Origin of the sequence: Amycolatopsis jiangsuensis, from assembly GCF_014204865.1 — a bacterium.
GTDB classification, from domain to species: Bacteria; Actinomycetota; Actinomycetes; order Mycobacteriales; family Pseudonocardiaceae; genus Amycolatopsis; species Amycolatopsis jiangsuensis.
In genome coordinates this window covers 1,089,439-1,316,660 of record NZ_JACHMG010000001.1, presented here as the reverse complement: position 1 = coordinate 1,316,660, position 227,222 = coordinate 1,089,439, and the positions used below count along the sequence as shown (strand labels likewise).

Annotated in this window: 215 protein-coding genes and 3 pseudogenes (2 of these 218 only partly in view); 120 read left to right on the top strand and 98 right to left on the bottom strand. The window is 71.3% G+C overall.

The genetic code is table 11. From position 1 onward, the window contains the following. On the bottom strand, window positions 1-343 hold the start of the coding sequence (locus BJY18_RS05880; protein ID WP_184778362.1) for an LLM class F420-dependent oxidoreductase. 581 nt of this gene lie to the left of the window's left edge; only the first 343 of its 924 coding nucleotides appear in the window; its start codon is at window positions 341-343; its stop codon lies off the left edge, out of view. Window positions 344-436: 93 nt separating this feature from the next. Then, window positions 437-1,471, bottom strand: a complete 1,035-nt coding sequence (locus BJY18_RS05875) for an LLM class flavin-dependent oxidoreductase (RefSeq protein ID WP_184778360.1) — start codon at window positions 1,469-1,471, stop codon at window positions 437-439. A 310-nt stretch (window positions 1,472-1,781) separates the two neighbouring features. Between BJY18_RS05875 and BJY18_RS05870 the strand changes: the two genes are divergently transcribed. Further along, window positions 1,782-2,702: a glycoside hydrolase family 64 protein gene (locus tag BJY18_RS05870; RefSeq protein WP_184778358.1), complete on the top strand. Its 921-nt coding sequence runs from the start codon at window positions 1,782-1,784 to the stop codon at window positions 2,700-2,702. Window positions 2,703-2,708: 6 nt separating this feature from the next. On the opposite strand, the gene BJY18_RS05865 is transcribed toward BJY18_RS05870, so the two are convergent. From BJY18_RS05865 to BJY18_RS05845, 5 genes are all read right to left on the bottom strand, one after another. Continuing rightward, on the bottom strand, window positions 2,709-4,304 hold the full coding sequence (locus BJY18_RS05865) for a dipeptide ABC transporter ATP-binding protein (protein WP_184778357.1): 1,596 nt from the start codon (window positions 4,302-4,304) through the stop codon (window positions 2,709-2,711). Next, window positions 4,301-5,140, bottom strand: coding sequence for an ABC transporter permease (locus BJY18_RS05860; RefSeq protein WP_184778354.1), 840 nt, complete (start codon window positions 5,138-5,140; stop codon window positions 4,301-4,303). Before BJY18_RS05860 ends, BJY18_RS05865 begins: the two co-directional genes overlap by 4 nt. Further along, window positions 5,133-6,077, bottom strand: coding sequence for an ABC transporter permease (locus tag BJY18_RS05855; RefSeq protein WP_184778352.1), 945 nt, complete (start codon window positions 6,075-6,077; stop codon window positions 5,133-5,135). The genes BJY18_RS05860 and BJY18_RS05855 overlap by 8 nt, the downstream gene beginning before the upstream one ends. Then, window positions 6,074-7,639, bottom strand: coding sequence for an ABC transporter substrate-binding protein (locus BJY18_RS05850; RefSeq protein WP_246459443.1), 1,566 nt, complete (start codon window positions 7,637-7,639; stop codon window positions 6,074-6,076). The genes BJY18_RS05855 and BJY18_RS05850 overlap by 4 nt, the downstream gene beginning before the upstream one ends. A gap of 359 nt (window positions 7,640-7,998) precedes the next feature. Continuing rightward, window positions 7,999-9,024 (bottom strand): aldo/keto reductase, encoded by a 1,026-nt coding sequence (locus BJY18_RS05845; protein ID WP_184778350.1) that lies wholly within the window; start codon window positions 9,022-9,024, stop codon window positions 7,999-8,001. Window positions 9,025-9,179: 155 nt separating this feature from the next. Between BJY18_RS05845 and BJY18_RS05840 the strand changes: the two genes are divergently transcribed. After that, window positions 9,180-10,061, top strand: a complete 882-nt coding sequence (locus BJY18_RS05840; RefSeq protein WP_221457583.1) for an AraC family transcriptional regulator — start codon at window positions 9,180-9,182, stop codon at window positions 10,059-10,061. Here the strand turns inward: BJY18_RS05840 and BJY18_RS05835 are convergent. Next, complete coding sequence (locus tag BJY18_RS05835) at window positions 10,018-10,992, bottom strand: LysR family transcriptional regulator (protein ID WP_184778349.1); 975 nt, start codon at window positions 10,990-10,992, stop codon at window positions 10,018-10,020. The genes BJY18_RS05840 and BJY18_RS05835 overlap by 44 nt on opposite strands. 65 nt (window positions 10,993-11,057) lie before the next feature. Between BJY18_RS05835 and BJY18_RS05830 the strand changes: the two genes are divergently transcribed. Next, window positions 11,058-11,939, top strand: a complete 882-nt coding sequence (locus BJY18_RS05830; protein WP_312873751.1) for an EamA family transporter — start codon at window positions 11,058-11,060, stop codon at window positions 11,937-11,939. A 36-nt stretch (window positions 11,940-11,975) separates the two neighbouring features. Here the strand turns inward: BJY18_RS05830 and BJY18_RS05825 are convergent, their stop codons facing one another. From BJY18_RS05825 to lepB, 4 genes are all read right to left on the bottom strand, one after another. Further along, window positions 11,976-12,287, bottom strand: coding sequence for a winged helix-turn-helix domain-containing protein (locus BJY18_RS05825; protein WP_184778347.1), 312 nt, complete (start codon window positions 12,285-12,287; stop codon window positions 11,976-11,978). Next, complete coding sequence (locus tag BJY18_RS05820) at window positions 12,284-12,790, bottom strand: hypothetical protein (protein ID WP_184778345.1); 507 nt, start codon at window positions 12,788-12,790, stop codon at window positions 12,284-12,286. The genes BJY18_RS05825 and BJY18_RS05820 overlap by 4 nt, the downstream gene beginning before the upstream one ends. A gap of 85 nt (window positions 12,791-12,875) precedes the next feature. Continuing rightward, entirely contained in the window at window positions 12,876-13,367 is a 492-nt protein-coding gene (locus BJY18_RS05815; RefSeq protein ID WP_184778343.1) for an ATP-binding protein, read from the bottom strand. A 108-nt stretch (window positions 13,368-13,475) separates the two neighbouring features. Then, window positions 13,476-14,411, bottom strand: coding sequence for a signal peptidase I (gene lepB / locus BJY18_RS05810; RefSeq protein WP_184778341.1), 936 nt, complete (start codon window positions 14,409-14,411; stop codon window positions 13,476-13,478). A 198-nt stretch (window positions 14,412-14,609) separates the two neighbouring features. Here lepB and BJY18_RS05805 point away from each other — a divergent pair, with 198 nt between their 5' ends. After that, window positions 14,610-15,044, top strand: coding sequence for a L,D-transpeptidase (locus BJY18_RS05805; protein ID WP_184778339.1), 435 nt, complete (start codon window positions 14,610-14,612; stop codon window positions 15,042-15,044). A 49-nt stretch (window positions 15,045-15,093) separates the two neighbouring features. Here the strand turns inward: BJY18_RS05805 and BJY18_RS05800 are convergent, their stop codons facing one another. Both BJY18_RS05800 and BJY18_RS05795 read right to left on the bottom strand, forming a co-directional pair. Then, complete coding sequence (locus BJY18_RS05800; RefSeq protein WP_184778337.1) at window positions 15,094-16,275, bottom strand: NAD(P)/FAD-dependent oxidoreductase; 1,182 nt, start codon at window positions 16,273-16,275, stop codon at window positions 15,094-15,096. Further along, window positions 16,272-16,589 carry a bifunctional 3-phenylpropionate/cinnamic acid dioxygenase ferredoxin subunit gene (locus BJY18_RS05795; RefSeq protein ID WP_184778335.1) on the bottom strand — a complete coding sequence of 106 codons (318 nt, stop codon included), beginning with the start codon at window positions 16,587-16,589 and terminating at the stop codon, window positions 16,272-16,274. The genes BJY18_RS05800 and BJY18_RS05795 overlap by 4 nt, the downstream gene beginning before the upstream one ends. 556 nt (window positions 16,590-17,145) lie before the next feature. Here BJY18_RS05795 and BJY18_RS05790 point away from each other — a divergent pair. The 5 genes from BJY18_RS05790 to BJY18_RS05770 all read left to right on the top strand — a co-directional run bounded on the left by BJY18_RS05790 (window position 17,146) and on the right by BJY18_RS05770 (window position 21,931). After that, window positions 17,146-18,282, top strand: a complete 1,137-nt coding sequence (locus BJY18_RS05790) for an aromatic ring-hydroxylating oxygenase subunit alpha (protein ID WP_184778333.1) — start codon at window positions 17,146-17,148, stop codon at window positions 18,280-18,282. 90 nt (window positions 18,283-18,372) lie between these two features. Then, window positions 18,373-19,500, top strand: coding sequence for a serine hydrolase (locus tag BJY18_RS05785; protein ID WP_184778331.1), 1,128 nt, complete (start codon window positions 18,373-18,375; stop codon window positions 19,498-19,500). Between the two features lie 158 nt (window positions 19,501-19,658). Then, window positions 19,659-20,507, top strand: coding sequence for a formyltetrahydrofolate deformylase (gene purU, locus BJY18_RS05780; protein WP_184778329.1), 849 nt, complete (start codon window positions 19,659-19,661; stop codon window positions 20,505-20,507). A gap of 75 nt (window positions 20,508-20,582) precedes the next feature. Continuing rightward, window positions 20,583-21,041, top strand: coding sequence for a hypothetical protein (locus BJY18_RS05775; protein WP_184778327.1), 459 nt, complete (start codon window positions 20,583-20,585; stop codon window positions 21,039-21,041). A gap of 65 nt (window positions 21,042-21,106) precedes the next feature. Next, window positions 21,107-21,931, top strand: a complete 825-nt coding sequence (locus BJY18_RS05770) for an aldo/keto reductase (RefSeq protein WP_184778325.1) — start codon at window positions 21,107-21,109, stop codon at window positions 21,929-21,931. Here the strand turns inward: BJY18_RS05770 and BJY18_RS05765 are convergent, their stop codons facing one another. From BJY18_RS05765 to BJY18_RS05745, 5 genes are all read right to left on the bottom strand, one after another. Next, on the bottom strand, window positions 21,932-22,621 hold the full coding sequence (locus tag BJY18_RS05765; protein WP_184778324.1) for a substrate-binding domain-containing protein: 690 nt from the start codon (window positions 22,619-22,621) through the stop codon (window positions 21,932-21,934). Window positions 22,622-22,737: 116 nt separating this feature from the next. Beyond that, window positions 22,738-23,628: a 3-methyladenine DNA glycosylase gene (locus tag BJY18_RS05760; RefSeq protein WP_184778322.1), complete on the bottom strand. Its 891-nt coding sequence runs from the start codon at window positions 23,626-23,628 to the stop codon at window positions 22,738-22,740. Continuing rightward, window positions 23,625-24,668, bottom strand: coding sequence for a hemolysin family protein (locus tag BJY18_RS05755; RefSeq protein WP_184778320.1), 1,044 nt, complete (start codon window positions 24,666-24,668; stop codon window positions 23,625-23,627). The genes BJY18_RS05760 and BJY18_RS05755 overlap by 4 nt, the downstream gene beginning before the upstream one ends. Then, window positions 24,665-26,002, bottom strand: coding sequence for a hemolysin family protein (locus BJY18_RS05750; RefSeq protein WP_184778318.1), 1,338 nt, complete (start codon window positions 26,000-26,002; stop codon window positions 24,665-24,667). The genes BJY18_RS05755 and BJY18_RS05750 overlap by 4 nt, the downstream gene beginning before the upstream one ends. Before the next feature lie 298 nt (window positions 26,003-26,300). Beyond that, window positions 26,301-26,927: a TetR/AcrR family transcriptional regulator gene (locus BJY18_RS05745; protein ID WP_184778316.1), complete on the bottom strand. Its 627-nt coding sequence runs from the start codon at window positions 26,925-26,927 to the stop codon at window positions 26,301-26,303. Between the two features lie 173 nt (window positions 26,928-27,100). Between BJY18_RS05745 and BJY18_RS05740 the strand changes: the two genes are divergently transcribed. From BJY18_RS05740 to pip, 4 genes are all read left to right on the top strand, one after another. Then, on the top strand, window positions 27,101-27,457 hold the full coding sequence (locus BJY18_RS05740; RefSeq protein WP_184778314.1) for a hypothetical protein: 357 nt from the start codon (window positions 27,101-27,103) through the stop codon (window positions 27,455-27,457). A gap of 81 nt (window positions 27,458-27,538) precedes the next feature. Next, the gene (locus BJY18_RS05735) at window positions 27,539-28,324 is read left to right on the top strand and encodes a hypothetical protein (RefSeq protein ID WP_184778312.1); all 786 of its coding nucleotides are present in this window, start codon (window positions 27,539-27,541) and stop codon (window positions 28,322-28,324) included. 3 nt (window positions 28,325-28,327) lie between these two features. Next, entirely contained in the window at window positions 28,328-29,077 is a 750-nt protein-coding gene (locus tag BJY18_RS05730) for an ESX secretion-associated protein EspG (RefSeq protein WP_184778311.1), read from the top strand. Continuing rightward, the gene (gene pip / locus BJY18_RS05725) at window positions 29,078-30,019 is read left to right on the top strand and encodes a prolyl aminopeptidase (RefSeq protein ID WP_184778309.1); all 942 of its coding nucleotides are present in this window, start codon (window positions 29,078-29,080) and stop codon (window positions 30,017-30,019) included. A gap of 57 nt (window positions 30,020-30,076) precedes the next feature. On the opposite strand, the gene BJY18_RS05720 is transcribed toward pip, so the two are convergent. Next, a complete protein-coding gene (locus tag BJY18_RS05720) occupies window positions 30,077-31,267 on the bottom strand; it encodes a Glu/Leu/Phe/Val dehydrogenase dimerization domain-containing protein (protein ID WP_184778307.1) in 1,191 nt (396 codons plus the stop codon). A 123-nt stretch (window positions 31,268-31,390) separates the two neighbouring features. Between BJY18_RS05720 and BJY18_RS05715 the strand changes: the two genes are divergently transcribed. From BJY18_RS05715 to BJY18_RS05670, 10 genes are all read left to right on the top strand, one after another. Continuing rightward, the gene (locus tag BJY18_RS05715; protein WP_184778306.1) at window positions 31,391-32,317 is read left to right on the top strand and encodes a LysR family transcriptional regulator; all 927 of its coding nucleotides are present in this window, start codon (window positions 31,391-31,393) and stop codon (window positions 32,315-32,317) included. 189 nt (window positions 32,318-32,506) lie between these two features. Beyond that, window positions 32,507-34,000, top strand: coding sequence for a glutamate-cysteine ligase family protein (locus BJY18_RS05710; protein ID WP_184778304.1), 1,494 nt, complete (start codon window positions 32,507-32,509; stop codon window positions 33,998-34,000). Next, window positions 33,997-35,346, top strand: a complete 1,350-nt coding sequence (egtB, locus tag BJY18_RS05705) for an ergothioneine biosynthesis protein EgtB (protein ID WP_184778302.1) — start codon at window positions 33,997-33,999, stop codon at window positions 35,344-35,346. Before BJY18_RS05710 ends, egtB begins: the two co-directional genes overlap by 4 nt. Window positions 35,347-35,351: 5 nt before the next feature. Then, window positions 35,352-36,218, top strand: a complete 867-nt coding sequence (egtC, locus tag BJY18_RS05700; RefSeq protein WP_184778300.1) for an ergothioneine biosynthesis protein EgtC — start codon at window positions 35,352-35,354, stop codon at window positions 36,216-36,218. Continuing rightward, a complete protein-coding gene (gene egtD / locus BJY18_RS05695) occupies window positions 36,215-37,186 on the top strand; it encodes an L-histidine N(alpha)-methyltransferase (protein ID WP_184778298.1) in 972 nt (323 codons plus the stop codon). The genes egtC and egtD overlap by 4 nt, the downstream gene beginning before the upstream one ends. Next, entirely contained in the window at window positions 37,179-37,649 is a 471-nt protein-coding gene (locus tag BJY18_RS05690) for a nitroreductase family deazaflavin-dependent oxidoreductase (RefSeq protein WP_184778297.1), read from the top strand. The genes egtD and BJY18_RS05690 overlap by 8 nt, the downstream gene beginning before the upstream one ends. Before the next feature lie 617 nt (window positions 37,650-38,266). Then, complete coding sequence (locus BJY18_RS05685; protein ID WP_184784442.1) at window positions 38,267-39,889, top strand: alpha/beta hydrolase; 1,623 nt, start codon at window positions 38,267-38,269, stop codon at window positions 39,887-39,889. 187 nt (window positions 39,890-40,076) lie between these two features. Then, window positions 40,077-41,177 carry an EfeM/EfeO family lipoprotein gene (locus BJY18_RS05680; protein ID WP_312873750.1) on the top strand — a complete coding sequence of 367 codons (1,101 nt, stop codon included), beginning with the start codon at window positions 40,077-40,079 and terminating at the stop codon, window positions 41,175-41,177. Next, complete coding sequence (locus tag BJY18_RS05675; RefSeq protein WP_184778294.1) at window positions 41,174-42,340, top strand: Dyp-type peroxidase; 1,167 nt, start codon at window positions 41,174-41,176, stop codon at window positions 42,338-42,340. The genes BJY18_RS05680 and BJY18_RS05675 overlap by 4 nt, the downstream gene beginning before the upstream one ends. A gap of 16 nt (window positions 42,341-42,356) precedes the next feature. Next, window positions 42,357-43,964: a phospholipase C gene (locus BJY18_RS05670; RefSeq protein WP_184778292.1), complete on the top strand. Its 1,608-nt coding sequence runs from the start codon at window positions 42,357-42,359 to the stop codon at window positions 43,962-43,964. A gap of 58 nt (window positions 43,965-44,022) precedes the next feature. On the opposite strand, the gene BJY18_RS05665 is transcribed toward BJY18_RS05670, so the two are convergent. Beyond that, a complete protein-coding gene (locus tag BJY18_RS05665) occupies window positions 44,023-45,687 on the bottom strand; it encodes an alpha/beta hydrolase fold domain-containing protein (RefSeq protein ID WP_184778290.1) in 1,665 nt (554 codons plus the stop codon). Between the two features lie 158 nt (window positions 45,688-45,845). Here BJY18_RS05665 and BJY18_RS05660 point away from each other — a divergent pair, with 158 nt between their 5' ends. Continuing rightward, window positions 45,846-46,730 carry a helix-turn-helix transcriptional regulator gene (locus tag BJY18_RS05660; protein WP_184778288.1) on the top strand — a complete coding sequence of 295 codons (885 nt, stop codon included), beginning with the start codon at window positions 45,846-45,848 and terminating at the stop codon, window positions 46,728-46,730. A 280-nt stretch (window positions 46,731-47,010) separates the two neighbouring features. On the opposite strand, the gene acnA is transcribed toward BJY18_RS05660, so the two are convergent. Further along, entirely contained in the window at window positions 47,011-49,839 is a 2,829-nt protein-coding gene (acnA, locus tag BJY18_RS05655; RefSeq protein ID WP_184778286.1) for an aconitate hydratase AcnA, read from the bottom strand. A gap of 338 nt (window positions 49,840-50,177) precedes the next feature. Between acnA and BJY18_RS05650 the strand changes: the two genes are divergently transcribed. Both BJY18_RS05650 and BJY18_RS05645 read left to right on the top strand, forming a co-directional pair. Beyond that, a complete protein-coding gene (locus BJY18_RS05650) occupies window positions 50,178-51,533 on the top strand; it encodes an NlpC/P60 family protein (protein WP_312873749.1) in 1,356 nt (451 codons plus the stop codon). A 69-nt stretch (window positions 51,534-51,602) separates the two neighbouring features. Continuing rightward, window positions 51,603-52,541 (top strand): glycosyltransferase, encoded by a 939-nt coding sequence (locus BJY18_RS05645; protein ID WP_184778284.1) that lies wholly within the window; start codon window positions 51,603-51,605, stop codon window positions 52,539-52,541. On the opposite strand, the gene BJY18_RS05640 is transcribed toward BJY18_RS05645, so the two are convergent. Next, the gene (locus tag BJY18_RS05640; protein WP_184778282.1) at window positions 52,459-53,292 is read right to left on the bottom strand and encodes a GNAT family N-acetyltransferase; all 834 of its coding nucleotides are present in this window, start codon (window positions 53,290-53,292) and stop codon (window positions 52,459-52,461) included. The genes BJY18_RS05645 and BJY18_RS05640 overlap by 83 nt on opposite strands. Before the next feature lie 150 nt (window positions 53,293-53,442). On the opposite strand from BJY18_RS05640, the gene mobA reads away from it, so the two are divergent. From mobA to BJY18_RS05615, 5 genes are all read left to right on the top strand, one after another. Then, the gene (mobA, locus tag BJY18_RS05635; RefSeq protein WP_184784440.1) at window positions 53,443-53,946 is read left to right on the top strand and encodes a molybdenum cofactor guanylyltransferase; all 504 of its coding nucleotides are present in this window, start codon (window positions 53,443-53,445) and stop codon (window positions 53,944-53,946) included. A 135-nt stretch (window positions 53,947-54,081) separates the two neighbouring features. Continuing rightward, window positions 54,082-55,146: an AAA family ATPase gene (locus tag BJY18_RS05630; RefSeq protein WP_184778280.1), complete on the top strand. Its 1,065-nt coding sequence runs from the start codon at window positions 54,082-54,084 to the stop codon at window positions 55,144-55,146. A 70-nt stretch (window positions 55,147-55,216) separates the two neighbouring features. Next, entirely contained in the window at window positions 55,217-56,098 is an 882-nt protein-coding gene (locus BJY18_RS05625; RefSeq protein WP_246459427.1) for a DUF58 domain-containing protein, read from the top strand. Continuing rightward, window positions 56,095-56,253, top strand: a complete 159-nt coding sequence (locus BJY18_RS05620) for a hypothetical protein (RefSeq protein WP_184778277.1) — start codon at window positions 56,095-56,097, stop codon at window positions 56,251-56,253. Before BJY18_RS05625 ends, BJY18_RS05620 begins: the two co-directional genes overlap by 4 nt. Continuing rightward, window positions 56,250-57,230 (top strand): VWA domain-containing protein, encoded by a 981-nt coding sequence (locus BJY18_RS05615; RefSeq protein WP_184778275.1) that lies wholly within the window; start codon window positions 56,250-56,252, stop codon window positions 57,228-57,230. Before BJY18_RS05620 ends, BJY18_RS05615 begins: the two co-directional genes overlap by 4 nt. 56 nt (window positions 57,231-57,286) lie before the next feature. Here BJY18_RS05615 and BJY18_RS05610 read toward each other — a convergent pair whose 3' ends face one another. Genes BJY18_RS05610 through BJY18_RS05585 form a run of 6 tightly spaced genes read right to left on the bottom strand, consistent with a single transcriptional unit; the run spans window position 57,287 to window position 62,548 of the window. Then, window positions 57,287-57,748 (bottom strand): tRNA (cytidine(34)-2'-O)-methyltransferase, encoded by a 462-nt coding sequence (locus BJY18_RS05610; protein ID WP_184778273.1) that lies wholly within the window; start codon window positions 57,746-57,748, stop codon window positions 57,287-57,289. 8 nt (window positions 57,749-57,756) lie between these two features. Then, window positions 57,757-58,161: an acyl-CoA thioesterase gene (locus tag BJY18_RS05605; RefSeq protein ID WP_184784439.1), complete on the bottom strand. Its 405-nt coding sequence runs from the start codon at window positions 58,159-58,161 to the stop codon at window positions 57,757-57,759. A gap of 50 nt (window positions 58,162-58,211) precedes the next feature. Further along, on the bottom strand, window positions 58,212-59,153 hold the full coding sequence (locus BJY18_RS05600) for a TAXI family TRAP transporter solute-binding subunit (protein ID WP_184778271.1): 942 nt from the start codon (window positions 59,151-59,153) through the stop codon (window positions 58,212-58,214). After that, window positions 59,150-60,550: a sensor histidine kinase gene (locus BJY18_RS05595; RefSeq protein ID WP_184778269.1), complete on the bottom strand. Its 1,401-nt coding sequence runs from the start codon at window positions 60,548-60,550 to the stop codon at window positions 59,150-59,152. The genes BJY18_RS05600 and BJY18_RS05595 overlap by 4 nt, the downstream gene beginning before the upstream one ends. A 4-nt stretch (window positions 60,551-60,554) precedes the next feature. Beyond that, the gene (locus BJY18_RS05590) at window positions 60,555-61,220 is read right to left on the bottom strand and encodes a response regulator transcription factor (RefSeq protein WP_184778267.1); all 666 of its coding nucleotides are present in this window, start codon (window positions 61,218-61,220) and stop codon (window positions 60,555-60,557) included. 14 nt (window positions 61,221-61,234) lie between these two features. Beyond that, window positions 61,235-62,548 carry an MFS transporter gene (locus tag BJY18_RS05585; RefSeq protein WP_184778265.1) on the bottom strand — a complete coding sequence of 438 codons (1,314 nt, stop codon included), beginning with the start codon at window positions 62,546-62,548 and terminating at the stop codon, window positions 61,235-61,237. A gap of 178 nt (window positions 62,549-62,726) precedes the next feature. Here BJY18_RS05585 and fabG point away from each other — a divergent pair, with 178 nt between their 5' ends. Together fabG and fabI are read left to right on the top strand one after the other, a co-directional pair. Beyond that, window positions 62,727-63,431, top strand: a complete 705-nt coding sequence (gene fabG, locus BJY18_RS05580; protein WP_184778263.1) for a beta-ketoacyl-ACP reductase — start codon at window positions 62,727-62,729, stop codon at window positions 63,429-63,431. A 135-nt stretch (window positions 63,432-63,566) separates the two neighbouring features. Beyond that, window positions 63,567-64,334, top strand: a complete 768-nt coding sequence (fabI, locus tag BJY18_RS05575; protein ID WP_184778261.1) for an enoyl-ACP reductase FabI — start codon at window positions 63,567-63,569, stop codon at window positions 64,332-64,334. Between the two features lie 60 nt (window positions 64,335-64,394). On the opposite strand, the gene BJY18_RS05570 is transcribed toward fabI, so the two are convergent. Continuing rightward, entirely contained in the window at window positions 64,395-65,573 is a 1,179-nt protein-coding gene (locus BJY18_RS05570; protein ID WP_184778259.1) for a Cmx/CmrA family chloramphenicol efflux MFS transporter, read from the bottom strand. Window positions 65,574-65,642: 69 nt separating this feature from the next. After that, the gene (locus tag BJY18_RS05565; RefSeq protein WP_184778257.1) at window positions 65,643-66,227 is read right to left on the bottom strand and encodes a TetR/AcrR family transcriptional regulator; all 585 of its coding nucleotides are present in this window, start codon (window positions 66,225-66,227) and stop codon (window positions 65,643-65,645) included. 86 nt (window positions 66,228-66,313) lie between these two features. Between BJY18_RS05565 and BJY18_RS05560 the strand changes: the two genes are divergently transcribed. Continuing rightward, window positions 66,314-67,354, top strand: coding sequence for a ferrochelatase (locus BJY18_RS05560; protein WP_184778255.1), 1,041 nt, complete (start codon window positions 66,314-66,316; stop codon window positions 67,352-67,354). 42 nt (window positions 67,355-67,396) lie between these two features. Here the strand turns inward: BJY18_RS05560 and BJY18_RS05555 are convergent, their stop codons facing one another. After that, on the bottom strand, window positions 67,397-68,194 hold the full coding sequence (locus BJY18_RS05555) for an Rv1486c family protein (protein WP_184778253.1): 798 nt from the start codon (window positions 68,192-68,194) through the stop codon (window positions 67,397-67,399). 143 nt (window positions 68,195-68,337) lie between these two features. On the opposite strand from BJY18_RS05555, the gene BJY18_RS05550 reads away from it, so the two are divergent. The 3 genes from BJY18_RS05550 to mshC all read left to right on the top strand — a co-directional run bounded on the left by BJY18_RS05550 (window position 68,338) and on the right by mshC (window position 73,074). Then, complete coding sequence (locus BJY18_RS05550) at window positions 68,338-69,735, top strand: ATP-binding protein (protein WP_184778251.1); 1,398 nt, start codon at window positions 68,338-68,340, stop codon at window positions 69,733-69,735. After that, complete coding sequence (locus BJY18_RS05545; protein ID WP_184778249.1) at window positions 69,735-71,693, top strand: vWA domain-containing protein; 1,959 nt, start codon at window positions 69,735-69,737, stop codon at window positions 71,691-71,693. The genes BJY18_RS05550 and BJY18_RS05545 overlap by 1 nt, the downstream gene beginning before the upstream one ends. Before the next feature lie 142 nt (window positions 71,694-71,835). After that, window positions 71,836-73,074, top strand: coding sequence for a cysteine--1-D-myo-inosityl 2-amino-2-deoxy-alpha-D-glucopyranoside ligase (mshC, locus tag BJY18_RS05540; RefSeq protein WP_184778247.1), 1,239 nt, complete (start codon window positions 71,836-71,838; stop codon window positions 73,072-73,074). 28 nt (window positions 73,075-73,102) lie between these two features. Here mshC and BJY18_RS05535 read toward each other — a convergent pair whose 3' ends face one another. Together BJY18_RS05535 and BJY18_RS36670 are read right to left on the bottom strand one after the other, a co-directional pair. Further along, complete coding sequence (locus BJY18_RS05535) at window positions 73,103-74,728, bottom strand: ABC-F family ATP-binding cassette domain-containing protein (protein ID WP_184778246.1); 1,626 nt, start codon at window positions 74,726-74,728, stop codon at window positions 73,103-73,105. A 150-nt stretch (window positions 74,729-74,878) separates the two neighbouring features. Then, the gene (locus BJY18_RS36670) at window positions 74,879-75,358 is read right to left on the bottom strand and encodes a MarR family winged helix-turn-helix transcriptional regulator (protein WP_184778244.1); all 480 of its coding nucleotides are present in this window, start codon (window positions 75,356-75,358) and stop codon (window positions 74,879-74,881) included. Between the two features lie 156 nt (window positions 75,359-75,514). Between BJY18_RS36670 and BJY18_RS05525 the strand changes: the two genes are divergently transcribed. From BJY18_RS05525 to BJY18_RS05515, 3 genes are read left to right on the top strand one after another with little or no spacing between them, the layout of a single operon-like run. After that, entirely contained in the window at window positions 75,515-76,102 is a 588-nt protein-coding gene (locus BJY18_RS05525) for an ArsR/SmtB family transcription factor (protein ID WP_184778242.1), read from the top strand. Further along, window positions 76,099-77,214, top strand: a complete 1,116-nt coding sequence (locus BJY18_RS05520) for an MFS transporter (protein WP_184778240.1) — start codon at window positions 76,099-76,101, stop codon at window positions 77,212-77,214. Before BJY18_RS05525 ends, BJY18_RS05520 begins: the two co-directional genes overlap by 4 nt. Beyond that, window positions 77,178-78,008 (top strand): metallophosphoesterase family protein, encoded by an 831-nt coding sequence (locus BJY18_RS05515; RefSeq protein WP_184778238.1) that lies wholly within the window; start codon window positions 77,178-77,180, stop codon window positions 78,006-78,008. The genes BJY18_RS05520 and BJY18_RS05515 overlap by 37 nt, the downstream gene beginning before the upstream one ends. Window positions 78,009-78,216: 208 nt before the next feature. Here the strand turns inward: BJY18_RS05515 and BJY18_RS05510 are convergent, their stop codons facing one another. After that, complete coding sequence (locus BJY18_RS05510) at window positions 78,217-79,131, bottom strand: PAC2 family protein (RefSeq protein ID WP_184778235.1); 915 nt, start codon at window positions 79,129-79,131, stop codon at window positions 78,217-78,219. Window positions 79,132-79,314: 183 nt separating this feature from the next. Here BJY18_RS05510 and BJY18_RS05505 point away from each other — a divergent pair, with 183 nt between their 5' ends. From BJY18_RS05505 to hisG, 3 genes are all read left to right on the top strand, one after another. Beyond that, complete coding sequence (locus BJY18_RS05505) at window positions 79,315-80,001, top strand: HAD family hydrolase (RefSeq protein ID WP_184778234.1); 687 nt, start codon at window positions 79,315-79,317, stop codon at window positions 79,999-80,001. Between the two features lie 64 nt (window positions 80,002-80,065). Then, window positions 80,066-80,329, top strand: a complete 264-nt coding sequence (locus BJY18_RS05500) for a phosphoribosyl-ATP diphosphatase (RefSeq protein WP_184778231.1) — start codon at window positions 80,066-80,068, stop codon at window positions 80,327-80,329. 35 nt (window positions 80,330-80,364) lie between these two features. Beyond that, entirely contained in the window at window positions 80,365-81,210 is an 846-nt protein-coding gene (hisG, locus tag BJY18_RS05495) for an ATP phosphoribosyltransferase (RefSeq protein WP_184778229.1), read from the top strand. Between the two features lie 149 nt (window positions 81,211-81,359). Here hisG and BJY18_RS05490 read toward each other — a convergent pair whose 3' ends face one another. From BJY18_RS05490 to BJY18_RS05480, 3 genes are all read right to left on the bottom strand, one after another. Continuing rightward, entirely contained in the window at window positions 81,360-82,286 is a 927-nt protein-coding gene (locus tag BJY18_RS05490; protein ID WP_184778227.1) for a ParA family protein, read from the bottom strand. Window positions 82,287-82,347: 61 nt separating this feature from the next. Beyond that, window positions 82,348-83,139 carry a thioesterase family protein gene (locus tag BJY18_RS05485; RefSeq protein WP_184778225.1) on the bottom strand — a complete coding sequence of 264 codons (792 nt, stop codon included), beginning with the start codon at window positions 83,137-83,139 and terminating at the stop codon, window positions 82,348-82,350. Then, window positions 83,139-84,074, bottom strand: coding sequence for a RecB family exonuclease (locus BJY18_RS05480; protein WP_184778223.1), 936 nt, complete (start codon window positions 84,072-84,074; stop codon window positions 83,139-83,141). Before BJY18_RS05480 ends, BJY18_RS05485 begins: the two co-directional genes overlap by 1 nt. Before the next feature lie 550 nt (window positions 84,075-84,624). Between BJY18_RS05480 and BJY18_RS05475 the strand changes: the two genes are divergently transcribed. Both BJY18_RS05475 and BJY18_RS05470 read left to right on the top strand, forming a co-directional pair. After that, the gene (locus tag BJY18_RS05475; RefSeq protein WP_184778221.1) at window positions 84,625-85,782 is read left to right on the top strand and encodes a M50 family metallopeptidase; all 1,158 of its coding nucleotides are present in this window, start codon (window positions 84,625-84,627) and stop codon (window positions 85,780-85,782) included. Between the two features lie 83 nt (window positions 85,783-85,865). Then, entirely contained in the window at window positions 85,866-86,696 is an 831-nt protein-coding gene (locus tag BJY18_RS05470) for a tRNA (adenine-N1)-methyltransferase (RefSeq protein WP_184778218.1), read from the top strand. A 187-nt stretch (window positions 86,697-86,883) separates the two neighbouring features. On the opposite strand, the gene BJY18_RS05465 is transcribed toward BJY18_RS05470, so the two are convergent. From BJY18_RS05465 to BJY18_RS05455, 3 genes are all read right to left on the bottom strand, one after another. Next, the gene (locus BJY18_RS05465) at window positions 86,884-87,039 is read right to left on the bottom strand and encodes an agmatine deiminase family protein (RefSeq protein ID WP_221457575.1); all 156 of its coding nucleotides are present in this window, start codon (window positions 87,037-87,039) and stop codon (window positions 86,884-86,886) included. Window positions 87,040-87,156: 117 nt separating this feature from the next. After that, window positions 87,157-87,609 carry a hypothetical protein gene (locus tag BJY18_RS05460; protein WP_184778217.1) on the bottom strand — a complete coding sequence of 151 codons (453 nt, stop codon included), beginning with the start codon at window positions 87,607-87,609 and terminating at the stop codon, window positions 87,157-87,159. Next, window positions 87,609-88,535, bottom strand: coding sequence for a hypothetical protein (locus tag BJY18_RS05455; RefSeq protein ID WP_184778216.1), 927 nt, complete (start codon window positions 88,533-88,535; stop codon window positions 87,609-87,611). Before BJY18_RS05455 ends, BJY18_RS05460 begins: the two co-directional genes overlap by 1 nt. Window positions 88,536-88,907: 372 nt before the next feature. Here BJY18_RS05455 and arc point away from each other — a divergent pair, with 372 nt between their 5' ends. The 4 genes from arc to BJY18_RS05435 all read left to right on the top strand — a co-directional run bounded on the left by arc (window position 88,908) and on the right by BJY18_RS05435 (window position 92,883). Beyond that, a complete protein-coding gene (gene arc / locus BJY18_RS05450) occupies window positions 88,908-90,710 on the top strand; it encodes a proteasome ATPase (RefSeq protein ID WP_184778215.1) in 1,803 nt (600 codons plus the stop codon). 155 nt (window positions 90,711-90,865) lie between these two features. Further along, window positions 90,866-91,204, top strand: coding sequence for a hypothetical protein (locus BJY18_RS05445; RefSeq protein ID WP_184778214.1), 339 nt, complete (start codon window positions 90,866-90,868; stop codon window positions 91,202-91,204). 72 nt (window positions 91,205-91,276) lie between these two features. Further along, window positions 91,277-92,194 (top strand): aldo/keto reductase, encoded by a 918-nt coding sequence (locus BJY18_RS05440; RefSeq protein WP_184778213.1) that lies wholly within the window; start codon window positions 91,277-91,279, stop codon window positions 92,192-92,194. Between the two features lie 74 nt (window positions 92,195-92,268). Then, window positions 92,269-92,883 (top strand): hypothetical protein, encoded by a 615-nt coding sequence (locus BJY18_RS05435; RefSeq protein ID WP_184778212.1) that lies wholly within the window; start codon window positions 92,269-92,271, stop codon window positions 92,881-92,883. On the opposite strand, the gene BJY18_RS05430 is transcribed toward BJY18_RS05435, so the two are convergent. Further along, on the bottom strand, window positions 92,874-93,386 hold the full coding sequence (locus BJY18_RS05430; protein ID WP_184778211.1) for an NUDIX hydrolase: 513 nt from the start codon (window positions 93,384-93,386) through the stop codon (window positions 92,874-92,876). The genes BJY18_RS05435 and BJY18_RS05430 overlap by 10 nt on opposite strands. 41 nt (window positions 93,387-93,427) lie before the next feature. Between BJY18_RS05430 and dop the strand changes: the two genes are divergently transcribed. From dop to prcA, 4 genes are all read left to right on the top strand, one after another. Next, a complete protein-coding gene (dop, locus tag BJY18_RS05425) occupies window positions 93,428-94,930 on the top strand; it encodes a depupylase/deamidase Dop (protein WP_184778210.1) in 1,503 nt (500 codons plus the stop codon). 88 nt (window positions 94,931-95,018) lie between these two features. Further along, the gene (locus BJY18_RS05420; protein WP_184778208.1) at window positions 95,019-95,213 is read left to right on the top strand and encodes a ubiquitin-like protein Pup; all 195 of its coding nucleotides are present in this window, start codon (window positions 95,019-95,021) and stop codon (window positions 95,211-95,213) included. Window positions 95,214-95,351: 138 nt separating this feature from the next. Further along, on the top strand, window positions 95,352-96,212 hold the full coding sequence (gene prcB / locus BJY18_RS05415; RefSeq protein WP_184778206.1) for a proteasome subunit beta: 861 nt from the start codon (window positions 95,352-95,354) through the stop codon (window positions 96,210-96,212). 67 nt (window positions 96,213-96,279) lie between these two features. Further along, complete coding sequence (gene prcA / locus BJY18_RS05410) at window positions 96,280-97,083, top strand: proteasome subunit alpha (protein ID WP_184778204.1); 804 nt, start codon at window positions 96,280-96,282, stop codon at window positions 97,081-97,083. Window positions 97,084-97,449: 366 nt separating this feature from the next. Here prcA and BJY18_RS05405 read toward each other — a convergent pair whose 3' ends face one another. The 3 genes from BJY18_RS05405 to BJY18_RS05395 all read right to left on the bottom strand — a co-directional run bounded on the left by BJY18_RS05405 (window position 97,450) and on the right by BJY18_RS05395 (window position 100,623). Then, window positions 97,450-98,700 (bottom strand): RNA polymerase sigma factor, encoded by a 1,251-nt coding sequence (locus BJY18_RS05405; protein WP_184778202.1) that lies wholly within the window; start codon window positions 98,698-98,700, stop codon window positions 97,450-97,452. Beyond that, window positions 98,700-99,050 (bottom strand): YciI family protein, encoded by a 351-nt coding sequence (locus BJY18_RS05400; protein WP_184778200.1) that lies wholly within the window; start codon window positions 99,048-99,050, stop codon window positions 98,700-98,702. The genes BJY18_RS05405 and BJY18_RS05400 overlap by 1 nt, the downstream gene beginning before the upstream one ends. Window positions 99,051-99,159: 109 nt before the next feature. Continuing rightward, window positions 99,160-100,623: a bifunctional phosphatase PAP2/diacylglycerol kinase family protein gene (locus tag BJY18_RS05395; RefSeq protein WP_312874090.1), complete on the bottom strand. Its 1,464-nt coding sequence runs from the start codon at window positions 100,621-100,623 to the stop codon at window positions 99,160-99,162. 179 nt (window positions 100,624-100,802) lie between these two features. On the opposite strand from BJY18_RS05395, the gene pafA reads away from it, so the two are divergent. Together pafA and BJY18_RS05385 are read left to right on the top strand one after the other, a co-directional pair. Next, a complete protein-coding gene (gene pafA / locus BJY18_RS05390) occupies window positions 100,803-102,161 on the top strand; it encodes a Pup--protein ligase (protein WP_184778198.1) in 1,359 nt (452 codons plus the stop codon). Between the two features lie 48 nt (window positions 102,162-102,209). After that, a complete protein-coding gene (locus BJY18_RS05385) occupies window positions 102,210-103,238 on the top strand; it encodes a WD40/YVTN/BNR-like repeat-containing protein (RefSeq protein WP_221458617.1) in 1,029 nt (342 codons plus the stop codon). 18 nt (window positions 103,239-103,256) lie between these two features. Here BJY18_RS05385 and BJY18_RS05380 read toward each other — a convergent pair whose 3' ends face one another. Beyond that, a complete protein-coding gene (locus BJY18_RS05380; protein ID WP_184778194.1) occupies window positions 103,257-103,955 on the bottom strand; it encodes an SDR family oxidoreductase in 699 nt (232 codons plus the stop codon). An 80-nt stretch (window positions 103,956-104,035) separates the two neighbouring features. Between BJY18_RS05380 and BJY18_RS05375 the strand changes: the two genes are divergently transcribed. From BJY18_RS05375 to BJY18_RS05330, 10 genes and pseudogenes are all read left to right on the top strand, one after another. Further along, the gene (locus BJY18_RS05375; protein ID WP_184778192.1) at window positions 104,036-105,025 is read left to right on the top strand and encodes a helix-turn-helix transcriptional regulator; all 990 of its coding nucleotides are present in this window, start codon (window positions 104,036-104,038) and stop codon (window positions 105,023-105,025) included. Further along, a complete protein-coding gene (locus tag BJY18_RS05370) occupies window positions 105,022-106,002 on the top strand; it encodes a helix-turn-helix transcriptional regulator (protein WP_184778191.1) in 981 nt (326 codons plus the stop codon). Before BJY18_RS05375 ends, BJY18_RS05370 begins: the two co-directional genes overlap by 4 nt. Before the next feature lie 9 nt (window positions 106,003-106,011). Beyond that, window positions 106,012-106,236 carry a bacteriophage holin gene (locus tag BJY18_RS05365; protein WP_184778189.1) on the top strand — a complete coding sequence of 75 codons (225 nt, stop codon included), beginning with the start codon at window positions 106,012-106,014 and terminating at the stop codon, window positions 106,234-106,236. Window positions 106,237-106,261: 25 nt separating this feature from the next. Next, the gene (gene tatA / locus BJY18_RS05360) at window positions 106,262-106,579 is read left to right on the top strand and encodes a Sec-independent protein translocase subunit TatA (protein WP_184778186.1); all 318 of its coding nucleotides are present in this window, start codon (window positions 106,262-106,264) and stop codon (window positions 106,577-106,579) included. 87 nt (window positions 106,580-106,666) lie between these two features. Continuing rightward, window positions 106,667-107,647, top strand: coding sequence for a twin-arginine translocase subunit TatC (tatC, locus tag BJY18_RS05355; protein WP_184778185.1), 981 nt, complete (start codon window positions 106,667-106,669; stop codon window positions 107,645-107,647). A 3-nt stretch (window positions 107,648-107,650) separates the two neighbouring features. Further along, a complete protein-coding gene (locus BJY18_RS05350; protein WP_184778183.1) occupies window positions 107,651-108,538 on the top strand; it encodes a diacylglycerol/lipid kinase family protein in 888 nt (295 codons plus the stop codon). A 54-nt stretch (window positions 108,539-108,592) separates the two neighbouring features. Then, complete coding sequence (locus BJY18_RS05345) at window positions 108,593-111,367, top strand: DEAD/DEAH box helicase (protein WP_184778180.1); 2,775 nt, start codon at window positions 108,593-108,595, stop codon at window positions 111,365-111,367. A gap of 115 nt (window positions 111,368-111,482) precedes the next feature. Beyond that, on the top strand, window positions 111,483-112,193 hold the full coding sequence (locus tag BJY18_RS05340; protein WP_184778178.1) for a DUF4333 domain-containing protein: 711 nt from the start codon (window positions 111,483-111,485) through the stop codon (window positions 112,191-112,193). Window positions 112,194-112,279: 86 nt separating this feature from the next. Beyond that, a complete protein-coding gene (locus BJY18_RS05335) occupies window positions 112,280-113,470 on the top strand; it encodes a GNAT family N-acetyltransferase (RefSeq protein WP_184778176.1) in 1,191 nt (396 codons plus the stop codon). A 31-nt stretch (window positions 113,471-113,501) separates the two neighbouring features. Then, window positions 113,502-114,707: pseudogene (locus BJY18_RS05330) on the top strand (GNAT family N-acetyltransferase); the annotation flags it as partial. Window positions 114,708-114,744: 37 nt separating this feature from the next. Here the strand turns inward: BJY18_RS05330 and BJY18_RS05325 are convergent. Continuing rightward, the gene (locus tag BJY18_RS05325; protein ID WP_184778174.1) at window positions 114,745-115,698 is read right to left on the bottom strand and encodes a 5'-3' exonuclease; all 954 of its coding nucleotides are present in this window, start codon (window positions 115,696-115,698) and stop codon (window positions 114,745-114,747) included. Window positions 115,699-115,984: 286 nt separating this feature from the next. On the opposite strand from BJY18_RS05325, the gene BJY18_RS05320 reads away from it, so the two are divergent. The 4 genes from BJY18_RS05320 to BJY18_RS05305 are packed head-to-tail and all read left to right on the top strand — an operon-like array spanning window position 115,985 to window position 118,136. Next, window positions 115,985-117,127: a M24 family metallopeptidase gene (locus BJY18_RS05320; protein ID WP_184778172.1), complete on the top strand. Its 1,143-nt coding sequence runs from the start codon at window positions 115,985-115,987 to the stop codon at window positions 117,125-117,127. Then, the gene (locus BJY18_RS05315; RefSeq protein ID WP_033287500.1) at window positions 117,124-117,576 is read left to right on the top strand and encodes an Lrp/AsnC family transcriptional regulator; all 453 of its coding nucleotides are present in this window, start codon (window positions 117,124-117,126) and stop codon (window positions 117,574-117,576) included. The genes BJY18_RS05320 and BJY18_RS05315 overlap by 4 nt, the downstream gene beginning before the upstream one ends. A gap of 46 nt (window positions 117,577-117,622) precedes the next feature. Further along, window positions 117,623-117,850 (top strand): hypothetical protein, encoded by a 228-nt coding sequence (locus BJY18_RS05310; protein ID WP_184778170.1) that lies wholly within the window; start codon window positions 117,623-117,625, stop codon window positions 117,848-117,850. Continuing rightward, window positions 117,837-118,136, top strand: a complete 300-nt coding sequence (locus tag BJY18_RS05305; protein WP_184778168.1) for a hypothetical protein — start codon at window positions 117,837-117,839, stop codon at window positions 118,134-118,136. Before BJY18_RS05310 ends, BJY18_RS05305 begins: the two co-directional genes overlap by 14 nt. A 34-nt stretch (window positions 118,137-118,170) precedes the next feature. On the opposite strand, the gene BJY18_RS05300 is transcribed toward BJY18_RS05305, so the two are convergent. After that, the gene (locus BJY18_RS05300; RefSeq protein ID WP_184778166.1) at window positions 118,171-118,665 is read right to left on the bottom strand and encodes a hypothetical protein; all 495 of its coding nucleotides are present in this window, start codon (window positions 118,663-118,665) and stop codon (window positions 118,171-118,173) included. Between the two features lie 185 nt (window positions 118,666-118,850). Next, window positions 118,851-119,921, bottom strand: coding sequence for a GDSL-type esterase/lipase family protein (locus BJY18_RS05295; protein ID WP_184778164.1), 1,071 nt, complete (start codon window positions 119,919-119,921; stop codon window positions 118,851-118,853). 316 nt (window positions 119,922-120,237) lie between these two features. On the opposite strand from BJY18_RS05295, the gene BJY18_RS05290 reads away from it, so the two are divergent. Then, the gene (locus BJY18_RS05290; protein WP_221457574.1) at window positions 120,238-121,149 is read left to right on the top strand and encodes a glycoside hydrolase family 16 protein; all 912 of its coding nucleotides are present in this window, start codon (window positions 120,238-120,240) and stop codon (window positions 121,147-121,149) included. Between the two features lie 68 nt (window positions 121,150-121,217). On the opposite strand, the gene BJY18_RS05285 is transcribed toward BJY18_RS05290, so the two are convergent. Beyond that, entirely contained in the window at window positions 121,218-122,996 is a 1,779-nt protein-coding gene (locus tag BJY18_RS05285; protein ID WP_312873747.1) for a pectate lyase-like domain-containing protein, read from the bottom strand. Between the two features lie 287 nt (window positions 122,997-123,283). Between BJY18_RS05285 and BJY18_RS05280 the strand changes: the two genes are divergently transcribed. Beyond that, complete coding sequence (locus BJY18_RS05280; RefSeq protein ID WP_376774642.1) at window positions 123,284-124,135, top strand: GH25 family lysozyme; 852 nt, start codon at window positions 123,284-123,286, stop codon at window positions 124,133-124,135. A 46-nt stretch (window positions 124,136-124,181) separates the two neighbouring features. Here BJY18_RS05280 and BJY18_RS05275 read toward each other — a convergent pair whose 3' ends face one another. Both BJY18_RS05275 and BJY18_RS05270 read right to left on the bottom strand, forming a co-directional pair. After that, window positions 124,182-125,687 carry an FAD-dependent oxidoreductase gene (locus BJY18_RS05275; RefSeq protein ID WP_184778162.1) on the bottom strand — a complete coding sequence of 502 codons (1,506 nt, stop codon included), beginning with the start codon at window positions 125,685-125,687 and terminating at the stop codon, window positions 124,182-124,184. A 1-nt stretch (window position 125,688) separates the two neighbouring features. After that, window positions 125,689-126,588 carry an AurF N-oxygenase family protein gene (locus BJY18_RS05270; protein WP_184778160.1) on the bottom strand — a complete coding sequence of 300 codons (900 nt, stop codon included), beginning with the start codon at window positions 126,586-126,588 and terminating at the stop codon, window positions 125,689-125,691. Between the two features lie 121 nt (window positions 126,589-126,709). Here BJY18_RS05270 and BJY18_RS05265 point away from each other — a divergent pair, with 121 nt between their 5' ends. Further along, a complete protein-coding gene (locus BJY18_RS05265) occupies window positions 126,710-127,219 on the top strand; it encodes a GNAT family N-acetyltransferase (RefSeq protein WP_184778158.1) in 510 nt (169 codons plus the stop codon). Between the two features lie 54 nt (window positions 127,220-127,273). After that, on the top strand, window positions 127,274-127,903 hold the full coding sequence (locus tag BJY18_RS05260) for a DUF6518 family protein (protein ID WP_184778156.1): 630 nt from the start codon (window positions 127,274-127,276) through the stop codon (window positions 127,901-127,903). A 10-nt stretch (window positions 127,904-127,913) separates the two neighbouring features. Here the strand turns inward: BJY18_RS05260 and BJY18_RS05255 are convergent, their stop codons facing one another. Beyond that, window positions 127,914-128,090: a hypothetical protein gene (locus BJY18_RS05255; protein ID WP_184785068.1), complete on the bottom strand. Its 177-nt coding sequence runs from the start codon at window positions 128,088-128,090 to the stop codon at window positions 127,914-127,916. 83 nt (window positions 128,091-128,173) lie between these two features. Between BJY18_RS05255 and BJY18_RS37960 the strand changes: the two are divergent. Then, window positions 128,174-128,368: pseudogene (locus tag BJY18_RS37960) on the top strand (MFS transporter); the annotation flags it as partial. A gap of 22 nt (window positions 128,369-128,390) precedes the next feature. Here BJY18_RS37960 and BJY18_RS36665 read toward each other — a convergent pair. Further along, the gene (locus BJY18_RS36665) at window positions 128,391-128,600 is read right to left on the bottom strand and encodes a hypothetical protein (protein ID WP_246458775.1); all 210 of its coding nucleotides are present in this window, start codon (window positions 128,598-128,600) and stop codon (window positions 128,391-128,393) included. Window positions 128,601-128,681: 81 nt separating this feature from the next. Between BJY18_RS36665 and BJY18_RS36300 the strand changes: the two genes are divergently transcribed. Next, window positions 128,682-129,074, top strand: a complete 393-nt coding sequence (locus BJY18_RS36300) for an MFS transporter (protein WP_221457572.1) — start codon at window positions 128,682-128,684, stop codon at window positions 129,072-129,074. A 16-nt stretch (window positions 129,075-129,090) separates the two neighbouring features. On the opposite strand, the gene BJY18_RS05245 is transcribed toward BJY18_RS36300, so the two are convergent. Continuing rightward, window positions 129,091-130,479, bottom strand: coding sequence for a KamA family radical SAM protein (locus tag BJY18_RS05245; RefSeq protein WP_184778154.1), 1,389 nt, complete (start codon window positions 130,477-130,479; stop codon window positions 129,091-129,093). A 120-nt stretch (window positions 130,480-130,599) separates the two neighbouring features. Between BJY18_RS05245 and BJY18_RS05240 the strand changes: the two genes are divergently transcribed. The 3 genes from BJY18_RS05240 to BJY18_RS05230 are packed head-to-tail and all read left to right on the top strand — an operon-like array spanning window position 130,600 to window position 134,621. Continuing rightward, window positions 130,600-132,207: an amidohydrolase gene (locus BJY18_RS05240; protein WP_184778152.1), complete on the top strand. Its 1,608-nt coding sequence runs from the start codon at window positions 130,600-130,602 to the stop codon at window positions 132,205-132,207. A gap of 10 nt (window positions 132,208-132,217) precedes the next feature. Next, window positions 132,218-133,831, top strand: coding sequence for an apolipoprotein N-acyltransferase (gene lnt, locus BJY18_RS05235; RefSeq protein ID WP_184778150.1), 1,614 nt, complete (start codon window positions 132,218-132,220; stop codon window positions 133,829-133,831). Between the two features lie 25 nt (window positions 133,832-133,856). Continuing rightward, window positions 133,857-134,621, top strand: a complete 765-nt coding sequence (locus tag BJY18_RS05230) for a polyprenol monophosphomannose synthase (RefSeq protein ID WP_184778148.1) — start codon at window positions 133,857-133,859, stop codon at window positions 134,619-134,621. A gap of 120 nt (window positions 134,622-134,741) precedes the next feature. Here BJY18_RS05230 and BJY18_RS05225 read toward each other — a convergent pair whose 3' ends face one another. The 3 genes from BJY18_RS05225 to BJY18_RS05215 form a co-directional block, all read right to left on the bottom strand. After that, complete coding sequence (locus BJY18_RS05225; RefSeq protein ID WP_184778146.1) at window positions 134,742-135,089, bottom strand: RNA polymerase-binding protein RbpA; 348 nt, start codon at window positions 135,087-135,089, stop codon at window positions 134,742-134,744. A 223-nt stretch (window positions 135,090-135,312) separates the two neighbouring features. Further along, window positions 135,313-136,089 (bottom strand): thymidine kinase, encoded by a 777-nt coding sequence (locus tag BJY18_RS05220; RefSeq protein ID WP_184778144.1) that lies wholly within the window; start codon window positions 136,087-136,089, stop codon window positions 135,313-135,315. Between the two features lie 22 nt (window positions 136,090-136,111). Continuing rightward, window positions 136,112-137,512: an MFS transporter gene (locus BJY18_RS05215; RefSeq protein ID WP_184778142.1), complete on the bottom strand. Its 1,401-nt coding sequence runs from the start codon at window positions 137,510-137,512 to the stop codon at window positions 136,112-136,114. A gap of 247 nt (window positions 137,513-137,759) precedes the next feature. On the opposite strand from BJY18_RS05215, the gene BJY18_RS05210 reads away from it, so the two are divergent. Further along, window positions 137,760-138,461, top strand: coding sequence for a transglycosylase family protein (locus BJY18_RS05210; protein WP_184778140.1), 702 nt, complete (start codon window positions 137,760-137,762; stop codon window positions 138,459-138,461). A gap of 13 nt (window positions 138,462-138,474) precedes the next feature. On the opposite strand, the gene BJY18_RS05205 is transcribed toward BJY18_RS05210, so the two are convergent. Beyond that, a complete protein-coding gene (locus BJY18_RS05205; protein ID WP_184778138.1) occupies window positions 138,475-139,428 on the bottom strand; it encodes a helix-turn-helix transcriptional regulator in 954 nt (317 codons plus the stop codon). Window positions 139,429-139,520: 92 nt separating this feature from the next. Between BJY18_RS05205 and BJY18_RS05200 the strand changes: the two genes are divergently transcribed. Beyond that, window positions 139,521-140,090: a DinB family protein gene (locus BJY18_RS05200; RefSeq protein WP_184778136.1), complete on the top strand. Its 570-nt coding sequence runs from the start codon at window positions 139,521-139,523 to the stop codon at window positions 140,088-140,090. Window positions 140,091-140,251: 161 nt separating this feature from the next. Here the strand turns inward: BJY18_RS05200 and BJY18_RS05195 are convergent, their stop codons facing one another. Beyond that, complete coding sequence (locus BJY18_RS05195; RefSeq protein WP_184778134.1) at window positions 140,252-141,037, bottom strand: glycerophosphodiester phosphodiesterase family protein; 786 nt, start codon at window positions 141,035-141,037, stop codon at window positions 140,252-140,254. 67 nt (window positions 141,038-141,104) lie between these two features. On the opposite strand from BJY18_RS05195, the gene BJY18_RS05190 reads away from it, so the two are divergent. The 3 genes from BJY18_RS05190 to BJY18_RS05180 all read left to right on the top strand — a co-directional run bounded on the left by BJY18_RS05190 (window position 141,105) and on the right by BJY18_RS05180 (window position 144,890). After that, window positions 141,105-141,485 carry a hypothetical protein gene (locus BJY18_RS05190; RefSeq protein ID WP_184778132.1) on the top strand — a complete coding sequence of 127 codons (381 nt, stop codon included), beginning with the start codon at window positions 141,105-141,107 and terminating at the stop codon, window positions 141,483-141,485. Window positions 141,486-141,575: 90 nt separating this feature from the next. Continuing rightward, on the top strand, window positions 141,576-143,153 hold the full coding sequence (locus BJY18_RS05185) for a S1 family peptidase (RefSeq protein ID WP_184778130.1): 1,578 nt from the start codon (window positions 141,576-141,578) through the stop codon (window positions 143,151-143,153). A 174-nt stretch (window positions 143,154-143,327) separates the two neighbouring features. Next, window positions 143,328-144,890, top strand: a complete 1,563-nt coding sequence (locus tag BJY18_RS05180; RefSeq protein ID WP_184778129.1) for an FAD-dependent monooxygenase — start codon at window positions 143,328-143,330, stop codon at window positions 144,888-144,890. Between the two features lie 676 nt (window positions 144,891-145,566). Here the strand turns inward: BJY18_RS05180 and BJY18_RS05175 are convergent. Further along, entirely contained in the window at window positions 145,567-146,550 is a 984-nt protein-coding gene (locus BJY18_RS05175; protein ID WP_184778127.1) for a tyrosine-type recombinase/integrase, read from the bottom strand. Window positions 146,551-147,255: 705 nt separating this feature from the next. Further along, window positions 147,256-147,495, bottom strand: a complete 240-nt coding sequence (locus BJY18_RS05170; protein WP_184785067.1) for a hypothetical protein — start codon at window positions 147,493-147,495, stop codon at window positions 147,256-147,258. Here BJY18_RS05170 and BJY18_RS36660 point away from each other — a divergent pair. From BJY18_RS36660 to BJY18_RS05135, 7 genes and pseudogenes are all read left to right on the top strand, one after another. After that, window positions 147,461-147,736, top strand: a pseudogene (locus BJY18_RS36660) (ArsR/SmtB family transcription factor); the annotation flags it as partial. The gene BJY18_RS05170 and the pseudogene BJY18_RS36660 sit on opposite strands and share 35 nt — an antisense overlap. Window positions 147,737-147,972: 236 nt before the next feature. Further along, window positions 147,973-148,380, top strand: a complete 408-nt coding sequence (locus tag BJY18_RS05160) for a YciI family protein (protein WP_184778124.1) — start codon at window positions 147,973-147,975, stop codon at window positions 148,378-148,380. Beyond that, the gene (locus BJY18_RS05155) at window positions 148,377-149,528 is read left to right on the top strand and encodes an RNA polymerase sigma factor (protein ID WP_184778122.1); all 1,152 of its coding nucleotides are present in this window, start codon (window positions 148,377-148,379) and stop codon (window positions 149,526-149,528) included. Before BJY18_RS05160 ends, BJY18_RS05155 begins: the two co-directional genes overlap by 4 nt. 96 nt (window positions 149,529-149,624) lie before the next feature. Then, a complete protein-coding gene (locus tag BJY18_RS05150) occupies window positions 149,625-150,230 on the top strand; it encodes a TetR/AcrR family transcriptional regulator (protein WP_184778120.1) in 606 nt (201 codons plus the stop codon). Then, window positions 150,214-151,830: an acyl-CoA dehydrogenase family protein gene (locus BJY18_RS05145; protein ID WP_184778118.1), complete on the top strand. Its 1,617-nt coding sequence runs from the start codon at window positions 150,214-150,216 to the stop codon at window positions 151,828-151,830. The genes BJY18_RS05150 and BJY18_RS05145 overlap by 17 nt, the downstream gene beginning before the upstream one ends. Window positions 151,831-151,880: 50 nt before the next feature. Continuing rightward, window positions 151,881-152,528, top strand: coding sequence for a class I SAM-dependent DNA methyltransferase (locus BJY18_RS05140; protein ID WP_184778116.1), 648 nt, complete (start codon window positions 151,881-151,883; stop codon window positions 152,526-152,528). 72 nt (window positions 152,529-152,600) lie between these two features. Further along, window positions 152,601-153,374, top strand: coding sequence for an SDR family NAD(P)-dependent oxidoreductase (locus tag BJY18_RS05135; RefSeq protein WP_184778114.1), 774 nt, complete (start codon window positions 152,601-152,603; stop codon window positions 153,372-153,374). Window positions 153,375-153,377: 3 nt separating this feature from the next. Here the strand turns inward: BJY18_RS05135 and BJY18_RS05130 are convergent, their stop codons facing one another. Then, entirely contained in the window at window positions 153,378-154,025 is a 648-nt protein-coding gene (locus BJY18_RS05130; protein ID WP_184778112.1) for an SWIM zinc finger family protein, read from the bottom strand. Then, window positions 154,022-156,505 carry a DEAD/DEAH box helicase gene (locus tag BJY18_RS05125; RefSeq protein WP_184784434.1) on the bottom strand — a complete coding sequence of 828 codons (2,484 nt, stop codon included), beginning with the start codon at window positions 156,503-156,505 and terminating at the stop codon, window positions 154,022-154,024. Before BJY18_RS05125 ends, BJY18_RS05130 begins: the two co-directional genes overlap by 4 nt. 85 nt (window positions 156,506-156,590) lie before the next feature. Between BJY18_RS05125 and BJY18_RS05120 the strand changes: the two genes are divergently transcribed. Next, window positions 156,591-157,340 carry a TetR/AcrR family transcriptional regulator gene (locus BJY18_RS05120; protein WP_184778109.1) on the top strand — a complete coding sequence of 250 codons (750 nt, stop codon included), beginning with the start codon at window positions 156,591-156,593 and terminating at the stop codon, window positions 157,338-157,340. 64 nt (window positions 157,341-157,404) lie between these two features. Here the strand turns inward: BJY18_RS05120 and BJY18_RS05115 are convergent, their stop codons facing one another. Next, entirely contained in the window at window positions 157,405-158,544 is a 1,140-nt protein-coding gene (locus BJY18_RS05115; RefSeq protein ID WP_184778108.1) for an FAD-dependent oxidoreductase, read from the bottom strand. Between the two features lie 92 nt (window positions 158,545-158,636). On the opposite strand from BJY18_RS05115, the gene BJY18_RS05110 reads away from it, so the two are divergent. The 6 genes from BJY18_RS05110 to BJY18_RS05085 all read left to right on the top strand — a co-directional run bounded on the left by BJY18_RS05110 (window position 158,637) and on the right by BJY18_RS05085 (window position 163,668). Continuing rightward, window positions 158,637-159,320, top strand: coding sequence for a TetR/AcrR family transcriptional regulator (locus BJY18_RS05110; protein ID WP_184778106.1), 684 nt, complete (start codon window positions 158,637-158,639; stop codon window positions 159,318-159,320). Between the two features lie 33 nt (window positions 159,321-159,353). Further along, window positions 159,354-160,106 carry a hypothetical protein gene (locus BJY18_RS05105; protein ID WP_312873746.1) on the top strand — a complete coding sequence of 251 codons (753 nt, stop codon included), beginning with the start codon at window positions 159,354-159,356 and terminating at the stop codon, window positions 160,104-160,106. A 69-nt stretch (window positions 160,107-160,175) separates the two neighbouring features. Further along, window positions 160,176-160,616 carry a MarR family winged helix-turn-helix transcriptional regulator gene (locus tag BJY18_RS05100; RefSeq protein WP_184778104.1) on the top strand — a complete coding sequence of 147 codons (441 nt, stop codon included), beginning with the start codon at window positions 160,176-160,178 and terminating at the stop codon, window positions 160,614-160,616. Between the two features lie 211 nt (window positions 160,617-160,827). Next, window positions 160,828-162,261: an MFS transporter gene (locus tag BJY18_RS05095; protein ID WP_312873745.1), complete on the top strand. Its 1,434-nt coding sequence runs from the start codon at window positions 160,828-160,830 to the stop codon at window positions 162,259-162,261. A gap of 34 nt (window positions 162,262-162,295) precedes the next feature. Next, window positions 162,296-162,847 (top strand): cysteine hydrolase family protein, encoded by a 552-nt coding sequence (locus BJY18_RS05090; protein ID WP_184778102.1) that lies wholly within the window; start codon window positions 162,296-162,298, stop codon window positions 162,845-162,847. Window positions 162,848-162,912: 65 nt separating this feature from the next. Next, complete coding sequence (locus BJY18_RS05085) at window positions 162,913-163,668, top strand: class I SAM-dependent methyltransferase (RefSeq protein WP_184784431.1); 756 nt, start codon at window positions 162,913-162,915, stop codon at window positions 163,666-163,668. A gap of 50 nt (window positions 163,669-163,718) precedes the next feature. On the opposite strand, the gene BJY18_RS05080 is transcribed toward BJY18_RS05085, so the two are convergent. The 5 genes from BJY18_RS05080 to BJY18_RS37955 form a co-directional block, all read right to left on the bottom strand. Beyond that, complete coding sequence (locus tag BJY18_RS05080; RefSeq protein ID WP_184778100.1) at window positions 163,719-164,609, bottom strand: helix-turn-helix domain-containing protein; 891 nt, start codon at window positions 164,607-164,609, stop codon at window positions 163,719-163,721. Window positions 164,610-164,725: 116 nt separating this feature from the next. Beyond that, entirely contained in the window at window positions 164,726-165,529 is an 804-nt protein-coding gene (locus BJY18_RS05075; protein WP_184778098.1) for an SDR family oxidoreductase, read from the bottom strand. Between the two features lie 234 nt (window positions 165,530-165,763). Further along, on the bottom strand, window positions 165,764-166,879 hold the full coding sequence (locus BJY18_RS05070) for a coiled-coil domain-containing protein (protein ID WP_184778097.1): 1,116 nt from the start codon (window positions 166,877-166,879) through the stop codon (window positions 165,764-165,766). Window positions 166,880-167,287: 408 nt separating this feature from the next. Then, entirely contained in the window at window positions 167,288-167,437 is a 150-nt protein-coding gene (locus BJY18_RS36295; RefSeq protein ID WP_221457566.1) for a hypothetical protein, read from the bottom strand. Then, window positions 167,434-167,733, bottom strand: coding sequence for an alpha/beta fold hydrolase (locus BJY18_RS37955; protein ID WP_376774752.1), 300 nt, complete (start codon window positions 167,731-167,733; stop codon window positions 167,434-167,436). Before BJY18_RS37955 ends, BJY18_RS36295 begins: the two co-directional genes overlap by 4 nt. 384 nt (window positions 167,734-168,117) lie before the next feature. Here BJY18_RS37955 and BJY18_RS05060 point away from each other — a divergent pair, with 384 nt between their 5' ends. Continuing rightward, window positions 168,118-168,555 carry a helix-turn-helix domain-containing protein gene (locus BJY18_RS05060; protein ID WP_246458772.1) on the top strand — a complete coding sequence of 146 codons (438 nt, stop codon included), beginning with the start codon at window positions 168,118-168,120 and terminating at the stop codon, window positions 168,553-168,555. A gap of 18 nt (window positions 168,556-168,573) precedes the next feature. Here BJY18_RS05060 and BJY18_RS37695 read toward each other — a convergent pair whose 3' ends face one another. Next, the gene (locus BJY18_RS37695; RefSeq protein WP_312873744.1) at window positions 168,574-169,821 is read right to left on the bottom strand and encodes a tyrosine-type recombinase/integrase; all 1,248 of its coding nucleotides are present in this window, start codon (window positions 169,819-169,821) and stop codon (window positions 168,574-168,576) included. A 65-nt stretch (window positions 169,822-169,886) separates the two neighbouring features. Between BJY18_RS37695 and BJY18_RS05050 the strand changes: the two genes are divergently transcribed. Then, window positions 169,887-170,690 carry a pentapeptide repeat-containing protein gene (locus BJY18_RS05050; protein WP_184778095.1) on the top strand — a complete coding sequence of 268 codons (804 nt, stop codon included), beginning with the start codon at window positions 169,887-169,889 and terminating at the stop codon, window positions 170,688-170,690. Here the strand turns inward: BJY18_RS05050 and BJY18_RS05045 are convergent, their stop codons facing one another. Further along, window positions 170,691-171,596, bottom strand: coding sequence for an SDR family NAD(P)-dependent oxidoreductase (locus tag BJY18_RS05045; RefSeq protein ID WP_184778093.1), 906 nt, complete (start codon window positions 171,594-171,596; stop codon window positions 170,691-170,693). Between the two features lie 108 nt (window positions 171,597-171,704). On the opposite strand from BJY18_RS05045, the gene BJY18_RS05040 reads away from it, so the two are divergent. After that, window positions 171,705-172,280 (top strand): TetR/AcrR family transcriptional regulator, encoded by a 576-nt coding sequence (locus BJY18_RS05040; RefSeq protein WP_184778091.1) that lies wholly within the window; start codon window positions 171,705-171,707, stop codon window positions 172,278-172,280. Window positions 172,281-172,295: 15 nt separating this feature from the next. On the opposite strand, the gene BJY18_RS05035 is transcribed toward BJY18_RS05040, so the two are convergent. Beyond that, window positions 172,296-172,472, bottom strand: a complete 177-nt coding sequence (locus BJY18_RS05035) for a hypothetical protein (RefSeq protein ID WP_184778089.1) — start codon at window positions 172,470-172,472, stop codon at window positions 172,296-172,298. A gap of 25 nt (window positions 172,473-172,497) precedes the next feature. On the opposite strand from BJY18_RS05035, the gene BJY18_RS05030 reads away from it, so the two are divergent. Beyond that, the gene (locus BJY18_RS05030; RefSeq protein ID WP_184778087.1) at window positions 172,498-173,022 is read left to right on the top strand and encodes a CGNR zinc finger domain-containing protein; all 525 of its coding nucleotides are present in this window, start codon (window positions 172,498-172,500) and stop codon (window positions 173,020-173,022) included. Here the strand turns inward: BJY18_RS05030 and BJY18_RS05025 are convergent. Continuing rightward, complete coding sequence (locus BJY18_RS05025) at window positions 173,012-173,788, bottom strand: SGNH/GDSL hydrolase family protein (RefSeq protein ID WP_184778086.1); 777 nt, start codon at window positions 173,786-173,788, stop codon at window positions 173,012-173,014. The two genes, BJY18_RS05030 and BJY18_RS05025, sit on opposite strands and share 11 nt — an antisense overlap. 114 nt (window positions 173,789-173,902) lie before the next feature. Between BJY18_RS05025 and BJY18_RS05020 the strand changes: the two genes are divergently transcribed. Further along, entirely contained in the window at window positions 173,903-175,246 is a 1,344-nt protein-coding gene (locus BJY18_RS05020) for an MFS transporter (RefSeq protein ID WP_184778084.1), read from the top strand. A gap of 57 nt (window positions 175,247-175,303) precedes the next feature. Here BJY18_RS05020 and BJY18_RS05015 read toward each other — a convergent pair whose 3' ends face one another. From BJY18_RS05015 to BJY18_RS04985, 7 genes are all read right to left on the bottom strand, one after another. Continuing rightward, the gene (locus BJY18_RS05015) at window positions 175,304-176,668 is read right to left on the bottom strand and encodes an SPFH domain-containing protein (RefSeq protein ID WP_221458584.1); all 1,365 of its coding nucleotides are present in this window, start codon (window positions 176,666-176,668) and stop codon (window positions 175,304-175,306) included. 121 nt (window positions 176,669-176,789) lie between these two features. Beyond that, window positions 176,790-177,224 carry an NfeD family protein gene (locus tag BJY18_RS05010; protein WP_184778082.1) on the bottom strand — a complete coding sequence of 145 codons (435 nt, stop codon included), beginning with the start codon at window positions 177,222-177,224 and terminating at the stop codon, window positions 176,790-176,792. A 91-nt stretch (window positions 177,225-177,315) separates the two neighbouring features. Further along, complete coding sequence (locus tag BJY18_RS05005; RefSeq protein WP_184778080.1) at window positions 177,316-178,122, bottom strand: DUF3097 domain-containing protein; 807 nt, start codon at window positions 178,120-178,122, stop codon at window positions 177,316-177,318. A gap of 63 nt (window positions 178,123-178,185) precedes the next feature. Continuing rightward, a complete protein-coding gene (locus BJY18_RS05000; RefSeq protein WP_184778078.1) occupies window positions 178,186-179,136 on the bottom strand; it encodes a hypothetical protein in 951 nt (316 codons plus the stop codon). A gap of 960 nt (window positions 179,137-180,096) precedes the next feature. Then, window positions 180,097-180,975: an aminoglycoside phosphotransferase family protein gene (locus BJY18_RS04995; protein ID WP_184784428.1), complete on the bottom strand. Its 879-nt coding sequence runs from the start codon at window positions 180,973-180,975 to the stop codon at window positions 180,097-180,099. After that, a complete protein-coding gene (locus tag BJY18_RS04990) occupies window positions 180,972-181,778 on the bottom strand; it encodes an Rv2133c family protein (RefSeq protein WP_184778076.1) in 807 nt (268 codons plus the stop codon). Before BJY18_RS04990 ends, BJY18_RS04995 begins: the two co-directional genes overlap by 4 nt. A gap of 8 nt (window positions 181,779-181,786) precedes the next feature. Next, on the bottom strand, window positions 181,787-182,362 hold the full coding sequence (locus BJY18_RS04985; RefSeq protein ID WP_184778074.1) for an Rv2134c family protein: 576 nt from the start codon (window positions 182,360-182,362) through the stop codon (window positions 181,787-181,789). 131 nt (window positions 182,363-182,493) lie between these two features. On the opposite strand from BJY18_RS04985, the gene BJY18_RS04980 reads away from it, so the two are divergent. From BJY18_RS04980 to BJY18_RS04970, 3 genes are read left to right on the top strand one after another with little or no spacing between them, the layout of a single operon-like run. Beyond that, a complete protein-coding gene (locus BJY18_RS04980; RefSeq protein ID WP_184778072.1) occupies window positions 182,494-184,431 on the top strand; it encodes a prolyl oligopeptidase family serine peptidase in 1,938 nt (645 codons plus the stop codon). Then, a complete protein-coding gene (locus BJY18_RS04975) occupies window positions 184,428-185,357 on the top strand; it encodes a S66 peptidase family protein (RefSeq protein ID WP_184778070.1) in 930 nt (309 codons plus the stop codon). Before BJY18_RS04980 ends, BJY18_RS04975 begins: the two co-directional genes overlap by 4 nt. Before the next feature lie 4 nt (window positions 185,358-185,361). Continuing rightward, the gene (locus BJY18_RS04970) at window positions 185,362-185,775 is read left to right on the top strand and encodes a TIGR03668 family PPOX class F420-dependent oxidoreductase (protein ID WP_184778068.1); all 414 of its coding nucleotides are present in this window, start codon (window positions 185,362-185,364) and stop codon (window positions 185,773-185,775) included. A 106-nt stretch (window positions 185,776-185,881) separates the two neighbouring features. Here BJY18_RS04970 and dhaL read toward each other — a convergent pair whose 3' ends face one another. From dhaL to BJY18_RS04955, 3 genes are read right to left on the bottom strand one after another with little or no spacing between them, the layout of a single operon-like run. Next, window positions 185,882-186,493, bottom strand: a complete 612-nt coding sequence (dhaL, locus tag BJY18_RS04965; protein WP_184778066.1) for a dihydroxyacetone kinase subunit DhaL — start codon at window positions 186,491-186,493, stop codon at window positions 185,882-185,884. Beyond that, complete coding sequence (locus tag BJY18_RS04960) at window positions 186,490-187,497, bottom strand: dihydroxyacetone kinase subunit DhaK (RefSeq protein WP_184778064.1); 1,008 nt, start codon at window positions 187,495-187,497, stop codon at window positions 186,490-186,492. Before BJY18_RS04960 ends, dhaL begins: the two co-directional genes overlap by 4 nt. After that, window positions 187,494-188,837 (bottom strand): MFS transporter, encoded by a 1,344-nt coding sequence (locus tag BJY18_RS04955; protein ID WP_184778062.1) that lies wholly within the window; start codon window positions 188,835-188,837, stop codon window positions 187,494-187,496. The genes BJY18_RS04960 and BJY18_RS04955 overlap by 4 nt, the downstream gene beginning before the upstream one ends. Before the next feature lie 99 nt (window positions 188,838-188,936). On the opposite strand from BJY18_RS04955, the gene BJY18_RS04950 reads away from it, so the two are divergent. The 3 genes from BJY18_RS04950 to BJY18_RS04940 are packed head-to-tail and all read left to right on the top strand — an operon-like array spanning window position 188,937 to window position 191,980. Further along, on the top strand, window positions 188,937-189,827 hold the full coding sequence (locus BJY18_RS04950) for a dihydrodipicolinate synthase family protein (RefSeq protein WP_184778060.1): 891 nt from the start codon (window positions 188,937-188,939) through the stop codon (window positions 189,825-189,827). Beyond that, window positions 189,824-191,254 (top strand): aldehyde dehydrogenase (NADP(+)), encoded by a 1,431-nt coding sequence (locus tag BJY18_RS04945; RefSeq protein ID WP_184778057.1) that lies wholly within the window; start codon window positions 189,824-189,826, stop codon window positions 191,252-191,254. Before BJY18_RS04950 ends, BJY18_RS04945 begins: the two co-directional genes overlap by 4 nt. Before the next feature lie 51 nt (window positions 191,255-191,305). Continuing rightward, window positions 191,306-191,980, top strand: coding sequence for a GntR family transcriptional regulator (locus tag BJY18_RS04940; protein ID WP_184778055.1), 675 nt, complete (start codon window positions 191,306-191,308; stop codon window positions 191,978-191,980). A gap of 15 nt (window positions 191,981-191,995) precedes the next feature. On the opposite strand, the gene BJY18_RS04935 is transcribed toward BJY18_RS04940, so the two are convergent. The 3 genes from BJY18_RS04935 to BJY18_RS04925 all read right to left on the bottom strand — a co-directional run bounded on the left by BJY18_RS04935 (window position 191,996) and on the right by BJY18_RS04925 (window position 195,755). Next, the gene (locus BJY18_RS04935) at window positions 191,996-193,309 is read right to left on the bottom strand and encodes an MFS transporter (protein ID WP_184778054.1); all 1,314 of its coding nucleotides are present in this window, start codon (window positions 193,307-193,309) and stop codon (window positions 191,996-191,998) included. Between the two features lie 51 nt (window positions 193,310-193,360). Next, complete coding sequence (locus BJY18_RS04930; RefSeq protein ID WP_184778052.1) at window positions 193,361-194,752, bottom strand: FAD-binding oxidoreductase; 1,392 nt, start codon at window positions 194,750-194,752, stop codon at window positions 193,361-193,363. 85 nt (window positions 194,753-194,837) lie between these two features. After that, window positions 194,838-195,755, bottom strand: coding sequence for a dihydrodipicolinate synthase family protein (locus BJY18_RS04925; protein WP_184778050.1), 918 nt, complete (start codon window positions 195,753-195,755; stop codon window positions 194,838-194,840). Window positions 195,756-195,839: 84 nt separating this feature from the next. Between BJY18_RS04925 and BJY18_RS04920 the strand changes: the two genes are divergently transcribed. After that, the gene (locus BJY18_RS04920) at window positions 195,840-196,523 is read left to right on the top strand and encodes a GntR family transcriptional regulator (protein ID WP_184778048.1); all 684 of its coding nucleotides are present in this window, start codon (window positions 195,840-195,842) and stop codon (window positions 196,521-196,523) included. A gap of 4 nt (window positions 196,524-196,527) precedes the next feature. Here BJY18_RS04920 and BJY18_RS04915 read toward each other — a convergent pair whose 3' ends face one another. Further along, window positions 196,528-197,418 (bottom strand): dihydrodipicolinate synthase family protein, encoded by an 891-nt coding sequence (locus BJY18_RS04915; protein WP_184778046.1) that lies wholly within the window; start codon window positions 197,416-197,418, stop codon window positions 196,528-196,530. Between the two features lie 137 nt (window positions 197,419-197,555). Next, a complete protein-coding gene (locus tag BJY18_RS04910) occupies window positions 197,556-198,893 on the bottom strand; it encodes an MFS transporter (protein WP_184778044.1) in 1,338 nt (445 codons plus the stop codon). A 97-nt stretch (window positions 198,894-198,990) separates the two neighbouring features. Here BJY18_RS04910 and BJY18_RS04905 point away from each other — a divergent pair, with 97 nt between their 5' ends. Next, the gene (locus BJY18_RS04905; protein WP_184778042.1) at window positions 198,991-199,977 is read left to right on the top strand and encodes an Lrp/AsnC family transcriptional regulator; all 987 of its coding nucleotides are present in this window, start codon (window positions 198,991-198,993) and stop codon (window positions 199,975-199,977) included. Between the two features lie 25 nt (window positions 199,978-200,002). On the opposite strand, the gene BJY18_RS04900 is transcribed toward BJY18_RS04905, so the two are convergent. Beyond that, window positions 200,003-201,010: a LacI family DNA-binding transcriptional regulator gene (locus BJY18_RS04900; RefSeq protein ID WP_184778040.1), complete on the bottom strand. Its 1,008-nt coding sequence runs from the start codon at window positions 201,008-201,010 to the stop codon at window positions 200,003-200,005. Window positions 201,011-201,147: 137 nt separating this feature from the next. Here BJY18_RS04900 and BJY18_RS36650 point away from each other — a divergent pair, with 137 nt between their 5' ends. After that, complete coding sequence (locus BJY18_RS36650; RefSeq protein WP_246458769.1) at window positions 201,148-202,455, top strand: MFS transporter; 1,308 nt, start codon at window positions 201,148-201,150, stop codon at window positions 202,453-202,455. Further along, window positions 202,452-203,780 (top strand): FAD-dependent oxidoreductase, encoded by a 1,329-nt coding sequence (locus tag BJY18_RS04895; protein ID WP_312873743.1) that lies wholly within the window; start codon window positions 202,452-202,454, stop codon window positions 203,778-203,780. Before BJY18_RS36650 ends, BJY18_RS04895 begins: the two co-directional genes overlap by 4 nt. Before the next feature lie 27 nt (window positions 203,781-203,807). Here BJY18_RS04895 and BJY18_RS04890 read toward each other — a convergent pair whose 3' ends face one another. The 6 genes from BJY18_RS04890 to BJY18_RS04865 all read right to left on the bottom strand — a co-directional run bounded on the left by BJY18_RS04890 (window position 203,808) and on the right by BJY18_RS04865 (window position 211,036). Then, window positions 203,808-203,975 carry a hypothetical protein gene (locus tag BJY18_RS04890; protein ID WP_184778038.1) on the bottom strand — a complete coding sequence of 56 codons (168 nt, stop codon included), beginning with the start codon at window positions 203,973-203,975 and terminating at the stop codon, window positions 203,808-203,810. 5 nt (window positions 203,976-203,980) lie between these two features. Beyond that, entirely contained in the window at window positions 203,981-205,540 is a 1,560-nt protein-coding gene (mptB, locus tag BJY18_RS04885; protein ID WP_184778036.1) for a polyprenol phosphomannose-dependent alpha 1,6 mannosyltransferase MptB, read from the bottom strand. A 102-nt stretch (window positions 205,541-205,642) separates the two neighbouring features. Further along, window positions 205,643-207,289, bottom strand: coding sequence for a nickel ABC transporter ATP-binding protein NikE (gene nikE / locus BJY18_RS04880; RefSeq protein WP_184778034.1), 1,647 nt, complete (start codon window positions 207,287-207,289; stop codon window positions 205,643-205,645). Next, entirely contained in the window at window positions 207,286-208,203 is a 918-nt protein-coding gene (locus BJY18_RS04875) for an ABC transporter permease (protein ID WP_184778032.1), read from the bottom strand. Before BJY18_RS04875 ends, nikE begins: the two co-directional genes overlap by 4 nt. Beyond that, window positions 208,200-209,228, bottom strand: coding sequence for an ABC transporter permease (locus BJY18_RS04870; protein WP_184778030.1), 1,029 nt, complete (start codon window positions 209,226-209,228; stop codon window positions 208,200-208,202). Before BJY18_RS04870 ends, BJY18_RS04875 begins: the two co-directional genes overlap by 4 nt. Before the next feature lie 5 nt (window positions 209,229-209,233). Next, window positions 209,234-211,036, bottom strand: coding sequence for an ABC transporter substrate-binding protein (locus BJY18_RS04865; RefSeq protein WP_184784426.1), 1,803 nt, complete (start codon window positions 211,034-211,036; stop codon window positions 209,234-209,236). A 167-nt stretch (window positions 211,037-211,203) separates the two neighbouring features. Between BJY18_RS04865 and BJY18_RS04860 the strand changes: the two genes are divergently transcribed. After that, window positions 211,204-212,031, top strand: a complete 828-nt coding sequence (locus BJY18_RS04860; protein ID WP_184778028.1) for a M55 family metallopeptidase — start codon at window positions 211,204-211,206, stop codon at window positions 212,029-212,031. Then, complete coding sequence (locus BJY18_RS04855) at window positions 212,024-213,376, top strand: M20/M25/M40 family metallo-hydrolase (RefSeq protein WP_184778026.1); 1,353 nt, start codon at window positions 212,024-212,026, stop codon at window positions 213,374-213,376. The genes BJY18_RS04860 and BJY18_RS04855 overlap by 8 nt, the downstream gene beginning before the upstream one ends. A 22-nt stretch (window positions 213,377-213,398) precedes the next feature. Here the strand turns inward: BJY18_RS04855 and BJY18_RS04850 are convergent, their stop codons facing one another. Beyond that, window positions 213,399-214,046: a class I SAM-dependent methyltransferase gene (locus tag BJY18_RS04850; protein ID WP_184778024.1), complete on the bottom strand. Its 648-nt coding sequence runs from the start codon at window positions 214,044-214,046 to the stop codon at window positions 213,399-213,401. Window positions 214,047-214,312: 266 nt separating this feature from the next. Here BJY18_RS04850 and BJY18_RS04845 point away from each other — a divergent pair, with 266 nt between their 5' ends. From BJY18_RS04845 to BJY18_RS04825, 5 genes are all read left to right on the top strand, one after another. Beyond that, window positions 214,313-218,572: a GH92 family glycosyl hydrolase gene (locus BJY18_RS04845; protein WP_184778022.1), complete on the top strand. Its 4,260-nt coding sequence runs from the start codon at window positions 214,313-214,315 to the stop codon at window positions 218,570-218,572. A gap of 103 nt (window positions 218,573-218,675) precedes the next feature. After that, window positions 218,676-221,798 carry a GH92 family glycosyl hydrolase gene (locus BJY18_RS04840; RefSeq protein ID WP_184778020.1) on the top strand — a complete coding sequence of 1,041 codons (3,123 nt, stop codon included), beginning with the start codon at window positions 218,676-218,678 and terminating at the stop codon, window positions 221,796-221,798. Then, window positions 221,795-223,882, top strand: a complete 2,088-nt coding sequence (locus BJY18_RS04835) for an FUSC family protein (protein ID WP_184784425.1) — start codon at window positions 221,795-221,797, stop codon at window positions 223,880-223,882. The genes BJY18_RS04840 and BJY18_RS04835 overlap by 4 nt, the downstream gene beginning before the upstream one ends. An 82-nt stretch (window positions 223,883-223,964) precedes the next feature. Continuing rightward, window positions 223,965-224,954 carry a malate dehydrogenase gene (locus BJY18_RS04830; protein WP_184778018.1) on the top strand — a complete coding sequence of 330 codons (990 nt, stop codon included), beginning with the start codon at window positions 223,965-223,967 and terminating at the stop codon, window positions 224,952-224,954. A 182-nt stretch (window positions 224,955-225,136) separates the two neighbouring features. Next, a complete protein-coding gene (locus BJY18_RS04825; RefSeq protein WP_184778016.1) occupies window positions 225,137-226,060 on the top strand; it encodes an NADP-dependent oxidoreductase in 924 nt (307 codons plus the stop codon). Window positions 226,061-226,096: 36 nt separating this feature from the next. Here BJY18_RS04825 and BJY18_RS04820 read toward each other — a convergent pair whose 3' ends face one another. Further along, window positions 226,097-227,002 (bottom strand): LysR family transcriptional regulator, encoded by a 906-nt coding sequence (locus tag BJY18_RS04820; RefSeq protein ID WP_184778014.1) that lies wholly within the window; start codon window positions 227,000-227,002, stop codon window positions 226,097-226,099. 89 nt (window positions 227,003-227,091) lie between these two features. On the opposite strand from BJY18_RS04820, the gene BJY18_RS04815 reads away from it, so the two are divergent. Continuing rightward, window positions 227,092-227,222: the start of an aspartate aminotransferase family protein gene (locus BJY18_RS04815; RefSeq protein ID WP_221457564.1), read on the top strand. It continues 1,201 nt past the right edge of the window; 131 of the gene's 1,332 nt are visible here — the first part of the coding sequence; the start codon lies at window positions 227,092-227,094; its stop codon lies off the right edge, out of view.

Sequence of the window (227,222 nt, the reverse complement as noted above, 5' to 3'; positions counted from 1 at the left end):
CGGGCCGTTCGAAAGGCAGCCCGAAGACGTCCTCGACGAGGAACCGTGCACCGAGGGCCAGTCCGAGGTGGAAACGGCCGTGCGTGGCGGCCTGTGCCGTCTGCGCCTGCGACGAGACGAGCAGGGGGTGGCGGCCGAAGATCGGGATGGCGGAGGTGCCGACGTGCAACCCGGGCACCTCGCGTCCGACGACTGTGGCGAGGGCGGCCGCGTCGTAGTCGAGTCGCTGCCCCAGCCACGCGGTGCGGACTCCGGCGGCCGCGGCGGTGCGCGCTTGCTCGACGATGGCGTCGACGTAGTTGCCGGCCGGACTGGTTACGGACAGTGCGATTCCGATGCTCATGCCGGAATCAACCCCCGGGGCCGTGGCGAATTCCGGTTCCCGAGGAACGGGAAGACCGCAGCGCCGCGCCGGCCGGTCCCGAACGTCGCCGGTTCAGCGCCCCGGTGTGCCGGCCGCCGGTTTCCAGCCCAGCTCGGGGCCGAGCCGGGTGGCGAGATCGGTCAGGATCTGGACGTAGTCCTCGTGCTCGAAGGTGAACGGCAGCGCGAAGGCGACCTCGTCGATCTCGCGGAAGGCGGGGTGGGCGTAGAGCCGTTCGGCGAGTTCGGCCGAGGTGCCGACGAAATCGGGGGAGAAGAGCATCTTCGCCGGGCCCTGCGGACTGGCGGTGCGAGGCAGCCGCTTCGCCGCGTAGTCCTCGTACTTGGCGCGCTGCCCGGGCGTGGCGCTGTCGGTCGGAATCACCACCAGGCCCTGGGAAACCCGGGCTTGTTCGCCGTCGGGGTGGTGCGCGCGGAAGGCACGGACGTGCGAGAGCTGGATCTCCTCGAAACTTCCGGAATCCTCGGCACGGACCACGCTGCTGGTCAGGTAGTTCATCCCGTTCTCTCCGGCCCACCGGGCGGAACGGGTGCTCGCGCCGCCGTACCAGAGGCGGCTGCCGAGCCCGGGCGAATGCGGCTGCACGCGCTCGGAGAAGACCTCGATGCCTTCCTCCCCGTCGAAGGTGGACGCGGGTTCGCCGCGGACCAGGGACAGCAGCCGGGACACCCGCTCGTAGCCGAAGTCCTCCCGATCACCGGTGTCCGGGTACAACGCCGGGCGCACGGCGTCGTAGTGCATCGGTGGGCCGACGCTCAGGCCCGGGTTCAGCCGGCCGCCGGACAGCACGTCCACGGTGGCCAGGTCCTCGGCCAGGCGCAGCGGATTCTCCCAGCCCAGCGGGATGACCGCGGTGCCGAGGTCGATGCGCCGGGTGCGCTGGGTGGCCGCGGCGAGCACGGCGACCGGTGAGGAGATGCCGTACTGCAGGTGCCGGTGCCGCACCCAGGCGCTGTCGAAGCCCAGCTGCTCGCCCAGCTCGATGATCCGCAGCGTGGACTCGTGACCGGGGCGCGGATCGTCGCCGTCGAAGAGGCCGATGGTGAGAAACCCCAGTTTGCGCAGGGGCCGGGTGGGCGGCGGCACGGCTGGTCCTCCCTCGTGAACTGTCCTTGCCCGAAGCCAACATCGGGCCCGCGGGCATTGTTCCGGCGGACTCCGCTCGCGGCGGAGAGCAGGCCGGGCCTGCGGGCGCAACCGCCGAACGGGGGCGGCCGGGACGGCCGGACGGCGGACGGAACCGGACCACCGGCCGGTGAGGACTTGACACAGCGCGGGAATGGTATGAACCTTTCCCCCGGCCCGGTCGTGCGCCCCCGTGGCGTTCCGCCCTCGTGCCGAGGCTGCCCGCCCGTGGGATCCCCCCGCGGGTCCGCTCGCCGCGCCAGGAGGAACCATGCCCCTTTCCACCCGCCGCCGGACCGCGTTCGCCGCGGTGCTCGCGCTGACCGCGCTGGGGCTGACCGCCCCGGTCGCCGCGGCCGCGCCCGGCAGCACCCCGCCCGATTCGTTCTGGGGCGACACCGGCAGCATCCCGGAGGCGCAGAACGTGCTGACCGTGAAGGTGCTCAACCAGACGAACGGCAAGTACCCGGACGACCAGGTCTACTGGAGCTTCAACGGCGAGACGCACTCGATCGCCGAGCAGCCGACCGTGGACATGGCCGCGAACTCCTCGGGCCGGATGAACTTCTTCCTCGGGTCGCCGGACAGCCAGTACACCGACTTCATCGAGTTCACCGTGGGCGACGACGTCTTCAACGGCAACACCACCCGGGTGGACGCGTTCGGGCTCAAGCTCGCCATGCGGCTGCATGCGCACGACGGTTTCGACACCCAGGTCGGTGACGACTACGAAACCTTCCAGGAGGACCGAGAGGCCACCTTCAGCAAGTTCCAGAACGAGGTGCCCGACGAGTTCAAGGGACTGGTCCAGGGACAGGACCGGATCCTCGCGCCGGGCAAGAGCCCGGACTTCCAGCCGGGCGGCAAGAGCGAGAACTACTTCACCGACTACGCCCACTCGGTCGGGGTGGACGAGACGACCGGGAACATCGCCGCGTGTGCCGGGTCGCTGGCCGAATCCGCGGACAAGTGTGCGGCGCTGAACCGGCACACCGCGGACCTGCCCGCCGACCAGCAGCAGGACCCGGCGCACTTCTACCAGGCCGCTCCGGCGAACTACTACGCGAAGTTCTGGCACGACCACGGCATCGACAACCGGGCGTACGGGTTCCCCTACGACGACGCGGCCGGCCAGTCGTCGTTCGTCTCGCACAACGACCCGCAGTGGCTGGAGGTCGCCGTCGGCTGGTGACGGCATTCAGGCGTCCACCCGGTGGGCGCCGGGCACGGCGGCGAGCAGGTCCCGCGTGTACTGTGCGCGGGGCCGCTGCAGCACCTCGCTCGCCGGGCCCAGCTCGACCAGCCGTCCTCGGCGCAGCACCCCGACCTCATCGGCGATCTCCCGCACCACGGCGAGGTCGTGGGTGATGAAGAGGTAGGTCAGGCCGAGTTCGTCCTGCAGCTGCACCAGCAGCTCCAGGATCTGCGCCTGCACCGACACGTCGAGGGCCGACACCGGTTCGTCGAGCACCACGAGATCCGGCGCCAGTGCCAGCGCCCGCGCGATCGCGGCGCGCTGGCGCTGGCCGCCGGAGAGCTCGGCCGGCCGCCGGCCGAGCAGGGCCGCGGGGAGCGCGACCTGGTCGGCCAGCTCGCTCACCCGCCGCGCGCGTTCGGCCCGGGTCCCGGCGCCGAAGGCGCGCAGCGGCTCGCCGATCACCTCGGCGATGGAGAACCGCGGGTTCAACGACGAGTAGGGGTTCTGGTACACGAGCTGGAAGCGGCGCCGCAGCCGGCGTAGTGCGGCGGAGTCGCGGGGGAGTTCCCGGCCGTCGAAGGTGATCGTGCCGGAGCTGGGCGTTTCGAGACCGACCACGATCCGGGCGGTGGTCGTCTTGCCGGAGCCGGACTCGCCGACGAGGGCCAGCGTGCGGCCGCGGGTCAGCCGGAACGAGACGTCATCGACCGCGCGTACCGATCCCTTGCGTGGCAAGGAGAACGTCTTCACCAGCGACTCGGCCGACAGCAGCACGCCAGGACCTTCCGGACGCGGTGGCCGGACCGGGGTGCCCGACAGGCTCGGCGCCGCGGCGAGCAGCCGGCGCGTGTAGTCCTGCGCCGGGGCGGCCAGCAGCTCACCCGTGGGACCTTCCTCCACGAGCTTTCCTTGCGACAGCACGGCGACGCGGGCGGCCCGGTCGGCGGCGACGCCGAGATCGTGCGTGATCAGCAGTACCGCGGTACCCGATCCGGCCGCCAGTTCGTCCAGGTGGTCCAGGATTTCCCGCTGCACGGTCACATCGAGCGCGCTCGTCGGTTCGTCGGCGATGATCAGCCGGGGTTCTCCCGCTAGCGCGATCGCGATCAGCACCCGCTGCCGCAGGCCGCCGGAGAGCTCGTGCGGGTACTGCCGGGCGCGGACCTCCGGGCGGTCGACCCCGGCCCGGCGCAGCAGCTCCACCGCACGGGCCGCCGAGCCGCGGCGCGGTGCCAGCCGGTGGACCAGCAGCACCTCGGCGACCTGGTCACCGATCCTCCGTACGGGATCGAGGGATACGGTCGGATCCTGCGGTACGAGGGCGATCCCGGTCCCGCGCACGCCCTGCCAGTCCTTTTCGGACAATGCGGTGAGGTCGCGCCCGGCGAAGGAGATCGTGCCGCCGCTCACCCGGCCTCCGCGCGGCAGCAGCCCGATCGCGGCGTGTGCGGTGGTGCTCTTGCCGGACCCGGATTCGCCGACCACGGCCACGATCTCGCCCGGTTCGACCCGCAGGTCCACGCCGCGCACGGCGGGCACCACCCCGGAGGGGGTGTGGTAGGACACGGCCAGGTCGTGGATGTCCAGCAGGCTCATCGCCGTTCGCTCCGTTCACCGTCGAGGGCCCGCGACAGCCGGTTGGCGGCCAGCACGACCGCCGCCACGGTGAGTCCCGGGAAAGTGGTCATCCACCAGGCGGTGGCGAGGAAATTGCGGCCGCCTGCCACCAGCGCGCCCCATTCGGGGGTCGGCGGGCCGGCGCCGAAGCCGAGGAAGCTGAGCGCCGACACTTCCAGCACGGCGGTCCCGACGGTCACCGTGGCGAGCACGAGCACCGGGCCCAGTGCGTTCGGCAGGACGTGCCGGCCCAGTACCCCGGCCCACCGGACTCCCGACGCACGGGCGGCTTCGACGAAGACGCCGGAGCGCACCCGCAGTACCTCGGCTCGCATCAGCCGCGCGAACGCGGCGAGGTTGGCGACCCCGACCGCGATCGCGACGTTGGTGGTGCCGAACCCGAGGGAGGTGACCAGCGCCAGCGAGAGCAGGATCGCGGGGACGGCCTGCAGGACGTCGACGACCCGCATCACCACCGCCTCGAGCCAGCCGCCGCGGAACCCGGCGAGCAGGCCGAGCGCCGAACCGGCGAGGAACGCGACGACGACGGCCAGCACGGTGGCCCGCAGGGACAGTCCGGCGCCGTGGACGACCCGCGCGAAGACGTCGCGGCCGGTCTCGTCGGTGCCGAACAGGTGCGCGAGCGAGGGCCCCTGGAGACGCTCGGCGGGCACGCCGGTGATCGGGTCCTGGCCGGTGAACAAGCCCGGCGCGAACGCGGCGATCAGCACCGCGGCGAGCAGGAGCACGGACAGCACGAGCCCGGGGCGGCGCAGCACGAACCGGGAGTGCCCCGGCAGCACGGCCTCAGCCATCGGCGGTGACCTCCTTCCGCACCCGCGGATCCAGCAGCGGGTACACCAGGTCGACGATCAGGTTCAGGCCCACGAAGAAGAACGCGGCCAGCACGATCACCGCCTGGACCACCGGCACGTCCTGGGAGGTGACCGCCGAGGCGGTGATGCGGCCGAGCCCGTCGCGGGAGAACACGGTCTCCGTGACGACCGAACCGGCCAGCAGGTTCCCGGCCACCACCCCGACGAGAGTGAGCGTGGGCAGTCCGGCGTTGCGCAGCGCGTGTCCGAAGTGGACCCGGCCGCGGCCGGCGCCCTTGGCCCGCACGATCTCCACGTACGGCTCGGCGAGCTGGGTGCGCAGGCTCTTCGCCAGCACCTGCGCGATGATCGCGCCGGTCGGCAGCGCGAGCGTGACCGCGGGCAGGATCAGCGAGGCGAACCCGGCGGAGCCGAGCGCGGGAACCAGCCGGAGCCGGAACGAGAACAGCTGGATCAGCAGCAGGCCCACCCAGAACGTCGGCAGTGACGTGCCCAGCGGCGGCAGGGACAGCAGCAACTGGCTCACCCAGCGAGTCCGGGTGAACGTGCCGAGCACCGCGATCGCGCCACCGAAGACCACGGCGAACAGCAAGGCGAGCCCCGTGACGGCCAGTGTCGGCGGCAACGCGGTCAGCACCATGTGCGTCGCGTCGTCGCCGGTGCTCACCGAGGTGCCGAAGTCGCCGTGCAGCGCGGCGAGCAGCTGTTTCCCGTACTGGACCAGCACCGGCTGATCGAGGCCGTACTGCGCGCGCAATTGGGCGATCTGCTCCGGGGACGCACTCGGCCCGCCCTCGGCCGAACCGAGTTTGGTGAGCACGGAGTCGCCGGGAAGCAGGTACAGGATCAGGAACGACAGCGTGAACGCGGCCCAGAGCACGACAACGGCCTGGAGCAGGCGGCGGGCCACTCTCATGAGCCCGACACCCAGGCGTCGAACAGCTGCAGCCGCGAAGAAGCTTCGAAGCCGACGTCATGCGCGTTCGGCGCGAGAGCCAGCACCTGGGTCAGCTCGAAGACCGGGATCGCGTAGGCGTTCTCCACGATGGTGCGTTGTGCTTGTTCGGCGGCGGGTTTGCGCTGCGCCGCGTCCACAGTGGCCGATTGGGCGGTGAGCGCGGGCTCCAGCGGGTTGTCCGCGGGCAGCCGGCTGCGGTTTGTGCCGTGCACGGAGAACTGCTGACGCAGGATGTCCGGATCGGCGCGGGTCACGTTGTACCACAGGAAATCGTAGTCGCCGGACTGTTGCAGCCGGGTGACCTCGGAGTTGGTGTGCTGTTCGATCCGCAGGTCGAAGCCGATCTTCCGGAGCTGCTGCTGGATCAGCTCCAGCACGCTCTGGTTCTGGTTGAACACCGGCGAGTAGAGCACGGCGGCGCTGAGCCGCTGCCCGTTCTTGACGCGGATACCGTCGGGTCCGGGCACCCAGCCGTCGGACTGCAGCAGCGCCGTGGCACCGCCGGGATCGTAGGCCAGCTCACGCGACAGGTCGGTGTACAGCGGGGTGGCGGAGCCGAGGATGCTGGTGGCGGGTTTGTAGTTGCCCGACAGCACGGTGTCCGTCACTTCCGGCCGGTTGACGCCCTTGGACACCGCTTGCCGGACCTTGTCGTCGGCCAGTGCCCCGCGGGTCACGTTGGCGTGCAGGTTGAACACGATGCCGGGGTTGGCCCGCACGGGTTCGGTGAAGCCGCTGCCGGAGAACTGCGGTTCGTCGACCGGTTGCACGTCGGTGATCGCGTCCAGCTGCCCGGAGACGAGGCTGCCGGTCCGTACGCCCGGTTCGGGGACCACGCGGTAGTCGATCCGGTCCAGGTACGCCTCGCCCTGGTGCCGCCACAGCGGGGAACCCCAGTGGTAGCCGGTGCGTTTGCTCAGCACGATGTCCTGGTTGGGGCGGAAGCTGGTGACCACGAACGGGCCCGAGCCGATCAGCCCGTCGCCCTGGCAGCGTTGTTCGGCGGTGCGCCGGTAGGCCGAGGGCGCGAGCACGCCGAGCGACATGGTGGAGCTGGCTTGCAGGAACTGCGCGCTCGGCTCGCTGAAGTCCAGCCGCACGGTCGCCGGGTCGAGCACCGTCGCTCCCTGGTAGGCGGCCAGGTAGCTGGCGCCCAGCAGGGCTTTCGCGCCGAGGGCCTTGATGCCGTCGAAGCTGGCCTTGACCGCGGTGGCGTCGACCGGGGTGCGGTCGGAGAACGTGGCGCCGGCGCGGAGGTGGAAGGTGAAGCTCGTGGAGTCGGCGTCGACGTCCCAGCGGTCGGCGAGCCACGGGGTGATCTCACCGGTCTCGGGGTCCTGGTCGGTGAGCGAGTCGACGACCTGGCGCCCGACGTTGAGCGAGGCGTTCGTGCTGGCCTGCTGAGGGTCGATGCAGTCAGGGGCCGAGGAGATCCCGAGCCGGAGCGTGCCGCCGGGGCGGGGCGGCCCGGCGTCCTGGGGATTCGCGCCGTCCGCGACACCGCATGCGGTGAGCACCAGCGGAAGCGCCAGCGCGGGCAGGAGACGGGGCGTCCACCGCGTCCGGGCGGGCCTTGGCGAGCGGGAACGGGGTGGGGTTGTTCGCGGTGGTGTTCGTGGCGGGGTGGTGCGGGTTCGGGTGGGGCGGGGCACGGCTTTCCTCCAGGGGCGGGGACGGCGCTGTCCCCAGCTCACCCGGTCACGCGCGAGTGCTGAAGTCCTTCCCAGAGGGTGAGCGGATGTCCCACTGCCTGGCCGCGGGCGCGGGATCCGGTTGACCGGCAAGGGAAATCCCGGTTACGCGCCTGCGTGATAGCCTGCGGTGCTTTGTTCGGGAAGCTGGTCCGCCCGGCGGGAAACCGGCCGAGCCGGGAGTGCGGTCACCGGCGGCGGAGCGTGGCGTCCTCGAGGGCGGGCGGGGTCGCCGCGTAGGTGTCCGCGGGGTCGAGGTCGGTGCCGGGCGGGACGATTTCGTCGATGCGGTCGAGTACGTCGCCCGGCAGCGTGGTCCCGGTGCCGGTGAGGAGGCTGTCGAGCTGGTCCGGGGTCCGCGGGCCGAGCAGCACGGTCGTCACCGCGGGATGTGCGCGGACGAATGCGGTCGCGAGCTGGGGGAGGGTGAGTCCGGCTTCGCCGGCCAGGACGGTGAGTTCCGCGAGCGCCGCGGTCTTCGCCGCGCCGGTCGGGGTCGACGGGTCGTAGTGGGTGGGCAGTACGGGGGCCATCAGCCCGGCACGGTGGCTTCGCACCAGATCCGCCTTTCCGGACAGCCAGCCGCTGTTGAGCGGGCTGAACGCGAGCACGCCCATACCGTGCCGCTGCACGGTCGGGAACACCGCGGCTTCCGGGCGGCGGGTGAAGATCGAGTACATGGTCTGCTCGGTGAGGAACCGGTGCGAGCGCTGCTCGTGCGCCGCCCACTGGGCTTCCACGATCAGCTCCGGCGGAACCATCGACGCGCCGAACGCCCGGATCTTCCCGGCCCGCACCAGATCGGTCAGCGCCTGCAGGGTCTCGCCGGGCGGGGTCGCGTGGTCCGGGCGGTGCAGCTGGTACAGGTCGAGGTGGTCGGTGCGCAACCGGCGAAGGCTGTCCTCCACGGCCCGCACGATCCACCGCCGGGAAGCACCCCGGCGGTTCGGGTCCTCGCCCATCGGACGGCCGAACTTCGTCGCGAGCACGACCTCGTCCCGCCGCCCGCGCAGCGCCCTGCCGACGATCTCCTCGGATTCCCCGCGCGAGTACACGTCGGCGGTGTCGATGAGCGTGACCCCGGCCTCGAGCGCCCGGTGCACCATCCGGACCGCCTCGTCGTGGTCGGTGTTGCCGAGCGAGCCGAGCATCATGGCGCCCAGCCCGAACACGCTGACCGACATTCCGGTCGCGCCCAGAATCCGTTGTTCCACGGGACTTCCCGTCCTTCCCTCAGCGGCGTCCCCGCCATTCGAGCACCGCCGGAGCCGGGGGTGCCAGCCACATCGAGGCGCCCGCTTGCCCGATCCTGGCGGGTTCGCCGGGGGCGCGGTGGCGGCGGCCGGCTCCGGGTGCTTGGCTGAGAACCGTGCCTGCGCTCGACGAACTCCGGCAGCTGATCGCGCACCACGCGGGCGGCCGCGGCCTGCGGAAGGTGCGCGTGCTCGACGGGGTGTTCCTGACGTGGTCGGACCACCCCAGCGAGGTGGTGCCCGCGATGTCGGAGCCGTCGGTCGCGATCGTCGCCCAGGGCGTCAAGCGGACCGTGCTCAACGGCGTGCGCCATGACCACGCGGCCGGGCAGTACCTGGTGGTCTCGGTGGATCTCCCGGTGTCCGGGCAGGCCCTCGCGGCGTCCGGGGACGAGCCGTTCGCCGTGTTCAGCATGACCCTGACGCCGCAGGCGGTCGCGCCGCTGCTGCTGGATTCCGGGGATTCCTCTGCCCCGCAACCATTTCCCGCGCTCGCGGTCAGCACCGCCGGCCCGCAGCTGCTGGACCCGGTTGTCCGGCTGCTTCGCCTGGTGGACTGCCCGCGGGACCGGCGGGTGCTGGAGGCCGGGTACCGCCGCGAGATCCTCTGGCGGCTGCTGACCGGTGAGCACGGCGCGCTCGTGCGGCAGATCGGCCGGTCGGCCGGCACCGCCGGGCACATCGCCAGGGCGATCCGCCGGATCCGGCAGGACTACCACGCCCCGCTGCGGGTCGCCGACCTCGCCGCGCTGGCCGGGATGAGCCCGTCGATGTTCCACCGGCACTTCCGGGCGGTCACGTCGATGACCCCGATCCAGTTCCAGAAGCGGATCCGGCTGCGCGAGGCCCGCGTGCTGCTCGCCACGGAGGCGGCGAACGTGACCGAGGCCGGGTACCGGGTCGGGTACGAAAGCCCTTCGCAGTTCAGCCGCGAGTACCGGCGGGAGTTCGGGGTCAGCCCGAGCCAGGACACCGGAGGCCGGGTACCGCTCGGATGACCGGGCCGGACGCAGCGCCCCCGCCGCGCCCTGAGCCGCGAGACCAGCCGTGGCGCAGCAGGTCCAGGACGAGCGCGAGCGGCGGCCAGGCGTCCCGGCCGCGGCGGACGCAGGTGTAGGCACGCATCAGCACGTCCGGCCCGGCGAGCGCCACGACGGTGACGTCCGGGCGGGTGGGCCGGTCCATCGGCAGCAGTCCCACCCCGCCACCGGCGGCGATCAGGTCCGCCACGAGTTCGAGGCTGTCCGCGCGGTGGGTGAACCGGGGCGCGAACCCGGCCATCGAGGCCAGGGTGCGCACCACCTCTTCGTCGGCGTTGTTGCGGGAATTGCCGATCCAGTCGTGGTGGGAGAAGGCCCGGAACACCGCGAGCGTGCCGTCGGCGCGGACGCGGTGGGCGTCGCCGGCGGGGACTCCGAGGCCCCACGGAGTCGTCCACAGTACGGAGGCGGCCACGGACGGTCCCGCTGTGGCGGGGGCGAGTTCGTAGTCGTAGGTCAGGGCGAGATCGATGTCGTCGGCCAGCAGCGCGGTCAGCGCTTCGCCCGGTTCGTGTTCGCTGATCACCAAGCGCACCTCCGGATGCCGGGAGGCGAGCAGATCCGCGACGGGCAGCAGCGAACGGCGGATCGCCAGTCCGAAGCCGGCGACCCGGACCACACCGGCCGGTTCGGCGCCGGGGTCGAGGTCGACCCGGGCAGCTTCGACCGCCGCGAGGATCGTGACGGCGTGCTCGGCGAGCCGCCGCCCGGCCGGGGTGAGCCGTACGCGCCGCCCGTCCGGCTCGAGCAGCGGTACGCCGGTTTCCTTGGCCAGCACCGCGATCTGCTGCGACACGGTGGAGGTGGTGGTGTCGAGCACATCGGCGACGGCTCGCATCGAGCCGAGCCGCGAAAGCTCGAGGAGAAACCGCAGCCTGCGCGTGTCCACGAGATGATTGTCCGACAAATCCGGACGATACGTCCATGATCGGCAGATGGACACGGACGGTCCGGGTGCGTTCTCCTGGGCTCGTGGTCTCCTCGTTCCTCTCCTCGACGCGGGCCGGGGTGGCGCTCGCGGTCGGCGCGATGCTGTGCGTCCAGCTCGGGCTCGCCGTCTCGGTCGACCTCGCGAACACGGTCGGCCCGGCCGGGGTCGCCTGGCTGCGGCTGGCCTGGGCGGGCGTGCTGGTCCTGGTGCTGGTCCGCCCGCGGCCCTCGTCGTTCCGGCGGCCGGTCCTGCTGACCTGCGTGCTGCTCGGTGCGGTGACCGCGGGGATGACGATCCTGTTCATGATCGCCGCGTCCCGGATTCCGCTCGGGACCGCGAGCGCGCTGGAATTCCTCGGCCCGCTCACCGTCGCGATCGTGCGCGGGCGCGGGCTCACCCGGATCTGGCCGGTGCCGGCCGCGGCCGGGGTCGTGCTGCTCACCGAGCCCTGGCACGGCGGGACGGACCTCACCGGGGTGGGCTGCGCACTGGCGGCGGCGGTGTGCTGGGGCTGCTACATCGTGCTCACCCAGCGGGTCGGCGACGAGGTGGCCGGCATCCGCGGGCTCGCGGTGTCCATGCCGGTGGCCGGGCTGGTCGCGACCGCGGTGGACGGCCCGGCGGTGCTCGGGCAGCTGAGCTGGCCGCTGGTGCTGGCCGGGCTGGGGCTGGCGATCCTGGTCCCGGTGGTGCCGTTCAGCATGGAGATGCTGGCGTTGCGCCGGCTGAGCACCTCGGCGTTCGGCACGCTGATGAGCCTGGAACCGGCGACCGCACTGGTGATCGGCGTGCTCGTGCTGCACCAGTTGCCCCACCCGGCGGCGGTGGCCGGGATCGTCCTGGTGGTCGTGGCGGGCATCGGCGCGGAACGCACCGGGGCGCGGGAACCGGTGAAAGCGGGCTGAGACGCCGTCAAGAACGGTGCGGTGCCACGGATCCGGTCAGTCGCCCGGGAGAGCGCGTTCCGCGATGGCCCGCAGAGCCTGGACGTGCCGGCGGAAGCGGTCGCGGCCTTCACCGGTCGCACGGACGGAGGTCTTGGGCACCCGGCCGAGGTACTTCCGCTGCTGCTCGACCTGGCCGTCGTTCTTCAACGTGCTCAGCTGCTTGGACAGCGCGGAATCCGACAGCTCCACGGTGTCGCGCAGGAACGCGAAGTCGCACCAGTCCACCGAGGACAGTACGGACATGATCGCGAGCCGGGTCGGATCCGACAGCAGCCGGTCCAGCCCCGGCGGCGGGCCTGCGGTCATCGATCGGAACGCTTCCGCAGCGCTGCCATGGTGAACTGGCTGAGTGCGAACAGCAGCGTGAACACCGCGCCGAAGACCACGCCGAGCACGGAGTTCGGGTAGCCGCGCAGCCCGAGCGCGCCGGCCAGGCCGGTGGCGAGTCCGTGGCCGTAGGTGGTCAGCAGCCAGAGGCAGAGACCGAGAACGACGATCACCAGTCCGAACTGCCACCGCGGCACGTCGCGGCGGGCCTGCACACCCCGGACCCGGCTCAGCGGTGCGCTTCCGCGGCTGAGCGCCCCGGCCACGAAGACGACCACGAACAGCGCGATCACCACCGCGGCGATGAACTTGGCGCCGTTCAGGTCCACGAAGTCGCCGGCGACACCCAGCCCGGCGCTCGCGAGGAACGTGAGCGCGTACACCCACCACGGCAGGCGGGCCGCCTTCTCGGCCCGCTCCTGGTGCGTGTGCACCGCGGCCAGCGCCTCGGCCGCCCTCCGCGCCTCGTCCCGCTCACCCACGGAATCCACCTCCTGCTACTTGCCTACTCGGAATGTAGTGACTTCTTTCCGAATCGGCAAGTAGTGGGAGCGGAACCCGCCCGGGTCAGCCGGACCAGCCGCTGAGCCGGTTGAGCAGTCGTTCGAGAACCTGCGGATCGGCGGCCACGGGCTCGCCGGAGACCGGTTCGTCAACCAGTGACCGACGGCCCTGGCGACGGGGGAGCTGCACCTGTCCGGCGGACATGCCGCCGGGCAGCGCCAGCTCGCACCAGCTCACCCGGCCGCCGCCGGCACCGGGCCGCACGCCGATCCGCTCGTCGCGCGGAGGTCTCGGCGCGGGCAGGTCGTCCTCGACCTCGACCAGCAGCATCTCGCCACGCAGTTGCAGCCGCACCGTGAGGAACGCCGGCGCGGACGGGTGGCTCTGGTCCACCACTTCGCCCACGAGGTGGGCCGCGGTGGCCGAGACCTGCTCCAGCATCGGGAGCAGGGACCAGTCCATGAGGATCAGCCGGACGAACAGCTCGGTGCAGGAGACCGCGCTCGGCTGCGCCACCAGCCGGAGGTCGTCCACCTGGGTCGTGCGCGTGCTCAAGCGTCCCCTTTCCTCGCCGGCCCCCGGCCCGGGATGGCCGCGAACCGTGCGGGCATCATGCCACCGCGTGCCCGCCCGGCTACGGCGGGGCGGGACGGCGTCTCGTGCTCAGCCCCGGCGGCGCATCCGGCGGCTCGCGGCCGCCACCGGAAAGGCGAGCGTGGTACCCGCCGCAAGGGGGAGCCCCTGCTGCCATCCGGGTGCGCCGAGGGCCGAGGCCTGCTGCGCGTTCTGCCCGCTGACCACGCCCCAGCGCGACGGCGGCAGCACGATCAGCCGCGCCTTGCCGATGACGTCGTCGACCGGCACGGTGCCGCGTACCCCGCCGCCGCCCTGGCAGCGGGAGTCGCACGAGTTCCCGCGGTTGTCACCCATCACCCACAGGCTCCCGTCCGGGACGGTGACCGGCGCGAACGGCTTCTGCACTGGATGTTCCGGGTCCATCCAGTGCACGTACGGCTCGGTCAGCGGCTTCCCGTCCACGAGGACCCGGCTCTGCGAGTCACAGCACTGCACGGTCTGCCCGCCGACCGCGATCACGCGCTTGACGAAATCGTGTTCGTCCGACGGCGCGAAACCGACCAGCGAACCCAGCTCGCGCATCGCGGTGGGGAAGAAGCCGGACGACCGCTGCGGCACGACCTCGCTCGCACTCCACGACGGCGGACCGCGGAACACCACGACGTCACCGGGCTCGGGGTCGGAGAAGTCGTAGGTGATGCGGTCGACCAGGATCCGGTCCCCGAAACAGCCTTCGCAGCCGTGCAGCGTGGTCTCCATCGACGCGGACGGGATGAGGAAGACCTTCGCCACGAACTGCTGGATCAGCACGGTGAGCACGAGCGCCGCACCGATGAGGATCAGCAGCTCCTGCCAGAACGGCCGCTTCCGTTTGCCGCCACGGGCCTCGGCGCCGCCCGGATCCTCGGCGCCGCCCGAACTGTCCGAACCGGACGGATCGGGTGGACCGGATGGACCGGTCCCGTCGGGCGGTACTGGCTCGGGTTCGCCGGGGACGGGGTCGCGCGGAGAGGGGTCGGCCACCGCGTCAGGTTACCGACCGCGGGCCGCGCCCCGGCAACGGCTCGCGGAGCGTTGGTGACCGACGGCGGATCTCCACTGTGGACCGGGTGCCGGTTCACCCACATGCGCGCACGGTGATTGGGAGCCGGGCGCGTGGGGCATTTCATGATCAAGACGGTGGCCGGTCGGGGCGGCCGCCGGTGGCGCGGGAGGCGTGGGATGTACCGGAGGATCACGGCAGTACTGGCGGGGGCGGCCGCGGCGGCGGCGACGTTCGGGTTCGCGGGCAGCGCGCAGGCGGCTGGTGCCCCGTGTGGCGCCCAGGCCAAGGCGTGCGTGCAGTTGTCCACCGACACTGCCTGGTTGATGGACGGGGGCAAGGTGGTGCGTGGCGGGGTTCCGGTGACGGTCGGGAAGCCGGCGTACCCGACGCCGCGCGGGACGTTTCACGTGCAGTACAAGGACATCGACCACTACAGCAAGGAGTTCAACGGGCCGATGCCGTACTCGGTCTTCTTCACCAACACCGGTGTCGCCTTCCATCAGGGCAGCCTGAAGGCTCAATCGCACGGCTGCGTGCATCTTTCGCACGCGGACGCGGTTGCGTTCTACGACGGGCTGCATCCCGGGGATGTCGTGCAGGTCGTCAAGTGACTTCGCAGTGCTTCGGCAGTCCGTCCACATCGGACGCCGCAGTCGTGCGTCAGGAGACCGGCGCGGGACGGCGGAACGCCTGACGGCGTAACCGGGTGAAGGCACGGGGGAGGTTGAGCGCGAAGACCGCGGTGGTGCGGCCGTCGCGCTGGAAGGTGGCGGCGAACGCGTCGTCTTCGGCGCTTCCCTCGGTGAACACGATCTCGTCGCCGGGCTCGGGGTGCCCGGCCAGCTGAAGGGTGCCGGAGTACTGGTCGGACCACACGTAGCCGCTCGGCCGGTACTCACGGACCTGCCGGCCGGCCAGCAGGTTCGCCACCGCCACCGGGGCCTGTTCGCTCGCGTTGGTCCAGTGCTCGTGCCGGTGGCGCAGCCCGGTGCCGGCCGCGGAGTAGGCCGCGACGTCGCCGGCGGCGACCACGTTCGGCAGGTCCGTGACGAGCCCGGCGGTGGTGTGCACGCCGCCGGCCGTCTCCAGCCCGGAACCGGCGAGCCAGCCGGTGGCGGGCGCCATGCCGACGCCGACCACGACGACGTCCGCCGGGAGGCTTTCACCGGACTCCAGCCGGACCGCGGTGACTCGCCGACGGGCGCCGTCCCCGGTCGTGTCGAGGCCGGCGACGGCCGCTCCGCACCGCAGCGTGGTGCCGTGGCGACCGTGCAGCCGGGCGCAGGCCTGCGCCAGCTGTGGCCCGAGAACCCTGGTCAGCGGCGTTTCGAGTGCTTCCAGGACGGTGACGTCCAGTCCGAGCGTCCGGCAGGTCGAGGCCACTTCCGCGCCGATGAACCCGCCGCCGACCACGACCACCCGTGCGCCGGGCAGCAGTTCCGCCCGCAACGCCAGCGCGTCGTCGAGGCTGCGCAGGACATGCACCCCGGCGACGGATCCGGTGTCCGGCAGGGTCCGGGCCCGCCCGCCGGTGGCCAGCACGATCCCGTCGGCTTTCAGCTCACCGTCGGAGAGCACGAGCCTGCCGTTCGCCGCGTCGAGTCGTTCGGCGCGCGTGCCGAGCCTCAGCTCCAGGGAGGCGAGATCGTCGCTGTCGAGAAGGTCCAGCGATTCCCGTGACGCCGTGCCGGCCAGGAACGCCTTCGACAACGGCGGCCGGTCGTAGGGCAGGTGCGGCTCCTCGCCGACGAGCACCACCCGCCCGTCGAAGCCCTGTGCGCGCAGCTCCTGCGCCGCGCGCGCTCCGGCGAGCGAGGCCCCCACGATCGCCACCGTCTTCACGCGGCGTCCTCGGCAGCTTCGGCACGCACGTAGATGACGCCTTCGTCGACGAGCACCGCATACGTCCGCACTGGCCGCTTCGCGGGCAGGCAGCTCGGCATGCCGGTGCGCAGGTCGAACAGCGCGGCGTGCAACGGGCATTCGACGAAGCAGCCCTCCAGCCATCCGTCGGCGAGTGAGGCGTCCTGGTGGGAACAGGTGTCGCCGATCGCGTAGAGCTCGCCGTCGGCGTTGAACACGGCGATGGGCTCGGGCCCGGCGATCCGGACGGACTCACCCGGGGGCAGTTCGTCGACTGTGCACGCGCGCAGCATTTGGTCCTCCGACGAAGGGTGGGTTTGTTGCGTATTAAGGAACGCTCAACGTGATACGCAACAGAGTGTGGGCGGCACGGGAACCGCCGTCAAGAGCTCGCGGGGGACGAGTTCGGACGAAAATTCCAGGGTGCCGGGTCCGCGGGAAACCGGTGGTCGGAGCGCATGTTCGGGTGATCGGGTGACGGTGGCGGACACGCCTTGACAGCGCCCCCGAGTCGTCCCATCGTGTTCCGGACAGAGCAACAACGCGCATGATGCGCAACAAATGAGCGGTGTGGCGACCAGGCGGCAGACCGGGCGGGGCACGGGTCGCGGGCGCGAGACCACCCGGGCGGGTGTAGGCGGGTCCGAAGCTCCGGCGCCGGTTCCGAAACGTCCCTGCCGCGACCGTCCCCGCCGCGCCTGCCCGCGGCCCCCTACGACAGAGCCCCGAGCGGACGCGAGTGCCCCGCACGACGAAGCCGCCCACCCGACCAAGCCACCCGAGCCGACCCGAGACACCCGGACCGGGCCGTTGCGGACCGACCGGTCCTTTCCGAGAGGAGCATCGCCGGTGACCACCACCGACCTCCCGCAGAGCCTGCTGCCGACGTTGTCCGGGCGGCATTACACCGACCCGGAGATCTTCACGCGGGAGCAGGAGCGGATTTTCGAAACCGAATGGTTCTGCGCGGTCCGCAGTGCGGACCTGGCCACGCCGGGTGCGTTCGAGACCGTCCAGATCGGACGGGAGAACGTCCTCGTCGCGCGGGGGCGGGACGGGGGGTTGCGGGCTTTCCTGAACGTCTGCCGCCACCGCGGCGCCCGGATCTGCGCCGAGGAGAAGGGGTCGGTCAAGCGCGCGTTCCAGTGCATGTACCACGCCTGGACCTACGGGCTGGACGGCAAGCTCGTGGCGGCCCCGAATCTCACCGGCATGCCCGACGTGGACCGGACCGAGTACGGGCTCACCCGGCTGGCGGTGCGCGAGTGGCTCGGCTACGCGTGGGTGTGCCTCGCCGAGGAGCCGCCGTCCTTCGCCGACACCGTGATGGCGGACGTGAGCGACCGGCTCGGCGGCCCCGGCGAGATCGAGGCCTACCGGATCGAGGACCTGGAACTGGGCCGGCGGATCGAGTACGACGTGCGGGCCAACTGGAAGCAGATCATCGAGAACTTCATGGAGTGCTACCACTGCGCCACGATCCACCCGGAACTCACCGAGGTGCTGCCGGAGTTCGCGGACGGCTACGCGGCGCAATACTACGTGGGACACGGCGCGGAGTTCGGCGAGGAGGTCACCGGGTTCACTGTGGACGGTGGCGCCGGCGTGGAGCGGCTGCCCGGGGTGGGCGCGCACCAGGACCGCCGGTACTACGCGATCACCGTGCGGCCGCAGGTGTTCGTGAACCTGGTGCCCGATCACGTGATCCTGCACCGGATGTTCCCGCTCGCGCCGGATCGCACGTTGGTCCGCTGCGACTGGCTGTACCTGCCCGAGGTCGTCGGCTCCGGTGCGGACCTGTCCCGTTCGGTGGAGCTGTTCCACCGGGTGAACCAGCAGGATTTCGAGGCGTGCGAACGGTGTCAGCTCACCATGGGCTCCCGCGCGTACGCCCGCGGCGGTGTGCTCGTGCCGAGTGAGCACCACATCGGACTGTTCCACGACTGGGTGCGCGGGCGGGTGGAAAGCGAGGTGCCGCAACGGTAGCCGGGGGAGGAAGCCGCGCCGGCAGCGGTGTTTCCGGATCTCGTCGCGACGACCGCGCGAGGCGCGGGGCGGTCTGCCATACTCGCGGCAATGGTGGCGAAGCGCGGGGCGAGGCGTCGGGCGTCGCTCTGCGCGGTCGTCCTGGCGTTCTCCCTGCTGCTGACCGCCTGCGGGCAAGACGATCGTGCCGGCGACCAGTGCGCGGACGTGGCGTCGGACGTCGGCTCCGTGGAAGGCTGGGTGGGTTACCTCGCGGCCCATCCTTCGGAGGTCGCTCTGGTGGTCGACGACGGTCGCGGTCACCGGGTCCGGCATCGGCCGGACGAGGTGCAGCCGATGGCCTCGGCGAGCAAGGCGCTGAATCTCGTCGCCTACGCGCGCGCCGTCGCCTCGGGTGCCGTGTCTCCGGATGAGCGAGTGCGAGTCGGTGACTGGGAACGGTGGGCGGTCCGTGGCGGCGGCGAAGACGCTCACGCGCACGCCCTGGATCACCTTGGTGTGGCGCGGAACGGCGCACGCGCGCGGGATCCGGAGCAGACCGTCAGCCTCGACCAGCTGGTCAACGAGATGATGATCTGGAGTGACAACGCCGCGCCCGACTTCCTCCGGGACCGCCTCGGCGACCGTGCCCTGGCCGAGGCCGCGGAAACTGTCGGCTGGCACGACGCGGAACTGCCGAGCACGACGGGTCTCCTCGCGTCGTTCTTCACCCCGGAACTCCTGCCCGCTTCGGGCGATCGGGCCGCGCGCCGGAAGGCCGAATGGGAAATCGCCCGCCGGTACGCCCACGACGCCGCATTCCGCGCCGACGTGGATTCGCGGCAGGTGCCGGCCGGCGCCGACGAACCGGCATTCGTCGACGGCGGTCCCGGCGGAACCGCCGCGCAGCTCGCCTCGCTCTGGTCCGCGATCGGCCACGGCAGTTTCCCCGGCGCCGACGTCGCGCGGCGTATCTCCGAACAGAAACCCCACCCTCGTCCGGGAATTCGCGGGATCGGCGTCAAGGGCGGGAGTACGACGGGGATCCTGGCGCGCGGAACGGAAGTCCGCCGTGACGACGGCACGGTCGGTGTCGCCGTGCTGCTCGTGCACGGAATGACCCCGGACGACACGGCCAAGGTGACCCAGTCCAGCCAGGCCTTCAACGACTTTCTCACGGCCGCCGTCCAGGATCCCGCGACGACGAACGCACTGGAGTGTCGTTTCCCCGGACGGTGAAACGACTTCGGCTTCTGCCGGGCGCCCGCGAACGCTCCCTGCGAGCACCGGGCAGAACGTGGTTGACCGTGGTGTGCAGCACACATATCCTGAGTCGAGAATTGATATATCAGTAGCAGATCAGACGGTGGCGCCGCCCTCGAAGACCGGGAGCTGTCATGACCCAGCACTTCACGCTCACGCTGCACTGTCCCGAACGCGCGGGTCTCGTGCACGCGGTCACCACGTTCCTCGTCGGGCACGGGTGCGACATCGTGGAGCACCAGCAGTTCGATGACGACGTGCACGGGCAGCTGTTCCTGCGCACCGAGTTCACCGGCGGAGCCGAGCTGACCGAGGACGAGCTGACCCGGGAGTTCGCGCCGGTCGCCGGAGATTTCGGCATGCGGTTCCGGTTCGCGGCGCCGGCCACCGACCGCATCCTGGTCATGGTGTCGAAGGCCGGCCACTGCCTCAACGACCTGCTGTTCCGCTGGCGCTCGGGCGGGCTCGGCGGGCAGATCGCGCTGGTGGTGTCCAACCACGAGGACCTGCGCCCGATGGCCGAGGCCGCCGGGGTGGCGTTCGAACACGTGCCGCTCACCCCGGACACCAAACCCGACGCCGAACAGCGGCTGCTGGACCTGGTGGGGGAGCACGGGATCGACCTGGTCGTGCTGGCCCGCTACATGCAGGTGCTCTCGGACGGGCTGTGCCAGAAGCTGCAGGGGCGGGCGATCAACATCCACCATTCGTTCCTGCCCGGTTTCAAGGGCGCGAAGCCGTACCAGCAGGCCTACGACCGCGGGGTGAAATACGTGGGCGCGACCGCGCACTACGTGACCCCGGAACTCGACGAGGGCCCGATCATCGAACAAGAGGTCCAGCGCGTGGACCACAGCCACTCGCCGCGGGCACTGGCCACGGTCGGCCGCGACGCCGAAGCGCTCGCGCTGTCGCGGGCGGTGCGCTGGCACTGCCAGCGGCGGGTCCTGCTGGCCGGCACGCGCACTGTGGTCTTTCGCTGATTTCGTTCGGCACAGCCGTTGCCGGGAGGCAGTGCGCGGCAGCACGGGAGGAGGTCCGCCTTGCGGGACCAGATCGTGAGTGAATTCTTGAACTCCCTGGCGCGGCCCGCGGTGCCGGTGCCGGCCGGGGCGACCGTCGCGGCACTCGCCCTCGCGCAGGCCGCGGCGCTGCTGAGCCGTGCCGCGGGCGGCCACGCGGAGGCGGACCGGCTGACCCGGCACGCGTTGCGGCTGGCGGAGAAGGACGCGCACGCGGTGGCGCATCCGGCACAGTCCTGGGCGGAGCCGGCCGCGGACGTGGTCGGTGCGGCGGGGGAGGTGGTGGCTCTCGCCGAACAGGTGGTGTCCACTGTGGAACCGACGGCGCTGCCCGACGTGTGCGCGGCGGTGGAGATGGCGCGTTCGTCGGCGTTCAGCGCGCGAGTCGCGGTGGAGGCGCGGGATGGCACCGCACCCGAGGTCGATGGCCTCGCCGAGCGCGTGGCGCGGGTGACGGAGGCAGCCCGTGCCGGTGCCGCGCGCAGCAGGGTGTGAGCGCGCCGGGCAGGGGAGTGGCAAGATCGGTGGCGTCCCCGAGACGTCGCAGTGAGGATTGCCGGATGGCTGTGCCGCCCCTGCTCACCCTGAACAACTCCGTCACCGTCCCGCAGCTCGGGTTCGGCGTGTACAAGGTGCACGCCGCCGAGGCGGAAAAGGTCGTCTCGACAGCGATCGAGGCCGGTTATCGCAGCATCGACACCGCCACGCTGTACGGGAACGAGGCCGAAGTGGGCGCCGCGGTCCGCGCGTCGGGCCTGCCCCGCGAAGAGTTCTTCGTGACCACGAAGCTGTGGAACTCCGACCACGGTTACGACAACGCTCTGCGCGCGTTCGACCGCAGCACCGAAGCGCTCGGCCTGGGCGTCGTGGATCTGTATTTGATCCACTGGCCGCAGCCGGGTCTGGACCGCTACGTGGAGACTTGGCGGGCGCTGGAACAGCTGCTGCGCGACGGCCGGGTGCGGGCCATCGGTGTGTCGAACTTCGGCGTCGCGCACCTGCGCCGGCTGCTGGACGAGACGGACGTGGTGCCCGCGGTGAACCAGGTCGAGCTGCATCCGTGGCTCCAGCAGGCGCCGCTGCGGGAGTTCCACGCGGCGCACGGCATCGCCACCGAGGCGTGGGGCCCGCTGGCCCGGGGGCGGATGCTGGGCGCGCCGGTGCTCACCGCGCTGGCCGCGAAGTACGGCAAGACCCCGGCGCAGCTGGTGCTGCGCTGGCATCTGCAGCTCGGCACCATCGCCATCCCGAAGTCCGCCCATCCGGCGCGGATGCGGGAGAACCTGGCGGTGTTCGACTTCGAGCTGGCCGAGGACGATCTGGCGGCACTCGCCGAGCTGGACGACGGCACGCGCACCGGCCCGGATCCGGACCGGCTGGGCTGATCAGGGGCCGGACACCCCGGCGGCGGCCAGGTCGGCCAGCTGGGCGGGTTCCTTGAGGAAGGCGCGGAAGCTCTGGGTGGCGCGCTGCCGGGTCCCGTCGGTCGAGGGCGAGCTCAGTGCCACGAACAGGTAGCCGTTCCCGGCCGGACCGTCGCCCACGGACATCGCGGGCGAGCCGATCACGTCCGGCTTGGCCTGGCCCAGCTTGGTCACCCAGTACGGCGATTCGGAGATCCAGCCGTCCGGCACCCCGCCGATCGCCGCCGGGCCGGTCGCCCCGGTCAGCGCGTTGAACACGTCCGGGGCGGGCCGGGACTGCACGTCGACGCGGACGCAGCTGCCGTGTACCTCGGTCAGGTCCTGGTTCCACCGGGTGGCTGCGGTCCGCACCGGGGCGGCGACCTGCGGGGTCACCACGATCCGGATGCCGGTGCGGCCGCCGGAACAGCTGGCGGCCTGTGCCTCGGCGCGGTTGGTGAGCTGCCCGTCGGCCCAGTTCCAGCCGACGATGCCGAGCGCCACGAGGACGACGAGGCCGGCCACCGCGATGGGCCACTTCGCGATCCGCCTGCGGGGGGCCTTCCTCCCGACGATCCGGTGGGAACCGGTCGTCTCACTGCGGCCGGCCGGCCGCGCGGGCGGATCGAGGGGGTGCGGCACCGGCTCCTCGGCCAGGTTGTGTCGCCCCATCGTTGTCCTTTCGTGACGCACCAGCGCTGAATACTACGTGTGGTAATGCAACGGCATCGTTGTCACTCTAACAGGCCAGAAACCGCAGGTGAATATCGTGACGCAGAGTTGTCGGATTAATCGCGTTCGACCATCCGGTGATCCAGCAGTGCGCGGCACACCTCGATCAGCCGCGCCCGCAGGGGAGCCGCCCGCCGGGTGAACTCCGCCTGCGCCCGCGCGTAGGCAGCCCGGCCCGCGGGCGTCTCCACACACACCGGCGGATAGCCGTAGCCGCTCAGGTCGTACGGGCTCGCGCGCATGTCCAGCTCCCGGACGTCCGCGGCGAGCGCGAAGCAGTCACCGACCAGCTCGGCCGGCACGAACGGATCGAGCTTGTAGGCCCATTTGAACAAGTCCATGTTCGCGTGCAGGCAGCCCGGCTGTTCCAGCTCGACCTGGCTTTCCCGGGTAGGGGCGAGCGTGTTGCGCGGCCGCGCCGGGGCGGTGAAGAAGCGGAAGGCGTCGAAATGCCCGCAGCGCATCTCCATCGACTCGACCACGGCGTCGGTGCCCGCGGAGCCGAGCCGCAGCGGTACCTGGTCGTGCCGTACGGATTCCGCGGGTTCGCGGTAGACCATGGCCCATTCGTGCAGCCCGAAGCAGCTCAGCCGCGGCGGGCGCGAGGCCGTGGCGGACAGCAGTCGCAGCACGAACTCCGCGGTACGGGCTCGGCGGCCGGTGCACGCGGCCGGATCGAGCACGACGCCTCCGGCGGTCTCGGTGAATCCGGGCCGGTCCAGGAACCGGCGGGCGGCCGGACCGGCCAGCACCGATCCCGCGCCCGGCTGCCACCGCTCCAGGTGCCCCGGCCGGTACGAATAGTAGGTGAACAGGAAGTCCAGCACCGGATGCTTCTCGCCCCGGGCACGGCGCCGCTGGTGCGGGACCGTCCACGCGCGCATCCGCTCCGCATGCGCCTGTTCGCGTGCCTGCCATTCCGGCTCGGCCAGCACCGGGGGACTCATGCCGCCACGTGCGTCCCGTCGCGCACGGTCCCGACGTACTCCTCGACCAGGTCCTCGAGGGCCACCACGCCGAGCGCCTGCCCGGACTCGTCGAGCGCGCGGGCGAGGTGACTGCCCTCGTTGCGCATCGCCGACAACGCGACGTCCAGCCGGGCGTTCGAGCGCAGTTCGGTCAGCGGCCGGGTCTTGCCGTCCGGTACCGCCGTCTCCGGGCTCTGGCCTGCCAGGTCGAGGATGTCCTTCACGTGGATGTAGCCGGTGAGGGAGCCGTCGTCGGCGCACACCGGGAACCGGGAGAACCCGGTGGACGACACGGCGCGCTCCACCTCGCCCAGGGTCGGCCGGCACGGCAGCGTGGTCAGCTCCGCGGTCGGCACCAGCACGTCCGCGACCGTTTTCGCCGCCGAGGACAGCGTCTGCGAGAGCCGCTGGTGCTCGGACTGCTCCAACAGCCCCTCGCGACGGGACTCACTCAGCAGCTCGGCCAGCTCGGCGGAGGTGTAGGCGGTCTCCAGCTCGTCCTTCGGTTCGACCTTCACCGCGCGCAGCAACGAGTTCGCGACGAAGTTGAGGAACGCGATGACCGGGCTGGCCAGCTTCACCCAGCCCACGTGCGCCGGCACCAGCCACAGCGCCAGCCGTTCCGGCTCGGCGATGGCGAGGTTCTTCGGCACCATCTCGCCGACCAGCACGTGCAGCATCGTGATGAACGCGAGCGCGAGCGCGAACGAGATCGGATGCAGCAGCGCCTCGGGCAGCCCGAGCAGATCGAAGAACCCGGACAGCCGGTGCGCCACCGCGGGCTCGCCGAGCCGGCCGAGCAGCAGGGAGCAGATGGTGATACCCAGCTGCGCCCCGGCGAGCATCCGGGACACGTGCCTGCTCGCGTTGATCACGATCTTCGCGCGGGTTTTCCCCTGTTCCAGCAGCGCTTCCAGCCGGTCGCGCCGGGAGGAGATCAGGGTGAACTCGGCGCCGACGAAGAACGCGTTGGCCAGCAGCAGCACCACGACCAGTGCGATGTTCAGCCAGTCGCTCACGCGATCACCTCGGCTCCGGCCGCCGCCTCGACCGGCCGCAGCTGCACCTCGGCGATGCGGTGCCGGTCCATCGAGGTGACGGTGAGCCGCCAGCCCTCGACCTCGGCCGCGTCGCCCTCGGCCGGGATCCGGCCGAGCCGCTCGAGGATCAGCCCGGCGATGGTCTCGTAGCCGCCCTCGGGCATCCGGAACCCGGTGACCTCGCTGACCTCGTCCGCGCGCAGCTGCCCGGAGACCAGCCAGCGGTCCGCACCGACCTGCTGCGAGGCGGGTGCCTCGCGCTCGTCGTGCTCGTCCCGGACGTCGCCGATGATCTCCTCGACGACGTCCTCGAGGGTGACCAGCCCGGCCGTGCCGCCGTACTCGTCGACCACGATGGCGAGCTGGAAACGGGAATCCCGCAGCCGGTTGAGCAGCGCGTCCCCGGACAGCGACTCCGGGACGGTCGGCACCGGCCGCATCGCGGAGCGGATCCGGGTGGTCGGGCGTTCGGCGGCGGGGACCGCGAACGCCTGCTTGACGTGCACCGCCCCCTGGACGTCGTCGAGATCCTCGGTGTAGACGGGAAAACGGGAGAACCCGGTGCGGCGCGAGATGTCGATCAGGCTGTCCACGGTGTCGTCCACGGTGAGCGATTCGACCTGGACGCGGGGCGTCATCAGCTCCTCCGCGGTGCGTTCGCCGAAGCGCAGCGACCGGTCCAGCAGTTCGGCGGTGGAGGTGTCGAGCTTCCCGCTTTCCGCGCTGGACCGGACGATCGAGCCGAGCTCCTGCGGGGACCTTGCCGACCGCAGTTCCTCCTGCGGTTCCACGCCGAACTTGCGGACCACGAAGTTCGCGCTGTTGTTCATCAGCGTGATCAGCCAGCGGAACAGCGCGGAGAAGCGCGCGTGGTAGCCGGTCACCGCCCGCGCGGTCGGCAGCGGCCGGGCGATCGCAAGGTTCTTCGGCACCATCTCGCCGAGCACCATCGACAGGAAGGTCGCCAGCAGCAGCGCGACGACCACGGAGATCCCGGTCGAGACGGCGGCGGGCAGGCCCATCGAGGCGAACAGCGGGTGCACCAGCTCGCCGATCAGCGGTTCGGCCAGATAACCGGTGATCAGGGTGGTCAGCGTGATCGCGACCTGTGCGCCGGAGAGCTGGAAGCTCAGGGTCCGGTGCGCCTTCTGCACGCTCACCGAGCGGCGGTCACCGACGTGGCGGACGTCCGCGTCGACCGTGCTGCGTTCCAACGCGGTGAGCGAGAACTCGGCGGCCACGGCCAGCCCGGTGCCGATGGTGAGGAGCAGGAACAGCAGCACTCCGAGAACGGAGAGCAGGGCGTGGATCACGACGCACCGTCCGGGAGGCGGCGGGCGGCGGAGGGGAAGCCGGGTCCGGGACCCGGCCCGGTACTGTCACCGGGCGATGGCGCGGCGCGCACGAATGGAGTCACTCCTCGGGAAAAACGGTGTGTAGTGCGACGATGCCGGCAATCCTACCGGGTCGCCCGCCCCGGGCGTCGGGGAATGCGCGATGGCGCGCGCTCGGGTGTGCCGCGGGCTTCAGTGTGGCTGCCGGCCGGGCAGTGCGATCAGCCAGGCCGGTGCCCCGCCCGGCAGCCGGGGCCCCCACAGCTGTTCGGCGGGTTCATTCACCAGGGCGCACGGTGCGCGCCGTACCGGGGACCTCGTGCCCGGCACCGGGCCGGTGCCGGCGCACGGTCTCCTCGACCAGGTCGAGCACCGGGCCGAGATCGTCGCCGGGCAGGCCCATCGCCAGGTGGGAGACCAGGCCCTCCAGTACCAGCTCCAGGAATGCGGTGAGCACGTCGACGTCCACGTCGTCACGCAGGTTGCCGGCCTCGCGCTGGCGCTCGAGGCGTTCCCGGGTCGCGGTGGTCAGCTGCTGCGAACGCTCCGCCCAGCGGCCACGGAACTCCGGGTCGGTGCGCAGCCGCCGGGACACCTCCAGCCGGGTGCCCAGCCAGTCCGCCGGATGTTCGCTGCGCCCGGCAAGCAGATCGCGCATGACCTGCACGAGCCCCTGTTCGGCGACCACGTCGGCCATCCGCACCGCGTCGTCCTCGGCGAGGGCGAGAAACAGCGACTCCTTGTCGCGGAAGTGGTGGAAGATCGCCCCGCGGGAGAGCCCGGTGGCCTCCTCGAGACGGCGTACCGTGGCACCCTCGTACCCGTGCCGGGCGAAACACACGCGCGAGCCGTCGAGGATCTGGCGCCGGCGTGCGTCGAGGTGATCCTGGCTGACCCGTGGCATCCTGGAATCCTGGCACCCCGGACCGGGTTCTCGCAATCCGTACGTACGTACTGTGATCTCCGTCCGTGACCTCGCCCGATTCCCTGTCTGCGTTCCTCATCACGGCTGTGAAAGCCCTGTGTCCGGCTGACACGGACGTGACACCCGACTACGCTGGTGCACCATCACGGTGCGTGAGCCTGGGGAAGGGAACGGCCTTGGTCAACGGCGCAGCGGAGCACGGCGGCAGCGGCTTCGCCATGGACGCGGCCGAACTCACCGCGGTCATCCGGCTCTGGGAGGACGAGCTCGGGAAAGTGACCGCGGACGGCCACGCCATCGACGAGATCTTGACGGTGTTCCGCGCGCCCGCCGCCGACCCGGCGAGCACGGAGTACGCCGCGGCCGGCGCCGACTCGCTGCGGACGCTGCGTGAACAGAACGATTCGATGCGCCGGTACGTGGAGGACTACCTCGGCAGGCTGCGGACGGCGCGGGACCGCGTCGTCGAGGTGGACCGGGCGAACGCCGACCTCGGCCGGGCGCGGTGACCACCGCTGATCGGGGCACAGCCGAGTGGGGCACGGTGATCGGACGCGGGCCGACCGGGGCCGGGGCACGAAGGGAACCAGGTGGACGGCAAGCAGATCTACGACAACTTCCGCGGCGGTGACACGTCCGGTCTGCGGTCGACCGCGGACAAAGTGCGGGAGCTGTCCGCGGCCTACCTCGAGCGTGCGCGGAACATCAAGGACCTGCAGGAGCGGATGGCCCGGTCCTGGACCGGGGTGGGCGCGGAGGCGGCGCGTTCCGGCGCCGGCCCGCTGGCGGCCGCGTTTGGGAACTCGGCCGATCCGCTCGACATGACCGGCGCCTCGGCCGACACGCAAGCGAGCAGCTTCGAACGATCCGGGCACGAGGTGGTCGACGTGCCGCCGGCGCCGCAGCGACCGCAGCCGTGGGCCGCCGGGCTGCACGCGGTGGTGTCGCCGGCCGCGGCGGTACCGCCGTCGTTCCAGTCCGGTGTGGAAGGCAACCATGCCGCGAACGAGACGAACGTCCGGGTCATGGAGCAGTACCACGGCGTCACCGCGAACACGAAGGCCGTGCTGCCCCGGCAGTACGGCCTCGTCGGCCCGGACGCGGCGCCCGTGCGCCGGGCGGGATCGGAAACGACCACCACGCAGTCGGCCGGTGCGGGCGGCGGCGTTGCTCCGGCGCCGGCCACCTGGGCGCCGGCGCCCGCGGAACCCGTGGTGCGCGGGACGGGCCAGGCCGGTGGCGTCGCCGGCGCGCCGGGCGTCCGGCGGACCGGCGAGAGCGAGCGCTACCGGCCGGACTACCTGGTGGAGGACGATCCGGACGCCGTCTTCGGTACCGGCGAGCCGGCGACCCCGCCGGTGCTCGGGCAGGAGTGACCGGTGACCGGACCGGCGGACCGGGTCGACGTCCCGGTCGAAGCCCTCGCCGCGCTGGCCGAACGGGAACGCCTCGGCCGGCTGCACGTGACCCTGCGCCCGGAGCCGCGGTGGCTCTCGGAGACCGAACGCGACGAAGCGGCCAAACGGGTCGACGACGCGCTCGCGGTGGCCGGCCTCGTCGACGGCCGCGGCCGGGCCACCGCGGACTTCCTCGACTGGCTGCCGCTGCTCGTGCGCCCGGTCGTCGAGTACTACGGCTGGGTCGCCACCGGGGACCGGACCTACGGCGTGCTCGCCGCGGCGGGCGGGCTGCAGGCGGTGCTCGCGGTGTCCGACGGCGAGCAGGTCGGCGTCCAGGAGATCGACCGGGACCAGGTGCTGGAGACGCTGATCGCGCAGCTGCCGCACGTGGGCCGCGGCGGCGGGCAGCCGCGCAGCGTCCGCGTCGGCGACCTGACCGAAGCCGCGCGCCGCGGCGCGGACGCCTACCCCCTCGATCCGGTGCTGGCCGACGTGGTGAACCTCGTGCAGCGTCCGGTCCACGGCAGCGGGGAGCTGTACGCGGGCCGCCGCGACGACGTCGGCCGCTACAGCCGTCTCGAAGAGCCGTTGCACTACGCGGATACCGACTGGGGCCGCTACCTCAGCTACACCGTCGGTGCCGGCCCGGACGCGATGATCCGGATCGGCCCGGCCGGACCGGCGGAACTGTGTGGTGCGCTGCGGGAACTCGCCGGTAATCTCGCCTGAATGCGCTATCCGGAACTCGAGCCGTACGACCACGGCCTGCTCGACGTCGGCGACGGGCACCGGGTGTACTGGGAGACCTGCGGGAACCCGGACGGCAAACCCGCGGTGGTCCTGCACGGCGGGCCGGGCACCGGATGCAGCACCGCGATGCGCCGGTTCTTCGACCCGGAGCGCTACCGCATCGTGCTCTTCGACCAGCGCGGCAGTGGCCGCAGCACCCCGCACGCCGGCGACACCGTCGAGGCACTGACCGCGAACACGGCCGAGCACCTGCTGGCCGACCTGGAACTGCTGCGCACCACGCTCGGGATCGAGAAATGGCTGGTGTTCGGCGGTTCCTGGGGGTGCGCGCTCGGACTGACCTATGCGGTACGGCATCCCGGCCGGGTGAGCGAAGTGGTGATGATGGGCCTCGCCACCGACCGGCGCGCGGAGATTTCCTTGCTGACGCGCGATCTCGGCGGCATGCTCCCGGACGCGTTCGCGCGGTTTCGCGAGGGCGTCCCCGAAGCCGAACGCGACGGCGATCTCGCTGCCGCCTACCACCGGTTGCTGCTCGACCCGGATCCCGCCGTGCACGAGGAAGCCGCGCGGCGCTGGTGCGCGTGGGAGGACGCGATGCTTCCCGGCGTGCCGCCTTCGCCGCTCCTCGCGCAACCGCGGCCCCGGCTCGCCTTCGCACGTCTCGTCACGCACTACTTCGCCCACAACTGTTTCCTGGAGGACGGCGCGATCCTGCGTCAGGCCGGGCGGCTCGCCGGGATCCCGGTCGTGCTCGCTCAGGGGATGCTGGATCTCAGCAGCCTGGCCGGTACGCCGTGGCTGCTGCAGCAGGCGCTGCCGGACGCCGAGCTGGTGCTGGTCGGCGGCGCCGGGCACACCACGGCAGCGCCGGCGATGGAAGACGTCCTGATCGGCGCCACGGACCGGTTCGCACGCTGAGCGGCTCCTTGCCGGACGCTCTTTCGCCTCCGGCAAGGAGCCTTTCCCCGCGCCCGCTCAGGGGATGGTGAGTGCCGGCGTTCCGCCGGGCGTCAGCGACTCCTCGGCCCGCGCCACGCGGGTGTGCTCGACCAGCCGCAGCCCGGTCACGCGCGGCGGCACGCGGTCGAGGTTCCACTCGGTCAGCAGCAGGGCCACCTTCGCCTGCATCTCGGTGCGCAGCCGCAGGAACGAGTCGGCCGGGTCGGCGCCGACCTCACCAAGCAGCAGCCACCACGCCCACGCGGCAGCACCGGCGTTCGCGACGAAGTCCGGAATGACGGCGACGCCACGGGCGGACAGCGCGGCCTCCGCCTCCGGTGTGGTGGCCGCGTTCGCCGCTTCCACCACCACCTTCGCCTTCACCAGGTTTTCGTTGTCCACGCGCAGCGCGTACGAGATCGCGGCCGGCACGAAGACGTCGGCGCCGATGCCGACCACGGCCTCGCGCGGCAGGCTGCGCACGCCATCGGGCAGCCGGGTGCGGTCGATCTCGCCGAAGCGGTCGCGCAGTTCGAGCAGCGCCGGCACGTCGAGGCCTTCCGGGTCGTACAACGTGCCCGCGGCATCGGCGACCGCGACGACCTTCATTCCCGCCTCGTGCAGGTACCAGGCGGCGCCGCCGCCCATCGTGCCGATGCCCTGGATCGCCACCGTCGTGTCGGCCGTTTCCCAGCTCCACGCGTTCGCGGCGCCGAGGCAGGCCTGCGCCACGCCGTAACCGCCGATGACGTCGCCCAGCAGCAGCCCGCCGGGCACCGGTGCGTTGAGCCCGGCCTGGACCCGCCGCAGCGTGCGGGCCGGATCCGCGGACCGGTGGATCGCCGCGTGGTAGGACTGCTCGAGACCGAGCTTCGCGAACACCTCGTCGATCAGGTGCTGGGGAACGCCGAGATCCTCCGCGGTCACCCAGCTGCCGTCCAGCCACGGGCGCAGGAACTCACAAAACCGGGTCAGCACGCCGAACGCGCGCGGGTCCTTCGGATCGAAGTCGAGGCCGCCCTTGGCGCCCCCGACCGGGAGGTTGAACGTTGCCGTCTTGTTCGCCATGCCCCGTGCCAGGTCGGCGACCTCGTCCACGGTGCAGCCGGCGCGCATCCGCGTGCCGCCGGTCGCCATGCCGGAGACCAGGCTGTGCACGACCAGGTAGCCGTGGGCGCCGGTGACCGGGTCGGTCCACGTGAGCCTCATCAGCGGTTCGGCGTTCATCGGGCCCTTCACCTCCAAGTGTCCGCCGGTGGCGCCGGTGCGCCGCCGTACTTCCGAGAGTGGCGCCGGGGAACCGGGCGCGTCCAGTTACCGAAGCTGGAGGAAGTTGTTTAGGGTTCGTGCATGGAGCTTTCGTTGCACCGCCTGCGGATGCTTCGTGAGCTACGGCGGCGCGGGACCATCACGGCCGCGGCGGCGTCGCTGCACTACACGGTTTCCGCGGTGTCCCAGCAGCTCGCCCAGCTCGAACGCGACGTCGGGGTGAAGCTGTTCGAACGGCTCGGCCGGCGCGTTCAGCTGACCGAGCTGGGCTTCCTGCTGACCGACCACGCGGAGGAGATCCTCGGCTCGGTCGAGCGCGCGACGCTCGCGCTCGAGGAGGCGCAGGGCACGATGTCCGCGCGGCTGACCGCCGGGGTGTGGGCGTCGGTCGCCTCGGGCCTGCTGCCGGGCGCGCTCACCGCGCTGGCCGCCGACTACCCGGGAATCCAGGTCCGTACCCGGGAACTGGCCCCGGAAGCGACCGCGGAGGCGGTCCGCGACGGGACGCTGGACCTGTCGTTCGTGATCGACTATTCGGACGCGCCGATGCGCTGGGACACCGGGCTGGAACGCGCGGTGGTCGCGGTGGAGCGGCTGCACGCGGCGGTGCCGGCGGGTGCGCTGCCCTCGGCCACCGTCCCGCTCGACGCGCTCGCCGAGTACCCGTGGATCCTCGCCAGCGCCAAGTCGCATTTCGGCCGCGCGATCCGGATCGCCTGTCACCGGCACGGGTTCCAGCCGAAGATCAACCACGAGGTGGAGGAACAGTCCACCGCGATGGTGATGGTCGGCGCCGGCCTCGGGGTCACGCTGGTGTCCGATCTCGGGCTGCGGCTGCTGCGTCCGCCCGGCATCGACGTCGTCGCGCTGGCCACCCCGCTGCTGCGCACGGTGTCGATCGCCTACCGGCGCACCGAGACCCGGCGCCCGGCGCTGCAGCTGGTGGTCGCCGCGGTGCGGACCGCGGCGGCGGAACTGGGGCTGGGCACCGAACCCGAGCTGCCGTGAGCCGGCCACCCGGACGGAGCAGCCGCCGCGGCCGCACGGGGAATCGGGAAACGCCAGGTCGGCGGTGCTTACGAGGTTCTTATCGATGGGCCGTCCCGGCGTACGGCCCTGATTTTGTCGGACCCCGCGTGTAGCGTCCGGAACGGACGAGGTCCCGCTCCGTGGACCTCCTGACGTGGACGGCGACACATGACTACGGTGCACAATTTTCCGGACAGTCCCGGGAGTGCGTCGGACCTTGCCGTGCGGGTCCTGTCGGACCGCGCGGCCGGGGAGCGGTACGTCGCCTCGGTGTGCTTCAAGCACGGGCCACCGCGGCTGCTCGGCGTGGAACTCGAGTTCACGGTGCACCACACCGGGGACCCGGCCCGCCCCCTCGATCCCGACGTCCTCGCCACCGCGCTCGGGCCGCACACCCCGCGGACCCTGCGCCCCGAAAGTCCCGCGGTCCCGCTCCCGGCCGGTTCGCCGGTGAGCCTGGAACCCGGTTGCCAGGTGGAGATTTCCGCTCTGCCGCAGGCTTCTCTGCCGGCCCTGCACGCGGCCGTGGAAGCCGATCTCTCGCATCTCACCGCACTGCTGGCCCGCGCCGGTCTCGAACTCGGCGAATCGGGCATCGACGCGCACCGCCCGCCGCGGCGCCGGTTGCGCACTCCCCGCTACGCCGCCATGGAGCGGCGGTTCGCGCCACTCGGCGAGGGCGGCATCACGATGATGTGCAGCACCGCGGGGCTGCAGATCTGCCTGGACGCGGGCGAAGCCGAGCAGATCGCGCCCCGCTGGGCGGCCGCCCACGCGATGGGGCCGCCGCTGCTGGCCCTGTTCGCGAACTCGCGGGTGCACCAGGGCCGCGACACCGGGCACGCCTCCGCGCGGTGGCTCGCGGTGCTGCAGACCGAACCGGTGCGCACCCGATCGGCGGACGCCGACCTGGATCCGGGGGGCGCTGGCTTGGATTCGGTGGGCGGTGGTCCGGGCTCGGCGGGTGCTGGCCCTGGCTCGACGGGGGCTGGCCTGGGCTCGGCGGGCGCTGGTTGGGATTCGGCGGGTGCTGGCCCGGACCCGGCTGGCACCGCTCTGGACCCGGCTGGTGCTGGCCTGGACCCGGCTGGCACCGCTGTGGACCCGGCTGGTGCTGGTCGGGACTCGGCTGGCGCCGACCTGGACCCGGCAAGAGCGTGGGCCCGGCGGATGATGGACACCCCGCTCATGGTGCTGCCCCGGGACCGGAAGCCGTGGGATGCCCCGGAGGGGCTCACGTTCGCGGACTGGATCGCCGGGCGTGGCGCGGCCGCGGTGCTGCCCCGGCCCACCGGCGCCGATCTGGACTACCACCTCGGCACGATGTTCACGCCCGTCCGGCCGCAGGGTTATCTCGAACTGCGGTATCTGGACGCGCAACCGCCCGGGCAGTGGCTGGCGCCGGTCGCGCTGGTCACCGCGCTGTTCGCCGATCCGTCCACAGTGGAGGAAGTGGTCCGCCGCTGCGCGCCGGTGGCCGGACGCTGGGAGCAGGCGGCACGCCACGGGCTGGCCGCGCCCGGAATGTCCGCCGTGGCACGGGATCTGGTCGAGCTCGGCGTCGCCGCGCTGCCGGCCACCGGACTGCCCGAGGACACCATCACCGACATCACCACCGGGCTGCGTGCCCGGCTCGACGGATCGAGGAGGCACGAGCGATGAGCGTCACCCCCGAGCCCAACCCCCTGCTGGAACTGAGCCCGCAGGACCTGCGCGCGCACGCGGCAGCGGCGTTGACGCGGGCCCGCGAGCGCAGCGTCACGCTCACCGACGCGGTCGACGACGGAGACCTCGTGCGCCAGCATTCGAAACTGATGTCGCCGCTGGTGTGGGATCTCGCGCACATCGGCAGCCAGGAAGAGCTGTGGCTGGTCCGCGATGTCGGCGGACGGGAGGCGCTGCGGCCGGACATCGACGACCTGTACGACGCCTTCCGGCATTCGCGGGCGGACCGGCCGGCGCTGCCGCTGCTCAGCCCGGCCGAGGCCCGGGCGTACGTGCGTGAAGTCCGGGAGAAGGCCTTCGACGTCCTGGAAAAGGCGCCGATGGAGGGGCGGCGGCTCACCGAGAGCGCGTTCGCCTTCGGGATGATCACCCAGCACGAGCAGCAGCACGACGAGACGATGCTGGCCACCCACCAGCTGCGCAAGGGAGAGCCGGTGCTGCACGCGCCGGAGCCGCCGCGCGCGCCGTCCGGACCCCGGCCGGCCGAGGTCCTGGTCCCCGGGGGCAGGTTCACGATGGGCACGAGCGCGGAACCCTGGGCGCTGGACAACGAACGTCCGGCGCACGAGATCGACGTGCCGGCGTTCGTACTCGACACCACCCCGGTCACCTGCGGGGCGTACCTGGAGTTCCTCGACGGCGGCGGCTACCAGCGGGAGCGGCTCTGGAGCGCGGCCGGCTGGGCCTACCTCCAGGACCACGGCATCACGGCGCCACGGTTCTGGCACCGCGGGCCGGACGGCTGGTGGCGCACGCGTTTCGGGGTGCGGGAACGGCTTCCGGAGCGGGAACCGGTCGTGCACGTGTCCTACTACGAGGCCGAGGCGTACGCGAAGTGGGCGGGCAAGCGGCTGCCCACCGAGGCGGAGTGGGAGAAGGCCGCCCGGTTCGATCCGGCCACCGGCCGTTCGCGGCGATTCCCTTGGGGCGACGAGGAACCCACGGCCGAACACGCCAATGTCGGCCAGCGCCACCTGCGCCCGGCCGAGGCCGGCGCGTACCCCGCCGGGCGGTCGCCACTGGGCGTGGCCCAGCTGATCGGGGACGTGTGGGAGTGGACGAGCACCGACTTCCACGGCTATCCCGGGTTCGCGGCGTTCCCGTACCGGGAGTACTCGGAGGTGTTCTTCGGGCCGGAGTACAAGGTGCTGCGCGGCGGATCGTTCGGCACCGACTCGGCGGCCGCGCGCGGCACGTTCCGCAACTGGGACTACCCGATCCGGCGGCAGATCTTCGCCGGCTTCCGCTGTGCCCGCGATCCGCGTCCGGGCGAGGTGGGCTAGCCGCGATGTGCCGTCACCTCGCGTATCTGGGCGAGCCCTGCTCGCCCGCCGAGCTGGTGTTCACCGCCCCGCATGCGCTGCTGGTGCAGTCGTACGCGCCCCGCGACATGCGGGGCGGCGGGTCGGTGAACGCCGACGGATTCGGTCTCGGCTGGTACCCGGATCCGGGTGCGCCGCCGCAGCTTTACCGGCGCCGGGAGCCACTGTGGACAGACGACACGCTGTCCGCGCTGGCCGCCTCGGTGCGTACGAAGGCGTTCGTCGCCGCGGTGCGCAACGGCACCACCGGAATGCCGGTCACCGAAGCGGCGGCCGCGCCGTTCGCCGAGGACGGCTGGCTGTTCAGCCACAACGGAGTGGTCCGCGGGTGGCCGCAGTCGATGACCGGACTCGCCGGCCGCCTCGATCTGGGTGAGCTGCTGACCCTGGCAGCACCCACGGATTCGGTCCTGCTGTGGGCGCTGCTGCGTGCGCGATTGCGTGCGGGCGAGGAGCCGCTGGCCGCAGTGTCCGCGCTCGTCGCCGAAGTCGAGGCGGCCGCACCCGGGTCCCGGCTGAATTTTCTGCTCACCGACGGGGAAACGCTGGTCGGCACGGCGTGGACGCATGCGCTGTCCTGGCGGCGCACGGCGACCGGGGTCGTGCTCGCGTCCGAACCGTGCGATCCGGACCCGACCTGGCAGCCGGTGCCCGAGCGGCACGCCGTGCGCGTCACCGCGTCCGGCGTGGAGATCTCGGCTCTGTCCGGAGAACCGTCTCCGGACGCAGCACGGTCTACGGAAGCACCGCCCCCGGACGCAGCACTGTCTCCGGGAACACCGTCCCTGCAATCGTCGCCCTCCCCGTCTCTGGAACGGAGTCCCGCCCGATGACCGAAGCGGACCTGCAGAGCCACCGCACCGACGTGGCCGCCGAACTGCGCGCGGACGTGCGGACCGGCCTCACCGCCGCGCAGAAGTGGTTGCCGCCCAAGTGGTTCTACGACGCCGAAGGCAGCGAGTTGTTCGAGAAGATCACCGCGGTCCCGGAGTACTACCCGACGCGCAGCGAGCGTGCGGTGCTCGCCGACCGGGCCGGGGAGGTGGCCGGCCTCACCGGGGCGCACACGCTCGTGGAGCTGGGCTCCGGGTCGAGTGAGAAGACCCGGCTGCTGCTCGACGCGCTCACCGCGCACGGCACACTCGAGGCGTTCGTGCCGATGGACGTGTCGGAATCGGCGCTGGCCGCGGCGGCCGCGGCGATCTCGGCGGAGTACCCGGCGCTGGACGTGCGCGGCGTCGTCGGCGACTTCACCCGGGATCTGCGGCTGCTGCCGGGCACGGCACCGCGGGTGGTCGCGTTCCTGGGCGGCACGATCGGCAATTTCCTGCCCACCGAGCGGGCCGGGTTCCTGCGGTCGGTGCGGGAGGTGCTGGCCGAGGGGGAGTGGCTGCTGCTCGGCACGGATCTGGTGAAGGACTCCGCAACCCTGGAGCGTGCCTACGACGACGCGGCGGGCGTCACCGCTGCGTTCAACCGGAACGTGCTGCGGGTGATCAACGCGCAGCTGGGCGCGGACTTCGACCCGGACACGTTCGACCACGTGGCGCACTGGGACGCCGGGCACGAGTGGATCGAGATGCGGCTGCGCGCGCGGCGGGCGACGACCGTGCGCATCCCCGGTGCCGATCTCGTCGTCGAGTTCGCCGAGGGGGAGCACATCCGCACGGAGGTCTCCGCGAAGTTCCGCCGGGAGGGGATCACCGCGGAGCTGGCCGCCGCCGGGTTCGCGGTCCAGCGCTGGTGGACCGACTCCCAGCACCGCTTCGGGGTGAGTTTGGCAAGATCGGTGCGTGCGTAACCCTCTCGCCTCCCTCGCCCGCACGCTCGGCGCCCAGCCCCGGGTGATGGCCGCCTCCCGCGCCATCATCGCGACCGACCAGCGGCTGCACCGGTGGTTCGGCGGGCGGGTGAGCCTGGTCGGCATCGCCGGCCTGCCGTCGCTGCGCCTGACCACCACCGGCCGCCGCAGCGGCCTGCCCCGCAGCACGAACCTGCTGTACTACCCGCACGGCCGGGATATCGTGCTGACCGGCTCGAACTGGGGCCGCCCGCAGAACCCGGCCTGGACCCACAACCTGCGCGCGAACGCGAGCGCGACGGTCGCCCTGCGCGGCCACGAAGTGGAGGTCAAGGCCCGCGAACTCCAGGACGCCGAGTACCGCCGGATGTGGGCCGAACTGCTGGAGTTCTGGCCCGGCTACGCCATGGAACGCTCCGCCGCCGGCCGCGAGCTGCCGATCTTCCTGCTCACCCCGCAGTAACCGTTCCCGCATCCGCGAACCGGACTCGCGCATGACCCGTACCCGCACGTGGCCTGCACCCGCGACCCGGCCCGCACCCGCACGTGACCTGCACCCGCACGTGACCTGCACCCGCACGTGACCTGCACCCGCGACCCGGCCCGCACCCGCACGTGACCTGCACCCGCGACCCGGCCCGCACCCGCGACCCGACCCGCGCGCCGCGCGCGCGACCTGCACCCGCGCCGCGCGCGTGACTCCCATTCGCACCAGCGCCATACGCCCGCACTGCACCGCACGCGTGAACCGGGTACCCACGTCACACCCGCAACCCGCAACCGCGGTCCGCACCCGGGCCCGCAGTCCGCACCAGCAACCGCACCGCGCATTCGCCCCGTACCCCGCCGACCCGCACCCCATCCGACCCCACCCCCGCTCCGCGAGTGAGCCGGTCGGCAGTGATGGAGTCCGCTGCGGCTTCCGGTTCCCCGAAACGGGCCTTCACGCATTCGTGCGGATGATCTCCTCCTTTCGGACGGTGTCCGGGTGGTGGCTTTGTGCCAGTCTCGGCTCGGTGACGCGTCGTGCCGGGGGCACGGCGCCCGGCAGGGGAGGTCGATGTGCGGGGATCCAGGGCGGTGCGGGCGGGCACGCTGGTCGCGGCGGTGGCGGTGGTGACGGGTGCGGTGACCGCGGCCGGCACCGGGACCGCGGCGGCGGAGGCGCCGGGCGTGCCGGTCGCGGCCCGGGTCGGCAGCACTGCCGGGGTCGACTGGGGTGAGTGCACCGCCGAACAGCTCAGCGGGGTCCCGGACGATCAGACCGGGCTGTACAGCTGCGCGCGCTACCGCGTGCCGATCGACCACGACGACGCCTCGCTCGGCACCATCGACCTCGCACTGATGAAACGGGCGGCGAAGGTGCCCGGGCAGCGGGTCGGGTCGCTGTTTCTCAACCCCGGCGGGCCGGGCGGCTCCGGGCTGCGGATGCCGATCTCCGGGGACAGCTACTTCCAGCCGCAGGTGATGGATCGCTTCGACCTGATCGGGTTCGATCCGCGCGGCGTCGGCGACAGCAATCCGCTGCGCTGCTTCACCACCGCGGAGGACTCCCAGGACGTCATGGGTGCGATGGTCCCCGTCCCGGTGTCCCGCAACGACATCTCCGGCACGCTGGCGGCCTACCGCGACTACGGCCGGTTCTGCGAGCGCAACGCGGGCGCCCTGCTGGAGCACATGTCCACCCGCGACGTGGTCCGCGACCTCGACACCCTGCGCGCCGCGGTCGGCGACCAGCGGCTGACCTACGCCGGGTTCTCCTACGGCACCCTCATCGGCTCCACCTACGCCGCGATGTTCCCGCAGCAGACGCGAGCCATCGTGATCGACGGCAACGTCGACCCCGAGCTGCGCACGAACGACGGCGTGACCTACGACCTGGCACGCGCCCAGGGCTTCGAGATCGCGCTCGACGGATTCCTGAAGCGCTGCGACCAGGCCGGTGACGCGTGCGCGTTCAGCCCCGGCGATCCGCGCGCGAAGTTCGACGAGCTGCGCGAGCACGTGCGCACCGAGCCGATCACCCTCCCGGACGGCACCGAGATGGATCTCGATGCCTTGACCAGTGCCGTGTCCGGCGCGTTGTACTCACCGGCGGGCTTCCCCGAGCTGGGCGAGGCGCTGCAGCAGGCCTACGACGTGCTGCACCCGAGTGCGCAGAACCAGAGCCAGGCCGGCGGGAAATCCGCCTTCGCCAAGCTCCCGGTCCGCAACGGTCACGCCGACGTGCGCCCGGACAGCCCGTACACCACCGACGATTCGTACTTCGGCGTGAACTGCGCGGACAAGCCGATCGACATCGCGCAGGACGAGGTGCCGGGCATCGCCGCCGGCGCCGACCGGGAGTCCCCGACCTTCGGGCGCTACCAGGTGTTCTCCGACATCGCGGCCTGCCCGGCCTGGCCCGCCGCGAAGACCTCCGACCCGTACCGCGGGCCGTGGCAGGCGCACACCGAGACGCCGGTGCTGGTGGTCAGCAACTACTATGATCCGGCCACCCAGTACCGGTTCGGCAAGCAGATGGCCGCCGAGCTGGGCAACTCACGGCTGTTGTCGGTGGACGCGTTCGGCCACTGCATCCTGGGCGACTCGAAGGGCGTGGACGAGGCGGCAGCGGCGTACCTGATCGATCTGAAGGTGCCCGCGGACGGCCAGGTGTTCCAGCCGGACGTCCAGCCGTTCAGCACACCCGGGCAGAGCTGACCCGAGCTGACCCGAGCGACCTTCGGACGGAAAAACGGGCATAACGGCACAACCCTCTTGTCAGGTGCCGACGGACGCGTGAAAGTGTCCGCCAGAAGTTCACCTGAGGGGAGTCGACGTGCGGCGGTGCGCGGTGCGCCACGGCGGTGCCGGTGTCCCTGCCGTCGTCCTGGCCCCGGTCCTGGCTGTGAGTCTGGCTGCGGTTCTGGCCGGCTGCGCGGACGAACCCGCGCAGGACGGTCCGATCGAGGTGACGCGAGCGGCGTGCGGTGCGGGCTGGACCGCGCCGCCGCCGGGTCCGCAGACCTTGCGGGTCCGCAACAACGCCGCGGTCACCATGGAGGTCGAGCTCGTCGACCCGGCGACCGGCACGGTGTTCGGGGAGCTGGAGGGCGTCGGGACCGGCACGACCCGGTCGTTGCCGGTCAACCTCGGCAACGGCGCGTACGCGCTGCGGTGCGCGCCCGAGGACGGCACGCCGTTCGTCGGCCCGGCAGTGACGGTCAGCGGCGGCACCGACCGTCCGGGGCCGGCCGTGGTCCCGGTGACCTACGCGGATCTGCTCGAGCCGCTCAGGCGCTACCACGCCTACGTGGCGGACGGTCTCGCCACGCTCGCCGGCCAGACCGAGAGCGTGAAACAGGCGGTGCGCACGGGTGACCGCGGCGCCGCCCAGCGTGCGTGGCTCACCGCGCACCTGACCTACGAGCGCCTCGGCGCCGCCTACGACGCGTTCGGTGATTCGGACGGTGCGATCAACGGCACCACCGACGGGCTGCCCGGCGGGGCCGGTGACCCCGGATTCACCGGATTCCACCGGCTGGAGAACGGCTTGTGGCACGGCGAGTCCGCCGCGGCGCTGGTCCCGGTCGCGGATCGGCTCGACGCGGACGTGCGGGAGCTGCGCAGTTCGTTCGGCGACGCCCAGATCGACCAGAACGACCTCGGCCTGCGCGCACACGAGATCATGGAGAACACCCTCCAGTTCGAGCTGACCGGGCGGACCGACTACGGCAGCGGGTCGAACCTGGCGACCGCGGGCGCCAACCTCGCCGGTACGCGCGCGGTGCTCGACGTGCTGCGTCCGTTGCTCAACACCCGCTTCCCGGCGCTGAAGGACCTCGACGCCTGGCTCGACCGCACCGAGCACGATCTGCACGCCGCGGCGGGGACGTCGCTGTCCGCACTGGACCGCCGGCAGCGTGAGCGGCTCAACGGCGACGTGGCGGAGCTGACCGAACGCCTCGCGCCGATCGCGGCGATCGTCGAACCGAGGAGGATCTCGTGACGCTGGCGAGGCGCGCGTTCCTGCGTGGTGCGGCGGGCGCGGGGGCCGGGGCGGGACTGGCCGGGCTCACCGGCAGTGCCGCGGCGGGGCAGAACGGGCAGAACGCGTCGTTCCACGGTCCGCGGCAGGCGGCGGTGCTCGCCGAACCGGCGCGGCATTCGGTGGTGGCCGCGTTCGACGTGATCGCCGAGGACCGCGCCGAGCTGACCGCTCTGCTGCGGGAGCTGACCGACCGGGCCCGGTTCCTGACCGCCGGCGGTGCGCCCGCGGCGCTCGGGATCACCGGTCCTCCCGCGGATTCCGGGGTGCTCGGCCCGCAGGTCCCCGGTGGCGCGTTGTCGGTGCTCGTGGGTGCCGGGGCGTCGCTGTTCGACGACCGGTTCGGGCTCGCCGCACGGAAACCGCCGAAGCTCAAGACGATGCCCACCTTCCCGGACGACGCGCTCGACCCGCAGTGGTGCCACGGCGATCTCAGCCTGGTGCTGAACGCCGCCGAGCCGGACACCGTACTGCACGCGTTGCGGGATCTCACCCGCGCGACCCGGGGTGGGATGCAGCTGCGGTGGAAGATCGACGGCTTCAGCTCGCCTCCACGGCCCTCCGGCACCCCGCGCAACCTCCTCGGGTTCAAGGACGGCACGGCGAACCCGCAACAGTCCGAACTGGACCGTCTGGTGTGGACCGAGGACGGCGGAAGCTACCAGGTGATCCGGCTGATCCGGATGCTCGTGGAGTTCTGGGACCGGGTGTCACTGTCCGAGCAGGAGAACATGATCGGGCGGCGGCGGGACACCGGGGCCCCGCTCGACGGCGCGGCCGAACAGGACGCGCCGCGGTACGGGGAGGACCCGATCGGCACCGTGGTGCCGCTGACCAGCCACATCCGGCTGGCGAACCCGCGGACCGCGCGCACCGACGGCGAACGCATCCTGCGCCGGTCGGTCAACTACGACCGCGGGGTGGACGCGAACGGGAACCTCGACATGGGGCTCGTCTTCACCTGCTATCAGCGCGATCTCGAGCGGCAGTTCGAGGCCGTGCAGGGGCGGCTCGCCGGCGAGCCGCTCACCGACTACGTCTCGCCGTTCGGGGGTGGGTACTTCCACCTGTTCCCCGGCGTGACGGATCCGGCCGACCACTACGGCCGGGCCTTGCTGAGCTGAGCGGAAGGGGTACCGAGTGGATCGGACCAGGCGACGGCGGACCATCGCCGCGGCGGCGCTGGCCGCGACCGCGGCACTGGCGGCGGCGTGCGCGAGCAGTGCGGCCGAACCGGCAGCGCCCGCGCACGCGGTGGCGGCGGAGAGCTTCGGCACCGCCACACCGATCAAGCACGTGGTGGTGATCTTCGGCGAGAACATCTCCTTCGACCACTACTTCGGCACGTATCCGAAGGCCACCAACGAGAACGGCACACCGTTCCAGGCCGCGCCGGGCACCCCCGCGGTCAACGGCCTGACCCCGGAGCTGCTCGAGCACAACCCGAACGCCTACAACCCGAAGCGGCTCAGCCCGGACCAGGCGCTGACCTGCGACCAGGCGCACGACTACAACAAGGAACAGGCCGCGTTCAACGGCGGGAAGATGGACAAGTTCGTCGAGCACACCGAGAAGGACAAGTGCACCGGGCAGCCGGTGCTGTTCGGCGAGCCCGGTCTGGTGATGGACTACTTCGACGGCAACACCGTGACCGCGATGTGGAACTACGCGCAGCACTATTCGCTGAACGACAATTCCTTCGACGCGGTGTTCGGCCCGTCCAGCCCCGGCGCGATCAACCTGATCTCCGGGCAGACGCATGGCCTGCAGCCGGTGGACTCGGTCAGCGGCGAGCCGAAGGTCGACCCGAACACCGCCGCGTCCCCGGACTCCCACGGCGTCGGCACCATGATCACCGACCCGGACCCGGCGTTCGACGACTGCTCGGACAAGAACCACACCGCGACCGACAACCTCGGGGCCTTCCAGGGCCGCAACGTCGGCGACCTGCTCAACCGGCGCGGGGTCACGTGGGGCTGGTTCGAGGGCGGGTTCCGCCCCACCGGTGAGGAGAACGGCTACGCGGTCTGCGGCACTCAGCATCCGAACGTCGGCGACCAGGCGGTGGTGGACTACAGCCCGCACCACGAGCCGTTCCAGTACTACCGCTCGACGGCGAATCAGAAGCACCTGCCACCGTCGTCGCTGCACGCGGTGGGGCAGACGGACCAGGCTAACCACCAGTACGACGTCGCGGACTTCAACGACGCGCTGAAGGCGGGCACCATGCCCGCGGTGAGCTTCCTGAAGGCACCGTCCTATCAGGACGGCCACGCGGGCTACTCCGATCCGCTGGACGAACAGGCTTTCGTCGTCGACGAGGTGAACCGTATCCAGGCGTCCCCGAAGTGGGACTCGACCGCGATCGTGCTCGCCTACGACGATTCCGACGGCTGGTACGACCACGTGCCCTCGAAGATCGTCAACGGTTCGCACGACAGCGACCAGGATTCGCCGGTGTGCACGTCGCATCCGGTGCGCCTCGGCGGGGCCGCCGACCGCTGCGGATACGGACCCCGGCTGCCGCTGCTGGTGCTCTCGCCCTACAGCCGGGTCAACCACGTCGACCACACGATGACCGACCAGACCTCGGTGCTGCGGTTCATCGAGGACAACTGGCGGCTGGGCCGGATCGGCGGCGGCTCCTACGACGCGCTCGCCGCCCCGCTGAACGGCATGTTCGACTTCGCCCATCCCCAGGCGAAACCACTGAAACTGGACCCGAAGACCGGGGCGGTGGTCGGCTAGCGGCGGTCCGGCACGCGGTCGAGCCGGACCGCCGCCCCGGCCACGTGCCGGACCGCTCCTAGGTTCGCCGGACCGGCCGCCCGGTCCCGGCCGCGGTCCAGCTCTCGCCGAATGCCAGGGGGACGACCTCGATCGGGTCGTCGGCAAGGTTCGCGGCGAGTTGTGCCGGCATGGCGTCGCCGGGGACGTGGTGGACGGGGAGCACGGTCGAGACCCCGAGCCAACGGGCTGCCACCGCGGCGTCCGCGGGCGGCAGTTCGACGACGCGGGTCGCGCCCAGCCAGATTCCGCCGATGCCGAGTACGGCCGTCTCCGGACGGTAGAGCTCGCCCCAGGTCCGCAGATCCTGGGACAGCGAGGTGTCACCGCCGCAGAACACCCGTGCGCCCTCGGCTGTGGTGAGCAGAAACGACTGCGGCTGGTCGGCGACGAATGCTCCTTCGGCGCTCATGCTCGACTCGTGCCGGGCGGGCAGGGAGCGCAGCGTCACGTCCCGGTGCCGCACCTCGACGCCGGAGACGGTCACCGCAATCCGTTCCCCGGGGACACCTGCCGCGCGGGCGGACGCGCCCAATGCCGTTCCGCACACCAGGACGGCGTGTCCGGAGGTGACGATTTCCAGCGCCTGGCCGCGGTGGTCGAAGCCTGCGTGGGTCACCACCACCACGTCGACGTCGGTCAGCTCGGCCGGCCGGATCGGACTTTCCGGGAGCCCGTGGTGGATGCCCTCGCTGCCCGAAAGGTAGGGATCCACCAGGATTCTGGTCCCGCGTTCAGTGGTGACCACGTAGCTCGCCCAGCCGACCCGCCGGATGGTCAGCGGAGCGCGTACCGCATCTGCCGGACGACGGGCGAGGTGCTCGGTGGTGAACTCGGCGATCCTGTTCAGCAACAGGCTCGCCGCATCTGTACCGAGGACCGGGAAGCCGTGCGGCATGCCGTCGTACAGTTCGAGGGTGACCTCGGTGCCGGCGGCCACGGCCCGCTCGGCAAACCGCACCGTGTCGTCCAGCAGCCGCTCGACGCTGCCGCAGGCCATCATGAGCGGGGGCAGATCCGGGCACACCCCGCTCAGCGGCGAAACCGCACCGGCCGGGTCGGCGTCCCCGAGAAGCGCTCCCCGTACCTGGTAAAGCTCCTGGTTCGTGACCACGTCATCATCGCCGATCGCGATGCTCGCACCGCTGAAGGTGAAGTCGGTGATCGGTGAGACAGTGACCGCCGCGGCCGGCAGCGGCGCACCGGCCGCGCGGAGCCGCAGCAACGCCTGCAACGCCAGCGTCGCCCCGGCGGAGTGGCCGACGAGCACGATGCGGCCGGCGGGAAAACCCTGTTCCAGCAACGCCCGGTAGGCATCGAGGGCGTCCTCGAGCGCGGCCGGGTGGGGATGCGCGGGGGCGAGCCGGTAGCGGGGCATCAGCACCGGCCACCCGGTGGCCGCGGAGAGCTTGCCGGCGAGCACGTCGGCCGGCTCCTCGAACTGGAAACGGCGGCCGTGCAAGTACAGGACGACTCCGTCGACAGCGGTGCCCGGCGCGGCGACCCATTCGCCGGTCAGACTGCCGGTGCGAAACGGTCCGGTCGCGATGGTCGGTGAAGTGTCCTCGCCGGCGGCAATGCTCACGAGGACCTCTCCGGTGTCGACGGCGCCCTGTGCGCTCGCCCGGACTTTCGCCATCCGCAAGGCGTCGCTCTCGGACAGGGGATGATGGGTGGCGTGCACAGCAGAACTCCTCACCGGCTTACCCGGCCCGGTCTTCCCCTCGCGGCGGCATCGACCGGGTCCGGCGGATCCTGAGTAGTGTGTGCGATCCGGCGGCGGGTCACCAGTTGCCGGACCTTCCTGGTATCTGCGATTACCCGGCTCGGGCGGAGTGTTCTGTGGCTATCGACAATCCTGAACGCAGGCGGGAACTTGCCGCTTTCCTGCGGGCACGGCGCACCGCGATCGATCCGGCGGCCGCGGGCTTCCCGGTGACCGGCCGTCGGCGGACGGCCGGGTTGCGCAGGGAAGAAGTGGCAGCACTGGCCGAGATCAGCACCACGTTGTACACCTGGCTCGAACAAGCACGCCCGGTGCCGGTTTCCGCCGCCGCGCTCACCCGTGTCGCCGCGGCACTGGCTTGCACCGACGAGGAAACACAACTGGTGCTCACGCTGCTCAGCGGCCGCGGACCGGCCGCACCGGCGCACGACGGCGCGGAGGGCGCACCCGAAGGGCTGGTCCGCTTGGTGGCGCACCACGACCCGGCCCCGGCCTGGCTGATCGGGCCGCGCTGGGAAGGCTTCGGCCAGAACGAGAGCGCGCGGCTGCTGTTCGGCGACTGGACCCGGCTGGACGTCGCCGACCGGGGCCTGCTGACGCTGATGTTCACCGATCCGTTCATCCGGACGCTGTTCCGGGACTGGCGTACCCAGGCCCGGCGGCTGCTCGCGGAGTTCCGGCTGAGCACGGCGCTGCATTCGGGTGATCCCGTGCTCAGCGCCATGGTGGACCGGGTCGGCCAGGCGAGTCCCGAGTTCCGCCAGTGGTGGCAGGAATACCCGGCGCAGACCCGCGGTGAGGGCACCACCACGCTCGACCATCCCGAGCTGGGGCCCCTCGTGCTCCAGTACGTGCCCATGCGGACCCAGGACGGCACAGGTATCCGCGCAACCTTCCTGGTGCCCGCCGACGAAGCGACCGCAGACACCCTGCGGTCGACCGGAATCCGGCCCCGCTTCAGCCCGACAGCGGCCGCCAACCTCCCGGCAGGCAGGCACTGATGCCTGTTCCAATGCGTTGACCAGTGAAGCCGTTGAACGTCAGAACGGTGCTGCTGCCCGTCGGCGAGAAGGCTGGCCGTCCATGAATGTGGAGCGAACGTCAGCTTCCCAACGGCATCTCCTGGCGGACACGGGTTGGTTCGTTCTGGTGTGAGGTTTCGTTGGATTACGGCTGCTGGCAGGGCGGCGACCCGAAAAGCCTTCTCCGGAAAGCGCCTTGTCCGGAAAGCACTGTGGCCCGCCCCGGACTGTCGGGGCGGGCCACAGCTGGTGGTGCGCGTCAGGCGTTGGTCATCTTCCGCAGCACGTACTGCAGGATGCCGCCGTTGCGGTAGTAGTCGGCCTCGCCGGGGGTGTCGATGCGGACGTCTGCTTCGAACTCCACCTTCGTGCCGTCCTCCTTCGTGGCGGTGACGTGCACGGTGCGCGGCGTTTCGCCGTCGTTGAGCTTCGTGATGCCCGAGATGTCGAACGTCTCGGTGCCGTCCAGCTTCAGTGACGCGGCGGATTCACCCTGCGGGAACTGCAGCGGGATGACACCCATGCCGATCAGGTTGGAGCGGTGGATCCGCTCGAACGACTCGGTGATCACCGCACGCACGCCGAGCAGCGAGGTGCCCTTGGCTGCCCAGTCGCGCGACGAACCGGAGCCGTACTCCTTGCCGCCGAGCACGACGAGCGGGGTGCCCTGTGCCGCGTAGTTCTGCGCAGCGTCGTAGATGAACGACTGCGGGGCGCCGTCCTGGGTGAAGTCGCGGGTGTAGCCGCCCTGCACGTCGTCCAGCAGCTGGTTGCGCAGCCGGATGTTCGCGAAGGTACCGCGGATCATCACCTCGTGGTTGCCGCGGCGGGAACCGTAGGAGTTGAAGTCCTTGCGCTCGATGCCGTGCTCGGTGAGGTACTTCCCGGCCGGGGTGTCCGCCTTGATCGCGCCGGCGGGGGAGATGTGGTCGGTGGTGACCGAATCGCCCAGCTTCGCCAGCACCCTGGCACCGGAGATGTCCTGCACCGGTGCCGGTTCGGCGGTCATGCCCTCGAAGTACGGGGGCTTGCGCACGTAGGTCGACTCGGTATCCCACTCGAAGGTCTTGCCCTCCGGGGTGGGCAACGACTTCCAGCGCTCGCCGCCGTCGAACACGTCGGCGTAGTCCTTGGTGAACATCTCCTGCGTGATCGCGGAGTCGATGGTCTCCTGGATCTCCTGCGGCGAGGGCCAGATGTCGGTGAGGAACACGTCGTTGCCGTCGCCGTCCTGGCCGAGCGGCTGGTGCTCGAAATCGAAGTCCATCGTGCCGGCCAGCGCGTAGGCGATCACCAGCGGCGGCGACGCCAGGTAGTTCATCTTGACGTCCGGGTTGATCCGGCCTTCGAAGTTGCGGTTGCCCGAAAGCACGGAGACGGCGGTGAGGTCGTTCTCCTGGATGGCCGCGGAGATCTCGTCCGAGAGCGGGCCCGAGTTGCCGATGCAGGTGGTGCAGCCGTAGCCGACCAGGTGGTAGCCCAGCTTCTCCAGGTACGGCCAGAGACCGGCCTTGTCGTAGTAGTCGGTCACGACCTGCGAGCCCGGCGCCATCGACGTCTTGACCCACGGCTTGACCGACAGGCCCTTGTCGACGGCGTTGCGCGCGAGCAGCGCGGCGGCCAGCATCACCGACGGGTTGGAGGTGTTGGTGCACGAGGTGATCGACGCGATCACCACGGCACCGTGGTCGAGAATGAACTCGCCGCGGTCGGCGCTGGAGACCTTGACCGGTTTGGTCGGGCGCCCGACCGCGCCGTTGGCGGCGGACTGCACCGGCACCGCGGTCTCGTCCTGGAAGGACAGCGCGGCCGGGTCGGAGGCCGGGAAGGTCTCCTCGACCGTCTCGTCCACATTGGTGTGCGGGGTGGGCTGCTCGTCCTCGGCGTAGTCGTGCACCGACTTGCGGAAGGAGGACTTCGCGTCGGACAGCTCGATGCGGTCCTGCGGGCGCTTCGGCCCGGCGATCGAGGGCACCACGGTGGACAGGTCCAGCTCGAGGTACTCGGAGTAGGTCGGCTCGTGCGACGAGTCGTGCCAGAGGCCCTGCTCCTTGGCGTACGCCTCGACCAGCGCGACCTGCTCGGCCGAGCGGCCGGTGAGCTTGAGGTAGCGGATGGTCTCGTCGTCGATCGGGAAGATCGCCGCGGTGGAGCCGAACTCCGGGCTCATGTTGCCGATGGTGGCGCGGTTGGCCAACGGGACCTGGGCGACGCTCTCGCCGTAGAACTCGACGAACTTGCCGACCACCCCGTGCCGGCGCAGCATCTCGGTGATGGTGAGCACGACGTCGGTCGCGGTCACGCCTGCCGGGATCTCGCCGGTCAGCTTGAAGCCGACCACGCGCGGGATCAGCATCGATACCGGCTGGCCCAGCATGGCCGCCTCGGCCTCGATGCCGCCGACGCCCCAACCCAGCACGCCGAGCCCGTTGACCATGGTGGTGTGCGAGTCGGTGCCGACGCAGGAGTCCGGGTAGGCCTGGCCGCCGCGGGACATCACCGTACGGGCGAGGTGCTCGATGTTGACCTGGTGCACGATGCCGGTGCCCGGCGGGACGACCTTGAACTCGTCGAAGGCGCCCTGGCCCCAGCGCAGGAACTGGTAGCGCTCGCGGTTGCGGCCGTACTCGATCTCCACGTTGCGCTCGAAGGCGTCCGAGCTGCCGAACACGTCGATGATCACCGAGTGGTCGATGACCAGCTCGGCCGGCGCGAGCGGGTTGACCTTGTCCGGATCGCCGCCGAGGTCGGTGACCGCCTCGCGCATGGTGGCCAGGTCGACCACGCAGGGCACACCGGTGAAGTCCTGCATGATCACGCGCGCCGGCGTGAACTGGATCTCGACCGACGGGTCGGCGTCGGCGTCCCAGCCGCCGAGCGCGCGGATGTGGTCGGCGGTGATGTTGGCGCCGTCCTCGGTCCGCAGCAGGTTCTCGAGCAGGATCTTGAGGCTGTAGGGCAGTCGCTGCGAGCCTTCGACCTTGTCCAGGCGGAAGATCTCGTAGGAGTTCTCGCCCACCTTCAGCGTGTCTTTGGCGCCGAAGCTGTCCTTGCTGGCAGGTGCAGTCACGTCTAACTCCAGTGGCATGGACCCGCGCCGCTCGCGGCGTGAGGTCCCGGGTCAGTTCGGTGGTGTCGCGGCCGTCGGGCCGGCCTCGACCGAGTCTTGCGCACCCCCACGGTAGGGCCGGAAGCGGGAGGGCACACCTCGTCGTCGACCCAAACAGTACGCGTGTCCTGTATTTCGTTCAAGCCGACACGCGGCGTGACGCCCGCCATGCCGGACGCGCCCGTCGCGGGTCCCCCGATGTGGGGAAATGGGGTTTACGGTGTGGGAGTTCCTGGTGAGGCTTGTGATAGTGGTGTGACTACGGTGACGCCGGGTGTGCCCGGTGCGGTGGCGCTCGGAAGCGGAGGTGGCGGGTCGTGCGGATCCGGCGAGGCAGTGCGTCCGGGGCTCGGCGGGCCGCGACCGGGGCGCGGCGTGGCCTGGTGGTCGGGACGTTCGCGGTCGTCGCGCTCTACGGGGTGGCCGGGACCGGGCTGGCCGTGCCGCCCCCGCCGCCGAATCCGAGCGACTCGGAGCTCGATTCGTCGAAGGCGGCGGCGAGCGCGAAGGCCGGGGAGGTCGGCCGGCTGACCAACCAGCTCGCACAGGCCGAGCAGAAGCTCGGCTCGCTGCAGGACGACGTCGAGCTGAAGCAGGAACAGGCCATGAAGGCCCTGGTCGACCTGCAGACCGCGCAGGACGCGGCGAGCCAGGCCGACCAGGACGCGCAGTCCGCGCGCCGGGAGTCCGACGCCGCGGCCGGGGCGATCGAGAAGGCCCGCGAGGACCTCAAGAAGTTCGCCGCGGCCAGTTTCGAGCAGGGCAGCACGGTCGGCTCGATCTCCGCCTACCTCACCTCGGACAGCCCGAAGGATCTGCTCGCCCGCGCGCAGCTGCTCGATTCGATCGGCGGATCGCGGCTGAACGCGCTGGACCGGCTCGAGCAGGCGCAGACCGACAAGTCCAACAAGGACTCCGCGGCACGCAAGGCACTCGAGGTCGCGCAGGAGAAGCAGCAAGCGGCTACCCGGGCGAAGAGCGGGGCGGACGCCGCACAGGCCGCCGCGGTGTCCGCGCAGCAGGCGCAGGCCGCGCAGAACACCCAGCTGGAGTCGGACAAGTCCGCCGTCGAGCAGCAGCTCTACACGGCACAGTCGAAGGTCAACGGGCTGCAGGGCCAGCGCCAGCGCTACCAGGACTGGGTCGCGCAGAAGCAGCGCGAGGACGAGGAACGCGCCCGCCAGGCGGCGCTGAAGTCCGGCGGCGGGCACTCGAGCAGCGGTGGGGGCGGACGGCCGTCTCCGGCGGCGGGCAGCTCCATCGAGGCCGTCGTCGCGCGGGCGTTGTCGAAGCTCGGCCTCCCGTACGCGTGGGGCGGCGGCAACGGCAGCGGCCCGACCCGCGGTATCCGCGACGGTGGCGTCGCGGACAGCTACGGCGACTACCGCAAAATCGGGTTCGACTGTTCGGGCCTGATGATCTACGCCTTCGCCGGAGTGCGCGCGCTGCCGCACTACAGCGGGTACCAGTACACCGCCGGCCGGCATGTCCGACTCTCCCAGATGCGCCGCGGCGACATGCTCTTCTGGGGCGGCTCGGGCGGCATCCACCACGTGGCGCTGTACCTGGGCAACGGGCAGATGGTCGAGGCGCCGCAGTCGGGCTCCCGCGTGCGCGTCACCTCGGTGCGCTACGGCGGCATCATGCCCTACGCGACCCGGTTGATCGGCTGATCGGCCGGTACTCTCGGGCCGGCGCGGGTTCTCCTGGCCACCCAGCCCGGCCACGGGCACTTTGATCCGATGATTCCGTACGCGGCGGTCCTGCGGGCGGCCGAGCACGAGGTCCGGGTCGCGAGCAGCGCGGCGTTCACCCCCGCCGTGGAACCGGCCGGTTTCGCGCTCGTGCCGGTCGGGCCGGACTTGAGCTGGGCGAACGTGGAGGAGAAGTTCCCCGGGATCGTGGCCGCGGCGCGCCGGGGCAAGGAATTCCGGTACTCCGCCGAACTGACCTGGACACAGTGGAATCTGGCCGCGGCAGGGGACCTGCTCGCAGCGCCGCGCGCAGCGTCGGGCTCGTCGACGATGACGCCGAGACGGCGTGGAACCGCCAGGCGACCCTCACCGGGCTGCCGCCTGCCTGGTTCGCCGGCGCCACTGGGCCGGGAGCGCCCGTTCGTCTACGCGACGCTCGGAACGGTCTTCAACCGGCAGCGGAAGCTGCGCCAGGCGGTGATCGACGGGCTCTCCGGCCTCGACGCGGACGTGCTCCTGACCGTGGGAGGCAACGTCGACCCGGACACGGTCGGGCCGGTCCCGGGCAACCTGCGGGTGGAACGCTTCCTGCCGCAGAGCCTGGCCATGGCGCGAGCGTCGCCGGTGGTCAGCCACGCAGGACTGGGCACGATGCTCGGCGCGATCTACCACAGGGTGCCGATGGTGCCCCTCGTGCTCGGTGCCGAACATCCGATCAACGCGGCGAGCGCCGAAGAAGCCGGGCTGGCGCTCCCGTTGACCAGGCCGAAGCCGACGCGGACCGGATCGCCGCCATCACGGCGCGGGCGTTGCGGGACCCGGTGCTCCGCGCGAGGTCCGAAGTGGTCGGCAAGGAGTGCGACGACCTGGAGCCGATCGACGGGATCGTGCCGTTCGTCGAGTCCTATGCGGGCGACGGTTCGCCACGGCCGCGCGGGCCGCGGCCGGAGGGTGCGGGGCGCCGCGAATAGGGCGTGGTCGTGGTGATCGCGAGGAAGCCGAGCCGTTCGAGGATCGGACGGCTCGTCGGGAGCGCGTCGACCAGCAGGTGGCGGGCCCCGCGGGCGCGCGCGACGCCGACCCGGTGGGCCACCAGTGCGCGGTAGAGCCCGCGGCCCCGCCACGCGGGCAGCGTCGCGCCTCCCCAGAGTCCGGCGAATCCGGTGCCGGGGACGAGTTCCAGCCGGGCCGCGGACACGAACCGGCCGCCGGCCTCGGCGACCACGTGCGTGGTGGTGCCGGTGTCCGCACGGGCGCGGGCGAGCAGGTCCGCGGCCACGGCTGCCTCGTCGTGGCCGAACACGTGCGCGCTGAGCGTCGCGATGCGAAGCAGGTCGCCGGCACCGTGGGCTTCGCGGACGAGCACCCCGTCGCCGGGTGGCGCGGAGGTGGCGACCGCGCCGGCCGGCGCGACCAGCACCGTTTCGGTGGGCTCGGCGGTGAAGCCGGCGGCCAGCAGCCGCTCCGGCAGCTCGGCGGGACTGTCGTGGCCGCGGGTCTTCCACTCGAACTCTTCCCCGCGGGCGGCGAAGAACGCGCACTGCCGGGCGATCAGCGAGGCCAGTGCCTCGCCGTGCACGCCGAGATCCGGCGGCCCGGCGACGAAGCCGCGCCGCCCGCCGGTGATCCGGGTCAGCGGCCCGTCGGTGGTGAGCCGCAGCCCCGGCTCGGGACGGGTGAGCTCCGCGGGACGCAGCTCGTTGTCGTAGGCGGCGAGCAGCCGCGCTGCCTCGGGCACGTCGGCAACCTAACCCGTGCCGCCCCCGGACGCGCGGTGGTTTCCCGCCGGGGCCACCCTGGAGCGGTGACAGAGCTGATCGCCGGACGAGGCCGTGCCGCAGGCGCGACCTTCGCGGGCATCGTGCTCGCCGGTGGGGCGGCCCGGCGGATGTCCGGAGTGGACAAACCGGAGCTGGTCGTGCGTGGCACCTCCCTGCTGGGGCGGGCGCTCGCCGCTCTGGCCGGGGGCCGGCCGCTGGTGGTGGTCGGGCCGCGCCGCGCCGGGTACGCCGGTGTGGTCTGGGCACGCGAGCCGGTGCCCGGGACCGGTCCGGTGGCCGCGCTCGCGACGGGCCTCGAGTCCGTGCGGGACAGCCGGGTCACCGTGCTGCTCGCCGGGGATCTTCCCGGCGTCGGCACGTCCACAGTGGACCGGCTACGGGGCGCGCTCGGAGCGGACGTCGACGGGGCTGTGCTGGTCGACGCGGCGGGGGAGCGGCAGTGGCTGACCGGGGCCTGGCGCACCGCGGCACTGCGCGCGGCGCTGCCGGTCCAGCCGGAGAACCGGTCGCTGCGCCGGACGCTCGGCACGCTGCGGATCGCGGAGGTGCCCGCGGAGCCGGGGGAGGCCGACGACATCGACACTCCTGAGGACTGGGCACGGTACCGCTGAAGCACAGCTTCACAGCTGTCACACCGGTGATGGGGTTGGCTACCGTTGCGGGATCAGCGTGCCGCGCGGACGGTGGCCGCCGCCAGGCAGTACGGTCGCGGGCGAGCCCGCAGGAGCGCAACCACTGGAGGAAGAGTGACCGAGCCCGGCTACGCCGAGGGCGGCAACGGGCAGCAGCCCGGCACCCCGGCGCGGGACGCCCAGCTGCTGGAACGGACCGTTTTCGAGGTCAAGCGCGTCATCGTCGGCCAGGACCGGTTGGTGGAGCGGATGCTCGTCGGGCTGCTGGCCAAGGGCCACCTGCTGCTGGAAGGCGTTCCCGGCGTCGCCAAGACGCTGGCCGTGGAAACCTTCGCGCGGGTGGTCGGCGGCTCGTTCTCCCGCGTGCAGTTCACCCCGGACCTGGTGCCCGCCGACATCCTCGGCACCCGCATCTACCGGCAGGGTGCGGAGCGCTTCGACGTGGAGCTCGGTCCGGTGGTGGCGAACTTCGTGCTGGCCGACGAGATCAACCGCGCGCCGGCGAAGGTGCAGTCGGCGATGCTCGAGGTGATGGCCGAGCGGCACGTGTCCATCGGCGGCAAGACCTTCCCGATGCCGGACCCGTTCCTCGTGCTGGCCACGCAGAACCCGATCGAGAACGAGGGCGTGTACCCGCTGCCGGAAGCGCAGCGGGACCGGTTCCTGTTCAAGATCGTGGTCGAGTACCCCTCCGCGGAGGAGGAGCGCGAGATCGTCTACCGGATGGGCGTCACCCCGCCGGCCCCGCACGAGGTGCTCAGCCCGGCCGAGCTGGTGCGGCTGCAGGGCGTGGCCGCCCAGGTCTTCGTGCACCACGCGCTGGTGGACTACGTGGTGCGGCTGGTGCTCACCACGCGCACGCCGAACGACCACGGGCTCTCCGACGTCGCGGGCTGGGTGTCCTACGGCGCCTCGCCGCGTGCGAGCCTCGGCATCATCGCCGCGGCGCGTGCGCTGGCGCTGGTGCGCGGCCGCGACTACGTGCTGCCGCAGGACGTGGTGGACGTGGTCCCGGACGTGCTGCGGCACCGGCTCGTGCTGTCCTACGACGCGCTCGCCGACGGCGTGCCGGTGGACCACATCATCACCCGCGTGCTGCAGACCGTGCCGTTGCCGCAGGTTTCGGCCCGTCCGCAGGGCGGGGCCGGCCCGGTGGCCGCAGGCGCTCCCGTCAGGTAGCCGCGTGGCCGGGAAGAACCAGAGCGACCAGCGTCCGTCGTGGGCGCCGCCGGTGCTGCGCGGCGACCGGATGGAGGCCGGGCTGCGCACCCTCGAGCTCGACGTGCGCCGCCGGCTGGACGGGCTGCTGCAGGGCAACCACCTCGGTCTCGTGCCGGGGCCCGGTTCGGAGCCCGGCGAGGCCCGGCCCTACCAGCCGGGCGACGACGTGCGCCGGATGGACTGGGCGGTCACCGCCCGTACCACCACGCCGCACATCCGGGAGACGGTGGCCGACCGTGAGCTGGAGACCTGGGTGGTCGCGGACCTGTCGGCGAGCCTGGACTTCGGCACCGCGCTGTGCGAGAAGCGTGATCTCGTCGTGTGCGCGACAGCCGCGGTCGCCCATCTGACCGGCGGTGGTGGCAACCGGATCGGCGCGCTGATCTCCAACGGCCAGGACAGCGTCCGGATCCCGGCGCGCGGGGGGCTCGCGCACGCACGCGGCCTGGTGCGCCGGCTGGCCGAGACGCCGCGAGCGCCCGAAGGCGTGCGCGGGGACTTCGCCGGGGCGCTGGAGCAGCTGCGCCGTCCGCCGCGGCGGCGCGGGCTCGCCGTGGTGATCTCGGACTTCCTCGGGCCCGGCGACTGGGAGCGTCCGCTGCGGGCGCTCGGCGCGCGGCACGAGCTGATCGCGGTGGAGATCCTCGACCCGCGGGACGTGGATCTGCCCGAGGTGGGCACCGTGGTGCTGGCCGATCCGGAGACCGGCCGTCAGCGTGAGGTGCACGCGTCGGCGTTGCTGCGCAAGGAGTTCGGCGCGGCCGCGCAGGCACACCGGCAGCAGGTCGCGGCCGGGCTGCGCCGGGCAGGGGCGGCGCATCTGGTGCTGCGCACGGATTCCGACTGGATCGCCGACCTGGTGCGTTTCGCGGTGGCCCGCAAGCGGCGCTGGTCCGGGGGTGCCGCGTGAGGCCCGCCGACGTGTTTTGTTCCGCGGAGGCGGCGGATGACACCGCCGACGTGTTTTTTCCCGCGGAGGCGGCGGATGACACCGCCGACGTGTTTTTTCCCGCGGAGGCGGCGGATGACACCGTCGACGTGTTTTTTCCCGCGGAGGCGGTATGAGTTTGAGCGGATTCACCGCGCCGTGGTGGTTCCTGTTGCTGATCGCGGTGGCGGGGGTCGTCGTCGCCTATGTGCTGGTGCAGCGGGCGCGGCGCAGGCGGGTGTTCCGGTTCGCGAACCTGGAGTTGCTGGATCGGGTGGCGCCGAGGGCGCAGGGCTGGATCCGGCATGTGCCGGCGCTGCTGCTGGTGTTGTCGATGCTGGTGCTCACGGTGGCGATGGCGGGGCCGACTGCCGAGCAGCGGGTGCCGCGGAACCGGGCGACGGTGATGCTGGTGATCGACGTGTCGTTGTCGATGAAGGCCACCGATGTGGCGCCGACGCGGTTGAAAGCGGCGCAGGACGCGGCCAAGCAGTTCGCGCAGAACATGACGCCGGGGGTCAATCTGGGCCTGATCTCGTTTGCCGGTACGGCGACCGTGCTGGTCAATCCGACCACCGATCGGGCGGGTGTGAGCAAGGCGATCGACAATCTGAAGCTGTCGGAGTCCACTGCCACCGGTGAGGGCATTTACGCGGCGATCCAGTCGATCCAGAACTTCTCCTCGGTGGTGGGCGGGGCCGAGGGGCCGCCGCCGGCGCGGATCGTGCTGATGAGTGACGGCAAGCAGACCGTCCCGCAGGATCTGTACGCGCCGCGCGGCGCCTACACCGCGGCGCAGGAGGCGAAGCAGGCGCAGATGCCGATTTCGTCGATCTCCTTCGGCACCACCCACGGTTCGGTGGACATCGAAGGCAAGGCGCAGGACGTGCGGGTGGACGACGATTCGCTGCAGGAGATCGCGCACCTGTCCGACGGCGAGTTCTACAAGGCGGCGAGCGCGGATCAGCTGAAACGGGTCTACGGGGATCTGGGCGAGCAGATCGGCTACGAGCTCAAGGACGCGGACGCGAGCAAACCGTGGCTGGTGGCCGGCACGTTGATCCTGATGATCGGCGCGGGTGCGGCGCTGCTGATCGGGCAGCGGCTGCCCTGACGCCGGTGGCCGTTCCGGACCGTGGAGGGGCCTTCACAGCCTCGAGGCGTCCGGGGTCAGGCGGTGGCGAAGCCGTTCTGGCGCCAGGCTTCGTACAGGGTGATCGCGGCGGTGTTGGCCAGGTTCAGCGAACGGCTGGTGGGCAGCATCGGCAGCCGTAGCCGGTCGGTGATCTCCGGGGCGTGCTGGACGTCCGCGGGTAGGCCGGCGGATTCCGGGCCGAACAGCAGCACGTCGCCCGGTTCGTAGGCGACGTCGGTGTAGCGCCGGGTCGCCGAGGCGCTGAACGCGTACACCTTGGCGGGCAGCAGGGCCTGCCAGGCGGACGGGAGGTCGGCGTGGACGCGGACCCGGGCGAGGTCGTGGTAGTCGAGGCCGGCGCGGCGCAGCTGCTTGTCCTCGAGCGTGAACCCGAGTGGTTCGACGAGGTGCAGTTCGCAGCCGGTGTTCGCGGCGAGCCGGATCGCGTTACCGGTGTTCGGCGGGATTTCGGGACGGTAGAACAGGATGCGGAACACGGGCGGCCTCAGGCGTGCTCGGGCGTGGGCAGGAACGGCAGGTAGCGGTCGCGGACCTCGTCCGGTGGCTGCCGCGGGCGGAACGTCTTCTGGTCGACGAACACGTAGCGCACGCGGGCCTCGGTGGTGAGCAGCGCACCGCGCCGGATCTCGTGGTCGAAGATCAGCGAGGTCGAGCCGAGGTGGGTGAGGAACGCGGAGACGACCAGTTCGTCGTCGAAGCGGCAGGGTGCGTGGTAGCGCAGATTCGACTCGGCGACCACGAGGTCCAGTCCGGTGGCGAGGAAGTCCCGGTGCGAGCCGAACAGCGCCTTCTCGACCTCGAACGCGGCCATGTCCACGTACGCGAGGTAGTGCGCGTTGAACACGACGCCCTGCCCGTCGCATTCGTGGTAGCGCACCCGCAGGGGCATTTCGGCGATGGCGCGGCGATCGGTCACCCGGCCAATCTTGCCATCGCCGGTCACCCGTGCAGGCTGCGGTAGGTGCCGGCCGCCCCGGGGTGCAGCGGGACCGGCCGGGTGCCGATGAGCGTGCGCACGTCGAGGAACTGCGTGCCGACCGCCTGCGCGGGCACGAGTTCGGCGGCGCGGCGGGTGAGGACGCGGACCACCGCGGCGGCGACGTCGGCGGGCAGCCCGGGGGAGCAGACCAGGAGGTTCGCGACGCCGATCGTGGCGAGCGCGCCGACCCCGCGGTACGCGTCGGCGGGCACCTGGACTTGTTCGTACAGCGGGCCGTGTGCCTGCCGCAGGCGAGGCAGCGCCGAGGCGAGCGGGAGCAACGCGAGCGGGGTGGTGCGGTTGAGATCGGCCAGCGCCGGCGTGGGCACCCCGCCGGACCACACGAGCGCGTCGATCCGCCGATCGCGCAGCGCGGCGAGCGCGTCGGCCAGCCGGAGGTGCACTGCCCGCACCGGTACGCCGGCGGTCGCGAAGACCCGTTCCGCCAGCTGTGCGGCGCCGGAACCGGCGGCGCCGAAGGACACCGGCCGTCCGGCGAGCGCGGTCAGTTCGCTGTGCTGGTCGGCGGCGCGGACGACGAGCTGGAGATAGTTCTCGTACACGCGGCCCAGTGCCCGCAGCGGAACCGCTTCGGGAAACGGCGCGGTACCGGCGAGCGCGGACTGCGCGACATCGGCGAGCACGAGTCCGAGGTCCGCAGTGCCGTCGCGGACGCGACCGACGTTTTCGACGCTGGCCTCGGTGGCCAACGCGACACAGCGCAGCCGGGGTTCCGCGCGGTTCAGCTCGGTGGCGAGCACGTCCGCGAAGGCGAGATAGAAGCCGCCTGCTTCCCCTGCTGCGATGGTCACCGCCCGGTCGGGACCGCGGTAGCCGTTCTCGCAGCCTGCGAGGGCGAAGCCGAGTCCGCCCAGCAGCGCGGCACGCCGGGTGGGCCTCATGACGTCACCACCGCGGGCAGCGTGATGCGGACATCGAGTCCGTGGGGTCGCACCGCGCGCAGTTCCAGGTGCCCGCCGCGGGCGCGGGTCTGCTCCCGGGCGATCGCCAGCCCGAGCCCGGTCCCGCGGGGCGCGCCTTCGCCGCCGGCGCGCCAGAACCGTTCGGTGGCACGGGAAAGGTCCGCTTCGGGGATCCCCGGACCGTCGTCGGTGACCAGCAGCGTGACGGTGCCCGGGCCGGTCTCCCAGCCGGCGGTGATGGTGGCGCCGCGGCCGCCGTGGTGGACGGCGTTGTCGAGCAGCACGTCGAGAATCTGCGCCAGTTCGGTTTCCGGCATCCGCACCAGAACCGGTTCGAGATGCCCCGCGCGGGGCACGAGCGTCGCGCCCGCTTCGTCGGCGGAAAGACGCCAGGCGTCGACTCGTTCGGCGGTGACCGAGGCCAGATCGGCCGGTTCGGTGTCCTCACCGGTGTCCTCCCGCGCGGCGAGCCGGGTGGCGGTGCTCTCCGCGGTGGCCAGGGTGAGCAGGCCGTCGAGGATGCGTTCCAGCCGTTCGACCTCGGCGGTGGCCGCCTCATGCGCCGGGTGGGCACCGACCTCGGCGGCGAGGGAATCCAGCCGCAGGCGCAGCGCGGCCATCGGATTGCGGAGCTGGTGCGAGGTGTCGGCGACGAGCCGGCGCTGCTGGTTCGCGGCTTCGACCACGGCATCGGACATCCGGTTCACCGAGGCGGCCAGCGAGCGCAGCTCCCGCGGTCCCGACCGCTCCGGAACCTGTGCCCGCCGTCCCCGGGACACGGCGAGTACCCCGGTCTCCAGCTCCACCAGCGGCCGCACCATCCACCGCGCCAGCAGGACCGACAGCAGCACGAACAACGCGGCCACCACGAGCGCGCCGGCGGCGACCGCGCTCCAGCGCATGGCGACGTCGGAGGCGGCACGCGCCGCGGACGCCCGCAGCACGACCACCCCGGACACCCGCGTGCCGGTGCCGACCGGACGCGTGACCAGCACCGGCTCGGCCGTCCACGGTGTGACCTGCTCGACCGGCGGCCCGGGCTGGTTGCGCAGGGTCGCCTCGACCAGCGTCCGGACGGCCGGGTCGGCCGCGGTGAGGCCGCCGGTCTGCACCAGCGGGACCCGCTGCGCGTCCACGACCACGACCGCCTCGCTGTATAACGACGAATACTGCTCGGCTTCGGCGGCGAGAACGGTCGCGTCACCGGAGTCCACCGCCCGTTGCGCGAGCACGACGAAGCGTTCGACGTCACTGCTGCGCGAGATGACCAGCTCCGCGGTGCGCTGATCCGCCGTCGTGGACAGCAGAGGCACGGCGAACGCCGCCACTCCGGCGAGCGCGAACGTGACGAGCACGGCCAGCAGGCGGGTCCGCACCGGTTCAGCCCCGGCCCAGGCGGTACCCGAAGCCGCGGATCGTCGTCAGCAGCCCGGGCCGGTCGAGTTTCGCGCGCAGCTGGGTCATGTGCACGTCGAGGGACCGAGAGACGGCGAGGTAGGCGTCGCCCCACACCTCGTCCATCAGCTGCTGGCGGCTGACCGCGGTGCCCGGCCGCGTGGCGAGGACCGCGAGCACGGCGAACTCTTTCGTGGTCAGGCCGGCGTCCCGGTCCCCGACGAGCACCCGGCGGCCGCCGAGGTCGATCTCGACGTCCTCGATCCGCACGACCCGATCCCCGGCCGCGTCGGCACGGCTGCCCGCACGACGTATCACGGCGTCCATCCGTGCCAGCAGTTCGGCCAGCCGTACGGGTTTGGCGAGGTAGTCGTCCGCGCCGAGACGGAGCGCGCGCACGACCGAACGTTCGTCGTCGCGGGCAGTGAGCACGATGACCGGCACCGGCGACACCTGGCGGATCTTGCGCAGCACGTCGAGCCCGCCGAGGTCGGGCAGCCCGAGGTCGAGCAGCAGCAGGTCGGCTTCGCGGTGCCGCCCGAGCGCGTCGGCGCCACGGCCGACGGCGGCGACGGTGTGGCCGTGCGCCTGCAGTGTCTCGGCGAGCGCCAGGGCGACCCCGGTGTCGTCCTCGACCAGCAGCACGCGCACGGCCGTCCTCCCCGTCAGTTCTCCGTGCGTTCGAGAGCGGACGAACGCGACGTTTCCCGCATTGTCGCGTACACGACCACGGAGACCAGGATGCATCCCGCGACATACCAGAAGAAGAGTGACTCGTGCCCCGCCTTCTTGAGCGCCTGGGCGATCAGCTCCGCGGTACCGCCGAAGATGGCGACGGTGAGTGCGTAGGGCAGCCCGACACCGATCGCGCGGATCCGGGTCGGGAACAGTTCCGCCTTCACGATCGCGTTGATCGACGTGTACCCGGTGACGATCACCAGCGCGCCCAGCAGCAACAGGAACGCGAGCAACGGCTGCGTGGTGTGCGCCATCGTGGTCATGATCGGCACGGTCAGCACAGTGCCCGCGATACCGAAGAACAGCAGGAGCTTGCGCCGGCCGATGCGGTCCGACAGCCGCCCGGCGAGCGGCTGCAGGATCGCGAACAGCAGCAGTGCGACGAACAGGATGACGGTGACCGTGCGCCGGGGGATGCCCGCGGTGTTCTCCAGGAACTTCTGCGTGTAGGTGGCGTAGGTGTAGAACGCGACGGTGCCGCCGAGCGTCAGGCCGACGACGAGCGCGATCTCCCGCGGGTACTTCACGAGCTGACGCAGCGTCCCCCGTTCACCGGCGTCGCGCCCGGCGTCCTCCGCGACTCGCCGGTAGCTCTCGGATTCGTCCATGCTCCGCCGCAGCAGCATCACGATCACGGCGGCGAGCGCGCCGACCACGAACGCGATTCGCCAGCCCCACTCGCCCATCTGCTTCTCGGTGAGCACGCTCTGCAGGATCAGCTGCAGTCCGAGCGCGAGCAGCTGCCCGCCGACGAGCGTCACGTACTGGAAGCTCGAGTAGAACCCGCGGCGCCCCGGAGTGGCCACTTCGGACAGATACGTCGCCGAGGTGGAGTACTCGCCGCCGACTGACAGCCCCTGCAGCAGCCGGGCGAGCACGAGCAGGATCGGTGCTGCGACGCCGATCGCCGAATACGCCGGCGTGGCCGCGATCAGCAGTGAGCCGCAGGCCATCATCGTGACCGACAGCACGAGCGCCGACCGGCGGCCGAACCGGTCGGCGAAACGGCCGAGCAGCCAGCCGCCGAGCGGGCGCATGAGAAATCCCACGGCGAACACCGCCGCGGTGTTGAGGAACTGGGCCGTGGCGTCGCCGCCGGGGAAGAACGACTTGGCGAAGTAGATGGTGAATGCCGAGTAGGCGTACCAGTCGTACCACTCGACGAGGTTGCCCACCGAGCCGCGCAGCACGTTGCCGACCACACGCCGTTCGGTGCCGGCACCCTGGATCCGGGTAGTCATCGTTGACCTCCTGTGTCGCGACTCACGGTGACCAACCGGCCGGTAACCAGCAAGGTCGGAGCGCGGTTCCTTACCTGCGCTTAGGACGGTCGGACGCCGGGTGCGAAGGACGTGTGCGGGGCCGATAGCCTCGTGCGGGCGCAGCAGCGCCGGCGGAGCAACCAGGAGGAGAGTGGCAGTGGGACGGTCGGTCTTGGTCACCGGCGGCAACCGGGGCATCGGGCTCGCGATCGCCCGGGACCTCGCCGCGCAGGGACACCAGGTGGCGGTCACCCACCGCGGGTCCGGGGCGCCGGAGGGGCTTTTCGGGGTCCAGGCGGACGTCACCGACCTCGAGCAGGTCGACGCGGCGTTCGCTCAGGTGGAGGCGCACCAGGGGCCGGTCGAGGTGCTGGTGTCCAACGCCGGGCTCACCGACGACACCCTGCTGATGCGGATGTCCGAGGACCAGTTCGAGCGCGTGCTGAACGCGAACCTGACCGGCGCGTTCCGCGTCGCGAAGCGGGCCTCGCGCGGCATGCTGCGCGGCAAATGGGGCCGGTTCGTGTTCATCTCGTCGGTGGTCGGGCTCTCCGGTTCGGCGGGCCAGGCGAACTACGCCGCGTCGAAAGCCGGCCTCGTCGGCTTCGCCCGCTCGCTCGCCCGCGAGCTCGGCTCGCGCAACATCACCGCGAACGTGGTCGCCCCCGGGTTCGTGCACACCGACATGACCGACACGTTGCCCGAGGACCGCAAGAAGGAGATCCTCGGCGCGGTACCCGCGGGCCGCTACGCCGAACCGGGCGAGATCGCGGCCGCGGTGCGCTACCTGGCCTCCGACGAGGCGGGCTACGTCAACGGCGCGGTGCTCCCCGTCGACGGCGGCCTCGGCCTCGGCCACTGAGGCTCCCGAGTCCCGACGTGCCCGAGCCGCCCGAGTTGCCCGGATCCCCTGGATTACTGGGATTCCCCCGGCCGCCCGAGCTGTTCCCCGAGTTCGACCGCTGTAGTTCCCGCTGAACCCCGACTGGAGGACCCGTTGCCCGGACTGCTCGAAGGCAAGCGGCTGCTGATCACCGGCATCATCACCGACGCCTCGCTCGCTTTCCACGCCGCCCGCATCGCCCAGGAGGAAGGCGCCGAGCTGGTGCTGACCGGCTTCGGCCGGATGTCGCTCGTGGAGCGCATCGCCAAGCGCCTGCCGAAGCCGGCGCCGGTGCTGGAGCTGGACGTGACCGACCCCGAGCACCTCGGCTCGCTGGCCGACCGGGTGCGTGAGCACGTCGACGGACTCGACGGCGTGCTGCACTCGATCGGGTTCGCGCCGCCGAGCTGCCTGGGCGCGCCGTTCCTGGACGCGCCGAGTGACGACGTGAAGGTCGCGGTGGACGTGTCGGCCTTCTCCTACAAGTCGCTCGCGGTGGCGACGCTGCCGCTGCTGTCGCGGGGCGGCTCGATCGTCGGGATGGACTTCGACGCGCGGGTGGCGTGGCCGGCCTACAACTGGATGGGTGTGGCGAAGGCGGCGCTCGAGTCGGTGAACCGGTACCTGGCCAAGGAACTGGGCCCGCGCGGCATCCGCGTGAACCTGGTGAGCGCGGGCCCGATGAAGACCATGGCGGCCAAGTCGATCCCGGGCTTCAACGAGCTGGAGGACGGCTGGAACGACCGCGCGCCGCTGGGCTGGGACAGCTCCGACCCGACGGCCACCGCGAAGTCCGTGTGCGCGCTGCTGTCCGACTGGCTGCCCGCCACCACCGGCTCGATGATCATGGTCGACGGCGGAGTGCACGCGCTGGGCATCTGAGCCCTGCCAAGCGGCGCCCAGCCCGGTCAGCGACGGCCGGCCGGGTTGGGCGCCGACTCGTCACACGGGCTGTGATTCGGGCACCTGCGCCGGAACCTCGGTTCGCCGGTGCAGGTGCAGTGACACAGTGAGCGCGGCGACCGCGAGCGCACCGAGGACGACGCTGACCCACGCGACGCTGGCGAAGCCGAGCCCGGCGGCGATGGTCGTGCCGCCGAGCCACGGGCCGACGGTGTTGCCCACGTTGAACGCGGACGTCGTGCTGGCGCCGACGAGCGTCGGCGTACCACCGGCGATCGTGTACGCGCGGATGTTCAACGCCGGGTTCGCGGCGAAGCCCGCGGCGCCCAGCACGAGGACCGCGATGACCGCCACCACAGCGTTGTCAGTGGCGGCGAGCGTGACCAGTGCCGCCACGGCGAGGGCCAGGCTGCCGTACAGGGTGGCGAAGGGGTGTGCGTCGGCCAGTTTGCCGCCGGCGACGATGCCCACCAGCGCGCCGCCGCCGAAGAGCGCGAGCACGACCGGGACTCCGGACTCCGAAAGCCCGTCGACGGACACCAGCAGCGGCGCGAGGTAGCTGAACGTCGCGAAGACCATGGCCTGCAGCAGTGCGATGACGCCGAGCGCGAGCCACAACCGGCCGTTGCGGAAGACCCGGAGCTCGGCACGTACCCGCGCCGGCGCGGTGCTGGTCGTGCGTGGGACGAGAGCCAGTACGCCCGCTGCTGCCACGACGGTCAGCGCGGCGACCGCCCAGAACGCGCTTCGCCAGCCCGCGTGCTGGCCGAGGACCGTGCCGGCGGGAACGCCGGCGATGTTCGCCACCGTGAGCCCGCCGACGAGGACGGCGAGCGCGCGGCCGCGCCGAGCCGTCGGCACGAGCGAAACCGTCGTGGACGCGGCGACCGCCCAGAAACCGGCGCAGGCGAGCGCGCTCACCACGCGGGTGGCGAACAGCAGGCCGTAGTTTCCGGCCACCGCGCCCACCACGTGTGCCAGCCCGAACACCACCAGCAGGGCCAGCAGCGTGACCCGGCGGGGGAGGCGCAGGGTGCCCACGGCCAGCAGTGGCGCGCCGACCACCATGCCGACGGCGAACGCGGAGATCAGCAACCCGGCGTCCGGGATGCTCACGCCCAGATCGGCGGCCATGCCGGGCAACAGCCCGGTGATCATGAACTCGGAGGTGCCCAGCGCGAAAATGCTGAGCCCGAGCACGAAGACGGCGAGGGGCACGGATCTCTCCTTATGAAACGTCTAGTGCAAAACTCGGATGGCGACGAGCCGCGCTGCTCATCGGAAGGTTCAGCGGCGCGCGACCGCTGCCACGGCGATGTCCACCACTGCTTCCAGTGCGGACTGCGCGGCGCCACGTCGCGACATCACCCGCAGGCCGGAAACCGTGCTGTGCACGAATTGCGCGATGTCGAGCGCGTCGCGGTCGCGCGTGATGCTGCCGTCGGCCTGGCCCGCCCGGGCGAAATGCCGGAGCGCCGAAAGGTAGGCCTCGGTGTCGGCGTCGAGCTGTGCGGAGATTTCCGCGTCGGTGGTCCCGAATTCGGCGATGGTGTTGACGACCAGGCAGCCGCGCCGGCCGTTGTCCATCTCGTCGGCCACGAGGTCGGCCAGCAGTCGCCGAATCGCGTCGAGACCGTCGGTGGCGCGCTCCAGTGTTGCCGCCCGGCTCTCGATGCCGAGCTGCCGGTAGTGGTCGAGCGCGCGCCGGAACAGCGTGCGTTTGCTGGAGAACGTGTTGTAGATGCTGCTGCGGCCGAGACCGGTGGCAGCGCACAGGTCGTCGGTCGAGGTCGCTTCGAAGCCGCGGGCCCAGAACGCGTTCATCGCACCCTCGACGGCCTGGGTCTCGTCGAACTCGCGCGGTCGTGGCATGCCGGGGACGGTAGCACGTTTTGGATCGACCAGTACACAACAAGGCCGCCTCGGCGTGCGCACCGCCACAGCGGCAAAATGGCCGGGTGGGTTACGACGCGTTGTTATGGCTTTCGTTCGGCGGTCCGGAAGGACCCGACGAGGTGATGCCGTTCCTGGAGAACGTCACGCGCGGCCGGGGTGTGCCGCGGGAACGGCTGCTCGAGGTCGCGGAGCACTACCAGCACTTCGGTGGCGTCTCGCCGATCAACCGGCTCAACCGTGCGGCCATCGAAGCGGTCGAGAAGCAGCTGGTCGCGGAAGGCCTGAACCTGCCGGTGCGTTTCGGCAACCGCAACTGGCAGCCGATGGTCGAGGACACCGTCGCCCGGATGAAGAGCGAAGGCGTGCGGCGCGCGCTGGTGTTCCCCACGAGCGCGTACGGCGGCTACTCGGCGTGCCGTCAGTACGACGAGGACATCGAGCGTGCTCGTGCGGCGGTCGAAGACGCGCCGGAACTGGTCAAGCTGCGCCACTTCTTCGACCACCCGCTGTTCGTGTCCGCGGTCGCCGACGCGGTCGTCGCCGCGCACGCTGAACTCGGCGACCGGCCGGGCATCCGCACTGTGTTCACTGCGCACTCGATCCCGGAGAGTGCCGACCGGGCCGCCGGGCCGCCCGCCGAGGGCGGGCGGCTGTACTCCCGCCAGATCGCCGAGGCCGCCCGCCTGGTGGCCGCCGAGGCGGGCATCGGGGAGTACGACGTGGTGTGGCAGTCCCGGTCGGGCCCGCCGCAGGTGCCGTGGCTGGAGCCGGACATCGTCGACCACCTCGACGCCCTGCACGAGCAGGGGGTCGAAGCCGTCGTCGTGAGCCCGATCGGTTTCGTGTCCGACCACCTCGAGGTGATCTGGGACCTGGACAACGAGGCGGCCGAACGCGCCGCGGAACACGGCATGGACTTCGCCCGCGCCGCGACCCCCGACGCCGACCCGCGTTTCGCGGAGCTGGTGGTCGAGCTGATCCGGGAGCACGTGGCCGATGCCCCGGTGCGGAAGCTGTCGGAGTTCCCGGTGGCGGGATGCACGGTCAACGGCGCGCCGTGTGCGGTGGGCTGCTGCGAGCCGGCGAAGCGCCCGGCCGGCTGACGCCGTAGTGCACTGACGCTGCGAACGGCAGGAGCCGCCCGGTCAGGGGTGCAGGTCGCCCTGGTCGGAGAAGATCCGGACGGCCTCGTTCACCGAGGCGGTGCGGGCGGTCCGCACTGCGTCGGAAAGCGGGCGCAGGGCCTCCGCGCGCCGGGTCGCGGCCGAGGCGGACACGGCGCCGCCCGGGTCGTCGCTGTGCGCGATCGCGAGGATCGCCGAGATCTCCTCCGCACGCTGCAGGACGCGCAGGGACCGGCTGGGCATTCCGGCAGGCCACTCGACCTGGGGGCGGGCGCGCAGGTGAGCGGACAGCTCCGCCCGCACTCCCGGGCGGTCGCGGGCCACGTCCAGTGCTTGCAGCGCACCGGCGCTCGCGCGGATGGCGTCGGTGAGGCCGTGCTCGGCGTCCGGCAGCGGCTGGTACTCCAACGGGACCGTGGTGCCGAGCGAGTAGACCGTCCAGCGCATCAGGCCCTCCGCGATCGGTTCGGGCACCAAGCCGAACCCGAGCGCGGTCAGGACCACTGCTTCGCCGCAGCGCAGCGCCGCTTCGGTGAACGGGCCACCGCCGCCGAGGCCGCGGACGTCACCGGGCACCGGAAGCACGAGCTGGGCGCTGGCCGCGCCCTGGGTGCGCAACGCGAGCAGCAGCTGCACGGGCGTCGCCGCGCGGTGGAAGGCGAGCGGAAGGTCGAACGCGTCGGCGGCGGCCGGGTCCGCGGCCACCACGTCGTGGGCCTCGGCCCAGGCCTGCAAGGCGTCGAGGACGTCGTCGGAAGCCGCGGTCCCGTTCAGCCACGCGGAGGACCAGACGGCGAGAGTCGCACTGGGTCGGCACACGACGCCCTATTTTAGGCCCGCACCGCGAAGCCGCTCGGCAGAGGGCGGTGAAAAGGGAACGAGACCCGTGCATTCGCGGCGGACGCCCACGCTGGAGCTGCTCCACGTCGACGGATGCCGGAACGGTCAGTAGCGTCGAAGGGGTGAACGCAGTTCCCGAGGCACTTCCCCGTACCGCGGGCGAGCTCCGCGCCGCCGGGTACACCCCGCGCCCGATCGCCCGTGAGATCCACGAAAACCTGCTCGCCGCCCTGCGAGACGGTCGCGACGCCTGGCCCGGCATCGTCGGGTTCTCCCGCACCGTGCTGCCGCAGCTCGAACGCGCGCTGCTGGCCGGGCACGACGTCGTCCTGCTCGGCGAGCGCGGCCAGGGCAAGACCCGCCTGTTGCGCACCCTGGCCGGGCTGCTGGACGAGTGGACGCCGGTGATCGAGGGTTCCGAGCTGGGGGAGCACCCGCTCGACCCGATCACGCCGGCCTCGATCCGCCGCGCCGCCGAGCTGGGCGACGAGCTGCCGGTCGCGTGGCGGCACCGCAGCGAGCGCTACACCGAAAAGCTGGCCACCCCGGACACCAGCGTCGGTGACCTGATCGGTGACGTCGACCCGGTGAAGGTGGCCGAAGGCCGCAGCCTGGGCGATCCGGAGACCATCCACTTCGGGCTCGTGCCCCGGGCGCACCGCGGCATCGTCGCGATCAACGAGCTGCCCGACCTGGCCGAGCGGATCCAGGTCGCGCTGCTGAACGTGATGGAGGAGCGCGACATCCAGGTTCGCGGCTACACGCTGCGGCTGCCGCTGGACGTGCTGCTGGTGGCCACCGCGAACCCCGAGGACTACACCAACCGTGGCCGGATCATCACGCCGCTGAAGGACCGCTTCGGCGCGGAGATCCGCACGCACTACCCGCTCGATGTGGCGGCCGAGATGGCCGTCGTGCGGCAGGAGGCGGAGCTCGTCGCGGAGGTCGGAGAGCCGCTGCTGGAGGTGTTGGCCCGGTTCGTCCGCAATCTGCGTGAGTCGACGGTGATCGACCAGCGTTCCGGCGTGTCCGCGCGGTTCGCCGTGGCGGCGGCGGAAACCGTGGCCGCGGCGGCGTTGCGGCGTTCCGCGCTGACCGGTGAGGAGCCGGCCGTCGCCCGGCCGGTGGACCTCGATGCGGTGCCCGCGGTGCTGCGCGGCAAGATCGAGTTCGAGCCGGGGGAGGAGGGCCGCGAGGTCGAGCACCTGGTGCACCTGCTGCGCCGGGCGGTCGCGGAAACCGCTCGGGAGCGGTTCGCGGGCCTCGATCTGCGCCCGCTGTCGGAAGCGGTGGCCGACGGGCACCTGGTGGCCACCGGCGAGCGCGTGCCGGGCCGGGACGTGCTGGCCGCGTTGCCCGAGCTGCCGGTGCTGCACGAGGTCGCCCAGCGTGCCGGGGTGTCCTCCGACGAGCCCGCGGGCCGGATCGCCGCGGCGATCGAGCTGGCGCTGGAGTCGCTGTTCCTCGCCCGCCGGCTGGCGAAGGACTCCGACGACACGACCACGGTGTACGGCGAATAATGCCGCTCCTGCCCGAGGGGTATTCCTACGGTCCGTGGCACGACGGGCCGGATCCGCTGGCGCCGCCGGCGGATCTGCGGGACGCGCTCGACGAGATCGGGCGCGATGTGATGGATGGCGCGTCGCCGCGGTCGGCGCTGGAGGAGTTGCTGCGCCGCGGTACCGAGCGCACTTCGGGGCTCGACGACCTGACCCGCCGGATGTGGCAGCGCCGGTCGGAGATCCGCCGCCGGCACCGGCTCGACGGCACGCTGGAGGAGGTGCAGCGGCTGCTGGGGGAGGCGGTCGAGGCCGAGCGCCGGGAACTGTTCCCGGATCCGGACGACGAGGCACGTTTCCGTGAGGCGCAGCTGGACGCGTTGCCGCCCGGTACCGCTGCCGCCGTGCGCGAGCTGGGCGAGTACGACTGGCGTTCGGCCGAGGCGCGCGAGAAGTACGGGCAGATCCGGGACCTGCTGGGCCGCGAAATGCTCGATGCCCGGTTCCAGGGCATGAAGCAGGCGATGGAAAACGCCGGGCCGCAGGACGTCGAGGCGATCAACCGGATGCTGGGTGACCTCAACGCGCTGCTGTCCGCGCACGCCGACGGCGCGAGTGACATCGACGAGCGGTTCGCCGAGTTCATGCGCCGCCACGGCGAGTTCTTCCCGGAGAATCCGCGTGACGTCGAGGAACTGATCGATGTGCTGGCCGCCCGGTCGGCGGCCGCGCAGCGGATGCTGAACTCGATGTCCGAGCAGCAGCGCGCCGAGCTGGCGGAGCTGGCACAGCAGGCGTTCGGCGATCCACGCCTCGCCCAGCAGCTGTCGGCACTGGATTCGCAGCTGCGCTCGTTGCGGCCGGGGGAGGACTGGACCTCCTCCGAGCGCTTCCGCGGCCAGGATCCGCTCGGCCTCGGGGAGGGCGCACAGGCGATGGCCGACCTGGCGGAGCTGGACGCACTGGCCGAGCAGCTGGGCCAGTCCTATCCCGGGGCCCGGCTGGAGGACATCGACCTCGAGGCGCTGGAACGGCAGCTCGGCCCGGATGCCGGGGTGGACGCCCGGCGGCTTTCGGAGCTGGAGCGTGAGCTGCGCCGGCAGGGGCTGTTCGAACGGGCCGCGGACGGCACGCTCCGGTTGTCGCCCAAGGCGTTGCGCCGGCTCGGTGAGACCGCGTTGTCGGACGTGGTCAACGCGCTGCGGGGCAAGACCGGTGATCGGGAGACCGAGTCGGCCGGCGCGGCAGGGGAGCCGACCGGAGCCACCCGGCTGTGGCGGTTCGGGGACATGCAGCCCTGGGACGTGCCACGCACGGTGCGCAACGCGGTGCTGCGCTCGGCCGCGGTCGGTTCGCCGGCGGTGCGCCTCGATGTCGAAGACGTCGAGGTGGTCGAGACCGAGCACCGGTCGCGGGCGGCGGTGGCGCTGCTGGTGGACACGTCCTGGTCGATGGTCCAGGAGGGCCGCTGGCTGCCGATGAAGCGCACCGCGCTGGCGTTGCACCAGCTGATCAGCACCCGGTTCCGCAACGATGCGCTGCAGCTGATCACCTTCGGCCGCTATGCGATGCCGGTGGAGCTGCCGGAGCTGGTGGGTCTGGAGGGCACCTGGGAACAGGGCACGAACGCCCACCACGCCCTGTTGCTGGCCGGCCGGCACCTGCGCCGCCATCCGGACGCCCAACCGGTCGTGCTGTTGGTCACCGACGGCGAGCCCACCGCGCACCTGGAACCCGACGGTGAGGCGGAGTTCTCGTATCCGCCCGAGCCGCGGACCCTCCACAAGACACTGTCCGAAGTGGACCGCGTGGCGAAGCTGGGCGCGGCGGTCACGGTGTTCCGCCTCGGCGACGATCCCCGCTTGGAGGCGTTCGTGGACCTGATCGCGCGTCGCGCCGGCGGCCGTGTGGTGGCGCCGGACCTGGACGGCCTCGGCGCCGCCGTGGTCGGCGACTACCTGCGCACCCGGAGGCGCTGAGCGCGGCACCCGGGCCGTGAAGGCCGCCCTCGAGGACCAGTTCCCCGAGGGCGGCCTTACGGCTGTTCCCGGGCCGCTCGAACGGCGGCATACCTCTCACCGGGTGGGAAAGCGAACGGACGTCACGCATACAGTCGGGGGTATGCAGACTTGGTCATCGGTGGCCGTGCCGCGGCTGCCCGGCACGCCCCGCCCTCTTCGGCTCCACGACTCCGCGACCGGGCAGGTGCGCCCGACAGCGCCGGGCCCGATCGCCCGGATGTACGTCTGCGGCATCACCCCCTACGACGCGACGCACCTCGGGCACGCGGCCACCTACCTCGCCTTCGACCTGGTCAACCGGGTGTGGCGGGACAACGGGCACGAGGTGCACTACGTGCAGAACGTGACCGACATCGACGATCCGCTGCTGGAGCGTGCCGAGCGCGACTCCGACGACTGGGTCGTGCTGGGCATGCGGGAGACCGCGCTGTTCCGCGAGGATATGGAGGCGCTGCGCGTGCTGCCGCCGCGCCAGTTCGTGAGCGTGGTGGCGGCGATCCCGGAGATCGTCGAGGTCGTCGCGAAGCTGCTGGCCAACGGCAGCGCCTATCGCGTGGACGATGCCGAGCATCCGGACATCTACTTCGACCACGCGGCGACCGGCCGGTTCGGCTACGAGTCGAACTACGACGAGGCGACGATGGCGAAGTTCTTCGCCGAGCGCGGCGGCGATCCCGACCGCCCGGGCAAGCGCCACCCGCTCGACGCGCTGCTGTGGCGTGCCGCGCGCGAGGGCGAGCCCTCGTGGGAGTCCGAGCTCGGCGCCGGACGTCCAGGCTGGCACATCGAGTGCAGTGCGATTTCGGTCAACCGGCTGGGCTTCGGGTTCGATCTGCAGGGCGGCGGTTCGGACCTGCGGTTCCCGCACCACGAGTTCAGCGCGGCGCACGCGGAGGCGGCCGCGGGAGACCACCCGTTCGCCCGGCACTACACACATGCCGGAATGATCGGGCTCGACGGGGAGAAGATGTCGAAGTCGCGCGGGAACCTGGTCTTCGTCTCGCGCCTGCGCGCCGACGGCGTCGACACCGCCGCCATCCGGCTGGGCCTTTTCGCCGGGCACTACCGCGAGGACCGGCCGTGGAGTGACACGGTGCTCGCCGAGGCGCAGGAGCGGCTGGCGCGCTGGCGTGAGGCGGCCGCACTGCCCGCGGGGCCGGACGCAGCCGACACCGTGACCCGGCTGCGCGACCACCTTTCCGACGACCTGGACACACCCAAGGCGCTCGCGGCCGTCGACGCCTGGGCGACCGCCGCACTGCGCCGCGACGGGACCGACGCCGCGGCGCCGGCTCTCATCCGCGACGCGGTGGACGCGCTCCTCGGCATCACGCTCTGACGGCAGGCCAGCCTGGCCGTATAACAGCCTATACGGCCAGGTTGTGGCCCACTGTCAGTTCCAGCTGGTCACCAACCCAGCGCTGGCGCAGCCACCGATCATGAGACGCCACGACGACCGCGCCCGGCGCGCTGTCCAAGGCTTCGGAGAGTTCGTCGGCCAGCGTCAGGGAAAGGTGGTTGGTCGGCTCGTCCAGCAACAGCACGTCCGGCGGTTCGGCGAGGAGTACGGCCAGCGCGAGCCGCCGGCGCTGCCCTGCGGACAGCTCACCTACCGGCCGGCCCTGCTCGCGAGGCGGAAGCAGGCCGAGTGCGGACAGCGGGGGTGCCGCGTCGCCGGCCGCCTCGCGGTACACCTCGTGCGCGCTGCGGCGGGGCCGTGCGAACGTGACATCCTGTTCCAGCAGCCCCACCCGGACACCGGGTCCGAAGTGGACGGTCCCGGCGGCCGGGTCGAGCCGTCCGGCGAGCACGGACAGCAGGGTGGACTTGCCCGCGCCGTTGCCGCCGGTCACCAGGAGCCGGGCGGCACGGTCCACGTCGAGCCGGTCGAGCGCGACCCGGCCCGGCACCCGCACGCCGCGAAGTGAGACCGCCGGCCCTTCGCCGGACGTGCTCGCGGTCAGCGTGGCCCGGAACCGCAGCGGAGTGGGTGGCTTGCGGACCTGCTCGCGCTCCAGCGCGTCCAGCCGCGCCTGGGCGTTGCGCACTCGCCGGGAAACCTGCTTCTGGACCCGCCCGCCCTTGCGGTCGTAGAGCGTCTTCGCCGGGTCCCGGGCCGGGCGGTTGTGCGCGACCCGCCGTGCGGTGACGTCGACCGACTCCTTCAGCTGTTTCAGCTCGTCCTGCTCCTCGGTGTAGCGCTGCTCCCATCGGGCCCGCTCGGCGCGTTTCTGCCCGAGGTAGCCGGTGTAGCCGCCGCCGTAGCGGGTGGCGCCACCGACGCGGCGGTCGGCGGGGACCGGCTCCAGGTCGACGATGTCCGTGCAGACGGCGTCGAGGAAGACCCGGTCGTGTGAGGCGAGCACGACGACCCCGGCCAGGTCGCCGAGGTGCCGTTCGAGGAACTCCATCGCCGGGTCGTCCAGATGGTTGGTCGGTTCGTCGAGCAGCAGCGTCCCCGGACGGCGGACCAGCAGTGCGGCGAGCCCGAGCCGGGAACGCTGGCCGCCGGACAGCGTCTCCAGCGTGCGGTCGCGGCGGACGCCCCCGAGCCCGAGACCGGTGAGCACGAGGTCCGCGCGCCGGTCCGCGTCCCACAGGTCGTGTGCCTGCGCCCATTCGAGGACCCGGCCGTATTCACTCAGCGCCGCGGGCTCGCCGGGATCGGTGGCGAGCACGCCGGCCAGCACGTCGAGCCGGGCCGCGGCGGTGCGGATCTCGGTCAGCGCGTCGTCGAGGACGTCGGCCACCGTGGCGGTCCCGGCGAACGGCAGTTCCTGGAACAGGAATCCGACGTCGTCGCCGCGCACGATCTCCCCGGAGCGGGGCACTTCGAGCCCGGCCAGCAGACGCAGCAGCGTGGACTTGCCGGCGCCGTTTTCGCCGACCAAACCGATCCGGCGGCCGGGAGGTGCGGTGAGCGAGACGCCGTCGAGCACGGTACGGGCGCCGTAGCCGAAAACGAGGTCGGTGGCTTGGAGGAAGGTATGCATACGTGATCACCGGGCCTGAACGGACATGCTGGCCCCGACGGGCACTGCCGCGCGGGAGCGGGGCTCGACCGCGCGAGGCCTCGGTACGGGGAGGGCTCGGCTCAGCTGTTCATGATGGCGCCCACGGTAGCCGGGGCACCCCGCGATCGGTCAACCGGTTATTTCGCCGGCCTCGCCGTCGCGCAGTCCGGCCGCGGCGCGGTCGGCCGCCGCTTCGCCGTCGGTGAGGAACGAGACGAGCGCGGCCAGTTGCCGCCGGTCGAACTTCGCCAGCTTCTCGCCGAGCCGGTGGGCCAGCGGGGCGTACAGGTCGGTCAGCTCGGCCATCCGCTCGGGCCGCGCGCGGACCCGCAACCTGCGCCGGTCGGCCGGATCGGGAACGCGCTCCACGAGCCGGGCCCGCTCCATCCGGTCGAGCATGCGGGTGAACGCGCCGGTGGTCAGCCCGAGCTGCCGGGCGAGCTCGGTGGGGGAGTCGGTGACGCCGCTGTGCACCAGCTGCAGGCAGTGCAGTTCGGTGGCGGTCACGCCGAGCCGGTCGGCCACCCCGGCATGAAACCGCACCACGGAACTGACGAACCGCGGCAGCGTCAGCGCGGCGGTGGTGGCGAGTTCTCGCTGGTGCGGCACGGGCGGATTCCTCGACAGGAGAGTGGCTGATGAGCGCAGTCGCTGCCTGAAGCAGTGACTGCCCGTGAGGTTAGCGAAGTGCCTTGACGTCGTACCAGGCGGTCCATCAATCTGAAAGGAACATTTCGAAAGATTTACTTCAAAAAGGGGTGGACGATGGCCGGACTGCCACCGCGCAAGCGGGTCGACGACGCTGAGCTGCTGCGTGCGCTGGCACATCCGCTGCGCTCGGCGCTGCTGCAGTACTTGATGGCCACCGGTGCGGCCACCGCGAGCGAATGCGCCGAGGCGGTCGGGTCCACGGCGTCCAACTGCAGCTGGCACCTGCGTCAGCTCGCGGGGCACGGGCTCGTCGAACGGGCCGACGCCGGCGACGGCCGGGAACGTCCGTGGCGTGCGCTGCAGGTCGGACTCGAACTCGGCGAACCGGGCGCCGATCCGGCGCTCACCGCGGCGCACCTGGCCGTGGTGGGCACGCAGCTGGGCGAGGAACAGGAACTGACCCAGCGTTATCTGGACACCGTCGAAGAACTCGATCCGGAGTGGCAGGCGGCAAGCGGCCTCGCGTCGTATTCGATGCGCGTGTCGGCGGCGGAGCTGGCGGAGTTGCAGCGGAAGATCGACGAGCTGGTGCGTCCGTACGTCAGCACGATCCGGACGGACGCCCCCGCCGACGCGCGCCCGGTGTACCTGGGGTTGCGTGCGTTCCGCCGGATCAGGCACGACGGGAAGCCGGCGTCGTGAGACGGCTTCTCGCGATTCCGGCCTTCTCGCGGCTGTGGGTGGCGGCGTTCTTCGGTGAGACCGCGGAGTGGATGCTCCAGGTCGCGTTGCCGGTGTACTTGTTCACCAGCACGGGTTCCGCGGTCACCACAGCGCTGAGCATCGTCCTCGGGCTGCTTCCGGCGGTGCTGCTCAGCCCGCTCGCCGGTGTGGCGGCCGACCGCTGGGACAGGCGGTTGCTGCTGGCCGTGGTGTGCCTGGGACAGGTCGTGACAGTTCTGCCGCTGCTGGCGCGGGGCTTGCCGGTCGCGGGGATCTACCTGGTGATGGCCGTGCAGGCGGGGCTCGCCTCGGTGTTCGAGCCGGCGCGGAACGCTCTGGTGCCGGAGCTGGTCGGCGTCGAGGACGTGACCACGGCGAACGGCCTGATGAGCGTCAACGGCAACGTCGCCCGGCTCGCCGGTGGCTGGGCCGGGGGAGTGCTGCTCGACCGGGGCGGCTTGGCCGAGGTCGTGCTGGGCTACCTCGCCGCACTCGCCGTCTCCGGGGCGCTGCTCGCGGTGCCGTTCCACGGCCGGCCGTCCCGAGCACCCCGGGCGCCGGCGGCCGGGCGCCGGACGGAGTGGCTGGCAGGCTTTCGGGAGCTGCGGCGTCAGCAGCTGCGGGTGCCGAGCATCTCGACGCTGCTGACGTCGGTCGCTCAGGGCATGTTTCTGGTGCTGTTCGTCATGTTCGTCTTGGACGTCCTGGCCGGCAGCGAGGCGGACGCCGGGTTGCTGCGCGGGGTACAGGCGATCGGCGGGCTCGTCGCGGGCTTCGCCGTGGCCGCGGTCGCGCGTCGGATCGCTCCGGTCGCATTGCAGGGATGGGGGCTGCTCACGATGGGTGTGCTGTCCGCTGTGATCTGGAACTTGCCGGTGGTCACCACGACGCTCGGTGTGTACGCGGGTCTGTTCATGGTGGCCGGCGCGCTCGTCGCCGTGACCGGCCTCGATGTGCTGCTGAACGTGCAGGCCGCGGCCCACGCGGCGGCCGGTCTGCTGTTGTTGGGGTGGTTCCGGCGTTCTTCCGCCACGGAAGTCGTTACGGTGGAGCAGTGCCGTCTCTCTTCGCCACCTCCGACCTCCACGTGACCCATGAGGGCAACGGGCCGCTCGTCGACCGGGTCGTGCCCGACGGACCGGACGACTGGTTGCTCGTCGCCGGGGACGTGGGGGAACGTGCGCCGGTCATCCGGGACACGCTCGCCACGCTCCGGGAGCGGTTCGCGAAAGTGGTCTGGGTGCCGGGCAACCACGAGCTGTGGACCACGCCGAAGGACGAATGCCAGCTGCGGGGCCAGGCCCGTTACGAGTTCCTGGTCGAGCAGTGCCGGGAGATCGGCGTGCTGACCCCCGAGGACGAGTTCCCCGTGTGGGACCACGGCCCTCATCCGCTCACCATCGCACCGCTGTTCGTGTTCTACGACTACAGCTGGCGGACTCCCGCGGCCGAGGGCAAGAGCCGCGAGGTGGCGCTGGAGCAGGCCCGCGAGGCCGGCGTGGTGTGCACCGACGAGTACTTCCTGCATCCGGACCCGTATCCGTCCCGGGCGGCCTGGTGCGAGGCGCGGCTGAAGGTCAGCCGGGACCGGCTGGACGCGATCCCGGCGAGCCACCGCACGATCCTGATGTCGCACTGGCCGCTGCACCGGCATCCGACGGCTCCGCTGTACTACCCGGAGTTCGCGCTCTGGTGCGGCACCACCGAGACCGAGGACTGGCACCTGCGCTACCGCGCCGACCTGGCGGTGTACGGGCACCTGCACATCCCGCGCACCACCTCGGCCGACGGCGTCCGCTTCGAGGAGGTCTCACTCGGCTACCCGCGGGAGTGGAGCCGCCGCGCCCGCGGCGCGGTGCCGGTCCGGAAGCTGCTCAGCGCTTGAACGGTGGCCTGGTGGGCATCCGCGACGCGACATCGAGCCGGCCGAGCTGGGCATCCGCGACGCGCACGACCACCTGGCTCTCGTGGCCGACTGCTCGAAAAGATCGCGGCCTGGGACGATGGCGACCCGGCCACCGCGGCGGCCCGGTGCTCCACCGGCGGCGGGCCGGGCACGCCGTAGCTGCTGAGCGGCTCTTCCGGAGCGGGGATCAGCGCAAGCCGAATCCGCCGCTGTCCGGGCCGGGGCGGCGCCGGCGCAGGTAGCGCTCGAACTCCGCGGCGATCTTGTCCCCGGAGACCTCCTCCATGGTGAAGTCGGTCTCCGCGTCGCCGCGTTCCTCGAGGCCGCGCACGTACTCGCTGATCTCCTCGTCCTCGTCGGCCATCTCGCTGACGGTCTGCTGCCACTCCTCGGCCTGCTCGGGCAGCGCACCTAGCGGGATTTCGACGTCGAGCACGTCCTCCAGCTTGTGCAGCAGCGCCAGCGTGGCCTTCGGCGACGGCGGGTGCGACACGTAGTGCGGCACCGCGGCCCAGACCGACACACACGGCACCCCGGCCTGCACGCAGTAGTCCTGCAGCACGCCCACGATGCCGGTCGGCCCCTGGTAGTTGTTCAGCTCGAGGTGGAACCGGCTCGCGGTCTCCTTGTCGTAGGCGGTCCCGGTGACCGGAACCGGCCGGGTGTGCGCGGTGTCGGCGAGCAGCGCGCCGAGCGCGACCACCGTTTCCACGTCCAGCTGCACCACGTGCTCGACCAGCTCCGCGCAGAAGGCGCGCCAGCGCATGTTCGGTTCGGGGCCCTGCACGAGTACGACGTCGCGGTCCAGTCCCTCCGGCCGGCACACCGACAGGCGGGTGGTGGGCCATTCCATCCGGCGGCTCACGCCGTCCACCAGCCGCACCGACGGGCGGCTCACCTGGAAGTCGTAGTACTCGTCCGGCTCCACCTCGGCCAGCGGGGTCGCGTCCCAGGTCAGCTGGAGGTGTTCGACGGCATGGCTGGCCGCGTCGCCGGCGTCGTTCCAGCCCTCGAAGGCGACGACCATGAGGGGACGGTTCGATTCCGGACGTTCACGATCCGGGTCGCCGGGTCGGGGGGTCTGCTCGACTGGGTCACTCACCTGACCAGCCTACGACCTCCCGCCCCTACGCTGCGCAGCGTGCCCGGCCGGGCGCGTCACCGTGCGGCCCGGTCCTGGACGGGTCCCGGTGCGGTGCCGGTGTGGCGCCGCTCACCCGGGTCCGCGTGGGACCCTGGAGCAGAACGGCCGTCGGGCCGCCGGGCCCCGGGAGAAGGAGAAACCGTGACTGCACCGTCCTCGCCGGACGGACTGGAGGCCGTCCTCTGGGACATGGACGGCACCCTCGTCGATTCCGAGAAGCTGTGGGACGTCGCGCTGTACGAGGCCGCCGAGATGCTCGGTGGGACGCTGTCCGAGCAGACCCGGCTGACGCTGGTCGGTTCGAACATGGACGCCACCGCGACCGTGCTGCTGGGGGAGACCGGCCGTCCGGTGACCGACCAGTCGGTGGCGGAGACCGGCGAGTGGATCCGCCGCCGGACCGCGGGCCTGTTCGACGGGGCGCTGCCGTGGCGGCCCGGTGCCCGCGAAGCGCTGGCGGCGGTCCGCGCCGCAGGGCTGCGGTCGGCGCTGGTCACCTCGACCGAACGAGCGCTCACCGAGCTGGCGCTCAACTCCATCGGCCGTGATTTCTTCGACGTCACGGTGTGCGGGGACGAGGTCGGTGGGGAGAACAAGCCGTTGCCGCGCCCGTACCGGCAGGCCGCCGAGCTGCTCGGCGTGCCGACGGCGCGCTGTGTGGCGGTCGAGGACTCGCCGCCGGGGGCCGAGGCGGCCGAACGAGCCGGGTGCGCGGTCCTGGTCGTCCCCAACGACGTCGACGTGCCGCCCGGTCCCCGGCGGGTGTTCCGCGAGTCGCTGGCCGGTGTGGACGTGCCCGCGCTGGCGGCGCTGCTGGCGCAGGTGTGACCTCGGCGGCTTCCGGGTCACCCGAGGCGGCGCGGGCGCGCGCGGGATGGAAGGATCGCTCTCCGTGAAGACCTTCGATGAGCTGTTCGCCGAGCTTGCCGAGCGCGCGCGTACCCGTCCGGACGGATCCGGCACCGTCGTCGCCCTCGACGACGGGGTGCACGCACAGGGCAAGAAGGTGCTCGAAGAGGCGGGCGAGGTGTGGATCGCCGCCGAGCACGAGTCCGACGACCGGCTCGCCGAGGAGATTTCGCAACTGCTGTACCGGGTTCAGGTGCTCATGCTCGGCCGGGGGATCTCGACCGAGGACGTGTACCGCTACCTCTGACGCGCATCCGTACCGGAGATCGAGGAGACAGCGAAATGCTGCGTGTTGCCGTGCCGAACAAGGGAGCCCTTTCCGCCGCCGCGGCGGAGATGCTCGCCGAGGCGGGCTACCGCAAGCGCCATGACGGCAAGGACCTGACCGTCCTCGATCCGGTCAACGAGGTCGAGTTCTTCTTCCTGCGGCCCAAGGACATCGCCATCTACGTCGGTTCCGGGGAACTGGACCTGGGCATCACCGGCCGCGATCTGGCCCTGGACTCGGGCGCCCCGGTGGAGGAGTTGCTCGCGCTGGGCTTCGGCGGCTCCACTTTCCGTTACGCCGCTCCCGTCGGCCGGGACTGGAAACCGGGAGATCTGCACGGCAAGCGGCTTGCCACGTCCTACCCGCGGCTGGTCCGCGACGACCTCGCCCGGCACGGCGTCGAGGCCGAGGTGATCCGCCTCGACGGCGCGGTGGAGATCTCCATCCAGCTCGGCGTGGCGGACGCGATCGCCGACGTGGTCGAGTCCGGCCGTTCGCTGCGTCAGCACAATCTGGTCGCTTTCGGTGATCCGATCTGCGTGTCCGAAGCGGTGCTGCTGCAGCGCGCAGGCAGCGGGCAGGACAAGGCGAAGGCCCAGCTGGCGGCGCGGCTGCGCGGGGTCGTGTTCGCGCAGCAGTACATGATGCTGGACTACGACTGCCCGCGGGAGCTGCTGGACGGCGCGATCGCGATCACGCCCGGTCTGGAGTCGCCGACGGTCGCGCCCCTGGCCGACGAGACCTGGGTCGCGGTGCGTGCGATGGTGCCGCGCAAGGAAGTCAACCGCATCATGGACGAACTGGCCGAAGCCGGCGCCAAAGCCATCCTGGCCTCCGACATCCGCTCCTGCCGCCTGTAGCCAGTCCCCAAGCCCCAGCAATCGTCTCTGCTGCGCTGGAACATCCATTGTGGACTACGGTTTCGGCCACGTCCCGCGGGATCGCGCCGGTTTCTGCACTGAGCGGTGTGCCCGGCCCCGGGCCGGTCACACCGGGAAGGAAACAACCGCTACCTTCTGCGTTTGGGCATCAGGTCGTAGAGCTTTTTGCGGGCGCCGTTGTCGTTGGCGTTGCGGGCGACCGCGACGTCGGAGATGAAGTCCTCGAACACGAACTCGTCGTCCGCGGGGACTTCGGTCGGGCCGGGGTTCTGCGCGAGGTAGCCGTCGAGTGTCTCGGCGATCTCGCGGAACGACACCGCCTGGATCGTCTCCGGTGCGTAGGTGGTGACCGGGACGCCGTTCGCCGCGGCTTCGTTCATGACCACGCCGAGGGGTACGTGCGACAGCATCGGCACGCCGAAGGAGAACATTTCCTGCAGTGCCGCGGCCGCATAGTGCGAGATCGGCCGGCGGTAGAGGCCGGGCACGATGCCGTACCAGGAGATCGGGCCGCGGCCGGTGGTCTGTTCCACGTATCGGACCTGGTCGGCCAGCAGCCGCAGGGCGCGGATGCTGGTCTTGTCCGGCTGGACCGGTACGAGGATGCCGTGTGAGGCGGCGAGCGCGTTGTTGGTGAGCACGTCGAGCGCCGGCGGGCAGTCGATCACCACGTGGTCGTAGTGCGCGAACTGGATGACCCGGGCCAGCTGCCAGCCGGGCACCCGGAACTGGTCGAGCCTGCGGATCAGGTCGAACATCCCGGGCGAGGTCGGCACCACGTCGAACGTGCCGCCGCGGCCGATGTTGCTGCGGGGGTGCGCGAGCGCCAGCTCCTCGACCGGTCCCTTCCACAGCTTCGTGAGCGCCTTGGCCAGGCTGGGGCCGTCGGCCGGGGTCTCGGGCAGGCCGAGCATCTCGGTGGTGGCGTGCCCTTGCGGGTCGAGGTCGATGAGCAGCACGCGCCGGCCTCGTTCGGCCAGGGCTGCGGCCGCGCCCACGCTCAGCGAGGTCTTGCCCACCCCGCCCTTCTGGTTGACCACCGAGGTGATCTGCATGCCGGAGCGCTCCTTGTCGGTCGTTCCGCGAAGGGTATCGGACCCGCGGGCCGGGGTGGGCTCATCCGCCCCCGGCCTGTCGCGGCCGGACGAGCAGTGCCTGCGCGCCGGTGCCGACGGGGCCGGCGCTGTCGTGCAACGTACTCGTCGCGGTGCCGATCCCGTGCGGCCCGACCAGGGTGACCGCGTCCAGCCCGATCCACTCGCCCGCGGGTGCCCGCCGCAGGTGCACGGTGAGTTCCGAGTTGATGAACCACCATTCCGTGGTGTCGAGGAAGTGCGACACCCCGTTGCCCGAGTCGGCGATCGCGAACAGCCGCTGCAGGCCGCTCGGCTCCTCGCCGTCGACGAGCGGGATTCGCTGCCGTCCCCACACCGCCGCCGGGCCGGGTGCCGAGACCGCGCCGCGCACCGAACGCCATTCGATGGCCTGCAGGTAGCCGCCCTGCCAGGTGTCCGGGAAGGTGGTGGCCGATCCGGCGGCGGCCGTGGGCAGCAACGGGCCGGCGTCGGTGGCGATGGCCGTGGTGTCCGAGGTCGCGATGCGCCACGCGGACGCGCGCGCGACCGGCCTGCCGTTCGCGGACAGCTCCGAATGCAGCAGCTCGACCGAACGTCCCGGCCGTTCGATCCAGGACCGCTGCTCGAGTTCGGCGACCGGTGCCGGGCCGAGGATCTCCACGGTGACGCGGGCGAACTGGGCGGGACGCGCGGCCTCGAGCCGTTCGAGGCCGCGCACGAGCAGCGCCGAGGGCGGGCCGAAGTGCTGCGCGCCCGGGTCCCACGGGCCGCTGGTGTGCTCGGTGGCCGCGTATCGCTCGCCGTCGAGGGGGACGTAGAAGGCGTCGGCCATCAGTCGGCCCGGTCCAGTGCCGTCTCGTCGCCCGGATCGGGCTCCGGCCAGCCCGGGTAGTCCGGTGGCGTGCCGCCGAACTCCGGGCAGTGCGCCTGGTGGTCGCACCAGGAGCACAGCTTGCTCTTGTTCGGCCGGAAATCGCCGCTCTTGCCGGCGCGCAGGATCGCCTGCCAGATCGCTTCGAGGGTGCGTTCGAAGCGCACCAGCTCGGCCTCGTCCGGGGTGTAGGCCAGCGACTGGCCGTCGGTGAGGTACATCAGCTTCAGCTGGCGCGGGACCACGCCACGCAGCCGCCACAGCACCACCGCGTAGAACTTCATCTGGAACATCGCCTTGGCCTCGCCGATCTCCCGCGGGGCGGCGCCGGTCTTGTAGTCCACGACCCGGATCTCGCCGGTGGGCGCCACGTCCACCCGGTCGATGTACCCGCGCAACCGCACCCCGGAGCCCAGCTCGATCTCGACGTGCAGCTCACAGGCCTCCGGCTCGAGCCGGCGCGGGTCCTCCAGCTCGAAGTAGGAGTCGAGCAGCTTCTCCGCGGACGCAAGCCACGCGGTGACTTCGGGTGTGCCGTTCCGGCCGGAACTGCCGGCCTGCTGGGAATCGTCGACCTGGCCGGGTTCGCTCTCCGCGAACAGCTCCGTCCATTCGGGACTCGTCTCCGACAGCTCGGCCCAGGTGGGCTCGAGCAGCTCCTTGGCGCGCGGGGCGACGCGTTCGGCCGCCGGCAGTGCGAAAAGCCGCTCGAGCACGGCGTGGACGAGCGTGCCGCGCAGCTGAGCCCGCGTGGGGACCTCCGGCAGCCGGTCGACCGCGCGGAACCGGTAGAGCAGCGGGCACTGCTTGAAGTCGCTCGCGCGGGACGGCGACAACGCGGGCCGCCTCCGGACAGGGGCGTCCGGGGGACTGGTGGCCGTAGCGGTATCGGGCATGGCCAGAGGGTAACGCCGGGCACCGACAGTTCCGCGCCCCCGACGCGCGGACGAGGCGAGTCGCCTCCCGGTCAAGGCCGGAATGCGGGAGTCGCGCGGGTTCACGCCCGGCACCGGAAGGCATCCTGCGCAAGTGACGGTCCGTGAAGGAAACTACGTCCGTCAAGGGAGCGGGGGTTTGCGGCCAGGAATTGCTTGCCGGAGTCTGGCCAGACGGGCTGGAGGTCTGCACCGCGGCTCGGCCGCACCGGGCCGCCCGGCAGCCAGACACTCGCGGCAGGCACGCGCTTCGGCTTGCTCGCCCACCAGGCAGCCGGCGGCCTCATGTCCGGCACCGCCGCCCACCGCACCACCAGGCCCACTGGCACGTCTAGTACACGCGCCTCTCGGCCGCGCCAGGCGCGGCCGCGCCCACTCCCGGCCGCACGGCCCACCCGACGCGTCGCTACCCCACACGACCGACGCCGGTGACCGGCCACGCGGCCGACACCACCCGTCGGCGCGGACGGGGTCACTCGGTTCCCACATGGGGGCCTCTACGCTGGTCGGCATGGCCGCGACCAGTCAGCCCGGTGCCGGGCCCTCCCGGCAGGCCGCCGGCGGGGACGGGGGGCTCCTGCTGTTCCGGGTCGGCGGGGTGCCGGTGCTGCTCGCCCCGTCCTGGTGGGTGGGCTCGCTGATCATCGTGGTGCTCTACGCGCCGCTGGTCGGGCGGCTGCTGCCGGACGTCTCCACACTCACCTCGTGGCTGCTCGCGGCCGCGTTCGCGGTGCTGCTCGGGCTGTCCGTGCTGGCGCACGAGCTGGGGCACTGCGTGGTCGCGCTGCGGCTCGGGATTCCGGTGCGGCGGTTGCGGTTGTTCCTGCTCGGTGGACTGTCCGAGGTCGCCCGCTCGCCGCGCCGGCCCGGGCAGGAAGGGCTGGTCGCCGCGGCGGGACCCGCTGTTTCCCTGCTGCTGGGCGGGTTCTGCGCGCTGCTGATGTTCGCCGTGCCGCCGGACGGCGCGGTCTGGCTGCTGGTCGCCGAATGCGCGGTGGCCAACCTCGCGGTCGGCGTGTTCAATCTGCTGCCCGGCCTGCCGCTGGACGGTGGACGGCTGGTGCGGGCCGGGGTCTGGGCGGCGACCGGGCTGCGGGCCAAGGGCACCCGGGCCGCGGTCGCGGGCGGCGCGCTCGTGGCGACCGCGCTGATCGTGTGGGCGCTGTGGGGACTGGCGACGCAGAGCCCGGACCGCTGGCTGCGGCTGGGCGTGTGCGTGGTCACCGCCTGGTTCGTGATCCTCGGTGCCCGATCCGAGCTGGCCGCCGAGGCCCGCCGGGGCTGGCCGCAGGGACTGCGGCTGGCCGAGCTGGTCCGCCCGGTGCTGCAGCTGCCCGCGGAAAGCCCGGTGTCCGACGCGCTGGCCGCCTCCGCCGGTCGTGGCGTGGTGCTGGTTCGGGCGGACGGGGTCGCCGCCGGCCTGCTGGACGAGCAGGCGGCCCAGCAGCTGGCGGGCACCAGCCCGCACGCGCCGGCCGAGCTGGCCGCGGAGCCGATCCGCGCGGAGACCGTGCTGCTGGCCTCGGAGCCGGGGGAGGAGATCGCCGAGCACGTGCGGGAGACACCGGCCTGGCAGTTCCTCGTGGTCGACGACGAGGGCAGGCCGGCCGGGGTGCTGCGGCGCGAGGACCTGCGGGCCGCGCTCGCCCGCGGCGGCCGCGCGCGCTGAGCCCGCACCCGGGCACCGGCCCGGCGGGACGACCTGCGAGGATTCCTCCCCGGTGTGTCCCGTGTGCGCAGTGGAGGAAGAAGTTGTCGGTCAGCGGACCGTTTCGTGCAGGTGACCGGGTTCAGCTGACGGATTCGAAAGGCCGGCACTACACCCTCACGCTCGCCGGCGGCGGGGAGTACCACACGCATCGCGGCGCGCTCGCGCACGACGACCTGATCGGCCGTCCGGAAGGTTCGGTGGTCACGTCCACCGGCGGCAGCAACTACCTCGCGTTGCGCCCGCTGCTGCCGGACTACGTGCTGTCGATGCCGCGCGGCGCCCAGGTGATCTACCCGAAGGACGCCGCGCAGATCGTGATGTGGGGCGACATCTTCCCGGGCGCGCGGGTCCTCGAAGCCGGCGCCGGTTCGGGTGCGCTGACCTGCTCGCTGCTGCGCGCGGTCGGTCCGGCCGGGCAGGTGTACTCCTACGAGATCCGGGACGACCACGCCGAACACGCCGAGCGGAACGTGGTGAAGTTCTTCGGCGACAAGCCGGCGAACTGGACCCTGACGGTCGCCGACCTGGCTTCGCACAGCGGGGAAGTGGACCGCGTCGTACTGGACATGCTGGCCCCGTGGGACCAGCTGCCGAACGTCGCCGAGCACCTGGTGCCGGGCGGGGTGCTGACGGTGTACGTCGCGACGGTCACGCAGCTGTCCCGGGTGACGGAATCGTTGCGGGAACAGCAGTGCTGGACCGAGCCGGAGTCGTGGGAGACGCTGATGCGGCCCTGGCACGTGGTCGGACTGGCCGTCCGTCCCGATCACCGGATGGTCGCGCACACGGCGTTCCTGCTGACCGCGCGCCGGCTGGCCAACGGCACGGTGTCCCCGCGGGTGTCACGCCGGCCCAGCAAGGGCAAGGGCTGACCGGATCCGGCTTTCCGCCGCGGGCGGTGGGTACGACCGGAGTCACTACAGCCGCGGTCAGTCCGACCGGGGAAGCTGCTGGGTCGCGCAGTGAATGCCGATCGCGCCGTGGGACACGTAGTAGTTCACGTAGCTTGGCAGGAACTTCTCGCTGTGGACTGCCCGGGGGATTGCGGTTGTCGTTGTCTCAGCAGCTCTCGGTCGCCAGCAGAGCGCCCTGCCGGTCGACCTCGATCCCGCGTCCTTCGCCGGTGACGGTCGCCTGGATCTGGGGCAGCTGCTCGCGTTCCAGGATCCGGCGCGCCACGAGCCCGTCCCGGTCGTGCTGCTGCTTGCCGGCCAAGCCAGGTAGGTCAGCTGAGGGGGATGCGCTTCGTCGGGTATGCGCCAGCCGGCCGACGGCTGCGCCGGTGTGGCTGCTCCCGTCTGGATCTGCGCATGGTCCACTTTCGACGGAGGCCTAATCCGCGAGGCACCACCGGCCGTTTTCGCGGCGTAGCGGGAACGCGGTGTCCTTGTGTCCTCCCTCGGCTTCCACGTGGACGGTCGCCGTGGCTTCGTCGCCGGACACCAGCGGCGGTGCGGCGAGCGTGACCCGCATCGGTCCGGTGGCATCCCACCGGCTCTGCAGACGCGCGAGCGCTTCCGCGGTCTGCGGACGGCAGGCGAGGGCGCCGAACTCCGTGGTGTCGGCGGCCGACATGGCGTGCACGAGAGCGTTCGCCACCACAGTGGTCGCCACGCGGTCCGCCTCCGGGGCCTGCGACGACGGGGTCGTCCGGGGCGCCGGAGGCGGTGGTGCCGGGGTGGCCGGTGGCCCGGACCCGGGAAGAGCGACGAGGAGCAGGCCGAGGAATCCGCCTGCCACGAGCGCGGCGAGAACGACGAGTGCCGCGACGAGCCCGCGGTTCACTAGTGGTCCGCGACGACCTTCCCGAGACACCAGGAGCCACCTCGCCGGTAGCCGGTCATCGTGCCGTCGGCGATGTTGCTCGCCTGGGTCACGTGGTATCGGACGGTGGCCTGGTCACCGCTTTCCTGCGGGCTGCCGGTGAGTTCGAAGTGGATCCCGGAGGGCAGGTTGCCGTCCGAGGGCTTCTGCCCCTTGGTGAGCTCGGTGCAGAGCATCGAGAAGATGCTGTCGCCGTCGGAGTCGTTGTACGCCTGGGCCGCCGCGGTGAACAGCTCGCCGGACGACGACTTCCCGCCCGGGGCGGCCTCGCCGTCGCCGGTGCCCGTGCCTGCCGACGGCGGCGCGCTGGACGCCCCGCCGCTGGGTTCGGTGAACCGCGGCACGCTCGAGGAAGCCGGCGCGGACGACGACGGCGGCGCGGCGGCGGTGTTGTCCTGCTGCGGGTCGTCGTCACCGGACAGGCCGATCACGAGCCCGACCGCGGCCCCGATCACCACCACGGCTCCGATCGCGACCCCGACGATGAGGCCGGTCTTTTTCTTCTTCGGCGGTTCCTGGCCGAATCCGCCGAAGCCGGGCCCACCGCCGGGCTGCCCGGGCTGTCCCGGCTGTCCGGGGTTGTTCGGGTCCCAGCCGCCCGGCTGGGGCTGCCCGCCCTGGTTCCATCCCTGCTGTCCGCCCTGCTCCCAGCCACCCGGCTGCGGCGCGCCCTGGTTCCACCCACCGGGCTGCTGCCCGCTCTGGTCCCACCCACCGGGCTGCGGACCGCCCTGGTTCCACCCGGGCTGCTGCGGCTGGTTCCAGCCGCCGGGCTGCGGCTGCCCGCCGGGCTGTCCCTGTCCCGGCGCGGGCTGCTGCCCGTAGGGATTCGGCTGCTGCGGCCCACCTGGGTTCCAGCCCCCGGGCTGCTGCGGCGGGTAGGTCATCTCGCTGCCCCCTGCTTTTCGTCATCGTCGTCCCCGGCCACCGTGGTGGTGGTCACGACGGATGCTAGCCAGCACTGCCGGTACCGGCACGGCCAGTCCGGACGCTGTCTGTTTCGCCCGGATTCCGGACCGGATCCGCGGGAGGTTCGCCGTGGTGACGCCGGGGTATTCGGCTGATGCCCGAGCAGTGCGGCGGAACACGCCGTGACGGTCACCCGCTGTGGGGTACCGAAACGGACGCTTGCGCCGTGGTCGCCGCCGTGCTGGGCGGGCGGGAAAAAAGCGACGCGCCGATCTTGTGATGCGGAAAGGCCTTTTCTTGTCGGTGATCGCCGGTACCGTGGAATGAAAAGCACTCCGAGGAGGTGCCCGATGCACCATGACCTTCCCGGAGGTCGGCGCGAGGAGGCCGACCCTTCAGCAACGAGCGGAGCTGGGCAGGCGAGCGACGAGCAGGCCCGCCAGATCCGTTTTCTCGAGGAAGAAGTGGCGCTGCTGCGCCGCAGGCTCACCGATTCACCGCGCCAGAACCGAGTACTCGAACAACGCCTCGCCGAGGCGACGGAGCGGGTGAATCAGCTCACCGAACGCAACACCAAACTGGTAGAAACCCTGCGTGAGGCCCGTGGCCAGCTGCTGGCCCTGCGTGAGGAGGTCGACCGGCTGGCGCAGCCGCCGAGCGGCTACGGGGTGTTCGTCGCCTCGTACGAGGACAACACGGTGGACGTCTACACCGCGGGCCGCAAGATGCGGGTTTCGGTGTCGCCGGCCGTGGAGCTCTCGTCGCTGCGCCGTGGCCAGGCGTTGCGACTCAACGAGGCGCTCACCGTCGTCGAGGGCGGGGATTTCGAGCGCACCGGCGAGGTGTGTGCTCTGCGTGAGGTGCTCACCCCGGACGTCGAGGACGGCAGTCCACGCGCGCTCGTGGTGGGGCACGCCGACGAGGAGCGGGTGGTGCTGCTGGCCGACCCACTCGCCGAGCAGGCCCTGAAACCCGGGGACTCCCTGCTCGTGGACTCCAAGGCGGGCTACGCCTACGAGCGGGTGCCGAAGGCCGAGGTCGAGGACCTCGTGCTGGAGGAGGTGCCGGACGTCCGCTACGAGGACATCGGTGGCCTGTCCCGGCAGATCGAGCAGATCCGCGACGCGGTGGAGCTGCCGTTCCTGCACGCGGAGCTGTACCAGGAGTACCAGCTGCGCCCGCCCAAGGGCGTGCTGCTCTACGGCCCGCCGGGCTGCGGGAAGACGCTCATCGCCAAGGCGGTGGCGAACTCGCTGGCCAAGAAGGTCGCCGGGGCCCGTGGGCAGAACGAGGACGGGAAGTCCTACTTCCTCAACATCAAGGGTCCGGAGCTGCTGAACAAGTTCGTCGGTGAGACCGAGCGGTCGATCCGGCTGATCTTCCAGCGGGCACGGGAGAAGGCCTCCGAGGGCACTCCGGTGATCGTGTTCTTCGACGAGATGGACTCGATCTTCCGCACGCGTGGTTCGGGCGTGTCCTCCGACGTGGAGACCACGATCGTGCCGCAGCTGCTCTCGGAGATCGACGGTGTCGAGGGCCTGGAGAACGTCATCGTCATCGGCGCCTCCAACCGGGAGGACATGATCGACCCGGCGATCCTGCGCCCGGGCCGGCTGGACGTGAAGATCAAGATCGAGCGGCCGGACGCGGAGGGCGCGAAGGACATCTTCTCCAAGTACCTGGCCGAAGGCCTGCCGATCCACGGTGACGACCTCACCGAGTTCGGCGGGGACCAGAAGGCCACGTTCGACGCGATGATCCAGCACACCGTCGAGCGGATGTACGAGGAGAGCGACGAGAACCGGTTCCTCGAGGTCACCTATGCCAACGGGGACAAGGAAGTCCTGTATTTCCGCGATTTCAACTCGGGCGCGATGATCCAGAACATCGTGGACCGGGCGAAGAAGTCCGCGATCAAGTCGGTGCTGGAGACCGGGCAGCCCGGTCTGCGCGTGCAGCACCTGCTGGACGCGATCGTGGACGAGTTCGCGGAGAACGAGGACCTGCCCAACACCACCAACCCGGACGACTGGGCCCGGATCTCCGGCAAGAAGGGTGAGCGGATCGTATACATCCGCACGCTCGTCACCGGCAAGAACCAGGAGTCGGGGCGGGCGATCGACACCGCCACGAACACCGGTCAGTACCTGTAAACGCGTTTCCTCGAGGGCTCGTCGGCAGCGGCCGGCGGGCCCTCGAGGCGCTTCTGTGAGGTAAGTCACTCAAGGACTTCGCTGGGTGACGGCCACGCCGGGGGGGAGTGGCCGGTTACCGGGCATCGAGCGTATAACGCTCTATACTGCGGCTCGTGAGTACTGACGACACCCGGCCACGACCGCCGGTCACCGAGGCCGACATTCTCGCCTGGCTGGAAACCACGGCCGCCGCCGTCCGCGCGGGAGAGCTCGGGGCACCCGACCTGATCGACCTGCTCGGCGAACTCCGCCGCGCCTCCGCCGCGTGCGCCGACGCCTCCGACTGGGCCCTGCTCGCCGCTCGCGAAGAGGGCGCGAGTCTCCGGCAGATCGCCCCGGTCTTCGGCAAAGGCTACGTCCGCGCCCCGGCCGCCCGCCTCGAGAAACTGCATCGCCAGGCACAGAACTCCGGCCAATGGCTCGCCATCCTCCGGCATCACCAAAGTGTATAACAACCTATACGGCTGGGGGCGGGTGGAAAGATCCCCCAATCACCAAAAAGCAAGCACCGACAGGGAGAAGCGATGCAGCGCATTGCGGTGGGGCTCGCCGCGCTCGGCCGTCCGGCGTACGTGAATCTGGGGCGGGAGCTGCCGGCGGACCGGGACGTTCCGGCGATGCGGGCGGCGACCCATGCGGTGCTCGACGACGCGTACGCGGCCGGGGTGCGCTGGGTGGACGTCGCGCGTTCTTACGGCCGGTCCGAGGAGTTTCTCGGTGACTGGCTCCGGGAACGTGGTCATCGAGACCTCACGGTGTCGAGCAAATGGGGTTATCGGTACGTCGGGCAGTGGCGGCTCGATGCCGACGTGCACGAGGTGAAAGAACACAGCCTGGCGCGCTTCCGGGAACAGTGGGCGCGGACGCGCGAACTCCTCGGTGCGCAGGTCCACCTGTACCAGGTGCATTCGCTCACTGTGGACAGTCCACTTTTCACTGATCCGCCGTTGCTCGACGCGCTGGCCGGACTGTCCGCCGACGGGATCGAGGTCGGGTTCTCGACTTCCGGCCCGGCGCAAGCGGACGCGGTGCGGAGGGCGTTCGAGCTGGAAGTGGCCGGACAGCCGGTCTTCTCCTCGGTGCAGTCCACGTGGAACGTGCTCGAGCCGTCCGTCGGGCCGGCGCTCGCCGAGGCGCATGAGGCGGGAAAACGCGTCCTGGTCAAGGAAACGCTGGCGAACGGTCGGCTCGCGGTGGAGGCGCCGGAGCCGGTGCGGCGGCTGGCCGCGGAGCACGGTGTCGGCCCGGATGCGATCGCAGTCGCCGCGGTGCTCGCGCAGGACTGGGCTTCCGTCGCGGTGCTCGGGCCGTCGAGTCCCACTCAGCTGGCGGCGAACCTGGCCGGGACGCGGGTGCCGCGTGCCGTGGTGGCCGGGCTCGGCGAGGTGGCGCAGGATCCGGCGGAGTACTGGGCGCAGCGATCCCACCTCCGGTGGAACTGAGCGGCTGCACTACTCTCGGCCGCATCGCGGGCCCGGGGGCGGCCCGGCCGCGGGAGTGTGCGGAGGGGTGGCAGGTGCGTCATCGGCAGGTGCCGGCGGTCGCCGTCCTCGTCGGGCTGGGGGCGCTGAATCTGGCCGGATGCGGGAACCGGCCGAACGATCTCGAGACCTACTACGACGATCCCTCGCCCTCCCCGGAGACGAGTGCCCCCGTGCAGCCTCCGGCACCCGCGCCGGTTTCCGTGCCCCCGTCGCCTTCGCGAGCCGCGGTCGATCCGCGGCCGGCCCTGCTGTCCGATGAGGACGTTGCCGAGGAGGGCGTGACCCCGGGCGCCGGGCAGGCGTCCGGGTGCCTGAGCGGGCTCGCGGCCGGGGAGCGGCGCTCGGCGAGCTGGCGGTATCCGAGCGGTTCGGTGCTGACCCACGAGGTGACCGCGTACGCGGATCGCCGCGGCGCGGACGTGGTTTCGGCCGCGGACTGTGCCGGTGAGGTGGTTGCGCTGCCGACTGCGCCGGGGGTCGCCGAGCAGCGGGTGTGGTGTGCGGATGCGACCTGTTCGGTGTTGCTGGCCAACGGGAACGTGGTCTCCGCGTTGAGCGTGGCGGCGAGTACGCCGGAGCGGGCGCAGGACGCGGCGAAGCGGTTGCTGCCGAAGCTCGCGGCGAAGCTGGCCGCGGTTCAGCCGTAGCGGCGGAACCATTCCCGGATGCCGGCGCGGCCGTCCGGGATGAAGGGGCTGGCCGGATCCTCGACCCAGGCGCGTAGCTGGTCGAGGGGCATCCAGCGGCCTTCGGCGATTTCTTCGGGCTGGTGCCGGATCGGTCCGTCCCAGTGGACTTCGAAGGCGAAGTTGTGGCAGTGCACGCTGCCTTCGTCGTAGATCTGGGTGAACAGTGGGGTGGGTTCCACTCCGTGGACGCCCAGTTCCTCGGCGAGCTCACGGCGGGCGCAGGCGGCCGGTGTCTCGCCGGCCGCGACGACGCCGCCCGCCCAGCAGTCCCAGGTGGACGGGAAGATGTCCTTGCCGGCGGTGCGCAGGTGAACGTAGACCGACCGGCCGTCGCCCGATCGGACCAGTACGACGCCGGCCGCGTGCCAGAGTCCCTCGGTGCGCACGCGGGAACGTGGTGCCGCGCCGATGTCGTGGCCGTCGCGGTCATAGCGGGCGACGAGTTCGTCACTGCCTGGCATGGGGGCATCGTCGCACGCGGTGAACCCGTAGGGTGGTGGGTATGCGGCGGATCATGGGAACCGAAGTCGAGTACGGCATCTCCGTGCCTGGGGACGCCACGGCGAATCCGGTGCTCACCTCGACCCAGGTGGTGCTGGCCTACGCGGCGGCGGCGGACATCCCCCGGGCGCGCCGGGCGCGCTGGGACTACGAGGTGGAGTCGCCGCTGCGCGACGCGCGCGGGTTCGACCTGACCGGTCCGGGCGGGCCGGGCAACGATCCGGACGTGGAGGATCTGGGGGCGGCGAACGTCATCCTCACCAACGGTGCCCGGCTGTACGTGGATCACGCGCATCCGGAGTACTCGGCGCCGGAGGTCACGAACGCGCGGGACGCGGTGATCTGGGACAAGGCCGGCGAGCGGGTGATGGAGGAGGCCGCGCTGAAGGCGGCCACCGTGCCGGGGCAGGCGCCGTTGCAGCTGTACAAGAACAACGTGGACGGCAAGGGTGCCAGTTACGGCACGCACGAGAACTACCTGATGGCGCGGTCGACGCCGTTCACCGCGGTGATCGGGGGGCTCACGCCGTTCTTCGCGTCGCGTCAGGTGGTGTGCGGGTCCGGCCGGGTGGGGATCGGGCAGCAGAGCGAGGAGGCGGGTTTCCAGCTCTCGCAGCGCGCGGACTACATCGAGGTCGAGGTCGGGCTGGAGACGACGCTCAAGCGCGGGATCATCAACACGCGCGACGAGCCGCACGCGGACGCGGACAAGTACCGGCGGCTGCACGTGATCGTCGGGGACGCGAACCTGGCGGAGTACTCGACGTATCTGAAGGTCGGGACGACGGCGCTGGTGCTGGACCTGATCGAGGCGGGTGTGCGGTTCGACGATCTGAAGCTGGAGGAGCCGGTGCGTGCGGTGCACCGGATCAGCCACGATCCGACGTTGAAGACGAAGGTCGAGCTGGCGAACGGGAAGAAGTTCACCGGTTTGGACCTGCAGTTCGCCTATCACGAGGTGGCGGCGGCGAATCTGGAGCGCACCGGCGCGGACGAGTCGTCGAAGGAGGTGCTGCGGGTCTGGGGTGAGGTGCTGGACGCGCTGGCGCGGGACCCGGCGGAGTGTGCGGATCGGCTGGACTGGCCGGCGAAGCTGCGGCTGCTGGAGGGGTACCGGGAGCGGGATCAGCTGGCCTGGGGTGCGCCGCGGTTGCGGCTGGTGGATCTGCAGTATTCGGATGTGCGGCTGGCGAAGGGGCTGTACAACCGGCTGGTCACCCGGGGTTCGATGAAGCGGCTGGTCACCGAAGACGAGGTGCGGGCGGCGGTGACCACGCCGCCGTCGGACACCCGGGCGTACTTCCGGGGCCGGGCGCTGGAGAAGTACGCGACGTCGATTGCGGCGGCGTCGTGGGATTCGGTGATTTTCGACGTGGGCCGGGAGTCGCTGGTGCGGATTCCGACGCTGGAGCCGCTGCGGGGGACGAAGGCGCACGTCGGGAAGTTGCTGGACGCTTCGGCGACGGCCGAGGAGCTGGTCGAGGCGATCACCGGTTCGGACTAGCCGAAACCGGCATTGTGGCGGGCGCGTGGGCACCGATTGTCCGGCCCGCTCGGTAGGCTTAGGGACAACGGCCACACCGGGAGGCGACATGGCGCAGGAGAAGATCGAGAAGCACGGTGGTGGGGACTCCGACGAGGAGTCCGAGGCGACCGGAGCGGCGGGCCAGGAGCGGCGCGAGCAGCTCGGCGAGGATGTGGACACGATCCTCGACGAGATCGACGACGTGCTGGAGGAGAACGCCGAGGACTTCGTCCGCGCCTACGTGCAGAAGGGCGGCGAGTAGCCGTTCGTCCGTGGTGCCGGTCCCGGAGCGGGGCCGGTGCCGCGGGGTGCACGGGGTGGCAGGCTAGCCCGGTGCTGGGGGCGTCCTGGCGGACGTGGCCGGCACCGGACACGGGAGAGATGGGAACCAAGAGCACGTATGGACAACACCTCCGCTGGGGCGGGTTTTTCGGGGACCGGCCTGCCGTCGGCTTATTTCTCGCCGGCTTCGTCGTCGTTCGCGGATTTCCTGCGGGTGGCCGCACCCGATCTGCTGCCGGCGCGGCGGGTGCCGGCTGACGCGGGTCTGGACGTACCGCACGGCACCACGATCGTCGCGCTGACCTTCGCCGGTGGGGTGCTGATCGCGGGTGACCGGCGGGCGACGTCGGGGAACCTGATCGCGAGCCGGGACATCGAGAAGGTGCACGTCACCGACGAGTACTCGGCGGTGGGTATCGCCGGGACGGCGGGGCTGGCCGTGGAGATGGTCCGGTTGTACGCGGTGGAGCTGGCGCACTACGAGAAGATCGAGGGTGTGTCGCTGTCGCTGGACGGCAAGACGAACAAGCTGGCCGGGATGGTGAAGGCCAACCTGGAGATGGCGATGGCGGGGCTGGCCGTGGTGCCGCTGTTCGTGGGGTACGACCTGGAGGCCGAGGACGCGAAGCACGCCGGCCGGATCGTGTCGTACGACCCGGCGGGTGGCCGGTACGAGGAGAACGCGGGCTACGCGGGGGTCGGTTCGGGTTCGCTGTTCGCGAAGTCGGCGCTGAAGAAGCTGTACGACCCGGATGCGGACGAGGAAGCGGCGGTGCGGACCGCGGTGGAGGCGTTGTACGACGCGGCGGACGACGACACCGCGAGTGGTGGTCCGGACCTGGTGCGGCGGATCTTTCCGAACGTCATCACGATCACCGCGGAACAGGGTGCGGTGCAGCTGCCCGCGGAGCGGACCGGGGCGGTGGCGGAGGCGGTCGTGGCCGGCCGGGCCGAGCGCACGCACCACCGGCCGAGCTGAGTCCGCCGATGTTCCTGCACGCTGACCATTCGAGCGCCGGTACGCCGGAGAACGTGGAGCCGACACCGTGACGATGCCGTTGTATGCCTCTCCCGAGCAGTTGATGCGGGAGCGTTCCGAGCTGGCGCGGAAGGGGATTTCGCGCGGCCGGAGCGTGGTGGTGCTGAAGTACGCCGGCGGGGTGCTGTTCGTGGCGGAGAATCCGTCGGCGACGTTGCACAAGGTGTCGGAGATCTACGACCGGATCGGGTTCGCCGCGGTGGGCCGGTACTCGGAGTTCGAGAACCTGCGGGTGGCGGGGATCCGGCATGCGGATCTGAAGGGCTACCAGTACGACCGGCGGGATGTGAGTGCGCGGGCGCTGGCGAACGCGTACGCGGCGTCGCTGGGCAGTATCTTCACCGAGCAGCTGAAGCCGTTCGAGGTGGAGGTGTGCGTGGCCGAGGTGGGGGCGACCTCGGCCGAGGACCAGCTGTACCGGTTGACGTTCGACGGCTCGATCTTCGACGAGTCGCCGTTCGTGGTGATGGGTGGCCAGACCGAGCCGATCAGTACGAAGCTGAAGGACGTGGTGGATCCGGAGCACGATCTGCGTACCGCGCTGGCCACGGCGATCGAGGGTCTGCGGGCGACTTCGACCTCGTCGTCGACCTCGTCGTCGAACGGCAACGGTGCGGCGGCGGAGGCGGATCAGATCAAGCTGGAGGTGGCGGTCCTGGACCGGGCTCGGCCGAGGCGGTCGTTCCGCCGGTTGTCCGGTGCGGCGCTGGACGCGTTGCTGCCGGAGCCGAAGGAGGGCGCGTCCGGTGGCGAGGAGAAGCCCGGTAAGGACGACAAGGGGTCGTCGGGGGGCGCTGCCGAGAAGGAGTGAGCTTGTGTGGTGGCGGGGCCGTCCGGTTTTTCGGGCGGCCCCGCCGTCGTGTGGGGCCGGAGTGTGGGGCGAGGCTTCGGACCCGGTGGCCGGGGCTGCGGGGCCTTACCTGCGGAGCCAGTCGCCGAGTAAGACCAGTGACGTAGTGGCGGGTGGGACGGCGCGGGGCCGTGGTGGTCGCGCACCAGCCCGACGGTGCCGGCATCCCAGTGGGTGAGCGCGCGGTGTTCGTGCCGGACGGCTTTCGGGTGCCAGCGTGGGTGAGCTGTTCGAGGGTCCATTCGCGTTGGCGGGTGAGGAACTCGGCCACTTCCGAGCCCGCCGAGGGAGTGCCCGAGGATCAGGTCCGTGCTGCCGGGTCGGGTTTCAGTCCGATCCGGCGTTGAGGGCGCTGATGCGGCGGCGCAGGAAAGTGCGTTCCGGTTCGGTGCCCGCGGAATCCAGGGCGTGGCGGTAGGCCTCGGCGGCTTCGGTGTGGCGGTCCAGGCGCTCGAGCAGGTCTGCCCTGGCGACGGTGTACGGGTGGTAGTCGCGGAAGAGGGGTTCGCCGGCCAGGTCGTCGAGGAGGGCCAGTCCTGCGGCGGGCCCGTCGCGCATGGCCACCGCGGCCGCTCGGTTGAGTGCCACCACCGGTGTCGGCGTCAGGGCGGTGAGGACGTCGTAGAGCGCGACGACGCGGGCCCAGTCGGTGTGGGTGACGCTGGGGGCTTCGTCATGGAGCGCGGCGATGGTGGCTTGGACGGTGTACGGGCCGGCCGGGCCGGCGGTGACCGCCGACCGCAGGAGGGCGCGGCCTTCGGCGATCAGGTCCTGGTCCCAGCGGGTGCGGTCCTGGTCCTCCAGCAGGACCGGAACGCCGTCGGGGCCGGTGCGGGCGCGGTGGCGGGCGTGTACGAGCAGCAGTAGCGCCGTGAGGCCGGCGGTTTCGCGTTCGCCCGGCAGGAACCTGTGCAGAATGCGGGCGAGCCGGATGGCTTCCTCTGCGAGGTCCAGGCGTTGCAGGTGCGGGCCGGAGCTGGCCGCGTAGCCCTCGGTGAAGATCGAGTACAGCACCTGCAGCACGCCGGGCAGCCGTTCGGCGAGTTCGTCGCCGCCGGGGACGCGGAACGGGATGCGGGCGACGCGGATCCGGTTCTTGGCCCGGACGATGCGTTTCGCCATGGTCGCGGTGGGGACGAGGGACGCGCGGGCCACTTCGGGGGTGGTGAGCCCGGAGAGACAGCGAAGGGTGAGCGCCAGGCGGTCCTCCGCGGCGAGGGCGGGATGGGCGCAGGTGAAGAACAGCTGGAGACGCTCGTCGGGCAGTTCGCCGCGGATGGGTGCCGCGGCGCCGGACCGGTCGAGTTCGGCTTGCAGGAGCGCCAGTTTCGCCGCGTAGGCCTGGTCGCGGCGGAGCCGGTCGACGGCTTTGCGGCGGGCCGTGGTCATCAGCCAGGCGCCCGGATTGGGCGGGACGCCGTCGGCGGGCCATCGCACGAGGGCGGTCTCGATGGCTTCGGCGGCGGCTTCCTCGGCGAGGTCGAGGTCGCCGAACCGGCGGGTGAGGGCGGCGAGCAGGCGGCCGTGCTCCTCGCGGAACACGGCCGCCGTGGACGCGTGCGCGTCCGGTCCGGACATCAGCCGGGGAATTCGGCGATCGGCCGGACCACGACCGCACCGTCGCGGGCGCCAGGACAGCGGGCGGCCCAGTCGAGCGCGGCGTCGAGGTCGGGCACGTCCAGGACGTAGAACCCGCCGAGCAGTTCGCGGGTTTCGGCGAACGGGCCGTCGGTGGTGATCGAGCGCTGCCCGTCCGCGCCTATCTTGACCGTGGTGGCGGTGACGAGGTCGGCGAGGGATTCCCCGGTGACGTACACGCCGGCGTCGCGGACTTCCTTCTCGTAGGCCATCCAGTCGGCCGGTTCGCAGCCGGCCGGGCTGCCGTTGTCCTCGAGCGCGGAGGCGTGGATCAGCAGCAGGTATTTCATGTCAGGCTCCTTGTCCGGTGGTGCCGCCCGGGTGGCCGCACGTACCTGCTACGAACGGCGGCCGCCCGGATGGACAGGCCCTGGCGAAAAGTTTTCCGCCAGGGTGCGCTCATCCGGACGGGTCGGGGTTGCGGTAGATGGTGAGCGCACTCGGGCGGGAACGGAAGTGGAACTCCCGCCCCAGCGGGCCCACCTCGCCGTCGGTGGCGACCCGGCGATGGCCGTCGCGCAGCCGGATGTGCAGCTCCGGCAGGTCGTGCTGCTGGTAGACGTGGCTGGCGTGCAGGCTGTTGGTGATCATCGCGAGGAGGAACCGGGCCCGTGAGTAGGGCAGGTCGGCACGCAGGTACCGGACGTCGAGCAGGCCGGTGTCGAGCGCGGGCCGCCGGGACGGGGCGAAGCCCTTGGGTGAGTAGGTGCCGTTGCCGACGAACAGCAGCCAGATCTGTGCCTCGGCGCCGTCGAGCTCCACGCGCAGCGGTTTGGCCCGGCGCAGGACCCGGGCGAGCGCGAGCGCGGCGGCCGGCCACTTCGGATGCTTTTCCTGGAGTTTTTCCCGCAACCGCACCATTTCCGGATAGCCGCCGAGACTCGCGGTGTTGACGAACCAGCGGTGCGCGGGTCCGTCGGCGCCGCTGATCTCGACCTCGCCGAGATCGATCCCGACGGCGTGGCCGCCTTCGGTGGCCGCGTCCGCGTCGGGCATCGAGCGGACCCCGACGTCGCGGGCGAAGTGGTTGAGCGTGCCGGTGGGGATGAGTGCGAGCGGGAGCCCGCGTTCGGCGGCGACCGAGGCGACCGAGGCCACGGTGCCGTCGCCGCCGGCCACGCCGAGCGCCCGCACGGTGCCGCGCGCGTCGATCTCGTCGGCGAGCTGCTCGCGCAGGTCACGGTCGGAGTCCGGGTACTGCAGGGTCGCCTTGGGCCAGGCGTAGCGGACGTCCTCGGTCGGATCCTGCCCGTTGACCCCGGAATGCGGGTTGACCAGCGCGAGCATGTCCTCGCCGTCGACCATCAGCGGCGCCTGCGCCTGGTGCGCGGTACGCGCCCGCAGATCCGGGTGCAGGGGCCACCAGTGCCGGGTGAGCGCGGCCGCGCCGGCACCGATCGCCAGTCCGGCACCGACATCACTGGGCCAGTGCACCCCGGTGTGCACGCGGGAGTAGGCCACGAGCCCGGCCAGCGGCGCGAGCGCGAGCCCGGCGCGGGGCGACTCCATCGCGACCGCCGTCGCGAACGCGGCCGCCGAGGCGGCGTGCCCGGACGGGAACGACGACGAACTGGGCCGGCGGCGCAGCCTGCGGTGCTCGGGCACCTCGTCCTCGGCCGGGCGGCGGCGGGGGAGCAGCGGTTTGCCCACCAGGTTCGCCGCGGCGCTCGCACCGGCGATCGCCGCGGCCCCGCGCAGCGCCGCGCGTCGCGTGGGTCCCTTCCGGACGGCGAGGACCGCCGCCACGCCCCACCAGAGCCGGGATTTGTCCGCACTGCGGGACACCAGCGACAGGACGTCGTCGGCGCGGGTCCGCGGCAGCGCCGCGCTGCGCCGGACGAGCGCGCGGTCACCGTCTCCCACCTGGCGAAAAGCCTCGCCGAGACGGGACAACGCGGTCGCGCGATCCCGCCGTACGAACGGGTTCCGGCCGCCCGCGGCGACCGGTTTGTGGCACTTTCTCACCCAACGCAACGTACCGACCGCGTGTCGACGCCCGAACGGCGCACCGGCGGAGGGGGCGCAGCGCCTACTCTGGGGACATGCAGCGGCGGATCTTTGGCATCGAGACCGAGTTCGGGGTCACGTGCACCTTCCACGGTCAGCGCAGGCTCTCCCCGGACGAGGTCGCGCGCTACCTGTTCCGGCGGGTCGTCTCGTGGGGACGCTCGTCGAACGTGTTCCTCTCCAACGGCTCGAGGCTCTACCTCGACGTGGGCTCGCACCCGGAGTACGCGACCGCGGAATGCGACGACCTGACCCAGCTGGTCACGCACGACAAGGCCGGTGAGCGGATCCTGGAGGACCTGCTCACCGACGCCGAGCGCCGGCTCGCCGACGAGGGCATCGGCGGCGACATCTTCCTGTTCAAGAACAACACCGACTCCGCGGGCAACTCCTACGGCTGCCACGAGAACTACCTGGTCACCCGGGCCGGGGAGTTCTCCCGGATCGCCGACGTGCTGCTGCCGTTCCTGGTCACCCGCCAGCTGATCTGCGGGGCGGGCAAGGTGCTGCAGACCCCGCGCGGCGCGGTGTACTGCCTGTCCCAGCGGGCCGAGCACATCTGGGAGGGTGTCTCCAGCGCCACCACCCGCTCGCGGCCGATCATCAACACCCGCGACGAGCCGCACGCGGACGCCGAGCGCTACCGCAGGCTGCACGTGATCGTCGGCGACTCAAACATGGCCGAGCCGACCACCATGTTGAAGATCGGCTCGGCGAACCTGGTGCTGGAGATGATCGAGGCCGGGGTGCAGTTCCGCGATTTCACCCTGGACAACCCGATCCGCGCGATCCGCGAGATCAGCCACGACCTCACCGGCCGCCGCCAGGTCCGCCTGGCCGGCGGGCGGGAAGCCTCCGCGCTGGACATCCAGCGGGAATACCACGCCCGTGCCGTGCAGCATCTCAAGGAGAACGGCTCGACCCCGGCCAACGAGCGGGTGGTGGAGCTGTGGGGCCGCGCGCTGGAGGCGGTCGAACGGCAGGACTTCAGCACCATCGACACCGAGATCGACTGGGCGATCAAGCACCGCCTGGTGGAGCGCTACCGTTCCAAGCACGATCTGGACCTGTCCAGCCCGCGGGTGGCGCAGCTCGACCTCGCCTACCACGACATCCGCCGCGGCCGCGGCGTGTTCGACCTGTTGCAGCGCAAGGGCCTGGTCAAGCGGGTGACCGACGACGGCGAGATCGAGGCCGCGAAGGACACCCCGCCGCAGACCACCCGGGCGAAGCTGCGCGGCGACTTCATCGCCGCGGCGCAGGCCGCCGGGCGGGACTTCACCGTGGACTGGGTACACCTGAAGCTGAACGACCAGGCCCAGCGCACCGTGCTGTGCAAGGACCCGTTCCGGGCCGTGGACGAACGCGTGGAGCGGCTGATCAGCTCGCTGTGACCGACGAAAGTCGGCGGGGCGATGCGGCAGGATCGGCACATGCGTCCGTTGCGGGTGGTGCTCGTCCTGTTCGCGGTGCTGTCGGTGGCCCTGACCGGGGTCGCCGCGGCGACCGGCCTTCCGTCCTGGCGGCTCACGCCCACCGGCGTGCAGGCGCAGCTGCGTGGCCTGTCGGCGGTGAGCGCGCGGGTCGCGTGGGCGAGCGGCACCGAGGGCACCGTGCTGCGCACCGTCGACGGCGGACGCAGCTGGGCCTCGGTCGGTCCGCCCAGCACCGGTGAGCTGGAGTTCCGCGACATCGAGGCGTTCGGCGCCGGTCGTGCGGTGGTGCTCTCGATCGGGCCGGGCGGCGATTCCCGGATCTACCGCACCGATGACGCCGGCGCGCACTGGCGCCAGACCTTCACCAATCCGGACCCGGCCGCGTTTTACGACTGCCTCGCCTTCTTCGATCCGTGGCGCGGCCTCGCGATGAGCGATCCGGTCGACGGCCGGTTCCGCATGCAGACGACCTCTGACGGTGGCCGCAGCTGGCGGCAGCTTCCCGGCAGCGCGTTCCCGCCCGCGCTGCCGGCGGAAGCCGGGTTCGCCGCGAGCGGCCAATGCGTGAGCACTTCGGGTCCGTTCGACGCGTGGCTGGCCACCGGCGGTGGTGTACGGGCGCGGGTGCTGCATTCGGGCGACGGCGGACGGCACTGGATCGCCGCGGACACCCCGTTGCCGAGCAGCGCGTCCGCCGGGGTGTTCGCCGTGGCGTTCCGGACCCCGCGGCAGGGCGTCGCGATCGGCGGCGACTACGCCACCCCGGACGCACCCGGCCCGGCCGTGGCGCTCAGCGGTGACCGCGGCCGTAGCTGGCACACCCCACCGCGCTACCCGGCCGGATACCGCTCCGGCCTCGCCTGGCGCGGCGGCACCGTCTTCGCCGTCGGCCCGGGCGGCAGCGATTTCAGCCGCGACGGCGGCCGCAGCTGGACGCAGTTCGATTCCGGCAGCTTCGACACGGTCGACTGCACCGGCACCGGTGCTTGCTGGGCGAGCGGCGTCGACGGCAGGCTCGCCCGGCTCGCCTTCTGACCGTCCCTTGGCGCGACGTCAGCGTTCCTGGCCGGTCGGGCGCACCACGATCTCGTTGACGTCCACCGAGGCCGGCTGGTCGAGCGCGTAGAGCACGGCGCGCGCGAGGTCGCCGGCCGCCAGCTTCGGCTTCGCCCGCATCTCGCGGGTGATCATTTCGGTGTCCACGATGCCAGGGTTCACCAGCGTCACCCGCACGCCGGTGCCCACCGCCTCCTCGCGGATCGCCCCGGCCATCCCGGTGACCGCCCACTTCGTCGCCGAGTACAGGCTCGCGCGGCGGATGTGGCGGCCCGCGACCGAACCCGTCAGCACCAGGTGCCCGCCGGTGCGAGCCAGCTCGGGCAGCGCCGCCCTGGCGGTGATCGCCGCGCCGTAGACGTTCGTCAGGACCATGTCACGCCAGCGCTCGGGATCCTCGCCCTCGGTGCCGAAGAACGACGTCCCGAGCATCGAGCCGGCGTTGGCGAACACGGCGTCGAGGCGGCCGAACTTCTCCACCGTGGCCGCCACGGCGCCGGAGATCGCCGCCCAGTCCGCCACGTCCGCGCCCAGCGCCAGCGCACGGTCGGTGCCCAGCTCGGTGGCCAGCGCGGACACCGACTCCGCGCGGCGGGACACCAGCGCCACCCGGAAACCCGACCCGGCCGCCAGCCGCGCGGTCGCCTCGCCGATCCCGCGGGAGGCACCGGTCACCAGAAGAACTCGATCAGTCATACCGCCAAGGCTAGGCCCGTTCCGACGCGCGTATCCCGGACCTCACGATCGTGCCCGGGCGTGCGAGCTACAGTCGTCAGGTGTCCACCGCACGCGCCGAACGGCTGGTCAACCTCGTGCTGGCCCTGTTGTCCACCCGGCAGTACCTCACCGCCGAGCGGATCCGCGGAATCGTGCCCGGATACGCGGACGCGGCCAGCGACGACGCCTTCCTGCGCACGTTCGAACGCGACAAGACCGAGTTGCGGGAGCTGGGCATCCCGCTGGAGACCGGCCGCACCTCCGCCTTCGACCCGGTCGAGGGCTACCGCATCGCCCGCCGGGACTACGAGCTGGGTGAAATCGACCTGGCCCCCGACGAAGCCGCGGCTGTCGGGCTCGCCGTGCGGCTGTGGGATTCACCCGAGCTGACCGGACAGGCCCAGGGCGCGCTGGTGAAACTGCGCGCGGCCGGCGTCGAGGTCGACGACCAGGCCCCGACCGTGATCGAACCGCGGGTCCGCGCCGAACCCGCGTTCGGGCCGATGCTCGCCGCGGTGCAGGCCGGGCAGGCGGTGCGGTTCGAGTACCGCCGCAGCGGCTCCCCGGAGCGGCGCATCCGCACCCTCGAGCCCTGGGGCGTGGTGTCCTGGCGGGCCCGCTGGTACGTGGTCGGGCACGACCGTGACCGCGACGCCACCCGCTGCTTCCGGCTCTCCCGCGTCACCGGCCGCGTCACCCCGTTCGGCCCGGCAGGCGCGGTCAGCCGCCCGGACGGGATCAACCTGCTGCAGCTGGTGTCGGTCACCGGCGGCGACGAACCGTCCCCGGTCACCACGGCCCGGCTGTGGGTGGCCGACGGCCGGGCCGCCGGGGTGCGCCGCCGCGGCGAGATCGTCGGCCGGGACGTCGCGGGCGGCGAGGAAGGCGACGTGGTCGAGCTGGGCCTGTCCTTCCCCGAATCGGCCGCGGACTGGCTCGCCGCGCAGGGCCCCGACGTGCTCGTGCTGGAGCCGGACGTGCTGGCCAAAGCCGTGCTGCACCGCCAGGAGGCCGTGCTCGCCCGCGCCGAGCGGGGGAGCGGCCGGTGAGCGGCTCCGGGGAGCGGATGCCCCGCCTGCTGGCCTTGGTGCCCTACCTGCTGGCCCGCCCCGGGATCCGGATCGACGAGGCGGCGCAGGACTTCGACGTGACGCCCCGGCAGCTGCGCAAGGACCTCGAGCTGCTGTGGATGTGCGGGCTGCCCGGCTACGGCCCTGGCGACCTGATCGACCTGTCCTTCGAGGGCGACACCATCGTCGTCACCCACGACGCCGGGATGAACCGCCCGCTGCGGCTGACCGGGAGCGAGGCCACCGCGCTGCTGGTCGCGCTGCGCGCGCTCGCTGAAACCCCGGGCGTCGCCGACGGTGACGCGGTGCGCAGGGCCACCGCCAAGATCGAGGACGCGGCCGGGCAGGCCCGCCCGGCCGGCGTCGTGGTCGGCGGCGGGGTCCGCGAAGGCGCCCGCGCCGCCCGCACCCGGGAAACCGTCGCCGGTGCCCTGCAGGAAAGCCGTGCCCTGCGGATGCGCTACTACACCGCGTCCAAGGACCAGATCACCGAACGCACGGTCGACCCGATGCGGCTGGTCATCGTGCAGGCCGTCGGCTACCTCGAAGCCTGGTGCCGCCGGGCCGAGGACGTTCGGCTGTTCCGGCTCGACCGGATCGACGGGCTGACCGTGCTGGACGAGCCCGCCGCGCCCCCCGCCCACGCCCGGCGCAGCGACCTGTCCGACGGCGTGTTCTCCGCCCGTCCCGATCAGCGGGTCGCGCACCTGGTCCTCGACCCCGACGCACGCTGGGTCGCCGAGTACTACCCGTGCGAGGAGCTGGCCGAGCTCGACGGCGGACGGCTGCGCATCGGCATGCGCTACAGCGACGAGCCCTGGATGGTGCGGCTGGTGCTCAGCCTCGGCGGCGAAGCGCTGGTGGAAAGCCCGCGGGAGCTCGCCGACGCGGTCCACCGCCGGGCCGCCGCCGCGGTGGCGCGAGCCCGTCACCTCACGTCCACCTCCGACCGTTAAGGTGACGCCGTGCCGTACCTGCCGACCGTCGTGCTGCTCGCCGCGGGCCTGCTGCTGCTGGTCATGCTCCTCGTACGGACATTCAGAGTCTTGCGCCGCCTCCGTCACACGGTGAGCATGGTGAACACGGTCACCCAGGACCGGACCGGGCTTCTCCGCGCCCGCTCCGCGGCCCTGCGGCTGGCCGTGGCACAACGCCGCGGAGCGCCGCGCACCCAGTACCATCGGGATTGACCCCAGAGAAGGAGGGCAGACGACCATGAACGCGCTGCAGCCGTGGCATCTCATCATCCTGGTGCTCGTGGTGGTTCTGCTGTTCGGAGCGAAGCGGCTGCCCGACGCCGCCCGGTCCATCGGCAAGTCCATGAAGATCTTCAAGGCCGAGACGAAGGACCTCTCCGGCCAGGAGAAGGACGGCGACGCCGCCGCCGAACCAGTCGAGACCCGCCAGATCCCGCCCGCCTCCGCGACCCCGGCGTCTTCGGCGCAGGACCAGCAGGTCGCCGACCTGCAGCGGCAGCTCGACGAGATGAAGAAGCAGCAGGCCGACGGCCAGCCGCAGAAGAACGCGAGCTGACCGACCCCTCTTCCCCCGGTTCCCGGTCCACGGAGCGCGCCCTCCCCGGCGCGCTCCGCAGGGCTACGACGAGAACGGAACGACCCTGTGGCGGAATCCGCCAACGGCAGCGGCACTGGCAACGGCGGCCGGTCGTCGCGACGGCGCCGGCGCAGCCGACGGGCCAACCCCGACGGCACGATGACGCTCATCGAGCACATCTACGAGTTCCGCCGCCGGCTCGGCTGGGCTCTGCTGTTCGTCGTGGTCGGCGGCATCTTCGGGTTCATCTGGTTCGAGCAGCACCTCGGCGTGATCCCGTCACTCGGCGACATCATGAAGGGCCCGTACTGCGCCATTCCCGCGCAGCAGCGGTTCGACGGCAACTCCGGCGGCTGCAAACTGCTGCAGACGGTGCCGTTCGAGGCGTTCATGGTGCGGTTGAAGGTCGGTGTCGCGGCCGGGGCGGTCCTCCTCTCCCCGGCCTGGCTCTACCAGATCTGGGCGTTCATCGCGCCCGGTCTCTACTCCAAGGAACGCCGTTACGCGACGGTCTTCGTCAGCTTCGCCTCGGTGCTCTTCGCCGCCGGCGCGGTGCTGGCCTACCTGCTCGTCCCGCACGCGCTCGCCCTGCTCGCCGGGTTCGGCCAGGACCAGTTCGTCACCGCGCTCACCGCGGACAAGTACATCTCGTTCATCCTGAGCCTGCTGGTGATCTTCGGGGTCAGCTTCGAACTCCCGTTGCTCGTGGTGATGCTCAACCGGGTCGGCGTGCTCAAGTACCAGCAGCTGAAGAAATGGCGCCGCGGCATCCTGTTCGCGCTGTTCGTGTTCGCCGCGTTCGCCACCCCCGGCTCCGACCCGTTCTCGATGCTCGGCCTGGCCGCGGCGCTGACCCTGCTGTTCGAGATCTCCATCCAGATCGCCCGTTTCCACGACCGCAAGCTCGACAAGGTGCGCGCCGACGAGGGCTGGGACCAGCTGGCCGACGACGAGGCCGCGCCGTTCGACTACACCCCCAGCACGCTCGAGGACGAGAAACCCGCCGCGTCCGGGCCGTCCGCGCGCTCGACCGACGACATCACCTGATCCGTGGGTCTGCACGCGGCACTGGCCGTGCACCCGGCTTCCGGGAGAGGCGCCGCCGCGCGCGTCGCGGAAGCCGTCGCCGCCCGGCTGCGGCCGGCGGTCGACCGGCTGGACGTGCTCACCGCGACCAGCGTCGAGGAATCCCGGGCGCTGATGCGGTCCTCGCATGCCGAAGGCCTCGACGTGCTGATCGTGCTCGGCGGCGACGGTGCCGCACACCAGGGCGTGCAGTTCTGCGCCGAACACGACGTGGCCCTCGGTCTCGTGCCGTCGGGCACCGGCAACGACCTCGCCCGCGCGCTCGGCGTCCCCGCCGACCCCCGCGCCGCCACCGACGACCTCGCCCGCGCACTTCGTGCCGGTCACCGCCGCCGCGTCGACCTCGGCAGGCTCGGCGACACCTGGTTCGCCACCGTGCTGTGCAGCGGATTCGACGCCGCCGTCAACTCCCGCGCCAACCGGCTGCGCTGGCCCACCGGGCCACGCCGCTACGACCTCGCAATTCTCACCGAACTGGCCGCGTTCCGGCCCCGCCCGATCGTCCTGCACACCGACGAGGGCACCCTGGAACTCGAAGCCATGCTGGTGGCCGCCGGCAACACCCCGTACTACGGCGGCGGCATCCCGATCTGCCCGTCCGCCACCCCGGACGACGGCCTCCTCGACGTCACCGTGATCGGCGCGGCCGGCCGCTCGCGGCTCCTGCGGATGCTGCCCACCCTGCGCACCGGGCAGCACGTCGGCCACCCCTCCGTGCACACCCTGCGCACCCGCACCCTGCGCCTGGAGGCACCCGGCTGGCCCGCCTTCGCCGACGGCGAAGACCAGGGCACCGCCCCGGCGGAAGCGACGTGCGTCCCGGCGGCCCTCACCGTCGTCGGCTCCCGCTGAGGCCCGCCGGCACACCGGGTGCGCACCGGCCGGGTCGTGTGGAACCCTGACGGGGTGGCCACTAGCCCTTCACCATCACCGGCCGAGGCCTACGCGGTCTCGCGGCGCCGCGGCAAGTACCCCCAGCTGACCCGGTTCGCCGGCGAGGTTTCCTTCGAGTTCGACGACTTCCAGGTCCGCGGCTGCGAAGCCCTCGAAGACGGGCACGGCGTGCTGGTGTGCGCTCCGACCGGGGCCGGCAAGACCGTGGTCGGCGAGTTCGCCGTGCACCTCGCGCTGGCCGAGGGCCGCAAATGCTTCTACACCACCCCGATCAAGGCGCTGTCGAACCAGAAGTACACCGACCTCGCCGCCCGCTACGGCACCGACGCGGTCGGGTTGCTCACCGGCGACACCTCGATCAACGGCAACGCCCAGGTCGTCGTGATGACCACCGAGGTGCTGCGGAACATGCTCTACGCGGGCAGCTCCGCCATCCCGGAACTGGGCTACGTGGTGATGGACGAGGTGCACTACCTCGCCGACCGGTTCCGCGGCGCGGTCTGGGAGGAAGTGATCCTGCACCTACCCGAACACGTGCGCGTGGTCGGGCTGTCGGCCACCGTCAGCAACGCCGAGGAGTTCGGCGAATGGCTGGTCGAGGTCCGCGGTGACACCGCCGTCGTGGTCGACGAGCACCGGCCGGTGCCGCTGTGGCAGCACATGCTCGTGGGCAACCAGCTGCTGGACCTGTTCGCCGGGCAGAACGAAGCCGACCCGGGGGAGCAGCTGCGGATCAACCCGTCCCTGCTGCGCCGCACCCAGGACCTCGGCCGGTACGCCCCCGCCTTCGGTGGACCTCGTGGCCCCCGTGGCGGCCGCCGCGGCGCCCCGCAGCGCGGCCCCCGGTTCCGCCCGCCGTCCCGCGTCGACGTCGTCGACCGCCTCGACACCGCCGGGCTGCTGCCCGCGATCGTGTTCATCTTCTCCCGCGCCGGCTGCGAAGCCGCGGTCGCCCAGTGCGTGCGCTCCGGCCTGCGCCTCAACAGTCCCGAGCAGATCGACGAGGTTCGCCGCATCGTCGACGAGCGCACCGCCGACCTGCCCGAAGGCGACCTCGGCGTGCTCGGCTACTGGGAATGGCGCGAAGCCCTCGAACGCGGCATCGCCGGCCACCACGCCGGCCTGCTGCCCGCGTTCAAGGAAACCGTGGAGGAGCTGTTCGTCCGCGGGCTGGTGAAGGCCGTGTTCGCCACCGAAACCCTCGCGCTCGGCATCAACATGCCCGCCCGCACCGTGGTGCTGGAACGGCTGGTCAAGTACAACGGCGAAGCCCACGTCGATCTCACCCCCGGTGAGTACACCCAGCTCACCGGCCGCGCCGGGCGCCGCGGCATCGACGTCGAGGGGCACGCCGTCGTGGCCTGGCAACCGGGCGTCGACCCGAAAGCGGTCGCCGGCCTGGCCTCCACCCGGACCTACCCGCTGCGGTCCTCGTTCCGTCCCGGCTACAACATGGCCGTGAACCTGGTCGCGCAGGTCGGTGCGGACGCCGCCCGCGACCTGCTGGAACAGTCGTTCGCGCAGTTCCAGGCCGACCGGTCGGTGGTCGGCACCGCCCGCCGGATCGAGCGCAACTCCGAAGCCCTCAAGGGCTACGCGGACGCGGTCACCGGCGACTTCGACCAGATGCTCGAGTACGTCGAGCTGCGGGGAAAGATCTCCGCCCGCGAGAAGACCCTGGCCCGGCAGAACACCGCGGCACGCCGCGCGGGCACCGCCGAATCACTCGAGAAGCTCCGCAAGGGCGACGTCATCGCCGTCCCCGCCGGCCGCCGCGCCGGACTGGCCGTGGTCGTCGACCCCGGGCTCGACCCGATCCGCGAACCCCGCCCCGTCGTCGTCACCGAGGACCGCTGGTCCGGGCCGCTGTCGGTGGCCGACTTCCCGGCCCCGGTCGCACCACTCGGGCGGATCCGGCTGCCCAAGCACGTCGAACTGCGCTCCCCGAAGACCCGCCGCGACATCGCCTCGTCCCTGCGCAACGCCGGAATCGAGACACCGGGGCGGCAACGCCGCCGCACCGGCACCGGCGACGACGCGGAACTCGCCTCGCTGCGCCGGGCGCTGCGCGCCCACCCGTGCCACGGTCTGGCCGAACGCGAGGCCAACCTGCGCTGGGTCGAGCGCTACCAGCGGCTGGTCACCGAGACCGAACAGCTCGAACGCAAGGTCGCCGCGACCACCCACTCCCTGGCCCGCGCGTTCGACCGGATCCTGCGGCTGCTCGGCGAACGCGGCTACCTCGGGCCCGGCACCGGAGAGGACCGGGTCACCGAACACGGCCGCAGGCTCGCCCGGCTCTACAGCGAATCCGACCTGCTCGCCGCCGAATGCATCCGCCACGGCGTCTGGTCCGGCCTCGGCCCGGCCGAACTGGCCGCGGTCGTGTCCACCCTCGTGTTCGAGGCACGCCGGGACACCGCGGGCGAACCGCGGCTGCCCGGCGGCGCCGTCCCGGCCGCCTGGCAGGAAACCGGACGGCTGTGGGTCGAGCTGACCGAGGACGAACGACGGCACCGGCTCGAACGCACCCGCGAACCCGACGCCGGGTTCGCCTGGCCGGTCTACCGCTGGGCCCGCGGCGAATCCCTGGAGAAGGTGCTGACCGCCGCGGAGACCAACGGCCAGGAACTGTCCGCGGGCGACTTCGTCCGCTGGTGCCGCCAGGTCATCGACCTGCTCGACCAGGTACGGGACGTGCTCGGCAAGGCCGACCCGGTCGGCGGCACCGCCGCGGAGGCGGTACGCGCCCTGCGCCGCGGGGTCGTCGCGGCCGGCGGCGCATGAGTTCGAGGGCACCGTGCCGGGCGCGGGCGGACACCGTGTGCGTGGTCGCGTGTGCTCGGCCCGCACCTGTGGTTGGATCGCGCACGACGCAGGCGAGTAAAGGCGGAGGCGAACGATGAGCACGCCGTATGGCGGCAACGACCCGCGGCAACAGCCCCAGTACGGGCAGCAGCCGCAGTACGGCCAGCAACCGGGTGGCGCCTATCCGCAGAGCGGACCGCAGCAGCAGCCCTACCAGCCCCCGCAGTACGGGCAGCAGCAGCCGCAGTACGGCGGCTACCCGCAGCAGACCCCACCCCCGCAGACGCCGCAGTGGGGCCAGCAGCCACCGCCGCAGCAGCACCCCTACGGCCAGCCCTACGACCCGAACCAGCAGGGCTACGACCCGAACCAGCAGCAGGGCTACAGCCAGCCCGGCGGCTACCCGCAGGGCGGACCGCAGCAGCAGCCGGGCCAGTACGACTACGGCCGGCCCGGCGGTGAACCGGAGCCCACGGGCAAGTCGAAGAAGGGCCTGTTCGCCGGGATCGGCGCGCTGGTCGTCGTGGTCGTCGTGGTGGCGATCCTCGGGTTCGTCGCGCCCGGCTTCTTCAAGACCGAGGTCTTCAACAACACCCAGATGCAGACCGACGTCGCCAAGCTGCTCACCGACACCTACAAGATCGATGGCGTCAGCGGGGTCACCTGCCCCGCCGAGCAGAAGGTCGAGGACGGCGCGAAGTTCGAGTGCACCGCCACCATCGACGGCAAACCCCAGCAGGTGCCGATCGCGGTCAAGGGCAACGACGGCAACTACGAGGTGTCCCCGCCCGCCGCGGCCCAGTGAGCACCGCCGCTCACGGCCCGATGAGCACCGCCGCCCGCCGGTGAATCCAGTGGCCCCGCCCGTCGCTTTCCGGCGATGATCGGGGTATGAGCGACCACGAGATCCGGTTTCTGCGCACCGACGAGCACCGCGCGGCCTGGGACCTGTTCCGGGCCGCGCTGCACGTGGCACCCGGCACCGACGAGGAATGGGACCGCGCCGTCGCCGCCCACCAGGAGGAGCGCGGCCTCGGCGCGTTCGGGCCCGGCCTCATCGGCACCGCGCGCTCGTTCGACTCCGAACTCGTGGTCCCGGGCGGAGCGAAAGTCCCGCTCGCGGCAGTCACCGGCATCGGCGTCAGCGCCGGTCACACCCGACGCGGCGTGCTCACCGACCTGCAGACCGCGCAACTGGCCGACTTCACCGAACGCGGAGTCGTCGCCGCGACGCTGCGGCCCACCGAGGGCACCATCTACGGGCGCTACGGCTACGGCATCGCCACCTACGCCCGGAACATGCTGGTCGACCGGCACCGCGCCCGGCTGCGCCCGGAAACGCCGTCCGGTGGCGAGGTGCGCGTGCACGACCTGGACGAAGCGGTTTCCCGCTGGCCCGAGCTGTACACCGCGTCCGAGCCCGGCCGGCCCGGGGTGATGACCCGGTCCGCGGCGTTCTGGGCAGGGCACGAAAACGGCGTCCGCAGGATGTCGAAGCTGATCCGCACCGCCGTACACTGCGGCCCCGAAGGCGACGACGGCCATCTCGTCTACCACGTCGACCGCGAGTCCGGGAAGGTGCATGTCGTCGCGTTCCACTACGCGAACGCCGAGGCGTTCGCCGGGCTGTGGCGGTTCCTGCTGTCGGTCGACCTGGTCGACGAGATCGCGCTGCTGGCCCGTCCGCTCGACGAACCGGCCGCGCTGCTGTTCAGCGACCCCCGCACCGTGAAATCCGAAGGCGCCGAGGACGAGACCTGGTTGCGCCTGGTCGACGTGCCCGCGGCGCTGGCCGCACGCAGCTACCCACCCGTCGCCCCCGTGGTGCTCGAGGTCCACGACCGCGCTTTGCCCGCCAACAACGGCCGCTACCTCGTCGGCCAGGGCACCGTCGGCCGGACCGACGAGAAACCCGCGCTGCGCCTGGAAACGGACGCGCTCGCGACGCTCTACCTCGGGACCTGGCGTGCGTCCGCGCTCGCTGCCGCCGGGCGGATCGAGGTCCTCGACCCCGCCGCCCCGGCCGCCGCGGACCTCCTGTTCAGCACGCCGGAATCACCATGGTGCGGCAGCTTCTTCTGACCGGAACCCACCGACCCGAGGGGATGCGCGAATGAGCGACTACACGGTGCGGCCGATCACCGAAGCCGAACGACGGCCGGTGTACGACGTCCTGCAACGGGCGCTGCACCGGAACCCGGTCACCGACGAGCGGTGGGCCAGGATCACGGATTTCTGGGCAGCCGACGGGACCACCGGGGCCTTCGCCGGCGAGCTGCCGGTCGGCGTCGCCAGCTCGATTCCCAGCACGATCGTGCTGCCGGGCGGCGCGACCCTGCCGATGGCCGCCGTCGACGGTGTCGCGGTCCGCTCGGACTGGACCCGCCGCGGCGTGCTCACCGCGATGATGGACACCCAGCTGCACGAGTTCGCCGAACGCGGCTACCCGGTCGCGGGCCTGCATGCGAGTGAGGCGGTGATCTACGGCCGGTTCGGCTACGGCGTCGCCACCCGCTCCGCCACGATTCGGGCGAAGCTGCCGGCCCGCCTGCGTGATGGTGCCACTGCACCCGGCACAGTGCACGTACTCGACGGGGCAGAGGCGACGGCGACTGCTTCCGCGATTCACGAGCGGATCGGCCTGCGCCGGCCGGGCATGATCGCCCGGCCGGCACGGTGGTGGGAGGTCTCCTACAGCCGGAAGCTGGACCTGGAGGGCTACCGCCTCGCCGTCCACACCGGCCCCGGCGACTCCGGTGTCCCCGACGGCTTCGCCGTCTTCCGCACCGTGCCCCAGCGGGACCATCTGGACCCGAACCACGGCGCGCTGCTGGAAGCGGAGGACTTCGTCACGGCCGACGACGCGGCAGTGGCCGGCCTGTGGCGGTTCCTGCTGTCGGTCGACCTCCTCGCCACGGTCAACGCACCGGGCCGTCCGGTCGACGAGGAGGTCGGCGTGCTGCTCACCGACTCCCGGCGCGCCCGCACCGTCTCGGTCGGCGACGAGCTGTGGCTCCGGCTCGTCGACGTACCCGCCGCGCTGGCCGCCCGCACCTACGGCACCGCGGACCCCGTCGTCCTCGACGTGGCCGACCGCATGCTGCCGGACAACACCGGCCGCTACCGCATCGGCCCGGACGGTGTGGAACGCACCGGCGCGGCCGCGGACCTGGCGCTTGACGTCGACACCCTCGCCATGCTCTACCTCGGCGAATGGCGGCCCGCGACGCTCGCGCTCGCGGGCCGGATCACCGGTGCGGACCCCGGCGCGCTCAGCCGCGCCGACGCGTTGTTCCGTACCGCGCAACGGCCGTGGTGCGGAACGCACTTCTGCGCGGATCCACGCCTCAGCGGACTCACGCCCCCGGCAGCGCCGCCAGCAGCCGCTCGACGGACCGGCCGAGATTCCAGCGCTCGGCCAGCTCCGCGACCCGGTCCGGATCGGCGGGCGCCGAGGGCACCGCGTCCGGGCCGGACTGCTCGACCGGCGCGTCCACCGCGACCCGCACCACCGTCGGCGCCACCGCGAGGTAGTCCGCGGCCTCGGTGAGGCGCAGCCGCGTCTTCAACGGCACCCGGGGATCGCCGGCCGACGCCGCGGCCACCAGCTCGTCCAGCGAACCGAACTGCGTGATCAGCTTCGCCGCCGTCTTCTCGCCGATCCCGGCCACCCCGGGCAGCCCGTCGGAGGGATCCCCGCGCAACGCCGACATGTCCGCGTACGCGGGCCCGGCGTGCTCGACCGGCACGCCGTAGCGTTCGGCGATCCCCGCCGGGCCGAGCACCTCAGCCTTCGCCCAGCCCCGGCCGACATACACCACCGCCGCCGGCGTCGGCTCGGTCCGCACCAGCTGGAACAGGTCCCGGTCGCCGGTGATCACCTCGACCCCGTCCGTGCGCTCGCGCGTGGCCAGCGCGCCGATCACGTCGTCCGCCTCGTAGCCTGCCGCCTCCGCGGTCGCGAACCCGAACGCCGCCAGCACGTCCAGGATGATCGGGACCTGCGGGGTGAGGGTGTCGGGCACCTCCTCCACGTCGGCCGCCCCGGACCCGCCGTGCTCCGCCACCGCGACCCGATGGGCCTTGTAGCTGGGCAGCAGATCGGTGCGGAACTTCGGCCGCCAGTCCGCGTCCAGGCAGGCCACCAGCCGCGACGGCCGGCGGTCGGTGAGGATCCGCGCCAGCGTGTCGGTGAACCCGCGCACCGCGTTGACCGGCGTCCCGTCGGGCGCGGTCATCGAATCCGGCAACGCGTAGAACGAACGGAAGTACAGGCTCGCGGAGTCGAGCAGGGCGAGTGGTCCGGTCACCCGCCCAGCCTGCCATGCCCGCTCCGGCACCTCGTCCGACGCGCCGGACCGCCGGCGCCGGACGAGGTGCGCCGGATCGCCGCGGCGGAGACGGGCTCGCCGTCGGAGCACGCGTCCGAGCGCGAGGGGCCTGCCGAGCCCGCTCGCTCGCCCGACGTGCGCGGCCCAAGCCGCAGAACGCCTCCAGGACGGGCAGCGCGGCAGGTGCCACGGACGGGGTCCGGACAAGCCGGCTCGCCGCGCGGCGAGTGTCCCGGTCCGGAGGCCTCCGGCTAGGCTTCCGGGCATGTCGCGCCGATCCCTCCACACCCCTGCCCCCGACGCCGCCGCCCTCCGTGCGCGGCTGGACCGTGCCGCGAAGGCCGCCGCCGCCGCGGACACCGACGCCCTGCTCGTCGCGCCCGGTTCCGACCTGCGGTACCTGCTCGGCCAGGCCGGGGGATCGTTCGAGCGGCTGACGACGCTCGTGGTGCCCGCGGACGGCACGCCCGCGCTCGTGGTGCCGAAACTGGAGGCACCCGGCTACGCCGACGTGCCCACCGCCGAGCTCGGCGTCGAGGTACTCACCTGGGTCGACGGCGTCGACCCGTACCGGCTGGTCGCCGACCGGCTCGGCAAGCCCGGCCGGGTCGCGGTCAGTGACTTCACCCCGGCGCTGCACGCCTTCGCCCTGCGCGCGGTGCTCGGCGACGCCGAACTGACGCTGGCCGGCCCGGTCGTGCGTGAGCTGCGGATGCGCAAGGACGCGGCGGAGGTCGACGCCCTGCGCGCGGCCGGCGCGGCGATCGACCGCGTGCACGCGCGGATGGGGGAGTGGCTGCGGGCCGGCCGCACCGAGGCGCAGGTGGGGGCCGACATCACCGCGGCGATCGTGGCGGAGGGGCACACGCACGCGGACTTCGTGATCGTCGGCTCCGGCCCGAACGGCGCGAGCCCGCACCACGACGTGTCCGAGCGCGTGATCGAGCGGGGAGACGTCGTGGTGATCGACATCGGCGGTCCGGTGGCCGAGGGCTACAACTCCGACTCCACCCGCACCTACGCCGTCGGCGAGCCCCGTGACGCCGACGTCGCCGGAACCTACGGGGTGCTGCAGCGCGCGCAGCAGGCCGCGGTCGACGCGGTCCGCCCCGGCGTCCCGGCCGAGTCGATCGACGCCGCCGCCCGCGAGGTGATCGAGGACGCCGGGTTCGGCGAGTACTTCATCCACCGCACCGGCCACGGCATCGGCCTGGACGTGCACGAGGAGCCCTACATCGTCGCGGGCAACGGGCTGCCGCTGGAGCCGGGCATGGCCTTCAGCATCGAGCCGGGCATCTACCAGCCGGGCCGCTGGGGCGCCCGCATCGAGGACATCGTGGTCGTCACCGAGTCCGGGGTGGAGGCGGTGAACACGCGGCCGCACGAGCTTGTCGTGCTGGACTCATGAGCGGCCCGCTGGAGCCCCTTGACCAGTCGATCGTGCAGGAGCTCGCGGCGGACGGGCGCCGCAGCTTCACCGATCTGGCCGAACGGGTGGGGCTTTCGGTGTCGGCGGTGCACCAGCGGGTGCGGCGGCTCGAGCAGCGCGGCGTCATCCTCGGCTACACCGCGCGGCTGGACGGCGAGCAGATCGGCCTGCCGCTCACCGCGCTGATCTCGCTGACGCCGAACGACCCGGCCGCCCCGGACGACTACCCGCAGCGGATCCAGCACATCACCGAGATCGAGTCCTGCTACTCGGTCGCCGGCGACGAGTCCTACATCCTGCTGGTGCGCGTGGCCTCTCCGCTGGGCCTGGAGGATCTCCTGCGCCGGATCCGGGAGGCGGCGAAGGTGTCCACCCGCACCACGGTGGTGCTGTCCACCCCGTTCGAGGGCCGTTCACCCACGCTGTGACCTCGTATCGCCGCCAGGTGGTGCGGTCACTGGTACGGTAAAAGGTATGGCAACACGCAAAGTGACCCTTTCGCTGGACAGCGGGGCGCTCGAGTTCGCCGAGCGGGCCGCCAAGGCGCACGGCATTTCGGTCTCGTCCTGGCTGTCCAAGGCAGCGCGGCGCGAGGCGGTCCGCACCGGATACACCCCGCAGCAGGCACTGGCCGCGCCGGCGGCCGAAGCGGACGAAACCGAACGCACGGCGGCGGAAAAGGACCTGCGTGCGCAGGGGTGAGGTCTGGGCGTACCACCCGCCGACGGAGGCGGCCCGGCAGCGCACCGTGGTGCTGCTGTCCTCGGACGGCGTGAACGAGTCCGAGCGCCCCTGGCTGCTCGGCACCGAACTGCTCGACCGCGATCCGCAGGACATTCTCGGGGTCGCCATCGACGCCCGGTACTGGGTGTCCACGCTCAACCTCACCCGGCTCTACCGGCCCTGGTTCGCCGAGCGCATCGCCGAGATCGACCAGGACGTGCAGGAGCAGATCGACATCGCCCTGCGTGCCGCACTCGACCTCTGAACCGGCACGGGAGCCGGACGGCGGCTGACCGGGTTCACCGCTCGCGAACCAGCTGACAGGGCTCCTCTCCGCCGGGGAGGTACAACCGGTCGTCCGCGTCCACGAAGGTCTCGGTCACGGGTTCACCACGGAAGTAGGCGACTGCGACGTTGGTGAACCGGACCCGGTTCTCGCCGGCGCGGGTGATCCCTGCCGGGAGTTCGAGATCGGCGAACTGGACGGCGTAGCCGGGGTCCATCGTGGCGAGGTAGCTCCCGGACCGGCCGGATTCCCTTTCCCGGGCGGCGAGGACGTCGCCGAAGTGGAACAGCGAGAAGATGGCGTCGATGGCGTCATCGATGCTTTCGCTGCCCACCTCGAGCCGCTGGTAGGTGACGTTTCGCGCGCCGCCGCGCCAGTAGTCGATGTCGGTGTGGCCGACGCGGCGGTAGTAGCTTTGCCAGGGCGTGCGCCGGTCCCAGGCGGCTTTCGACAGTGGCGACTTCTCCACCCCGCCGACGTTGGTCCCGTCGTCTGAAACGCAGATCATCGCGAGCGTACGGCTCTGAGGCCGTAGCACGAGGTTTCGGCTCTTCAGCAGTTTCGCGGTCCGCGGAGCCACGCTGTATACCCCCACAGCCATCCCTTCACATCCCGTCCGATCCAGCCGGAGAAGTATGCGGCGACCCGATGAAATCCCGCTGAAACCCTCGGTGACCGGGTCGGGCGGCGGGATCAGCCGCCCGGGACCGGGTGCAGGGTGCCGTCCGGGCCGCCGACGCAGGACGCGCTGCCGTCGCGGGTGGCGAGGAAGTCCGAGAGGCAGCCGGCGATCGCGGCGTGCCCGGCGGCGTTCGGGTGGAAGGATTCCTGCAGGGCGTGCGTGGCCCGGTCGAGATGGGTCAGGTCGTCGAGGTGCAGGGTGAGCCGGGTGAACCACTCCGAGGACTGATCGGCGCCGCCACTGCACGCCTCGTGCCGGGCGCCGGCCCGAGCCAGGTCCAGGAACCGCGCGCCGGACTGGGTCGCCGCCTGCCGCAGCCCGGCCGAGAGCGTGCTGATCCCGGTCGTGGCGATCCAGTCGAGGTCGTCGGTGCGGAACGGGCAGCCGTTGAGGCTCTGCAGGTCCGCCGGGATGCCGGGACCGACCGGAGTGGCGTAGGACTGCAGGACCAGCTGGTAGTCCGCCGGCACGTAGCCGGCCTGCGCGAGCACCTTCTTCACATCGCCGACGGCGTTGACCACCTTCGGCACCATGGCATCCACCTTGGACTTCCAGGTGTCGCGGAGGGTCACGTTGCAGCCGGTCGCGCCGGCATCGAACCAGGCCCGGAAACAGGCGGTGACCTGCGCGGAGAACTGCGGATCGTCGTTCGCGCCGACCGCGATCACCACGGTGCTCACGCGGTGGTCCTTGACCACCTCCGCCAGCTGCGCGGCCTGCGAACGCTCCCCCCACTGCTTGCCGTCACCGAGCGCGACCTGCGCGGACGGTGCGCCGGAGCAGGCGAGGTTGACCCGGGCGGTGACCCCGGGGACGCGGACCTTCTGCACGAACGCGTTGGCCGATCGGTGGCACCAGTCGCCGCCCCGGCCGTCGGTGTCCGGGGTGTAGGCGCCGGCGCCCTCGCCGGACACCGTGCTGTCGCCGATCGCGACCACGGTGAGCGGCCCGGTCCCGGGCGGCCCCTGCCGGGGATGCGGACGCCCGGGCATGCTCTCCGAACCGAAGAACGCGAAAAACCCCACGAGCAGCACCACACAGGCGAGGACCAGCGCCCCCTGCCACCACCGGAATCTTCGCATCGCCACCGCAGTCTAGTCAGCCCGCGCCCGTTCCGGAGCCCCTGACCTGCCGCTGCGACGCGCGTCACCACCCGGCCCGCGAGTGTCCACAGTGGAGGGAGCGGGCACGGCGGCCGACCAGTGCGAACCCGCCGGGAGCGGACCGCCCCCACGGTCGCCGCCCTACCCCGATCGGCAATGGTTTAAACCTTTCCGGTCTGGCTCTGCCCTCCCGCACCCACCGGCCGGTGCGGTGAGGCACTGCGCTTTGACCGGCTCACCACGATGTTCGAGCCTGGGATGCGAGTTTCCGGTCCCTCCCACCGAAAGGCTGATCATGGCACGTTCCCGAACCCGGTTGCGCCGGGTGGCACTGGCGCTGGCCGCGGCCGCGGCCCTGCCGCTCACCGCGGCACCCGCCCAGGCCGCCGACGACTGGACCACGGTGTTCTCCGACGAGTTCGACGGTGCCGAGGGCACCGGCCTGGACACCCAGAACTGGCTCTACGACACGGGAACCGGCTATCCCGGGGGTGCGGCCAACTGGGGTACCGGGGAGATCGAGACCTCGACCGACTCCACCGAGAACGTCTACCACGACGGCTCCGGGCACCTGGTGATCAAGCCGATCCGGGACGCCGGTGGCGCGTGGACCTCGGGCCGGATCGAGACCCAGCGCACCGACTTCGGCGCCCCCGAGGGCGGCCAGATGGAGATGAGCGCGACCCTGCAGCAGCCGAACCCCGAAAGCGGTCTCGGCTACTGGCCCGCGTTCTGGGCGATGGGTGCCGACGCGCGCCCGGTCGGGGCCACGAACTGGCCGAGCATCGGTGAGCTGGACATCATGGAGAACGTCAACGCACTCGACAAGCACTCCAGCACGTTCCACTGCGGTGAGTGGCAGGGCGAGTGCCACGACCCGGACGGCATCACCAGTGACCTGCAGGACTGCGCGGACTGCAAGACCGGCTACCACACCTACTCGGTGGTGGTCGACCGCCGCGACGCCGCGGCCGAGGAGCTGCGGTTCTCCCTCGACGGCAACCAGACCTTCGCGGTCAAGCAGAACGAGGTTTCGGCCGAGACCTGGAAGGCCGCGGTGGACCACGGTTTCTTCGCGATCTTCGACGTCGCGATCGGCGGCTCCTACCCGAACAAGGTGTGCGGCTGCACCTCGCCGGACGCGAACATCACCTCGGGCGCCGGGATGAGCATCGACTCGTTCTCGGTCAAGGTCAGCAACAGCTGAGCAACGCGAAAAAACGGGCCGTCTTCCCCACGTGGGAAGGCGGCCCGTTTTTCGAGGTCAGGCGTCGATCACGGGTAGTTCGGCACGTTCACCGGGGTCGTCCCGTCCGGGGTGACGTCCCCGGTGTCGTTCACGACGTGGGTGATCGTCCCGCGGTGGTTCAGCGAGACGGTGAGCAGGCTGTGCAGCTTCACTCCGTCGTTCTGCGGCACCTCGAACGCGTGGTAGCTCGAGACGTCCGGGTTGGTGTCGAAGAAGCAGTAGCTGCCCAGCCCCCAGCCCTCGTGCGAGGTGACGCCGTCGCCGACCTTGTAGGCGGCATATCCGGCGGTGTCCGGCGACGAGTTCCACGAACCCTGGTCGGGTACGTCGTAGGGCATCTCGTTCTGGAAGAAGATCGTCCTCCCGCGCTGCCCGTTCCAGATCACCTGGTACTTCTGGTAGTGCTCGACGAACAGGCCGGTCGCGGTCACGTCGTCGCCGTTGACCACCACACCGGTGTCCGCGGTGTTGGTGGTCCACCCGACAGTGCCGTCCTTGCCGTGGTCGGCCCGCCACGCCCAGGCGTGGTCGACGATGGTGTCGTCGCTGTTCACCACGAGGCTGTTAGTGGCCTTGCCCGCCACGTCCCCGCCGACGCGGAAGAACACGTCCTGCAGCGACACCGGGTTCGCCGAATGGTCGGTGTGCTTGCCTTCCTCCCCGACGGTCAGCAACGACTTCGAGTTCGAGGTGCCCGCGTCGAAGAGCACGCCCTTCACCCGCACGCCGTCGGCGTCCGCGACGTGCATGGCGTCCACGCCGTTGTCCGGGATCAGCGTCGGGTAGCCGACGCCGAGCACGGTGGTGTCCGGGTTGGTGACGTTGAGCGTCTGGTCCAGGTGGTAGATGCCCGGGGTGAAGAACAGGCTGCAGCCGGCCTCCAGCGAGCTGTTGATGTCGGCCGCGGTGTCGCCCGGCTTGACCACCCGGTACTGGCTGATCGGCTCGGAATCACCGGGCGTGGCGCCGTTCGCCCAGCTCGGCCCGGAGGCGTCCGTGCGCAGCGCGGGCTTGAACACCCGGTAGTTCCCGCTGTCGTCGACGTAGAGGTAGGGCACGTCGCGCGAGACCGGGGTGGTGTCCAGCGTGGTCTCCGGCGGGTCCGGGAACGTGCTGGCCGGCGCACCGCTGGTGCCGGAGAACACCATGTTCCACACTCCGCCGTCCCAGCTGCCCAGCGCCGAATCGCGGGTGTACCACTGTTGCTGGGAGATCGAGGCGGTCTTGCCCGACACCTTGGTGTCGGCGAGGTAGCCGCCGCTGGCGTAGCCGTAGCTGGCCGGGTACAGCGCCAGGTCGCCCTGGACGTCCATGCGGCGGAACGGCGCGGCCTGGGACACGGCCCAGCGTTCGGTGCCGCTGGAGGGCTTCACGGCCAGGTTCTCGGCCGAACGCCAGAAGTTCTGCAGCGCCGAGCCCTCGTCGGACTCGTTGAAGGCGTCCACCGTGACGTCGCCGTTGATCGTCACGTCACCCGGGTTCTGCCCCAGCCCGGCGACGGAGGTGTAGTAGCCGACGTTGTCGCTCACCGAGTAGCTGCCCGGTTTGAACAGGTGCGCGACCCGCCCGGAGGAGAACTGCGCGCTCTGCGTGTCCTTCTGCGCCTCGAAGTCCTTGTCGAGCTGCGCCTGGATGGTGTCGGCAGGCATGCCCGGATCGAAGATGTGCACGTTCGGGCCGAAATCGGGTTGCTCGGGCTGTCCGCAGCCTGCCTGCGCGCCGCCGGACGCCGGTGCGTCACCGGACGCCTGCGCGGCCGGAATGCCGATGCCGAGACCGGCCAGCAGTGCCGACGCGGTCAGCACCGCACCGGCGATCGGTCCTCGCCGCCTCGATCGGCGCTGTCGTCGCTGTCGTGAAGTCGGGTCCACGCCCTTGATACCTCCGCCGTTGGGGATTCACCGGTTAGGTGGGGAGCAGAAGGAAAGTAACCACGCGGTTACCGGCCGCGGGTCACGACGGCGTAACGGTTGTCTGGACCATTGAGGCCTGCCCGTTTGGACACGAAAGAGTGACCCGTCGTCGCGCGCGGACGGCGTACGGCAGGCACGATGGCGACCGGATCACCCCGCCGATCATGAACGGAGGCGAGATGAACCGGACCGATCCGGGACACCGGCGCGGACGGGTGTGGATGGCACTCGCCGTGGCCGCGCTGGCGCTGCCGTGGACGATCGCGACCGCGGGACCGGCCGCGGCCGCCGACTACTCGAAGGCCGCCGGGAACTACGCGGGATCGCAGATCGCCCTGCACGAAGGCGTGGCGGGCAGTCCGGCGCGGGCGGACCTGGCCGTGGCGCAGACCCTCGGGCACGACGTGAGCGGCCACCAGGGCGCGGTGGACTGGAAGAAGGCGGCGGGCTCGGGCGCCCAGTTCGCCTACGTCAAGGCCACCGAGGGCACCGGGTTCGTCAGCCCGCAGTTCGCCCAGCAGTACAACGGCGCGCACGACGCGGGCCTGATCCGCGGCGCGTACCACTTCGCCCGCCCGGATATCTCCGGCGGCGCCGAACAGGCCGCGTACTTCATCGCGCACGGCGGTGGCTGGGGCGGCGACGGCACGACCCTGCCGGGCGCGGTGGACCTCGAGTACAACCCGTATGGCGACGCCTGTTACGGCAAAAGCCCGGCGGACCTGACCGCGTGGATCGACGACTTCGCCCGCACCTACCTGGCGAAGGAGCACCGCAGCACGGTCATCTACACCTCGACCTCGTGGTGGAAGCGCTGCACCGGCAACACCGCCAAGTTCGGCGACACCAACCCACTGTGGCTCGCCCGCTACGCCTCGGAGATCGGCGAGCTGCCCGCGGGCTGGGACAAACAGAGCATCTGGCAGTTCGCCAGCACCGGTGGGCTGCCCGGCGACCAGAACTACTACAACGGCCCGTTCGGCCGCGTGCAAGCGCTGGCCCGCGGCAATTCGTCGTCGTCAGAGGCCTGAGTACACCGCCTCGTGAGTGGCGGCGCCGCTCGCCACTCACGAGGGTTCAGTGGGTGCGGGCCAGGCGCTTTCGCAGCCGGCTGATCGGTGAGGAAGTCCGTACGGGGAGCCGGCCGGAGGTGATGTCGTCGAGCAGCGTCGCCACCGTCTCGCGGGCACAGGTGCGGTTCGCGCCGATCCCGCCCGACGGGCCGCGCTTGATCCAGCCGACCACGTAGGCGCCGGCGCGGTCGTGTACCCGGCCCGAGGTATTCGGGATGGTCCCGGACGCCTCGTCGAACGGCAGGCCGGGCACTGGTTTTCCGCGGTAGCCGACTGCGCGCACGACCTGGTCCGCGGAGATTTCGACCGGTCCGTCGGCCCCGCTCACCCGCAGCCCGCGCACCTGGGTGTCGCCCGTGACGGCCGATGACGCGGAGTGGAACCGCAGGACGATCCGGCGGCCTTCGCCGGCCGGCGGCACGGTCCAGTCCACCGCCTCGCGGTCCAGTCCGCGCAGCAGCCTCGCCTTGCCTTCGCCGGCGTCAATCGCCGCAGTGGTACGGGAATCCTCGCTGTCCACGACGAGCGGCACGCTCGTCCGCTGCGCGAGCGCGAGCAGTTCCGGGGTGGTGTACGCGGCGTCGCCCGGGCCGCGCCGGGCGAGGAGCACCACCTCACGCACCTTGCTCGACCGCAGTCGCTCGAGAGCGTGCGGGGCGATCGAGGTACCGGCCAGGTCGTCGGGATCGGCGGTCAGGATCCGCGCCACGTCCAGCGCGACGTTGCCGGTACCGATCACCACGACGCGTTCGGAGGACAGGTCGACCGCGTCCTCGGGTACGTCGGGGTGGCCGTTGTACCAGGCGACCACGGTCGTCGCGGCGACGCTGCCCGGCAGCTGCTCGCCCTCGAGCCCGAGGCTGCGCGCGGACGACGCCCCGACCGCGTAGAGCACCGCGTCGTGCCGCCCGGCCAGCTCGTCGATGCTCACGTCCCGGCCCACCTCGACACCCAGCCGCATCCGCAGCCGCGGATGACGGTGGAAGCGCGCGAAGGTCTCGCCGATCCGTTTCGTGGCCGGATGATCCGGTGCCACGCCGTAGCGCACGAGCCCGCCGGCGACCGGTAGCCGGTCGATCAGCGTGACCCGCGCGTTCGTGTGCAGCAGCAGGTCCTCGACCGCGTACATCCCGGCCGGGCCGGTGCCGACCACGGCCACGTCCGGCGGTGCGAAATCGCTCGGGATCGGATGCTCGAACGACGGCGGTCCCCACTGGTGGAAGTTCGGCGCCGGGTCCGCCACGGCGGCCGGTTCCCGGCCGGCGAAGTACTCGGCGTTGATGCCCGCGTACACCTCGAGTGGCCCGGTGAGCAGGTCGGCCGGGAAGATCGCGTCCACCGGGCAGGCGTCCGCGCAGGCCCCGCAGTCGATGCAGGTCGCGGGGTCGACGTAGAGCATGTCCGTGGTGCCGAAGCCGGGTTCGCCCGGCGCCGGGTGGATGCAGTTGACCGGGCAAACCGCGACGCAGGAAGCGTCGTTGCAGCAGGTCTGGGTGATCGCGTACGCCATGTCAGATCAGGTTCGCCCGCTTGTAGAACACGGTCGCGGCCTTGGTCAGCAGACCGCAGGAGGCGAGGAACTCCATCAGGCCCGCGCAGCTGGAGCGCAGCATCGCCTTGTGGTGCTCGTTCGCCTTGGCTTCGCGCACCGCGCGCCGCGTGTCGAGGCCGGCGTGCGCGTACACGCTGCGGTTGACCATGCTGCTGACGATGAAGTACGAGGCGATGGACACGACCAGCGCGTTGTACTGGCGGCGGAGCCGGCCCGCGCCCTCGAGCCGTTCCCGGGTCTCCTCCCGGGCGAACTTCATGTGCCGGGACTCCTCGACCACGTGGATGTTGTTGATCGTGCGCACGAACGGCACCACGCGCTCGTCGCGCATCCAGTCGCGCTGCATCACGTCGAGGACCTCTTCGGCGACGAGGATCGCGGCGTACGCGGCTTCGCCGTTGGCCGTCGCCTTGAAGACGCGGCCGAGTTCGACCGCCGTCCGGCGCGGCCGGTAGGGGGGAGCGCCGAGCTTTTCGGCACCGCGGGCGAACATGATCGAGTGCCGGCATTCGTCGGCGATCTCGGTCAGCGCCCACTGGAACGACGGATCGGTCGGGTCCTTGGCGTAGAAGTCCCGCAGCACCATCTGCTGCAGGATCATCTCGAACCAGATCCCGGTGCTGGCGACCGACGCCGCCTCCTGGCGGGTCAGTTCCTTCTGCTGCTCCGGGGTCATCTCGGCCCAGTAGCTCGTGCCGTAGAGCGTGCTCCACTCCGGGCTCGCCCCGTGGAAATCCTTGTCCAGCGGGGTTTCCCAGTCCACCTCGTGGACCGGGTCGTAGGACAGCGTCTCGGACGAGTCGAGCAGCCGCCGCGCGGTGTCCCCGCGAACGGAGGAGTGCACATCGGCGCTGGTCATACGGTCCTCCCTGAAGGACGAGTAGGCGTTACCGAGATTCACTGTTACCTAAGGTAACACTTATCTGGCCGGACCGCGAGGGGGCGTGCCCCGCGATGGCCGATGCGGCACACTGCGGGGCATGGCGCTTCGCGACACCGTGCTCGCCACGGCGCGGTTGCGGCTGACCACCTGGTCGCCCTCGGACCTGGACGACCTCGCCGCACTGCACGCGGACCCCGAAGCGATGCGGCACTTGCGAACCGGGCCGCAAACCCGGTCGGCCACGGCGAAGCGGCTCGGCGTCTTCATCGCCGAGCACGAACGCCGTGGCTGGTCGAAGTGGCGGGTGGAGACCACTGACGGCGAGTTCGTGGGACGCGCGGGTTTCGGCACCGCCCACGGCACCGGGCACCGCGAACTGGGCTACCTGCTGGCGCGTCCGGCGTGGGGCGCCGGCTTCGCCACGGAGCTGGCGCAAGCGCTGAAGGACTGGCATGAGGCGCATCCGTCGCCGGGGGTCGCGCCGCCACTGCGCGGGTACGTCTACCCGGCCAACGTGGCCAGTCGCCGTGTCCTGGAGAAAGCCGGGTTCCGGCTGCTTCGCGACCAAGACGGGGAACTGGTGTACGAAACCGGCTGCGGGAGCTGAGCCGTCCGGACCCGGGTCCCATGCCGGCGTGGGGCCGGTCGCTACGCTCCGCGGATGACAGCCGCCGAGGAGAGCTCCACTCAGCCGGACACGGCGGCCAGGCGCGCGGTGGTGACGAAGGCGATCGTGGCCGCCGCCGCGGGTCTGCTGCTCGGTGGCCTGACGTCGTATGCCCAGGCCGTAATGCCCCACGTGCTGGCGTCACTGGCGAATTCGGCCAGCGGCTGGACGCTCGTGACCGTCCTCGTGGTCTGGCTGCTGCGGGAGAAGACCGCACCTTCGGCGGTGTTCGGCCTGGTGGTCTTCGTTGCGCTGGTGCTCGGCTACGCGGCGGCGGCCTCCCTGCGGGGGTTCTTCTACGACCCGGTGATGTTCGGCGTGATCGCAGTGGTGGCCGGACCGTTCGTCGGTGCCGCCACCTCCTGGTTGCGACGCCGGTGTTGGCGTGCGGCGCTGGGGTCCGCGCTGCTGGCCGGGATCGCGCTCGGCGAATGTCTCTACGGGATGACCGTGGTGGCGGACACGACGAGCTGGGTGTATTGGACCCTGATCGGTGTCGCCGGCGTCGTGCTGCTCGCCGTGGTGCTCGCGCGCCGGGCCGGCGACGCGCTCTGCGCCGTGACCGGAGTCGCGGCGACGGTCGTCGTCGCGTGCGTCTTTTTCCTCTCCTACCGGATGTTGTGACCTTGCGAGGTCAACGTGCGTCATCGGGGTGTCGGCTGCGCGTGGCCCGCTCCAGTGCTCGGTCCACAATGGTCAGTGCCTCGAGTGCTCGTTCGCGGTCGTCGCCGAGGTCGGCCAGTAGCGCGGACTCGGTGGCGACCTGCCGCGGGAACAGGGCGTCCAGCGCGGCTTTGCCCGCCTCGGTCACCGAGATCAGCGACGCGCGCCGGTCCCCGGCCGGTCAGCTCGGTGCCCTCGTAGACCGGTTCCAGTGCGCGGTCGAGGTGACCGGTGACCGCGTTCCTGCTCGGCCTGGTCGTCGGGCAGCTGGTGATCGGCCCGCTCAGTGACGGCCTCGGCCGGCGCGGGCTGCTGCTGGATGGTGTCGCCGGCTATGTCGTGTGTTCGGTCGGCTGCGCGCTGGCGCCGACAGCCGAGGTGCTGATCACCGCGCGGTTCCTGCAGGGAGCCCCCGCGGCCGCGGGAATGGTGCTGGCGAGGGCGATCATCACCGATCGCGCGCCTGACCGGAGATCCCGCGGTACTTCGCCCCGCTGTCGCAGATCATGGGGAGCGTCCCGGTCGCGGCACCGGTGCTCGGCGGGGCGGTGCTCTCGGGTCCGACGTGGCGGACGGTCTTCGGGCTGCTGCTGATCAGCGTCCTGGTGAAGGTGCCGGAAACGCTGCCGCCGGGGCGCCGGGCCCGCGGTGGGCTCACCGGGACGTTCCGCGCGATGGCCGCGCTGACGCGAAACCGGCCGCTGCGCTGCCACGGCCTGCTGCTCGGGTTCTCGTCGGCTTGCTCGTCTGCGCGGTCGTCATCGCGGTCGCCGGCGGGGCGGCGCAGGTGCTGGCCGTCGTCGCGTTCGGGGAGAGTTTCGCGGCCGCCGGGGTCACGTTGTTCGTGGTGCTGGCGGGCATCGGGATGATCTTCCCGGCGACGATGAGCCTCGGACAGACGATCGGCGGCGCCGTTCCCGGCGCGGCTTCGGCGCTGATGGGCGGGCTTCAGTTCGCCTGCGGCGCGGTGGCCTCGCCGCTGGTCGGCGTGTTCGGCGAGGGCAGTTCCCTGCCGATGGCGGTGATCATGCTGAGCGCGCTCGTACTGGCCGGTCTCGCGCTGGTCGTCCTGGTCCGCCACGCGGAGGGGCACAGAGAGGTGGCTCCCGCGCTCGCCGCGGAAGCCCCCTGAACCCCCTGAACCCCGCTCAGCCGGACTGCTCGGCCCACCACCGCTTCCCGGCCTCGGGAAGGGTGGAGATCGGGTCGTAGTAGGGGTACTGCCGCTGCAGCGCCTCCGGATCGTCCAGTTCGATGCCGGTGCGGTAGTTCTTCGTCCAGTACGAGATGCCGCGCTCGCGGTCGTAGTCGGCGAGCTGGTGCACCCACCGCTTCCCGACGTAGGGCACGTCGCACACGATGCGTGGGGTCGCGTAGCCGGGCAGGTAGCCCATGATCGCGTGCTGCAGCTGCTGGGCCTCGTGCACCGAGACCCGCCAGTGCTCCGCGTTCGGGATCATGTCGCACATGTAGAAGTAGTACGGCAGGATGTTCGCCTCGCCCTGCAGCGCGAAACACAGGTCCAGCAACGCGGCCGGGGTCGCGTTGACGCCGCGCATCAGCACGCCCTGGTTCCGCACGTCGCGGACCCCGACCTCCAGCGCCGTCCGCGCCGCCTCGGCCACCAGCGGGGTGACCGACTGGGCGTGGTTGACGTGCGTGTGGATGGCCAGGTTGACCCCGCGCCGCTGAGCGGTGAGCGCCACCCGCTGCAGGCCTTCGGTCACCTTCGGCTGCAGCCAGTGCTGCGGCAACGCGGCCAGCGCCTTCGTGGCGAGCCGGATGTCCCGCACCGTCTCGATGTCCATCAGCCGCATCAGGAACGACTCCAGCTGCGGCCACGGCACGTTCGCCACGTCGCCGCCGGAGACCACCACGTCCCGCACCCCGGGGGTGCGCTTGAGGTAGTCGATCATCGCGTCCTGCCGGTCCACCGGCTTGAGTTCCAGTTTGTGCTTCTGGACCTGCTCGGTGGAGTTGCCGACCAGGTCCATCCGGGTGCAGTGCCCGCAGTACTGTGGGCAGGTCGAGATCAGCTCGGCCAGCACCTTGGTCGGGTAGCGGTGGGTGAGCCCCTCGACCACCCACATCTCCGCCTCGTGCAGGGAGTCCCGCTCCGAATGCGGATGGCTCGGCGACACCGGGTCCCGGTCGCTGCGCACCGGCATCATGTACCGGCGGATCGGATCGGCGTAGAACGCCTCGGTCACCTTCGCCGGGTCGGTGCCCGCGGTGGGCGCCATCGTGTTGAGCATCTGGGGCGGCACCAGCATCGACATGGTGGCCATGTCGCGCTGGTCGGCGACCAGGTCCTCGTAGAAGCGCTCCTCCAGCAGGTCACCCATCAGCGCGCGCAGCTGCCGGACGTTGCGTACACAGTGCACCCGCTGCCACTGCGCGTCCCGCCACTCGGCGTCGGTGACGTCCTGCCAGCCGGGGAAGCGGCGCCAATCGGGTTCCACCAACTCGGTGCGCGCGTACTCGTACGGCTGGTCGGGGGCGGCGGCAGTCGGCACAGGTTCCTGGATCGCAGTCATCTGTACTCCTCGTCGTCGGGATCGCGTGAAAATATCCTGTCACAACGTTCTCACAGCGTAAATCTTTTCGCACGGCGGGTGGGTGTCGGATAGTCTGCACCACGGGGGAGACTTGCAGGGGTGACGAACGACAGCACCACGCTCCTGCTCGGCGGCCGCATCTACACCCCGTCCTCCTCCGACGCGACGGCGATGGCGGTGTCCGGCGGCACGGTCGTGTGGGCCGGGCAGGACGCGCCTGCCCGGGCACTGCACCCGGACGCCGAGGTGGTCGACCTCGGCGGCGCCTTCGTCACCCCCGCCTTCGTCGACGCCCATGTGCACGCGACCGCCACCGGACTGCACCTGGCCGGCCTCGACCTCACCACCGTGCGCAGCGCCGCCGGCCTGCTCGCCGCGGTACGCGAAGCGGTCGTCCCCGGCCAGGTGCTGCTCGCACACGGCTGGGACGAGTCCACCTGGGCCGACCCGCGCCTGCCCAGCCGGGCCGAACTGGACGACGCCGCCGGTGGCGCCCCGGTCTACCTGAGCCGCGTGGACGTGCACTCCGCGCTGGTCTCGAGCGCGCTGACCGCACTGACCCCGGGCATCGACTCCGTGCCCGGGTGGTCCGCCGACGGCCCGCTGACTCGCGACGCACACCACCGCGTCCGTGCCGCGACCCGCGCCGCGGTGACCCGGGACCAGCGTCAAGCCGCCCAGCGCACGTTCCTCCGTACCGCGGCGGCGCGCGGCATCGTGTCGGTGCACGAATGCGGCGGCCCGGACATCGGCGGCGCCGAGGACTTCACCGACCTGCTCGCTCTCGCCGCGCACCCGGGGCTGCCCGAAGTGGTCGGCTACTGGGGCGAACTCGGCGCGGACCGCGCGCGTGCGCTCGGCGCCCGGGGCGCGGCGGGCGACCTGTTCGCCGACGGCGCACTCGGCTCCCGCACCGCGGCGCTGACCAGCCCGTACACCGACGACCCGACGACCTCCGGCGCCCGCTACGCCGACGCCACCGCGATCGGCGACCACCTCGCCGCCTGCACCGAAGCCGGCCTCCAGGCAGGCTTCCACGTGATCGGCGACGCGGCCGCCGCCGAGGTGCTGGAAGGGTTCCGGCTCGCCGAGAAACAGGTCGGCCAGCGGGCGCTCGCTGCCCGGCACCACCGGCTCGAGCACCTGGAGATGGTCACCGCCGACCAGGCCCGCGTGTTCGCCGAATGGGGCGTCATCGCGTCCGTGCAACCGCTGTTCGACCAGGCCTGGGGCGGGACCTCCGGGATGTACGCCGAGCGGCTCGGCACGGAACGCGCCGCGGCGATGAACCCGTTCGCCGCGCTCGCCGCCGAAGGGGTCGTACTCGCGTTCGGCAGCGACACTCCGGTGACCGCTCTCGATCCGTGGGCCGCTGTCCGCGCAGCGGTGCACCACCGGACCCCACAGTCCCGGCTGTCGGCCCGGGCGGCGTTCACCGCGCACACCCGCGCCGGGCATCGCGCGGCCGGAGTCAACGACGGGGTGACCGGCAGCCTCGTGCCCGGCGCTCCGGCACACTACGCGATCTGGGACGCCACCGACCTCGTCGTCGCCACCGCGGACACCCGCGTGCAGCGCTGGTCCACCGATCCACGCTCCGGCGTGCCCCCGCTGCCGCGGCTGGAACCGGACAGCCCGCTGCCGCGCTGCCTGCGCACCGTCCGCGGCGGGACGGTCCTCTACGACGAGTTCACGCCCGCCTCCTAAAGTTCCGGAGGTGGCAGTGACAGCGGCGGAGCCCGGCGTTCCGCACGAAGCGGGTGACCGGCGGGCGAAACGGGCGTGGCGGCCCTGGCTGATCCGGCTCGCGGCCGCGGCGGCGGCCGGGGTCCTCTACTACCTCAGCTTCGCGCCGCGTCCACTGTGGTGGCTCGCGCCGCTCGCGTTCGCCGCGTTCGCCCTGGTCCTTCGTGGACGGAAGTTCCGCGGCGCGTTCGGCTACGGTTTCGTGTTCGGTCTCGCCTTCTTCCTCACGCAGCTGCTGTGGATCCAGGACTTCCTCGGCCGCGAGTTCGGCCCGTGGCCGTGGCTGGGCCTGAGCTTCGCGCTGGCGCTCTACTTCGGACTCGGCGGCTTGCTGATCACCGTGGTGTCCCGCCTGCCGCTGGCGCCGCTGTGGGGTGCGCTGGTGTTCGTCGCGCTGGAAACCCCGCGCACCTGGTTCCCGCTCGGTGGTTTCCCGTGGGGCCGTGTCGCGTTCAGCCAGCCCGAGGGAGCGTTCCTGTCCCTGGCCTCGGTCGGCGGCGCCCCACTGGTCGGCTTCGCCGTCGTGCTCACCGGTTTCGGGCTGGCAGCGCTGCTGGCCCGGTCGTGGGCGACCCGGCGGATCCGCGACCGCGTGCTGGTGTGGCCGGTGGTGTTCACCCTCGTCCCGGCCGTGGCCGGGCTCGCCGTGTGGCCGACGATCGGCACGTCCGCCCAGGACGGCTCGCTCACCGTCGCCACGGTGCAGGGCAACGCCCCCGACATCGGCATCGCGCTCCAAGGCCAGCGCGGCGTGCTGCGCGAAAGCCACCTCGCGGAAAGCGCGCGGCTGCTGCAGCAGGTCCGGTCCGGCCAGCTGCCCGAGCCGGACCTGCTGGTGTGGCCGGAAACCGCGACCCCGCTCGTCGGCGATGACCCGGGCATCGACCAGATGGTGTCGTCGTTCGGCGTACCGGCGATCATCGGCGCGCTCGTCCGCCGCCCCGACGGCCAGGCGGAGAACGACGCCGTCGTGTGGGATCCGCGCACCGGGCCCGGCCCGCGTTACACCAAACAGGAACTCGTGCCGTTCGGCGAGTACGTGCCCGCCCGTTCGATCGCCCGCCTGGTCACCCCGTTCATCGACGACACCGCCGACATCCGCGCCGGGGACGGCACGAACGCGGCCCTGCCGGTCGCGGGCACCAGGATCGGCGTGTTCATCTGCTACGAGACCGCGTTCGACGGTCCCGCCCGCGACGCGGTGGACGAGGGCGGCGAGCTGCTCGTCGTGCCGACGAACAATGCCTGGTACGGGCCGGGGGAGATGAGCTACCAGCAGCTGGCGATGTCCCGGCTGCGAGCGGTCGAGCACGGCCGCGCCGTGGTGGTCTCGGCCACCACCGGCGTGAGCGCGCTGGTCGCCCCGGACGGAACGATCACCAGCTCAACCGGACTTTTCACGGCGGACGCCCTGGTCGAGCGCGTGCCGCTGCGCACGCAGACTACGCTGTCGGATCGACTCGGTGCGTGGACGGAGTACGCCCTGCTGGCACTGGCGATCGCCGGTGTCGCCGGCGGGGTCGTGCTCCGTTTTCGCACCCGGCGCGCCAGCGCCGGCAGCACAGCAGGGGACGCGGCGGGCTGACCCCGCGGAGATTCGGAGGAGACGGATGGCGCAGGCGCCGCGGGGGGCCGAAACGACCGAACCGGTGCTGGTGGTGGTCCCGACCTACAACGAACGGGACAACCTCGGCCCGGTGCTCGACCGGCTCCACAAGGCACTCCCGGACGCGCACGTGCTGGTCGTCGACGACGGCAGCCCGGACGGCACCGGGGAGCTGGCCGACGAGCGCGCCGCCGCGGACGAACGGGTCCACGTTCTGCACCGCACCGCGAAAGCCGGACTCGGCAAGGCCTACATCGCCGGGTTCCGATGGGGCCTGTCCCGCGGCTATGCCTCGTTCGTCGAGATGGACGCGGACGGCTCGCACGCGCCGGAGGACCTGCCCCGGCTGCTGGACGCGGCCGGCGACGCGGACCTGTCGATCGGCTCGCGCTACGTGCCAGGGGGAAGCACGGTGAACTGGCCGCTGCGCCGCCAGCTGCTTTCCCGCGGCGCGAACCTCTACTCGCGGTTCGCGCTCGGGCTGAAGGTGTCGGACATGACCGCCGGGTACCGCGTGTACCGCCGCCCGGTGCTGGAGAAGCTGGAGCTGGACGAGATCGCCTCGCACGGCTACTGCTTCCAGATCGACCTCACCCGCCGCACCGCCGACGCGGGCTTCGACATCGTCGAGGTGCCGATCACCTTCACCGACCGCGAGATCGGCCAGTCCAAGATGAGCGGTTCGATCATGCGGGAGGCGTTCTTCCGCGTCGCGGAATGGGGCGCCCAGCGGCGGCTGGCGCAGCTGCGCCAGCTGCTGGGCCGCTGAGACCGGCTGAGACCGAGGGGCCCGGCCCGAACGCCGTGAAGGCCTCCTGCAGAGGACGAGATCCCCTGCAGGAGGCCTTCACGGCGTTTCGGGTGGTGGGAGCCAGCTACTGGCCGAGCCTCAGGCGGACCGGCTGGTCCGGCGTCCCTTGAGCTCGGCGAGACGTTCGTTCAGCAGATCCTCGAGCTCGGGGATGGAGCGGCGCTCCAGCAGCATGTCCCAGTGCGTCCGGGGCGGCTTGGTCTTCTTCTGCTCGGGCTGCCCGCCGTCGATGATCTCGGACTCGCTGCCGTGCAGCCGGCACTCCCAGACCGCGGGGATCTCGGCGTCGTCGGAGAACGGCACCTCGAATTCGTGGTTCTTGGGGCAGGCGTAGCGCACGGTCCGACGCGGGGCGAGATCGTGATTGCGGTCGGTCTCGTAGCTGACCGCCCCCAGCCGGCTTCCACGAAGAACACGGTCGGCCATGTTGGGTCCTTTCAGTCAGCTCCGGGTGGAGCCAGGGTGGTGCTCACCCTATGCAACGAACGCGGTGTCCGCCGGATTCCCGGCAGACCATGTCGCTGCTCACGATGAGCTGCGTCACCCCTGGTCTTCAGCTTCCTCCAGTGGGAGACGTTTCGCCGTTCGTCGTGACGCAGATACCGCCTTCTTAGTGCGGATATCCCCCAGTTGGGCTATCGGCGTGTGACTAGGACAACCGTAACTGACCGTGCTGCGCGGTGGCCGGCCCCAGGTCCCCCAAGCGGAAATGTCGTCGGCACAGTACCTGATAACGCAACGTAGCCAGTTCACTCTGGAATCGTGCTGAAGCTGAAGATTCAACTACGGAGTGTTCGGTTTCTGACGACAGGGTGTCCGCGACCACCACGGTGTCGCCCTCGCGGATGATCTCGTCGCCCCGGACCCGCGCGTTGAACCGGCCCGGCAGCCCGCACCAGCACAGCACCTCCACCTGGACCGGCTGCAGCTCGTCGGCCAGTTCGAACAGCCGCGCCGCGCCGGGGAAGAGCCGGCTGCGGAAATCCGTCGCGATGCCGAAGCAGTACACGTCCACGCCCATCTCGTCGGCCAGTTCGGCGAGCTGGTCCACCTGCGCGGAGGAGAGGAACTGCGCCTCGTCGACGATCACGTAGTCCACGTGCCCGCCCCGCGCCCACTGCTCGCGCACCAGGTCCCGCACGTCGGTCCCGGTGCCCACCTCGGTGGCCCGGCGGGTGATGCCGATCCGGCTGGTGATCTGCGGCGTTCCGGAGCGGTCGTGGCGCACCAGCACCAGTCCGCGCCGGCCCTGCCGCGCGTGGTTGTGGTCGATCTGCAGCGCGAGCGTCGACTTCCCGCAGTCCATCGGGCCGTAACAGAACTTCAGCCGGCCGAGGGGGGTGCCGTTCCGCCGGACGCCCGCGGGCGGGGCCGCGGAGAGCGCGTCGGTCGGATCGTCGGGCACGGCGTCGTCGAGTGCGGTCACGACGCCCGACCCTATCGGGGCCTCACAGCAGCTCGGGCGGACGGTTGCCGGCCGCCACGATCGCCCGGCGGACCGGAACCAGTGCCACGAACACGAACCCGAGCACGAAGAACGCCACCAGTGCCACGATCGCCAGCCGGAACGATCCGGTGGCCTGCCCGACCCCGGCGAACACCAGCGGGCCGAGCCACGACGTGCCCTTCTCGCCGACCACGTAGAGCGAGTAGTACTGGGCGTCCTTGCCCGCCGGGATCATCTGGCTGAACAGCGACCGCGACAGCGCGTTCGTCCCGCCCAGCACCAGCCCGATGCCCACGGCGACCGCGTAGAACTGCACCGGGTGCGCCGGCTGCACGAAGTAGGCACCGACGAGGACCACCACCCACAGCACGAGGCTACCCAGGATGGTCCGCTTCGCGCCCAGCCGCCGCGCGACCAGCCCGTGCAGCGTCCCACCCACGTAGGCGAGGAACTGGATGACCAGCACCGTGATGATCAGCACCTCGTCGGAGAACCGCAGCTCGTCCTTGCCGTACTGCGCGGACACCGTGACCACCGTGTTAATCCCGTCCGCGAAGAGCAGGTAGCTGCCCAGGAAAGCCAGTGTGAGCGGGAACTGCCGGGCCGCGGACACAGTGCGTCCCAGTTCGCGGAACCCGGCGCCCAGCACGGTGCCACCCGGCCGCGACCCGGCCGGCGCGTGCACGCGGGGGAGTGCACGCAACGTCGGGATGGTGAACAGCGCCCACCACAGACCGGAGGTGAGGAAACAGATCCGCACCGCCGTGCCGGTGTCCACGTCGAGCGCGTCCCGGCTGAGGTAGAAGGCCAGCTGCAGCCCCAGCGCGAGCCCGCCGCCGAGGTAGCCGAACGCCCAGCCCTTCGCCGACACGGCGTCCCGCTCGTCCGGTCCGGCGATGTCGGTCAGGAACGAGTAGTAGACGACCAGCGAACCGCCGTAGCCGATGTTGGCCACCACGAACAACGCCGCCCCCAGCTGCCAGTTCGAACCGGCCATGAAGAACATCAGTGCCGAAGCGAGCGCACCCAGCGCGGCGAACCAGCCCAGGATCCGGCGTTTGCTGCGGCTGCGGTCGGCCACCGCCCCGGCGATCGGCAGCACCAGCACCTGCACCACGGTCGCGACCGCGAGCAGGTACCCCCACAGCGACCCGGCGGGGAAATGCAGCCCGAACAGGGACACGTCGCAGTGGCTCAGCTTGTCGTCCGCTCCCGCGGAGTCGACACAAGGGCTGTCCCCGTTGAGGGTGATGTTCTGCTTGGCGTCCGCCGCCGCCACAGTGCTCATGTACAGCGCGCCGAACACCGTCGTCGTCGACGAATAGAACGGCGAATTGGCCCAGTCGTAGAAGTACCAGCCCCGCCGTTCCCGTGCGTGGTCCCGGGCCTGCGCCGGCGTCATCCATGGCTCCTCGTCGTTCCCGGAACTCCAGGTCAGGCCGCACAGTACTGGTCGGGGACCGGACCACTGAGAACGACGTGGACTACGTGTCCGGTTTGTCATCTGTTTCTGTTCGGCACTGTTTCGCGGACCCGGAGAAATATCCGCCCGGGCGTGTCGCGTCAGGGAATTTCGCGTGTTTCATGTGAGACTGTTGTTCGTGGTGTGACTCTTGTGGTCAAAGGGTCACGTGCTTACTGTGCACCTCATGACCCACCGCGTTCGCACCGTCCGGCGAGGCGCCATCAGGGCTCTGCTGCTCGTGGCCGCCGTCCTCGGGCTGCAGCTCGTCGCCGCCGGCGCCGCGTCCGCGGACCCCAGCGCCACCTCCTGGGCCAAGCTCCGCATGTGCGAGTCCAGCGGCCGCTACAGCATCAACACCGGCAACGGCTACTACGGCGCCTACCAGTTCGACCTGCCGACCTGGCGCAGCGTCGGCGGCCAGGGCCGGCCGGACCAGGCCAGCCCGCGCGAGCAGGACTACCGCGCGCTCTACCTGTACCGGATGCGCGGCTGGCAGCCGTGGGAATGCGGCGGCAAGCTCAACCTCGCCGCCGACGGCGACGCCCGCAGCAAACGCGTCCCCTCCTACGACGACTCCGCCTACATGGGTGGCGGCGGCCTGCCCGCGCCGCCGGCCCCGGAACCCACCCCGCCACCGGCACCGCCGTCCGGGGAAATGCCGGCCTGGCCCGGCCTCGTCTACGCCTACGGCGACTGCGCCCCCGCGCTGCGCACTTTCCAGCTGCGCATGAACGCCTTCGGCTACGGCTTCAGCGGTACCGGCTGCTACTACGACAAGACCCGCACCGCCGTACTGGACCTGCAGCGCGCCAACGGCATCAACGATTCCGGCCGCCTCGGCCCGAAGACCTGGAAAGCCGCGTGGAAAGGCAAGCCACCTCGCTGACCGTCCGGCGCACTCATCCCGCGGCGTTTCCGCAGCGGCGACCCAGCAGCGCGAACGCCTCCCTCAGCTCCGCCGGCCCGACCACCTCGAAATCCGCGTCGAACGCGCTGACCGCCGCGGCGACCCCTGCCCAGGACCACGCACCCAGCACCAGGCGGCAGCGATCCGGACCCAGTTCTTCCACGACTCCGTCCCGCGCGTAGCTCGACACCTCCGCCGCGGGCACGTGCAGGATCACCTCGCCCCGGCACGGCCAGGCACCGGAAAGATCGGTGCCCTGGAACCGGCTGGCGACGAACGCGGACACCTCGCCACCCGGCAGGGCACGCGGCTCGAACCGGGGTCCGGTCGGCACCCGCGGGGTGACCCGGTCCGCGCGGAAAATACGCCAGTCCTTCCGGTCCAGGTCCCACGCGACGAGGTACCACCGGCGCCCCCACGTCACCAGATGATGCGGCTCCACCCGCCGCGGCTCGTCCGCGGACGCGTACCCGAAACGCAGCACCTCCCGCGCGTGCACGGCCGCTCCCAACGCCACGAGCACCTGCGGATCGATCTGCGAAGACGGCTGCGCACCCGGGCGCTCGACGGCGGTGACGCGAAACGCGTCGACCCGGTGCCGCAGCCGCGCGGGCAGCACCTGCCGCACCGTGGCCAGCGCCCGCGCCGCTGCCTCCTCGATCCCGGCGCCGGTCGTCGCCGCGGTCTGCAGTGCAAGCACGAGCGCGACGGCCTGCTCGTCGTCGAACAGCAACGGTGGCAGCCGGCTCCCCGCGTCCAGCCGGTACCCGCCGTCCGGCCCCTTCGTCGTCATGATCGGATAGCCCAGCTCACGCAGCCGGTCGACGTCCCGGCGCACCGTCCGCGGACTCACCTCCAGCCGCTCGGCCAACAATGCACCCGGCCAGTCCCGTCGCGCCTGCAGCAGCGAGAGCAGCGACAGCAACCGCGCGGAAGTCTTCGGCATCCCTCCATGATGACCCAGTAGCGGACATCCTCTGTCCGCTATCACCGCAAGAATGGCCCCCGTAACTCCCTGAACGGAAGGAACCGACCACCGTGACCACCACACCCGCCACGCTCGAAGGCGAACGCGCCGACCTCCTCGCCGAGCTCGCCGCCGCCCGTGCCGCACTGACCGCCACGGCCCGCGGACTGACCGACGCGCAGGCGGGCGAAACCCCGACAGCCAGCGAACTCTGCATCGGCGGCCTGATCAAGCACGTCGCCACCGTCGAGCGGAATTGGCTGAGCTTCGTCCTCGAAGGGCCGTCCGCGATGAACTACGCCCTGCCCGACGGCGTCACCTGGCAGGACATCGCCGCCGGCACCGCCCGCGAGTTCCCGCAGTGGATGACCGAGCGCCAGCAGGAGTTCCGGATGCAACCGGGGGAGACCCTCGCCGGCGTCCTCGAACACTACGAGCAGGTCGCCGCACGCAGCGAGGAGATCATCGCCACGATCACCGACCTGTCGCGCACCCACCCGCTGCCGGAAGCCCCCTGGCACGAACCCGGCGCGGCGCACAGCGTCCGCCGCGTGCTGATCCACGTCATCGCCGAAACCACCCAGCACGCCGGGCACGCGGACATCCTGCGTGAAACGATCGACGGCCGCAAAGCCGGCTGATCCGGCGGCGGGTCCGCCGCGGCGGGGCCGGACCCGCCGCCACGGTGCACCGCGGCACCGGTCGCGCCCCGTTCCGGGCCGCAGGGTCACCGTGCCGGCATTCGCGCCGCCCCGTTCCGGGCACCGCCGCGGTGACCCCGCGGCGGTGCCCGGAACGGCCGTCAGCCACCGTCGGGCCAGGTGCCCCGCTCCCGCAACACCTCGCGCAGCAGATCCGGCCGGTCGGTGACGATGCCGTGCACTCCGAGGTCCAGCAGCTCCCGCATCTGGTCGGGCTCGTCGATCGTCCACGTGTGCACCTCGAACCCGCGCCGCACCGCGGACTTCACGAACGCCCGGTCCACCACCGTCAACGGCCCCTGCCGCACCGGTACCTGTGCCAGCCACCCGCTCGCCAAGCGGCTCACCGGCAGCAACGGCACCCAGCCGTTGACCCACAACAGCAGAGCCGAACGCGGGCCCATCGCCGTGAGCAGCCGCGGACCGGCCATCCGGCGCAACCGCGCGAGCCGCCCGTCGGAGAACGACGCCGCGGCCACCCGGTCGAACGCCCCGGTCCGCTCCAGCACCCGGACGAACGGCGCCGCGGCCTGATCAGCCTTCACATCGATGTTGAAGAACGCCTCCGGCAGCTCCTCGAGCACGTCCTCCAGCCGCGACACCACGGCGCGGCCCCCGATCTTCGCGTGCTTGATCTGCTCCCAGGTCTGCGCCGCGATCGACCCGCCACCGTCGGTGGTGCGGTCGAGGGTGTCGTCGTGATGCACGACCACCACACCGTCCGAGGTCGCGTGCACGTCCGTCTCCACGTAGCGGTATCCCTCGGCGACCGCCTGGCGGAACGCCGGCAGCGAGTTCTCCATCCCCTCCAGCTCGCCCAGATGCCACCCGCGGTGGGCGAACGCACGGGGGAGCGGGTCGGCCAGATACGGAAACGGTGGACGCATGAGTACCAGTCTGCCCCTCCGGCATGGCCCCGGCGTGTTGACGCGGTGGACGGATAGAGTCCCGCGGGTGAGGGAACTGGCCGAAACCCCGCTGACCGGTGACGAACGAGTCGTGCCGCGCCGCAGCAACGCTCCGAAACACTGCGGCTGGTGCGGCCGCCGCCTGCCCGAAGCCGGTACCGTCGGCCGCCGGCGCCGCTACTGCGGCCAGTCCTGCCGCCAGCGCGCCTACGAACGCCGGACAGCCCTGCAACGCAGCGGACTCCCGGAGGACGCGGTCGTCCTGTCCGACACCGAGATCGCGGCGCTGCAGGACCGGCTCTTCCAGCTGCGCTGCGCCGCCGAAGACATCGTCACCGCCACCCACGACGGCGCCGACACCACGGAACTCCGCCGCCTCGCCGAAGAAATCGCCCACGCGGCGAAGGACCTCGAACAGCTGCGCTGACCCGCCCCGCGTGCTGCTCACCCGCCGACAGCACAGAACTGTCACCTCGCGATGGCCTCACGCGGACAAACACCGGTCACGGTTGTCCGTATGCACTTCCGTTTCCGATCTCTCGCGCTGCCGGCCGGGCTCGCTCTGCTGACGACGATGACGGCCGCGGTCCCCGCGTCGGCCATCGTCGGCGGAACCGAATCCGCCCAGCCGTACTCGTTCATGGTCTCGCTTCAGTACGACTCTCCTCGCCCGGACGGACACCGGTGCGGAGCAGTGCTCATCGCACCGCAGTGGGCGGTGACCGCGGGCCACTGCGCCAACACCCCGACCGGCGCGACCGCCGGCGTGCCCCGTGACTGGAAGGTCCGCGTCGGATCGCTGGACACGACCAGCGGTGGCGAAGTCACCGACGTCGACGCGTTCTACCGGCGTCACAACACCTACGACCCTCCCGGCGAGGACATCGCCGTACTCCACCTGCGCGACGCGGTGCGCGCGCAGCCCGTGCGGCTCGCCCCTGCCACGCCCGCCCCCGGTACGCCGGTCCGCATCCTCGGCTGGGGCGCGGCTTCGGCCGGATGCGGCGATTTCGACGACGCCCAGTGCTTTCCCCGCCGGCTGCACGAGGCCGACACCCGGATCGTGCCGCTGGAGCAGTGCTGGGACGACCACGGGGCCACGCTGCCCCTGTGCCTGGGCAGCGCCGAGCCCGCCGTCGGACCGGGGACCACCGACTCCGGGGGACCCGCCCTCGTCCGGGTGGACGGCGAATGGACACTGGCCGGAACCGTGATCGGCCCCGGCATCCGGGGCGCCGACTTCCCCGACATGTACACCGATGCCGCCGAGAACGCCGACTGGATCACCGGCATCGTGACCGGAACCGACGTCCCCCCGTTCGACCCCATCCCGAACGTCGAGGGCACAGCCAAGGTGGGCGACTGCCAAGGATCGGTGGTCCGCACCAGGACTGCGCGCCCGCAAGACCCGGCGCTCGCGCTCACCAACGGCCACTGCGTGCCGAGCGGGCGGCCGGAGCCGGGAACGGCGGTGCAGGACCAGCCCGCCGACCTGCAGGACCCGGTCACCATCAACGACCCCGCCGGCTACCCCCTCGCCACCGCCCAAGCGACCAGGCTGGTGTACGCGACGATGACCGGCACCGACATCGCGCTCTACCGGCTGGACAAGACCTACGCCCAGCTGGCCGACGAGGGTGCGAAGGTCTTCCGGCTGTCCGAGACCCCGATGCGCGCCGGCGATCAGCTCTCCATGGCCTACGTGAGCAGCCGCCCGCACTGCGTGGTGGAGGCCGTGGTGCCACACCTGCGGGAAGACGGCTACCAGCAAGACGATGCGGTGCGCTACGCCCCGAGCGACACCTGCGTCAGCCGAGCCGGCTACTCCGGCGCGGCGCTGCTGGCCGCCGACGGCACCACGGTCATGGGCATCAACAACACCCATAACCGCGACGGCGAACAGTGCACTGGCAACAACCCGTGCGAGGTGGATCAGAACGGAGCCGTGACCGCGGTGAAAGGCCGCAGCTACGGCCAGCAGGTCTACCGGATCACCGCCTGCCTGACCGCGGGCTCACAGTGGGATCCCTCCCGTCCAGGCTGCGAGCTGACCACCGCCGCATCCCCGGCGTCCGGTGCACCCGGCATCCGGTAGCTGTCACCGCGACCTGCCTGGCCAGAGCACCTCGACTGGAGTTGGGGTAACTGCACTGCGCAGTTACCCCAACTCAGCCCTTCGCGTGCTGTATTTGCGCGGACGCAAATTTGCGTGCACGCAAAGTTATCGTCTAGTCTGAGGACCTCACCCCCGAAGCGAAGGACAAATCCGGTGATCAGTGATGTCGTCATCGTCGGCGGCGGCCCGAACGGGCTGATGCTGGCCAGTGAGCTGAGCCTGGCCGGGATCCGGCCGATCGTGCTGGAACGCCTGCCGGAACCGAGCGAGGAGCCGAAAGCGAACGGGCTGCTCGGCCAGGTCGTCACAATGGTCGACCGCCGGGGACTGCACGAACGGCTCAGCGGCAGCGCGGAGCCACCGCAGCCGAACTCCGCGTACTTCATGTTCGGCGCACTGGGCCTGGACCTCAGCCTGCTGGAGAACAGCCCCGTCTATGCCCTCCCGGTGCCGCAACGCCGCATCGAGCAGGTCATGGAAGAGCGCGCCCTCGAGCTGGAGGTGGAGATCCGGCGCGGGCACGAGGTCGTCGGCATATCGCAGGACGAGGACGCGGTCACTGTCGACGTCGCAGGTCCGGACGGCGCCTACCGGTTGCGGGCCCGCTACGTCGTCGGCGCGGACGGGGCACACAGCCTCACACGCAAACTGTCGGGCATCGACTTTCCCGGCGTCACCTACGACCGGATGACACTCCGCTCAGCACACGCCACCGTGCCGGCCGAGTACGTTGATCCTGCGACCGGCGCACTGAACGTGCCCGGCTTCGGCGCCATCCTGCCGTTCCTGCCCCACCGCACCGAGCACGGAGGATTCTCCTACGCTCCGCTGCCCGGACACCCTCCGCTGATCAGCACCACAGAGTGGGACCAGCCCGAGACCGACGCTCCGATGAGCCTCGACGAGTTGCGGGAGAGCATCCGCCGCGTACTCGGCGTCGACGTGCCCCTCGACCCGCCCGACGGCGCAGGACCACACGCACTGCGCCGGCTGACCGGCGGCAACACCCGGCTGGCCGAACGATTCTCCGACGGCCGCGTGTTCCTGATCGGCGACGCCGCCCACGTGTACTCCGCCACCGGGGGCGGACCCGGGCTCAACCTCGGCCTCCAGGACGCGATCAACCTCGCCTGGAAACTCGCCGCCGAGATCCGCGGCACCGCCGCACCCGGCCTGCTGGACAGCTACGAGACCGAGCGCCGGGCCGCTGCCCGCCGCATGGTGCTGAACGCGCAAGCACAGTCGGCCCTGATCGCACCCGGCAGCGACGTCACCGGGCTGCGCGAAGTGTTCACCGAACTGCTCCGCGACCAGCACACCGTGCAGCGCCTCGCCGAGCTGACCGCAGGCGCGGACGTCCGCTACGACATGGGCGAACCCGACCCGCACCCACTGGTCGGCCGGTTCGCACCGGAGATGGACCTGCACACCTCGAACGGGACCGTCCGGCTGGCGGAGCTGACCACGACGGCGCGCCCCCTGCTGCTGGACCTGACCGAGGACGCCGCACTGGCGGACACGCTGTCCGAGTGGCACGACCAAGTCGATGTCGTCACCGCCCGCCCCCAGCCGGGATCGCCCGCCGCCCTGCTCCTGCGCCCGGACTGCTACGTCGCCTGGGCAACCGCACAGCCCCACCCGGACGCCGTGGACCGACAGGCACTCCGCACCGCACTGGGGCGCTGGCTGCGTACCACCGAACCCGCCCGCGCCTGACCGCCGAGGACCGGTCCGCGGACGGCGGCCAGGCCCATCACCGGGCCGATGGTGCCGAAGGCCCTGCCGAGGTCCGGACCGCCGAGGACTTCCCGGAGGACGTGCCTGGCCAGCTCGTCCGTCCGGACCGTCCGGACGGCCCGGCACCTCGACGCCCCGGACAGCGTCGTCGCTCTCGACCCTGACCGGGCAGGACCCGGCGGACGGTGGTCAGCAGGAGCCGTCCTTTCGCGGTGACGCCCGCCCATGGCCGGAGCGGTCCGACACCCAGCCCCCGAACCGGCGGATGGTGGGTGTGCTGTACGGGGGAGAGGGTGGCGGGGTCGTCGGTGCCGATCGGGCACCCGTCGTCGGCGGGGCGTTCGAGTCGCCTCGTCCTGGCCGGCCAGGACGCTCGGTCGTCGTCGGCAATGGCGTTCGGACCGCCCCGTTCTAGTCGGCCATTGCGCTCGGACTGCCCCGTCCTAGTCGGCCATTGCGCTCGGACTGCCCCGTCCTGGCCAGTCAGGACCCTCGCCTCGCCTCGCCGTTCGGGTCGCAGTCGGCCGGCGCGCTCGAATCGCCTCGTGCTGGCCGGCCAGGGTGCTCGGATCGGGTCGCCGTCGTCGGCCATTGCGCTCACCTCGCCTCACCTCGACTCGCGGCCACCGGGCACCGGTCAGGGCGAGCACCGTCCTCATGCCTCTCGCGCCAGGCCGTCGAGTGCTCGGTACGTGCGGTTGCTCGCCACCGCGGCTCGTTGTTCCCGGCCGGTGGCCTCGATGTAGTTCTGGCTCGTGGAGAGGCTGGCGTGGCCGAGCAGCGCCATGATCTCCGAGGCGCTGGCGCCGTCCTCGGCCAGCCGGGTGGCGAAGGTGTGCCGCAACGCGTGCAGGTTCGCCCCGGACGGCACCCGGTCGTGCAGCCCCGCCCAGCGGTAACAGGATTTCACCAGGTACTCGAGCGCGCCTCGCCCGATCGGCCGGCCACCGCGATCCCGCAACAACGGTTCACCCGCCGGAAAACGCTGCCCGGCGAACCGACGCCGGCACGACGCGAGGTAGTCCTCGATGAGGCGTTCCAGCGCGGGCTGCACCGGGATCGAACGGTCCCGGCTGCCCTTGCCGTGGACGTGCAGCCGCAGCTCGCCGGTACGGCCGGCCACCGACCGCCGGGTCAGCGCCCGCATCTCCGCCGCCCGCAACCCGGCGACGAGTCCGAGCGCGAGGACGAGCACGTCCCGCTCCGGCCACGGATCCCGCGCCCGCCGGGCACCGTCCGCGGCCGCGGCGAGCAACCGCTCCGGAGTTTCCTCACCGCGCAACGGCTTCGGCGTGAGCGGGGGAGTACGGGGCCGGGCGACGGCCCCCATCGGGTTGCCCGCCAGCAACCCGTCCGACACGCAGAAGGTGAGGAACTGGTTCCACGTCGACCAGGCTCGCAACACCGAACTCTTGGCGTGCGTGTCCGCGAATGCGCCGAACGCCGCACGCAGCACCGGCGCCGTGAGTTCTTCGACGGTGATCTCGGTACGCGCCAGCTCGGCCACCAGGAGAGCGGTGATCCCGGCGAGATCGCGCCGATAGGCGGCAGAGGTGTGCGGCGAGTCCTTACGCGGCCGCCGTGCCGCGAAGAACGCTTGCTGCGCTTCGGAAACCAGCATGGGAATCTTGTACCGCACGGCACCGACAGTTTCCGTCAGTTCCCGTGCCTGGCGGATCTCTGGCGTTACTCATGCATAATGGCAATTATGCATGAAAAGGCGAGCCGAGGGGGGCGGAACCGCTTGGGGGACAACGGTTTCGACGACCCCTTCCGATCGTCTTGCGATCGCAGGCACTCTCGGGTCGACCGGCCTTGATCCACCTGCGTGACGTCCGAGCACGGGTTGTGCAGCCCACCGTTCATCTGTTCGAGTGGTTCCGGGCCGTGTCAGGGCTGACATGGGACCTGAGATGGCCCGGGCGCGCGCCCGGCAAACCTTTGTCCTGACTTCGTTCTGTCGTCCGGCCAGTCCGGGTAAATACGTCACGGTGACGAAATAGTGAGGACTGTCGGGCGTCTTAACTGAGGAGCCCGGGGCCGGTTGCCTGAAGGTTTCGAGTGCCGGGTGGACCCACGACGGGCTCGGTTCCTTCCGGAAGTAGCTCGCGACGATCCTCGCGAGCCGAACAGCCAGCTCTGACTCGGGACTCCGCATGAGTCGCGCTCACATGACCTCTCGCACGGCGTGCGCTCGCATGGCCAACATGCGGCCGAGCAAGACTGCTGCGCAGTCCGCCGATGTTCCAGGCCTGTCCGAAGCCTCTCTCAGCATCCTGATCAGCGACTCCCGCGAACGCCGATAATGTACATTATGTCAAGTAAGCGGCTCCCCGTGAGGGCGTCACTCCGTCTGGGCGTAGAACGACGCGTCGACGCCCTCACGTAGCTGGTCGCGATGTTCGGCGAGGAACGCGTCGAGTGAGCGTGGCGGGTTTCCGGTGAGGTCGGCGACGGCTGTCGTCACCTCGGCGAGCGCGCCGGCGTTGACGAGCCGCGTGAGTCGCACGAAGTCCTTCACGTACGACTCCGACATCCCCCGCTCGATCATGACTGGCTCGAGCTCGTCGAGATCAGGCTGCACCAGCCCGACTGTGCGGCCCAGGGCGCCCGACAGAGCTGCCGCCATCTCCCCCGCGGTCAACGACTGCGGTCCGGTGATCCTTGATGGAGTCCCGCTGGCCAAAGCCCTGTCCGCGCTGGGTGACCCGGTCCGGCTCGCGATCGTGGGCATACTCAGCGACGGTCAGGAGCACCAGGGTTCGAAGTTCGATGTGCGGGTCTCCCAGTCGACGTTGAGCCATCACTTCAGCACGCTCCGCAACGCCGGCGTGGTGTTCATCCGGCCGGAGGGCACCCGGTGCTGGCACTCGCTCCGCCCCGAGTTCGAGCAGCGGTTCCCCCGCCTGCTCGCCACCCTGCCCGAACTCAGGCGATTCCGGCCCGGCGAGAAAGTTCCTGCACAATTCTCGGCGAGGATGTCGAGAACGCGGGAACGGCTCCGTCCCTGTCGTGAACCGCGGCCGACCCGGGCCGCACCGCAGCGAGGAGAACCACCATCATGGCGAAGTACCTGCTTCTCAAGCACTACCGTGGCGCGCCGGTTCCGGCGGGCTTCGTGCCGATGGACCAGTGGACGCCGGACGAGGTCTCGGCGCACATGCAGTACATGCGTGACTTCGCGGACCGGCTGAAGGAGAGCGGCGAGTTCGTGGACGCCCAGGCACTCTCCCCTGAGGGGACGTTCGTCCGGTACGACGGTGCCGGACGGCCGCCGGTGACCGACGGGCCGTTCGCCGAGACGAAGGACGTGATCGCCGGGTGGATGGTGATCGATGTGGACGGTTACGACCGCGCCCTGGAGCTGGCCGGTGAGCTGTCGGCCGCGCCGGGCAAGGGTGGCGAGCCGATTCACGAGTGGCTGGAGCTGCGCCCGTTCATGTCCGAGGCGCCCACCGTGACGGAATGACCGCTGGGCTGGACGAGGCTTTGCTCCGGAGTCTCACGCCACAGGTGCTCGGTGTCCTCGTCCGCCGCGGAGCGGATTTCGCGGCGGCCGAGGACGCCGTGCAGGAGGCGCTGGTCGAAGCGTGGCGGGCCTGGCCCGACGGTGCGCCACGCGATCCGAAGGGCTGGCTGGTCACGGTCGCCTGGCGCAAGTTCCTCGATGCGACCCGTGCGGACGCTGCGCGTCGTCGTCGTGAGGAAGCGCCGGACGTGGCGCCGGAGCCTGCGCCGGCGGTGGACGACACGCTGCAGCTGTATTTTCTGTGCGCGCATCCGTCGTTGACGGCTTCGTCGGCGGTGGCGCTGACGTTGCGTGCGGTCGGCGGGCTGACCACGCGGCAGATCGCGCAGGCGTATCTGGTGCCGGAATCGACCATGGCGCAACGGATCAGCCGGGCCAAGCGGACCGTTTCCGACGTGCGGTTCGATCAGCCCGGTGAGGTCGCGACCGTCGTGCGGGTGCTGTACCTGGTGTTCAACGAGGGCTACTCCGGGGACGTGGACCTCGCCGCGGAGGCGATCCGGCTCACGCGGCAGCTGGCGGCCGTGATGGACCATCCGGAAGTCTCCGGGCTGCTCGCGCTGATGCTGCTCCATCACGCGCGGCGGGCGGCGCGGAAGACGTCCGAGGGCCGGCTGGTGCCACTTGCCGAACAGGACCGCGGCCGGTGGGACACGCGGCTGATCGCCGAGGGTGTGGAGATTTTGCAGGCAGCGCTCGCGCGTGACCGGCTGGGTGAGTTCCAGGCGCAGGCGGCCATCGCCGCGCTGCACGCCGACGCGCTCGTGGCCGAGGAGACGGACTGGGTGCAGATCCTCGAGTGGTACGACGAGCTGGTGCGGCTGACCGGGAGTCCGGTCGTCCGGCTGAACCGTGCGGTGGCAGTCGGTGAGGCCGACGGTGCACGTGCGGGGCTGGCTGCGCTCGCGGAGCTGGAGGATTCTCTGCCCCGGTACGCCGCGGTCGCGGCTTACTTGCATGAACGTGATGGTGACCTGGCGGCGGCCGCGCGCCTGTACGCCGACGCGGCGGTCCACGCGTCGGATCTTGCCGAGCGGGAGCACCTGCTGCGGCAGGCCGCCCGGCTCAACGCCCGTCCGAGTTCATAGGGCCGAGCTCTTGAGGCCGGAGGCAGCGCTCCCCTGGCCTCGAGCCGACGCGAGCACGGTTGACTGAAGCTGTGAATCAATGCTTCACTTCTTCGTATGCCCTATCGCCGGACCCCGCGGGTGCAGCAGCGCCTGGACACGTCGCGAGAGTCGATCCTCGCCGCCGCGGTGGCGCAGCTCGCCGAACGCGGTTACAGCGGATGCTCGGTGGCCGCGGTCGCCGAGCGGGCCGGTGTCGCGGTGGGCACGGTGTATCGCCACTTCCCCACCAAGGCCGAGCTGGTCGTGCGGGTATTCCGCCAGGTCGTCTCGCGCGAGGTGGAGGCGGTGCGGGAAGCTTCGTCCGGAGTCGAGCATCCGGCGGAGCGGGTGGTGGCGGTCTTCGAGACGTTCGCCGAGCGGGCGTTGAAGTCGCCGCGGCTGGCCTACGCGCTGCTGGCCGAGCCCGTCGATGCCGCGATCGATGCGGAACGGCTGGAGTTCCGCCGGGTCTTCCGGGACGTGGTGGCCGGGCACGTGGCCGCCGGGGTACGGGCCGGGCTGCTGCCCGCGCAGGACGCCGCGGTGACCGCCGCGGCTCTCGTCGGGGCGGCGGCCGAGGTGCTGATCGGCCCGCTGACCAGTGGCGGGTCCGCTGATGTCGTCGAACTGCGCACGTTCGTCGTGCGCTCGCTGGGAGGTGCGGATGTCCGCCACGCATGAGGTCACCAATCAGGTTCCGCCGCTGGTCGGTGACGTCGCCGACGATCCGGCGCTGCTGAGTGCGGTGGACCGTGCGGACGCGTCGTGGGTGGCCGGCGAGCTGCACGAGCTGGGCCGGCTGGCCGGGAGTGAGCAGGCGCAGGAGTGGGGGCGGCTGGTCAACGAGAACGAGCCGGTGCTGCGGACGCACGACCGGTACGGGAACCGGATCGACGAGGTCGAGTTCCATCCGCACTGGCACGATCTGATGCGCGTCGCGGTGTCGCACGGGTTGCAGGCGGCGCCGTGGCGGGACGAGCGGCCGGGTGCGCATGCCGCGCGGGCGGCGAAGATGTACGTGTGGAGCCAGGTCGAGGCCGGGCACACGTGCCCGATTTCGATGACTTACGCGGCGGTGCCTGCGCTGCGGGCGAATCCGGAGCTGGCCGCGCGGTACGAGCCGTTGCTCGCGTCCACCGAGTACGACTTCGGGCTGCGGGAGCCGAGTGCGAAGCGCGGGCTGATCGCGGGCATGTCGATGACCGAGAAGCAGGGTGGTTCCGACGTCCGGGCGAACACCACCGCGGCGCGTCCGGTGGGTGACGGGAGCTACCGGCTGGTCGGGCACAAGTGGTTCACCAGTGCGCCGATGTCGGATGTGTTCCTGACGCTGGCGCAGGCGCCGGGTGGGCTGTCCTGTTTCCTGCTCCCCCGGGTGCTGCCGGACGGCAGCCGCAACGGGATCCGGTTGCAGCGGTTGAAGGACAAGCTGGGCAACCGGTCGAACGCGTCGTCGGAGATCGAGTACGACGAGGCGGTGGGCTGGCTGGTCGGCGAGGAGGGCCGTGGGGTCCGCACGATCATCGAGATGGTCAACAACACGCGGCTGGACTGCGCGCTCGGGAGTGCGTCGGGGATGCGGCTGGGCGCGGTGCGGGCGGTGCATCACGCGACGTACCGGCACGCGTTCGGGAAGGCGCTGGCGGACCAGCCGTTGATGGCGAACGTGCTGGCGGATCTGGTGCTCGAGGCGGAGGCCGCGACCACGGTGTCGATGCGGCTGGCCGCGGCCGGGGATCGGCCCGGCGACGAGCGGGAGCAGGCGTTCCGCCGGCTGGGGTTGGCGGTGACGAAGTACTGGGTGTGCAAGCGGGCGCCGATGCACGCCGCGGAGGCCCTGGAGTGCTTCGGCGGGAACGGGTACGTCGAGGAGTCCGGGATGCCGCGGCTGTACCGGGAGGCGCCGTTGATGTCGATCTGGGAGGGCTCGGGCAATGTCGCGGCGCTGGACGCGTTGCGGGCGATGGCCCGGCAGCCGGAGTCGGTGGCGGCGTTCTTCGCCGAGGTCGAGCGGGCCGGCGGTGCGGATTCGCGGCTGGACGACGCGGTGGCGAGGGTGAAGAAGGAACTGTCCGATGTGGACGATATCGAGTTCAGGGCCCGCCGGGTGGTCGAGTCGATGGCGTTGGTGCTGCAGGGGTCGCTGCTGGTGCGTCACGGTGCGCCTGCGGTGTCGGATGCCTTCTGTGCCAGCAGGTTCGGCGGTGACTGGGGCATTGCCTTCGGTACTTTGCCGCCCGGCACGGACACCTCGGCGATCATCGCGCGCGCCCGCGGGTAGCGGGTGTTGCTGCGGGCGTGTCGTGGGTGGCTGGGCTACTGTCGCGGCTCATGACCGAACCTGCCTACGTGTCCGAGACGCGGACTGCTTACGACACCGTCGCCGAGTCCTATGCCGAGTTGCTGCGGGACGCGCTGGCGGAGGACGTCTGGGACCGGGCGGTGCTGGGCGCGTTCGCCGAGCTGGTCGGTCCGGGGCGGGTGGGTGATCTGGGCTGCGGGCCCGGGAGGTTGACCGGGTACCTGGCGTCGCTCGGGCTGGATGTGTTCGGGGTGGACCTGTCCCCCGGCATGATCGAGGTGGCCCGGCGGACGCATCCGCGGCTGCGGTTCGAGGTGGGTTCGATGGCCGCGCTGGAGCTGGCCGACGGTGCGCTGGCGGGTGCGCTCGCGTGGTACTCCCTCATCCACACGCCGCGTGCGGACCTTCCGGTGCTGGCGGCGGAACTGGCGCGGGTGCTGGCGCCCGGTGGCTGGCTGGTGACCGCGTTCCAAGTCGGGGACGAGGTGCGGCGGGTGGAGAACGCTTATGGCCACGCGGTTTCCGCGGATGCGCACCGGTTGCCGGTGGAGTTCGTGAGCGAAGTCCTGTCGGACGCGGGGTTGGTGGTGCACGCGCGGGTGGTTCGGGAGCCGGAGAAGGACTACGAGACGACGCCGCAGGCGTACCTCACCGCGCGCAAGCCCGGCGGTTCGTGAGGGGCCGGGGCCGGCAGGTGACAGACCGCAGTGGCCTCTCCTACGGTGAACCCACCTTTGTGAAGGAGAGCCATGACGCGTCTGGACGATCGCCGGATCCTGGTCACCGGTGCGGCTTCCGGGATCGGCCGGGCCACGGTGCAGCGGTTGCTTGCGGAGGGGGCGCGGGTGGTCGCGACCGATGTCGCGCCGATCGATCTCGCCGATCCCGCGCTGAGGACCGCGGTGCTGGATGTGGCCGACGAGGCGTCCGTGGTCGCCGGGGTGGCCGCGGCGGTCGAGCACCTCGGTGGCCTCGACGTGCTGGTGAACGCGGCCGGGATCCTGCAGGCGGCACACACCCAGGAGACGTCGCTGGAGTTGTGGAACCGCGTGCTGGCAGTGAACCTGACGGGCACCTTCCTGGTGACCCGCGAAGCGTTGCCGGCGTTGCTCGAGTCGGGGCGCGAGTCAGTGGGGAGCGTCGTGGTGAACTTCAGCTCCACGTCGGCGTCGTTCGCGCATCCGTACATGGCGGCCTACGCGGCGAGCAAGGGCGGTATCCACGCGATGACGCATTCGCTCGCCCTGGAGTACAGCAAACGCGGGGTGCGGGTGGTCAGTGTCGCGCCAGGCAGCGTGAAGAGCGGGATCACCGACAACGCGGGCAGCTGGATGCCCGGCAACGTGGATTTCGCGTTGTTCGGCAAGCTGCTGCCGATCCTGCCGACCGAGTCCACCACCCCGGTCGGCAATCCGGTCGGCCCGCCGGAGGCGGTGGCCGGGGTCGTGGCGATGCTCGCGTCCGAGGACGGCCGGTTCATCACCGGCACGGAGATCCGGATCGACGGCGGCACGCACGCGTGAGCCTCACCGTCGCCGCGGGGTGAACTCGGCGAGGTCGGGCAGCGGAGGGACCGCGCGGGCGTAGGCCTCGGCGACCGGGATCCCCGCGGTGGCCCGGATCGCGGTGCGCCGGCCGAGGTCGTCGAGGACCTCGGTCTCGGTGCGGCCGCGGGCGAGCAGCAGCAGGAACGGGTCGGCGTCCAGCAGCCAGGCCACCTGGAAGGACAGCGCCGCGGCGTGCCGGCAGGGCAGTTCCCAGCCGGGGCAGTCGCAGTCCGGGTCGAGGTCGCCGATGCCGGGCAGCAGCGGTACGACCTCGGCCAGCTCCGGCGGCAGGTGCCGGTCGAGCAGTGCGGCGAGGTGCCCGGCGTGGTCGCCGGCCCGTTCGAGCAGCAGCTCCCAGTCCGCCGTGGCCAGCTCGGCCAGGTGCAGTACGGCGTGGAACGGGCCGTCGTCGGCGTCCTCGGTGGTCGCGGTGATCCGGCCGGGGCTGACGGTGATCGGGCCGACGAGCCCGGCGCCGGCGTACTGCCGGCCTTTGCGCAGCTGCCGGAGGTCGAGTGCGGTGTCTTCCATGGTCTGCACCCACGCGCGGCCCCACCAGGTGCGCGCGAACGGGCCTCGCGCGCCGCGGGCGGGGAACGCGGGAAATCCGCGGACGCGGTCGTTCATCCGTTCCTCCGCAGGGTGACGAGGTCGGCCAGTTCGGCGTCGGTGAGTTCGGTCAGCGCGGCGTCCCCGGCGTGTAGCACCGCATCCGCGAGCGCGCGTTTGTCCCGTAGCATCACGGCGATGCGGTCCTCCACGGTGCCCTCGGCGACGAGCCGGTGGACCTGGACGGGTTTCGTCTGGCCGATCCGGTGGGCCCGGTCGGTCGCCTGGTCCTCCACTGCCGGGTTCCACCAGCGGTCGTAGTGCACGACGTGGTCGGCACGGGTCAGGGTGAGCCCGGTGCCGGCTGCTTTCAGCGACAGCAGGAACACCGGTACGTCGCCGTTCTGGAACCGGCGGACCTGCTCCTCCCGCCGGGCCACCGGAGTCCCGCCGTGCAGCAGTTCCGACCGGATGCCGCGGGTCGTGAGGTGCCGGCGCAGGAGCCGGGCCATCACCACGTACTGCGTGAACACCAGCACCGCGCCGTCCTCGGCGAGGATCGTGTCCAGCAGCTCGTCGAGCAGTTCGAGCTTTCCGGAGCGTCCGCTCAGCGCGCTCTCCCCGGATTCGGCGAGGTACTGCGCCGGATGGTTGCAAATCTGCTTGAGTGCGGTCAGCAGTTTCACGACGCGGCCGCGGCGGGCCATGCCGTCGCTTTCGGCGACCTGCGCCATCAGCTCGCGCACTGTGGCTTCGTACAGCGCGGCCTGCTCGGTGGTCAGCGAGACCGGCCGGTCGGTCTCGGTCTTCGCCGGCAGTTCCGGAGCGATGCCGGGATCGGACTTGCGGCGGCGCAGCAGGAACGGCCGCAGCAGCCGGGACAGTTGCTCGGCCACCGCCGGATCGGCCCCGGATTCGACCGGCCTTCCCCAGCGCCTGCGGAACTCGGCGAGCGGACCGAGCAATCCGGGCGTGGTCCAGTCGAGGATCGCCCACAGTTCGGCGAGCGTGTTCTCCACCGGGGTCCCGGTGAGCGCGACCCGGGCCGCGGAACGCAGCGTGCGCAGCGCCTTGGCTGTCTCCGAACGGTGGTTCTTCACGTGCTGGGCCTCGTCGGCGACCAGCAGGTCCCAGGCTGTCGCGGCGAGGGGCCCGGGGTCGGCGCGCAGCGTGCCGTACGTGGTGAGCACGAAACCGCCGTCGAGGTGGTCGAGCGAACGGGAACTGCCGTGGAACCGCCGGACCGCCACCCCGGGGGCGAACCGGCGGATCTCGCTTTCCCAGGTGCCCAGCAGCGACGCCGGGCACACGACCAGCGTCGGCCCGGTGCCGCGGTGCAGGTGCAGTGCGATGAGCGTGATGGTCTTGCCGAGGCCCATGTCGTCGGCGAGGCAGCCGCCGAGACCGGTCGCGGTGACCGTGTCGAGCCACTGCAGTCCGCGCAGCTGGTAGTCCCGCAGCTGCGCGGCGAGGCCCGGTGGGTTCGGCACCGGTTCCGGAGCCGCCGAAAGGCGGACACGCAGGTCTTCCAGCCAGCCGTCGGTGCGGACTTCGACCTCGTCGCCGTCGACTTCGGTGCGTCCGGTGAGCGCGGCGCCGAGCGCTTCGATCGCGGTGAGCGGCTTGAGCACGCGGGCCTGAGCGCGCAGCGCGGTCGTGCGATCGAGCAGCACCCACCGGTCCCGCAGCCGGACCAGCGGGCGCCGTGCCTCGACCAGCGCGTCGAGTTCCTCCCGGGTGAGTTCGGTCTCGCCCAGCGCGAGCTGCCAGTCGAACTCCAACACTCGGTCGCCGGCGAAGAACGACCGCACGTCGCCCGGTTCGGCGCCAGGGCGGACGACGGCGCGCGCGGTGAGCCCGGTCAGCTCGGCCGGCCAGTGCACGGCCATCCCGGCGGGATCGAGCGCACCGGTCAGCAACTCGGCCACTTCGTCGTCCCCGAGCGGAATCGACGATGGCACGGCCGCCGACAGCAGCGGGGCGAGAGGAGGCCACACCTCCGCTGCGTGCCGCAGCGCCAGCAGGACCTCGTGCCGCGTGTCCTGGTCGTCCGAACGCCACAGCTGCTCGGCGTCGACCAGCGGCTCCGCCCCGCCGTGCACCTGCACCACGGCACGGAAACGGCCCTCGAGCGGATCGGCGGCCTCGATCCGCAGCGACACCCGCTGCTCGAGCCCGGCGACGTCGCCGAGGAACCGCAACAGCAGCGGATAGCGTTCGGGCAGCAGGTCCGGACGGCCCGGTACCGGCGCGGCGTGCGCGTGCGGCGGCATCGCGTCGGCGAGCCGGCGCAGCCACTGCTCCTCGGTCGGGTCGAGCGGACCGGTCCAGCCCGCCTCGGCCAGCCGGGCACCGGCCTCCGCGGCCAGCGCCCAGAACTCCGCCGCCGGGCCGGTGCCCTCTCGCAAAAGCTGCGCCGCTTCCCCGGTCGGCACCCGCCGGGCCGGCACCGTGCGCACGCCTTCGGACAGGGCGACCCGCACCGTGCCGGACCGGCCCGGCAGCCCGGGTTCACCTCCGTCCGGCCTCCAGAAAACGACCTGACCGGGTTCCACGATCACTGCGTTCAGCGCTGCACCCCTCCCCTTGCGACTCCCGGGGAGCTAGTCTACCTGAAATTCTGTACACAGTACGAGGAGCCGGATGGGCACCGAGCACGCGAGCGGCGATCCGCGCCGCACCGTCGAACTCCTGTGGGGAGTGCCCGGACCGGCGCGACGGGGACCGAAGCCCCGGCTCACGGTCGCCGAGGTGGTCGCCGCCGGGATCCGGCTGGCCGACGCGGAGGGACTGGCCGCGGTCACCATGCGGCACGTGGCGGACGCGCTCGGGGTGGCGCCGATGTCGCTCTACACTTACGTGCCCGGACGCGAGGAACTGGTGGAGCTGATGCTCGACCAGGCCCACGGCGAACTGGGCACCGAAGTGCCCGAGGGCTGGCGGACCGGGCTCACCGCGGTCGCCGAAGACCTGTGGCGGCTCTACCACCGGCATCCCTGGCTGCTGGAGATCCCGGGCGGACGGCCGACGCTCGGCCCGCACGGTTTCGCCAAGTACGAACGGGAGCTGGCCGCTCTCGACGAACTGCGGCTCGACGACGTCCAGCTCGACGCGGTGGTCAGCCTCGTCAACGGACTGGTCGCCGGTGCCGCGCGCGGTTCACTGGAGGCCGCCCGCACCGCCCGGCGCAGCGGGATGACCGACCTGCAGTGGTGGGAACGCTGCGCGCCGGTCCTCGCCACGATCCCGGCTGCGGACCCCGCCCGGTTCCCGCGCGCCAGCCGGGTCGGCACCGCGGCCGGGCAGGCCTACGGCGGCTCGACCGATCCCGAGCACCACTTCCGCTTCGGCCTCGCCCGCATCCTCGACGGCATCGCCGTCCTCGCCGGCTGAGTCCGGGAACTGCCGGTCCGGGACCGCAGTTCCCGGACTCAGCCCTGTCCGGAATGTCAGCCGCTCAGACCGGTTCGCCTGCCATCCGCGCGAACAGTTCCCGCACTCCCTCCGCGCCCCGTGGCGAGAGGAACCGGTCGAGGTTTTCCGCCGACATCCGGGCGGAGCGCTCGGCGCGTGCCAGCATGGATTCCTCGAACGCCCGCAGGTCCTGTCCTCCGGCGATGGCCAGTGCCAGCTCGGCGCCGTCCTGCATGGCGAGGTTGGCGCCCTGTCCGGCGTAGGGCGACATCAGGTGTGCCGCGTCGCCGATCAAGGTGCGGCCCGGGTGGTGCGGCCAGCGCAAGCCGGGCGGCAGCGCGTGCAACGGCAGCACGGTCACCGGACCGGACGCGGCGTCCACCAGAGCCAGGATTTCCGGTGCCCAGCCGGGGTAGAGCTCCTTGAGCGCCGCTCGCGCCCGTGCCGGATCGTTGAACGGGATGCCCGATGTGCGCACCCAATCGGCCGGGCAGCGGAAGGTCAGGTGCACGTGAATCGTGCCGTCGCCGCATCGCTGTGCGGACAGGGTCCGCTGCGTGCCGATCGCCGAGAAGCTGCCGCGGCCGACGAGCGCGGACACCTCCGGATGCGCTCGGTCCGCGTCGGCGATGACCAGTTCCACGCCGGTCGCGCCGGTGTACTCGAGGTCCGCCGGCGTCAGCAGCGGCCGCACCCGCGAGCGACCTCCGTCGGCACCGACCAGCAGATCGCCTTCGAGGGTCTCACCGCCGGCGAGGTGCACCCGGTGACCGCCACCGGGAAGGCTTTCCGCCCGCTGCACCGCGTGTCCCCAGCGGACGGTGGATTCGGGTAACGCGTCGAGCAGCAAGGCGCGCAGTTTCGGCCGATCCGCTTCCGGACGGCCGAACTGTGCCGCGCCCTCGTCCGGCGCCACTTCCTGCCGCAGCAGGGTGCCCGCCTGGTCGTAGAGCACCATGTCCTGCCCCTCGGGACGCGCGATGGCGCGGTAGCCCTCGGTCAACCCGGCCTCCTCCAGCGCCCACTGGCCGCCTTCCACAGTCAGATCCAGCGTGCCGCCCTGCACCCGCGCGTCACGGCCGGTGTCGCGTTCGCAGATCACCGCTTCGATGCCGTGGACGTGCAGCACCCGCGCCAGGGTCAGGCCGCCGAGCCCGGCCCCGGCAATGACGATGCGTGTCATGATCCCCCTTCGATACAGTGTATGTACCGATACAGCGTATCGCACAGATCGGCGTACTGTCACCTCTGATCCGCAACACGAGGAGGACCCCCATGGGCGAGCTGGTGTGGGAACGGCCGGAACCGGCGGCCCGCCCGACCCCGACCCCGCTGAGCCGGGACCGCATCGTCGCGACGGCGGGTGAGCTGGCCGACGCCGGCGGCCTGGAGGCCGTGTCACTGCGCAAGGTCGCCGCCGCGCTCGGTGCCGGACCGATGCGGCTCTACGGGTACCTCGACACCAAAGAAGAACTGCTGGACCTGATGGTCGACGCGGTCTACGCCGAGATGCCGCTGCCCGAGCCGGGCACCGGCTGGCGTGCCGCCTTCCGCGCACTCGCGCACGCCTTCCGTTCGGCGGCCTTGCGGCACGAATGGTTCGCCGACCTGATCGGCGGACGGCCCAATCTCGGACCGAACGCGCTGGCTTACCTCGAGGCGTCGATGGCTGCGGCGACCGAGCTGACCATCGTGGACGACGTGATGGTCACGGTGTTCACCGTGCACTCTTTCGTGACCAGTGCGGTGCGCGGAGAGATCGGCGAACTCCGCAGCGCCCGCTCCACCGGGCTCGACGAGGAAGCGTGGCAACGCGCGTCCAGCCAGTACCTCAAACGGATGTTCGCGACCGGCCGCTACCCCACCCTCGAGCGGGTTCTCCGCGAAGCCGACCAGGCCGACCGGGACACCGTGTTCGCCGCCGGCCTCGACCGGGTCCTCAACGGCCTGACCCGCTGACCGTCGTTCCCGCTTAAGCGGGAAGATCGAGCGGTGGACACCACCCGGCTCGGCCCGACCACCCGCGTGATGCACGCGATGGAACGACTCTGGACGGAAATCCGGCAGCGGCACGCGGACGTTCCGGACGCCATCCTCGTGCTGGCGTCGGGAACCATGGGGACCGCCACCGAGATCCACGGCCATTTCGCCCGCGCCCGCTGGCATGTCGGCGACGGCGTCGAAGCGCGAGCCGAGTTCTTCCTCGGCGCAGAGGGCCTGCGCCGGAGTCCTGCCGAGATCCTGTCCACCACCCTGCACGAGGCCGCGCACGGCATCGCGGTCACTCGCGACATCGCCGACGTCAGCGACGGCCGCTACCACAACAAGCGCTTCGCCGCTCTCGCCGCGGAGGTCGGCCTGCGGGCCGAACAGGCCGACCGCATCGGCTGGTCCGCGACGACCGCACTCCCCGAAACCGTCACCGCCTACCGCGCCGAACTCGCCGCACTGCAGGACGCCCTCACCGTCTGGCGGCACACCGAACAGGAAGTCGCCCGGCGCGTGAGCACTTCCCCGCCGGCAGACCCGCAGGCGCCCGGCTCACCGGACCTGCCGCCCCCGTTCGGCGTCGCGCCGGTAGGTGTCGCGCCGGTAGACGGCCGCGGCGCCCACCGCGGCGGCCCCAACTACGTCGCCGCGATCTGCCGGTGCGAACCCCCGCGCCGGATCCGCGCGGCCCGTTCAAGCCTGGAACTGGGCCCGATCACCTGCAGCCTGTGCGGCGAACCGTTCATCGAAGCCTGACCGCTGCCACGGCAGGAGAATGCGCAGGCAAAACTGGACAACTTCAGTTGTTCAACCTAGCCTGTCGATATGAGTGAGAGTCCGGCCCGGTCCGCCGTCGAGGCTTCCCAGCGGATCCGCACGGTGGTCGGCCGTCTGCGTCGCCGCATCCTGAACGCGGCCTCGGCAGAGGACATCACGCTGGCCCAGGTGTCGGTCCTGACGCACCTGACCAGGTCGCCGGGCCGCACGGTCAGCGAACTGGCCGCCGCCGACGGGGTACGGCACCAGTCGATGACCTCGACGATTTCCTCGCTACACACCCGAGGACTGGTCGAACGCGCGCCCGATCCCACCGACCGGCGACGGATGCTGATCACGCTGACCGCCGAAGGTCACCGTCGCGTCGCCGAAGGCCGCCAGCTGCGGCAGGAATGGCTCACCGGACAGTTGCAGGACCGATGCACGGAAGAGGAGCGCCACCTGGTGATCGCGGCCATGACCGTGCTGGAACGGCTGACCCTTGACTGACCGAACCCACCGGCCCGGCAGCCACAGCGCCGGCACCGCCGGCACTCCGGCGGCCGACTCCGGCGCGGCCGACAGTGCCAGAGTCGACACTGCCGCAACCAACCCTGCCGCAACCAACACTGCCGCGGCCGACTCTGCTGCCGACACCCATGTCGCGCAGACTGGCCGGCCCTCGGCGAGTGACCGGGGCGCGCAGCAAAGCAGCCGGGCCGTGACAAACAGCCGGGCCGGTTCAGCCGGGCAGCCCGGCTCGGCAGTCCGCGCCGGCCGGGCCGCGAAACCACGGTTCGACCGGCGGTTGCTGCCGCCGATGCTGCTGGGCTCGGTGCTGAACCCGATCAACTCGACGATCGTCTCGGTCGCGTTGATCCCGATCGGGCAGGCGCTCGGGGCGCCACCGTCGGAGACGGCGTGGCTCGTCTCGGCGCTGTACCTCGCGACCGCGCTCGGGCAGCCGGTCGTGGGGCGGCTGATCGACCTGTTCGGTCCGCGGCCGCTGTTCCTCGTCGCGACCAGCCTCGTCGGGGTCGCCGGGGTGATCGGGACCCTCGCGCCGAGTCTCCCGGTGCTGATCGTCTCCAGGATCGTGCTCGGGTTCGGGACCTGCGCAGGCTATCCGGCGGCGATGGCGTTGCTGCGCGGTGAAGCGGACCGCACCGGGCGGGACAGCCCGGCCGGCGTGCTCACCGCGCTGGCCGTGGCGAACCAGACCATCGCCGTGATCGGCCCGCTGCTGGGCGGCGTGTTGATCGGCCTCGGCGGCTGGCGGACGACGTTCGCGCTCAACGTGCCACTGGCCGTCGCGGCCGTGCTGCTCGGCCTGCGGCTGCCCGGGCAGGACCACCGGGCACGGGAGCGCGGCCGCCTCGTCCGGCAGCTCGACCTGCCCGGAATGGCGCTGTTCGCGGCCATGCTGACGGCGCTGCTGCTGTTGCTGATGAACCTGCGCCCTGGCAGCTGGTATCTGGCCGTGATCACGGTCGCGGCGGGCGCGGCGTTCGTCCTGCGTGAGCTGAAGGCACCGACGGCGTTCATCGACCTGCGCGTACTCGGCGGAAACACTCCGCTCGTGGCCACCTACGGCCGCGCGCTGGTCGCCTACACCGTCAGCTACGCGTTCCTCTACGGCTTCACCCAATGGACCGAAGAAGGGTACGGCCTGTCACCGTTCGTGGCCGGGCTGGTCCAGATCCCGCTCTTCCTGGTGTCGATCGGCGTTTCGGTCCTCACCGGGCGCCGCGCCGGAGTCCGCGGGAAGCTCCTCACGGGCGCGGCCGGGCAGATCGTCGCGTGCGTGCTGATGCTGACGCTGACCCAGACCAGTCCACTGTGGATGCTGCTGGCGCTCGCCGTGATCTTCGGTGTCCCGCAGGGCACCAACAGTCTCGCCTTGCAGAATTCGCTGTACTACCAGGCCGATTCCGCGCGCATCGGCTCCTCCGCCGGGCTGCTGCGCACGTTCGGCTACCTCGGTTCGATGATCGCCTCCGCCACCACGGCCGCCTCATTCGGCGAGCACGCCGGTACCGGTGGCATGCACACCCTCGCCTGGGTCATGCTCGGCGCCGGGGTGCTGTACCTGGTGATCACCGTTTCCGACCGCACTCTCCGCCGCGTCGGGCCACCCGGCACCGCCGCCGGATGAACCAATCTCCTCCACTACAACGAAAGGCACCGCTTTGTCCCGCACAGCACTGCTCCTCATGGACGTCCAGAAAGCCACGATCGGGCAAGCCCCGGACGGCTACCTGTCCCGCGCCGTGCACGCGCTCGAGACCGCGCGCGCCGCCGGCCTGCCGGTCATCCACATCGCCATCGGGCTGCGCCCCGGGCACGTGGACACGCACCCGCGCAACAAGTTGTTCGGTGCCCTGCCGCCGGAGGTCTTCACCCCGGACGACCCCGGCGTGGCCATCCACCCCGACGTCGCCCCCGCCGACGGCGAGATCGTCGTCCGCAAGAACCGGGTGAGCGCGTTCGCCGGCAACGACCTCCGGCAGATCCTCGCCGCACAGGACATCACGCATCTGGTCCTCGCCGGCATCGCCACCAGCGGGGTCGTACTGTCCACCGCCCTGCAGGCAGCGGACCTGGACTACGAGGTCACCGTGCTGTCCGACGCCTGCGCCGACGCGAACCCGGCCCTGCACGAGACCCTGGTGAACGACGTCTTCACCAGGCGCGGCCGCACGAGCACGATCGACGAGTGGGCGCAGACCCTCGGCAGCTGAACGCTCTCGGTGGTGGCCGCGTGACCCTGCTGGCAACTTCGTCACCGCTGAGGCGTCCTGTCAGTATGACGTCGACTTCCGGCCGCGGTGCGGTTTCTGCTGATCCTGACCGGGAAAACGGTTATGACGGCATCGCCGAGGGATATTCGGCCGAAAATGAAACCAACCTGATGAACGCCTACTACGAGCGGCCCGCGATGCTGGCACTCGTCGGCGACGTGACCGATCGGCGGATCCTCGACGCGGGTTGCGGCTCGGGCCCCCTGTTCGCCGCGCTACGCGATCGGGGCGCGGTCGTGACCGGTGTCGACGCCAGCGCCGGGATGGTGCAGCTCGCCCGGCGACGGCTGGGCGCCGAGGCCGACCTGCGGGTCGCCGACCTGGCTGATCCGCTGCCGTTCGCCGATGGCGAGTTCGACGACGTCGTCGCGTCGTTGGTGCTGCATTACCTGCAGGACTGGGGGCCGACGCTGGCCGAGCTGCGACGCGTGCTGGTCCCCGGCGGGCGGCTCGTCGTCTCGGTCGAACACCCCTTCGTCATCACCCTGCTGCAGCGCGAGGCCGGCGAAAAACCCCGCTACTTCCAGACCCGCAGCCGGACCGAGGAATGGACACTGGGTGGCCAGTCCACGCGGTTGACCTTCTGGGACCGGCCGCTGCACGCGATGACCGATGCCTTCACCGCGGCCGGCTTCCGCATCACCGTCATCAGCGAGCCGCCGCCCGCACCCGAAGCCCCCGAATTGTTCCCCGACGATTTCCGGCAATTCACCGGCACGCGGTTCCTGGGCTTCCTCTTCTTCGTCCTCCAGGCCGAATAACGCGGGTGGATCCCGGCTGAACCGCTCCGGCCGTCACGAAGGTCGGAATATCAGCCGAGCGCGTGCATCTCGGTCGCCAGCTTTTCCTGGCCGGCCGCCCACGACGCCAACAGGGCCAGACCGTCCGCGGTCGCCGTGCCCGCGGGCGCGGTGTAGACGTTCAGGAGCAGGCCGGGTTCGGCAGACATCTCCATCGACTCGACGTCCAGGTCGAGCCTGCCCACCACCGGATGCTGCACACGCTTGCGTCCGGACCGGTGGAGCCGGACGTCCTGAGACGCCCACCGCTGCCGGAACAGTTCACTGCGCGTCGACAATTCCCCGATCAGGGCGATCAGTTCCTCGTCGTGCGGATTGCGGCCGGCTTCCATGCGTAGTTTCGCGGCCACATCGCAGACGATTCGGTCATAGTCGACGAAGAACGCTCGTGCCGCTTCGGGATTCAGATACACGAACCGCGCGGTGTTCGCCGGACGCCGCGTTCCGGCCAGCATCGGTGCATACAGCGCGCGGGCCAGGTGATTCATGGCCAGGACGTCGTAACGGCCGTCGCACAGCCAAGCCGGCGCATCGGTGATGGCGTCGAGCACCTGCTGAAGCGCCGGACGCACCGGCACGGCGGATCGCCGGCGACGTGGACCGCCGGTCGTCCTGGACTGCCGCGCGAGGTGGAACAGGTGATCGCCCTCGGCCTCGTCTAGTTGCAAGGCGGAGGCCACAGCGTCGAGCACCCCGTCGGATGCGCCGGCGAGGCTGCCGCGCTCCATCCGCACGTAGTAGTCGACCGAGACTCCCGCCAGCAGAGCCACCTCTTCGCGACGCAGACCTTTGACCCGGCGGTTTCCGCCGTAGGCGGGCAGCCCGGCCCGCTCGGGCGTGATCCGCGCGCGACGCGAACTCAGGAACTGCTTGATCTCCGTACGCAGATCGATCGTGGCCACCCCCTCACCATAAGCATCCTCCGCACGCGGAGGGAGGCTCTGCTGGTACCCCCGACGACCCGGCTTGGCGGTTCGCGAGGGCCGGTCCACCGCTGGCGAAGCCTCGCGCCGACGTCCTAGGTACCCGTTGCGGTCGTGGCGATGCCGCCGTCGACCGGGATGATGGTGCCCGTGAGGTAGGCCCCGGCCCGGCCGGCGAGGAACACGGCGATGCCGGCCATGTCGTCGTCGCGGCCGAGCCGGCGCAGCGGGGCCTTAGCCGCGATCGTGTCGCCGATGGCATCGAGCGTGGACGCCATCATCTGCGACGGGAACGGTCCCGGGGCCACCGCGTTCACCGTGACGTGCTGTGGGCCCAGTTCCCTGGCGAGCACTCTGGTGAGTTGATGGAGTGCCGCTTTGCTGCCGGCGTACGAGTAGTTGGGCGACTCGGCGACGTGGATGGCGGCGATACTGCCGATGTTGACGACCCGCGCGGGATCATCGGCGGTGCCTGCCCGGCGAAGCGCCGTGAGCAGCGCCTGCACCAGCCAGAACGGCGACTTGAGGTTGAGGTCGAGCACGGTGTCCCAGGCCTCATCCGGAAACGTTTCCAGCGGTTCGCGCCACATCGCTCCCGCGTTGTTGACGAGAATGTCCAGACATTCCGAGTCGGCGTTGACAAGATCTGCGAGGCGCTGACATTCGTCGTGCTGGGACAGATCGGCGGGAAATGCCTGAACGTCGCCGAATTCGGACAGCAGCTGCTGTGCCTCCGCGCACGCGTCTGCACTGCGAGAGCTGACGATGACGCGGGCGCCCGCCTGCAAAAGGCCGCGCGCGATCATCATCCCGATGCCCCTGGTGCCGCCAGTGACAAGTGCGTACTTCCCGCTCAGATCGAAAAGATCTGCGTGAGTGGTGAACTGGTTGCCCGCCATTGTTCTTGGTTCCTTTTATCGTGGAAGAATGTGTGGCCGCCGTGGAGCCGGCTCACTCAGGCTGGCAGGCACCGCGGACGCCGGGGAGACCCTGGTGACACAGGTACTGCGAGAGCCACCCTTACTGGTCCGCATTCGTCGCGAGGGCTAGGCGATCTCCTTCAGCGCGAAGTCAACGGTGACCTGGCGGAACCTGCTGCCGTGGCAGCGCAGGGCCTCCCGTGACCCGTTGGCTCAGCCGAGGTTGAGCAACTCCTCCAGGAGCTTCGGCCGCAGCTGCTCTTCGGACTCGTCCAGGACGATCCGCTGCACGTTCGTCAGCTTCGTCCGCAGGTGAGCGTGCTGATCACCGTCCGTGCGTTCCCGGTGGGCCGCTTCGGTCACCCGAGCGGCGAGACCGGCGGCGCGGTCGCGGGTCTCGGTGAGCTGTGCGGTGAGGTCCGCAGCGTGCCGGCGCGCCGTAGCGAGATCTTCGGCGGCGCGGGCGGTCTCGTCGCGATGGTCCTGAACTGCGCTGTCGAGGCGGGTTTCGAGGTCACGCACGCGTGCGTGGTGGTCGGACGTGGCCTGCTCGAGCCGTCGAGCGGTGTCGTCGAGGCTCGTGCGGGCATGGTCGAGGGCTTCGCGGGCGGCGTCACGTTCGGTGGTGCGGACGGCGAGTTGCTCGGCGCGTTGGGCGAGCTCCACGGAGAGCGCGTCGGCCTTCTCCCGCTCGGCGCGGGTGTCGGCAGCGGCCCGGTCGGCACGTTCACCGGCGGCCGCCGCGGCGGCTTCGGCACGTGCTTGGCCGAGTTCCGCGGCCTTACGCGCTGCGACCGCGTCTGTAGCCGTTTTTTCCGCCGCTTTCGCGCGTTCCTCGTGTTCCCGTGCCTGGGCCATCGCGGCTTCCGCGGCCTCATCGGCTTCGGCGGCACGAGTTTCGGCAGTCGCTTCGGCTTGCGCCGCGCGGACTTCGGCCGCCTGCCGGAGCCCATCCGCCTCGGCAGCGCGCGCCTTTGCACCTTCCGCACGAGCGATCGCGGCGGTCACCTCGTCCTGAGCACGAGCGGCGACGCTGTCGAGCGCGTTTCGCAACGTCTGCAGCGGTCCGCTCACCTCCGTCGCGGCCCGGACGAACTCCGCGGCCGCATCCGTCAGGCCCACGTGCGACCCGGAATCACCCAACGCCTCCCGCAAGGCCACATCCGCCGCGGCAAGCTGTTTGCACGTGCGGTCCCCCGGCCACCGCCGCTCCGGGCAGAACTCGAACGGCCGCCCTCCACGCGGCCCCGGCGCCGGCAACGCCGCCCGGCACTGCCGAAACCCGCACAACGACACCGCCGCGTTCTCGCCCACCACGCCTTCAGCCATGGCGCACACTGTACTACGAGCAGTTACGTAACCTAAAACCAGCGTTGTGGTTACGTAACCAGTTAGTAGGTTGGCTACAGAATTGGGATTCTGTAGCCAACCTCGCAGAGGGTGGCCGGCCCTGTCGCTCAGCCCAGCCGTACGGAGTGGATCGCGGTGAAGGCCGGCAGCGGGACTGCGGTCCGCGCGGGATCTTCGAGGATGGGTGAGTGCCCGAGGCCGGGCAGCACCTCGATTTCCGCGCCCGCAACGGCGCGGTAGTCGGCGGCGGACGAGGATCGCCATCTGCGGTCGTCCTCGCCGAGATCACCAGCAGTGGCTTGCCGACGGCCGCCAGCCGGCCCGGAGGCGCCTGGTGCTCGAGGTAGTCGCGGGTACCCTGCGTCGTCGCGGTGAGCGTGTGGTGGGTCATGCAGCGACCTCGTCGAACAGCTCTGACGGGATCCGGTAGCCCGGGCGGCTGAAACCGGTGCTCGCGAACCGGCGGATCTGCTCGTCGGTCGGCGGCCACTGCGCGAGCCCGAACCCGGCGGTTCGCGGTGCTGCGAAGGCACTCATGCTGGGTCCGGTGTTGATGAGCGCGAGCGCGGCACCAGGTCGGATCGCTCGGCGACGGCGGTGGCGACCGCGCCGCCGCTGGAATGACCGACGACCACGGCGTGCTCGACACCGAGCCGGTCCAGGACCACTCCGGCCCGGCCTGCCTGGTCCGGGAGCGCGTAGCTCCGGTCGGCCGGCTTGGCCGAGCGGCCGTGCCCCAGCAGGTCGATCCGGATGACGCGGTGGGATCCGGCCAGGATCGGAACCAGCGAGTCCCACGAGCGGGTCGAGGACGCGGACCCGTGGATGAGCAGGAGTGCCGGGGCGTCGCGGGGATCGTCCTGGCGAACGTGGATGCCGCCGTCGCCGAGTGACAGCGTCGAACTTCGGTGGTCACGGCGTCGCGAGGTGCGCGCGGCCGGTCGTCGGAAACAGTCATGGGGCCACTGTCGCCGCGATTCCCGCCTGCGGATTGGACGAATGTTCCCCCGGCCGGCTTCCGTACCCTGGAACAGTGGGGACGTTCAAGCACGGTAAGGCGGTGTGGGACGTGGCGTGCCCGCAGCGGCCCAGCCGGGTCGCCGGCCTCACCATGGCCGGGTTCCGTGCCCACGACCTGGTCGCATTGCGGATGGTCCCGCACCCGCCGGTGACGCTGCTCCTGGAGTTCGGCGCCGGCACGCCCCGTCCTTTTCGCGTTGACCGACGCGCTGCTCGCCCGCCGGCACGAGGCGGGGCCGCCGGCGGCCCCGGAGGTCGCCTGGGCCTGGCACCGGATCGTCGGCAGCCGTGGCCTGATCCGGGTCGACGGACTCGCGGCCGAGGTCGGATGGAGCCGTAAGCGCCTGTGGTCCCGGTTCTGCTCGCAGCTCGGCTTGCCGCCCCAACGCGCCGTGAACCTGGTCCGCTTCGACCATGCCGCCCGCCGCCTGGTCGCGGGTGACGACGCGGCGCGGGTCGCGGCCGACACCGGCTACGCCGATCAGTCCCACTTGCACCGGGACGTCAGGGCATTCACCGGGGCGACACCCGCGGCCGTGTCCGGGGAACCGTTTCTCGCCGTCGACGACCTCGCGTGGCCGGCCAGTGGACACCCGCCAAGCCGTGCCTTCCGAAAGATCGCCGGCCGCCGGTGACCGTGCGCCGCGGAGCGGTCAGCTCGGGTACCAGGTTTCCGTGACGAGGTCGACGGCGCTGCGGCCCGGGTCCCGGGCCGCGTGGTCGTAGACGGTGCGGGTCGTGTCGATGCTGCTGTGCCCGACGTCGGCTTGGACGTGGTCGAGCTGGGCGCCCGCCTCGACGGCGGCGGTGACGTAGAAGTGGCGCAGCGCATGCGGGTGCAGAGCGTCGGCGACGGTGGCGAGGTCGTCCCCGCTGCTCGCGGCGACGCGGCGCAGCAGCTGCCAGATCGCCTGACGCTGGAAACGGCGACCACCGCGGGTGCGCAGCAGCGGACGGTCCTCCCCCACAGCGGTGCCCGCCACGGCCGCCTTCCCCACAGCAGTGCCGCGGCGGGCCACGTCGGTCGACGGGGCCCCGGCTCGTGCCTGATACGTCGCGAGGGCGTCTTCGGCGGGCCGGCTCAAGTAGACGACACGGGACTTGCCGCCCTTGCCGTGGACCCGCAGCGCGCGACGGCCGCGGGTCACGTGGAGGTCCCGCTCGTCCAAGCCGCACAGCTCGCTGACCCGTAGCCCCAGCGTGAACAGCGTGACGACGGCCGCAGCGCGTGCCGTGTCGACCGGGCTGGCACCACGGCGCGGTGTGGCAGCGGCGGCGTGCAACGCGGCGACCTGTCGAGAGGTGAGCGTGACGGTGGCCGACGTGCTCTGCGCGCCAGCGGTGAGACCCAGCCGACGCCTGCTGAGGGCGGCGGGGTTGGCGGCAGCCAGACCACAGCCGGCGAGGTGTCCGTAGAGCGCCTTGACCGTGGCGAGCATCCGGTCGCGCGTGGCGGGCGCGGCGCCGGCCTCGGTGAGCGCGTCCAGCCAGGCCTTGACGTGGCTGGTGGTGGCGAGGCCGGGATCGAGCTGCCGGGCAGCGCACCAGCGGAACCAGTGCAGGTGCCGCAACCGGCCCGGGGCGGCCGGCGGGGGCGCTGTGCGGTTCACTGCCCGCGGTGGCGCCGCCAGCGAAACGCGCAGCGCGGCAGCGTAGACGTCGAGAGCGTCGTTCCACGCCACTGTGGTTTCACCGGGACGCTGCCAGGTACGGATCGCCTCCGCGGTGACCGGCAGGCCGAGCCCTTCGCCGTAGGTCCGGCGCGTGAGCGGATTGCCGTAGCCGCTCAGCCAGTCCGCGATCCCGGCCAGCAGCCCGGCCGGATCCGTGACCCCGGGCCACGGCTCGACGTCGGCCGAGACGGCACTGGGGGCCGCGATCGCGAGAGGCTTGATCACCACCAGCCGAGGCTAGCAGCCGGGCAGCCTCGACTACGCTGGGAAGGAATGACCCGCAAGGAGAAACCGTGCCCGACCACTCCGCGCTGACCGCGGACTGCGCGAGGTGCTTCGGCCTCTGCTGCGTCGCCCTGACCTTCACCCGCTCCGCCGACTTCGCCATCGACAAGGCCGCCGGCGATCCGTGCCCCAACCTGCAACCCGACTTCCGCTGCGGGATCCACGACCGGTTGCGCCCCCAGGGGTTCGCCGGCTGTACCGGATACGACTGCTTCGGCGCCGGTCAGCAGGTCTCCCAGGTGACCTTCGCCGGCCAGGACTGGCGTGGCGCACCGGAGGTCCGGGAAGCGATGTTCGCGGCACTGCCGGTGATGCGGCAGCTGCACGAACTGCTCTGGTACCTGACCGAAGCCCGCGGTCTCGACGCGACCCGCGAGATCCATCCCGGACTGGACGACGCGGCCGCCGTCATCCGCGCGCGCACCGAAGCCGCACCCGATGACCTGCTGGCCACCGACGTCGCCGAGGAACGCGCGAAGGCGGACGTTGTGCTGACCCGTACCAGCGAACTCGTCCGTGCCCAGGTGCGGGGCAAGAAGAAGAACCGCCGAGGCGCCGACTTGATGGGGGCGAAGCTGTCCGGTGCCGACCTGCGCGGGGCGAACCTGCGCGGGTCCTACCTCATCGCGGCCGAACTTCGCGGCGCGGACCTGCGGCACGCCGACCTGCTCGGTGCCGATCTGCGCGACGCCGACGTCCGTGGTGCCGATCTCGGCAGCAGCCTGTTCCTCACCCAAACTCAGGTCAACACCGCCCGCGGTGACGAGAGCACGCGGCTGCCCGCCCGGCTCGCCCAGCCCGCACACTGGTGATCAGAGCCCGAACGGCCGGCCTCCGGTCAGCTCGACGCTCGCGTCCCACACCGCGGCCGCCAGTGCGGTGTCCGCCAGGATTCCGCGCACCGGCTCCGGCCGCGGCTTCCCGCGCAATCCGAACACCTGCGGCCCCCACAGCTGACCGCCGCGTACCTCCGGATCGAGTACCGCCCGCACCGCAGGCCATGCGCCCGCATGTTTGCCCTGCAGGAAAACTCCGGCGGGCAGACCGCACAACCGCGTGGCGACGGTCCGGCTGTGCACCGGCGGACGCGACGGCGTCAGCGAATCCAGCGCGCCGCCGGGGTGATTCACCACGCTCACCGTCGAAAGTCCGGCCGCCCGCAGCCGGCGGTCGAGTTCGAAACCGAAGAGCATCTGTGCCAGCTTCGAGCGGGCGTACGCGGCTTTCGGCTGGTAGCCGTGGGTGAACTGCAGGTCGGCGAAGTCGAGTTCGGCGCTTTTCGCCACGAAGCTGCCGGTGGTGACGACCCGGCCCGCCGGAGCCGCCGACAGCAGAGGCGCCAGCAGCGCGGTCAAAGTGAAGTGCCCGAGGTGGTTCGTGGCGAACATCAGCTCCCGGCCGTCGCGGGTCTGCCGCCGTCGTTGATCGTCGAACGCCACGCCCGCGTTGCACACGAGCGCGTCCAACCGCTCGAGACTGTCCAAGGAGGACTCGAGCGCGGCCAGGTCCATCGGGAAGTGCCGCACCCGGGCGCCGGGCACGTGTTCGCCGATGCTGCGCATCGCGGCGGCTGCCTTCGTCGCGTCGCGGCTGCCGAGGAGCACGGTGGCTCCGGCTTCGGCGAGTTGTTCGGCCACGAAGTAGCCGATCCCCGCGTTGCCACCGGTGACCAGGACCGTGGTGCCATCCGGGGCCGGAAGCCGCTGAGTCGATGCCATGTCTGCTCCTGTGGCGGTCGGGCAGGTACTGCCGGGCACCACAATAGTCGAAGTCATTCCGACTTTGTAATCCATACGAGTTCATAGTCACTGTGCTACGTTCCGGCCATGCCAGCGAACCGGCGGGAACGGAAGAAGGCGGCCACGCGGCAGGCGCTGGCGGAGGCGGCCCGGCGGTTGTTCCTGGCTCGCGGGTTCGACGAGGTCACCGTCGCCGAGATCGCGGACGCCGCGGACACTGCCGTGTCCACGCTGTTCGCTCACTTTCCCGGCGGGAAGGAAGCCCTCGTCCTCGGCGACGGTGGCGAGCGCGAGCGGGCACTGACCGCCGCGGTCCGCGAGCGCGCCCCGGGCATCTCGGTGGTGCAGGCGCTGCAGGAATTCCTGGCCGGCCGGGGCCCCTTCGACGACGACCCCGATCCGGACCACCGGCGGCTGGCCGCCCTCGTCGTGCGCACGCCGGCGCTGCGTGCTCATGCCCGGATCCTGTGGACCGGCTGCGAAACCAGCCTCACCGAGACCATCGCGGAAGCGACCGGCCGCGGCACGGACAGCCTGTCCGTGCGGCTGTTCGCCCGCTACGTCCTGGAAATCCCCGACGTGGCCGGTACCGAACAGAATCCGGCCGCCGCATTGGAGACGGCGTTCGCCCACCTGCGGCGCGGCTGGCCGGAGCTGGCCTGATCCGCCGAGCCCGGCTCAGCCCCACCCCCGTGGCCGGGTGGCCCCGACGACCACCCCGCCGAGACGGGCCACCCAGCTGCCGCACAGGCAGCGCACGTAATCGGCGCGGCTGCCGCGGGACGCGGGGACGACCGCGGAGGCCGGCAGTTCCGCCAGGGGCCAGCCGCAGCGGGGGCAACGGTTCTCGTCCATGAGCCGATCGTGCTGTAATGGTTCAGTGCACTTCAACCCTTACGGCGGGGCGGGCGCCCAGGTGGCCGCGGCGGTCGCGACGCTCGCGCACCGAGGCGGCGCCACGGCCGCGGATTTCCTCGCCGCCGGACTGGCCCATGGCATGGCCCTGACCAGCATCGACGACGAGGAAGCCGCCCGGATTCTCGACTGGGGGCGCAAGCTCCACGAGGTCTTCGCGGCGCCGGAAGACGCACGCGTAGACCTCGTCAACGAGCTGCTCGCGGTCGCCGCCTGCCGGCCGTACATCGCCCGCCACGACGGGAAACCGCCGCATCTGCACTACGCGAGCGAAGGCGCCGGAGTGGTGATCCGCGTGCACGCCTACACCGCGGGTGGGCTCGCGCATCTGGTGTGCGAGGAACCGGGTCGCCTCGGGGTCTGCTCCCGCGAAGGGTGCGGTGTCGCGTTCGTCGACACCTCGCGTAACGGCAGGCGCCGGTTCTGCTCCACCCGCTGCGGGACACGGGTGAACGTCGCCGATCACCGGGCGCGGCAGTTCACCGCTTGAGCGCGGGCTCCTCGAACGGGGCCAGCGCGGGCCGCTTCGGGTGGATCGTGTCGCCGGACGACTCGCCGCGCAGCCGTCGCCCGATCCACGGCAACGCGTGCTCGCGGCCCCAGCGCAGGTTCGCCGTGCGCTGCTGCTTCGGCGAGACCCGCGGCCGAGGCCCCAGCACCGCGGGTGCCAGCCGGTGGGCGACACCGAGGACGTCCAGGAGCGCGATCGCGATCTCGTTGTGTCCCAAGGCGTTCAGGTGCAGCCGGTCGGCCGACCACAGGCGCCGGTCCCGCAGCTGACGCATCGCCCACATGTCCACCAGCAGCGCGCCGTGCCGGGCCGCGATCCCGCGGACGTGCTCGTTGTAGATCGCGACGCGACCGCGGATCGTGCGGAACAGCGCGTCCTCCACGCCGTCGACGCCGGTGAACAGCACCACCCGCGCACCCGCACCACGCAGGCGCGACACCGCTCGCTCGTAGGAACCGGTGAGCGCGTCGATATCGGCCTTGGGGCGCATCAGGTCGTTGCCGCCCGCGTAGAGGGTGACCAGGTCCGGCTCCATCGCCAGCGCCGGCTCGAGCTGCTCGGCCAGCACCTGCGGCAGCAGCTTGCCACGCACGGCGAGGTTGGCGTAGCGGAACCCGGGCTCGACCCCGGCCAGCACGCTGGCGACCCGGTCGGCCCAGCCGCGGACCCCGTTCGGCGCGGCCGGATCGTCGTCACCGACGCCTTCGGTGAACGAGTCGCCGAGACAGACTAAGCGGTTGGTCATGCGGCGCAGTCTAGAACCGCTGCCGAACTTCGCGAATGTCCGGTGGGGAATCGTCAAACTCCCGCGCATACCTCACACTATGGCGTGACGCCCATCACGAGAGGTGTGCGAAACATGGTTCTAGGCGACAACGAAGTCACCCAGTCAGTCGATGCTTCCTCCCGGGACCGCCGGGTACAGGTACGGCGGGCCGCACTCGCCGGATCGATCGGCACCACCATCGAGTGGTACGACTTCTTCCTCTACAACACCGCCGCGGCGCTGGTCTTCCCGCACTTGTTCTTCCCGGAGTCCACCGGCTACGCCGGTGCGCTGCAGTCGTTCGCCACCTACGCCGTCGGGTTCGCCGCGCGGCCGATCGGCGCGGCGCTGTTCGGGCACTGGGGCGACCGGCTGGGCCGCAAGGCCACGTTGATCGTCACGCTGCTGCTGATGGGCTTGTCCTCGGCGGTGGTCGGCGTCCTGCCAGGAACCGAGTCGATCGGCATCGCCGCACCGTTGATCCTCGTGCTGCTGCGGCTGGTGCAGGGCGTCGCGATCGGTGGCGAGTGGAGTGGTTCGGTGCTGCTGGCCATGGAATGGGGTGATCAGCGCCGGCGCGGGCTGCTGGCGAGCTTCGCCCAGGTCGGCGTGCCGGTCGGGTTGGTGCTCGGCACCGGCGGGATGACGCTGCTGTCGGCGACGTTGTCGCCCGAGGCGTTCGATTCGTGGGGCTGGCGGATCCCGTTCCTGCTGAGCCTGGTGCTGGTCGGCATTGGGCTGGTGATCCGGCTGCGGATCCTCGAGACGCCGATGTTCGCCGCGGTGGTCGCGGAGAAGCGGACCTCGAAGGCACCGGTGAAGGACGCGGTGCGCCACCACTGGCGGGAGATCCTGCTTTCGGCCGGGCTCCGGTTCAGCGAGCAGATGCCGTTCTACCTGTTCACCAGTTACGTCCTGGTGTACGTGGTGGAGCGGCCGGAGTTCAGCAAGACGTTCGTGCTGATCGCGGTCCTCGTCGGGGCGGCCGCGGAGCTGGTGCTGATCCCGCTGTTCTCCCAACTGTCCGACCGGGTCGGGCGCAAGCAGATCTACCTCACCGGAGCGGTGCTCACCGCGGTGATCGCCTTCCCGTACTTCACGGCCCTCTCGCACGGCGGGCACGTGCTGATCTTCTTCGCGGTGGTCGTCTCGCTGGTGACGCACGCGATGCAGTACGGGCCGCAGGCCGCGCTCATCGGGGAGAGCTTCCCGACGCACCTGCGCTACGGCGGTGCCGGTCTCGGGTACCAGCTGGCGTCGGTGTTCGCCGGTGGCCCGGCGCCGCTGCTGGCGACCTGGCTGCTGCACGAGACCGGGACACCGTATTCGATCTCGATCTACATCGTGGTGTCCGCGGCGGTCACCGTCGGGTGCGTGCTGGCCCTGCGCGACCGTTCGAAGGCCGACATCGACGACCTGGCCACCTACGCCCGCTGAACACGACCGCGGCCGCCCCGTGGGAACACGGAGCGGCCGCGGTGGGCATGGCCGGAATCAGCGCTGCGGCGGCGGACCGCCCTGCGGACCCCCGAACGGGCCCTGCTGCGGGAACGGACCGTTGCCCGGCTGTTGCTGCTGCGGACCACCGAACTGCTGCGGCGGCCCCTGGTAGGTGCCGCCCTGCGGGCCGGCAGGCGGCTGCGGCTGCGGAAGCTGCTGCGGCGGGGCCTGCTGTTGACGCTGCTCCCCCGGCGGCGGCGAACTCGGCCGCGGCCGCTCGGGTGCGGGCGCCGGCGGTTCCTCCTCGGCCTCGGCCGGGGCTGCCGGCTTGGCCGACGCGTTCCCGCCGCCGATGGCGCGACGCGGGTGCTCGCCCGACGAGCCGAGCGGCCCCTCGACCTCCTTGCGTGCCACGGCCTCCGCGGCCGCGACCGCTTCGGCGACCTTCGGGTCGCTGGTGGTGTCGAACCAGGCGGCGACCTCCGCGTCCTCCAGGTCCGGCCTCTCCGGGGTGTCGTCCTTCGGCGGCTCGTACCGGAACACGCCGTCGTCGCCGGGGGCGCCGAGCGCGCGGGCGAAGCCTTCCAGCGCCTTGCCGTAGTCGCTGGGGATCATCCAGACCTTGTTCGCGTCGCCCTGGGCCAGCTGCGGCAACGTCTGCAGGTACTGGTAGGCCAGCACCTCCGGCGTCGGGCGGCCGGCCTTGATCGCCGCGAACACCTTCTCGATCGCCTTCGCCTGCCCCTGGGCCTGCAGGTAGCGGGCGGCACGTTCACCCTGGGCACGCAGGATCCGCGACTGCCGTTCCGCCTCCGCGGCGAGGATCGCAGCCTGCTTCTGCCCTTCCGCGGCGAGGATCTGGCTCTGCTTCTGCCCTTCCGCGGTCTTGATGGAGGACTCCCGCTGCCCTTCCGCGGTGAGGATCATCGCGCGCTTCTCCCGGTCCGCGCGCATCTGCTTCTCCATCGAGTCCTGAATGGACGGCGGCGGCTCGATCGCCTTCAGCTCGACCCGCGCGACCCGGATGCCCCAGCGGCCGGTCGCCTCGTCCAGCACCCCGCGCAGCTGGCTGTTGATCGCGTCGCGGGAGGTCAGCGTCTCCTCCAGGCTCATCCCACCGACCACGTTCCGCAGCGTGGTGGTGGTCAGCTGCTCGACGCCGATGATGTAGTTCGAGATCTCGTACACCGCCGCGCGCGAGTCGGTGACCTGGAAGTACACGACGGTGTCGATGTTCACCGTCAGGTTGTCCTCGGTGATCACCGGCTGCGGCGGGAACGAGACGACCTGCTCGCGCAGGTCGATCCGCGCGCGGACCTTGTCCAGGAACGGCACGAGGAAGGTCAGGCCCGGCGAGGCGACCGTGCGGAACCGGCCGAGCCGTTCGATCACCGCCGACTGTGCCTGCGGTACCACCATGATCGCCTTGACCACCGTGATGATGACGAACAGGACCAGCAGCGCGACCACGACGATCGCTGTTGTCGACAAGAGCGTCTCCCCTTACCTAGTACGGTTTTCCCGGACGTTTCATGCCGTTTCAGGCCATGATGTCCACCACGGCGGTGGCGCCGGCGATCTCCACGACCGTGACCTTGGTGCCCGGCGCCATCGGCGGCTGCTCCTCGTGCACCGCGCGCGCCGACCAGACCTCGCCGCCGATCTTCACCTGGCCCGTTTCGTAGTCCACTGTGGACACCACGACGGCGCGGGCGCCGATCAGCGCGTCGGTGCCGGTGGGCACGCTCGATCCGGCAAGGAACCGGCGCTTGAGGGCCGGGCGCGCCAGCGCGATCAGGCCGGTCGAGCTGACCGCGAACACCACGACGTCGACGACGATGCTGCCGGTGAGTGCTTCGGCCCCGGCTCCGAGCAGGGCACCGACGCCGAGCATGACCAGCACGAAGTCCCCGGAAAGCACCTCGGCGATCAACAGGACGACGCCGAGGATCAGCCAGATCACAGCCGCTGTCATGGACACATGCTCCCAGATCGGGCCGGTTCGCACCGGGTAAGCGACCCGCCGTGACCGACGCGTGACCTCGGCCGGACCGCCGTGGCGGCCCCTATCCGGCCGGGTCGGTGACGAAGTCGATGAGCCGTTCGACCGCGCCGATGAGCGGGGTTTCGAGGTCGCGGAAACTGCGCACCCCTGCCAGTACCCGCTGCCAGCCCTCGTAGGGCTCGCCCCAGCCCAGAGCCTCGCAGATGCCGGCCTTCCATTCGATCCCGCGCGGGATCTCCGGCCAGGCGCGGATGCCGACCGCGGCCGGTTTCACCGCCTGCCAGACGTCCACGTAAGGGTGGCCGGTGACCAGGACCTGCTCGTCGCGGACCTGTCCGACCAGCCGGGACTCCTTGCTGCCGGGCACCAGGTGGTCGACCAGCACGCCGAGGCGGCGGCCGGGGCCGGTGCCGAATTCGGTGATCCGCTCGGCCAGCACGTCCACGCCGTCCAGCGGTTCCACCACCACGCCCTCGACCCGCAGGTCGTGCCCCCACACCCGTTCCACCAGTTCGGCGTCGTGCTTGCCCTCGACCCAGATCCGTGAATCACGCGCGACCCGGGCTGCCAGCCCCTGCACCCGGACCGAACCGGACGCGGAGACCTGCCGGGGGGCGGCGGGTGCCTTCTTCACCGGGACGAGCGTGACCGGTTTGCCCTCCAGCAGGAACGCCGCCGGGGCGAGCGGGAACACGCGGTGGCGGCCCTTCGCGTCCTCGAGCACGACGTTGCCGTACTCGATCTTCACCACCGCGCCGCAGTAGCCGCTGGCCGGGTCCTCGACCACCAGGCCGGGTTCGGCGGGCACCTCGGGCACCTTCCGCTTGCGCGGACCGGACAGCACGTCGTCATAGGAACGGGAGCGCACGATCGGACACGCTAGTGCGGCCGGCGGGCTCTCGTCGCCGTGCCACGCCGTGCCGCGCGACCCTCAGGCCGTGTTCTTCCACATCTTGACCCCACCTGTGCCCGAGCGCGGGGTGGCGGAGAGGAAGGCAGAGGATTCGTTGACGAGCGTGATCATGCTGCCGGCGGTGTCGAACCCGTTGGCCTTGACCGGGACGCGGTCCCAACGCGCCGCGTCTCGGGACAGCCACACGCCCGCGGCACCGGCGGAGTCGCCGGTCGCGACGAACCAGCCCCGCCAGGCGGTCACGTGGAGAATGTGCTGCTTCTCGGGTTTGTCGACGTTGCTGTCCGGCAGCATCCCGGGTGACACGTCGTGGGAGGCGATCCAGTCCTCGTCCCCGGTCATCGGGCCGGGGCCGTCCTCGGTCCAGCCGGTGTCGTCCGCCGAGGAGAACATGATCGTGTCGGACGAGTCCTTGCCGATGCCGAAGATGGTGAATCCGTCGGCATCGGCCGTCACTTGCGGCACGTAGCCGTCGTAGAGGCCTTCGGCTTCGACGGTCTCCGGTCCGGTGAACGCCTTCCCGTCGGCCGAGTGCCAGACGCGCAGGGAATCGAAGCCGCGGTTGTCGATGAAGTCGTTGTCCAGCACGGAAATCGGGCGGTCGAAGCCGACCACCACCACCCCGTGGGCGCCGGCCGCCACCGCGGTGAGCGCTTCCCCCGGTTTGCTTCCGGCGAGTCGCGTCCGCCGCCACGTCTTTCGGTCCTCGATACGCCGGATCGCCGCGGTGGAGGTACTGGAGCCGAGGACGTAGGCGGCGCCGCGGTAGCCCGCGACCGGAACGCTGTGGCCCAGGTGGTGGAGGCCGTCCGGCTTCGCCTCGGTCCAGTGCGCGCCGTCCCGGGAGAAGTAGACGTCGCTGACCAGATCGTTCTGCTGGCCACGGTCGTTCGGCGCTGCCGGGACGGTATGCCCTCCGGCGAGCACGAACCCGTTGTTCCATCCGGCGCCGCCCTGCAGGTCGGTCACCCGGCCGGACGGCCGGGACGAGCCGGTTCAGGCGCACGGCGTCGCTCCGTCCGGTTCGCCCCAGACGACGGAGCCGTCCGCGGGGTACTGGGTGCACCACTTCTTCGCGGCGGTCGCCGCGGTCGTGCGGAACGGCCGGTCGCCGTCGCCGATGCGGAGGTCGCCCTTGGTACGGCCCGGGTAGGTAGATCCCGGACAACGCCGGTCCGCGGCGGACGACCTCGACCCTGATCGAGTGCAGGACAGCCGCTTCGGCGCTGACGCCCTGGAAGGTCACCTCGACCCGGCCGCCCGAGGTGAGCACCGCGCCCTCCGGCCCACCGCTCTCGGGCACCGGGATCGACGACTGTCCGCGGTCGGGCACGACCCAGCCGGTGTCGCACTGCTCGGGTCGCATCGTCATCGCCCACGCGGGTGCGGCGGCACGACTGCCGGACGGTCCGGCGACCGCCGGTTCGGGACGCGGGATCAGCCACGCCCCGGCGGCCAGCCCGGCGAGGGTGGCGACGACGACCAGTACGCCGACCGTCAGGCCGGTCGTGCCCGAGCGTGATTTCACGGTGATGTGCTCGCTGGACCCGCCGACGTGCACCTGGACCCCGTGTTCGGCGTAGTTCGCCTGGTGCACGGCCTCGGCTACGGAAGCCGCGCGGTCCAGCGAGCCCGTGGCCTGCCGGGAACGTCGTTCCGCCGCCCAGCCGGTCACCGCGCCCGCGACGACGAGGACGACGACGGCCAGCCACGCCCACACGTTCGTCCTGAGGTCGGTCGCGACATTGATGATCACGCCCAGAGCGGCCGAGACCGCGCTTCCGGCGAGAGCTTTGCCCCATCCCGCTCGCTGCCTGTCGATCGGAGTCTCCTCGGCGCCGGGGTGCCCTGCTGGGTCGGAGGCCAAAGTTACCGTGATCGGGGCACGAAGTCGCCGAGAACGCCGGAATGTCGTACTCGCCGGGCCGGTCAGCCTGCCAGCTCCAGAACGGCCTCGGTGAACGGCGTCGGTCCGCCGCGGCGCAGCGGACCCATCGCGACCAGCGGCGCCAGCGCCACACACCACGCCCGCACCCGGTCGCGGTCCTGGCCGGGCAGCCGGTCCAGCCCGTCGTCGAGGGTTCCGCCCGCGCTCATCGGCAGCACCGCCCAGTCGACCGCGTCGAACGCGGGATCGCCCGTGCACGGCCGGGGGTCGATCGCGACGATGCCGCGAGCCGGACCCGCGTCGAGCACGTTGCCCGGGTGCAGATCGCCGTGCACCAGCGCGATCGGGCCGTCGACCGCGAGCTTCTCGGCGCGGGCGAGGCCGGTGTGCAGAACCGCGAGCGGCAGGTGCGCCTCGGCGGGCGAGCCACGCAGCCGGCGTTCGGCAAGGGCGAACATCCAGCGGACGCGTTCGAGCTGGGTCGGGAACGGTCCGGCGGCCGGCACACCGTGCAGTTCCGCGAGCAGATCGGAGACCTCGGGCCACGGCACGTCCGCGCCCCGCTCGGTCAGCGTGCTGCCGGGTTCGAGACCTTCGAGCAGCACCGCGCCGTGGTCGAGGTCCGTGCGCAGGACCTGCACGACGCGCGACAGCCCGGACCAGGACCCCAGCGCGGCCGCTTCCGCGGTGGCCACGGCCCGGTCCGGGCACAGCTTCAGGGCCCGCAGGGTGCCGGCGGCGTTGCGGCACAGCACGGTGCGGCCGCTGTTGCCCGGCCGCGTGTCGTGCACGGTCAGTCCCCAGCGGCGGCAGAGGCCTTCGACCAGGCCGGGCAGCGCGTCACACCACGCTTCGGCGCTGGGGCCGAACCGGTCGACGAGCCGGGCGCGTGCCGCGTCGTCGATCAGCGCGACCATCAGAACAGCGGCCAGGGGATCGCGCGCCAGTCGTCGCCGGGTTCCGGGTGGATGGCCTCGGCGAGCAGCACGTCGGCGCGCCGGCCGAGCGCGCGGACCTCGAAGGTGCTCAGGTGCTCGGTGAGCGCCGCGCCGAGCCGGCCGTCGAGGTCGGCGCGCAGTTTGCGCAGCTTCTCCACCACCTCGGCGGGCAGCGGTTCACCGACCCAGCCCCACAGCACGGTGCGCAGCTTCGGATCGGTGTGCAGGCAGATGCCGTGGTCCACGCCGTAGACGCGGCCGTCGGGAGCGGGCAGCAGGTGTCCGCCCTTGCGGTCGGTGTTGTTCACGACCACGTCGAGCGCGGCCAGCTCCCGCAGGCTCGGGTGATCGGCGTGGACGAGCACGGCCGGGTCACCGAGCCGGTCGTGCGCGTGCAGCACCGTGCGCCAGCCTTCGGGAACTTCTTCCGGTGCGCAGACGTCGACGACGTCCTCGTCGGTGGTTTCCACCCACAGCTGCACCATGCCGGGGCCGAACGGGCCGTCGCGCAGCACGGTCGGTGGGATCGCACCGAGGCCGCAGGCCGCCGAGACCATCGCGGTCGCGACCTCCCGTCCGGCCAGCGTGCCGTCCGGGAAATCCCACAACGGCCGCTCGCCGGACACCGGCTTGTAGACCACCCGGCCGGTGACCCCGTCGAGCTCGATGGCGCAGAACAGGGTCACGTTCGAGGCGTCGACCAGCCGGCCCTCGACGTCGATGCGGCCGTGGGTGACGAACTCGTGGGCGCCGGGATCGCCGGGCGCGGGCGGGGTGCTCGCCACGGCCGTCCTCAGTCCTCGGTGACGTCGACGTCGCGGCGGTAGCCGTTCTGCCGGGGGCAGATGTGCCCGGCAGGGTCGAGCGGTTCCCCGCACAGCGGGCACGGTTTGCGGCCGGCGTTGACGACCCGGTCGGTGCGTTCGACGAATGCCCGCGCGGCCGCAGGGGTGAGGAACACCCGCACCGCGTCCGGGCCCTCCTCGGTGTCGTCGAGCACCACGGTCTCGTCGACCTCGCCCTCGGTCATCGCGAGCAGTTCCACGACGACCGCGCCGGAGTCGGCGTCCCAGCCCAGGCCCATGGTGCCCACGCGGAACTCCTCCTCGACCGGCACCGCCAGAGGTTCCACGTCGACCAGGTCGTCGGGCACCTCCTCGGGCACGTCGGCGCCGAACCGGCTGGCGACCTCCTCCAGCAGCGACCCGAGGCGCTCGGCGAGGACGACGACCTGCTGCTTCTCGATCGTGACGCTGATCGTCCGGACGTCCTCCGACGCCTGGAGGTAGAACGTGCGATCGCCGGGCTCGCCGACCGTGCCGGACACGAACCGGTCGGGCTTGCGGAAGACGTGGATTACGCGTGACATAGCACCTTCGACCCTAGGCCACCGCCGCATGATCGGCATCCGCCGCCCCGGGTTGACCGGATGCCGCGGCGGGTGTCCGACGCTGACCGTACGGGTCCGGACACGCAGCGGATCGCCGCTAGGCTTTCCGGGTGGCTCGGATCTCTTCGTACGGAACATGGACCTCGCCCGTGTCGGCAGCGGCCACCGCCGCGGCCGACCGTGGCGCGCAATGGCTCGCCGCGGTCGACGGTGTGCTCTGGTGGGCCGAAACCCGGCCGGCCGAGGGCGGGCGGGTCGCGCTCGTGCGGTCGCTGCCCGGCGGCGGCACCGAGGACGTGCTGCCCGAGCCGTGGAACGTCCGCAACCGCGTGCACGAGTACGGCGGACGGCCGTGGGTCGCGGTGGGCTCGGTGATCGTGTTCACGCACTGGACCGACCAGCGCCTGTACGCATTGAGCGAAAGCGAAGGCGAGATCGTGCCGCTCACCCCGGAGCCGGCCACGCCGCAGGGCGTCCGGTACGGCGATCTGCGGCCCGGTCTCGAGGGCGAGGTGTGGGCCGTGCGGGAGCGCAGCACCGGGCCGAGGCGTACGGACATCGCGCGGGAGCTCGTCGCGATCCGGCTGGACGACGGCGCCGAGCGGGTGCTGGTGGACGGCTACCGGTTCTTCACCGCCCCGCAGCTGTCCCCGGACGGCACACACGCGGCGTGGCTGGCGTGGGACCACCCGGCGATGCCCTGGGACGGCACCGAGTTGTTCGTCGCGCCGGTGGACGGCGACGGCTCGTTCGGCGCCGCGCGGGTGCTCGCCGGCGGACCGGAGGTCGCGGTGTGCCAGCTGGAGTGGGAGTCGGCGGAGCAGCTGCTGGTGCTGGCGGATCCGGACGGCTGGTGGAACCTGCACCGGGTCGGGCTCGACGGCACCGCAGTCAATCTCGCGCCGGTGCAGCGGGAACTGGGCGGCCCGATGTGGAAGCTCGGCGTGAGCTGGTTCGCCCCGCTGGGCGGCGGGCGATTCGCGGTGCTCGACGCCGGGCAGCTGGCGGTGCTGGACGAACACGCCGGTTCGGTGACCCCGGTGGACACCGACCTGACCGTGTGGTCGTCGGCCGGGCTGGTCCCGGTGCCGGGCGGGGTCGCCGGCATCGCCGCGGGCGCGCGGTCGGACGACGCCGTGGTGCGGATCGATCCGGCCACCGGGGTGGTGACCGAGCTGTCCCCGCGTCCGGACGAGCTGCCGTCCGCGGACTACCTGCCGGTGCCGCAGGAGCGGGTCTTCACCGCGGCAGACGGGTCGCGGATCCCGGCGTTCGTCTTTCCCCCGGCCAATCCGGAGTTCACCGCTCCCGAGGGTGAGCTGCCGCCGTATCTGGTCCATGTGCACGGCGGGCCGACCGGCCGCAGCGACGGTGCGCTGAGCCTGGACTTCACCTACTTCACCAGCCGCGGTATCGGAGTGGTCGCGGTGAACTACGGGGGCTCGACCGGCTACGGGCGGGCGTTCCGGGAGCGGCTGCGGGAGCAGTGGGGCGTGGTCGACGTCCAGGACTGCGTCGCGGTCGCCGAGGCGCTGGTGGCCGAGGGCCTGGCGGATCCGGCGCGGCTCGCGGTGCGCGGTGGCAGCGCGGGCGGGTTCACCTCCGCCGCCTCGATCACGACGACCCGTACCTACGCCGCGGCTACGGTGAAGTTCCCGATCCTGGACTTCACCTCCTGGACAGGAGACGGCGGCGAGACACACGACTTCGAGTCGCGGTACCTGACCGGGCTGGTCGGCCCGTACCCCGAGACCGAGCAGCGGTACCGGGAGCGCTCGCCGATCACGCACGTGGACTCCCTGGCCGGGCCGGTGCTGTTCCTGCAGGGCCTCGACGACCAGATCTGCCCGCCGGAGCAGGCGGACCGGTTCGTCGCCGGGCTCGCGGGGAGCGGGATCCCGCACGCCTACCTGCGGTTCGAGGGTGAGCAGCACGGATTCCGCAAGGCGGAGACGATCATCGCCGCGCTGGAGGCGGAGCTGTCGTTCTACGGGCAGGTCTTCGGTTTCGTTCCCCCGGACGTGCCGGTGCTGGAGCTGGACCGATGACACCGCCCCTGGAACCGGCCCGGAGGCCGGCTCGGCTCCGGGCCGGCGACACAGTGGCGCTCGTCGCGCCGTCGGGTCCGGTGCCACCGGACTTGCTGGACGCCGCTTTGCCGGTGCTGCACGGCTGGGGAGTGAAGGTTCGTGTCGGCGCCGGCGTGCGGAGGCAGCCAGGTGCCCCGGCGTACCTGGCTGCCTCCGACGAGGACCGGGCCGCGGAGTTCACCGAGGCGTGGCTGGACCCGGAGGTGCGGAGCGTGCTCGCTGCCCGCGGTGGGTACGGCGCCCAGCGGATGGTCGATCTCGTCGACTGGTCAGCGCTGTCCGCAGTGGAGCCGAAAGTGCTGGCCGGATCGAGCGATGTGACGGCTGTGCACCGTGCGGTGCACACGCGGCTCGGGCTGAGCACGCTCTTTTCGCCGATGCCGGCGAGTGTGCTGTTCGACGAGGTCGCCGCCGAGCACCTGCGGCGGACGTTGTTCGAGCCGGAGCACACGCGCGTCCTGCGGGCGCGGGAGCCGGACGTGCTGGTTTCCGGATGCGCCTCGGGGCTGCTGGTGGGCGGGAACCTGTCGCTGCTGGCGGCCGGGATCGGCACCCCGGAGCAGGGGTGCGCGCGGGACGGGATCGTGCTGCTGGAGGACGTGACCGAGAGCGTCTACCGGATCGACCGGATGCTCACGCAGCTGCTGCGGTCCGGCTGGTTCGCCGGGGTGCGCGGGATCGTGCTGGGTTCGTGGGCGGCGTGCGGCGATCCGGCGGAGATCCGGAATCTGGTCGCCGAACGGCTGACGCCGCTGGGGGTGCCGATGCTGAGCGGGTTCGGGTTCGGTCACGTCGCGTCGTCGCCGACGGTGCCACTCGGCGTCACTGCCGCACTGGACACCGAGCTCGCCACGCTCACCCTCGACTCCCCCGCGTTGGGCTGATCGCATGCGCCTGTCCCCGGAGGAAGCCCGCACCCGCCTCGCCGCCGCACGCGTGGCCCGCCTCGCGACGGCGGACGCCCGCGGGGTGCCGCACCTGGTTCCGGTGACGTTCGCCGTGCGCGGGGACACGATCGTCTTCGCGGTCGACCACAAACCGAAGAGCAGCACGGCGTTGCGGCGGCTGGCGAACATCGCGGACAACCCGGCGGTGTGCTTCCTGGCCGACGAGTACGACGAGGACTGGTCCCGCCTGTGGTGGGTCCGTGCGGACGGCGTGGCGCGGACGGTCCCGGACGGGGAGCGGGATCCGTTCGTCGGCTGGCTCGTGGCGAAGTATCCGCAGTACGCGGAGCGTCCACCGGAACACGCGGTGGTGGCGACGGAAGTCCGCGCCTGGCGGGGCTGGGCAGGTTCGTGACAACGGCAGTTCGCGCCTGGCCGGGGCTGGGCGGGCACCTGACAGCTGCATGGTGCAGCTACCTCACCGGGCAGTCACCCGGCGAGGCGGCCGCTGCTTCCGGTGCTCAGTCCACCGCGGGCGCGCCGAACAGCAGCGCGATCGTCACCGCACCGGGATCGGGCACGCCGACCGCGTGGTCGCCGACGTAGCTCGCCCGGCCCCTGCGGGCGCGGATGTCCTCGGTGCTGAGGGCGCCGCGTTGCGCGGCTTCCGCGGCGACCTCGAACGCGTCGCCCGGCGACGCGTCCGGCCCCAGCGCACGCAGCGCATCGGCGGCCGGGGACAATGCGTCCACCAGTGTCTTGTCCCCGACCTCTGCCTCGCCGACGCGCTGGATCGCCGCCAGCCCCTCCGCAGTGCCTTCGGCCAGCGCCGCGGCGGTCAGCTCGGTCCCGCTGCTCGCCGCCAGCGCCTGGAACAGCAAGCCGAACAGCGGGCCGCTCGTGCCGCCGACCCGGTCCAGGAACACCCCTGCGGTCGCAGACAGCACGTCGGCCGCGGGTGCCTGCGCGGGGAGCCCGGCGAGTGCCGTGCGGACGAGCTTGACCGCGCCGGTGATGTTCGCACCGAAGTCTCCGTCGCCCGCGGCCTGGTCGTAGGCGGTCAGCCGGGGTTCGCTGGCCTCGGTGCGGTCGGCGAAGCCGAGGATCCAGTCCTGTGCCGTCGTGGTGCTCATGCAGACTCCTCGTTGATCCAGGCGGCCGTGTGCGCGGGCGCGTCCCACAGTGCCGTCAGCTCGTCGTCGGTCCGGCTGAGCGACAGGGAGAACCCGCGCATGTCCAGCGCGGTCACCAGCGGGCCCACCCGCCGTCGTTCGAGTACGACACCACGCTCGGACAGCTCTTCGGCGAAGCGCTCGAAGATGCCGTACAGCTCGAGCGGGGTGACCGAGCCGAGGCCGTTGACCAGAGCGGTCACCCGCGATCCGGCGGTCAGGGCCAACGCGTCGGCCAGCGCGGCCGTCAGGTCGCGCACGAGCGGGCCGATCTCGGCGTTCTCCCGGACCACCCCGGAGCGCTCACCGTGGATGCCGACGCCGTATTCCACCGCGTTCTCCGGAAGCGTGAACGCCGCGCGGCCGGTGCCGGGTGCGGTCTGCGCGCCGGAGGCGACGGCGATGCTGCGGCTGCCGTCGACGATCCGCTTGCCCAGGCCTTCGAGTTCGTCCAGCGAACGTCCCTCGTCGGCCGCGGCACCGAGCAGCTTCTCCACGATCACCGTGGCGCCCGTTCCGCGCCGGCCGACCGCGATGTCCTCGGAGTCGGTCGCCACGTCGTCGTCCACCAGCACCCGCGCGCACGGGATCCCGTCGTGCTGCAGGCGCTCGGCGGCGATGCCGAAGTTGATCCGATCACCCGTGTAGTTCTTCACGATGTGCAGGACGCCGCCGGATTTCGCGACCGCGCGGGAGGCTTCGTAGACCTGCCGGTTGTGCGGGGAAGCGAAGATCCGGCCGGGGCAGGCCGCGTCGAGCAGCCCGCCGCCGACGAAACCGGCGTGCAGCGGTTCGTGGCCGGAACCGCCGCCGGACACCAGCCCCACCACCCGTCCTGGCGCGGGCCGCCGGGCGCTGAGGTAGCCGGGGTCGGCGATGTGCTCGACCAGACCGGCGTGCGCGCGGGCGAATCCGGCCAGCGCGGAGTCGACCAGGTCGTCGGGCGAGTTCGCGAAGTAGCTCATCGAGCGGCTCCTACCGGGGTTTCGAGCTGCGGCACGGTGCTCTCCCCGCGCCGCAGCGGGATGGTGCAGAGGCTGGACAGGATCGCGACCCCGGCGACGTAGGCCACGACCCAGCCCCATCCCCCGCCGCCCGCGACGATCAGCGCCGAGCCGAGCAGCGGGGCCAGCCCGCCGCCGAGCGTGGCGCCGAACTGCTGGGTGATGGACAGGCCGGTGTAGCGGACGTCGACCGGGTAGAGGTTGGCGAACAGCGCGGCCTGCGCGCCGTACATCGCGCCGTGGCCCACCGCGAGGCCGAGCGCCATCGCGACGGTGATCAGCACCGGGTCGCGGGTGTCGAGCAGCAGGAAGAACGGCACGGCCAGCACGACCTGGAACACCGCGCCGCCGATGTAGAGCTTGCGCCGCCCGATCCGGTCGGAGAGCCGGCCGAAGAACGGCAGGGTCAGGCATTCCAGTGCGCAGGCGATCAGGATCCCGATCAGCACCGGGGTCTTCTCCATGCCCAGCTGCGTGGTGGCGTAGGAGAGCGCGACGACGTAGTAGACGTTGAACAGGCCGCTTTCGGCGATTTTCGCGACGATCGAGAAGAGCACGTCCCGGAGCTGGTGCTTGAGCACCACGGCGACCGGTGCCTTGTGGGAGTCGGCCTCCTTGCGGAACCTGGCGAACTCGGGGCTTTCGCCGATCTTCAGCCGCAGATACAGGCCGAGTCCGATGAGGACGGCCGAGAGCAGGAACGGGATGCGCCAGCCCCAGTCCTCGAACTGGGCGTCGGACATCGTGGTGTCCAGAATGGACACGACACCGACCGGGATGAGGACGCCGGCAGGGGTGCCGATGTGTACGAGGCTGGTGTAGAAGCCCTGTTTGCCGCGAGGCGCGAACTCCATGGCCATCAGCACGCCACCGCCGTACTCACCGCCCATGCCCAGCCCTTGCAGCAGCCGGATCAGCACGAGCAGGATCGGCGCGGCCACCCCGATCTTCGCGTAGGAGGGCAGCACTCCGATCAGCACCGTGCCCAGGCCCATGATCAGCAGCGTGGTCACCAGCATCGCCTTGCGGCCCAGCCGGTCACCGAAGTGACCGAACAGCACGCCGCCGAGCGGCCGGGCGAGATAGCCGACGAAGAACGTGGAGAACGAAGCGAGCGCACCGACCGCCGGGGACACCGACGGGAAGAACACCTTGTCGAACACCAGCGCGGCAGTGGTCGCGTACAGCGTGAAGTCGTAGTACTCGACCGTGGTGCCCAGCGCGCTGGCCACCGCCACGCGCCGGGCGGCCGCGCGGTCCGCCGGTTGCTGTCCGCTCGTCGTCGAGGCGGCCTGCGTCATCGTCACTCCTTCACTTCGGTCGCCAACTAGAATATCAGATCCTGTATCTCTGTTACAGTGCGTACGGAAAGCCCATCTCTCACCTTCGGGAGCATCCCCATGTCACAGCTCGACCTGCACGGGATCATCGCCACGGTGGTCACCCCCTTCGACGAGCGGGACGAGGTGGACCACGACCTGCTCCGCGGCGAGGTCAAGCACTTGCTGAACCAGGGCGTCACCGCCATCTGCGCGTGCGGCAGCACCGGCGAGGGCCACACCCTGTCGGCCGAGGAGAGCGCCGCCATCTGCGCCACGGTCGTCGCCGAGGTCGCCGGCCGGGTGCCGGTGATCGGCGGCGTCATCCAGAACTCGACCGCCGAGGCGATCCGCTATGGCCACGCCCTCAAGGCGGCCGGCGTCGACGCGCTGCAGGTCACGCCCGTGCACTACGTCTTCGCGCCCTCGCAGGACGAAAGCGTCGCCTACTACCGCAAGATCGCCGCCGAGGTCGGGCTGCCGATCGTGCTCTACAACGTCGTGCCGTGGGCGCTGCTCGGCGTCGACGTCATCGAACGCCTCGCCGAGGAGGTGCCCGGCGTGATCGCGGTCAAGCAGAGCGGTGGCGACATCCACCTGCTGGCGCAGATCCTGCACCGTGTGCGCGACAAGATCACCGTGCTCGCGGCTCTCGACGACCTGCATTACCCCTCCTTCGTGATGGGTGCGCACGGTGCGCTCGCGGCTATCCCGACCGTCACCCCGAAGCTGTCAGTGGACCTGTGGGACGCGGTGCGCCGCGGTGACCACGAGGAGGCGCTTCGCCTGCACAACGTGATCCTCGCCGTGTGGACCGCGATCGACGGTCCGAATCTGCCCGCACGCATCAAGGCGGCGCTGGAGTTGCAGGGCCGCCACGGCGGGCTGCCACGGCATCCATTCGCCCCGGCCACCGATGCCGAACGCGCGACCATCCGTGCCGCGCTCGACGCTGCCGGGCTGCTCGCATGAGTACGGCGTCCGAAGTGGACAGTGCCGCGCGGTCGGCCGCCGCGGCGGCGCGCTGGGCCGAAGACCTGCCCCGAACGCGCCGCGCCGGCTTGCTGGAGGCGATGGCCGCCGAACTGGAGGCGGACGCCGAGGCGATCGTGGCGGACGCCGATCGCGAGACCTCGCTCGGTGAACCGCGCCTGCGCGGTGAGCTGAACCGGACCACCTACCAACTGCGGCTTTTCGCCGAGACCGTACGGGACGGCGGCTACCTCGAGGCCACTGTCGACCACGCCGGGGACACTCCGATGGGCCCGCGGCCGGACCTGCGCAGGATGCTCGTCCCGCTCGGGCCGGTAGCGGTGTTCGGTGCCAGCAACTTCCCGCTCGCGTTCTCCGTGCCCGGCGGTGACACCGCGGCCGCGCTCGCGGCCGGCTGCCCGGTGGTGATCAAGGCCCATCCCGCGCATCCGGACACCTCGCAGCGTTGCTTCGACGCGCTGTCGCGGGCGGCCAAGGCGAACGGGGCGCCGGACGGGCTGCTGGGGCTGGTGTCCGGGCAGCAGGCCGGCGTCGACCTGATCACGCATCCGGCGATCAAGGCGGCGGCGTTCACCGGCTCCCCCGCCGGCGGCCGCGTGCTCGGCGAACTGGCGGCGAACCGTCCGGAGCCGATCCCGTTCTACGGCGAGCTGGGCAGCATCAACCCGGTCGTCGTGACCGCCGCGGCCGCGGCCGAACGTGCCGCTGAACTCGGCACCGGCCTCGCCGGATCGGCGCTGCTCGGCGCCGGTCAGTTCTGCACCAAACCGGGGCTGGTGTTCCTGCCGGATTCCGAGGCAGGACAGCAGATCGCCGACGGTATGGCGGCGGAGTTCGCGGCCCGTCCGGAACACGCGATGCTCACCGCGGGCATCCGCGAGGCCTTCGACCGGCGGGCCGGCGAACTGGCCGCACAGGGCGTCACCGAGCTGATGCACGCCCCGGGTGGACGGCTGTTCTCCGTGGCCGCCGCGGAGTTCACCGAACCCGTCGCCGACGAGTGCTTCGGACCGTCCACCGTGCTGGTGCGCTACCCGGACGAGGCCGGACTCGATGCGGCGCTGGCGAAAGTGCCGGGTTCGCTCACCGCGACGCTCCACACCGGACAGTCCGAGGACGTCCGTGAGCTGACGCGCCGCTTGCGTGAGCGCGCCGGCCGGGTGCTGTTCAACGGCTATCCGACCGGGGTCGCGGTGTCGTGGGCGCAGCATCACGGCGGTCCGTGGCCCTCGACGACGTCGGCGCTGCACACGTCGGTCGGGATGACCGCGCCGAGGCGGTTCCTGCGGCCGGTGACCTGGCAGGACGCACCCGAGGCCGTGCTGCCCGAGGAGCTGCGCGAAAGCCCGGCCGAGGAGTTCCTCGTGCCCCGGCGCGTGGACGGACGGTGGTTGCCCCGCGGCTGAGCCGCGGGACGTTAGGGTGGGCGGGCCGATCGCCGAGGGAAACGAGGTGGCATGACCGCACCCGGCCCCGGACTCGTCACGGACAAGCTGTCCGAGCAGATCTACCGGTTGCTGCGCAGCCGGATCGTGCACGGGGAGCTCGAACCGGGGCACCGGATCGACCTGCCCGCCCTGATCGCGGAACTGGGCATCTCGAAGACCCCGCTGCGGGAGGCGCTGGCCAGGCTGGAGATCGACGGCCTGGTCAGCACCAAACCCCGCTCGGGAACCTTCGTCGCGACACTGACCGTCAAGGACATCGGCGAGGTGTGCGATCTGCGTCGCGGCATCGAATGGGCAGCCGCGTCCGAGGCCGCGCGGCGGATTCCCGAGGACCTCGTGCACGAGCTGCGCGCGGAGGTCGTCGAGGCCGAGCGCAAGGCGCGGGACGGCGACTACGAGCCGTTCTTCGCCAGCGACCAGCGGCTGCACGCGGCGATCATGACCCACTCGGGCAACGACCGGCTCATCCGGGTGCGGGATTCGGTCGAGGCCTACGTGCAGTGGATGCGGGTGGTCGGCGCCACCGGACCGCATCGCATCGCCGGGTCCAGCCGACGGCACCGGGAAATCCTCGACGCGCTGCTGACCCGCGAGCCCGCGGACGCCGCGGCGGCGGTGGCGCAGCACATCGAAGAAGTGAAGATCTGGACCATCGAGGACTTCGGGCAGCTCGGTCACCGCTGAGCACCGCCGCCCGGCTCAGCGGGCGGCCTCGGCGTCCGGGTCGAGTCGCTCCACCTTGTCGATCAGCACCAGGTAGGCGAAGAACCCGGCCACCGCGAGGATCGCGACGAACACCAGCGCGCCGTTGAAGGAGCCGCTGGCGTCGAGGATCACGCCGACGACGATCGGCACGATCGCCCCGCCCAGGTTCGTGAAGAACCCGAACACACCGCCGGAGAGCCCCATCATCCGCAGCGGCGCGATTTCCGAGGCCAGGGTCCAGCCGATCGCACTCATGCCCTGCGCGAAGAACGCCACCGACATCACCGTGATCACCGCGGCCGGCGCCGAGGTGTAGTTGCCCAGGATGATCGACGCCGAACCGGCGAAGCCGAGCATCATCGGCACTTTCCGGGCCACCGTGCGGGAAACCCCGCGTTTGAGCATCCGGTCCGACAGCGCGCCACTGAACAGCACCCCCACCAGCGCCGCCAGGTACGGCAGCGAAGCGAGGAACCCGGCCTTCACGAACGCCATGCCCTTCGCCTCGACGAGGTAGCTCGGGAACCAGGTCAGGAAGAACCACATCACGCCGTTGGTGCAGAACTGCGCGAGGTACATGCCCCACATCCGGCGCTTGGTCAGCAGGTACTTCAGGTCCGCCCGGGTGGCCTTGCGCTTCTCCTGCGGAGCCGCGTCGGCGGCGGTCAGCGCGCGCTCGGCGTCGTTGACCTTCGGATGCTCGGCCGGGGTGCTCTTGGCGAAGCGGAACCACAGCATCGACACCACCACCCCGGCGAGACCGAGCAGCAGGAAGATCGAATGCCATCCGTAGCTGGTCACCAGCCACGCCAGCAGCGGCAGGAACAGCGCCAGTCCGATGAAGTTGCCCGAGTTGTACACCGCGGTCGCCCTGGCACGTTCCTTCGACGGGAACCAGGCGGTGACCATCTTGTTGTTGCCCGCGAAGGAAGGCGCCTCGGCGATCCCGAGGGTGATGCGCAGCCCGAGGAATCCGGCGAACCCGCGGGCCGCCGCGATCGCACAGGTCGCCAGCGACCAGAACAGGATCGCGTAGCCGTAGGTGAGTTTCGCGCCGTAGCGGTCGAGCAGCCAGCCGCCGGGGATCTGGCACAGCACGTAAGCCCAGGAGAACGCCGAGAGCAGCGCGCCCTGCTGGGTGCCGGACAGGCCGAACTCGTCCTTGATCGCCGGCATGGCGATCGAGAGGATCGTGCGGTCCAGGTAGTTGACCGCCGTGACGGCGAGGATGAGACCCAGGATCCGGTACCGGACCGTGGTGGGACGCAGGCCCGCCGCGAGGGCGGACACGCGTGGCTGCACTGCCATGCCGTGCTCCAGGGGACGACGGGCGGCCCGGGTGGCCGCGCCGGGGAGAGGTCAGAACCGGGCGAGGACCTTGCCGGGGTTCAGGATCGAGCGGGGGTCGAAGGCGGTCTTGATCCACCGGTGCGCGTCGAGGCCGACCGGACCGAGTTCGCGTTCGAGCCAGCCGCGTTTGAGCAGGCCGACGCCGTGCTCGCCGGTGATCGTGCCGCCGAGGCGCAGGCCCAGCGCCATCACGGCCTCGAATGCCTCCTCGGCCCGCCGCTTCTCGTCCGGGTCGGCGGCGTCGAAGACGATCGTGGGGTGCATGTTGCCGTCGCCCGCGTGGCCGGTACAGGCGATCCGGACGCCGAGCCGGTCGCCGATCTCGCCGACGCCGGCGACCAGCTCCCGCAGCCGGGTACGGGGAACGCACACGTCGTCGCTGAGCAACGCACCGCGCTTTTCCAGCACCAGGCCGACCGAACGGCGGGCGGCGAGGAAGAGCTTGCCTTCTTCGGGATCGTCGGCGACCAGGGCTTCTCCCCCGTGCCGCCGCACTGCCGTGGTGAACCCGCCGAGCACGCCCTCGGCCTCGGCGACGGAGTCCGACTGGGCGATCAGCACGGTGCTGGTACCGGGCGGGAAACCGTAGTCGCGCTCCCGCGAGACCTCCGCCAGCCCCACCGGATCGATCAGCTCCAGCAACGACGGGCGCAGTCCTCCGGTCATCACGTCGGTGACCGTCGCGCAGGCGGAGCCGAGATCGCCGAAGAACGCGATCGCGGTGCGCGGTGCCTCCGCCGCGGGACGCAACGCGGTGACGATCTTCGTGACCACGCCCAGCGTTCCCTCGGATCCGGTGAACAGCCGGGTGAGGTCGTAGCCGGCCACGCCCTTCGCCGTGTCGCGTCCGGTGCGCAGCACCCGCCCGTCGGCCAGCACGACCTCCAGTCCGCGGATCCAGTCCGCGGTCACGCCGTACTTCACACAGCACAGCCCGCCCGCGTTGGTCGCGACGTTGCCGCCGAGCGTCGACATCTCCCAGGAAGACGGATCCGGCGGGTAGAACAACCCCCGCCGCGCCACCGCACGCGAGAACTCGGCGTTCACCACACCCGGTTCGACGGTCGCGATCTGGTTGTCCTCGTCGATGCCGAGGATCGCCGTCATCCGCTCCAGTGAAAGGAGGATGGCGCCGTCGACCGCGTTGGCGCCGCCGGACAGCCCGGTCCGCGCGCCTTGCGGCACGACCGGAATCCGGTGCTCGTAGGCGTACCGAAGAACCGCCGAGACCTCCTCGGTGGTGCGCGGGCGCACAAGACACGCCGGAACCCCGGCCGGACACGTCGACGCGTGATCACAGCTGTGCGCGGCGAGCACGTCCGGATCGGTCTGCACCGTGCCACCGGGCAGCACCGCCGCCAGCGCGGTGGTGAGGTCGGTCGTGGCGAGCGGGACACTCATCGGTGAGTTCCTCCGGTTCGGATGGGCGGCGACCGGCACCGTCGGCCGGGTGGGATCGATCGGCGCGTTCGGACGGGAAGGCGGGTCAGCGCAGCGGCTCGACGCCGGGCGCGAGCAGGCCCGCGCCGTCGAGTGCGGCCGCGATCCGGGCACTGACCTCGGGAGTGACCGGGCTGACCGGCCGCCGCGGCAGCCCGCCGTCGCGGCCCTGCAGACGCAGCGCCTCCTTGATGGTGGCCGGCTGGTTCGGCCCGTCGATGGCCCGCCAGATCGGCAGGATCCGGCCGTGCAGCTTCCGGGCGAGCGCCAGATCGCCGGACTGCACCGCGTCCCACAACGCGGTGGACAGGAACGGCGTCACCGTCGGGATCGCCGCCAGCGCCCCCTGCGCGCCGAGGACGAACGCCGGCAGGTGCAGGTCGTCCACCGCGGCCAGCACGGAAATCCGGTCGGACACCGTCTCCACCAGATCGGCCAGCTTGTGCAGATCGCCGCCGGACTGCTTGATGCCGATCACCCACGGCAGATCGGCCAGCCGATCGACGAGCGCGGGCTCGATCAGCGCCCACGGCACCACGTTGTAGATCACGATCGGCAGCTCCAGCGCCGCGCCGATCTCCGCGTAGTACTCCACAGTGGACTCGGCCGTCGGCGCCCACAGGTAGTGCACCGGCGTGATCTGCAGGGCCGCGACGCCGGCGGCCTTGAGCGCGGCGCCATAGCGGAGCACCTCGTGCGTGGAGTTCTGGATGATGCCGCCGATCACCGGCACCCGGTCGGCGACCTCCTCGACGACGGTCGAGCACACCAGCGCGCTCTCCTGCGCCGACAACGCGTTGCCCTCGCCGGTGGTCCCGCACGCGCACAACGCGGTGACCTCGGCGCCGAGCAGATGGCGGACCTCCGCGCGTAGTCTGCCGGTGTCGATCTCGCCGTGTTCGTCGAACGGGGTCACGACCGTGGCGATGATTCCGCGCAGTGCGGGTCCGGGCTTCTCCGGCATGGACTGCTCCTCGTCGGCTGGAACATCAGATGTAATACTTCATTACCGGACGTGCACGAGGCCGTCGGCTGCGAAAGGACTTCGATGACGACGCCGGAAACCGGGTTCGCGGTGGTGACCGATTCATTGGCCGACCAGGTCTACCGGCTGCTGCGCGACCAGATCGTGCACGGCCGCCATCCGCAGGGCGAACGCCTGGACATCCCCGCGCTGGCGGCGTCGATGGGGGTGTCGAAGACGCCGATCCGCGAGGCACTGGTCCGCCTCGAAGCCGACCAGCTGGTCGTCACGCGGCCGCGGTCGGGCACGTTCGTCGCCCGCATCACCGCCGCGGACATCGACGAGATGTGCGGGATGCGCAAGGCGATCGAGTGGTTCGCGACCGGCGAGGCCACCCTGCGAATGCCCGAACGGACCAAACGCCGGCTCAAAGCCGAACTCGAGACGGCGGACCGGGCCGCCGCGCGCGGCGACTACGAACCGTTTTACCGCTCCGACCAGAACCTGCACCGCTCGATCGTCGAGCACGCCGGCAACGCGCGGGTGGTCGCCGTGCGCGACGGCATCGAGGCGTACCTCGAATGGCTTCGCATCGGCGACACCACCGACCCGGCACAGGTCGCCGTCTCCGCCGCACGCCACCACGAGATCGTCGACGCGATGCTCGCCGGCGACGCCGCGGCGGCCCGGGAGGTCGCGGCGCTGCACGTCGACGAGGTCCGCGAGCAGACCCTCGCCGATTTCCACGCCGCGCATCCCGAGTCCTGACCTGTCAGGCGAGCTTTACGTCCGCGGCCACGAGCGCGGCTCGCAGCGCCTCGCGTTCCGCGTCGCTCACCGGTGTCAGTGGCGACAGCCCATGTCCGCCGTCGCGGCCCTGCAACGCCAGCGCGGCCTTGATTCGCACGGTCATGTTCGGCCCGTCGATCGCCCGCCACACCGGCAGCTGCTTGTTGTGCAGCTCCAGTGCGGACGCGTGGTCGCCACGCCGCACGGCGTCCCACTGGGCCAGGCACAGTTCCGGCACCACCGTCAGCGTCGCGCTGATCGCGCCCTGCGCGCCGAGCAGGTAGCTCGGGTACAGCAGGTCGTCGACGGCGGTGAACACCTTTCCGCCCTCGGGCGCGAGGTGCAGCAGATCCGCCAGCTGGTGGATGTTGCCGCCCGACTGCTTCACCCCGATCACGTTCGGGACCTCGTTCAGCACGCGGGCGACGGTGGTCGCCGGGATGAGCGCGTACGGGATCACGTTGTAGATCACGATCGGCAGGCCGGTCTCGTCGGCGATGCGCCGGTAGTACTCGACGGTGGTGTCTTCGTCCGGCTGGAACAGGTAGTGCACCGGCGTCACCTGGAGCGCGTCCACCCCGGTGGCAGCGATCGCCTTGCCGTAGCGGATGACCTCCCTGGTGCTGTCGCGGATGATCCCGGCGACCACCGGAACCTGCCCGGCGGTCTCGGCCACCGCGGCCTCGGCGAACGCGACCGAATCCTCGAGGCTGACCATCTGGCCGTCGCCGGTGCTGCCCGTGATGCACAACCCGTGCACGCCGAGGTCGAGGTGGTAGCGGACCTCCGCGCGCAGGGCCGCCGGATCCGGCTGCTCGTCCGCGGTGAACGGGCTGACCAGCGGCGGGATGATGCCGTGGAGATCGAGGGTCATCGCAAGTCCTTTCATGGGCCGCGGCACGGAAACCCCGCCGCCAGACGGGATTCCGGACGCCGGCACGCGCCGGGAGAAGGTCGGACCGGGAATGTAACCGGTGACATTTCTACCTTCGGCGACCGGGGCCGCTTCTGTCAAGAGCTACCGCTGCGCATGATCGCGACTGCCACGACGGTCAGCAGCGACAGCCCGCACGCGGTCAGCAGTGCTGTGCCGGCTCCGCTGGTGAAGAAGAGGCTGCCGAGTGCTGCGACGCCGAGCGTGCCGCCGAACTGCTGCACGGCGTTGAGCAGTCCCGCCGCGGACCCGTTCTCCTCCGGTCGCACCTTCGCCAGCGCGGTGGTGAAGAACGGCGCGGTGAACAGGCCGATGCCGGCTCCCACGACGGCCAGCGCCACCGGCAGCGCGTCCGGAGCCAGGAGCACCGTGACCACACCGGCGAGGAGCACCGCGAGCCCGGTGTACATGACGGATCCGCCGGCCCGGGGCACGAGCCAGTTTCCGGCGACCACCGCGGCCAGCCCCATCGCGACCGACCAGGGCAGCAGCCGGAGTCCGGTGGTGAGCGCGCCGGCGTGCTCGATCAGCTGGGCATGCAGCACGAACACCTGCAAGAGCCCCTGCATGACCGCGTAGAACAGGGTGGAACACACCAGTGCGGCCGGGAACCGGATCCGGGCGAACAGGCTCGGTTCGACCAGTGGCGCGGACCGCAGGCGCTGAGTGACCGCGAATCCGGTCAGCACCACCGCGCCGAGACCCAGCAGCAGCCAGTGCGCGCGCTCGATCAGCGGATAGATCACCAGCCCGGAGCCGGCCGCGACCAGCAGTGTGCCGAGCACGTCGAAACGAGGCCGGTGTGGCGCGAAGCTTCGCGGCAGCAGCCGGGTTCCGACGAGGGTGAGCACCCCGAGCGGCACGTTGACCAGGAACACCGAGCGCCAGGAGGAACCGAACAGGTCGGTGCTGGTGAGCACCCCGCCGAGAACCGGTCCGCAGACGGCGGCCAGGCCCATCACCGGGCCGATGGTGCCGAAGGCCCTGCCGAGGTCCGGACCGTCGAACATGGCCCGGATCAGGCCGATCGTCTGCGGAATGACCAGCGCCGCCGCCGCGCCCTGCACGGCTCGCGCGGTGATCAGCATCGTCGGCGTGAGTGCGCACGCGCACACCAGCGAGGCGAGCACGAAACCGGTCATGCCGAGCCGCAGCGCCCGCCTGCGGCCGATGATGTCCCCGATCCGGCCACCGGGGATCAGCAGCACCGCGAAGGCGAGCGTGTAGGCCGCGGTGAACCATTGGATGTCCGCACCGTCCCCCTGCAGTTCATTGCGGATCACCGGCGCCGCGACCTGGACGATCGTGGTGTCGAGCAGGTTCATCGCTTCGGCGAGCAGCAGCACGCACAGTGCCACCCACCGACTGCTCCGGGTGCCGGTCCCCGTGTCGTCGGGTCTGATCGATGTGGTCATGTCGCCGAGTCTGGAAAGACCGCGACACCGCCACCACATCTGCACGGGATAGTGCGAGAATCTTCCATGAAGGGGCCATTCGACAAGGGATCGTCACGTGAGCCTGGACCAGCTGGACACCGCGATCGTGCACGCGTTGGATGTGGACGGGCGGGCGACGTACGCCCGGATCGGTTCGGTGCTCGGCGTGTCCACCCAAACCGTCGCGCGCCGCTGCCGCCGGCTGCGCGACACGGCCGGGCTGCGCGTGATCGGTCTGCCGGATCCGGAACAGGCCGGGCTGACCCGGTGGCTGCTGCGGATCACCGCCGCTCCCGCGGGCGCGCGGGGACTCGCCGATTCCCTGGTCCGGCGCGGGGACACGCAGTGGGTCAAGCTCGTTTCGGGCGGGACCGAAATCTTCGCCATCGTCAACGCGACCGACGACGGCGATTCGGCCAGGGCGATGTTGCTCCACGACCTTCCGCGCACCGCCAGCGTCCACGCCGTCCGCGCGCACTGCCTGCTGCACAGTTACTTCGGCGGGCCGAGCGCGTGGCGCGGCCGCCGGGACAGCCTGGACGAGGCGCAGCAGGCCGAACTCACCGAGCCACAGCCGCGGATGCCGTTCGCGCAGATCCGTCCGCTCCACGCCGGGGACGGGCCGCTGCTGACCGCGCTCCAGCGCGACGGACGCGCCAGCCACGTCGAACTGGCCCAGGCCACCGGCTGGTCCCAGGCCACGGTCGCGCACCGGCTCGCCGAGCTCCGCAGCGCCGGAAGCATCTACTTCGACCTGGAGATCGACGCCGCCGAATACGGTGTGCGCACCCATGCCATGCTCTGGCTCGCGGTGGAACCGGCACATCTCGACACCGTGGCGCGCGAACTGGCCGAACACCCCGAGGTCGCCTTCGTCGGAGCGATCACCGGGCCCAGCAACCTGATGGTCAACGCGCTCTGCGGCACTCCCGCGGAACTCCACGCCTATCTGGTCACCCGGATCGGGCGTATCGACGGCATCCGCGGTGTGGAGACCACCCCGGTGCTACGCACCCTCAAAGCGTCCAGCCCGATCCCGGACCGCCGGCGATCGCATCCGTGACCTCCTGGCGGTTACCGCGGCGGTTTCAGCGACCAGGCCGGGCGCAGGAGCTGCGGATGTGGAACCGGGTCGGGAGCACGACGTCGGCACCGGCGGTCCGGCCGCCGTCCAGGTGGGTGAACAGCAGCGTGCCGGCCTGTGCGCCGATCTCGTAGGCGGGTTGTTCGATCGCGGTGATCGGCGGGTCGACGAACGGGAACAGGTCGGTGTCGTCGAAGGTGACCAGCGACAGGTCGGCCGGGATCCGCACCCCCCGCTCCCGCACGGCCTGCAACGCGCCGATGGCCAGCACGTTGTTGAACGAGAACACCGCCGTCGGCCGGACGTCCAGGTCCAGCACCTCGCACATCGCGGTGTAGCCGCCGGCCGTTCCGAGGAACCCCTCGCGCACGCACTCCGGGCGTACGACGAGCCCGGCCGCCTGGCAGGCCTCGCGGAAGCCCGCCAGCCGTTGGGTCGCGGTCGGCATCCCGGACGGGCCGGAGATCATCCCCAGGTCGGTGTGTCCCAGGTCGATCAGGTACCGCACGGCCTCGCGGGCCGCGCCGAGACTGTCGGTACGCACCAAGGGAATCTCGCCGAGGTCCGGTGGGCGGCGGTCGACGAAGACGGTCGGGATGCCGTTTCGCACCAGCCGCGCGACCCCCTCCCCCACACCACTGGAGGACAGCAGCGCCACGGCGTCCACCGTGCGCCGCGCGAACGAGGCGAGCACCTGCGCCTCGCGTTCGGAGTCGAAGTCCGAACTGGCGATCAGCACCTGGTAGCCGCGGCGCACCGCCTCGTCTTCCAGGCCGCGGGCGACCTGGGCGGTGAACGGGTTCGCGATGTCGGACACCAGCAGTCCGAGCAGGCCGGTGCGGCCTCGGGACAGGCTGGCGGCCACGCCGTTGCTGACGTAGTCCAGCTCGCGGACCGCGCGCAGCACGCGTTCCGTGCGGTCCGGGCTAACCGGCGTACCGCCGTTGAGCACTCGCGCGACCGTTGCCGTGGAGACGCCGGCGGCCTTGGCCACGTCCCGGATGCTCACCATGCGTTCCTCCTCTGCCGCTGCCGATTATGGCGTCCCGGTGGTTGACAGACCGACCGAGCCCACCGAGACTGCTCGCACGATGTAACCGGTGACATTCCCGGTCTCCCCGTCCCTGTGAACGCACAGCGAGGTGCAGGATGACAGTCGAAGGCAGCGCGACCACCGAGCGCGCGGCCCCGCCCCGGCCCCGGGGGCGCAACGTGCGGTGGGCCGTGATCAGCGCGTTGACGGTGCTGACCATCACGAGCTACCTCGACCGCGGCAACCTTTCGGTGGCCGCGCCGGCGATCCGCGAGGACCTCGGCTTCAGCGCCACCCAGATGGGACTGGTGCTGTCGGCGTTCGTGTGGCCGTACGCGATCATGAACCTGCCCGCGGGCTGGGCGATCGACCGGTTCGGGCCGAAGGTCATCATGACGGTGGCGGCTGCCGTGTGGTCGATCGCCGGGGCCGCCACCGGCCTGGCCCGCAGCGTCGCGTCGTTCCTCGGGTTGCGGGTGCTGCTCGGCGTCGCCGAAGCACCGCTGTTCCCCGGTGCGCTCAAGGCGACCGACCAGTGGTTTCCCGACCACGAGAAGGCGCGGGCGACGAGTGTGTACATCGCGGCCACGCAGGTCGGGCTGGCGATCGCGCCGCCGATCACCACGGCGCTGCTGATCGCGGTGGACTGGGAGCTGATGTTCGTCCTGGTCGGCGCGCTCGGGGTGCTCGGTGTGCTGTGCTGGTGGCTGGCGTACGAGAAGCCGGACCGGCATCGGCGCGTCACCCGCGAGGAACTGGCCTACATCAAGGAGAACCAGCGCAGTGCGGCCGCGGCTTCGTCCGGGGTCGGCAAGCAGTGGGTGCGGCTGTTCCGGTACCCGACGATCTGGGCGATGATCATCGGCGGGTTCTGCCTGCAGTACGTGTTCTGGTTCTACATCACCTGGCTGCCGAGTTATCTGGAGTCGGCCCAGCACTTCTCGATCAGCGCCGCCGGACTGCTGTCCGCGCTCCCCTACGTGGCGGGCGGGGTCGCCGTGGTGATCGGCGGCCGGTTCTCCGACGCGCTCGTGCGACGCGGGATGCGGGCCATGGACGCCCGTCGCCGCACGATCGCCGGCGGCTCGCTGCTGACCGCGTTCGCGCTCGGCGCCACCGCGCTGAGCACCGGGCCCGCGATGGCGGTCACGCTGCTCACGGTCGGGATGTTCACCTACAGCCTCACCACCGCGTCGTACTGGGCGCTGGCTTCCGACGTCGCCGAAACGTCCACAATGGTCGGTTCGATCGGCAGTATCCAGAACTTCGGGGGTTTCCTGGGCGGCGCGTTCGCGCCGATCGCCACCGGCGTCATCGTGGACCGGCTCGGCGGGTTCGTGCCCGCGCTGGTCGTGGCGGCGCTGCTGCTGCTGGTCAGCGTCGTGTCCTACGGGTTCCTCGTGCGGAAAAGGCTGCCGGTGTGAGCGCGGACGTGGTGGTGGTCGGAGGCGGTTCGGCAGGGGTGGCCGCCGCGGTGTCGGCGGCGGAGGAAGGCGCGCGGACCGTGCTGGTGGAGGCTTCCGGGTCGGTCGGCGGAACGCTGGCGTGGCAGTGGCTGGAGCATTCGGCGGGTTTCCACGACGTGCGCGGCGCCCAGGTGACCGGTGGTTTCGGCCAGCGCCTGGTGGATCGGCTGGTGGCTGCCGGCGCCTCGCCAGGGCACGTGCGCGACGACGTCGGCTACACGGCCAGCCGTACGCCGGTCGACCACGCCGCGCTCGCGCTGACCCAGTCGATCCTGCTCGAGGAGGCCGGGGTTTCGGTGTGGCTGCAGTCCACGCCGTGTGAGCTGCGGCGCAGCGGTGCGGACATCGTTTCGCTGGGCGTGCAGACTCCGCAGGGCCGGCGGAGTCTGCCGGCGCCGGTGGTGGTCGACACGACCGGTGACGCCGCGGTGGCCGCGCTGGCGGATGCGCCGATGCAGCCCGACACCGAGGAAACGCAACCGGCGTCGTTGTCGTTCAAGGTCGGCGGGATCGACGTGCCGGCGTTGCTGGCCTACCTGCGGGCGCATCCGGACGAGGTCCGGCCGGGAAGCGTGCTCGCCGAGGACACCGCCGAGCACGTCAACGTCTGGGGCTTGGGGCGGCTGCTCGCCGAGGGCCGTGCCCGTGGACTGCTTTCCCTGCACCGCACCGAATTGCACCTGGCGGCGTGGCCGCGGCGGGGTGAGGCGGTGTTCAACGTGACCCGCACGCCCACCGGTACCGGCGACGGCTGGATGGGCAGCGCGCACGCGCGGCTGGCACGGCAGGTGCTGGAGGTCGTCGGCTGGCTGCAGACGATGGTCCCCGGTTTCTCGCGATGTTTCCTCGCCGCGGTCGCGGACCGGGTCGGGGTGCGGGAGTCCCGGCGGGTACTGGGCGCGTACACGATGACCGGTGCCGATGTGCACGGCGGCGCCGAGTTCCCGGACGTCATCGGCCGCGGCGCGTTCCCGGTCGACGTGCACTCGGCGACCGCGCCGGGACTCTCCCACACCGACGCGGTCGGCACCGGGTACGCGATTCCGTTGCGGGCGTTGCAGGTCCCGGCTGTGCCGAATCTCCTCGTCGCCGGCCGGTGCCTGTCGTCCTCCCACGAGGCCAACGGCAGCCTCCGCATCACCGCGACGTGTTTTGTGACAGGGGAAGCGGCCGGGGTGACTGCCGCGGTGGCCGCGGCCGCCGGTACTCCGGCGGCGCAGGTCGAGGCGGGACAGGTCCAGGCCCGGCTGCGGAAGCGGGCAGCTGTGCTGGACGCGGGGTGATGCCGGACCGGATGCCGGGTCGCCTGCTCAGCGGTGCAGCCGACGTCCGGCGCCGCACCGTTCACCCGGAGTGATCACCTGGCACCGGAGTTCGACCGATTCCGCGTCGGCGCCGTCCGGCTCGCGTTCCCAGGCGAGCAGCGCCGGAAGGTCGGCGACGGTCGTGCGCCGGACCTGGAGTCCGGACGCGGTCATCGGGGTCAGTCGCGGTGCGCGGGGGCCGGTTCGGGGAGGAACTCCTCCTTCGGCTTGCGCCAGGCGGCGATCAGGCCGAGTGGGTCCGGGCGCAGCAGGGACGCGGCCGCGTACAGGCTGACCAGCACGACGACTGCGATGAACCACCAGTCGTAGAGGGCCTGTTCGCCGGTCGGGTAGTAGACCAGGGTCACGAACACCGACACCGCGACCACCGCGGACAGGTGGCGCCGCTGCCACCGGAACGCGGAGATCAGCACGAAGCCCCAGGTCAGGTACCAGGGCAGGGTCGGCGGCATGAGGATCGCGACGGCCAGCAGGGTGATCGCCGCGCGGTACACGGCCTCCTTGCCACCGCCCCGGGCGAGCCACCACTGGCGCACGCCGAACGCGATGAGACCGACCATGGCGATCGCGCGGGCGACCGTGACGAACGGCGACGAGGGCACGTCCGCGACCAGGTGCACGAGGTTGTACACGGCTTCGCCGATGCCGGTCGGGAAGTTGAGCCAGTTCGCGATCAGCTGGGGGGCGCTGAGCCCGGACCACCAGCCGAGGTTCAGCGAGCCGAGTGAGATCCAGGTGCCGGCGACGAACACCGGCAGGAACAGCCCGACCGCGGCGGCACCGGCCTTGAAAAAGTTCCGGGTCTTCGACGGGCCCTTGAGGTCGGCGGCCCACATCCACACCAGGAACGGCAGCGCGACTGCGGCGGTCGGTTTGATCAGCATGCCGACGGTGACCAGCACGACCGCGAGCACGTGCCGCCGCTCCAGCGCGGCGAGCACGCCGATGGCCAGGAAACCGAGCATCATCAGGTCGTTGTGCGGGCCGCCGAAGAGGTGGATCACCATCATCGGGCTGGCGACCGCGACCCACAGCGCGACCGGCAGCTTCCCGCCGAGGCGGGACACCAGCCGCGGCAGTGCCCACAGCGTCATGCCGAGCCCGACCAGCAGCACGACCCTGGTCAGGATCACCCCGGCGATCATGGTGTCCTGGGTGATCGCCACGATGCCCTTGGAGATCAGCAGGAACAGCGGGCCGTACGGGGCCGGCGTGGTCTGCCACAGCGGGTGCACGTTCTGCACCACGTTGGGCAGTACGCCCAGTTCGGCCGGGCCGTTGGCGTACGGGTCGAGCCCGTACAGCAGCTGCGCGCCCTGCCCGAGGTAGGAGAACACGTCGCGGGTGAACAGCGGTGGCGACACCAGCAGCGGCGCCATCCAGCACAGCGCGGCGATCAGGATCGGGCGGGACCCGATGCGCCCGGCCAGCACGTAGCGGCCCAGCCGCACCCAGGCCCACACGACGAGCGCGAAACCGGTGTAGAGCAGGGCGTTGGCCAGCGCGCGGCCGTGCCCGTAGCGGATCCACGACAGCGGCCCGTGGCCGAGCACCGGGTCGCGGATGAGGATGCCGCCGGCGCCGAGTGCCGCGAGCATGAGCAGGGTGCTTCCCACGGTGCCCATCGCGATGGTCCGGTACGGGAAACGCGAGGGCGTGAGGAAGCGCCGGTCGAGGGTGCCCGCGGTCGGCTGCGCGGCGTCGGTGGTGGTGGCCATTTCGATCCAGGAGATTACCGGGTGAAGTCCCGCGTGCCCGCGCGGGCTACCGGGAAAACGGTGTTCGTTCAGGTGTTCGTCCCCGTCGGGGGCAGTGGGGCGCTATCCGGCGGCTCGTTCCGCCGTACCGCCCGGCAGCGCCGCCAGCAGCGATTTCGTGTATTCGTGCCGGGGGTCCAGCAGGACCTGCTCGACGGTACCCGTTTCGACCAGCTCGCCGTGGTACATCACCGCGACACGGTCCGCGATGTTCCAGGCGAGGCCGAGGTCGTGGGTGATCACCAGCGCGGCGAGGCCGAGCCGGCGGCGCAGCCGCAGCAGCAGCGCGAGGATTTCGCCGCGCACTGACGCGTCGAGCGACGCGACCGGTTCGTCGGCCACCAGGACCTCGGGTGCCAGGGCGAGCGCGCCGGCGATGACCACGCGCTGGCGCTGGCCGCCGGACAGCTCGTGCGGCAGCCGGTCGAAGTACTTCTCCGGCGGCCGCAGCTCGGCGGCCTCCAGCGCCTCGAGCACGACGCGGCGTTCGTCGGGGAGACCGTGGATGCGGGGGCCCTCGGCCACGGCCTCGTAGACGGTGTGCGCGGGGTTCAGCGCGCTCGTCGGGTCCTGCAGCACGAGCTGGACCTGCCGCCGGTAGGCACGCAGTTCGGCGCCGCCGGTGGGCACCGGTCGGCCCGCGTAGCGGATCGTGCCGGAGTCCGCTCGTTGCAGCCCGAGCAGGGTGCGGGCGAGGGTGGTCTTGCCGGAGCCGGACTGCCCGACCAGCGCGACGATCTCGTCCTTGCCGACGGCGAGGTCGACCCCGTTGACGGCGTGGATCCGTTTGCCGGTGCGGTCGCGGAAGGAGACGTGCAGGTCTTGCGCGGCCAGCAGCGGTGCCTCGTCCTCCCCCGGGCGGTGCTCGGGTTCGGGTGGCAACGGCGTCGCGGTGGCCGGCGCGAAGCGGGAGACCGGGTCGCCGACGGTCGGGAACGCCGCGGCCAGCGCGCGGCTGTGCTCGTGCCGGGGCGCGGTCATCAGCTCGGCACTGGGGCGTTCCTCGACCACCTCCCCGTCGTACATCACCGCGATGCGAGCGCAGGTGGAGGCGAGCACGGACAGGTCGTGGCTGATCATGACGAGCCCGATGCCGCGTTCGGCGACGAGTTTCGAAAGCACCGACAGCACCTGTGCCTGCACGATGACGTCGAGCGCGGTGGTCGGTTCGTCCGCGATGATCAGCCGTGGCTCGCAGGCCAGCGCCATCGCGATCATCACCCGCTGTTTCTGCCCGCCGGACAGCTCGTGCGGATAGGCGCCGGCCCGGGCGGGTGGCAGGTCGACCTGCGTCAGCAGTTCGGCGACGCGGGCGTTGATCCGGGCTTCGCCGAGCGGGCCGCCCTCGGGCGGGTGCAGCCGCAGCGGTTCGGCGATCTGCTCGCCGACCCGGCGGACCGGGTTGAGCGCGTGCATCGCGCCCTGGAAGACCACCGAGGCCTCCGCCCAGCGCACCGCGCGCAGCCGGCCCCAGCGCATGTGCCGTACGTCCTCGCCGTCCAGCAGGATTTCACCGCTGATCTTCGCGCTGCGCGGCAGCAACCGCAGCACGCTCATCGCGACGGTGGACTTGCCGGAGCCGGACTCCCCCGCCACGCCGAGTGTGTCGCCGGCGTCGAGGCGCAGGTCGACGCCGCGGACCGCGGGTACGTCGCCGGCTCCGGTGCGATAGGTGACGCCGAGGTTCTTCAGCTCGAGCAGCGGGGTCACGAGTGCCGTCCTTTGAGCCGCGGATTCAGTACGGTCTCCAGTCCTCGTCCGACGAGGGTGAAGAACAGCACGACGAGCACGATCGCGATGCCCGGCGGGAGCAGGTTCCACCAGGCGCCGCGGGTGACCGCGCCGTTGTTCAGCGCGGTTTCCAGCATGGCACCCCAGGAGATCGCGTTCGGGTCGCCGACGCCGAGGAAGGACAGGGTGGCGTCGGCGATGACCGAGTTGCCGACGACCAGTGTGGTGTTGGCGAGCACGAGCGGCGCCACGCCGGGCAGCACGTGCCGGCCGATCACGTGCAGGTGCCCGCCGCCGAGCGCGCGGGAGCGTTCGATGTAGGGCCGGCTTTCGATGGTGAGGGTCTGCGCGCGGACCAGCCGTGCGGTGCTGGGCCAAGCGGTGACGCCGATGGCGAGCACGATCGTCCAGATGCCTTGGGGCAGCACCGCGGACAGCGCGATCGCCAGCACCAGCGACGGCAGCACGAGGAAGAAGTCGGTGAACCGCAGCAGGACGGTGGAGACCCAGCCGCCGAAGTGCGCGGCGGTGACGCCGATCAGGGTGCCGATGAACACGCTCAGCACGGTTGCGGAGAACCCGACGAGCAGCGAGATCCGGGTGCCCCACACGGTCATCAGCAGCACCGAGCGGCCGTCGATGTCGGTGCCGAGCCAGAACTGCCCGTCCGGCGGGCTGAGCGGCCGTCCGCTGACCCGGGTGACGTCGAGGCCGCTCTCGTCGCTGATCCACGGCAGCAGCAGCGCGAGCACGACGGTGAGGACCAGCAGGCACAGCCCGGTGAGAGCGGCTTTCTGCGTGGCGAACTCGTGCCAGGTGCGGGCGATCCCGGCACGCCGGCGACGCCAGGCGATGGCCCGGGCGCTCTCGGTGGTGGTCGCGGCGGCGGTCATGCGGTACGCACCCTCGGATCGAGCACGCGGTAGAGCAGTTCCGCGAGCAGGTTCATCAGGACCACGGCGCTCGCCAGCACCACGAACACCCCTTGCAGCACCGGCAGGTCCGGGCCGTGCAGGGCGTCGTAGGTCAGCTGGCCCAGGCCGGGCCAGCTGAACACCGCCTCCACGGTGACCGCGCCGGACACCACCATGCCGAACTGCATGAACACCAGCGTCACGGTGGGCAGCAGCGCGTTCGGCACCGCGTGGCGGCGGCGGACCAGGTCTTCCCGCAGCCCTTTCGCGCGGGCGGTGGTGAGGTAGTCGGCGTTCATCTCGCCCAGCAGGGACGAGCGCATCACCAGCATGTACTGCGCGTAGAAGACCGCGAGCAGCGTCACGCACGGCAGGACCAGATGGTGCAGCACGTCCACGGTCTGCGGGAAGAACCCGGGCGCGGCGTCCGGTGAGTGCATGCCGCGGCTGGGGAACAGGCCGCCGGTGGCGACCAGCAGCAGCAGGCCGAGCCAGAACTGCGGGACCGACCACAGGGTGAGCGCGATGCCGGTCTGGGCGCGGTCGAAGAAGCTGTCGCGCCGCCACGCCGCGCGGATGCCGAGCCACAGCCCGATCGCGATGGCGAGCACGGTGGCGCTGCCGACGAGCAGCACGGTGGGCCACAGCCGTTCGCCGATCATGTCCAGCACCGGGCGCCGTTCGATGTAGGACTCGCCGAAATCGCCCTGGAACAGCCCGGCGAAGTAGTTGCCGAACTGGGCCAGCATCGGCTTGTCCAGGCCGAGCCGCTCCCGCAGCTCGGCGATCTGGCCGGGATCGGTGGGACGTTCCCTGGACATGAACGCGATCGGGTCGCCGGGCAGCAGCCGGAACAGGAAGAACCCGAGCACGATGACCAGCAGGATGCTGGCGATCGCTTCGGCGACCTTGGTGAGCACGAACTTCGCTGTGCCGCTGCCGCCGCCGCGTTCGTCCGGATCGGTGATCGCGGCGGCCTGGTCCGAAGTGAGGGACTGCGTCACGCCCGTTACTCCCGGTCGTCCGCGGGTACCGCGCGCCGTCGGCCGATCGCGATCCCGCCGCCGACGAGCGCGACCGCCACCACGGCGCCGACCACGATCCACACGACGGTGTTCGAGCCGCCGTCGTCGGCCGCGGCCGAGGCATCCGCCGGGACGGCCCCGTACACGCCCCAGTAGCCGGTCTGCTCCAGGATCGCGCCGTCGGGCTGCGGCTGCTTCTGGAACGAGGAGAAGTGGTCGGAGCGGTAGGCCTCGAGCGCGTTGTCGTAGTCGACGACGACGTTGACCGCCTGGCTGTAGAGCCGCGCCTGTGCCTGCTTGACGTAGCCGGCCCGCACCGCCGGGTCGGTTTCGGCGAGCTGCTTGGCGTAGAGCTGGTCGTACTGCGGGTCGCAGAAGAACGTGTCGGTGGTGCCGCCCTTGCCCTGGGCGTTCGGGCGGGCCGCGCAGGTGTGCAGGGCCAGCGCGTAGTCCGGGTCCGGGTTGGTCGCGTAGCCGGAGATCGCCAGGTCGTAGTTGCCCGCGTTGGTGCGGTCGTTGAGTTCCTCGTCGGACACGAGTTCCTGTTTGACCGAGATGCCGATGTCCCGCAGCCACCCGCTGACGTACTGCGCCACGCGCTGGTCGAAGCCGCGGTTGGCGTGCCCGGTCAGCCGCAGTTCGAGCCGGGCGCCGCCGGGGCCGGTACGCAGGCCGTCGCCGCCCTTGCGGTAGCCGGCCTGATCGAGTGCCTGGTTGGCCGCGGCGAGGTCGAACGTGCGGGCTTCGCCGCGGGCGGGATCCCAGTGGTAGTTCCGGTAGATCGGCGGGACCACGCCGCCGCCGAGCTGGCCGTAGCCGCTCATCACCTTGTCCACGATGGTCTGGGAGTCGATGGCGCGGGCGATCGCCTGGCGCATCCGGAGGTCCTTGAGCACCGGGTTGCCGTTTCCGATCGGCTGGTTCTCGTTGTTCTGCACGCCGAAGTTCATGGTGATCTCGTTGTAGCGGCGCCCCGGTGCCTTGTTGGTGGCGATGTCCGGCTGTCCCTCCAGCGCGTCGAACTGGGTCGGGGTGAGCCGGTTGATCACGTCCACCTCGCCCTGTTTGAGGGCGTTCACCGCGGACTCGACGTCCTTGAACACCAGCAGCTGCAGTTCGTCGACCTGGGGCGCACCGCGCCAGTAGTCCTTGTTGGCCTTGAACTTGACGTACTCGTTCTGCTTGTACTCGGTGAGCTGGTAGGGCCCGTCGCCCACGCCGGCGACCGCGACGGTGTCGGTCTTGGGGTCGGTGAGGTCCTTGATCGGCGCCCACACGTGCTCCGGCACGATCGGCACGTCGAGCAGGTCCATGGTGGCCTGCACGGTCTTCGTCTTGATCACCAGCGTGGTGTCGTCCGGTGCGCTGACCGTGTCGAAGTTCGCGACGTAGTTGCCGTTGGCCGTGCGCGCGGTCTCGTCGGTGAGCATCCGGTTGAAGGTGAACGCGGCGTCCTTGGCGGTGACCGGTTTGCCGTCCGACCACTTCGCGTTCCGGCGGATCTTGAACGTCCAGGTCAGCTTGTCCGGCGAGGTCGTCCACGATTCGGCGAGCGCGGGCGCCGCCTCGGCCTTGTCCGCCGAGGGAATCGTCAGGAACTCGTAGACGAACCGGCCGACCTGCGTCGAGGCGGCCAGCGCCGCGGTGAACGGGTTGAGGTGGTCGATGCCGGTGGTGAGCGCCACCCGCAGCACCTTCGGCTGGTTCTGCTGCTGCGCCGCGGCGGTACCGGCCAGCGGCAGGACCGCCAGCGTGGCCGCCACCCCGATCGCGAAAACGCGGCGCATCCCGCGCCGCACGTGCAAGCTCCGCACTACCTGATCACCCCATCGTCAAGCCCTGAGCTCCCCAGGGACGAAAAGTAACCACATACCGCGGCAACCCCGCAATATGTGACCACACCGGTGCGTGTCCGATCGTTATGGACGGACGTAGGATGACTAGAGTGCCCGGCATGCGGATCCTGATCTCGGCCGACATGGAGGGCGCCACCGGGGTCACCTGGACCGACGATGTCGTTCCGGGGACCCCTCAGTGGCAGCGGTTGCGGAAGCTGTTCACCGGCGACGTCAACGCCGCGCTGGCCGGGCTGTTCGCCGCGGGCGCGCAGGACGTGCTGGTGAACGAGGCGCACTCGTCGCAGCGCAACCTGCTGCTCGAAGACCTCGACGCGCGGGCGCGGATGCTCACCGGACGGCACAAGCCACTGTCCATGATGCAGGGTGTCGATTCCGGTGTGGACGGTGTGGTGTTCCTCGGCTACCACGCCGGTGCCGGCTTCGACGGGGTGCTTTCCCACACCTACCTGGAAAACCAGATCACCGGGGTGTGGCTGGACGACGTCCCGGCCAGCGAGGGCCGGCTGAACGCGGCGCTGGCCGCGGAGTACGGCGTGCCGGTGCTGTTGGTCAGCGGGGACGATCGCACCTGTGCCGACGCCCGCGAGTACGCGCCGGAGGCGCAGCTGGTGGAGGTGAAGGAGTGCGTGAGCCGCTACGCGGCGATCTGCCTGCCGCCCGCGCGCACCGCCGAACTGCTGACCAGCGCCGCGCGGGAGTCGATGGACCGGGCCGGGCGGGTCGAACGTGCCCCGGGGCGGCACCGGATCGACGTCGAGTTCGACGCGAGCCATCTGGCGCAGGCCACCGCGGTGATCCCGACGGTCGAGCAGACCGGGGTGCGCCGCGTCGGGTTCGATGCGCCGAGCATGACCGAGGCGATGAAGGCGTTCAAGACGGTCACCGCAATCGCGGCCGGGGCAGTGCAGGGCATCTATGGCTGAGGCTGCCACGCCCGGCTCCCCCGGCCCCCTCGACTCGCCCGTCTCGCCGGTCGACGTCGTCGATCTCTGCGCGGACCTGATCCGGTTCGACACCACCAATCACGGCGGCGGAAAGTCCGAAGGGGAGCGTCCGGCAGCCGAGTACGTGGCCGAATTCCTCGGCGCCCACGGGGTTTCCGCGCGGATCCTGGAGGCAGCGCCCGGCCGGTCCTCTGTGGTCGCCCGGATTCCGGGGACGGATCCGGCGTTGCCCGCGTTGCTGGTGCAGGGGCATCTGGACGTGGTGCCCGCGGATGCGGCGGACTGGTCGGTGCCGCCGTTCTCCGGAGAGGTACGCGACGGGTTCCTGTGGGGCCGCGGCGCGGTGGACATGAAAGATTTCTGCGCGATGGTGCTCGCCGCGGTGGCCGGCGGGCTGCGGCCGCGCCGTGATCTCGTGCTGGCGTTCGTCGCGGACGAGGAGGACCGCGGCGATTACGGCGCGCATTGGCTGGTGGAGCGGCATCCGGAGTTGTTCGAGGGCTGTGTGGCGTCGATCAGCGAATCCGGCGGGTACTCCTACCACGTGCCCGCCGCCGACGGCAGGACCGTGCGGCTCTACCCGGTCGGCACCGCCGAACGCGGCACCGCGCATCTGCGGCTGACCGCCCGCGGCCGGGCCGGACACGGTTCCCGGCCCAACGACGAGAACGCGGTCATCCGCCTGGTCGGCGCGCTGCACCGGATTTCCGCGCACCGCTGGCCGGTGCGGCTGACCCCGACCGTGCGGGCGTTTCTGGAACGCACCGGCGCCGCACTCGGCGTGCCGGTGGACCTGTCCTCGGGCGAGGCGGTGGACGCCTCGGTGGCCCGGCTCGGCGCGGCCGGGTCGCTGGTGCTGCCGACGGTGCGCAACAGCACCACGCCGACCATGCTCGAAGCCGGCTACAAGGTGAACGTGATTCCCTCGACGGCAACCGCTGAGGTCGACGTGCGGGTGCTGCCCGGCGCCGAAGACGAGCTGTTCGAGGTGCTGGACGCGCTGCTGGGCGAGGGCGTGACGCGGGAGTTCGTCGCGCACCAGTCACCGGTGCAGGCGCCGGTGGACTCCCCGTGGTTCGACGCGATGGCGGCCGCGCTGGTCGCGGAGGACCCGGTGGCGGTCGTGGTGCCGTACTGCATGGGCGGCGGCACGGACGCGAAGGCGTTCACCAAGCTGGGCATGGCCTGCTACGGCTTCGCCCCGCTCGCGCTGCCCGAAGGCTTCCCGTACCGCGCGATGGCACACGGGGTGGACGAACGCGTGCCGGTGGAAGGGCTGCGGTTCGGGCTGCGGGTGCTGAAGCGGTTCCTGGAATCCTGCTGAGCCTGCGCACTCCCGGGTCGGTTCAGCCGTTCCGGGTCAGTTCCGCCCACCAGAACCGGCCGTCGCGGACGCGGTCCAGTGAGTCGAGGACGAGGCCGTCGCGGGCGAAGGATTCGACTTCGCCGCGGTCGAGCGGCCACGGTGGCCCGTCGGGCAGGTCGACGGCTTCGGCGGCGGTCGAGCCGAGCAGGAGCCTGCCACCGGGGGCGACGAAGCCGGCCACCGAGGTGATCGCCTCCTCGCGGACGGCTCGCGGCATCGACTGCACCGTGAGGTACTCCAGGACCAGGTCGAACGCGTGGTGGTACTCCGGGGGCGGATCGAGCAGGTCGGCGGTGCGGTAGGAGACGGCGGTGTCCGGGAACCGGTTCAGCACGGCTTTGATCGCACTGGGTGAGACGTCGAACGCGGACGTGGTGTACCCGGACGCGGCCAGCAGCTCCGCGTCGTAGCCCATCCCGCAGCCGACGACGAGCGCGCTGCGGCCCTCGCCCGGCCGTCCGGCCACCCACCGGGCCAGCTCGGGTGCCGCCTCGGTGCGGTTCCACGGCAGCACCGCGTCCCCGCTCTCGACATCGGCGTACAACGGTTCGAACCATCCGGTGGGGTCACCGGCGGCGAGTGCCTGCCCGGCCCGCACGCGGGCGGCCTCGTCGGGATCGTGCGACATGCGTTCCGTTATACCTGTGTGCGTGGCGCTTCAGCCGCCGCTCCGGGAAAACTTCCCGGCCGGGGTTTTCGGCACGGTTTCGCATCGATTCTTCCCGGCACCACCCGGGTGCAGTAGCCGTGGGCGTCCGGGGTTGTCCGTTTCGAGCCAGGATCCCCGGCCGGTCTTGACATCGATGTCACACCCGGGTTTCGCTTCCGGGGCCCCGCCGCCGGAATCGCCGTGCGCGGGCGCGCGCCCTGTCGCCCGACGAACTGGGAGCAACGATGCCCCGAAGTGCCAGATCCCTGCCCGCCGTGCTGGCCGCGGCGGTGGTGGCGGCGGGCCTGGCCGCCCTTCCCGCGGCCGCCCCGGCCACGGCGGAGGAGGCCGCGCCACCGGACTTCACCTCCTCGTTCGAGCCGGGTGAGCCGCAGCCCGCGCAGGACACCGTCGACACCGACGCCGCCGGGAAACCCCGTGCCGCGGGCGTCACCGGTGCCACCGTTGTCAGCGCGAGCAGCGAGAACACCGACGCCGGCGAGGTCGCGGCGAACCTGATCGACGGCAAGCCCGCGACGAAGTGGCTTTCGCACGATCCGGCCGCCTGGGCGCAGGTCACGCTGACCGCGCCGAGCACCATCACGCACTACGCGATCACCTCGGCCAACGACTTCGCCGGCCGCGATCCGCAGGACTGGACCCTGCAGGGCAGCGCCGACGGCGTGCAGTGGACCGAGCTGGACAAGCAGACCGGCCAGTCGTTCCCCGATCGGTTGCAGCGCAAGGACTACCAGCTCGACGGCGCGAGCCCGGCCTACCGGTTCTACCGGCTGGACGTGACCCGCAACCACGGTGACGACGCACTGCAGCTTTCGGAGCTGGAGCTGGGCGGCACGACGCCGCCGCCGGTGCCGGCCATGCGCAGCTTCGTCGACGCCGGCCCGGCCGGCGGTTACACGAACAAGAACGGTGTCGGGTTCACCGGCAAGGAGGCGTTCCGCTACGCGGGCACCCAGGCCGCCGGGCACGGGTACTCCTACAACAAGCTGTTCGACGTGGACATCCCGGTCACCTCGACAACCGAAATGTCCTACAAGGTGCAGCCGCAGTTCATCACCGGCGATCTGAAGTATCCGAGCACGAACGTGGCGCTCGACCTGGACTTCACCGACGGGACGCACCTGCGTGACCTGAAGGCCACCGATCAGTACGGCTTCGGCCTGAGCCCGGACGGCCAGGGCGCGAGCAAGGTGCTCTACGCCAACCAGTGGAACCTGGTGCGCTCGGCGATCGGGCAGGTCGCGGCGGGCAAGACCATTTCCCGGATCGTGCTCGGCTACGACAATCCGAGCGGGCCGGCCTCGTTCACCGGCTGGCTGGACGACGTGAAGGTCTCCGCCACGACGACCCCGCCGGCCAGCACCCGGCCCAGCGACAACGTGCTGACCACCCGCGGCACGCTCGCCAACGGCAGCTTCTCGCGGGGCAACAACTTCCCGGCGACCGCGGTGCCGCACGGGTTCAACTTCTGGACCCCGGTGACCGACGCCAAGGCGGACAACTGGCTCTACAACTACCATTCGCAGAACAACGCGGACAATCTGCCGTCGCTGCAGGCGTTCAGCGTCAGTCACGAGCCGAGCCCGTGGATGGGTGACCGGCAGAGCTTCCAGGTGATGCCCTCGGCCGCGGCCGGGGTTCCGGACGCGAACCGGGACAAGCGGGCGCTGCCGTTCACGCACGCCGACGAGGTCGCGCGGGCGCACTACTACGGTGTGACGTTCCAGAACGGCATCAAGACCGAGATCGCGCCGGCCGACCACGCGGCGATGATGCGGTTCTCCTTCCCAGGCACCGATTCCAGCCTGATCTTCGACAACGTGAACAACTCCGGCGGGCTCACCCTCGACCCGGAGCACGCCGCGTTGAGCGGCTATTCCGACGCGAAGAGCGGCCTGTCCGCGGGGGCCGGGCGGATGTTCGTCTACGCCACCTTCGACAAGCCGGTGAGCACCGGCGGCAAGCTGACCGGGCAGGGCCGTGACAACGTCACCGGCTATCTGCGGTTCGACGCCGGCGCGGACAAGACTGTGTCGATGCGGATCGCGACCTCGCTGATCAGCGTGGACCAGGCGAAGAAGAACCTTGAACAGGAGATCGCTCCGGACACCAAGTTCGACACGGTGCGGGACGCGGCTCAGCAGGCCTGGGACAAGCAACTCGGCGTGGTCGAGGTGGAGGGCGCGTCGAAGGACCAGACCGAGACCCTGTACTCCAACCTGTACCGGCTGTTCCTGTACCCGAACCAGGGTGCCGAGAACGTCGGCACCACGCAGGCGCCGAAGTACCGGTACGCGAGCCCGGTGGCGGCCAAGACCGGCCAGGACACCCCGACCCGGACCGGATCGAAGCTCGTCGACGGCCAGATCTACGTGAACAACGGGTTCTGGGACACCTACCGCACGACCTGGCCGGCGTATTCGCTGCTCACGCCGGACATGGCGGGCAAGATGGTGGACGGGTTCACCCAGCAGTACCGCGACGGCGGGTGGATCGCACGCTGGTCCTCCCCCGGCTACGCCGACCTGATGACCGGCACCAGTTCGGATGTCGCGTTCGCCGACGCCTACCTCAAGGGCGTGTCGAACTTCGACGTGCAGTCGGCCTACGACGCGGCGTTGAAGAACGCGACGGTGACGCCGCCGAACTCGGCGGTCGGCCGCAAGGGCCTGGACCAGTCGGTTTTCCTCGGGTACACGCCGAATTCGACCGGTGAAGGGTTCTCCTGGGCGATCGAGGGCTATGTGAACGACTTCGGCATCGCGAACATGTCGAAGAAGCTCTACGACCAGGCGTCCGCGAACGATCCGCGCAAGGCGGAGTACCTGGAGAACTACCACTACTTCACCAGCCGTGCGCAGCAGTACGTGAACCTGTTCGACCAGAGCACCGGGTTCTTCCAGGGCAAGGACGCGAACGGGAAGTTCACCAAGACCGCCGATCAGTACGATCCGCGGGTGTGGGGCGGGGACTACACCGAGACCGACGGCTGGAACATGGCCTTCACCGTGCCGCAGGACGGGCAGGGGCTGGCAAACCTCTACGGCGGCAAGGAAAAGCTGGGCGCGAAGCTGGACCAGTTCTTCGCCGACCAGGAGACCGCCACCTTCCCGGGCAGCTACAACGGCGTGATCCACGAGATGCGGGAGGCGCGGGACGTGCGGATGGGCCAGTACGGCCATTCCAACCAGCCCTCGCACCACATCCTCTACATGTACGACTACGCGGGTCAGCCCTCGAAGACCCAGGCGAAGGTCCGGGAGGCGCTGTCGCGGCTCTACACCGGCAGCGAGCTCGGGCAGGGGTACGCCGGTGACGAGGACAACGGCGAGATGTCCGCGTGGTACGTGTTCTCCGCGCTGGGCTTCTATCCGCTGCAGATGGGCAGCCCGGACTACGCGGTCGGGTCGCCGCTGTTCACCAAGGCGACCGTGCACCTGCCCGGCGGTGACCTGGTGATCAACGCGCCGAAGAACTCGGCGAAGAACGTCTACGTGCAGGGTTTGAAGGTCAACGGCAAGACCTGGATGTCGACGTCGCTGCCGCAGGACGTGCTCGCGCACGGGGCCACGCTGGACTTCGACATGGGCCCGACCCCGTCGAAGTGGGGTACCGGACCGGACGACGCGCCGAAGTCGATCACCACCGGTGACGCGGTGCCCACGCCGCTGCACGACGAGACCGGCGGCGACCGCGGCACACTGTCCACTTCGGATGGTTCGGATGCCAAGGCGTTGCTGGACAACACCTCCCGCACCCAGGCGAAGGTGACCGGCGCGGTGCAGTACCGGCTGAAGTCCACGGACGAGGCGGTCACGCACTACACGCTGACCTCCGGCACCGGTGCCGGGGACCCGAAGAGCTGGGTGCTCAAGGGTTCCTACGACGGGAAGAACTGGGCGGTGGCCGATCAGCAGGCCGACCAGAAGTTCTCGTGGCGGCAGCAGACCAGGGCGTTCGCGGTGCAGAATCCGGCGCACTACGCCTACTACCGGCTCGAGGTCACCGGCAGCACCGGCGGGACTCCGTCGCTGGCCGAGTTCGAGCTGCTGGGCCGGCCGGACGCGTCGTGCACGAAGACGCTCACCGGCACGCAGAAGGGTCCGCTGACCGTGTCGAGCGGGGTGGTGTGCCTCAACGGTGGCACTGTCTCCGGCCCGGTCACGGTGGCTCGCGGGGCGTCGCTGGTGGTCCGCGGCGGAGCGATCAACGGTCCGGTCACCGCGACCGGTGCGGCGCAGGTCGTGCTGAACCGGACGAAGGTGTCCGGTCCGCTGTCGATCACCGGCACGACCGGGCCGACGTCGATCGAGCTGGCCGACGTCGCGGGGCCGGTCACGCTGAGCGGCAACCAGGGCCCGGTGATCACCAGCAGCACCATCGGCGGCCCGCTGGCCTGCACCGGCAACTCCCCCGCCCCGACCGATCATTCCCTCGCCAATACCGTCCGCGGCCCGTCCGCCGGACAGTGCGCGAGGTTCTGACCGGCGCGTGACCCTCGTGAGTGGCTACGCCGGTGAGAACCGGCGTAGCCACTCACGAGGCAGCTTGCGGGTGGTGCGGTGTGGAAGCCATTACCGTGGGGAGGTGACCAGCACCGGGTTCTTCTCCTCGTTCGAAGCGGGCGATCCGCAGCCGGTCACTTCCGGGGTGCAGGTGGACAGCGGGCCGCGGCGGTCGCCGACCGCGAAGGCCGGGGTCGGGTTCACCGGGTTGCGGGCGCTGCGGTACTCGGCTGGGCCGCGGACCGTGCTGTTCGAGGTGGACGTTGCGGTGACCGCCCACAGTGCACTGTCGTACGTGGTCTTTCCGGACTCCGACGGCGCGGTGCCCAGCTACCGCAGTACGTACGTGACTCTCGATGCCGAGTTCGACGACGGCAGCCGTGCCGGGTTCACCGCCGCCGCGCAAGGGGCGGCGAAGACCCTCTACGTGGATCAGTGGAACCTCGTGCGCCACCATCTCGGCGCGTACGCGGGACGACGGGTGCGGCGCATCGTCCTGCTGGTCGAGCCGCCCGGCGAGGGCGAGGTGACCGGCTGGCTGGACGACGTCCGTCTCGCCGAGCACAGGACCGTGCCGAAGGATCCGGTCGACCACGTGCGCACGACCCGCGGCACGCATTCCAGCGGCGAATTCTCCCGCGGCAACACCTTCCCCGCCACCGCGGTCCCGCACGGCTTCAACTTCTGGACCCCGGTCACCGACGCCCGCGCCCTGAACTGGTTCTACTCCTACCACCGGCACAACGACGCCCGGAACGAACCGCGGGTGCAGGCACTCGGCCTCAGCCACCAGCCGAGCCCGTGGATGGGCGACCGGCACACCTTCCACCTCATGCCGGGCACCGGACCGGTCGAACCGGACCGCGGCCGCCGCGCGCTCGCGTTCTCCCATGAGGACGAGATCGACCGTCCGTACCACTACGGTGTGCGGTTCCGCTGCGGCGTCACCGCGGACCTCGCCCCCGCCGACCACGCCGCGCTGGTCCGCTTCACCTATCCCGGAAGCCGCGGATGGGTCCTGTTCGACAACGTCCGCAACCGCGGTGGCCTGCGAGTGCACGCGGACACCGGCGTGCTCACCGGCCACACCTGGGTCCGCAGCAGACTGTCGACCGGCGCCCGCCGGATGTTCCTCTACGCCGAGGCCGACCAGCGTCCCACCGGCGGCGGCCGGATCCGCCGCGGCGTCACCGGGTACCTGGAGTTCGCCGAACGAGAGGTCACCCTCCGGATCGCGACGTCACTGATCAGCCTCGCCCAGGCGAAACGTAACCTCGAGCTGGAGATCCCCGCCGGCACCACGTTCGAGCAGGTCCGCGACCTCGCCCGTGCGCAGTGGCAGCGCCTGCTCGGCCGGATCGAACTCGAAGGCGCGTCCGACGACGAACTGACCACCTTCTACTCCTGCCTCTACCGTCTGTTCCTCTACCCGAACCGTGCACACGAGAACACCCCGCGCGGCATCCGCCACGCCAGCCCGGTCGTACGCAGCTTTCGGCCCAGCACACGTCGCCGTACGGGCGCGAAGACCATCGACGGTGAGCTGTACGTCAACAACGGCTTCTGGGACACCTACCGCACCACTTGGCCCGCCTACGCGCTCTTCGCCCCGCAGCAGTGCGGCCGCATGATCGACGGCTTCGTACAGCAGTACCGCGAAGGCGGCTGGATCGCGCGCTGGTCTTCCCCCGGCTACGCCGACCTCATGACCGGCACCAGCTCCGACGCTGCCTTCGCCGACGCCTACCTCAAAGGCGTCACGAACTTCGATGTCGAAGCCGCCTACGACGCCGCACTCAAAAACGCGACCGTCGCGCCACCCTGGCCCGGCGTCGGACGCAAAGGCCTCGACCGCTCCGCCTTCCTCGGCTACACCCCCACGTCTGTCCGAGAAGGACTCTCCTGGGCCCTCGAAGGCTGCCTGAACGACTTCGCACTGGCCAACCTGTCGGACGCCCTCGCCCGGCAAAGCAGCGGGGCCCGTGCACGCCGGTACGCCGACAACGCCGTCTACCTCCGCCACCGCGCCCAGCACTACGTGCATCACTTCGACCCGCGCATCGGCTTCTTCCAAGGCCGCACCCCCGCGGGCGGCCGGCACTACCCCGCCGACGGGTACGACCCGGAAGCCTGGGGCGACGACTTCGTCGAGACCAACGCGTGGAACACCGCCTTCTCCGCACCACACGACGGACCGGGTCTCGCCGCCCTGCACGGCGGCACCCGCGGCCTCGAGGCGAAGCTGGACGAGTTCTTCCGGATTCCCGAGACCGGACACGGCGGGCGGATCCACGAAATGACCGAGGCTCGCGACGTGCGCATGGGCCAGTACGGGCACTCCAACCAGCCCTCACACCACATCCCGTTCGTCTACGCCTTCGCCGGGGCGCCGGCGAAACTCCAGCGCACCGTCCGCGAAGTACTCCGCCGCCTCTACCTGGGCAGCGAACTCGGCCAGGGCTATCCGGGGGATGAGGACAACGGCGAGATGTCGGCCTGGTATGTCTTCACCGCCCTCGGTCTCTACCCGCTGACCGTGGGCAGCCCGAGCTACGTGGCGTGCGCACCACTGTTCCGCACTGCCACCGTGCACCTCGACAACGGGAAGGACCTGGTGATCCGAGCACCCCGCGCCGGCACCGCCGACGGCACCGACACGCCCTACGTGCACGGCCTCACCGTCGACGGCGAACCACATCCCTCGGCGACCCTCACCCACGCCGTACTCACCCGCGGCGCGGTGCTGGACTTCGACGTCCGCGCCGAACCCGGCACCTGGGGCACCGAACCCGTCAATCCCGCACCACCCGCGCCACTCACCGACCTCACCGGCACCGCGCACAGCCCCGACGGCCCGGCCCACGCGCTCACCGACGACACCAGCCGCACCCAAGCCACCTTCCACACGCGCACACCGGTCCTCGAGTTCACCGTGGACGGACCACCACGCGAGGTCGTGCTGTACACACTCACCTCCGGCACCCGCCGCGGCGACCCCCGGGCATGGACGCTGGAAGGCTCCGACGACCGCCACCACTGGCACGTCCTCGACGAACGCTTCGGCGAACTGTTCCGCTGGCGCCGCCACACCCGCCCGTTCACCCTCGCCGCACCCGCCGCCCACCGGCACTACCGGCTGCGCATCACCGCGTCGAGCGGACGCACGGCCGTCACCCTCGCCCAGTGGGAGCTGCTCGCCCGATGATCGCCGACCTGCGCAACGCCTTCCTCGACCGGCTGGCGGCAGCCGACCCCGGCCTCGTCCGGCTCCGCCTGGCCGCCTCCGCCGTCCTCGGCATCGCGATCGCCATCGGCGCGCTGTCCCCGCTGCACTTTCCGCTCACCACCTCACTCGTCGCCGCCATCGCGGCGATGATGAGCGCCTTCACCGTCAACGACGCCACCGGCGGCGGCCAGGCCCTCACCCTCTGCCTCGCCGCCGTCGTCGGCGCCGCCACCATCACCGCCGCCGGTCTCGGCGCCGCCTATCCGCCGCTCGACACCGTCATCTTCGTCCTGCTCATCTTCGTCGCGGTCTACCTGCAGCGGTTCGGGCCACGCGGGATCGCGCTGGGCTCGATGACGTTCTTCCTGTTCTTCTTCCCGATGTTCCTGCAAGCCCGCCTGTCCCACGTGCCGCAGCTGATCATCGCGCTGCTGTTCGGGCTCGCCGCCAACGCCGTCGTCCGGTTCGTCCTCCTGCGCCGCAACGCCGAAAGCGAACTCGTCCGCATCCGCCGCGCCTTCCGCGCCCGCGTCGCGGCCGCCGTCCGTGCCACCGAAACCACCATCGCCGGCGGCACCAGCGACCGCAACGACCGCCAGATCCGCACCGCACTGGCCCGCCTCCACGAAGCGGTCCTGCTGATCGAGGACAACGCCCCCGACGTCGTGGACGCGGGCGAAGCCGACCAGCTCCGCCGCCGCGCCATCGAGGTCGAGCTCGCCGTCAGCTGGCTCACCATCACCGCACGCCGCACCGCCTCCCAGCCCCTGCCGCCCGACGTCGCAGGCGACCTCGTCGCCCGCCTCGCCCGCTTCCGCTCCCTGATGGAACGCGACCCCCGCGAACTCCCGCTGATCAGCCAGACCGGCGAGTACAGCCGGCTGCTGGTCGAAGGCAGCCGCATCGACGACCGCGCCCGCCCCGGCGACGGCCTCCGCCGCGCGCTCGCCGAACTCGCCGTCGCCGACGACCGCGCCCAGCGCATCGCGAGCCGCGCCTCCACAGTGGACCTGCCCGACGAGGACGAGGACCGCGAACCGACCAAAGCGTTCGCCTACGACAACCAGACCCGCAGCGCCATCCAGGCCGTACTCGGCGGCGGGCTCGCCGTGCTCGCCGGCCAGTTCGTCTCCCCGCAGCGCTGGTACTGGGCGGTCCTCACCGTCTTCGTCGTGTTCGTCGGCACCTCCAGCACCGGCGCCCGCTTCGTCAAAGGCGTTCGCCGCACCGGCGGCACCCTGCTCGGCATCGTCGGCGGCGTCGCACTCGCCCTGCTCGTCAGCGGCAACACCCCCGCCATCCTGGCGCTGATCGCGGTCTGCGTATTCGGGATGGTCTACACCTCCCGCGTCTCGCAGTTCCTCATGGCCTTCTTCATCACCAGCATGCTCGGGCTGCTCTACAGCCTGCTCGGCACGTTCAGCATCGAGGTGCTCTGGATCCGCGTCGCGGAAACCGCCATCGGCGCCGCCTGCGGACTGCTCGCCGCGATGGTCGTGGTCCCCGTGCGCACCCGCTCGGTGATGCTCGACGACGTCGCCGCCGCGCTCGACGAACTGCACGAGTTCCTCGCCTCGGCCGCGGATCTCATGTCCGGCCGCGAGAACCTCAACATCATCGAGATGTCCCGCGACCTCGACCGCGCGGTCGAACAGGTCCGCACCACCATCGAACCCCTCACCCACCCGATCAACCTGCGCAGCGCCCGCCGCGACTACGGCTGGCACGTGCTCACCACCCTCGAAGGCATCGCCTTCCGCGCCCGGCACGTCGCCGCCCGCGCCCAGCCCGGCCAGCTCACCGGCCCGGTCGCCGAACGCCTCGACCAGTTCACCGGTCGCATCGTCGCCAACGTCGACCGCATCCACGAAGCCGTCAGCCACCCGGGAAGCACCCGCGACCGCGCCCTCGTCCGCGACGACGGCACCCCGGTCTCCGACCGGATCGACGAAGCCGAGACCCGCGCCGTCCTCTCCAGCCTCAGCCACCTCGACGAAGGCCTGATCGCCCTCGGCCGCGTCTTCGGCGTCGACGCGGTCGACCCGGCACCCGCGCGAGAGTGACTGGACGCACCCGGACGGGCCCGTGCCGGAGGGCTAACATCCCAGCTACTAGCCACAGTCGTCTCAAGCTGGAGAACCCGCTATGACCCAAGCCCCTGTCAACGTCACCGTCACCGGCGCCGCCGGCCAGATCGGATACGCGCTGCTCTTCCGCATCGCCTCCGGTCAGCTGCTCGGCGCCGACACCCCGGTGAAGCTGCGCCTCCTGGAGATCCCCCAGGCGGTCAAGGCGGCTGAGGGCACCGCGATGGAGCTGGACGACGGGGCGTTCCCGCTGCTGTCCGGCATCGACATCTTCGACGACCCGAAGCAGGCGTTCTCCGGCACGAACGTCGCGCTGCTCGTCGGCGCCCGCCCGCGCAGCAAAGGCATGGAGCGCGGCGACCTGCTCGAGGCCAACGGCGGCATCTTCAAGCCCCAGGGCGAGGCCATCAACGCCGGCGCGGCCGACGACATCCGCGTCCTGGTGGTCGGCAACCCGGCCAACACCAACGCCCTGATCGCCCAGTCGCACGCCCCCGACGTGCCGGCCGACCGGTTCACCGCGATGACCCGCCTCGACCACAACCGCGCGCTGGCCCAGCTGGCCAAGAAGCTCGGCGTCGCCGTGACCGACCTCAAGAAGGTCGCGATCTGGGGCAACCACTCCGCCACCCAGTACCCGTCGGTCCAGCACGCCGAGGTCAACGGCAAGAACGTCGCCGAGACCATCAACGACCAGGCCTGGCTGACCGACACGTTCATCCCGACCGTCGCCAAGCGCGGCGCCGCGATCATCGAAGCCCGCGGCCTCTCCTCGGCCGCCTCGGCCGCCTCCGCCGCGATCGACCACGTCCACACGTGGGTCAACGGCACCCCCGAGGGCGACTGGACCTCCGCCGGCGTCGTCTCCGACGGCTCCTACGGCGTCCCGGAGGGCCTCATCTCCTCCTTCCCCGTCACGGCGAAGAACGGCAAGTACGAGATCGTGCAAGGCCTGGAGATCGACGAGTTCTCCCGCCCCCGCATCGACGCCTCGGTCGGCGAACTGGCCGAGGAGCGCGACGCGGTCCGCAAGCTCGGCCTCATCTGAGTCCCCGCTGTCCCCGGAAGGGCCGTCACGGATCTGTTCCGGGGCGGCCCTTCCGTCGTTCCGGGAGCCACCGCGGCGCTGTGACGTGCGGCTCAGCCGGTTGCCCCTCACATCGGTGTGAGGGCTGACGATGGCCGCAGGACCCGGAACGACCGGGTCGCTCACCCGGAAGGCGGCGGAAAATGGGACAGGCGTGGGGTTTCGGCAGGTATGGCGGACCCGAGGTGCAGGAGTTGTTCGATCGTCCCGATCCGGTCCCCGATCGCGCTGAAGTCCTGATCCGGGTCGACGTCGCCGGCGTGAACCCGCTCGATCACCTCCTGCGCGCGGGCCTGGTCCCCGGGCTCGACGGTGGCCGTCCGTTCCCCCTGGTGCTGGGCATGGAGGCCGCCGGCACGGTGCTCGCCCTCGGCGAGGACGTCGACGGGCTCGAGATCGGCGACGCGGTCTTCGGCTTCGCCCTCACCGGCGGCGGCACCTACGCCGAGACGACAGTGCTGTCCGCGCCGAACACCGCGCGCATCCCGGCCGGGCTCTCCGCCACCGTGGCGGCAACGCTGCCCATCGCCGGGACGACCGCGCTCGACGCGCTCGACCAGCTCGACCTCCCGGCCGGCGGCACGATCCTGGTCAACGGGGTCGGCGGCGGGGTCGGCATGGGCGTCGCCCAGCTGGCCGCGGCACGCGGCCTGCGCGTGATCGGCACCGGGAGCGCCGCCAAACGCGAACCCGCCGAAGCCGCCGGGGCGCGGTTCCTCGACTACACCGCCGGTGACATCGTCACCGCGGCACGCCAACTGGCACCGGACGGCTTCGACGGGATCGTCGACCTGGTCGGCGGCACCTCGCTCCGCACGGTCGCGCCACTGGCCCGGGACCCCCGCACCGTCATCGCCGTGGGCGACGCGTCCGTGTCCGACCTCGGCGGACGTTTTGTCGAACGCCGCCTCGACCGCGAGAACCTGGAGCGCACCGCCCAGCTGGCCCTCGACGGAGTCCTCACGCCCCTGATCACCGCGATCCACCCGCTCTCCGACGCACCCGCCGCCCTCGCCACCATCGAAAACGGCCACACCGCAGGCAAAGTCGTCATCAAGGTGACCTGACGAGCTGCCCCCTCGGTCGCGACCGGGCGCCGGTGCTCAACTCCGGTGCCCGGCCGCCTCCTTCGCGGTACGCACCGCGACCTCGGCGAAGTTCCGCGCGGCCGGCGGCGCATCAGCCCGGCACGCGACCGCCACCGTGCACTCCGGCAGGTCCGTGATCGGCACGAACCGCACCCCAGGACGAACGTAGAACCGGCCCGCCGAGGCCGGCACGATCGACAAACCCCGCCCCAACGCGACCGCCTGCAGCTCAGCCTCGAAAGTGGCCGCTTCACACGCCACCGTGGCCGGCTCATCCCGCACATCGTTCAGAATCCACGAATCACGCCACCGCCCCGCACCGGGAGCGGCCACGATCGGCTCGTCCAGCAGCCTCGCCACGTCCACCTCCGTCTGCCCGGCCACCGGATGCCGCTCCGGAACACACGCGACACACCCCTCGGTCCGCAAGGTCAGCTCCCGCACTCCGGACAGCTCCAGCGGCGGCCGGACGATCGCCACGTCCGTCTCCCCGGTGTCCAGACCGCACCGCGGCACGGAAAAGTCGTACTCCACCAGCTCGACATCCAGCTCCGGATACCGATCGGCGAACGCCCGCATGATCGCCGGAACGAGATCCACCACCGCGCCGATCAGATACCCGACCCGCAACGTGCCGACCTCGCCGACCGCCATCCGCCGCGCCAGGCCGACCGCCTCCTCGAACCGCGCCAGCACCGCCCGCGCCTCGACCAGGAAAGTCTCCCCCGCCGGCGTGAGCGACGTGGCCCGCGTCGTCCGCGCCAGCAGCCGGAAACCCAGCTGACCCTCCAGCTGCCGGATCGTGTAACTCAACGACGGCTGCGCGATCCGCAACGCCTCGGCAGCCCGCGTGAAGTTCGCCGCGTCGGCCACCGCGACGAAGGCACGCAAATGCCGCAGCTCCACATTCATAGCGGGCATCTATGAAGTCTACGTGATTCGGTCTTTCCGCCGGACCACTCCTCCTTCCTACGCTGAGACACGCTTTCCCCCACTGCCAAGGAGAAACCGTGACGAGCACCCTGACGGACGCAGCCGACCTGCAGCTTCTCGGCAAGGAGGCGCTCCTGCACGAGCCCCCGGGCGGCGACCCGGAGAAGCTGACCCTGGTCCGCGCCCAAGGCTCCCTGGTCTGGGACGA

What these genes read in the sequence shown, in the direction of transcription:
- BJY18_RS05155 (WP_184778122.1), top strand. Translation starts at nt 148,377, where the DNA reads ATGACCGCTGGGCTGGACGAGGCTTTGCTCCGGAGTCTCACGCCACAG.
- BJY18_RS05150 (WP_184778120.1), top strand. Translation starts at nt 149,625, where the DNA reads ATGCCCTATCGCCGGACCCCGCGGGTGCAGCAGCGCCTGGACACGTCG.
- BJY18_RS05185 (WP_184778130.1), top strand. Translation starts at nt 141,576, where the DNA reads ATGCACTTCCGTTTCCGATCTCTCGCGCTGCCGGCCGGGCTCGCTCTG.
- BJY18_RS05455 (WP_184778216.1), bottom strand. Translation starts at nt 88,535, where the DNA reads ATGACCTACCCGCCGCAGCAGCCCGGGGGCTGGAACCCAGGTGGGCCG.
- BJY18_RS05420 (WP_184778208.1), top strand. Translation starts at nt 95,019, where the DNA reads ATGGCGCAGGAGAAGATCGAGAAGCACGGTGGTGGGGACTCCGACGAG.
- BJY18_RS05525 (WP_184778242.1), top strand. Translation starts at nt 75,515, where the DNA reads ATGGCCGGACTGCCACCGCGCAAGCGGGTCGACGACGCTGAGCTGCTG.
- hisG (WP_184778229.1), top strand. Translation starts at nt 80,365, where the DNA reads ATGCTGCGTGTTGCCGTGCCGAACAAGGGAGCCCTTTCCGCCGCCGCG.
- BJY18_RS05320 (WP_184778172.1), top strand. Translation starts at nt 115,985, where the DNA reads ATGTCGCGCCGATCCCTCCACACCCCTGCCCCCGACGCCGCCGCCCTC.
- BJY18_RS05040 (WP_184778091.1), top strand. Translation starts at nt 171,705, where the DNA reads ATGCCAGCGAACCGGCGGGAACGGAAGAAGGCGGCCACGCGGCAGGCG.
- BJY18_RS05290 (WP_221457574.1), top strand. Translation starts at nt 120,238, where the DNA reads ATGGCACGTTCCCGAACCCGGTTGCGCCGGGTGGCACTGGCGCTGGCC.
- BJY18_RS05615 (WP_184778275.1), top strand. Translation starts at nt 56,250, where the DNA reads ATGAGTTTGAGCGGATTCACCGCGCCGTGGTGGTTCCTGTTGCTGATC.
- BJY18_RS05135 (WP_184778114.1), top strand. Translation starts at nt 152,601, where the DNA reads ATGACGCGTCTGGACGATCGCCGGATCCTGGTCACCGGTGCGGCTTCC.
- mobA (WP_184784440.1), top strand. Translation starts at nt 53,443, where the DNA reads ATGTCCGGAGTGGACAAACCGGAGCTGGTCGTGCGTGGCACCTCCCTG.
- BJY18_RS05795 (WP_184778335.1), bottom strand. Translation starts at nt 16,589, where the DNA reads ATGCTGCGCGCGTGCACAGTCGACGAACTGCCCCCGGGTGAGTCCGTC.
- BJY18_RS05405 (WP_184778202.1), bottom strand. Translation starts at nt 98,700, where the DNA reads ATGTCCGGACCGGACGCGCACGCGTCCACGGCGGCCGTGTTCCGCGAG.
- BJY18_RS05140 (WP_184778116.1), top strand. Translation starts at nt 151,881, where the DNA reads ATGACCGAACCTGCCTACGTGTCCGAGACGCGGACTGCTTACGACACC.
- BJY18_RS05870 (WP_184778358.1), top strand. Translation starts at nt 1,782, where the DNA reads ATGCCCCTTTCCACCCGCCGCCGGACCGCGTTCGCCGCGGTGCTCGCG.
- BJY18_RS05025 (WP_184778086.1), bottom strand. Translation starts at nt 173,788, where the DNA reads ATGACCAACCGCTTAGTCTGTCTCGGCGACTCGTTCACCGAAGGCGTC.
- BJY18_RS05280 (WP_376774642.1), top strand. Translation starts at nt 123,284, where the DNA reads ATGAACCGGACCGATCCGGGACACCGGCGCGGACGGGTGTGGATGGCA.
- BJY18_RS05075 (WP_184778098.1), bottom strand. Translation starts at nt 165,529, where the DNA reads ATGGCGGGCAACCAGTTCACCACTCACGCAGATCTTTTCGATCTGAGC.
- BJY18_RS04835 (WP_184784425.1), top strand. Translation starts at nt 221,795, where the DNA reads ATGATCGCCGACCTGCGCAACGCCTTCCTCGACCGGCTGGCGGCAGCC.
- BJY18_RS05805 (WP_184778339.1), top strand. Translation starts at nt 14,610, where the DNA reads ATGTACCGGAGGATCACGGCAGTACTGGCGGGGGCGGCCGCGGCGGCG.
- BJY18_RS05230 (WP_184778148.1), top strand. Translation starts at nt 133,857, where the DNA reads ATGGCGCAGGCGCCGCGGGGGGCCGAAACGACCGAACCGGTGCTGGTG.
- BJY18_RS05245 (WP_184778154.1), bottom strand. Translation starts at nt 130,479, where the DNA reads ATGACTGCGATCCAGGAACCTGTGCCGACTGCCGCCGCCCCCGACCAG.
- BJY18_RS05565 (WP_184778257.1), bottom strand. Translation starts at nt 66,227, where the DNA reads ATGCCACGACCGCGCGAGTTCGACGAGACCCAGGCCGTCGAGGGTGCG.
- mshC (WP_184778247.1), top strand. Translation starts at nt 71,836, where the DNA reads ATGCAGACTTGGTCATCGGTGGCCGTGCCGCGGCTGCCCGGCACGCCC.
- purU (WP_184778329.1), top strand. Translation starts at nt 19,659, where the DNA reads ATGACCCAGCACTTCACGCTCACGCTGCACTGTCCCGAACGCGCGGGT.
- BJY18_RS05625 (WP_246459427.1), top strand. Translation starts at nt 55,217, where the DNA reads ATGGAGGCCGGGCTGCGCACCCTCGAGCTCGACGTGCGCCGCCGGCTG.
- BJY18_RS05020 (WP_184778084.1), top strand. Translation starts at nt 173,903, where the DNA reads ATGGTTCTAGGCGACAACGAAGTCACCCAGTCAGTCGATGCTTCCTCC.
- BJY18_RS05585 (WP_184778265.1), bottom strand. Translation starts at nt 62,548, where the DNA reads ATGACTACCCGGATCCAGGGTGCCGGCACCGAACGGCGTGTGGTCGGC.
- BJY18_RS05295 (WP_184778164.1), bottom strand. Translation starts at nt 119,921, where the DNA reads ATGCGAAGATTCCGGTGGTGGCAGGGGGCGCTGGTCCTCGCCTGTGTG.
- BJY18_RS05535 (WP_184778246.1), bottom strand. Translation starts at nt 74,728, where the DNA reads ATGCATACCTTCCTCCAAGCCACCGACCTCGTTTTCGGCTACGGCGCC.
- BJY18_RS04960 (WP_184778064.1), bottom strand. Translation starts at nt 187,497, where the DNA reads ATGAGCTACTTCGCGAACTCGCCCGACGACCTGGTCGACTCCGCGCTG.
- BJY18_RS05475 (WP_184778221.1), top strand. Translation starts at nt 84,625, where the DNA reads ATGGCCGCGACCAGTCAGCCCGGTGCCGGGCCCTCCCGGCAGGCCGCC.
- BJY18_RS04845 (WP_184778022.1), top strand. Translation starts at nt 214,313, where the DNA reads ATGCCCCGAAGTGCCAGATCCCTGCCCGCCGTGCTGGCCGCGGCGGTG.
- BJY18_RS05120 (WP_184778109.1), top strand. Translation starts at nt 156,591, where the DNA reads ATGGGCACCGAGCACGCGAGCGGCGATCCGCGCCGCACCGTCGAACTC.
- BJY18_RS04825 (WP_184778016.1), top strand. Translation starts at nt 225,137, where the DNA reads ATGGGACAGGCGTGGGGTTTCGGCAGGTATGGCGGACCCGAGGTGCAG.
- BJY18_RS05340 (WP_184778178.1), top strand. Translation starts at nt 111,483, where the DNA reads ATGAGCACGCCGTATGGCGGCAACGACCCGCGGCAACAGCCCCAGTAC.
- BJY18_RS05710 (WP_184778304.1), top strand. Translation starts at nt 32,507, where the DNA reads ATGACTACGGTGCACAATTTTCCGGACAGTCCCGGGAGTGCGTCGGAC.
- BJY18_RS05490 (WP_184778227.1), bottom strand. Translation starts at nt 82,286, where the DNA reads ATGCAGATCACCTCGGTGGTCAACCAGAAGGGCGGGGTGGGCAAGACC.
- BJY18_RS04930 (WP_184778052.1), bottom strand. Translation starts at nt 194,752, where the DNA reads ATGAGTGTCCCGCTCGCCACGACCGACCTCACCACCGCGCTGGCGGCG.
- BJY18_RS04920 (WP_184778048.1), top strand. Translation starts at nt 195,840, where the DNA reads ATGACGACGCCGGAAACCGGGTTCGCGGTGGTGACCGATTCATTGGCC.
- BJY18_RS04940 (WP_184778055.1), top strand. Translation starts at nt 191,306, where the DNA reads ATGACCGCACCCGGCCCCGGACTCGTCACGGACAAGCTGTCCGAGCAG.
- prcB (WP_184778206.1), top strand. Translation starts at nt 95,352, where the DNA reads ATGGACAACACCTCCGCTGGGGCGGGTTTTTCGGGGACCGGCCTGCCG.
- BJY18_RS05380 (WP_184778194.1), bottom strand. Translation starts at nt 103,955, where the DNA reads ATGACTGATCGAGTTCTTCTGGTGACCGGTGCCTCCCGCGGGATCGGC.
- BJY18_RS04875 (WP_184778032.1), bottom strand. Translation starts at nt 208,203, where the DNA reads ATGACCGCCGCCGCGACCACCACCGAGAGCGCCCGGGCCATCGCCTGG.
- BJY18_RS05145 (WP_184778118.1), top strand. Translation starts at nt 150,214, where the DNA reads ATGTCCGCCACGCATGAGGTCACCAATCAGGTTCCGCCGCTGGTCGGT.
- BJY18_RS05195 (WP_184778134.1), bottom strand. Translation starts at nt 141,037, where the DNA reads ATGCGTCCACCGTTTCCGTATCTGGCCGACCCGCTCCCCCGTGCGTTC.
- BJY18_RS05215 (WP_184778142.1), bottom strand. Translation starts at nt 137,512, where the DNA reads ATGACGCCGGCGCAGGCCCGGGACCACGCACGGGAACGGCGGGGCTGG.
- BJY18_RS05270 (WP_184778160.1), bottom strand. Translation starts at nt 126,588, where the DNA reads ATGACCAGCGCCGATGTGCACTCCTCCGTTCGCGGGGACACCGCGCGG.
- BJY18_RS05865 (WP_184778357.1), bottom strand. Translation starts at nt 4,304, where the DNA reads ATGAGCCTGCTGGACATCCACGACCTGGCCGTGTCCTACCACACCCCC.
- BJY18_RS04865 (WP_184784426.1), bottom strand. Translation starts at nt 211,036, where the DNA reads ATGCGCCGCGTTTTCGCGATCGGGGTGGCGGCCACGCTGGCGGTCCTG.
- BJY18_RS05440 (WP_184778213.1), top strand. Translation starts at nt 91,277, where the DNA reads ATGCAGCGCATTGCGGTGGGGCTCGCCGCGCTCGGCCGTCCGGCGTAC.
- pip (WP_184778309.1), top strand. Translation starts at nt 29,078, where the DNA reads ATGCGCTATCCGGAACTCGAGCCGTACGACCACGGCCTGCTCGACGTC.
- BJY18_RS05430 (WP_184778211.1), bottom strand. Translation starts at nt 93,386, where the DNA reads ATGCCAGGCAGTGACGAACTCGTCGCCCGCTATGACCGCGACGGCCAC.
- BJY18_RS05785 (WP_184778331.1), top strand. Translation starts at nt 18,373, where the DNA reads ATGGTGGCGAAGCGCGGGGCGAGGCGTCGGGCGTCGCTCTGCGCGGTC.
- dhaL (WP_184778066.1), bottom strand. Translation starts at nt 186,493, where the DNA reads ATGAGCACCACGACGGCACAGGACTGGATCCTCGGCTTCGCCGACCGC.
- BJY18_RS05160 (WP_184778124.1), top strand. Translation starts at nt 147,973, where the DNA reads ATGGCGAAGTACCTGCTTCTCAAGCACTACCGTGGCGCGCCGGTTCCG.
- BJY18_RS05300 (WP_184778166.1), bottom strand. Translation starts at nt 118,665, where the DNA reads ATGATCTGCGTTTCAGACGACGGGACCAACGTCGGCGGGGTGGAGAAG.
- BJY18_RS04935 (WP_184778054.1), bottom strand. Translation starts at nt 193,309, where the DNA reads ATGGCAGTGCAGCCACGCGTGTCCGCCCTCGCGGCGGGCCTGCGTCCC.
- BJY18_RS05225 (WP_184778146.1), bottom strand. Translation starts at nt 135,089, where the DNA reads ATGGCCGACCGTGTTCTTCGTGGAAGCCGGCTGGGGGCGGTCAGCTAC.
- BJY18_RS05855 (WP_184778352.1), bottom strand. Translation starts at nt 6,077, where the DNA reads ATGAGAGTGGCCCGCCGCCTGCTCCAGGCCGTTGTCGTGCTCTGGGCC.
- BJY18_RS05045 (WP_184778093.1), bottom strand. Translation starts at nt 171,596, where the DNA reads ATGGCATCGACTCAGCGGCTTCCGGCCCCGGATGGCACCACGGTCCTG.
- BJY18_RS05545 (WP_184778249.1), top strand. Translation starts at nt 69,735, where the DNA reads ATGCCGCTCCTGCCCGAGGGGTATTCCTACGGTCCGTGGCACGACGGG.
- BJY18_RS04975 (WP_184778070.1), top strand. Translation starts at nt 184,428, where the DNA reads ATGACACCGCCCCTGGAACCGGCCCGGAGGCCGGCTCGGCTCCGGGCC.
- BJY18_RS05825 (WP_184778347.1), bottom strand. Translation starts at nt 12,287, where the DNA reads ATGACCGCAGGCCCGCCGCCGGGGCTGGACCGGCTGCTGTCGGATCCG.
- BJY18_RS05335 (WP_184778176.1), top strand. Translation starts at nt 112,280, where the DNA reads ATGAGCGACCACGAGATCCGGTTTCTGCGCACCGACGAGCACCGCGCG.
- BJY18_RS05715 (WP_184778306.1), top strand. Translation starts at nt 31,391, where the DNA reads ATGGAGCTTTCGTTGCACCGCCTGCGGATGCTTCGTGAGCTACGGCGG.
- egtC (WP_184778300.1), top strand. Translation starts at nt 35,352, where the DNA reads ATGTGCCGTCACCTCGCGTATCTGGGCGAGCCCTGCTCGCCCGCCGAG.
- BJY18_RS04830 (WP_184778018.1), top strand. Translation starts at nt 223,965, where the DNA reads ATGACCCAAGCCCCTGTCAACGTCACCGTCACCGGCGCCGCCGGCCAG.
- BJY18_RS04890 (WP_184778038.1), bottom strand. Translation starts at nt 203,975, where the DNA reads ATGACCGCGTCCGGACTCCAGGTCCGGCGCACGACCGTCGCCGACCTT.
- BJY18_RS05860 (WP_184778354.1), bottom strand. Translation starts at nt 5,140, where the DNA reads ATGGCTGAGGCCGTGCTGCCGGGGCACTCCCGGTTCGTGCTGCGCCGC.
- BJY18_RS04850 (WP_184778024.1), bottom strand. Translation starts at nt 214,046, where the DNA reads ATGTCGCACGATCCCGACGAGGCCGCCCGCGTGCGGGCCGGGCAGGCA.
- BJY18_RS05600 (WP_184778271.1), bottom strand. Translation starts at nt 59,153, where the DNA reads ATGAGGCCCACCCGGCGTGCCGCGCTGCTGGGCGGACTCGGCTTCGCC.
- BJY18_RS05275 (WP_184778162.1), bottom strand. Translation starts at nt 125,687, where the DNA reads ATGGCGTACGCGATCACCCAGACCTGCTGCAACGACGCTTCCTGCGTC.
- BJY18_RS05605 (WP_184784439.1), bottom strand. Translation starts at nt 58,161, where the DNA reads ATGCCCCTGCGGGTGCGCTACCACGAATGCGACGGGCAGGGCGTCGTG.
- BJY18_RS05745 (WP_184778316.1), bottom strand. Translation starts at nt 26,927, where the DNA reads ATGCCACGGGTCAGCCAGGATCACCTCGACGCACGCCGGCGCCAGATC.
- BJY18_RS36650 (WP_246458769.1), top strand. Translation starts at nt 201,148, where the DNA reads ATGACAGTCGAAGGCAGCGCGACCACCGAGCGCGCGGCCCCGCCCCGG.
- BJY18_RS05310 (WP_184778170.1), top strand. Translation starts at nt 117,623, where the DNA reads ATGGCAACACGCAAAGTGACCCTTTCGCTGGACAGCGGGGCGCTCGAG.
- BJY18_RS04950 (WP_184778060.1), top strand. Translation starts at nt 188,937, where the DNA reads ATGTCACAGCTCGACCTGCACGGGATCATCGCCACGGTGGTCACCCCC.
- BJY18_RS04945 (WP_184778057.1), top strand. Translation starts at nt 189,824, where the DNA reads ATGAGTACGGCGTCCGAAGTGGACAGTGCCGCGCGGTCGGCCGCCGCG.
- BJY18_RS05210 (WP_184778140.1), top strand. Translation starts at nt 137,760, where the DNA reads ATGACCCACCGCGTTCGCACCGTCCGGCGAGGCGCCATCAGGGCTCTG.
- BJY18_RS05100 (WP_184778104.1), top strand. Translation starts at nt 160,176, where the DNA reads ATGAGTGAGAGTCCGGCCCGGTCCGCCGTCGAGGCTTCCCAGCGGATC.
- dop (WP_184778210.1), top strand. Translation starts at nt 93,428, where the DNA reads ATGCGGCGGATCATGGGAACCGAAGTCGAGTACGGCATCTCCGTGCCT.
- BJY18_RS05130 (WP_184778112.1), bottom strand. Translation starts at nt 154,025, where the DNA reads ATGAACGACCGCGTCCGCGGATTTCCCGCGTTCCCCGCCCGCGGCGCG.
- BJY18_RS05400 (WP_184778200.1), bottom strand. Translation starts at nt 99,050, where the DNA reads ATGAAATACCTGCTGCTGATCCACGCCTCCGCGCTCGAGGACAACGGC.
- tatA (WP_184778186.1), top strand. Translation starts at nt 106,262, where the DNA reads ATGAACGCGCTGCAGCCGTGGCATCTCATCATCCTGGTGCTCGTGGTG.
- BJY18_RS04985 (WP_184778074.1), bottom strand. Translation starts at nt 182,362, where the DNA reads ATGTCACGCGTAATCCACGTCTTCCGCAAGCCCGACCGGTTCGTGTCC.
- BJY18_RS05485 (WP_184778225.1), bottom strand. Translation starts at nt 83,139, where the DNA reads ATGGCCGACGCCTTCTACGTCCCCCTCGACGGCGAGCGATACGCGGCC.
- BJY18_RS05645 (WP_184778284.1), top strand. Translation starts at nt 51,603, where the DNA reads ATGATTCCGTACGCGGCGGTCCTGCGGGCGGCCGAGCACGAGGTCCGG.
- BJY18_RS05070 (WP_184778097.1), bottom strand. Translation starts at nt 166,879, where the DNA reads ATGGCTGAAGGCGTGGTGGGCGAGAACGCGGCGGTGTCGTTGTGCGGG.
- BJY18_RS04900 (WP_184778040.1), bottom strand. Translation starts at nt 201,010, where the DNA reads ATGGTGAGCATCCGGGACGTGGCCAAGGCCGCCGGCGTCTCCACGGCA.
- BJY18_RS04955 (WP_184778062.1), bottom strand. Translation starts at nt 188,837, where the DNA reads ATGACGCAGGCCGCCTCGACGACGAGCGGACAGCAACCGGCGGACCGC.
- BJY18_RS05265 (WP_184778158.1), top strand. Translation starts at nt 126,710, where the DNA reads ATGGCGCTTCGCGACACCGTGCTCGCCACGGCGCGGTTGCGGCTGACC.
- arc (WP_184778215.1), top strand. Translation starts at nt 88,908, where the DNA reads ATGCACCATGACCTTCCCGGAGGTCGGCGCGAGGAGGCCGACCCTTCA.
- BJY18_RS05480 (WP_184778223.1), bottom strand. Translation starts at nt 84,074, where the DNA reads ATGCCCGATACCGCTACGGCCACCAGTCCCCCGGACGCCCCTGTCCGG.
- BJY18_RS04925 (WP_184778050.1), bottom strand. Translation starts at nt 195,755, where the DNA reads ATGCCGGAGAAGCCCGGACCCGCACTGCGCGGAATCATCGCCACGGTC.
- BJY18_RS05720 (WP_184778307.1), bottom strand. Translation starts at nt 31,267, where the DNA reads ATGAACGCCGAACCGCTGATGAGGCTCACGTGGACCGACCCGGTCACC.
- BJY18_RS04860 (WP_184778028.1), top strand. Translation starts at nt 211,204, where the DNA reads ATGCGGATCCTGATCTCGGCCGACATGGAGGGCGCCACCGGGGTCACC.
- BJY18_RS04915 (WP_184778046.1), bottom strand. Translation starts at nt 197,418, where the DNA reads ATGACCCTCGATCTCCACGGCATCATCCCGCCGCTGGTCAGCCCGTTC.
- BJY18_RS05315 (WP_033287500.1), top strand. Translation starts at nt 117,124, where the DNA reads ATGAGCGGCCCGCTGGAGCCCCTTGACCAGTCGATCGTGCAGGAGCTC.
- BJY18_RS05115 (WP_184778108.1), bottom strand. Translation starts at nt 158,544, where the DNA reads ATGACACGCATCGTCATTGCCGGGGCCGGGCTCGGCGGCCTGACCCTG.
- egtD (WP_184778298.1), top strand. Translation starts at nt 36,215, where the DNA reads ATGACCGAAGCGGACCTGCAGAGCCACCGCACCGACGTGGCCGCCGAA.
- egtB (WP_184778302.1), top strand. Translation starts at nt 33,997, where the DNA reads ATGAGCGTCACCCCCGAGCCCAACCCCCTGCTGGAACTGAGCCCGCAG.
- BJY18_RS05260 (WP_184778156.1), top strand. Translation starts at nt 127,274, where the DNA reads ATGACAGCCGCCGAGGAGAGCTCCACTCAGCCGGACACGGCGGCCAGG.
- BJY18_RS04855 (WP_184778026.1), top strand. Translation starts at nt 212,024, where the DNA reads ATGGCTGAGGCTGCCACGCCCGGCTCCCCCGGCCCCCTCGACTCGCCC.
- BJY18_RS36295 (WP_221457566.1), bottom strand. Translation starts at nt 167,437, where the DNA reads ATGAGTGCCTTCGCAGCACCGCGAACCGCCGGGTTCGGGCTCGCGCAG.
- BJY18_RS05015 (WP_221458584.1), bottom strand. Translation starts at nt 176,668, where the DNA reads ATGGTGGTACCGCAGGCACAGTCGGCGGTGATCGAACGGCTCGGCCGG.
- BJY18_RS05765 (WP_184778324.1), bottom strand. Translation starts at nt 22,621, where the DNA reads ATGGGGCGACACAACCTGGCCGAGGAGCCGGTGCCGCACCCCCTCGAT.
- BJY18_RS04820 (WP_184778014.1), bottom strand. Translation starts at nt 227,002, where the DNA reads ATGCCCGCTATGAATGTGGAGCTGCGGCATTTGCGTGCCTTCGTCGCG.
- BJY18_RS04910 (WP_184778044.1), bottom strand. Translation starts at nt 198,893, where the DNA reads ATGACCACATCGATCAGACCCGACGACACGGGGACCGGCACCCGGAGC.
- acnA (WP_184778286.1), bottom strand. Translation starts at nt 49,839, where the DNA reads ATGCCACTGGAGTTAGACGTGACTGCACCTGCCAGCAAGGACAGCTTC.
- BJY18_RS05110 (WP_184778106.1), top strand. Translation starts at nt 158,637, where the DNA reads ATGGGCGAGCTGGTGTGGGAACGGCCGGAACCGGCGGCCCGCCCGACC.
- BJY18_RS05010 (WP_184778082.1), bottom strand. Translation starts at nt 177,224, where the DNA reads ATGACAGCGGCTGTGATCTGGCTGATCCTCGGCGTCGTCCTGTTGATC.
- BJY18_RS05085 (WP_184784431.1), top strand. Translation starts at nt 162,913, where the DNA reads ATGACGTCGACTTCCGGCCGCGGTGCGGTTTCTGCTGATCCTGACCGG.
- mptB (WP_184778036.1), bottom strand. Translation starts at nt 205,540, where the DNA reads ATGGCCACCACCACCGACGCCGCGCAGCCGACCGCGGGCACCCTCGAC.
- BJY18_RS05770 (WP_184778325.1), top strand. Translation starts at nt 21,107, where the DNA reads ATGGCTGTGCCGCCCCTGCTCACCCTGAACAACTCCGTCACCGTCCCG.
- pafA (WP_184778198.1), top strand. Translation starts at nt 100,803, where the DNA reads ATGCAGCGGCGGATCTTTGGCATCGAGACCGAGTTCGGGGTCACGTGC.
- BJY18_RS05760 (WP_184778322.1), bottom strand. Translation starts at nt 23,628, where the DNA reads ATGAGTCCCCCGGTGCTGGCCGAGCCGGAATGGCAGGCACGCGAACAG.
- BJY18_RS04970 (WP_184778068.1), top strand. Translation starts at nt 185,362, where the DNA reads ATGCGCCTGTCCCCGGAGGAAGCCCGCACCCGCCTCGCCGCCGCACGC.
- BJY18_RS05035 (WP_184778089.1), bottom strand. Translation starts at nt 172,472, where the DNA reads ATGGACGAGAACCGTTGCCCCCGCTGCGGCTGGCCCCTGGCGGAACTG.
- BJY18_RS05205 (WP_184778138.1), bottom strand. Translation starts at nt 139,428, where the DNA reads ATGCCGAAGACTTCCGCGCGGTTGCTGTCGCTGCTCTCGCTGCTGCAG.